This window comes from Streptomyces sp. NPDC090022 (assembly GCF_044748145.1).
Classification (GTDB): Bacteria; Actinomycetota; Actinomycetes; order Streptomycetales; family Streptomycetaceae; genus Streptomyces.
In genome coordinates, this window is record NZ_JBIVFN010000003.1 from 107,526 (window position 1) to 332,196 (window position 224,671).

A 224,671-nucleotide genomic window follows, 5' to 3' on the forward strand; every position below is an offset into this window, starting at 1 on the left:
GTGGGACTCGGCTTCGCGGGCGTCCTGCTCGCGGCGGTAGTCGTCGTCGGCGCGCGCCAGGAGCTCGGCGACGGTGGCGTCAGCGTCCTCGATCACGACGTCACCGCCTTCAGGACCAGGAGCAGCCGGGCCGCGAACTCGCCGCGGGTCTCGTGCTCGCGCCGGGCGGGCAGGGCCTCCCAGATCAGCGCGTACAGGCGGTCGGCCTGCTCGTCCCAGTCGTACAGCTGGACCGCCCAGCCGCGGACGATGGCGCGGAGGTGGAAGTCGGTGATGGGGTCGGCGGGGTCGCGGTCGCCGCAGCGGGTGTTCAGGTGGTTTGCGACGTGGGCGAGGCCGGCGCGCACGTTGTCGCCGTGGCGGGCGCGGCGGAGGTGTTCGTCCTGCTGGCTGAGCTGGGTACGGTGTCCCATGGCTGTCCCCTGTTCTGGCAGGTGGCGGCTGGCCCCGGTCGGGCTCTCACACACCGACCGGGGCCGTTCTGTTGTGCTGAGAACGACCGTAGCACTTGTTTGCGTCAACGCAAATAAGTTGAGAGGATGGGGCCATGCCCAGCTCCCCACGGGAGACACCGCGCGAGCCGGAGGCACCCAAGTTGGTGACGATCCCGCAGATCCCGGCCCTCCTGGAGGCCGTCGGGCTGAAGAGAGTGGGTCCGGCGCGCATTCGCCAGCTGGCGGCCGACGACAAGGACTGGCCAGCACCGGTCTTCGAGACGGGGCGCACGCGGGTCTTCGAGTGGAGCGCTGTGGAGCGCTACTTCCGCAGCCGGACGCTGCGGCAGGGCGAGCGGACCGACTTGAAGGCCAAGGAGAACGATGCGGGAGCCAGTGAACGGCCCGATGATTCACCCGGGAGTGCAGGGCAAGGAGTCTGAGGAAACGGCCGTGTACCGCCTGTATGACGAGGCGGGACGGACGCTCTACATCGGCATGGGGCGTAACCCAATGGGGCGCTGGGCCGCGCATGCCAACCAGCACTCCTGGTGGCCGGACGTCGTTCGCTTCTCAGTGCACTGGTTCCCGACGCGCCAGGATGCTGCGGCCGAGGAGCGCCGCGCGCTACGCGAGGAGGCCACGGTCCACAACATCCACGGCACGGAGCGGCACGGCCTGGTCACGGGCGCTGGAGTGCGGCGGGCCCTTGGCGACCGCCGCAACTTCTTCGAGCGCTCCCCGGCCGCAGAGTAGCCCCACGCACAGGGCCCCCGATCCTCCAGAGACTCGGGGGTCCTGCGCCGCCCCAGCGCTCCCAAGCGCCCTGGCGTGCTCCGTTGTGTGCCCTACTAGTCTCGGGTGGCATGACGCAGCACGAGAGCCTCATCGCCCACGGGCGCGGCGCCACCGCCGAAGGCTGCCCCATCGATCACTGCGACCGCCCCATGATCCCATTCCGCAGCGACCGGGAAGCCGTCGAACACATCGCCAGCCACACCATGGAAGACCTGGTCTGGGCACTTCTGGAGCACAAGGCGATCATCGCGGAGTTCCTCGACGTTGTGGACGAGGATGACGCCGAGGACCTGCTGAAAAGCGTCCGCGCCGCCGCCGCGCAGTCCAGGCGCGGCCGGCTCTGAGTGGGCGTGGGGTCGATATCCTGATCGTCGTGATCGAGGGGGCGTCCGCAGCTGAGCTGAACGACGAGATCCGCCGACTGGCCGGTGCCGGCCGCGCGGGGTCGGAGGAGTACCGCCAGCTGCTGGAGGCGTGGGTGGTGGCGGTGCGCGCCGAGCGGGAGCCTGCGGCCTAGGATCCCCGGGTGGCAATCGAACTGAACGACGACCTGATCGGCCTGCAGCGGGCGGCGGACGACGCGCACGCCGAGGTGCGCCGGCTGCAGGAGGAGTACGGCCGGCCGACCCAAGAGGGCGGCTGGACCGACGAGCAGCACGCGGCGTGGAATGCGGCGATGGCCGTGTGGCGGGAGCGTGCCGACGAGGTGCAGCAGGCGATCACCGGGCATGCGGCGGCGACCGGGCAGGACCGGGGGAAGCTGGAGGCGGCGGTGAAGACTGCGGTCTGCCATTCAACACCGGACGGGGTCTGACGCGCGTCCGCCCCGCCGGGCGCTGTCCCCGCGAGGGGTCCGGTGGGGCGGATCCGTGCAGCTGCAGCCCGCAGCATCCCCCGCAAGTCGTGGTGCTTGCGGTTGATGTGTCCACGGTAGCCGAGGGTGCTGACAGTGGCCGGGGTGCGCTGACCTGGGCCGCAACTCCCCTTCTCACTCTTTCCTCTGTACTCCCGCCCCCGCCGGATGCGGGAGCTGGCGTCACCGTCTTGCCTTCAGGCGTGCTTCGTCTCCCACGGCCAGCTGGCATCCCGGCCCGCGTCGAGGAGCGGGATCATGCGGAAGGCCGAGTCGGTGAGCCCACCCATCGCATGCCGGTTACCGCTGCCCGAGGGCATCGCCCCCGCCTTGTAGCCGGCCATGTTCCACATGTACACCGGGACCGTCTTCGGGATCAGGTCGTCGATGCGGGTCTCGGGCATCCCGCCGTGGTAGCCGTAGGCGTTCGACGGCAGCCAGCCCGCCCGGGTCTGCTCGTCGGTGACGATGACAACCCGGTCGTGGCCTGCGTAGTGCTGCTTGACGGCGGACGGGATGTCCGTGCCGTCGATGCCCCCGAACGCTTCGATCAGCCGGAGGATGCTGCCGCCCTTCGGGACGCGCATCGCGTTCGACTTCATCCCGAACTCGACGAGGGTCGGCTCCTGGGCGCGCAGAGCCAGCGCGGACCCGAACACGGCGGCCTGCTCGGCAAGGGTGATGTCCGACCCGTTGGGCGTCGAGAAGTGGTAGCCGGGGAACATCGACGGCGACCGGTCGACGAGGATCAGCGTCCGGCCCGGCAGGGCGGGGACGTTGGCCAGCGAGTGGCCGAGGGCCTGCTCGAGGGCGTGGGCCCAGCGCAGCGACGGGGCGTGCTTGTAGGCCGCCCACCAGCGGAACGGGAACATGCGGGACTTGGCGACCTGCCCAGCGTCCGTGAAGCGTGCGGCCACGGTAGCAGCGACCTCGTCGGAGACGCCGGCCTCGTCGAAGTTGCGGAGGTTGCGGGCCAGCGCCATCAGCCCCATGGACGGGATGATCGCCTCCCAGGCCTTGGCGTCCATCGGCCCCTGGAGCCAGCCGGCGAGGGCCTCCCAGGTCATGCCTGCATGGTTGAGAAACTCGGCCGCGTCCGGGCGGCTGACCGCGGCGCGGCGCTTCTCGACGTCCCACTCGGCGATCGCGGCGCGGGACTGGAGCAGCGGCAGCGAGAGAGGCGGCTCGTCTCCGCGGCCATGTCGTCGGTCGATGGCGTGCTTGAACAGGTCGCCCTGCCAGAGCGCGGCCGGGGCGGGGTGGGTGAGTTCGAGGACGTCGCCGAACCGGTAGCCCTTGGATGCGGTGTCGTACTTGAGGAGGGCCCGCTCGGTGTACAGGCGGCCGACGGCGTCTTCGATGCCGCGCTTGACCGGCTTGGGGATGCGGCGGCCGTAGCGGGACGTCCAGTAGCCGAGGAGTTCGCCGGGCTCGTCGGCACGCTGCAGGACGGAGGCGATGACGCGGCGGTTCGAGGCCGGGCCCTCCGCGGTGACGACGGCCGCCCCGGGGGTCTTCTCGGCGTCGAGGCGGGCCTTCACGAACTCGGCAGCGCCGACGAGGGATGCGGTCCGCATGTTCCCCTCGCCGCGGAGCCAGCCCAGCAGGCCGGCAGTCCAGACCGGATCGGCGACAGCGAGCGTGCGGACGAGCTGGGTGAAGCGGTCGTCGCGCTTCCCGCCGTTCTCGTAGAAGGTGTCCTGGCCGACGAGGTTGGAGACGGCGAGGAGGAACAGCTCGCTCTTCTCGTCGCGGAGGTAGCCGGTGGCGCCCTCGTGGGTGGTCGCGGTCTGCCCGGTCGACTTCACGGGCGAACTGACGGCAGGGCGGGTCGTGCGGGTGTTGAACCTGGACATAAAAAAGCCCCTCACATGGGAGGGGAGGTCAAGCGTGGGGTGCCCGAGATCAAAGTCGGTGACGGGAACGTAGGTGCTCTACCAACTGAGCTACCGACGCCGAAGCGTCGACCGGGACTCGAACCCGGGACCACCCCATTAGCAGTGGAAGTAACCGTCTCCTGCGCACCGGGCACCCCGATGCTTGTGCCTCCCGAGATCAAGGACGGCCTGCAGCGTGATTTCACCGAAGAAGTAGCTGCGGGCCTGCGCACCGGGAGGTGCATGAAGTTGTGCGACGAGCGTACCGCAAAGAGCCGGAACCGGACAGGAGTTACGTCATGGCCGGAACACGAGGTTCGGCGCCAGATAGCGCATAACGTTCCCCTAGGGGCTCGGTGAGATCAGCTTGTTCGGATCCAGCCGACCATCCTCCCCGGTCCACCCCAGATCCTCCATCACCCGGCCGACGACGATGGTGTTGTAGTCCTCCTCCGTCAGCCGCTCGCACACCTTCGGCCGGGGCCTGGCCGGCGTGTCCTTGGGGCGGGCCTTGACGGCGGCGATGCACTGGTCGGCGGTCTGGTCGTAGGACGGTTCGCTGCTGCACGCGGTGGCGGTGAGCAGGAGGCCGGCGAGGACGGCGGCGGTGTGGGTTCGGTTCATGGGTACGCAGGGTGGCGCGCCGGGGCGCGCCCTGCGCGGGGTGTTGCTGGTTCGTAACCTCGGGCTAGCGAGTGTTCCAGTTGTCGACGGCCCAGACGAAGACCGCGACCGCGCACACGCAGCCGATGACCGCGCCCCACAGGGCGGCTACCGCCAGCCAGCCGCCCACGTCGTGGTAGGCGCCGACGGACATGGTGGTGACAAAGGCCAGGGGTAGGGCGACGGCGATGGTGCGGGCGACGAGTTGTTTGGGGTTCACGGGCTGGGCTCCTGGGGGTCGAGGGCGGCGAGGATGCGGTCGCGGAGGGCGCCTTCCGGCACGAAGTCGGCGGCCTGGGTGAGGAGGCCGAAGGCGTAGCCCCACTTCTGCGTGGCGTCGGTGGCGCGCTGTTCGGCGGCATCGCGTTCGGCCTCGGCCTGTTCGGCACGGGCAACGGCTGCGTTCCAGTCGCGGGCGTACATGTCCCGTTCGTCGTAGAGGCGGTGAAGTGCTGGGTCGGTGATCGAGTCGGCGGTGTGCCGACCGGGCGCGGAAGGTGCCAGGTACTTGGATTCGCTCCAGTCGGCGTGGCAGTGATGGCCGCTGGTGTGACCGCACGGGCATACCAGGTTGACGACGGTGATCACGATGTGGGCTCCTGGCGGTCGTTGAGGGCGGCGCGGACGGCTTGCAGTACTTCGCCTGCGGTGGGAATCGGCCAGCAGTTGGGGTCGCCCAGGACGCCTCGACCGTTGAACGAGGCGACGGCTGCGGTGACGCGGTCGAGCGCGGCTTCGGCGGCCTGCCTGCGGGGCCTCTCGCCCTTGTGGTCCATCAGAAAGCACGTGCTCGCCTCGGTGAACGCTTCCAGGACCCGGCCCGCCATGTCGAGGCGCTGGGCGGGGGTGGCCCGGTTCCACTGCCACAGCCACTGTGCCGGGGTGGGTTGGACGTTCTCGTCTGGGGGCGGCTCCTCGCCCTCGTGCAGGGCGGCGAGCGCGGCCTCTGCCTGTTCAGCCCGGTGGGCGTAGGACCCTGCCGCGGCGTCCGCGCTGTCGGACTCCGCCCATGCGGTGGCTTCGGCCTCTGCGCGTTCGGCGCGCTGCCGCAGTTGCTCGTAGTCGTCGGCGGTGGGGCCGGCGTCACCGCGGCCGCAGTGCGGGCAGTAGCCGCTGTCGTGGCAGTCGCCGGCAAGGAGTTGGCCGAGAACCGCATGCAGCTGGGTGACGGTGTCGCGGGGCAGGGCCAGGGTGGGCGGGTCGGGCTGGTCGTTCACAGGACGTCTCCCTTGATCGTCAGGGTGTGGATGCGTCGCTTGCGCCAGTACGTGGGCCGGCCTGCTGCGCGTCCGTGGTCGCCGGGGATGTAGCGGCGCGGGGCGTGCAGGTCGAGGTGGGCTTGCTCGTCGGGGTCGGGTGCCGGGGCGGTGTCGCAGGGCTCGACCTCCCACCCCGGCAGGAACAGCTGCTCCGTCACGGCGCCGGCTCGGTGGTCGGCGTGAGCGCGGCGCGAAGGCCGTCGAGCCCTTCCTGGGTGAGGCCGATGTCGACGGACCATGCCTGCGTGTCGAGGTAGGTGATGTCGGGGAGGTGGAGGATCACGCCGTCGCCGTTCGGGTTCGGGGTGATCGTGGGCTGGTCGGTCATCGGCTGCTCCCGTCGTCCTGGGTGCCGAGGATGGTGCGGGCCACGGCGAGGGCGCGGCCCATGACGTCGCAGGCGTAGTCGTCGCAGGCAGGCCGGTCGTGGTCGTGGGCCATCTCGGGGTAGGCGGCGGCGAAATCGGCCGTCGCGGCGAGCAGCTCAGCGAGCGAGGTGCCGACGCCGGGGTGCATGGCGGCGAGGTAGGCCGCGTTGTTCCAGGCGTTCCGGGTCTCGTCCCAGGCCTGGTGGCTCCAGGTTGGGACCCACGCGATCAGTTCGTTGTCGTTGACGTTCTCGCGGTCGGTCAGCACGGTGGCGGTGTGGCCGCCCTGGTTGAGGTGGGTGTCGTGCTGGTACCAGGGGCCTGCGGTCGCGGCGGTGGCGAGCGTGCGCAGCCTCTCGGCGGCGGCGTGCAGTTCGTCGGCGGCGCTCACTGCCCGGCCCCCTCGGCCTCGTCGTCGGCCGGGTCCCACGTGGCCAGCTCGTCGCGGGACGTGGTGGCCCACACGTAGGTCGGGCAGGGGTGCGACCAGCCGCACTCGGTGCAGTGGCCGGACGTCATGCCGTGCCCGGCCTGGTCCTTTGAGTGGGCCTCGGCGATGCGGGCGAGACGCCCGGCGTCGCTGCCGTTGTCGTCCCACACGATTTCGGTGGCGCCTCCGTGGCCGTGTACGGCCTTCGCGTCGCTGATGCGGTCCCAGTGGACGGTGGAGGGTCGCTCGCCGCGCCAGCGGAGGCTGGCGGTGCCGTCGGGCCACAGGATGCCGTCGGCGACGATGCCAGTGCCGGAGACCCCGGAGACGTCGGCATGGCGGAGGAGGTGGAAGCGGCGGGAATTGGTCACGGTCGGGTCCTTCCGGTGGATGCTGGTGGGGTCGGCCGCCCTGCCATGCCCGCAGGGCGGCCGGTGGCTGGTCAGGCGGGCGGATCGATGTCGAGCGCGGCCAGTACCGCGTTCAGGACGGTGTCCGGGTCGGGGCCGGCCGCCCAGTCGAGGCCCTCGATGGCGTGCCAGGCGCGGTCGTGCTCCAGGTCGGTGAGCTGGCGGCGCTCAGACGGGCGGGCGTCGGGGCAGGGCGTGTGCGAGCCGGGGCTGTGAATCCAGCCCGACACCGGCCCGCTCCGCCGTTCGATCGGGTCGCCGCAGACGCACTGCGGTCCGGCGGCGGGGTCGGCCCACTTGGGGTCCCGGAGGGTGACGCCGTTGAACTGGTGGTCGGCGGTGGCGAGCAGCCCCCAGAAAGCGCGGCTGGCGTCCCCGGCGGGGCGGGCGAGCATCTCGCGGATCTCGTCGCGGCTGATCTCGACGTGGATGCGTTCCTCGCCGGGGATGCGGTTCATGTAGACGCGGTCAGGCACGGTCGGCCTCCTCGGCGGCGCGGCGGATGCGGGCCACGGCCTCGCGCGCGCCGTCGTCGTCCTCGTCGTGCTGGCCGTACCGCTCGGCCTCGATGGCACTGCACTCGGCGAGGACCGCGGCGAGGCGGCGCTCGGCCCGCTGCCTGAACTCGTGCGGTGTCGGCCGCTGTCGGCGCTGGATGGTGACGGTGTAGTCGTCGGTCGGGTTGTCGCCGCTGCGCAGGTCCATCGACACCGACGGGGCGCGCATCTCCGTCTCGACGTAGTTCTCAGCGCCGTAGCCGTCGAGGACTCCCCGCATGCTGGCGACGAAGATCTTGAGGATTTCGGTCGCGGGCTCCAGCGACAGGGAGGCGACGCCGTCGCGGATGTCGAGGCCGCGGAGCATAGTGCCGTCGACGAGGATCTCGGCGGCCAGGTCGCCGAGGGCGTCGAGGGCGATGTCGGCTGCGCGGTCGTAGCGGGTGGGCTTGGGCCGCCAGTCGGCGCGGGTCTCGCGGAGCGCGGTTTCGATCATGTCGCGGGCTTGCTTGCGGCGGGCCGCGCGCTGCTGCTCGGTCAGTTCCGGCACGGTCGTGTCCTTTCGGTGGTGTGGGTGGTGTCCGGGCCGGCCGCCCCAGGACAGGGGCGACCGGCGGGGCGGGGTCAGGCGGAGTGCGCTTCCAGCGGCCGGGTGCAGCGGTCACAGCGGATGTGGTCGCCGACGTAGCTCACGCACTTGGCGGCAGCCGCCACGGTCTCGCCGTCTGCCAGTGCCACGGCGAAGCAGCGTGCGCAGTGCCGGTCCCCGCAGTGCTGCCCCTTGTGGTGGGCGGCGGCGATGCGGTCCAGCTCGGCGCGGATGGCCGGGTTCTTGACGATTCCGTCGGCGATCCAGAAGGCGAGCTTCCACGTGTCGACGCTGAGGTTGATCTCCTGGGCGAGGAGGTGCTTGAGGCGGTCGTCCGGCGGCGGGTACTCCGGCATGTGGGTTTCTCCTTGTGCGCGGGTCGGGTCAGGCGGGGTTGCCGTTTGCGGGCCGCCGGTGGCCCATCTGGCGGCCTAACGGGGTGCGGTTGGACTAGGTAGGCCTTAGCGGCCCTGCGGAGCCCTCAGAGGCCTTGCTGGCCCTCCGCTGCGCATTGCGGTACGCCCGCTCGCCCTCCGGGCACCCGTACAGGCACGCCTTCGGGTCCTCGCCCCGCCGGAGGTGCGCCTCGTAGCCGGCGTGGTCGCCGTGCCGCTGCGGGCGGCCGTCGAGGATCCCGGCCCGGCAGGCGAGGAAGACGGCCTGTGGCATCGACCGTGCACCGAGCTTCCTGAGCAGTTGAGATGCGAGCTTGGCGGTGTACGGACGGCCGGTGCCGAGTTCCCGCGCGATGTGCTCGTAGGTGTAGCCCGCGGCCGAGAGTTCCAGAACGCGGAGCTCGCGTTCGTCAAGATCAGGCCCGGTCACGACCCAGTCCCCCCTGCGCGCGCCGCAGCTCGGCGAGCTCCTCACATAGGGCGTCGTACCGCTGGCGGGCGGCAAAGAGGGCCTTCCGTGCGTCCTCGGCGTCCGCTACGAGTCGGCGGCGTCGGGCTTCGTACTCGGCGGGGGTGAGGGACATGGTGGTGGTCTCCGTTCGCGAGAGGCGGGCTGCTGGCGTTCAGGCGGTGCCGATGTACCGGTAGCCGGTGCTGGTGGGCCGGAACCGGTCGAGGCGGATGCGGGTCGCGCGGCCGTACAGGACAGGCGAGTGGTCGCGGCCACTGACCTCGGTGACACGGGCGTGGGTACCGTCGATGCTGTCGATTCGGATGCGGCGGCCGAAGCCGCGCTTGTCGTTGTCCTGCCAGATCTGGCCAACGGCGGGGGCGGGGGTGGTGTCGGTCATCGGGGTCTCCGTTCGTGAGAGGGTTGGTGGGCGCCCCGCCCTCCTTCACCGAGGGCGGGGCGTCCTGCTGTCAGGCGGCGTCGTCTACCGGCTGGCCGGAGCGGCAAGACCAGGGGGAGCAGCCGTCCGGGTCGCCGGCCTCAAGCTCGACGTCGGCGACCTGGCCGAAGATGTCGGTCTGGCGCTGGGCCCATTCGTGGGCGGTAACGCGGTCGATGGGCGCCTGGTCAAGCGGGAGGCGGGACCGGTGGAGGTACGCCTCTCCGAGCAGTGGCTTGCCGTTGGCGTTGCCGCGCGCGTTGCCGGAACGGATGGCGGCGTCGAAGGCGACGGCGTCGGCCCACTCATCGGGCTGCTCGTCCCTGAGGCGACGCCACTGCGAGTTGCCATGAAAGGGACACCCAACGCACGCACTCTTGGGGGTGGTCTCCCAGCCGTTGATGCGCAGGTAGCGAAGGCAGTCGTCACGGGTCCACCCCCCCCGGCCGTCGGCTGCGCCGCCAAGGTCGAGGAGTGGGAACGCGCTTCGGAGGTACTGGATACCGGAGTCCTTGGCCCGGCCGATCTCGTCGCGGCTGATGCCGATCCACTGCTCGGCGTACAGGCCGCGCGGCACGGGCCGCGGGTGCGGGTAGCCGAGGAGCCGTCGGGCCTGCCGCTTGATCGGCTTGAGCTTGTACTCGCCTGTGCACTGGCGCCGGGTCATGCCGTCGCCGCCGTCCTGGTTCTTGATGAACAGGGGCATGGATGCGAAGCGGTGGGCGGGGTTGAGGGCGTCGTCGCGGATGTTGCCGGCGGAGACGCGGTACAGCGGGATCCCGGCGGGCTGGAGTGCCTCGACTTCGAGCCGGTCGAGGTGGCGGTACACAGCCGCGGGTTCCCAGCCGGTGTCGGCGAAGATCGCCCCGTCGAGCTTGGGTAGGCGGCCCTCGGCGGACAGCAGGGCGAGGGTGGTGGATTGGACGCCGGCGCCGAGGCTGAGGAGCCGGAGCGCGGGCTGGGCGGCGGTCATCGGTCTGCCTTTCGGGGTCGTGGTGGGATGGGCTGCTGCCAGTCGGTGCCGTCGAGGGCGGCGGTCACGGAAGGGCCAGGACGATCGGCTCGCCACTGCCGGCCGGGGCGCCGCACAGGCACCACTCGCAGTCGCACGAGTGCTCGGCGTACTCCATGGCCTCGGTGTTGAAGTCGGCATCGGCATCCGCCAGCGGGCCGCCCCACCGGTTGTCGGCGCGCTCGGCCTCGACTGCCTTCCGGACCGCGGCGAGGGCTTCCTCGAGGAGGGTGAGCCGGTGGTCGACGATGTCGGGGTGCCACTTCAGGTAGCCGCGGACCTGGGTGTCGGCCCAGTCGGTGATGAGTAGGTGGGCTGCGGTGGTGAGGTCGTGCATGTGGATGTCGATGTCGCTCATGGGGTGTTGTCTCCCGGTTTGTGGTGTACCGGCCGGCGTGTAGTGCGTGTTTGTTGTTCGCCGTGGTGGGTGGCCCAGCCGAGGGTGGCGGCGAGGATGAGGCTGAGGGCGGCCCATGCGGTGAGCGTGAGGAGGAGGGCGGTCACGGGTTGTCCAGCTCCAGTTGGCCGGCGGCGGCGATGGTTGCGCGGCGGGTGGCTGCGCGGGTCTCGGCGTGGTGTTGGCGGTCGTAGTGGAGGTGGCAGCCCTGGCATATGGCGCGGAGGTTGGTCGGGTCGCAGTTCTCGGGGGTGTGGTCGGGGTGGGCGGTGGTGAGGATGACGTGGCTGCCGGTGCCGTAGGCGGGTTGTCCGTGGGTGTTGGGGCAGCGGCCGTTGTGGGTGTCGCGGCCGCATTCGCCGGTGCATTCGCAGCGGGATTGGGCTCGTTCGAAGCGGATGTGGCGGCTGATGGTGGGCCAGTTGGTGGGGTAGCGGTTGCGGTTTTCGGGGCGGATGGGCATGGCTACTCCTCGTCGTTTTCGTCGTCGGGCAGGGGGTAGCCGGACTTTTCGAGGTCGTGGATGAGGTCTGAGGCGTCCCATCCGGCGCCGTCGTTTACGTCGATGTACCAGCGGCGGATGATGTCGAGGGCTTCGGTGACGGTGGGCTCGTGGGGCTGCTCCCAGTTGCAGGTTTCGTTGCCCTTCTGCTTGACGTCGCGGTGTATGTCGAGGTGTTGGGGGCTGCGCTGGCAGGTGTGGGTGTGGCTGGGCTTGGGGCAGGTGTGCCCGCAGGTGGCGCCGCCGGCCTGGCGGGCCATGTCGCGCTCGCCCGCGATGACCTCCTCCAGGTGTTCCAGGGGTACGAGGACGGATGTGCCGCCGCCGGTGTGGGGGATGGTGGTGAAGGCGACGACGGGTTGTCCGTTGGGGCCGTGGTCGGGGGCGATGACGAGGCGGTCGCCGGTGGGGTCGGTGTACTCGAAGTGGTTCACGGGGTTCTCCTGGGTGGGGGCTGGGGCCGGCCCGAGGGCTTACGGGCCGGCCGAGGGCGGGGTTAGGCGGACAGGGCCTCGCTGCACTTCGCGCAGTACGTCCGGGCGGTCAGCAGCGCGTCGAGCGGGTCGTGTAGGTGGACCTGGATGACATCGCCGCCGCAGCCGGCGTGCTCGACGTTCTCGGCGCGGTAGGTGCGTTCCAGGCCGCCGCCCCAGTCCTCGGCGTTGATGAGGGTCCAGGTGATCTCGTCGGGCAGCTGGTTGGTCATGTGGGTCTCCTTGTACGCGCGGTTTGGGGGTCGGTTCAGGCGGGTCAGGCCCGGTTTTCGAGTTCGGTGATGCGGGCTTCGAGGGCGGTGATGCGGGCGGCGAGGTTGTCCTCGCTGCTGAGTTGGTGGTTGGCGGTGCAGGTGCACCAGGTGAGGAGGCGGGCGGTGTTGGGGCTGCCTTGGTTGCTGGCGGTGCCCAGGCATCCGGGCATGACGTCGTCGTTGAGGTCGGGGCAGCGGTGGCAGTGGGGTGGGCAGCGGTGCGGCATGGCGGTGCTCCTCAGGCTGCGTCGGGGTGGCTCGTTACGAGTTGTTGAATCTCGTACGAGGTGGACAGGTGGACAAGGTGGACGCGTGTCCACCACCCCCTGTCTCGCGTAGCGCGCGAGTGAGAGTAAATGTCCTTTTTCTTATAGTTTGTTGGGGTGGAAAAGTGGCCCGATTTCTCGCGACAGGGGGTGGTGGACAAATGTCCACCTGTCCACGTCCACCTTTTCCGCAAAGGTGGACACGGACTTGTCCACCTTCGATTAGTCCGTTTTGACACAGATCCGGTCCCCCTCCTCAAACACCCACCCGCGGGCCACCGCGAGGGACACCGCCTTGTCCGCAACCGGCCGGTCCCGGGACGCCAGGGCCTTCTTCAACCCGCCGTACGTGATCCCCCCGACGGTCGAGGCGTGCCGGCGCACAAGGTGGGCGACGCGTTCCAGCGTCAGATCCGCATCCTTCTTCGCAACGTGGGAACGGAGTTCGGCGTGGACCTTGGCGTCTTCGGCGCGCTGCTTCTCCGCGGCGGCTTCGCGCTGCGCCCGCAGGACGAGCGAGTCACGGACCTTGCAGGAGGACTCCCAGGCGACTTCGGCGAGCGCCCAGTCGTCTTCGGTGACCTCGTAGCGGCTGCCGTCGAGGAGCGCGAAGAGGGCGGCCAGCTTGACCTTCATGAGGCCGGCGTGGCCGTCGAGTTCGGCGACTTCGATCTCACCGCGGCCGCGGGCGACACGGTCCTGCCAGAGCATCTTGCGGATGCGGGCGGGGAAGGTGATGTCGACCGGCTGGTCGGGGCGATGGCGGCCGGGGTGGGGTTCGATGGGGCCGGGCCAGGCGGGTGGTTCGTCGGGGATGGACGGGTCGTCGGCCCAGCCCCAGTAGAAGCGCTGCGGGGTGCCGGTGTGGGCGTCGGCGAGGAGGACGGTGGCAATCGACGGCTGGAACCCGGCGAGGAGACCGAGGCTGTACGAGCCGGGAGCGATGTAGCGGGTGCGTTCCTCGGAGGCGTTGGTCTGGCCGAGGGCCTCGCCGATGGCCGCGCGGCGCAGGGTCTCGCCGAGGATGGATCCAGAGCGTTCGGCGAGCTTGGCGAGGGTCTGGCCCTCGTCGACGTAGAAGAACGCGTTGTGGCGGGTCTGCTTGCGGACCTTGGCCATGACCGGATCGCCCTTGTACGGGCCTTTCTGGTGAAGTTCGCCGGTCGGCTCGTCGACGGTGCCCATGAACGCTTCGGCGATGCCTTCGCCGGTGCCGATGGGCAGGCCGTCGCGGAAGTCGTCGTCGGCGGGGGCCATGAGGTCGCGGACGCAGCCGGCGGAGATGGACTTGCCGGCGCCGGAGGTGCCGACCATGGCGGCGAACACGTTGAGGGAGGCGCGGCCGCCGATGCCGGTGACGGCGCGGATGTGGTGGGAGAGCATGCCGGAGAGCCGGGCGAGGGTGCTGTACAGGACGAGGTCGCCGGAGCAGCCTTGGGAGTGGGCGGCCTGTCGCATGTGCTGGAACACGGGCCGGGACGCCCAGAACTCTTCGGGCAGGAGTCCGGGGCGGCGGGCGGCCGGAGCGTCGGTCTCGTCCTCGGGTTCGTCGGCGTTCGCGGGGTCGACGATGACCTGCCAGATGTCCTCGGCGGGCGGGCGGGCGGCCGGCGGACGGAACTGGCGTGAGATGTCGGTGAGGACGGGCTGTGGCAGCGCGCGGGCAGCGGGGCGGGCGTCCTGGCCGAACGCGGCGCGCAGCACGTCGAGGGCGGCCTCGCGTTCGTCGCCGTTGTAGTGCAGGTGGGCCCACAGCGTCGGCACGGTGAGTTTCCTGCCCGTGGACTGCTGTCCGACGGGCAGCCCGGACCTTTCGGACCAGTTGACGGCGACGTGGTCGTCGCAGACCAGGCTGTAGTCGCTGTCCGCAGCCCCTTCGGCCCCGGCGGGGCGCAGCCACTTCTGTCGGCCGTCGGCGGCGGTGCCGCGGTAGGTCCAGCCCTGGGGTTCGAGGATGTCCTGGAAGGTGAGGTGGGTGGCGAGGACGTCGAAGACGCCGGTTCCGGCCGGGCGGGGAAACGGGGCGGGGCGGACGGGGGAGGGGGACGCGGCGGGGCGGCCGGTGCGGGCGTCATGCCGGGCGCGCTTTTCGGTGGTGGCTTTCTCCAGGGTTCGGCGCGCGTCGGGCTCCAGGAGGGCGATTGCCTCGCGCATGACGGCCAGGTCGACGGGCCGGCCGGTACCGGGGTAGCTGGTGGACGGCCGGGAGTAGCCGCCCTTGCGGTTGACGGTGCCGGGGATCCGCATGAGCCGGTCGAGGTTGCCGACCTGGGTGTCCCAGGTGCAGCCGTGGTGGTAGGCGGCGGCGCCGAGGATGGCCTGGAGCGCGGATGTCATCTGCTCGATGGCGGCCCGGTCGTCGTCGGTGATGATGTGGGTGGCGGTGAGGCGCCAGACGGGGTTGCAGCCGCCGCCGGTGTCGACCCACCCGGACGGCTCGGGGAGTCCGGTGGAGGCGACGATGTCGCGGACGTGGCCGGCGTCGATGGGGTGCGGCATGTCGTCGGGGCCGGGTTTGTGCCCGATGTGCCCGTAGTCGCCGTCGGCCCACAGCCAGGTGAGGCCGTGCGCGAGGTCTTTGCCGCCGCGGCCTTTGGTGGGGTGGTCGCGGAGGGTGGTGACCTGCGTGTAGATCCCTTTCGGGAGGCGGGTGTCGAGGTCGGTGATGTAGCGGACGGCGGAGGCGAGGCCGATGTCGTCGGTGGTGAAGCGCCGGCCGACCCAGCGGTCGGCGTCTGAGCAGATGCTGAGGAGGCCGGGCGCACCTTGGTAGGTGTAGGCGAGGGAGGCGCGGACGAGGTCGATGTTGGCTGCCTCGGGCGGCGTCTGTGCTGCCGTGCTCACGTGCGCCCCTTGATGATGTCGTCGGCGATGTTGGTGATGGCGGTGATCCAGTAGTGGGCGGCGGCGCGGATGGTCTGGGGGGAGGGCTGTTCTGCGAGGTGTGCCCTGATGGACTGCAGCTCCAGGTGGTCCAGGTCTGGGGCGGGGTGGCAGTGGGGGCATTCGAGGTGGGCGCGGATGCTGGCCTGGGTGATGTGGGCGCGTGCTCGCTCGTGGTTGGCGGCGGCCCGGAGGATGGTGTCGAGGGGGGTGCGGGGGGTGGGCCAGGTGCCGGGCCGGGGCCCGTTGTGGGCGTGGTCGTCCGCCGGGTGCGGGTCGGGGTGGCGGGTGACCTTGTCCACGGCGCTCCTCAGAACAGGGTGGTGGGCTCCGCTGGCGGGCAGCGGTGCTCAGTGACGTGCGGGTGGGGGCAGGTGGCGGGGTGGCTGGGGCCGGTCCACGCCAGCCAGGGCGGGGAGTGTGCGCTGGTTTGGCGTAGGCACCAGATCAGCCGGTTCGGTTCGCGTACCGCGTTCTGTTCGGCCGGGGTGAGCGGCGTCAGGTCGGCGGTGACGGTGACTGCGGCCGTGCGGCCGACGAGCCGGCGGAGAATGGGGGCCCGACAACGCGGGCAGCGGGAGCCGGCGTCTCCCGCGCTGCCGGGCCCGGTCATCAGGCCGCGTGTTCGTCGAAGGTGCCGTCGCTGGTCCGCTCGCGGTACAGGTCGCGGAGCAGCTGGCGGAGGGTGAGTTCCCACTCGGCGTTGGGCGCGATCTCGAGGTCGGTGATGCGGACCTTGACCGAGGGGTTCTTGTCCTCGTCGGGGCCGGGCTCGGTCCGCTCGACGTGGGCGAGTTCGACGATGGCGATCCAGTGGCCCTTGCGCTGCTTGAACATCTGGTCGGCGTGGGGTTCGAGGGCTTCGGCGACGTCGGTGAGGATCTTGCTGTCGAGCTTGACGTCGGCGTCGACGCGAATCGGGGTGCTCATGCTGCTTGTGCTCCTTCGGTGGGGGCGGCTGCTGGGCAGGTGGCCGGGTGGGTGATGCGGATGTGGGAGGTGAACGCCTTGACGGCTTCGGGGCCGGTGACGGTCTCGGAGGTCCAGCCGCAGGCCAGGCACTCGTAGCGGGCGCGGGGATGGCGGGTGTAGTGGATCTGCCCGGCCCGGTCGCCGTGCCTGATCTCGCGGCCTTCGCCGGCGTCGATGAACAGGGCGCCGGTGATGCGCAGGCCGGTGTCCATCAGGCGGCCTCGGCCCAGCGGGCGCGGGCTTTGGCGAGGTCGGCGCGCTCGGCAGGGCTGAGGCCGCCCCACACGCCGTACCGGTGGCTGTGGGAGGCCGTGCCTTCCTGGCGCATGGCCTCGGCCAGGCATTCCTCGATGACGGGGCAGCGTCGGCAGATCTGCTTGCTGACCGCGGTCGTGTTGTCCTCGCCGCGTTCGGGGAAGAACAGGGCGGGGTAGGTCTGGGCGCAGAGCGAGTTGGCCGCCCAGTGCAGCGCGGGCGCGAGGTTGTCGGGTGCACGGCGGGTCATGGGGTACCCCCGAACAGGGCGTTGTACGTGGCGTTCAGACGGGCCCGGTCTTCGGCGTCGTCGACGTGGGCGGGAGCGACGCAGCCCGGGATGCCGCAGCTCGTCTTGGCTTTGCCGACGGGGTCGCGGCCGGTACGGATCCGGAAGGCGATCTTGTGGGGGCTGTAGTTCCTCCCACCCCAGTGGATTTTGAAGCTGCCGGTGTTCGAGACGTGCCCGGTCCACCGCAGGTGGCCGCCGGGCAGCGGCGTCGTACGGGCCCAGAACAGTTCCTCCGGGCTGGCGGTGCTAGCGCCGCCGCCGTGCGGGTTGGTGATCCCGAGAGCCACCCGGGCCACCTGCACCCGCCGAGGGGCGGTGCGCAGTTCGCGGGCGATCGCGGCGTTCGACAGGCCCGCGCGGAGCAGCGCGGCGACGTCAGGGCGGACGATCACCGGGCCACCGCCGGAACCTGATCGGGCCACGCCACGCTGCCCAGCGCGCGGGTGTGGCTGTCGGGCAGCGCGACGACCGGGTAGCCCAGCCAGTGCGCACCCAAACAGGCCATGGCGACGGCGTCGGCCTTGTCGTACCGGGAGGCGCCCTCGCACTCGACACCGAAGTGCTGGCGGACCCCGTCGCGGACCTCGCCCTTCCCGGCGTTGCCGTTGCCGGTGGCGTACATGGCGCGGACCTTGGGCGGGCACACGGCGTACGGCAGGTTACGGCGCCACAGGTCGTGAGTGATCATCCACCACAGGCCGCCGAGCTCGTGGTGTCCGGCCTGCGCGCCGTGCCCGAACGCCGGTCCCTCGACGACGACGAGGTCGGCGGCCTTGGTGCGGTCGTAGATTTCGCACTTCAGCCAGGACAGCCGCCGGTGGCCCTTGTGGCGGGGCTTGAGGGCTTCGGCCCAGTCGACGCCGGCGATGCCGGTGGAGGTGAGGGAGAGATCCAGCCCTATGACGAGGGGGCGGTTGGGGCCCGCGGCCGGGAGGGTGGTCATCCCGGGCGCGGGGGTCTCGGTCAGGCTCACGCGGCCACCCCGGGGCGCTCCGAGATGCCTTCGTTGTCGGCCTGCAGTACGGCCAGCCGCCGCTCCAGCAGCCGCGCCCGCTCGACCGCCTGGCGGAGGTCGTAGCGCAGCGCCGCGGTCTGAGCGTCGTCGATGACGCCGGCACGGAGCTGGTCGATCAGGCGGGCGCGCCGCTCAAGCTCGCGCGTCAGGTACAGGATCCGGTCGTCGCTGCCGGTGTTGCCGCTGCGCATGAGTTTGACGACGGCGGTCTCGGCGGCGTCCAGCCGGGTCTCCAGGTCGCGGATCCTCACGGCCTGTCCGGCGATCACCCCGGCCTGGCGGGCCTGGTCGCCGCGGAACCGGCGGATGAGGTCTCGTACACGCATCACAGGTCTCCGTCCTGCTGGTGGGGGATGAACGGCCACTCCGTGCGCACGCCGTCGGCCCAGGACTCCTTGCCGGGCGTCCGCCTGAAGTAGTCGGCGAGCGACAGGGCCTGCTCCGCGGCCCAATCGACCTGCCGGGAGTGGAGGGCTGGCAGGGTGAGCGCCGCCAGCTCGGGCCGACTGGCGCCGATCCGCCACGCAACGCGGCACGCGGCGAGCGCGTCGGCGTCGGCGGTGTGCGCGCCATCGAGGCGGACGCCGTACGTGCGGCAGAGGTCTTCGAGCTTCCGGCCGCCGCGCCGGTAAGGGTCGACCTGCTTGTCCAGCACCCGCGGGTCGAGGACCCGCAGGGCGTCGCCGACGGTGTCGGTGAGGGGGTGCACGCGGTGGCGGCGGGCCTCGCGGTCGAGGATGGTCAGGTCGAACGCTGCGTTCATCGCCACGATCGGGATGCCAGCGAGCACGACCTGCGACAGGGCGGCGACCAGCTGCTCGACGACCTGCCCGGCGGGCTGGCCTTCGGCCTGGGCCTGTTCGGTGGTGATGCCGTGGACCTTCGCGGCGCCCTCGGGGATCTCGACGCCGGGGTTCGCGAGCCAGGTCGCGGACTGGGTGGGGTGCCCGCCGCCGCACTGGACGACGCAGGCGGTGACGATGCGGTCGTGCTCGACGTCGATGCCGGTGGTCTCCAGGTCGAAGCCGCACAGGCGGCCGCGGTACCAGCTCATCGGCGGGCCCCCGATCCGGGCTGCGCAACGGCAGGCCAGTCGGACGCCGTCGGCGGCTCGTCGTCCTCAACGATCTCGGCGTCCACCGCGCCGTCCTCGTCCAGACCGTCCTCGTCGTCCAGCGCGCCGGTCTGCGGATCCACCCCGCGGGCGATGTCCGCGGCAATCCGCTTCAGGTCCTCCAGCAGCTCCGGCGAGCCGTGCCCTGCCTGGTCGGCCTTCCGCCATACGGCGATCACGTCGGCCTCGGTCCGCTGGTTGCGGGCCTCGGCCAGGTAGTCGGGGCGCGGTGCCTCGATCGCGGGCCGCCCGACAAGGACGCCCGGGTCGAGGGCGGCCGCCGTCGACAGCGGCCCGGACAGGGCGTGCCGGAGCTTCGGCAGCGACGGCACCACCATGACGACGGGGAAGTTCTTCGTCTCGCCGTCGGCCACGCGGCTGCGCTGCTCGATCCACATGCGGACCGGCATCATGCTCTTGCCCTCGGTGGCCTGGAGCACGGTGTCGACCCCGCCGGCCATCGCGTCGGCCGCGTAGTACGACTTCGACTCCAGCCGCCACACACCCAGGTCGGGCAGCTCGGGCAGCATCACGTTGATGCGGCTCGTCGGCCGACACACTTCTCGCGGGGAGCGCAGGTGCCAGTCCGGCCCGTACCGGGCCAGGCACACGCAGGGCTGGCGGGTCTTCTGCTCGGTCTCGCCGTCGCAGCGGCGCGCGCAGCCGCCGCCGGACCACATCTCGTACGACTGGGAGAGCGGGTCCCCGGCGGGGAGAATCGCCCGGATTTCGCTGGCTTTCGAGATGACCCGGTACTGGGCGATCTTCTGGTTCTGCGGGGTCCACGTCTCGACCTCGCCGCCCCACAGCTCCGCGGCCGCGGCCACGTAGTCGCGGGAGTGGGAGCTGAACACGAACGTCGTCGACTTGACGGGTACGGGCCGCTTGTTCGGGTCGCGGTGCGGCCGGCTGTAGCCGGTACGGATGCGGCCCAGCTCGGCGGCCTGCCGCTTCATGGTCATGATTCGGGAGCCCATGGTCAGGCTGCCTTTCGGTCGGAGCCCGGCGCCCACGGCGGCAGGATCGACGGGTATGCGGAGGGCGCCGGGGCGCCGTGCAGGTAGCGGGCGGTGCGGACCGCGCCGAGGAACGCCCGGAACACCGGACGGCCGGAAGGCACTTCGATGAGCCGGTGGCCGCGAGGCCGAAGGTTCAGCAGCGCGGTGCGGTGCACGCGCGGCGCCTCCTCCTCAGAGTCGTCGGCGAGGAGCGCAACCGGCGCGTGCCGCAGCGCGGCCAACTGCATCGGCTGCTCGGCGTACACCGTGGTGACCGGCTTCTTCGCACTGGTCTTGTAGTCGATCAGCCACAGCTGGCGGCGCCGGAACCGGCCGGTCGGCAGCCACAGCCACAGGTCCCCGGTGCCGGCGTATCCGTACTGCCGGTGGAAGACCGTGGTCTCGGTGGCCTCGATGTCACGGTCGAAGTCGACCTGCCACAGCCGAAAGAACCGGGCGAGCTGCTGCGCATACGGTTCGACCTCCGGATCCGCCGGATAGGGCGTGCCGAGGACGAGGTGTACGGCGCGGGCGTGGACGCGGGTGCCGAGGTTGGCGGCGCGTTCGGCGTTGCTGCTGGGGACGGCGACGAGTTCCTTGCGGAGCGCGGTCTTCTCGGTGCGGGCCCGGCGGGCGGTGCCGATCGGGTCGGCGATGACGCGGTCGGCGACGAGGCCGGCGCCCCAGGGGACGAGTGCGAAGGACTTGTTGACGGCGCAGCCGAGGACGTTGGTGACGGAGATGAGGTCGGGGCCCCCGGCGGGGTCGCTGTAGTAGCGACCCCGCTCGGTGTCCCGCGCCAGGCGCGGATCGGTCACCGGTCACCGACCTTCGTCAGCAGGTACTTGCGGTCGTTTTCCGCCCCCACCGGGTGGATCAGCCCCTCGCGCGCCAGCTGCTCCAGGTCACGGCGAGCGGTCGTCCGACACGGGATGCCCCGGGCCTGGTACTCGCGGTGGGCCATGCCCGTGGTGATCGGGCCGTCGTGGTCACGGAACAGGCGACGCAGGATGGCGAGACGGTCGGCGGCGCTCACGACGTCCTCCGATCCGCGTTCAGCAGCGCGGCGAGGTACTCGGCGAGGTGCGGGTCCGGGACCTCGATCACCAGCTCCGGGCAGCACTCGTGCAAGCCGCCGTCGGTGTCCTCGTGCTCCTCGTCCGGGCACACCGGGGCGATGCCGTCCGGGTCTCGGTCCTGCTCGATGCAGACGGTCCGCCAGCGGGCGGGCAGTGCCGCGATGACGGGTTCGCGGCGGATGCGGTTGAGGGCGCTCATTCGGCACCGCCCACCGCAGCGACGCCAGCCAGCCGGCGAAGTTCACCGACGGCCCAGTCGACACCAGCCGAAAAGTCCACGTCGCGGTCGGGGTTGACCCGGTTCAGCAGGTCAGCCGCGTCGCTCAGATCCTCGGCGCGGAAGTTCGCCGCGACCGTTGACGCCACCGCCACGGCGACGGTGTCGCTCGCCCCCAGGTGACGCAGGGCGGTCTCCAGATCAGACTGCGCGCTCATGCTGCCTCTCCGCGCTGCTGCGGGACGGACCGCTCGCGGCCGAGCTTGGTCATCTGCTCGCCGACGCGGACCGCCTGCGGGCCCGACAGCGCGATCTTCGTGGCGAGGCGGTCGACGAGCTTGGCCTGGAGCTCCTCGAAGGCGAATCCGCCAGCGGTGTCCAGCTCCATGAAGTCGTCGACGAACTCGTCGGAGCGCAGCAGGTCGAGGAGGTCGTGGACGTTGTTGACGACCAGCGGCGTCGCGTCGAGGGTGACCATGAGCGGGGTGGCCTCGACGTACAGCGGGCCGCGGGCGGGCTTGGGCGTGGTACTCACTGGTTCCCCCTGGTGGCGGTGCGGTAGGCGGCGCGGAGGCGCATGCGGGCGAGGATCTGGCGGTCGGTCGGCGCCTCCCAGCGGTGCCACCCCACGGGGCCCTTCCACCGCTGGCAGTGCTCGCGCTCCGGGATCCCGCAGTGCCGGCACCCGGACGGGGTGATCTCGCGGTCAGCCACGGGGGTACTCCGGGAGGTCGCGGCCGAGGCGGTACGCGTGCGGCTTCGGGCCCTCGTGCTGGTCCTCGGCGGGCTGGGGGTACGCGAAGTTGCCGCACTCGCAGGCCTCGGCGAAGCAGAACGGGCCATGGACGTTGTCCCAGTGCCCACAGGTGCAGCGGTACGTGCCGGGCGCCGTGCGCCTCAGCTCGACCTCGGACAGGCCAGCGCCGTTCCGCTCGACGGTCGCGGCGGCCATCTCGGCCTGGAACTGGCAGTTGCTGCACGGCTGGCCGTGGGTGTAGCCCGCGCCGCACTTCCGGCAGTCCTGGATGGGGGCGGGCCTCAGCGCCTCCAGCTCGGCCACCCGGGCTCGGAGTCGCTGTACCTCGTCGTGGGGCGGGCTCAGGAGCCAGCAGTGTCCGGCATGAGGCTCAGGCGTGGACTCCCACGGACGCCCACAGGTGCAGCCCTCGTGCTGGGCTGCGAACTCCTTCGCCTTGGTGCACCACGAGCTATGCGGCAGAGTGCAGCCCTCGCCGTCGCAGCCGTGAGCGAAGGTCTCCAACTCCTCGACGCGAGCCCGGAGCCGGTCCAGCTCGGCGGCCGTCTCCGGGGACTGCAACAGCCCCATGGCCTCCAGGTCGTACGCGAGTGCGGCCGGGAGCCTCTTGCCCTGCTGCATCGACGCGTGGATGGCACCCGCAGCAGCGTTCACACGGTGGACGTTCACGCCGCACGCTCCGGGGCCGTCGCCACCCACTCCAGCAGGGCAACCGCCTCATCCGTCGTCCGACCGTCCGCGTCACCCCAGTCGTCGACGTGACGCTCCAGACTGAACAAGTCCGTCCAGGCCGGACCGCCGTCGATCGCCATGGCCAGCACGCCGATCGCCATGTCCGCCATGAGGGAGTCGCGGTGCGGGTTGCCGGACACCACGCACTTGATCGCGGCGACGATGCTCATCGGCCGCAGCGTGTGCGGGATGCTCATCTCGCGGTCGAAGGCGTCGGGGACGTAGTCGCCCTGCCACAGGCCGCGTACCTGGAGGAGCCTGGCGGCGGCGAGGAGGGTGCCGTCGACCGTGGTCGGCGCCTTACGCCGGACCGGGAGGGCGACCAGGACCGTGCGGCGCGAGCCGTTCGGCAGGTCGGTGGGGCTAGGCTGGTGTTTCACGGTGTACCTCTCGTTCTTGTGTGCGAGGTGTGCCGAGGGGCTGTCACGGACCGGCCAGGGTCCGGGCGGCCCCGGTCTTTGTGGTGTGGTCAGGCGGCGGCCGGCGCGGAGTCCGCGGGCGGCGTGCGGCGCTTGGCCGGGTTGGTGAGGATCGGCCGCAGTGCGGCGATCAGCTCGGGCGGCATCGGCGGCGCGGCTTCGGCCTCGCGGCGGACGTGCTCGACGGCGTCGGGCCCGATGAGCGCGAGGCGCTCGGCGCGGGTCACGCGGCGACCTCTTCGATCAGGTCCGTGTTCGTGAGCCCGTAGGTGTCCCGGAGCTTCATGATCGTTCCGAGGCCCGGGGTGGAGCGGCCGCGCAGCATGCGGGATACGGCGGATTCCGAGATCCCCGTGCGCTTGGCGATGTCGACGGCGCGCTGGTCGCCGGCCTTGCGGGCGGCATCGCGGAGCTGGTCGATGCGCAGTCGGTAGGTCATGAGGTTGCACCTCCTTCCTTGCGGGGGAGCCAGACTTTCTGTCTCGCTCGCAAGAAAGGTAGCGCTGTTTCTGTCTTGCGCGCAAGCAAGAAATTGTGGAGGCGCTGTGTTTTCTCGAAATCGCACAATCGTTCGACTTTGCCTGATGAGGTGCGCACATGTCGGAAACCGGCCCTGACCTGCAACCTTGCGCGCGAGCCAGATAGCTGCATGTCGCTCGCGGGCGAGATACCGTGCCCCCATGCGGAGTGAATCGGTTCGGGCGCGGTTCGGCAGGCTCGTGTCAGAGGCGGCCCAGAGGGCGGGCTACGACCTCAACAGGCGCGGCGCAAAGGCAGACCTAGCGCGCGAAATGGGCATGACAGAGACGGCCACCGGACGAATGCTTTCCGGCCAGACCCTCCCTGACCCCTGGGCTTACGAGCGCATCGCCAAGGCCGTCGGCCTCGACCTGCGCGACCTACTCATCGAATCAGGGATCGCGTCCCCTGAGTCGCTGTCAACCCCCTCCCAAACAGGCGCAACAGGGGTAGGCTCGGACTCAATCACTCTCGACGAAGCGGCACATGCCCTAGGCCTATCCGACCCCGTGGCGCGCGAGATGCTCCGCGCAGCGGTCGAGAGGCAGCGGCGATTTCAGGACGCCGAGCGCGACGCCGACGAAGGCGGGGGTGCAGCAGCCCAGGGATAGGCGGGGGTACGGATGCACGACACAGCAACGCGCGCCAAAATCGGAGCCCTCGCGGCCGGCCTCGTGATGCTCTTCGCGGCCGGCATCGTCGCCTACGGCATTGTCGAGGACCACATCGCCTCCGCCATCGGGGGAGGCCTTGCAGGCCTTACGTCGGCCGCTCTCCTCATCCTCGCAAAGGTCCGTCTCTGGACCACCGACACCAGCGCCGAGCGCGCCGCCCTCGTTGCGGCCCGCCGCGAGACGGCCGCCGAGTACGCCCGGTACCTGGCTGCCCAGGGCGCCCTGGTCGCCGAGCAAGACCGTCGCGTGCGCGACCTCGAAGCCGAGCGTGCCGCGCTACACGCCCAGCTGCAGGCAGCGCGGGTCCGACTGCTTCAAGACGTAGAGGACCAGCGCGCCAGCATCCAGGTTGATGCGTACCTGGTCGGCCTCGACCACGGCCGCCGCGGCCTCGTCGACTCCACCTTCAAGCGTCAGTCGCAGGGCCAGGTCGTCCCCTTCCCCAGCCCTGCCAGCCCCACCCGCGAGCGGGCTACAGCCCATCCGGCAGACGCTGCTCAGGAACTTCCGGCAGCGCGCGACCGCGAGGCCGGCCGCCCATGAATCCCGGCTGCCCGTACCACGACAGCGTGACCCGGCCCGGCTCCAGTTTCCGCACGCCCTTATGCGATGCCGCGTGCAGGCGCACGGTTACGCACAACCGGATCACGGCGCGCTGCTGCTGCAAGTCATAGTCTTCCCAGAGTTCCTCTGGGTCGTCAGACTCAATCAGGTTCATCAGCACAGATGGAACCACCTGGGGCCGTGCCGCTGCCTTTGCCGCAGCGATCAGCGGCGCTAGGCGACGCTCCACAGCTGACAACCCGGCGATGGACAGGGCTGGCGTGCCGTCGCGATCGAAGGTGACCGAAGCGTCATGGGCCTCCTCAAGTTGCCGTTCCAGTGACTGCAAGCGGGCCTGGGCTGCGGCTACATCATGACCACCGTTGTTGATCTTCCGGAATACATCCCGGTTGTCGTCCCGCGAGAGGTACGCCATCAGCCCCTCTTCGACGTACGCGTTGATCCGCTTCTCGTTCATCGTGACGTGTGAAAACTCTGAGCACTTCACTGACGGATAACCCCGGTTGACGAATCCGCGTAGTACGGGCTCGCTGTTCGTGGCTTGCAGCTCCGGATGCCTCCCGCACAGGCCGATCCCCGATAGCAGGTGGACCGGAGTCAGGTCCGTGGTCCATGCCCGGCCCTCCATCGCCAAGATCGTCTGCACCGCCTGGAAGCGCTCGGGCGTGACCAGCGCGGGCCACGTCCCCTTTTTGAAGTCCTGGCCCTGGAACTTCCGGCGGCCCATGTACGTCGGATTTCTGAGAATGATCTGAACGTGCGAGATCTGCCACGGCTTGCCCCGCTGGGTGAGATGGCCGCCCTGGTTCAGGTCCCGAGCGATCGAACGCAGGCTCTTCCCCGACTCGGCCTCTTCCCAAATCCGGCGTACGAGCGGGCCTTGCACAGGATGCTCGAACTGCTCCAACAGGTAACCGGAATCTGGGTCGTAGTGTCGCTTGTAGCCTTCCGGCGTCTGCCCCCAGGGCTTGCCCGCGTCGGCCGTCTGCCGCGCGGTGCGAAGGTTCCGGTCCCGGATGTCCTCGGCTTCGCTCTCGGCCTGCACCGCATCGTGCGCGGTCGCCTTGCGGTCCGCGCTCTTGCTCAGGTCGTAGACCTGGCCTTTGTAGCACAGCAGGACCCCGGCATCGTGGCAGGCGCTCCGCAGCCGTACGTATGCCTCCAGGTCGCGGTAGTAGCGTGAGGCTTCGAAGGCGACGACGATGCGGCACTTCCCAGCGCGAATTCCCTTAAGCATCGCGTCGAAGTCGTCGCGGGCAACCCGTGCGTGCCGGCTGGCGGAGACGCCGTCGTCCCTGAACTCGTCGACGATGGGCCAGCCGAGTTGGGCACACAGCGCGCGCCCCTCCTTCAACTGGGCGGTGACCGAGCGGCCCTTCTTCTTAGGGTCGCGGCTGGCGCGGCCGTAGAGGTATGCGGGGAAGGGGCCTTGGTGGACTGCGTGCAGGTACTCCGGGTCGATCGGCATGGCTCAGAGTACCAACTTGGTATGCGCAATGAGATTATTGCTCCCGAGATCTTCCTGACGTGGGTCGCGGCCAGGACGCACACCATACGCATCGGCCACGGCGTGGTGTGCATGCCCTTCCACTTCAACCACCCGGTCCGGGTCGCCGAGCGCGCCGCCATGCTCGACCTGCTCTCCGGCGGCCGCGTCGACCTCGGCGCCGGCCGCGGTGGCACCGAGCAGGAGACCTCGCTGTGCGGGGTCGACCGCGACCGCACCACGCAGGAGGTCGAGGAGGCCCTGCGGATCATCGGGGCGGCGTGGCAGCGCGACGAGCTCGAGTACCACGGCGAGCTCATCGACATCGACCCGCACCCCATCCTGCCGCGCCCGCGGCAGACCCCGCACCCGCCGCTCTTCCTCGCGTGCAGCCGGGCCGAGACCCTGGTCCAGGCCGCCGAACTGGGCGTCGGCGCGCTGGTGATGGGTTTCGCCGGGCCCGAGTCGATCGCCTCGATGCGCGCGGTCTACGACGCGGCGCTCGCCCGGCGGGACGGGGGCCGCTTCGTCTCCACCGCCGTCAACGACCACTTCTCGGTGCTCTGCCCCACCATCGTGCTCGACGACCGCGAGCAGGCCCGCCGGATCGGCACCCGCGGCCAGCGCTTCTTCGCCCAGTCCATCGGCCACTGGTACGGCGGCGCGGGCGTGCCGGACGAGGCGGTGGTCGACGGCGCCGACGAGACGGCCGAGATGCGCAGGGCGGCCGAGCAGGTGGTGGCCCGGCTGCACGAGCTGGACATCCCCGTGAAACCCACCTCGACGGCCACCTTCAACGCCGACCACGCCTACGGCACGGCCGACGACGCCATCGCGTACGTGGAGCGGCTGAGGGCGGCGGGGGCCGACGAGATCATGTGCCTGATCCAGATGGGGACCGTGCCGCAGGAGGCCTGTCTGGAGACGCTGCGCCAGTGGGGCGAGAAGGTCATCCCGCACTTCCGCACCGCCTGAGCACCCGCCCCGCCGCCCTGCCGCCCCTCGCCCCACCGCCCCGCGCCCCCGCTCGCGTCCAGGAAAGGACCTCCCGTGTTCCCAGCCCCGCCGCCCGAAGCGGCGCCCGAGGCCGCCGGTCGGCTCGACCCGCGGGCGCGGCCCTTCGTACGCGCCCTCTCGGCCTTCTTCCCCGATCTCGGCGGCGCCGTCACCGACGCCGCCGAGGCCCGCCGGATCCTGGCCGCCGTGCCCCCGTCCGCCGCGCCGCCGCCCGAGGTGGGCTCCGTGGCCGACCGTATGGTCCCCGGCCCGCCCGGGGCGCCCCCGGTCCCCGTACGGATCTACCGGCCCGACCCGCTGCGGTGGCCCGGGCCGCGCCCCACCGTGGTCTTCACGCACGGCGGCGGCTTCGTCCTGTGCGACCTCGACACCTACGACGCCACCGTCCGCACCCTGTGCCGTACGGCCGGCGCCGTGGTCGTGTCCGTCGACTACCGGCGGGCCCCGGAGCACCGCTTCCCGGCGGCCGTCCTGGACGCCCACGCCGCCCTGTGCTGGGCCGGCGCGCACCTCGGTGACCTCGGCGGCCATCCCGGCGCCCTGGTCGTCGCGGGGGACAGCGCGGGCGGCAACCTGGCCGCCGCCGCCCTGCTGCACGCCGCGGGCGCGGGCCGCGGCGGGCCGAGGGTGGCCCTCCAGGCGCTTGTCTACCCCACGCTCGACGCCGCCCGGACCGGCGACTCCCACCGGCGCAACGCGGAGGGCTTCTACCTGACCGCGACGCACCTGAGGTGGTTCTGGGAGCAGTACCTGGGCCCGGGGGCGGACGGCGCCGACCCGCTCGCCTCCCCGCTGAACGCCGCCCCCGAGCTCCTCGCCGGGCTGCCGCCCGCCCATGTGGTGGTCGCCGGCTGCGACCCGCTGGCCGATGACGGCGTGGCCTACCACCGGCTGCTTCAAGCCAATGGAGTGCCGTCGGTCCTCGACCTGCACCCGGGGATGTTCCACGGCTTCCTGGCCCTGTCCCCGGTGCTGCCCGCGGCGGCGCAGGCCATGGAAAGACTGGGCGGAGCCATCGCCTCCATGGCAAACGACGGGAAGACTTTCGGTGGAGCAGGGGGTGGCGCCGAATAATTTCCCGAGTTCCCTCTTGAGCGGGAGAGCCTTGCGCGCATACGCTGTCACGACGTGAGGTTCTCCTGTGGAGGAAGTGACATGACGGAAACTCTTGTGCCGGGCGTGGGCGGTGGCGCGATAACCGCCGGTGCGCGGGTGGTGGACCACCCGGCGTGGCCCGAGCTCAAGGCCGCCGTGGAAGAGATCCGCCCCTGGCAGTCCAAGGACGGCTCCATCGACTTCGACGCGGACGCCGCTCCGAGCCGGGCGGCCGCCGAGGCCGCCGTCGAGCGCGTCGTCGCGGCCGTCGAGACGCTCTCCCCGCTGCTGCCGCACGCGACCGCGTACCACCGGGCCCTGGTCGGCGACCTGCGCAAGTGGGCCGCGGACGGCTTCCGGGAGCCGGACTTCCTCGACTCCCTGCTGGCCTTCCACCCCGCCGCCGAGCGCGCCGACGGGCTCCAGCACCTCGTCGTGTTCCCCATGTACACGCAGAACGGCAACCCGGACCGCAACCTGGAGGCCGTCGCGCTCAAGATGGTGTGGCCCGAGTGGCTCGCCGAGCTCGAGCGCACCCGGTACGACAACCCGCTCTTCCTCGGCATCACCTTCGAGGACTTCACCCCGGGCTACGACACCCACTCCGCGGTGCTCTTCCCGGAGACCATCGCCGTCCGCGAGGCCCCCGAGCGCTTCACCTGGGGCGGCATCTTCTGCGACCGCGAGGCCGCCCGCTACCGCAAGGTCACCGAGGCCGCCGTCGACATCCTGGGCATCGAGCTGCCCGAGGACATCGCGCGCATGGTCGAGGACCAGGAGCGCTGCGAGAAGGCCTTCGTCCTGTGGGACATGGTCCACGACCGCACCCACAGCCACGGCGACCTGCCGTTCGACCCCTTCATGATCAAGCAGCGCCAGCCGTTCTGGATGTACGGCCTGGAGGAGCTGCGCTGCGACCTCACCGCCTTCAAGGAGGCCGTGAAGCTGGAGTCCGAGGGCAACGAGCACGGCCGCGACGTGCAGTACGCCGTCCTGTTCGACCGGATGTTCCGCTTCCCGGTCTCGGGCGACCGCAACCGCAACTACGACGGCCTCGGCGGCCAGCTGCTCTTCGCGTACCTCCACAAGCACGACGTCGTGCGCTGGACGGACAACAAGCTGAAGATCGACTGGATGCGTGCCCCGCAGGTCACCAACGAGCTGTGCGCCGAGATCGAGGAGCTGTACCGGGCCGGCATCGACCGCCCCAAGCTCGTCCACTGGTTCAAGGCGTACGAGCTCGTCTCCACCTACCTGGCCCCGCACCCGGGATCCAAGTGGGCCAAGGGCCCCGACGCCCTGGACCTGACGCAGCCGCCGCGCAAGCTCGTGGACGACGTGCTTCCCGACGAGTTTCCGCTCAGCATGTTCTATGAGGCCCTCGCCAAGAAGCTCAAGGGCGTGATCGCCTCGACGAAGGGCATCACCGCCCTCGACGCCGAGCGGGTCGCCGCGTGAGCGCTCGCGCACAGGAGGCTTCCAGCATGAACGGCTCCGGGAACGGCAACGGAAAGCTCCACGGAGCGGTGGTGGCGGTGGCCGGGGCCGGCGGGCCCGCCGGCCGCGCCACCCTGCTCCGCCTGGCCGAGGCGGGCGCCACGGTCGTCGCGTCGGACGCGGACCCCACCCGTCTGGCCGAGGCCGTGGACGCGGCCCGCTACGCCCACGGCGGGGCCACCGTCACCGGTGACACCGTGGACCTGCTCGACCTGGAGGCCGCCAAGGCGTGGGCCGACCGGACCGAGAAGGAGTTCGGCCGGATCGACGGCCTGGTCCACCTGGTCGGCGGCTGGCGCGGCAGCGCCTCGTTCACCGAGACCGACCTCGCCGACTGGGACTTCCTCGAGAAGCTCCTGATCCGCACGGTCCAGCACACCTCCATGGCCTTCCACGACGGCCTGCTGCGCAGCGACAAGGGCCGCTACGTCCTGGTGAGCCAGGTCGGCGCGCACAAGCCGGTCGCCAACAACGCCGCGTACAACGCCGGCAAGGCGGCGGCCGAGGCCTGGACGCTGGCCATGGCCGACTCCTTCCGCAAGGCGGGGGGCGATGAGGGCCCGCGCGCGGCGGCTGCGATCCTGGTCATCAAGGCACTGGTGCACGACGCCATGCGCGCCGAGCGCCCCAATGCGAAGTTCGCGGGCTTCACCGACGTCACGGAACTGGCCGAGGCCATCGCCGGCGTCTGGGAGCGGCCCGCCTCCGAAGTGAACGGACAGCGTCTGTGGCTCACCCCGCAACCGTAAAGACCGACGCCCGCCGGCACCACGATCCTGCCGTGCGCGGCTTCGCGAGCGACAACTACGCGGGTGCGCATCCGGAGATCCTCGAGGCCATCGCCCTCGCCAACGGCGGCCACCAGGTCGCCTATGGCGAGGACGAGTACACCGAACACCTGCAGAAGGTCATCCGCAGCCACTTCGGCCCGTACTCCGAGGCCTTCCCGGTCTTCAACGGCACCGGCGCGAACGTCACCGCCCTCCAGGCGATGACGGACCGCTGGGGTGCGGTGATATGCGCCGAGAGCGCCCACATCAACGTCGACGAGGGCGGTGCGCCCGAGCGGATGGCGGGCCTGAAGCTGCTCACCGTCGCCACGCCGGACGGCAAGCTCACCCCCGAGCTGATCGACCGGCAGGCCTGGGGCTTCGACGACGAGCACCGGGCGATGCCGCAGGTCGTGTCGATCACCCAGAACACCGAACTGGGCACGGTCTACACCCCGGACGAGATCCGGGCGATCTGCGAGCACGCGCACGGGCTGGGCATGAAGGTGCACCTCGACGGTGCCCGGATAGCCAACGCCGCGGCCTCGCTGGACGTGCCGATGCGCACGTTCACCAACACCGTGGGCGTCGACGTGCTGTCGTACGGTGGCACGAAGAACGGCATGCTCTTCGGTGAGGCCGTGGTGGTCCTCAACCCGGACGCGGTCCGGCAGATGAAGCACGTCCGCAAGATGTCGATGCAGCTCGCGTCGAAGATGCGGTTCGTCTCCGTCCAGCTGGAGGCCCTGCTCGCCAAGGACCTGTGGCTGCGCAACGCCCGGCACTCCAACGCGATGGCGCAGCGGCTGGCGGAAGGCGTCCGGCACGTCGACGGGGTGGAGATCCTCTACCCGGTCCAGGCGAACGCCGTCTTCGCCAAGCTCCCGCACGAGGTGACGCTGCGCCTGCAGAAGCGCTACCGCTTCTACTTCTGGAACGAGGCCGAGGGCCACGTCCGCTGGATGTGCGGCTTCGACACGCAGGAGGAGGACGTGGACGGTTTCCTCCAGGCCCTCAAGGAAGAGATGGCCCGCTGACTCGACAGTCGGCGTGATACGCCGTCCGGCGCCGCCCGTCCGACGGGCGGCGCCGGACGGCGTATCCGCGCTTGCGGCGGCCGCGGGCGCGGCCGAGCCTGGCCCCATGCGAGAGCCCAAAGTGGCGGTGCACCCGCCCGACAGCCGGGGGTTGCGCGAGGTCACGCTGAGCGGCAAGCGGGTGGGCAGCGCCTGGTCGGCCAGGGACCTGCGCCGGGTGCTGACCCGGTTCGGCCACCCCCGGGACGCGGACCTGGACGACCGTACGTCCATACGCTGGCTCGGCGGCGGCAGCGACGTCTGGCCCGACCGCCGAGCCCGCAGACTGGGCGTCATGGGCCTGATGGTGGCCGGTCTGGCCGCTTCCATGGTCATGCTCGTCGTGATCGGCAAGCCCGACGCCCTGGGCGCCCTGACCTTCGCCGGGCGGCTCACGGGATTCCTGTTCGTCATCGCGGGGCTGGCGCAGGGCGGGGCCGCCTTCGCGGCCCTGGACTACTGGGGGAAGAGGGAGCACCGGTTTTCCGGCGTGCTGGTCCTGCTCGGTGTCCTCATCACCTTCGCCGGCTGTTTCCTCCTGCTGTTCATCTGGTTCGAGGAGCGCGAATACACGCGCTATGCGCTGGCCTTCTTCCCCCTCTTCGGCTGGTCGCTGTGGGGGATCTGGCTGCTCGGCCGTGACCGGGTGTGGCGGGGAATTCCGCACCCCAGGAAAATCGCCGTGGGCGTGGTCGCCACCGGCGCGCTGGCGGCGACCAATCTGGGCTATTCGGCCCTCTACCAGCCGACGTCCACACCCCTGGTCGTCAAGGTGGACGCGAGTTTCGGAACCCCGCGCATGGATCCGAGCCGTCCGGTCGTCCACCTTCCGGTGACCTTCTCCGCGAAGAACACGGGAAAGGTCGGCGTCTACGTCACCAACGACCAGTACCTGGTCCAAGGGCGGGCGTCCGCCTATTCGGAGAAGGGGGCGGGCCTGGGCGAGTGGAAGAAGGTCACCCTCGCGCAGATCAACGACGTGGGCCGGTACGTGGCCGGTACGCGGGTGACCACGATCGCCACCGGTCCCTTCTACGGGTCGGGGGCGTGGCTGGAGCCCGATGAGGAGTACCGGGTGGTCAAGGTGGTCCAGGTGCCCGCCCGTGCCGGGTTCGACTCGATCGAGGCGTGGCTCAATGTGGAGCTGATGCGGAAGGACCGCGGCAGGATCGACGAAGTCAGATTCCAGGAGCCCCACTATTCGTGGGAGAAGAGCGCCGGCAAGATGTACTGCCCCGAATGCGACGAGCACACCGTTCATCACGCCCGGGTCCGTCACAACAGCAACCTCATCAACGTGACGCGGCGGCCGCGTTTCATCACCGCCCTGTGGTGGGCGCATCCCGAGGGGTCCAAATTCTGGACGGCGATCACGACGTTCGACTTCGTCCGGCGGGACGAGATCACCGACAGGGAGGTCGAGCGGGAAGCGGAGCGGTACGGTATTGCCTTCGCGTGGACCACCGCGGCCGTCCCGTTCGCGGCCCTGCCCACCCGGCCCCCGGCTCAGGGCGCCGAATAGCCCTTCTCCGGGTTCGGCCGGGCCGGGAGCGGCAGCTCGGGCCCCGGCCGCGGCACCGCCCGCGTGGGGCGGATCGACAGGTGGAGGACGGCCCCCGCCAGTTGCAGCGCGGCGACGGCCAGCAGCAGGGCGTACGGGGGAGCGGCCGCCGCGAGGCCGACCAGGGCGGCGCCCGCCGAGGCCGCCGTCACCTTCAGGCCCGCGCCGAGGGTGAAGACCTGCGTGCGCACCGCCGCGGGCGCCCCTTCCGAGCGGATCCGCAGGGTCGACGTCAGCAGCGGACCGTCGCAGACCCCGGCCACCGCGAACAGCACGGCCGCCACCGTCACCGACGGCGCGAACGCGGCACCGGCCAGCGCCAGTCCCGTCCCCGTCAGCGCCCAGCGCGCCATCCGTCCCGGCGCCACCGCCGTGATCCGGCCCAGTGTCAGCGCTCCGCCCAGGGCGCCGACGGCGAACGCCGTCAGCAGCAGGCCGCCGCCGTCGGGGCTGCCCAGCCGGCCCGCGAACAGCACCGCGCTGGTACTCAAGCCCCCGACCCCGACGAACGCCAGCGTCGTCGCCGAGGTGATCGCCCGCAGTTCCCGCACCCGCCACAGCGCGGCCAGCCCCGCCGCCATCCCGGCCCGCAGCGAGGCCGCGGCCGTGGCCGGCGGTTTCGCGTCGTACGGCAGGGTGGCCGCCAGGACCGCGGCCAGCGCACACCCGGCCGCCAGCAGCAGGACCGCCGTTCCCGCCGACCCCAGGGCCGCGAAGGCGCTGACGACCGCGGGGGAGGTCACACCGGCCGCGTTGTACGTGACGGCGTCCCACGCGTACGCCCGGTCGAGCCGGGGGCCCGCCGGGACCAGCCCCGCGACCAGGCTGGACAGCCCGCCCGTCACCATCGGACCGCAGGAACCGCCGGCCATCGCCACCACCAGCACCACCGGCGTCGGGGCCCGGCCCACCAGCAGCGCCAGCGCCGCCATGCACAGTGCGAAGCCGGCGAGCGAGGCCACGTGGAACAGCCGCGGCCGGCGCGTCCGCGAGGCCGCCGCCCCCGTCAGCGGAGCGGCCAGTACGTGCGGCGCCAGCCACGCCGTCAGGACGAACGCGCCGTGCGCCGCGCTGCCGGTGCGCTCCAGCGTCAGCAGGACCAGGGCGATGCCCATGCCCTCGGAGGCCAGTCGCGCGGCCAGCGCCGCGCCCAGATATCGCCGTAACGCCATCATGCCTCAAGACGTTACAGTGACGTGTGAACGGATTCGACCCCGCCCTGCGCCTGTTCGACATCGCCGAGGCGGTCCGCCAGGACCCCGAACTGCCCCGCGCCGGGCTCGCCGCCCTGCTCGCCCGGCACGGTGAAGCCTCGCAGGACCTCCGGGAGCCCGCCTTCAGCGAGGCTGGAGCGGCCGAACTGCGGGCCGCCGCGCGCCGGATGGGCGCCCTCATCGCCGAACCGGACGCGGACCGCGCCGCCGAGGCCGTCAACGCCCTGTTCGCCGAGTGCGGCGCGCGGCCCCGGCTGACCCGGCACGACGGCCACCCCTGGCACCTGCACGTCGACCGCGGTCCCGAGGCGGGCTGGGGGGAGTGGTTCCTGGCCTCCGGGGCGCTCGCGCTCGCCGAGCTGCTCACCGCGCACGGCCGTGTCGTCTGGGGTGCCTGTCCCGCCGCGGGCTGCGGCCGCTATTTCCTCGGCGCCGGTCCCGGCAGCCCCCGCCGGTACTGCTCCACCGCCTGCGCCACACGGGTCCGCGTCGCGGCGCACCGCAGCCGCCGGCGCGCGGGCCAATAGGAAACTTTCTTGACGGACATCGTTGTCGGCTTGGCATGAGCATGAGTATCTTCGGGCCCCGGAACCCCTCCGACCGGAAGGCCCCCCATGCGTTTCGGACTCCCCGCCGGGCTCTGCGCCGGGCTCGCGGCGCTCGCCCTGGGCTCAATGCCCACGGCGGCCGCCCCCGCCGCCGCGTCCGCCGCCCCCGCGTCCGCTGTGGCCCCAGCGGCCGCCGCTCCCGCCCGGTTCACCCATCCCGGCGTCCTCAACAGCCGCGCCCAGCTGGACTTCGTACGCGCCAAGGTGCAGGCCGGCGAGCAGCCCTGGAAAGCGGCGTACGACCAGATGCTCGCGAGCAAGTACGGCTCGCTCTCCCGGACGCCCAAGCCCCGCGCCGTGGTCGAGTGCGGGTCGTACTCGAACCCGAACATCGGCTGCAGCGACGAGCGCGAGGACGCCATCGCCGCCTACAGCCACGCGCTGGCCTGGTACATCACCGGGGACACCCGGTACGCCAGGAAGTCCATCGAGCTGATGGACGCCTGGTCGGGCACGATCAAGGACCACACCAACTCCAACGCCCCGCTGCAGAGCGGCTGGGCGGGCTCCACCTGGCCGCGCGCCGCCGAGATCATCAAGCACACCTACCCCGGCGGCTGGCCCCGGCAGGGGCGGTTCGCCACCATGCTGCGCACCGTCTACCTGCCCGAGGTCATCGGCGGCAAGCCGAACAACAACGGCAACTGGGAACTGATCATGATGGACGCCGCGATCGGCATCGCGGTCCACCTCGACGACAAGGCGAGCTACGACAAGGCCATGGCCGTCTACCTCGGCCGGGTCCCCGCGTACTTCTACCTGAAGTCCGACGGCGCGCAGCCGAAGTACCCGCCGCGTTCCACCATCGACACCCGCAGCGAGCTGATCGACTACTGGCACGACCAGACCACGTTCGTCGACGGCCTCGCCCAGGAGACCTGTCGGGACTTCGGGCACACCGGCATGGCCATCGCCGCGACCATGCACGTCGCCGAGACCTCACGCATCCAGGGCCGTGACCTCTACCCCGCGTTCACGGACCGGTTCCGGCACGCGCTCGGCTTCCACGCCGGCTACGAGCTCGGCGAGGCCGTGCCGTCCTGGCTGTGCGGCGGCACGCTCACCAAGGGGATCGGGCCGGCCACCGAGGTCGGCTACAACGCCCTCGCCCACCGCCTCGGCATCACCATGAACAAGACCCGGCAGCTCACCGAGTCACGGCGGCCCGCCGGCACCGAGAACCACTTCGAGGCGTGGGAGACCCTCACCCACGCCTCGAACCCCCACTGACCGGGGAGCCGTCCTCAGGACGCGCCGGCCTCGCGCACCTGCGCCGGGGTCGGCGCCGTCCCGCCGAGGTGGGCCGGCAGCCACCACGAGTCCTGCGGACCCTTGGGCTTGGCGGGGTACGCCTTCTGCGCCGCCTCCAGCAGTTCCTGGACCCGCTCGCGCAGCCGCCGCGTGATGGCACCCGCGTACTGGTCGCCCGGCGCCTCGATCGGCTCGCCCACCCGCATCGTCACCGGGATGTGGCTGCGCCGGAGGTCCTTCGGCCGGCCCTTGGTCCACAGCCGCTGCGTGCCCCACAGCGCCATCGGGATCAGCGGGACGCCCGCCTCCTGCGCCATCCGCGCCGCACCCGACTTGAAGCTCTTCAGCGTGAACGACTGCGAGATCGTCGCCTCCGGGAACACGCCGATGATCTCGCCCGAGCGCAGTGCCTCCAGCGCCTGCTGGTACGCCGCCTCACCCTGCTTGCGGTCCACCGGGATGTGCTTCATCGCGCGCATCAGCGGACCGGACACCTTGTGGCGGAAGACCGAGTCCTTGGCCATGAAGCGCACCAGACGCTTCGACGGCCGCGCCGTCAGCCCGGTGAAGATGAAGTCGAGATAGCCGATGTGGTTGGAGACCAGCACCGCCCCGCCCTTGCGCGGGATGTTCTCGGTGCCCTTCATGTCGATCCGGATGTCCAGCGCACGGAACAGCGTGTGCGCCGCGCCGACCACGGGGGGATAGACGAGCTCAGCCATCGTGGGGAGACCCCGCTTTCTGCCTGGGGAGGTGCTCCCGGCCGGAAGTTACGCCAACGTAGGTAACGTGGCCATGGGGATCGTGCCCCAAACACGGGCCGCTGGCCAGCCCAGACGCCCGTGCCCGGCGAGATTCTTGTCACGCAGGGAATCATGACGGGAATGCCGGGCGCCTCCGGAGCGCTCGGACCAGCGTACGAACGGAACGCGAGCGGGACGGACGGCGGGCCTCCGCCGGGGACGGAGCACACGTGCAGGGGGACAGGGACCGGGCCCGGCTGGGTATGGCGGAGCTGGGTGCTCGGCTGGGCGAGCGGGCCACCCTCGTGCAGTTCTCCAGCGCCTTCTGCCAGCCCTGCCGGGCCACCCGGCGGATCCTCGCCGAGGTCGGCGCGCTGGTCCCGGGCGTCGCGCACATCGAGATCGACGCGGAGGAGCACCTCTCCCTGGTCCGCGCGCTCGGGATCGTCCGGACGCCCACCGTGCTGGTCCTGGACGCGACGGGAACCGTCGTGCGCCGCGCCGCCGGGATGCCGCGCAAGGCCGATGTGATCGCGGCACTGGGCGCGGCCGTACGAGAAGCCGTATGAGCGGCGGTAGGAGAGGACCGGCGGGTCCGGCCCGTACGCCGGTACACGCGCCCGCACCGAGCGTGACGCGTCCGACATCTGTCCGTACCCGCTTGACTGCGCGCCGCCGCGATCGACAGGCTGACGCACGGAACGCGCAGTGGAAGGAACTGACCTGCTCATGACGGCCCCCTCGGCCCCCACGGCAGCCGCCCGGACGGGATCGCCCGAGCTGCTGCGCTCCGTGTTCCGTCAGCATGCCGCCGGTGTCGCGGTGATCACGGCCGTGGACGGCGGCCGTCCCGTCGGCTTCACCGCCACCTCGCTCAACTCGGTCTCCGCCGACCCGCCATTGCTGTCGTTCTCCATCGGCACCGGTTCCTCCAGCTGGCCGGCGATATCCGGCTCCGACCACGTCGGCGTCCACATACTCGCCGAGGACCAGCGGGACCTGGCCGGGCTGTTCGCCCGCAGCGGCGCCGACCGCTTCGGGGACCCGACGCTCTGGAGCGCCGGTCCGCAGGGCGTGCCGGTGCTGGACGGGGTGCTGGCGTGGCTGGTGTGCCGGGTGGTGGCCCGGGTGCCGGCCGGGGAGCACCGGGTGATCATCGCGGAGGCGGTTGCGGGACACTCGCTGGGGGAAGGCCGCGGGGAAGGCCGTCCCCTGCTGTACCACCAGGGTCGCTTCAACGCGCTGCGGGACTGAATCGTCCCTGCTGGGGCGGGTTCGGGTGGCGTTGGCAAGGTCACAGTGCAGCGACCTTGCCTCCTGGTGGGAGGCACGCTGTACTGACGAGTAACATTTCGTTCGGAGCGCGGGCCGCCCCGAGCGGGAACCGCCCAGTAAGGCGCCTATGCTGCCTGCACAGGGCAGCAGCCAGAAAAGACGATGCAGTAGGAGAGCCGGCGTGAGCTTGAGGATCGTTGTCTGTGTGAAGTACGTGCCCGACGCCACCGGCGACCGGCACTTCGCCGATGACCTGACCGTCGACCGCGATGACGTCGACGGCCTGCTGTCGGAGCTCGACGAGTACGCCGTCGAGCAGGCGCTGCAGATCGCCGAGGACGCGGACGACGCGGAGATCACCGTCCTGACGGTCGGTCCCGAGGACGCCAAGGACGCGCTGCGCAAGGCGCTGTCGATGGGCGCCGACAAGGCCATCCACGTCGAGGACGACGACCTGCACGGCACCGACGTCATGGGCACCTCGCTGGTGCTCGCCAAGGCCATCGAGAAGGCCGGGTACGACCTGGTCATCGCCGGTATGGCCTCGACCGACGGTGTCATGGGCGTGCTCCCGGCGATCCTGGCCGAGCGTCTGGGCGTCCCGCAGGTCACCCTGCTCTCCGAGGTCAAGGTCGAGGACGGCACCGTCAGCGGCCGCCGCGACGGCGACTCCGCGAGCGAGCAGCTCCAGGCCTCCCTCCCGGCGGTCGTCTCCGTGACCGACCAGTCCGGCGAGGCCCGCTACCCCTCCTTCAAGGGCATCATGGCCGCCAAGAAGAAGCCGGTGGAGTCCTGGGACCTGGAGGAGCTGGAGATCGAGGCGGACGAGGTCGGCCTCGAGGGCTCCTGGACCGCGGTCGACTCCGCGGCGCAGCGCCCGGCCCGCACCGCCGGCACGATCGTCAAGGACGAGGGCGAGGGCGGCAAGCAGCTGGCTGCCTTCCTTGCGGAGCAGAAATTCATCTAGGCAACAGCCTGGCCGGCCAGAAGTTCATCTCAGGGCTTCGGTCACCTCAACCGCCCCCTCACACTTCGCAATCGCTGGAGAAGTCCCATGGCTGAAGTTCTCGTCTACGTCGACCACGTGGACGGTGCCGTCCGCAAGCCCACCCTCGAACTGCTGACGCTGGCCCGCCGCATCGGCGAGCCCGTCGCCGTCGCCCTGGGCGCCGGTGCCGCCGACACCGCCGCCGTGCTCGCCGAGCACGGTGCGGTCAAGGTCCTCACCGCCGACGCCCCCGAGTTCGCCGACTACCTCGTCGTACCAAAGGTGGACGGGCTCCAGGCCGCCTACGACGCCGTCTCCCCGGCCGCCGTGCTCGTCCCGTCCTCCGCCGAGGGCAAGGAGATCGCGGCCCGCCTGGCGGTCCGTATCGGCTCCGGCATCATCACCGACGCCGTCGACCTCGAGGCCGGCGACGAGGGCCCGGTCGCGACGCAGTCCGCGTTCGCCGCCTCCTTCACCACCAAGTCCCGTGTCTCCAAGGGCACGCCGGTCATCACCGTCAAGCCGAACTCGGCCCCGGTGGAGGCCGCCCCGGCCGCCGGTGCCGTCGAGGCGCTCGCCGTCACCTTCGGCGCCCTGGCGACCGGCACCAAGGTCGTCGCCCGCACCCCGCGCGAGTCGACCGGCCGCCCCGAGCTGACCGAGGCCGCGATCGTGGTCTCCGGCGGCCGTGGCGTCAACGGCGCCGAGAACTTCGCGATCATCGAGGCCCTGGCCGACTCGCTCGGTGCCGCCGTCGGCGCCTCCCGCGCCGCGGTCGACGCCGGCTGGTACCCGCACTCCAACCAGGTCGGCCAGACCGGCAAGTCGGTCTCCCCGCAGCTGTACATCGCCTCCGGCATCTCCGGCGCGATCCAGCACCGGGCCGGCATGCAGACCTCGAAGACCATCGTGGCCATCAACAAGGACTCCGAGGCCCCGATCTTCGACCTGGTCGACTACGGCGTGGTCGGCGACCTGTTCCAGGTCGTCCCGCAGCTGACCCAGGAGATCCAGGCGCGCAAGGGCTGACCTGCGCAGACGCTGTGACGCGGGGCCGCGTGGTGACACTCACCACGCGGCCCCTCGGCGTTTCCTGCAACCATTGACTGAGCGGAACCCCCTGACTAAATTCTGCTATGCGGATCAATGCTTCCGTGAAGCGGAAAAGAGGAGAGTGCAGGATGGGTCAGCAGGAGAAGGTCGCGACGAGCCTCGCGGGTGCGGTCAGCGAGGGCATCAGCGCTTCCCTCGCACCGGTGGACGCGGAACTCGCGCGCCGGTACCCGGGCGACCCCGGCACCCGCCAGCCGATCCACACCGTCTACGTCCCCGGTGACGTCTTCACCCCCGGCACCATCCGCTCCTGGGGCGACCAGGCCCTCGCCGCCCTCGACGAGCACGCCCCCGACGCCGCCACCCTCGCCAAGGTCCTCGGCATCTCCGACGAGCTGGCCGGCCCGGTCTACGAGCGCGTGCGCGCCAAACTGGCCGCCGAGCCGATCGAGGACCTGCGCATCGACTTCGAGGACGGCTTCGGCGTCCGCTCCGACGAGGAGGAGGACCAGGCCGCGGCCCGCGCCGCCCGCCTCGTCTCCGAGTCCTTCGCCAACGGCACCAACGCGCCGTACATGGGCATCCGCATGAAGTGCATGGAGTCCAACGTCCGCGACCGCGGCATCCGCACCACCGACATCTTCCTCTCCGGCCTCCTCGCCCACGGCGGCCTGCCCGAGGGCCTGGTCCTCACCCTGCCCAAGGTCACCTACCCCGAGCAGGTCACCGCCTTCGTCCAGCTGCTGGAGGCGTTCGAGACCACCCGCGGCCTGCGCCCGGGCCGGCTCGGCTTCGAGATCCAGGTCGAGACCAGCCAGGCCATCCTGGCCGCCGACGGCACCGCCGCCGTCGCCCGCATGATCGACGCCGCCAAGGGCCGCGCCACCGGACTGCACTACGGCACCTTCGACTACAGCGCCTGCGTCGGCGTGTCCGCCGCCTACCAGTCCAGCGACCACCCGGCCGCCGACCACGCCAAGGCCGTCATGCAGGTCGCGGCCGCCGGCACCGGCGTACGCGTCTCCGACGGCTCGACCAACGTCCTGCCGGTCGGCACCACCGAGCACGTCCACGAGGCGTGGAAGCTGCACTACGGCCTGACCCGCCGGGCCCTGGCCCGCGCCTACTACCAGGGCTGGGACATGCACCCGGGCCACCTCCCCACCCGCTACGCCGCCGTCTTCGCCTTCTACCGCGAGGGCCTCGAGGCCGCCGCCGGCCGGCTGAAGGCGTACGTGGCCAAGATCGAGGGCGACGTCATGGACGAGCCCGCGACCGCCAAGGCCCTGGCCGGCTACCTCGTGCGCGGCCTGAACTGCGGCGCCGTCGGCGCCGACGAGGTCACCGCCCTCACCGGCCTGACCCGCGCCGAGATCGACGCCTTCGCCATCCCGCGCCGCTCGGCCACCCTGACGGCCACCGCGTGACGTCCGCCCGCCCCTGAACGCGCGTGCCCGCCCCACCGGACCCGGTCCGGTGGGGCGGGGGCTCAGCCGGCGGGCGGGACTTCGCCCGAACCGCGTGCGATCAGCCGGGTCGGCAGCTCGATCCGCTCGGTGGCCAGGTCGGCGCCCGCCAGCCGCCGGAACAGCCGGTCGGTGGCGACCCGGCCCAAAGCGGCCGCGTCCTGGGCGACCACGGTGACGCCCGGACGCAGCAGGTCGGCCAGTTCGAAGTCGTCGAAGCCGACCAGCGCCACCGGCCGGGCCGCGGCGGCCAGCACCCGGACCACGGTCACCGTGACCCGGTTGTTGCCGGCGAACAGAGCGGTCACCGGCTCCGGCCCGGCCAGCATCGCGGTGGCCGCCGCCGTCACCCGGCCCGGATCGGTGGAACCGAGCGCCGTCCAGGCGTCCGCCACCGGCAGTCCCGCCGCCGCCATCGCCGCGCGGTAGCCGCGCAGCCGCTCGGTCGCGGTGTGGATGCGGGGATGGTCACCGAGGAAGCCGATCCGGCGGTGGCCGTGCGCGATCAGGTGCGCCACGCCGTCGCGGGCGCCGCCGAAGCTGTCCGAGAGCACCACGTCCGCGTCGATGCGGCCCGCCGGACGGTCGACGAACACCGTGGCCACCCCGGCGCGCATCTCCGGCTCCAGGTACCGGTGGTCGTCCCCGGCCGGAATCACGATCAGCCCGTCCACCCGGCGCGCGCACAGCGCCAGCGCCAACTCCCGCTCCCGGTCGGGGTCCTCGGCACTGGAGCCGTTGATCAGCAGCGCGCCGTGGGCACGGGCCACCTCCTCCACCGACCGGTTCAGCGGACCGTAGAAGGGGTCCGCGAGGTCCTCCAGGACCAGGCCGACGGTGGCGGTGCGGCCCTTGCGCAGCACCCGCGCGCTGTCGTTGCGGCGGAACCCAAGGGCGTCGATGGCCTCCTGGACCCGCTTCTCGGTGTCCGGGGTGACCCCCGGCTCACCGTTGACGACCCGGGACACCGTCTTCAGGCCCACCCCGGCGCGGGACGCCACGTCCTTCATCGTCGGTCGCCGGCCGTAACGCGGTTCGGACGGGCGGCGGGTGTGCTGCACGGTTCGTGGACCTCCGGCGGAGACGGACGGGGCGATCGGGGGGCGGGACTGCGGAACGGCGGGACTGCGGAACGGCTGGACTGCGGAACGGCTGGACTGCGGGACGCTTCGGGACGGGGCTCCGACCTTGAGGATAAGCACCTCGGCCGATAACCGGGTTTCCGTGGCAGGGTGGTGCGGGCAGGCCACTGGGGGCTTCGGACGAGGCATGGCGAGTCATGGGGAGAGGGATCGACGTGATTGTCTGGATCAACGGTGCTTCCGGCGCCGGGAAGACCAGCACGGCCCGCGAACTGACCGGACTCCTGCCGGACAGCACCCTGTACGACCCGGAGACCGTCGGCGGCGCGCTGCGGCAACTCCTCCCGCGCAAACGCCTCGACGAGGTGACCGACCACCAGGACCTGCCCAGCTGGCGGCGGCTGGTGGTGGACGGGGCCGCCGCGGTGCTCGCCGAACTGGGCGGCACCCTCGTGGTGCCCATGACCCTGCTGCGGCAGGACTACCGCGACGAGATCTTCGGCGCGCTCGCAGCGCGCCGGATCCCGGTACGCCACGTGGTCCTGGACCCTGGGGAAACGATCCTTCGCTCCCGCCTCGCGGACGCCGGCGAGGACCCCGGGGCCCCGGACCACCGGGCCGACGGCGAGCTGCGGGCCTGGCGGGCGGCGCTCGACGGCTGGCTCGCGGGGGACGCCCTGCGGGTGGACACCGCGCAGCTGACACCCCGGCAGACCGCCGAACACATCGCGCGGGCCGTGCGCACGGGCGCCGCCGGGACCTGCGACATCGTCCAGACTCCCGAGCCGACGCGGGAGACCGTCGCGGCCGGGGTCCTGCTCTTCGACGACCGCGACCGGGTGCTGCTGGTGGATCCGACGTACAAGCCGGGCTGGGAGTTCCCCGGCGGGGTCGTCGAGGCGGGGGAGGCGCCCGCCCGGGCCGGGGTCCGCGAGGTCGAGGAGGAGCTCGGCCTCGCCCTGGACCGCGTACCGGGGCTGCTGGTGATGGACTGGGAGCCGCCCTGCCCGCCGGGGTTCGGAGGGCTGCGGCTGCTCTTCGACGGCGGGCGGCTGGACGAGGCGGCCGTCGGGCGGCTGCGGCTGCCCGGCCCGGAGCTGCGCGCCTGGCGGTTCGTCACGGAGGCGGAGGCGGCGGGGCTGCTCCCGCCGGTCCGCTACGAACGGCTGCGCTGGGCCCTGCGCGCCCGCGAACGCGCCACGGTCCTCAACCTGGAGGCGGGCGTCCCGGTGGGCTGACGGGGCGGGCGGGGTGTCCGCGGGCGGGGTGTTCGGCGTGCGCGGGCGTCCGTACAGGCCCCGCGTCCGTCCAGGGATACGTGGCCGCCCAGGGCCGTATGAGGCCCTGGGCGGACGGTGGCCGGGGTGGCCGGGGTGGCCGGACGGTTCGTCGGCCGGCGGTGGTGGTGCCTACGGGCGCTTGGACTCCGCGTAGTTCACCAGGAACAGCGCCTCGACCACCGACAGCCGCTCCAGCTCCTCCGGCGACACGCTCTCGTTGACCGCGTGGATCTGCGCCGCCGGCTCGCTCAGCCCGATCAGCAGCATCTCCGCCTCCGGGTAGAGCGAGGTCAGCGCGTTGCACAGCGGAATCGAGCCGCCCATGCCCGCGATCTGCATCTCCTGGCCCGGGTAGGCCACCTTCATCGCCGCCGCCATCGACGCGTACGCCGGGCTGCCGGTGTCCGCCTGGAACGGCTGGCCCTGGCCGACGACTTCCAGCTCCAGGCGCGCCTTCCACGGGGTGTGCGCGACCAGGTGCGCCTGCAGCAGCTCGATGGCCTCGGCCGTGTCCACGCCCGGCGGAATGCGCAGGCTGATCAGCGCACCCGCGCTCGCGTGCACCGACGGCGTCGCACCGATGACCGGCGGGCAGTCGATGCCCAGCACGGTCACGGCCGGACGGGCCCACAGCCGGTCGGCCACCGTGCCCTCACCGATCAGTCCGACGCCGTCGAGCACCTTCGCGTCGGCGCGGAAGTCCGCCTCCGGGTACTGCAGGCCCTCCCAGACGCCGTCCGAGGCCAGCCCGTCCACCGTGGTGGAACCGTCCGCCGCGCGCAGCGAGTCCAGCACCTTGATCAGGGCCGCCAGCGCGTCGGGCGCGGCGCCGCCGAACATGCCCGAGTGCAGGTTTCCGGCCAGCGTGTCGATCTTGACCTTGAGCAGGGTCATCCCGCGCAGGGTGGCGGTCACCGTCGGCAGACCGGTGCGGAAGTTGCCCGCGTCGCCGATGACGATGGTGTCGGCGGTCAGCAGTTCGGGGTTGGCCTCGGCGTACTGCTGGAGGCCGCCCGTGCCCTGTTCCTCGGAACCCTCGACGATGACCTTCACGCTCACCGGCACGCCACCGTTGGCCTTCAGCGCGCGCAGCGCCAGCAGGTGCATGATGAAGCCGCCCTTGCAGTCGGCCGCGCCGCGCCCGTACCAGCGGCCGTCGCGCTCGGTCAGCTCGAACGCCGGGGAGATCCAGGCGGCGTCGTCCAGCGGCGGCTGCACGTCGTAGTGCGCGTACAGCAGCACGGTCGGCGCGCCCTCGGGGCCGGGCAGGAAGCCGTACACGGACTGGGTGCCGTCGGGGGTGTCCAGCAGGGCGACGTCCTGGAAGCCCTCGGCGCGCAGCGCGGCCGCCACCCAGTTCGCGGCCTTCTCGCTCTCGCTGCGCGGGAACTGGGCCCAGTCCGCGACCGACTGGAAGGCCACCAGCTCGGCAAGCTCCTGCTGGGCGCGGGGCATCAACGAGGCGACGGTCTCGGCGATCGGATGGGACGGCATGGGCACGCTCCTCTTGGGTGCGACGTTGTTCTGCGTAGGCCGGGTACGGCGAAGTCGGTTCCGATCCTCGCACAGGAGGACGAGGCGGCCTTCCCGGCCGTTCGCCGTAGGATTTGGCGGGCAGCGGAGCAACCGGGCGATCAGGAGCAGCAGCACACGTGAGCAGCGACGACGTACAGGGCGCGGCGGGGCAGGCCGCCGAGGGGGCGCAGGGCTCGGCCGGCGGGAGCGGCGGGTCCGGTGAGGTGTGGGACGTGGTCGTGGTCGGCGCCGGGCCCGCCGGGGCATCGGCCGCGTACGCGGCGGCGGGTTCCGGGCGGCGGGTGCTGCTGCTGGAGAAGGCCGAGCTGCCGCGCTACAAGACGTGCGGCGGCGGCATCATCGGCCCGTCGCGCGACGCCCTGCCGCCGGGCTTCGTGCTGCCCTTCAAGGACCGGATCCATGCCGTCACCTTCTCGCTGAACGGCAGGCTGACCCGGACCCGGCGGTCCAAGGGCATGCTCTTCGGGCTCATCAACCGGCCGGAGTTCGACGCCGCGCTGGTCGCCGAGGCCGAGAAGGCCGGCGCCACGGTCCGTACGGGTACGGCGGTGGCGCGCGTCGAGCAGCACGGGCCGGCGGTGCCCGACCGGCGTACCGTCGCCGTGGTGCTCGGGGACGGCGAGGTCGTGCTGGCCCGGTCGGTGGTCGGCGCGGACGGCAGCGCGAGCCGGATCGGCGCGCACGTCGGGGTGGAGATGGACCAGGTGGACCTGGGCCTGGAGGCGGAGATCCCGGTCCCGCCGACGGTCGCCGAGGACTGGAAGGGCCGCGTCCTGATCGACTGGGGGCCGCTGCCGGGCAGTTACGGCTGGGTGTTCCCCAAGGGCGACACGCTGACCGTCGGTGTCATCGCCACCAAGGGCGAGGGCGCGGCGACCAAGCGCTACCTGGAGGACTTCATCGCCCGGCTGGGACTGGCGGGCTTCGAGCCGGCCGTCTCCTCCGGCCACCTGACGCGGTGTCGCAAGCCGGACTCGCCGCTCTCGCGCGGGCGGGTGCTGGTGGCGGGCGACGCGGCCGGACTGCTGGAGCCGTGGACCCGGGAGGGCATCTCCTTCGCGCTGCGCTCCGGGCGGCTGGCGGGGGAGTGGGCGGTGAAGATCGCCGAGGCGCAGGACGCCGTGGACGCGCGCCGGCAGGCGCTGAACTACGCCTTCGCCATCAAGGCCGGGCTGGGTGTGGAGATGGGCGTCGGCAAGCGGATGCTGACCGTGTTCGAGTCCCGGCCGGGCCTGCTGCACGCGACGATCACCGGCTTCCGGCCGGCGTGGCGGGCGTTCGCCCGGATCACCCGCGGTTCGGCGAACCTGGCCGACATGGTGCGCACGTCCCCGGTCGCGCGCCGGGCGCTGCACGCCCTGGACCGCCGGCAGGCGCGGGCGTCACAGGACCCGGAGCGAGGCGCGGGGCAGGGCCAGGGTCCGGAGCAGGGGCCGGCGTAGGGGCCGGCGCGCGGGCGGCGTGGGGTCAGGCGCCGGGTCCGGAGCTGGGGCCGGCGTAGGGGCCGACGTGGCCGGCGCGCGGGCGGCCCCCGGGTCGGCGTGCGGACGACGCGGGGTCAGCCCGTGAGGGAGATGCGGAAGACCGGATGGTCGGCCGCGGCCGTGCGCAGCTCCTCCTCGGAGGACGTGGCGGTCACCCCCTGGAAGAACCGGTTGACCTCCCAGCCCCACCGCTCCAGGTACGTCCGCAGGACGGCGGCCTTCTCGGCCGGGTCGGACAGCTCGGTGACGGTGAACGCGCGCACCCTGCGGCCCACGCGCAGCTCGCCGCCGCCCGCGGCGCGCATGTTGCGGACCCACTGCGAGTGGCCGCGGGCGGAGACCAGGTACTGCGCGCCGTCGTGGGTGTGCGGGCTGACCGGGATGCGCTGCATCCGGCCGGACGTGCGGCCGCGTACCGACAGCTCGGCGGTGCCGCCCAGGCTGATGCCGAGGCGGGCCAGCTTGCCGACGAGCCCGTTGAACCTGACCGCGAGGGGGCTCGCCTGGACGTAGTGCGTGCTCATGGTGGTCCTCCGTCGGTCGTGCGCGGCTGTCGCCCCGCCCTTTCGAGAGCACCGCTCTCGCTTGAGATCAGTGTGCACGGATCGGTGCGCCGAATCAAGAGCAGCGCTCTCGAATCGAATCGATGCTCCATTTTCTGTGCAGTGCTCTGCACGCATGGCATACTGCCCGGCATGAGCACCGTGCGTGGGGCCAGGGAACGGGCCCGTATCGAGGTCACTGCCGCCATCAAGGACGAGGCGCGCCGCCGGCTCGCGGCGGAGGGCGCGGCGAAACTCTCGCTCCGCGCCGTCGCCCGCGAGCTCGGCATGGTCTCCTCCGCCCTCTACCGCTACTTCCCCAGTCGCGACGACCTGCTGACCGCATTGATCATCGACGCGTACGACAGCGTCGGCGCCGCCGCCGAGGCGGCCCGCGCCCGCACCGTCACCGCCCCGCCGTACGACAGCTGGATCGCGGTCTGCCGGGCCGTCCGCGACTGGGCCCTCGCCCACCCCCACGAGTACGCCCTCATCTACGGTTCCCCCGTCCCCGGCTACTCCGCCCCCCAGGCCACCGTCGGCCCCGCCTCCCGCGTCGGCAACGCCTTCGTCTCCATCGCCCGCGCAGCCCACGCCGGCCGCGGCCTCGCCCTGCCCCCGCTGCCGACGGCCCTGCGTCCCGAAGCCGCGCGCATGACCGCCGACTTCGCCGAGGGCCTGCCGCCCGAGGTGACCGCGGCCCTGGTCGCCGCCTGGGCCCAGCTGACCGGCCTCATCTCCTTCGAGGTCTTCGGCCAGTTCAACCGGGTCGTCGAGGACCGCGAGGCCTTCTTCGCCCACGCCGCCGCCCAACTCGCCCACGGGGTGGGTCTGATGCCGTCGCCACGCGCCGACGCGTAAGGTGCCCGGATGATCGCAGTGCCGGAGGAGTTCACGCGGACCACGCTCGCGCGGGAGGGGGACGCCGGGTCGGCATGGCTCGCCGAACTGCCCGGGATCGTGGAGGAGCTGCTGGAGCGGTGGGGGTGCGTCCCGGACGGGCCGGTCATGCACGGGGGCGTCGGCGTCGTCGTCCCGGTGCGCCGGCCCGACGGGGGGACCGCCGTGCTCAAGGTGTCCTTTCCGCACCCCGGCAACGTCCACGAGCCGGACGCGTTCGCGGCGTGGGGCGGGCGCGGAGCCGTGGCGCTGCACGAGCGCGACGACGAGCGGTTCGCGATGCTGCTGGAGCGCGTCCGGGCCGCGACCCTCGCGGAACTGGCGGACGGCGACGAGCTGGTGACGGTCGCGGCCCGGCTGGGCCGCCGACTGGCCGTTCCCGCACCGGCCCACCTGCCCCGGCTGTGCGAGCAGGCCGGCGCCTGGGAGGAGGGCCTGCGCGGGGACGCCCGGGAGCTGGCGCACGCCCTGCCGGCCCGCGTGGTGGACGCCGCCGTGGCCACCGTCCGCGAGCTGGGCCGGGTCCAGCCGGACACCCTGGTCCACGGCGACCTCCACGCCCGCAACATCCTGCGCGCCGACCGCGAGCCGTGGCTGGCCGTCGACCCCAAGGGGTACGCCGGGGACCCCGCCTACGACGGCGGCACCCTGCTCAAGTCCCGGGCGCTCGCGCTCCTCGAGGCCGACGACCTGCACGGGGCCGTCCACCGCGTCCTGGACGTGTTCGCCGAGGGCGCGGAGCTCGACCGCGAACGGGTCAGGCGCTGGGCCCAGCTCCATGCCGTCCAGGCCGCCTTCTGGGGTCGCCGCCACGGCTTCCGCCGCGCCCGCCGGGGACCGGGCCGGGACCGGCTCACCGACTTCGCCGACCACCTGGCGCAGCTGCTCACCCGGCCCCGCTGACCCGCAGGGCCCTCCTGACGCCGTGCCCGACCGCATGCGCGGGCAAGGGTGCCGAGCCGGCCGTCGACAGCCGAGTTTCGTAGGCAAACCGTTGTCGGGGCGTCATTGCCCGGCGGGCCCGCCACCCGCATCCTGACGGTTCAGCACGATCACGATGAACAGAATGAAGGTTCCCGCACATGCAGCACGCCCCCGACCTCGGAAAGAACTCGCTCGCCAAGCCGGATCCGTGGGCCAAGTTCCGAGGGCTCGCCTGGTGGCAGTTGGTCCTCTCGATCGTGCCGATCCTCCTGCTGCCGGCCGGCGGGGCGATAGGCGGCGCCATCGGGGCGGCGGGCCTCTTCGCGAACCTCTCCCTCGCCCGCAAGCAGCTCGGGACGCCGGTCAAGCTCCTTGTGATGCTGGGCGTGGTACTCGCCTCGTACCTGGGTTACTTCCTCGTCGTGGGTGTCGTCCAGAACCTGCCCAAGGGCTGACACCGGACAGTGCCTAGCGCCCGTCGTTCTCCGGCCGGCGCGCGAAGCGCCACAGCAGGTGCGTGGCGCGCAGGACGAAGACGGTGGTCGCCAGGACCCCGCCGGCCGCCATCAGGGCCGTCTCCACCCGGCGCGGCAGGTCGAAGAGGAGGGCGGGCCCGGCCACCGCGCCGTACGTGAGGGCGGCAGCGAACACGCCGCTGACGAACGCGTATCCGATCTCGATCGTGATCGCGTCCTTGTCCGCCTGCGTGCGCCGCCCGTCTCTGCCCATGCGCGCAGTGTGCCCGCGCGCACCCACGGTCACACCGCCGCCCTCCGATCCCGGTTCAGATCCCGGCATTCTCGCTCCACAGCCGGGCCACGGCCAGGTCCCCGCTCACCCCGGGCCCGGCCAGAGGCGTCCGGTTCCACAGGGCCGTGTAGAGCCAGGACGCCTCGGCGATCACCTCGCAGTCGGCCTCGCCCGCGTCGTCGCACACGGTACGGGGCGGCTCCGGCGACAGGTGGACCGTCCACACCGCGCCGGTGTCGGCGGCCCGCACCCGCAGCACCTTGGGTTCCGGCGACCGCACCCGGCTGCGCGGACGGGCGTGGAAGCCGGTGAGCAGCTCGTCGATACCGTCCTCCGCGAACGACGCCTCCAGCGGCGAGAGGGCGCCGCCCAGCGCCGACTCCGCGTCCATCCGGTGCACCGTCGTCTCGTGGGCCTGCCGCCGGGCCCAGAAGCCGAGCGGTGTGGGCGCGGTCGGCAGGAACGTCCAGCACTGCAGATCGGCCGGCGCCTCGGTCAGCGCGGCCACCAGGGCAGCGTGCCCCTCGCGGAACCAGGCCAGCAGCTCGGCGCCGGTGTGCTCCGGCGCCTGCGTCCAGGACCCGCCCTCCAGCAGGCCCTCCGCGACGAAGCCGGTCGCCCAGCGGTGCACCGATCCGGTGTGCCGGAGCAGATCGGCCACGTGCCAGTCGGGACAGGTGGGCACCCAGGCCTCCGTGCCGGCCCGTTCGGCGGCCTCCGCCAGCAACTGGCCTTCCCGCTCCAGCGTCTTCACGTACTCGCTGATCTCCATACGGCGAGTCTGGCATCAGACCCGTCACAATGGGGACGTATGAGCGAGGAACTGTTCCCGCGCGAGCGGACGGAGATCGTCCCCGGCGCCGTGCACGTTCCCGACTGGCTCGGGCCGGCCCGCCAGCGGGAGCTGGTCGAGGCCTGCCGGGAGTGGGCGCGGCCGCCCGCGGGACTGCGCACCGTCCGCACCCCCGGCGGCGGGACGATGACCGCCCGGCAGGTGTGCCTGGGACTGCACTGGTATCCGTACGGCTACGCGCGCACCGCCGTGGACGGCGACGGCGCCCCGGTGAAGGCGATGCCCGGGTGGCTCGCCGAGCTGGGCCGGGAGGCCGTCACGGCGGCGTACGGGCCTGCGGCGTACGGGCCTGCGGCGTACGGGCCCGGGTCGGCACCCTATGGCCCGGGGGTGGGCGACCCGGGCGTGGGCGGCCCGGTGGCGGCGGGCGGGCCCGCGTACGACATCGCGCTGATCAACTTCTACGACGGCGACGCCCGCATGGGCATGCACCGCGACGCCGAGGAGCGCTCCGGGGCACCGGTCGTCTCGCTCAGCCTCGGCGACACCTGCCTGTTCCGCTTCGGCAACACCGCCTCGCGCGGGCGCCCGTACCGGGACGTGGAGTTGCGCAGCGGCGACCTGTTCGTCTTCGGCGGCCCCGCCCGGCGGGCCTACCACGGGGTCCCCAAGGTGCTGCCCGGCACCGCCCCGCCGGACCTGGGGCTGGTGGGGCGGCTCAACATCACGCTGCGGGTCGGCGGCCTGGGGCCGTCCGGGCCGGGCCCCGGAGCGGGAGCGGGCCCCGGCCGCTGACGGGGCTCCGATCATGCGAGGATCGCTGTCATGAACGGGAACGGCAACGGCACCACCGGGTCCACGCGCAGCAAGCTGGAGCGGGGTCGCGGCGCACTCGGGCCGGCGCTGGAGCTCGTCCACACGGGCCGCGCCCCGACGCGGGCGGTGCTCACGGCCGAGCTGGGCGTCACCCGGGCCACCGCCGGAGCCGTCGCCGCCGAACTGGAGGCGCTGGGCCTGATCCGCGTCGACTCCAGCCCCGGCGGCGCGGGCGGTACCCAGGGCCGCCCCTCGCACCGGCTGTCCGTCGCCGAGGACGGGCCCGTCGCACTCGCCGCCCAGGTCCACCCCGACGGCTTCCGGGCCGCGCTCGTCGGACTCGGCGGCAGGATCGTGGCCACCGCGCCCGGTCAGGTGACGGTCTCCGCCGACCCGGCGCAGGTGCTGGGCGCGGTCGTCGAGGCCGGAGCCGCCCTGCTGGCCGCCAGCGGCCGCCGCTGCATCGGCGCCGGACTGGCCGTCCCCTCGGCCGTCGCCGAGCCCGAGGGCACCGCGCTCAACCCGCTGCACGTGGCCTGGCCGCCCGGATCGCCGGTACGGGCCGTCTTCGCGCGGTGCGTGAAGGACGCCGGGATCGACGGACCGGCCCTGACCGGCAACGACGTCAACCTCGCGGCGCTGGCCGAGCACCGGCACGGCGCCGGGCGCAGCGCCCAGCACCTGCTGTGCGTGGCCACCGGCCACCGCGGCGTCGGCGGCGCGCTCGTCCTCGACGGCCGCCTGCACAGCGGGAGTTCGGGTCTGGCCCTGGAGGTCGGACACCTCACCGTGAACCCCGAGGGACGGGCCTGCCACTGCGGCAGCCGCGGCTGCCTGGACGTGGAGGCCGACCCGCTGGCCTTCCTGACCGCCGCCGGACGGACGCCGGGCCCGGAGGTCTCGCTCCTCCAGCAGGCGCGCGACCTGCTGCGCACCGAGTACACCGACCCGGAGGTGCGGGCGGCCGCGGAGGAGCTCATCGACCGGCTCGGCCTCGGGCTCGCGGGCCTGGTGAACATCCTCAACCCGGACCGGATCATCCTGGGCGGCCTGCACCGCGAGCTGCTGCACGCGGACCCGGAGCGGCTGCGCGCGGTGGTGGCCGACCGGAGCCTGTGGGGGCGCAGCGGGGGCGTACCGATCCTGCCGTGCACCCTGGACCACAACAGCCTGGTGGGCGCGGCCGAACTGGCCTGGCAGCCGGTGCTCGACGATCCGCTGGGCACCCTCGGCGCGCCGGCCTGAGAAGCCCCGGGCGGGCCGGGCGGGCCGGGCGGGCGGACCGGGCGGGGCGGGCGGACCGGGCGGGCCTTCAGGCCCGGACGGTGACGGCCCCGGGGGCGGGGGCGGCGACGGCGACGGCCGCCGCCACACCCACGGGCGGGGCGTTCTCCCGTACCGGTGTCGCGTCGAGGCGCACCGGGTACGCGGGGACGGCGGGCGCCGGCGCCGCGCGCAGCGAGAACCAGACCACCTTGCCCGGGCTGTCGGCCCGGTGGCGGGCTCCCCAGGCCTCGCTGACCGCCTCGACCAGGGCCAGGCCACGGCCGCAGGTCTCCAGCGGGTCGGAGTCCTTCAGGACGGGCAGCCGGGGATCGTTGTCGTGGACGGAGACGGTGAGCCGTCCCAGCAGCAGTTCGATCTCGACGGTGCAGGCCTTGTCGGGCTGCGCGTGGCGGTGGACGTTGCTGAGCAGCTCCGTCACGCCGAGCGCAGCCCGGTCTATGAGCGGGTCGAGCTGCCAGTAGCGCAATTGGGCCGAAACGATCCGGCGGACCTGGCCGATCCGCGAGGGCATGGCCTGCAGTTCGACGACGCAGTGCCTGCGGGAATGACTGATCACGGCTGCGACTCCCCGACATGAGTGTTACGGGTGCTGCACCCTCAGTGACGACTTCACCAGAGTCACCCAGGGTGCCGCGCGGCGCAACCGAAAGGGATCCATATGGATCCCCAAAGTGACTGTTTGCCCAGGTGGGAGGGGTACATTGCGAAAGCGAGGGGGTTCGAACAAACCAAGGAGCACCGCACATGAGTACGACCAGGACCACGGCCGTCACCGTCGATGTGGACCGCAGCGACGCGGACTACCGCGACTGGCTGAAGGAGGCCGTCCGCAAGGTCCAGGCGGATGCCAACCGCTCGGCCGACACCCACCTGCTGCGCTTCCCCCTCCCGGAGGAGTGGGGCATCGACCTGTACCTCAAGGACGAGTCCACACACCCCACGGGCTCCCTCAAGCACCGGCTGGCGCGCTCGCTGTTCCTCTACGCCCTGTGCAACGGCTGGGTGCGGCCGGGCCGCCCCGTCATCGAGGCCTCCTCCGGCTCGACCGCCGTGTCGGAGGCGTACTTCGCCAAGCTGATCGGCGTCCCGTTCGTCGCGGTGATGCCGCGCACGACCAGCCCCGAGAAGTGCCGGCTGATCGAATTCCACGGCGGCACGTGCCACTTCGTCGACGACCCGATGAAGATGTACGAGGAGTCGGCGGCCCTCGCGGAGCGCACCGGCGGCCACTACATGGACCAGTTCACCTACGCCGAGCGGGCCACCGACTGGCGTGGCAACAACAACATCGCGGAATCGATGTTCCATCAGCTGCGCCTGGAGCGGTACCCGGAGCCGACGTGGATCGTCGCGACGGCCGGGACCGGCGGCACGTCCGCGACCATCGCCCGCTACGTGCACTACATGCAGCACGACACCCGGATCTGCGTGCCGGACCCGGAGAACTCGGTGTTCTTCGACGGCTGGACGCAAGGAGACCCGGACGTCACGGGCGACTGCGGCTCGCGCATCGAAGGCATCGGCCGCCCGCGCATGGAGCCGAGCTTCGTGCCGGGCGCGATCGACCGGATGATGCGGGTCCCGGACGCGGCGAGCGTCGCCGCCTGCCGGGCGCTGGAGCAGGCCATCGGCCGCAAGGCGGGCGGTTCGACGGGCACCGGGCTGTGGAGCGCGCTGAAGATCGTCTCGGAGATGGCGGCGGAGGGCCGCAAGGGCAGCGTCGTCACGCTGCTGTGCGACCCGGGCGACCGGTACCTCGACAAGTACTACTCCGACGCGTGGCTGGCCGAGCAGGGCCTGGACATCGCGCCGTACGCGAAGACGCTCGAGACCCTGCTGACGACGGGCGTCTGGCGCGAACCCACGCCGTGACCCGCCCCACGCCGTGACCCGCCGGCCACCGCCCGTCGCCCGCTCCACGCGGTCCGGCGCCGGCCGGCCGTCAGCAGCGCCCGGCGGTCAGGCGCGCCCGGTCGTCAGGCGCGTGTCCAGGGTGCGGACCGCCGTGCGGAACGCGTGGCCCAGGCCCGGCCGGGCGGCGGTGAGCGCCAGCCGGAACGGCGCCGGGCCGTCGGCCGCGAACGTCCAGCGCACCCGGGTGCCGGAGCCCGCCGGGGTCAGCCGCCACTCCTCCAGCAGCGCCCGCAGACCGGGCGCGTTCGTCTCGTCCGCCCGGTACGCGTAGCGCCACTCCGGATCCGCCGCCATGATCGTCTCCTGGAAGCGGACCCCGCCCATCAGCCGGACCTCCCGGCCCGCGCCGCCGTGCGTCGGGCGCGCCAGCGTCACCGCCCGGAACCAGCGCGGCCAGCCCGGCACGTCCTCGGCCAGTGCGCGGTAGACCGCCTCGGGCGCCGCGCCCGCCTCCGTCTCGAACACCAGGCGCAGCGGGGCGGTCTCGGCGAATTCGAGGCCGACGGGGCGAAGTGCGCGGGCCATGACGGGTACCCCTTCCGGATACGGCACGGTGGTGGACGCCGCCACCCTAACTGTCGGCTCGTCAGAAGTCTTCGCCGGACCGGGTACTGGGCACCCGGCCCGCCGCGCGCCATCCTGGTGCGGGGCCCTGCCCCCTCGCGAGCGGAGGCCGTACGTGCAGCGCACCCCCACGCCCCTGGCCCTCGAACTCCTGGTCCACGGCGTGGCCGGGGCCGCCCCCGAGGAACTCCTCGGAGACCCCCGCACCGTGCGCGTCACCGGCGACGCCACCGCCGCCGTCTTCCGCCGCACCGACGACGCCGACGCCGAGGCCCACCCCGCGCGGTACACCGGCCGGCCGGTCCCGGAGGCGTACTGCTGGTCCCGGCTCACCTCCGGCAACGGGGCCCGCGCCCTGTGGCTGCTGCTGCCCTTCATGGTCGCCCACCTCGCCCACTGGGCCCGCCCGGCCGCCCCCGGCCCGCCGCGCGCCGTCCGCGCGTACGGGGTCCTCGTCCGCCTCGTCGCCCTCAGCCTGACCGTGCTGCTGATCGCCGCCGCCTGCGAGGTCTGCCTGGACCTCGTCGCCTGGCAGTGCGCGGGCTCGGCGCACTGCGCCGCCTCCCGCTCCTGGCTCGGCCCCCTCGCCACCGCCGGCGGCGCCGGGCCCGGCCGCCGGCTCGCCCTCGCCGCCCTGCTCCCGGCCGCGCTGACCGGGCTGCTGTGGTACCTGTCGAACCGCACGTGGAGCGCGTACGAGTCCCAGCCCCCGCCGCCGGGCACCGGCGACCAGGACGGCGACGACGGCGCGACCCCCGCGCTCGGCCGCCCCGGATTCTGGTACGGACGCCGGCTCGTCGCCCGGCCGCGCGCCGCGCACCCCTGCGCGCCGCCCTGTTACGCCGAGCGCGCCGTGCCCGACCTCACGTGGCGGATGACCACCTGGACCGGGCGCACCGGTGGCCGCCTGGTCGTCTCCGGGCACTCCCAGGGCAGCGTGCTGGCGGCCGCCGCCGTCTGGCAGCTGCCGCCGGCGGTCCGCCACCGGGTCGCGCTGCTGACGTACGGCTCCCCGCTCACCCGGCTCTACGGGCGCTGGTTCCCCGCCTACTTCGGGCCCGCACCGCTGCGCGCCCTGCACCGCGACGTCGACTGCTGGCGCAACCTGTGGCGGGCCACCGACCCCATCGGCGGGCCCGTCCTGGCCGGCACCGACGGCGGCCCGGCGGTGGACCGGGGCCCGCTCGCCGATCCCCTCGCGTACGGGCGCACCCCGAGCCATCCGCTGCCCGCGCCGATCCTCGGCCACGGCGACTACCAGGCGGACCCGGTGTTCGCGGCCGAACGCGACGCGCTGCTGGTCCGGCTGGCGGCGCGCACCGACGTACCCCCGCCGCGCCCGCGGCCGGGGCCCGACCCGGTCGGCGACCGGGGCCCGGGGGTCAGCAGGGAGCCGTCGGGCCCGGCAGATCCGCCGGGAACAGCAGGGTGAGCTCGTCCGTGCTCGGCTCCGACAGCTGCGCCACCCGTCCGGCGTGCCGCTCGACCATCGCCTCGAAGGTCTGCCGGGCCGTGCGGCCGTTGCCGAACGCCGGGCCCTTGGGCAACTGCGTGAAGTACGCCAGCAGCGCCTCCGGGGTGCCCTCGCCCAGCCGGTACTCGTGCTCCTCCGCCTGCTGCCCGACGATCCGCAGCAGCTCCTCGGGGCCGTAGTCCCCGAACGTGATGGTCCGCGAGAACCGGGAGGCCACCCCCGGGTTCACCGTCAGGAAGCGCTCCATCTCCGCCGTGTACCCGGCGACGATGACCACCACCGCGTCCCGGTGGTCCTCCATCAGCTTCACCAGCGTGTCGATGGCCTCGCGCCCGAAGTCCCGGCCGGAGTCCTCCGGCGCCAGCGCGTACGCCTCGTCGATGAACAGCACCCCGCCGCGTGCCCGCTCGAACGCCTCCTGCGTACGGATCGCCGTGGACCCGATGTGCTCGCCCACCAGGTCCACCCGGGAGACCTCCACCAGGTGGCCGCGGTCCAGCACCCCGAGCGAGGCCAGGATCTCCCCGTAGAGCCGGGCGACGGTGGTCTTGCCGGTGCCGGGGGAGCCGGTGAAGACCAGGTGCCGGCGCACCGAGGCGGCCTTGAGCCCGGCCTGCTGGCGCCGCCGGCCCACCTCGATCATGTCGGTGAGCGCCCGGACCTCACGCTTGACGCTCTCCAGGCCCACCAGCGCGTCGAGCTGACCGAGCACCTCGCCCGAACCGCGCCCGCCCCCAGGGCCGGAGCCGTCCTCGGAGCGCGCCGCGGGCACGGACGCGGGCACGGCGGCGGGCTCCGCCTCGCGTACGGGCGCCGGCTGCCCGGCGGTGACCACGGCCCGCGCGCCGGCCGCCGACGCCGTCCCCGGCGATCCGAGGACTCCGGGGCGCTGGACGGACTCGTCGCTGGTGCACCCCTCGGCGAGCGGGCCCTCTTCGGCGAACTCGTAGCCGCCGCGCGCACAGCGCTCGGTGTGGCAGCGGCTCAGGGTGGTGCGGGAGCCGTCGATGACGTGGAAGCCGAAGCCGGAACTGCCCGAGACCCGGCAGGAGCGGAAGCTGCCCCGGCCACCCGCCGACACGTAGAACCCGGCCTCGGATGCGGCGGTGACCGTGCACCGGTCCAGTGTGGGATCGGCCCCCTTGGTGACGATCACTCCGGTCTGCACCGTGTCGATGACGCAGTTGGCGAGGGAGCCGCCGCTGCCGTGGTCGCGGAACCAGGCACCGGTGGCCGCCTCGCGGATCCGGCAGTCGTCGAGCAGCGCGCTCGCGCCGTCGCTGACGGAGACGGCGATGCTGCGCACCTGGGAGAGGTCGCTGTCGACGACGTCGGCGCGCGAGCCCCGGTCCAGGACGAACAGCGCGTCGGGCACGTCGTGCACCCGGCAGTCGGTGAGGGAGGCGGTGGCTCCGTCGCTGATCCACACGGCCGGGTAGTCGCCCGTGCTGTCGTGGATCTCGCAGGACTCGGCGTCCACCCGGGTGCCCGGGTCCCACACCGACAGCCCGTTGCGCCCGAACCGGCGCACCGAGGTACGGCTGAGCGTGAGCACCGAACGGGCGCGCATGTCGACCGCGTTCTCGGGGATGTCGTGGATGTCGCAGCCGGTCAGCGCCAGCACCGCGTCCGTGTCGAGGGTGACCCCGTCGGCGGTCGTGCGGTGCACGGAGCAGTCGGTGAGCCGGGCCGCCGCCCGCTGGGCGACCTGCACACCCGCCCCCCGGATCTCGTACACCTCGCAGCCCAACGCCTCCAGCCCCGAGCCCTCGCCGGTCACCGCGATGCCCGCGCCGGTGGTGTGGTGGATCCGGCAGCGCTCCAGCCGCGGGTGGGCGCCGTCGCGCACCACGACGCCGGTCTGGCCGGCCGCGGCCACCTCGCACTCCTCGAACACCCCGCCGCCGCCGTCGGCCACGGCGATCCCGACCCCGGCCGGGTTCTCGACCGTGCACCGGCGCACCACCGGCCGGGCCGTGGCGCCGCGCACCTCGATGCCGGCCGCCGAGCGGGTGCTCACCCGCAGATCGGTCAGCTCGGGCGCGCCGTCCTCGACGAGCAGCGCGGGCGCCGCCCCGTCCTGCCCCTCCAGCTGCAGGTCCTGGACGACGGCGGAGGCGTACACGGTGAGGGCGACCCCGTCGGGCGGGGCGATCCGCACCGCACCGGCCGCGCCCTGCGGTCCGCGCAGGGTGACGGCATGACGCAGCACCAGGTTCTCGCGGTACGTGCCCGGGGCGATGGACAGCACGTCCCCGTCCCCGGCGGCGGCCAGCGCGGCGGTCAGCGTCGGATATTCGCCCGAGCGGCGGCGCCACCGCGAGGACCCGCCGTGCGTCACCTGCACCGTGCCCTGAGCCATGTGCTGCCGTGCCCCCACCCTGGTACTCGTGTTGCCGAAGCGACCGGGTCGCCCGCCCCACCGTAGCGCGCCGGGGGCGGATGAGACGCCAGGTCAGCTGCCCGCGCCCGCACGGCCCCAGTCGGGTCCGGCCGCCGCCCACGCCCGGTCCAGTCGTATGTACCGCCGATGCATGAGCCGTCGTACGACCAGGCGCCGCACCGTGTCCGCCAGGGCCGCCGTGCCCAGCGCGGCCGCCGCACCCGCGACGACCGCGTGGAACACGGCGGTCGAGGCGTCGAGCGGGCGGCCGACGAGGTGGCCCGCGGTGTCCGTCCATATCCGGAACCGGTCGCCGGGACGCGGCGGTTCCTCCGCCGCCGGCACCGTGCCCTGGTGCGCGCTGCCGTCCGGCGCGGTCCACGCGGCCACGACCCGCGTCCGCTCCGGCCCCTGCCGCGGCCCGGCGGGGCCGGCGGACGCCGTGTCCTCCCGGTCCGCCGCCGGCCGGACCACGACCGCCGGCACCAGATACCGCTCCGTCCGCTGCTCGCGCGCGGCCCGCTGCAGCGTGGCGTCCACCCGCAGGCCGGCCGCGCAGCCGACGGCCGGGGCGACCACCAGCACGCACACCAGCGCGGTGAAGGCCACCCAGGCCTCGAACCGGTCACACGCCCGGCGCAGCGGATTGCGCCGCCAACGCCACACTCCCATTGCTGTCCGCACGGTCGGGCACCCCCTTGCCTGACGTTTTCTGCCGTCCCAGCCTCCCCATGCCCCGTTCACGCGCATACGGGGCCGTGCGGGCCCCCGGTCACCCGATCCGGTGGTCAGCCGGAACAGCGGGTGTACGGCGCCCCGACGAACTCAACGGTCCCGCCGGGTCCGCCGGTTCCCGCTCCGGGCCGGAGTTCCGCGAAAGGCCCGGGAATTCACCCGGCGGGATTCACGCGCCGCGATGGTCACGGCGGGATTTCACGCGGCGCGATTCACTCCTGGCCCGCGGCCAGGATCCGTACCTCGTCGCCGACCCGGACCGTGCCCGTACCCATCGGGATCAGCATCCGCCCGAACACCAGCTTCTTCCCGATACGGCGGTGCCGCCCGAGCGTCTTGAGCGGCTCCCTGCCGCGCACGGCGGTGGCCTGGTCGGTGGTGGTGATGACACACCGCCCGCAGTTCTTGGGCCCGCGGAAGACGACGCCGCCGATGGCGATCCGCTCCCAGCGGTCCTCGTCCCAGGCGGTGCCGCCGGAGACGACCACATTGGGACGGAAACGATTCATCGGCAGCGGGCCCTCCTCCGGGTGGTCCCCCTGGGCGATCAGCGCGTTGAGCGCGTCCAGCGAGGCGAGGGTGGCCACCATCAGGGGGTAGCCGTCGGCCAGGCTGACGGTCTCGCCGGGCAGCGCGTAGTCCGGGTCGATGGGCCGGCGTACGGCCGGGTCGTCCAGGTGCACGAGACGGGCCGGGACCCCCAGGTACCGGCTGAACCAGTCGTGGGCGGCCGTCGCCGCCAGCACCGTCTCGACCTTCTTCCCGAACAGCTCGACGGGTTCCAGCGGGCCCGGCGCGGGCACCTCGACCACCAGATCGGGCATACCGGGCGCGGACAGCGCGAGGGCGCCGTCCGTGAGCGGGCGGGCCGAGGCCAGGGCCATGCGGGGCTGCTGGCGCTGGGTCAGGGCCGTGCCCGAGGGATCGACCAGCGCCCACCGCCGGTCCCCGGACAGACCCCAGGGCTCCACGGCCACCTCGTCGGGGGCGATGCCCGCCACCGACTTGACGGGATGGACGTGGAGTGCCTCTACATGCAAGTTCGCCATGGGGGCATCCTGCCAGGCGCCCCCACCGACCTCCTACGCGTGTCGATCAGTGCCCAGGGTCAGTACCCCCGGCCCGGGTACTGGCGGCCGTACTGGTCCTGATAGGCGGGGATGCCCGTGGGGATGCCGGTCGGCGCGGTCGAGGTCATCCCGGACGGGACCGGGGCCGGGGCCGCGATCGGGCGCGGCGCGGCCGGGCGCATGGCCTCGTAGCCGGTGTTCACCGCCACCGGGCGCGGCTGCTGCGCCTGCTGCGGGATGTACGGCGCGGGCGCGTGCTGCAGCGGCGCGTGGCTCTGGGCCTGCTGCTGGTACGGGTAGCCGTAGGCCGGAGCGCCCTGCGGGGCCGGGGACGGACCCGACGGCAGGGCCGGCAGCGCGGCGGGGAGTGCGGGCAGGTAGCCACCGCTCGAGTAGCCGCTGTTCGCGGGTTCGTAGGCGGCCGGCACGCGGATCGGAGCGATCTGCGGGGTGCCCCGTTCTGCGACCAGGGAGTCGTAGATGGGGGTGTCCGGGAAGGAGGGCGCGGAGTAGTAACCGCCGCCATAAGTGGAGCGGGGGGAGGTCATGGGTCATAAGTTAAGCCCACGAATTCACCGGGTCCATAGCAAGGAGTCGTCAACACCGTTCTGACCTGCATATTCGCAGGTCAGAACCACACCTTTCACTTCACGTTCACGTGCACGATTCATCACTTCCGCCCCCGCTTGGGATGACTCGTACTCATGTGCCGAACCGCCCCTGACGTGCTGTCACACCGCTGTGACCTCGGGTGATGCTCGTCTGATGAAACATCAGATACCTTCCGGCAGGATTCAGGCGTCGCTCGGGCGGGCATAGGTACGGCCCTTCCACGCGGCCCCGCGTCCCCGGTAGTGCTGCACGGCCGAGTCGACGGTCATGAGCAGATACAGGAACGCGGTCAGGGGCAGAAGCGGAGCGAGCGCGGCGGGCTGGCGGTAGTGGCGCAGCATCGGCAGGTACGTCCCCGCCATCAGCAGCCAGGCGGCCCCGCCCGCCCACGCGGCGGCGGGCCGGTGGGCGGCCAGGCCCGCGAACAGCGCGACCGGGGGGACGAGGTAGACCAGCGTGAGGCCCGCGACCGTACCGGCCAGCAGCAGCGGCTGGTGGCGCAGCTGCGCGTACGCGCTGCGCGCCACCATCCGCCACAGGTCCTTCAGCCCCGGGTACGGGCGGATGCTGTCCACGCGTTCGGCCAGCCCCAGCCAGATCCGGCCTCCGCACCCGCGGACGGCCCGGGCGAGCGAGACGTCGTCGATGACGGCCTGCCGGATCGACTCGGGCAGGCCCGCGCGGACGGCGGTCGTGGTCCGCAGCAGGACGCAGCCGCCGGCCGCGGCGGCGGTCCGGCCGGAGGGCCGGTTGATCCGGCGGAACGGATAGAGCTGGGCGAAGAAGTACACGAACGCCGGTACGACGAGCCGCTCCCAGAAGCTCGCGACGCGCAGCCGGGCCATCTGGGAGACGAGGTCGAAGCCGCCGGAGGCCGCCGCCGCGACCAATTCGCGCAGACTGTCCGGTTCGTGGGCGATATCGGCGTCGGTGAGCAGCAGGTACTCCGGTTCGCCGGCGGGGTGCGCGGTACGGGCGTACGCGATCCCGTGCCGCAGCGCCCACAGCTTGCCCGTCCAGCCGGGCGCCGGGTCGCCGGGGTGCAGGACGGTCAGCGGCAGGCCGGGCTGCTCGCGGGCCAGCCGCAGGGCGAGCTCGCCGGTGCCGTCCGTACTGCCGTCGTCGACCAGGTACACCTCGGCCTCGCCGGGGTAGTCCTGCGCGAGCAGTGACGGCAGACTGCGCGGGAGGACGGCCGCCTCGTCCCGGGCGGGTACGACGACGGCCACCCGCGGCCACCGGGCGGGCGCGGTCCGCGCGGGCAGCGTCACGTCGGTCCGCCAGAACATGCCCTGCCCCAGCGTGAGCCAGAGCCAGACGGCGACGGCCGCGACGGCGGCCGCGGTGAGGAGCCCCATGGCGGAAGTCTGCCCACCCGACGGCCCCCTGTCCCGCACCCGGCGGCTGCCCGGTGCGTCCGCGTGGCGCCGGCGGCGGGTGCCGATCCGCGGCGGATGGCGGGGTCCGGCACGGGGAATCGGGGGCGTCGACTAAGGTGACCAGGTGAAGATCGCCCTCATGGACTCCGGGATCGGCCTCCTCCCGGCGGCCGCCGCGATGCGGCGGCTGCGGCCGGACGCCGAGCTGGTGCTCTCCTCCGACCCCGACGGGATGCCCTGGGGCCCCCGTACGCCCGACGACCTCACCGAGCGGGCGCTGGCCGTCGCCCGGGCGGCCGCCGCGCAGGCGCCGGACGCGCTGATCGTCGCCTGCAACACCGCCTCCGTGCACGCCCTGCCCGCCCTCCGCGCGGCGCTGGAGCCCGGCATCCCGGTCATCGGGACCGTACCGGCGATCAAGCCGGCGGCGGCCGCCGGCGGCCGGGTGGCGATCTGGGCCACCCCGGGCACCACCGGGAGCCCGTACCAGCGCGGACTGATCCGCGAGTTCGCCGCCGGGGCCCGCGTCACCGAGGTGCCCTGCCCCGGGCTCGCCGACGCCGTCCAGTACGCCGACGACGAGGCGATCGCCCGGGCCGTCGCCGCGGCCGCCGAGCTGACCCCGCCCGACGTCACCGACGTGGTGCTCGGCTGCACCCACTACGAGCTCGTCGAAGAGCCCATCCGCGCCGCGCTCGCGCCGCGGACCGGGGGAGCCGACCTCGTGTTCCACGGGTCCGCCGAGCCGGTCGCCCTCCAGGCGCTGCGCCGCATCGGCGCGAGCCCGGAGCCCGGGCTGCCGCCCACCGGCGGCCTCACCGTCCTGCTCAGCGGCCGCGCGTCGCAGATCCCGGCGGCCGCCCTGCGCTACGCCGAGGGCCAGCTGCTGGCGGGCGTACCGGTCCGGTGACCACCGACGACCAGGCCCTGGTCTAGGCCCTGCCGTCACGGTCACGCCCGGCCCGCGGCTCTCCCGGCTGCCGCTGGGAGGTGCGCCCGGCGCCGCGGGCCGGTACGGGGGCGGAGTCCGGGCCGATCACCACGCTCAGGTCGACTGACGAGACGAATCGTATTGCGCGGTGCCCGCCACGCCGCTATTTTTACCTACGAAACGAGACGAGACGTATCGTCTCGCTCGCCTCCTCGTCTGTCGCCCACGAAGGGAACCGCGCTTGCGCACTCCACTCGCCGCCACCCAGATCGTCCTGTCCGAGGTCACCAAGCGCTACGACACCCACGTCGTCCTCGACCGCGTCAGCTGCACGGTCCGGCCCGGCGAACGGGTCGGTGTCGTCGGTGACAACGGCTCCGGCAAGTCCACCCTGCTCCGCCTACTGGCCGGCCGGGAACGCGCCGACCACGGACAGGTCACCGTCCTCGCCCCCGGCGGGGTCGGCCACCTGGCCCAGACCCTCGACCTGCCCGCCACCGCCCGCGTCGGCGACGCGATCGACCTCGCGCTCGCCGACCTCCGCGCCCTCGAACGCGCGATCCGCGCCGCCGAGGCCGGGCTGGACCGGGCGGGCCCGGACGGACTCGCCGCGTACGACAACCTGCTGACCGCCTACGACACCCGCGGCGGACACGGCGCCGAGCGCCGGGTCGCGACCACGCTGCGCCGCCTCGGCGAGCGCGCCGCGCTCGACCCGGAGCGCCGGCTGGGCACCCTGTCCGGCGGCCAGCGCTCCCGGCTCGCCCTCGCGGCGACCCTCGCTGCCGAACCGGAACTGCTGCTGCTCGACGAGCCGACCAACGATCTCGACGACGAGGCCGTCGGCTGGCTGGAGGACCACCTGCGCGCCCACCGCGGCACGCTCGTCGCCGTCACCCACGACCGGCTCTTCCTCGACCGCGTCACGACCACGGTCCTGGAGGTGGACCACGACCGCCGCGCCCTGCACCGCTACGGCAACGGCTACGCCGGCTTCCTGACCGCCCGCGCCGCCGAACGCGCCCGCTGGGAGCGGGAGTACGAGGAGTGGTGCACGCGGACCCGGCACGCCGAACGGCTCGCCGAGACGAACACCGTCAGCCTGGCCGGGATCCCGCGCAAGCTGCCGCGCGGCTTCAGCGGGGCCGGTGCCTTCCGGGCCCGCTCCCGCGCCCACGGCGCGATGGGCCGGATCCGCAACGCCCGCGAACGGCTGGATCGACTGCGCGAGAACCCGGTCCCGCCCCCGCAGCCGCTGCGCTTCACCGGCCGCTTCAGCACGAGTACGAGCGCGATCACGGGCACGGGTACGGGCACGGGTACGGGCACCGCCGCCGACGGCCGCGTCGCCGTCGACGTCGACGCGCTGGCCCTCCCCGGCCGCCTCGCGCCGGTGTCGTTCCGGCTCGGCCCCGGTGAACGGCTCCTGGTCACCGGGCCCAACGGGGCCGGCAAGACCACGCTGCTCCGCCTGCTGGCGGGGGAGACGCAGGCCACCCACGGGGCGTTCCGGGTACCGCAGCGCATCGGGTTCCTGCGCCAGGACGACCCCTGGGCACACGAGCGGCGCTCCGTACCCGAGGCCTTCGGCCCGGAGTACGCCGACCGGGTCACCGCGCTCGGCCTGCTGACCCGGGCCGACCTGACCCGGCCCGTCCGCGCCCTCTCGGCCGGCCAGCGCCGCAGGCTGGAACTGGCGCGGCTCGTCGACACCCCGCTCGACCTGCTCCTGCTGGACGAGCCGACCAACCACCTCGCCCCGGCCGTGGTGGAAGACCTGGAGGCTGCCCTGGCCCACTACACCGGCACCCTCGTCCTGGTGACCCACGACCGCCGCCTGCGCGCCGCCTTCACCGGCCACCGGCTCGCCCTGACCCCGGAGCGGGCCGAAGCCGAGGCCGCGGCCCCGCACCGGTGAGCCCCGCGCGACCGCCAGGGCCCCCGCGCGCGGAGCGCCCCGCGCCGTCCGGCACCTGCCGGTCCGGGACGGTGGCGCGCGTGCGGAACGTGAGTACGCTGCTGAGCATGACGGATCACCCCCCGGGTCCGCTCTGGACCGGCCGTGCTTCCAACCGCGTGCAGTGGCTGCTCGCCGCGGCGGGTGCGGCGTTCGTCGCACTCGGCATCCAGCTCGCCGTCGCCTCCACCTGGCACAACGGGATCGTCCCCCTCGCCATGTCGGTCTTCGGCTGCCTGGCCGCCGGGCTGCTCGTCCTCTACGGCACCCTGGCCTTCGTCCACGTCGCCGTGACCATCGACGCCGAGGCCATGGACGTGCGCTGCGGGCACATCGGGCTGCCCCGGCGCACCATCAAGCTCGCCGACGTGGCCGCCGCCGAGTTCGTCCCCCGGATCACCCCGCAGCAGTGGGGCGGCTGGGGCTACCGCTGGCGCCCCGAGAAGGGCACGGCCGTCATCGTCCGCCGCGGCGAGGGCGTGGAGCTGCTGCTCGGCGACGGCAAGCTGTTCACCGTCACGGTCGACGACGCCGAGAACGCCGTCCGGGTCATCCGTACGCATCTGCGCGCACTCGCGGGCTGAGTCCACGGGCCGGAGACGTACACTCCGCAGATGAGCAGCAGCGTCACCCGCGTGGACGAGAGCACCCCCAGCGCCGAGCCGGCCGCCCCCGGCGAACACCGCGCGCTCCGGGCCCTTCGAAGGCTCCGGGCCGTTCCGGCCGGCCTGCTGCGCGCCGTCCTCGCGCCGCTCGCCGGTGTGCTCCTCTACCTGAGTTTCCCGCCCCGCCCCCTGTGGTGGCTCGCGCCGTTCGCCCTCGCCCTGCTCGCCGGCTGCCTGTACGGGCGCCGGGCGCGCGCCGGGTTCGGCCTCGGCCTGCTCGCCGGCCTCGGCTTCATGCTGCCGCTGCTGGTGTGGACCGGCGAGGAGGTCGGCCCGGTGCCGTGGCTGGCCCTGGCCGGCGTCGAGGCCCTGTTCATCGGCCTCACCGGACTCGGCGTCGCGCTCGTCAGCAGGCTCCCCGCGTGGCCGGTGTGGGCGGCGGCCGTCTGGATCGCCGGGGAGGCCCTGCGCGCCCGCGTCCCGTTCGGCGGCTTCCCCTGGGGCAAGCTCGCCTTCGGGCAGGCCGACGGGCTCTTCACCCCGCTCGCGGCCGCCGGCGGCACCCCCCTGCTCGGGTTCGCGCTCGCGCTGTGCGGCTTCGGGCTCTACGACGCCCTGCGCCTCGCCCGTACCCGGCCGGACCGCGTCACGGCCGGCGTCGTCGTGGCCGCGCTCAGCGTGACCGCACCGGTCGGCGCGGCCCTCGCCGCGCGCCCCCTGGTCTCGGACGCGGCCGAGGACGGCACCGCCGTCGCCGCCGTCATCCAGGGCAACGTGCCGCGGCTCGGCTTGGACTTCAACGCCCAGCGCCGGGCCGTCCTGGACAACCACGCCAACCGCACCCGGCAGCTGGCCGAGGACGTCCGGGCCGGCAAGGTGCCCGAGCCCGACTTCGTCGTCTGGCCGGAGAACTCCTCCGACCTCGACCCCTACACCCAGCCGGACGCGTACGGCGTCATCGACAGCGCGGTCAAGGACATCGGCGTCCCCGTCGCGATCGGGTCCGTGCTGGAGCCGCCGACCGGTCCGCTGCGCAACTCCATGCTGCTGTGGGACCCCGTCGCCGGCCCCACCGCCACCTACGACAAGCGCAAGATCCAGCCCTTCGGCGAGCGCATCCCGATGCGTTCCGTCGTACGGATCTTCAGCGCGGACGTGGACCGGGTGCGCCGCGACTTCGGCCCCGGCAAGGAGCCCGGTGTCTTCGCCATGGCGGGCAGCCGGGTCGGGATGGTCACCTGCTTCGAGGCCGCCTTCGACGACGCGGTGCGCTCCACCGTCCGGGCCGGCGCGCAGGTGATCGCCGTACCGAGCAACAACGCCACGTTCGGCCTGAGCCAGATGACCTACCAGCAGCTGGCCATGGACCGGATCCGCGCGGTCGAGCACAGCAGGACCGTCCTGGTCCCGGTCACCAGCGGCGTCAGCGCCGTGATCCGCCCCGACGGCCGGATCGTCCAGCAGACCAGGATGTTCACCCCGGACGCCCTGGTCGCCGAGATCCCGCTGCGCTCCACCGAGACCCCGGCCACCCGCCTCGGCCCGCTGCCGGAGTACGTCCTGCTCGCGGTGGCGGCCGGGGGGCTCGGCTGGGTGCTGGTCCGCCGGATCCGCACCCGCGCCTGACCTCCCGCGTACGGGCCCCGGACGGCGTCCGGGGCCACGGCGGGGCCGTAAGGTCGGGGGCATGACCACGCCCGATTTCATCCTCCGGATCCGAGCCACTGCCGGGCACCAGCTCCTGGTGCTGCCCGGAGTGACCGCCATCGTCTTCGACGACCGGGGCCGGGTGCTGCTCGGCCGGCGCGCGGACACCGGCGAGTGGTCCGTGATCGGTGGCATCCCCGAGCCCGGCGAGCAGCCCGCCCAGACGGCGGTGCGCGAGGTCTTCGAGGAGACGGCCGTGCACTGCGTACCCGAGCGGGTGGTGCTGGTGCAGATGCTGGAGCCGTTCACCTATCCCAACGGGGACGAGGTGCAGTTCAGCGACACCACCTTCCGCTGCCGGGCCGTCGGCGGCGAGGCGATGGTCAACGACGCCGAGTCGCTGGAGGTCGCCTGGTTCGACGTCGAGGACCTGCCGCCGCTGCACCCCTTCGCCCTGGAGCGCATCCACCGGGCCGCGCGGGACGAGCCGACCTGGTTCGAGGCCCCGCAGGTCCCGGAGGCCCCGCGGGCCCCGCAGGCCCCGCAGGCCCCGGACGTCGCGGACCTCCCGCACGTCCCGGCGGCCTCGCAGGCCGCCGACTGACCCGTTCGGGCGTACCCCGGGGCGGGGGCGTTGCGGGCGGGCACCGCCTGCGCGAGATTGATCGGCATGACGGTTCAGGCCACCGGGAGCGCGGTATGCCCGTAGCGGACGAAGAGGTACCGGTACTGATCGTCGGGGGCGGGCCCGTCGGACTGACCGCCCGCGCGCTGTTGGAACGCTGGGGCGTCCGGGCCCTGCTGGTCGAGAAGCGCACCGAGCTGTCCCCCTTCCCGCGGTCCCGGCTGGTCAACGTCCGCTCGATGGAGGTCTTCCGCCAGCTGGGTCTCGCCGGCACCGTCGCGGCGAACGCCTTCGCCCCCGCGTACGGCCGCATCCGCTTCCGCGACACCCTGCGCGGCGAGGACTTCGCCACGGAGGCGATGGTCGGGGTCGCCGCGCCGGTGCCCGAGAGCCCGGTGACCGGTGTGCTCACCTCGCAGGACCGGCTGGAGCCCACGCTGCTCGCGGCGGCGCGGGCACCGGTCCGGTTCGGGACGGAACTCGTGGAACTCACCGAGGAGGCGGACGGCGAGGGAGTCGTCGCGGTGCTCGTCGACCGCGCCACCGACGTGCGGACCCGCGTGCGCGCCCGCTACGTCCTCGCCGCCGACGGCGCGAACTCCACCGTCCGCCAGCACCTGGCCATCGGCACCGCCGGCCCCGGGCGGCTGGGGGACTTCACCACCGTCGTCTTCGACGCCGACCTCGGCCACTGGGGCGCCCTGCAGCCCGCCGGGGTCTACTTCACCCCGCTGGGCTCGTTCGGCCCCGTCCACCCCGAGGGCGGCTGGTTCTGGTTCGGTCCCACGCCCGAGGGCGCGGGGGACGCGGACTGGGCCGCTCTCGTCACACGTGCCCTCGGCCCCGACGACGGCGTACGGCCCGAGGTGCTGCGCGTCCAGCACTGGGCGATGAACGCCTTCGTCGCCGACCGCTTCCGGAACGGCCGGATCCTGCTGGCCGGCGACGCCGCCCACGCGATCCCCCCGATCGGCGGCCTCGGCATGAACACCGGCGTCGCCGACGTGCACAACCTGTGCTGGAAGCTGGCGGGCGTCCTGCGGGGGTGGGCCGGGCCGGAACTGCTCGCCACCTACGCCACGGAACGGGAACCCGTCGCCCACCGCACACTGCGCCAGGCGGTGGCCAACGCCGAGCTGTTGCTCGGGGTGCTGGCCCGGCGCCGCGACCAGCTCCGGTCGGACGACGCGGCCGCCGGGCGGTTCGAGCTTCCCTGGGCGGAGCGGTACTTCGCGCAGCTCGGCCTCGTCCTCGGCGTCACCTACCGCTCCGCCGCCGTCCTCACCGACGGCGCCGCCCCGGAGGCGTCCGGGGCGGGGTCCGCGTCCGCGGCGGGCGACGGGGGCACGGACGGGGGCACGGACTACGTCCCCCGCGCCGAGCCGGGCCACCGCATGCCCCACCTCTGGCTCGCCCCCGGCCGTTCCACGCTCGACGCCCTCGGCGCGTGGTTCACCCTGTTCACCCCGGACCCCGCCCGCTGGGTGCCGGCGGCCGACGGGGCGCCGTGGCCGCTGCGGATCGAGGCCCTGCCGGCGCAGTGGGCGGGCCGCGCCGGACTCGGCCCCGGCGGCGCGCTCCTCGTGCGGCCCGACGGCCACATCGGCGCGCGCTGGCCCGCGTACCCGCCTGGCGACGCCCCCCTCCACGCGGCCCTCACCGCGCTGACCTCCCGGACCGCCGTGACCGCCGGGCCCGCTGTCAGGCCTCCGGAGTCTCCGTGACCGGGTCGCCGGCGGCGGCCCGGCGGTAGAGGTCCTGCGCCATGCCACCCATGACGGCGCTGTAGGAGATGTCGGGATCCGTGCCGCCGCCCTCGAAGCCGCCGAGCACCCCGGCCAGCGCCCCGTCCACCAGCCAGGGGCTGCCGCTGGTGCCGCCCGGCAGGTCCGGGCAGCCGATCCGGCGCTGCGTCCCGCTCTCCATCGACGTGTCGTTGGAGCACGTCAGGGGGGCGTCGGCGGTACTGGGATAGCCGACGACGGTCACCGGCACACCGCCGGGCTGGTCGGCGGCGACCGGGAAACCGCCGACCACGTCCTCGATCCGTGTCCCGTCCAGCGGGGCGAGCGCGGCGAAGGCGATGTCGGCGTCCGGGTTCTCCTCCCGGTCCCAGCTCGGGTCCTCGTACACGGAGGTCAGCTCCCAGACCCCGTACGGCGCCGAGCCGTCGCGGTAGCCGGGCGCGAACACCGTGTTCCCCGGGTCGTTCAGGCAGTGCGCCGCCGTGGCGATCAGGTCCCGGCCGCCGCTGCGCACCACCGAGGCGGTGCAGAAGTGGCCGCCGTCCAGGCCGCCCGCGAACAGCGCGCCCACCCGGGCCGAGACCGCGTCCGCCGTCGCCTGTCTGGTGATGCCCATCGGGGGAGTCGCGGCCGCCTCGCAGACGTCCAGCGTGAGCAGCGCGGACACGGTGGCCATCGCCAGGGCGATGCGCCCGGTGCGCCGGGCCTGTCGGTCGAACTCGCCGTGGATCATGTTCCGACCCTGCCGCGCGAACCTGTGACGCAGGGTTCCGGTTTCCTGGGAATCCCCTGTGAATCGAGGAACCGGAACCGGGACCGGGACCGGGACCGGGCAAGGCACCGGGCGCGGGCGCGGGCGCGGGCCGCCCGTGCGGTGGCGCTGCTCAGTCCTTGCGGGTGTAGAGCGTCACGCGACGGCCCCGTTCCTGGCGGTCCTCGATCACCGTGAAGTGCTCCGCCAGCACGGCCGTCTTCATCCGGTCCCGGGCGGCCGACACCGGCCTGGCCACCTTCGCCGCGTCCGTCACCAGCAGGATCCGGCGCTGCGCGAGCATCGCGTCGCGGATCCGTGCCGGGTCCGCCTCCTCGCCCTTGAGCGTTCCCGACTCCACCGGGCCGAGGGCCAGCGCGATGTCCGTCACCCCCGTGAAGGCCCGCGGCGAGACCAGCGCGGTGTCCCGCCGCGCCGCCGGGACGAACAGCACCGCGTCACCCGGCGCCTTCAGCCGGTCCACGATGCCGGCCGCCGCCAGGACGTCGTCCACCCGGCTGGCCGGAGCCCGCTTCGCCAGCGACTGCGGCAGCAGCGCCACCACCGCCACGGCCACCACCGCGGGCACCAGCAGCGCCGCCGCCCTCGGGAACCGCGGCTCCGCCGCCCGGACCGCCGCGGCCAGCCCCGCACCGATCAGCAGCGCCAGCCCGAGCAGGCTGAACAGTACGTACCGGTCCAGGAACAGCGGCTGCGCCAGCGACACCCCGGCCAGCGCCAGTTGCGGCACCGCCAGCAGCGGCAGGCCGACCGCCGCCGCCGACAGCCGGCCGGCCCGCGGCCGGTCCAGCCACGCCCCGAGGCCCCCGATCGCCAGCAGGATCGCCGGCCCGATCATCATGTGCCAGGTCAGCGGCGGTATCCACGACACCTGGTCGGACTGGCTCCGGCTGAACAGGACCAGCGGCAGCGCCCCGGCGACGGCGGCGGCCGACGCCACCGCCCAGCGCAGCCACACCGCGCGCCCCGCCCGTACCCAGGCGAGGGTCACCGCGTGCGCGGGCAGGATCAGCAGCGACAGCCAGTTCAGCAGCGCGCACCCCAGCACCACGCCCGCGTACGCCGCCCAGCGCGCCCGCCCGCCGCGCCCCTCGAGCAGGGTCACCAGGACCAGCGTCGAGACCCCCGCCCCGGCTGCCACCAGCGCGTACGGCCGGCCCTCCTGCAGGTAGAACTGCACGGCCGGCAGCAGGGCGAGGGCGAGCCCGCCGCCCAGGCCCGCCCAGAAGCCGGCCAGCCGGGACCCGATCGCCCCGACGCAGCCCGCCGCCACCGCCATGGCGAGCACCGAGGGCAGCCGGAGTGCCGTCGTAGTCGCCCCGAACACCTCGAACACCCCGTGCATCAGCAGGTAGTACAGCCCGTGGACGGCGTCGACCTGGCCCAGCATGTGCCCTATCTCACCGGCCGACCGCGTGGCCACCTGCCAGGTCGCGGCCTCGTCCCGCCACACGCTGTGCTGCCGGGACAGCCCCCAGAGCCCGGATATGAGCGTCCAGAGGACCGGTATGAGCCACACCAGCCGCCGACGGGAGTTGGGTGTGTCGGATATGTCGGAAGCCATGAAAGGGATCGGGTCCTCGGTGGGCGGCGCGGGCGGAAGCCACCAGTCTATGGACGACACGGACGGTTTCCCGACCGGCTGTTGTGCAGGACGGAGCGTGATCGTCCGGTGCCGCCGCCCCTAGCCTCGCCGCAAGGAACGAACGAGGGGCGGTACCGCCGTGAACTGGCTCATCCACGACTACCGCGAGAGCGATCTCGCGGCCGTCGTCCACCTGATCGACACCACCGCCGAACTCGGCCAGGAGTCCGTCTTCTCCCTCGCCGAGTGCATCAGCGCCCTCACCGGCCGGCAGCCCGCCGTGGTCGCCGTGCACCAGGGCGTGCCGATCGGCGCGGCCCTCGCCTGCGTCTCGGGGGAGCGGGCCTGGGTGATGCGGATCGCGATCTCCTCCGGCTGGCGCGGCCGCGGTCTGGCCAGCGCCCTCCTCGTGGAGCTGGAGCGCCGGCTGATCGCCGCCCGCGTCGGGCGGATCGCGTACGTCCTGCCGGAGGAGGACCTGCTCGGCGAGGGCCTGCTCAACGCCGGCTACACCCGCCAGCCCGCCGTCGCCTACTTCGAGAAGACCGAGCCGCTGCACGGCCCGGCGGCCGGGCTGCTGGACGACCTCGGCGGCCGCTTCCTCCCCGCCGACCTGTGGGCCAAGGTGGCCGGGATGGAGAAGGAGAAGGACCTCATCGAGCGGCGGGTCGTGCTGCCGCTGGCCGAGCCCGAACGGGCCGCGCAGCACGGGGTCCGGCCGCCGCGCGCCATCACCCTCTTCGGCCCGCCCGGCACCGGCAAGACCACCTTCGCCCGCGCCATCGCCTCCCGGCTGGGCTGGCCCTTCGTCGAACTGCTGCCCTCGCGCCTGGCCGACGAGGGCAACCTGGCCGCCGCCCTGCGCAGCGCCTTCGCCCGGATCGCCGAGCTGGAACGGGTCCTGGTCTTCATCGACGAGGTCGAGGAGATCGCCCCGGTCCGCACCGAGCCCGCCCAGCCCGGCGGCATCCACGGCGTGACGAACGAGCTGCTCAAGCTCATCCCCGGGTTCCGGGACGGCGACGAGCGGCTGCTGGTGTGCGCCACCAACTCCATCCGCTCCCTGGACCCGGCGTTCCTGCGGCCGGGCCGCTTCGACTACCTGATCCCCATCGGCACCCCGGACGCCGGGGCGCGCGCCGCGATCTGGTCGCGCTACACCGCCGGCCGCGCGGGCGTCGACGTGGCGGCCCTGGTCGAGGCCAGCGAGCTCTTCACGCCGGCCGACATCGAGCACGCGGCGCGGATCGCGGCGCAGGTGTCCTTCGAACGGGACCTGGAGGCGGTGGCCGGGGTGGCGGGCGCCCCGCCCGGGGCGAGCACCGAGGACTACCTGGCGGCGGTGGCGCGCTGCCGGCCGACCGTGACCCCGGCGATGACCGGCGCCTTCGAGGCGGACATCACGGCCCACGCCCGCTGCTGACCGCGCCCGTACGCCCGTACGCCCGTACGCCCGTACGCCCGTACGCGCGCACGCCCCGCGCAGCCGGGTCGGTCCCGAGTCCCGACGCCGGCCGCGCCGTCATCCGGCGGCGCGGCCGCGTCACGGCGAACAGCGGTACGTGAACTCCACGGCCGCCGTGCGCCGTACCGGCTCCAGCAGCTCCACCTGGGCCCGGGCCGCGTAGCTGCCCCGGCCCTGGAAGGTCCACAGCAGATGCAGCCGGGCCTCGCGCTGGCCCCGCGTCACCCGTTCCGTCAGGTCCTCCGACCGGGTGCCGTCGCTGCGGACCCACCGGTAGGTGATCGTCCCCGGACGGCCGTCCGTGGTCACCACGGCCACCACGTCGGCCGTGGAGTCGCAGGCCGGCCCCTGCGGGTCGGTGCCGACGGACACGTCGCGCACCGCGACCGCGGGCCCGTAGCGCTGCCAGCCCAGATAGCACAGGACGCCGATCAGCACGACGGCGGCCAGCGCGTAGCGGCGCAGCCCGTACGCCCGCCGCCGGCGCGGGCGTACCGGCCCGGCCGGGACCGGGACCGGGAACGGCGGCGCCATCGCCGCGGTGACCCCGGGCCCGAAGCGCAGCACGGACCCCTCGACCCGGTCGGGGGCGACATCGGTCTGCGGGGGCTGCGGCGGGCCGCTGAACCAGTGGCTGCCCAGGACGGTCGCGCTGTAGTCGTCGTCGCTCATGTCAGCGTGCACCGCCTCGTCAGGATCTGGTCGCTGGAGGATTTGCCGCCGGCGCTGACGCGCACGCCCCAGTAGCAGCCCTTGCCGGTGAAGGTGTGCGTCCGGGTGACCGGCGCCGCGCCGGCGCCGGGGTAGGTGAACGTCTCGGTGCCCTCCGCGGCACCCAGCGAGCCCGGCGCGTCACCGGTGAACCACTCCACGACCACCGGGACCGGCCCGCCCTTGACGCTCACCGACACCGTCGCCTGTCCGGTGGTCACACCCGTCTGGCGCACCGTCACCGTGACCGACCCGACGACCACGGGCGGCGAGGGCGTCGGGGTCGGCGTGACGGTCGGCGGCTTCGGCGACGGCCTGACGGTCGCCGTGGCGGTGGCACCCGGGTGCGGCGAGGAGGTGTACGGCGGCGAGGCCGTCGCCGTGGCGGAGGCCGACGGGGAGGCGGACGCCGACGCCGACGGCGACGCGCTCGGGGAGAGCGACGGCGACGGCCCGGCGGACGCGGACGGCGAGGGACCCGGCGCCGGTGACCCCGGCCCCGGCGGGGTCGGGGCGGTCGTCGCGAAGGCGCTCAGCGCACCGCGCGGCGCCTCGCTCGCCGATGCCTGCGCCAGCACCAGGGCCGCGCCCAGGATCAGCGACACCCCGGCCGCCAGCCAGCCGCGCCGCCCGGGCGCCCAGCCCGCCCCGCCACCGACCGACGTGCTCGCCACGGCCGTCGTCCCGGCGGCCGTCCCGCCCGCCGACGGGAACAGCAGCGGCAGCAGCGCGGCGAGCGCCGCCAGCTTGCGCTGGCCGCGCTCCTCCCAGTCCGGGCCGTACGCCGAGACGGCCACGCCCTCCAGCTCCGCCACGAACGCCTCGGCGTTCTCCGGGCGCTCCTGAGGCTGCTTCGCCAGGCCCCGCCGGATCAGCGGACGTACCGGTTCCGGCGCCTCGGCCTCCGGGACCGGCGCCTCGATGTGCTGCACGGCCAGCTCGGCGAAGTTCTCCCCCGTGAACGGCTTGCGGCCGGTCAGGCACTCGAAGAACGTCGCCGTCGCGGCGTACACGTCGGCCGCCGGGGAGGCCGGCCGGCCCTGCCACTGCTCCGGTGCCATGTAGGCGGGCGTGCCGGCCACCCCCGGCGTGCTGCCGCGGTTCGCCGCGATGCCGAAGTCGACGAGCTTGGACGAGCCGTCGGCCGCGACCAGCACGTTCTCCGGCTTGTAGTCGCGGTGCACGACCCCCGCCCGGTGCGCCGCGGCCAGGCCCAGCAGCGAGCCCTTGAGCACGACCAGCGCCGGCTCCGGGTCCGTCCGCCCCGCCTGGTGCAGCAGCGCGCGCAGCGAGATGCCGTCCACCAGCTCCATGACGATGGCGGCACCGGCGGGTGCCTCCACGTACTCGTACAGCCCCACCACGTACGGCGAGTGCAGCCCGCCCAGCAGCCGGGCCTCCGCCCGGAACTCCCGGACGAACGCCGGATCGCGGCGGAGGCGGTCGCTGAGGTACTTCACCGCCACCGGGGTTCCGGTCCCCTCGTGCACGGCGAGCACCACGCGACCGCTGCCACCCGATCCCAGTTCCCGTGTCTCCGTGTAACCGGGGACCGTCCACACCTTCATCTCCGCCCCCTGCGGTGGTCGACCACACCCAGGGACACGGATCGCACCGTGGCCGGTTCCCGACCCGTGCGGACCGTCCTACGCGGCGGCCCGCACCGCGCCGATCATGGCGTGCAGCCGGTCGGCCGCCGCCCGCCCGAACGCGGGGTCGTTGATGTGTGTGTCGTAGTCGTAGAGCCGTGCCCCGCTCCCGCGCAAGCCCTCGCGCAGGGCCGAGAAGAGCGCGCGGTCCGCGGCGGGGTCATGGTAGGGCCCGCCGGGCGCGCCGAGCGTGGACAGTCCACGCTTCGGAACGCACACGGCGGTCGGGCCGGTCGCTCCTTTGAGTTTCGACGCGACGACCCGGCCCAGCTCCGCGCACTCCGTCTCCGTCGTACGGATGACCGTGATCGACGGGTTGTGGACGCGCACCCGGCGGTGGCGGGCTTGCTCGGGCAGGGTCTCCAGCGGCCCGAACTTCACCATGTCGAGCGCGCCCAGGCTGACCACCTGCGGGATCCCGGCCCGGCCGGCGGCGGTGAGCCGGTCGGGGCCCGCGCTGAGGATGCCGCCGCACAGCTCGTCGGCGATCTCGCTGAGCGTCAGGTCCAGGACGCCCGTGAAGACGCGCTGGCCGGCGAGGGATTCCAGGGTGCGGCCGCCGGTGCCGCTGACGTGGAAGACCAGCACCTCGTAGCCGAGTTCGGTCAGCCGTTCGCGGGCCGCGTCCACGCCGACCGTGGTCACGCCCGCCATGCTCGCCGCGATCAGCGGGCGGGCGCCGGTGCCCAGCTGGGCCAGGCGGATCTCCCGGGAGGCCCGCGAGAAGCCCTTGGCCATGCCCGCCACCGCGTCGGCGGCGTTGGCCAGCACCGGCGCCGAGATGGTGTTGATCCCGGCGATGTCCACCACGCTGTACATCATCGTGATGTCCGAGGACCCGACGTACTTCGCCACGTCCCCGGAGGCCATGGAGGAGACCATGACCTTCGGCACGCCCAGGGGCAGGGCCCGCATCGCCCGGGTGGCGATGGACGTGCCGCCGCTGCCGCCGATCGCGAGGACCCCGTGCAGCCGGCCCTCGGCGTGCAGCCGTAAGAGGGTTTCCTCCGCGCCCTGCGCCATCGTGGTGACGGCCGCGCCCCGGTCGGCGGCCGCCCGCAGTTCCGACAGTTCCGTTCCCGCCGCCCGGGCGACCACCTCGCGTGGTACGTCGGCGGGCACCCGGGGTTCGCCCATGATCCCGGTGTCGACCAGTATGACCTCGACGCCGGCGCGCAGCAGTCGCTCGCGCAGCCAGCCGTACTCCACACCCTTGGTGTCCAGGGTTCCCACCAGCACGACGTTCGTCATGAATTGTAATGTGAACGCATCCGGGCGCGCTGGCAAGTCAAGGTCGGGTCAATCGTTCACCAACCCCAACAACCGGTCCAGAAAAGGGATTTGAGAGGAGATCAGGCGAGTTCGCGCCATCGGGGGAGCGAACCAGGCCACCCGGTCCAGTTCGGGGAACTCCTGCGTCCGGCCCGAGCCCTGCGGCCACTCCATGGTGAAGGTCCCCGGCACCATCAGCGCCGGGTCCAGATCGGCCTCGACCGCCCAGATGGTGACGAGTTTGCCGTTGCTCTGGAGCACCTCGCCCAGCGGCAGGTACGGGCCCTGCGGCGGGGGCAGCCCGATCTCCTCCAGGAACTCGCGGCGCGCCGCGTCGAGCGGGGCCTCGTCCTCCTCGTACTCGCCCTTGGGGATGCCCCAGCCCCCGGCGTCGCGGTGGGCCCAGAACGGCCCGCCCAGATGGCCGAGCAGCACCTCGACGCGGTCGGCCGTCGTGGGCCGGCGGCGGAAGAGGAGCAGGCCGGCGCTGCGTTTCTGTGTCATGCCCCCATCCCTGCCCCCAGGCGCCCGCCGCGCAACGGCGGGGCGGCGGGTCAGTGGTGGTGCGGGCCCTCGTGGTGCACCGGACCGTGCGCCTGCGCGCAGTGCGGGTCCGCCGCGTCCCCCGCCCGGCCGACCGAGAGCAGGGCGTCCTGCGCGTGGTCCACCTGCAAGGTGGTGTGGGTGATCCCGTACGCGTCGCGCAGCAGCTCCTCCAGGCCGCGGCGTACGGCGTGGCAGTCGCCCGCCGGTTCCACCAGCACGTGGGCCGAGAGGGCCGCCTGGCCGGAAGTGATCGTCCATATGTGCAGGTCGTGCACCTCGGTGACGGGTCCGAAGGCGACCAGCCGGTCCCCGACCGCGTCCGGATCCACATGGGCCGGCGCGGCCTCCAGGAGGATCCGGCCGGACTCGCGGACCAGCCCGTACCCGGCCTTGACCATCAGGGCCACCACGACGAGCGTGGCGATGGCGTCGGCCTGCACGAAGCCGGTGGTCAGCACGATCAGGCCGGACACGGCGGTGCCGATGAACGCGAACAGGTCGTTGAGGATGTGCTGGTAGGCGCCCTCGACGGCGAGCGAGCTGCGGTTCGCCCGGGAGATGCACCAGGCGGCCGCCACGTTGACGACGATGCCCGCCAGTGCCGTCACCAGCACCAGCCCGCCCTCGACCCGGGGCGGGTCGAGCAGCCGCTGCACCGCCTCGTACGCCAGCCACACCGCGAGCAGCAGCAGGGTCAGTCCGTTGGCCTGGGCGGAGAGTATCTCCGCGCGCTTGAGGCCGTACGTGAAACCGCCGCGCGCCGGCCGGGCGGCCAGCCGCATCGCGATCAGCGCCAGCACGATCGAGACGGCGTCGGTGAGCATGTGCGCGGCATCGGAGATCAGCGCCAGCGACTGGGCCACGATGCCGATGACGACCTCGACGGCCATGAACGAGCCGATCAGCGCCAGTGCGATCGCCAGCCAGCGGCGGTCGGCGTCGGCGGCCACCCCGTGCGCGTGCCCGGCGTGGCCGTGCCCGTCGCCGTGCCCGTCGCCGTGTCCGTCGCCGTGGTCGTGCCCGCCGCCCCGGCCGCCGTGCCCGTGGTCGTGTGCGCTCATGGCGTTCCCCCCGTGTGTTCGGTTCCGTTCCGACGGGTGAAGTGAAGCGCACCTTCCGCCAAGGGGCAAAGGCTGCAACGGGGACCGTTGTCATTCCCCATAAGACGGCTCTGACCTGCGGTTATGCCGGGTCGGGCGGATCGTGGGAAAATCTGTTCATGGTCCAGCGCCCCGGCGTACCGACCGCGCCCGAGCTCGTGATGGAAACCGACAGGGGCTCCACCGTGATGACCCCGGGCCGGACGTATCACATCGGCCGCGACCCCCTCTGCGAGATCTGCCTCGACGACGCGCGCGTCTCCTGGCACCACGCGATCCTGCGTCCCGACGGCGATCACTGGACCGTCGAGGACGAGGACAGCACCAACGGCACCTGGGCCGACGGCCACCGCGTCCACGCGTGGGACGTCGGGCCCGGCAGCGAGCTCCGCTTCGGGAGCGTGACCGACGGCCCGCGCGCCGTCCTGGCCGCCCCCGCGCCCGCGCCCCCACCACCGCCCCCGCCGCCCCCACCCCCGCCGAGCGCCCCCGCGCACACCGGGGCCGGCGCACGCCCCTCCGTGGTCCACGCGCCCGCGCTCACCGGCACCTTCCGCGCCCCCACCTCGGTCCGCCCGCTGCCCGCCCGCACCGCCGCCCGCGCCTCGATCCGGATCGGCCGCGCCGCCGACAACGACCTCGTCGTCGACGACCTGGTGGTCTCCCGCCGGCACGCCGAGCTGCTCGCCCTCGTCGACGGCGGATACGAGATCGCCGACCTCGGCAGCCACAACGGCACCTATCTGAACGGCTCCCGCGTGACCCGGGCCAGGGTCGTCGACGGCGACATCGTCGGCATCGGCCACCGCGACTTCTGCCTGGTCGGCGACCAGTTGCAGGAGTACGTCGACACCGGTGAGGTCTCCCTCGACGTACAGGCCCTGGCCGTCACCGTCGACCGGGGCCGCAAGACCCTGCTCGACCACGTGTCCTTCCCCGTCGGCGCCAAGTGCCTGCTCGCCGTGGTCGGCCCCAGCGGCGCCGGCAAGTCCACCCTGCTGGGCGCGCTCACCGGCCTGCGCCCCGCCGACCACGGCAGCGTCCTGTACGACGGCCGTGACCTCTACCGCGACTACGCCGAACTGCGCAGCCGGATCGGCCTGGTGCCGCAGGACGACATCCTGCACTCCCAGCTCACGGTCCGCCGTGCCCTGTCGTACGCCGCGGAACTGCGCTTCCCGCAGGACACCGCCGCGGCCGAGCGGGAGGCGCGCGTCGACGAGGTGATCCGCGAACTCGGCCTGGAGCAGCGGGCCGGCCAGCCCATCCACAGCCTCTCCGGAGGCCAGCGCAAACGCGTCTCGGTGGCGCTGGAACTGCTCACCAAGCCCTCGCTGCTCTTCCTCGACGAGCCCACGTCCGGACTGGACCCCGGCATGGACCGCTCGGTGATGCACATGCTGCGCGGCCTCGCCGACGACGGCCGGACCGTCATCGTCGTCACCCACAGCGTGCTGAGCCTGGACGTGTGCGACCGCCTGCTGGTCCTGGCCCCGGGCGGGCGCATCGCGTACTACGGACCGCCGGAGAAGACCCTCGGCTTCTTCGGCTTCGACCAGTGGCCGGAGGCCTTCGAGGCCTTCGAGAACCAGCGGGACCGGGACTGGGCGGGGGAGTACCGCGCCTCGCCCTTCCAGCGGCGCTACGCCGGCAGCGCGGCCCACGCCGCCCGGCGGCCGGTCCCGGCCGCCGCCCCCGCCCGCCCGGCCGGGACGGCGGGCGGCCCCGACGCGGCGCCGTTCGTGGCGCCGCCGCCCAAGGCCCAGAGCTGGGGCGCCCAGCTGCGTACCCTGATCCGCCGGTACGCGGCCGCGCTCAGCGCCGACCGGACCTTCCTCGTCGTCATGGTCGCGCTGCCGTTCGTCATGGGAGCCATGGCCCGGGCGCTGGCCAGGCCCGAGCTCACCGCCGAGACGGCCACGAGCGCCCTGCTGATCCTGTGCGTCGGCGGGGTCCTGACGGGCGCGGCCAACGCGGTCCGCGAACTCGTCAAGGAACGGGTGATCTACCAGCGTGAACGCGCCGTCGGGCTGTCCCGTTCGGCGTACCTGATGTCGAAGGTGGTGGTGCTCGGCGCGATCACCGTCGCCCAGGCGATCGTCCTCACCCTCGTCGGGCTGGGCGGCATCCCCCTCAACGCGCCGGGCGGCAACGGTGTGCTGATGCCCCCGCTGATCGAGATCACGCTGGCCGTCGCCCTGTTGTCCTTCACCGCGATGATGCTCGGCCTGCTGGTCTCCGCCCTGGTCCGCAAGGAGGAGGTCACCATGCCGCTGCTCGTCCTCCTCGCCATCGTCCAGGTCGTGTTCTGCGGAGCCTTCCTGAAGCTGGCCGGGGTCCCGGTGCTCGAACAGCTCGCCTGGTTCGTGCCGGCCCGGTGGGCGCTGGCCGCCATGGCGGGCACCGTCGACCTCGCCGCCATCGTGCCCGGCAAGATCACCGCCGATCCGCTGTTCGCGCACGCGCCGGGCATGTGGCTGTTCAACCTCGGCATGCTGGTCCTGTTGTCCGTGCTCTGCGGCTTCGTGGTGGCCCGGCTGCTGCGCCGCCACGAGCCCGCCATCATGCGAAAGCAGTGAGGCGATGACCTCTCCCGGCACCGACTCCTCCTCCGGCGCCCCCGCGGGCACCGGCTCCGGCGCCCACTCCGGCCCCGGCAACAGCTCCGCCTCCGGTGTGGGTTCCGCCTCCGGTACCGGTTCCGGTGTCGGTTCCGCCACCGGCATCAGCTCCGGGTCCGGGTCCGGGTCCGGCTCCGGCGCCGACTCCGGCCTCGAGTCCCTTCCCGGATCCGGGTTCCGGCCCACGCACATCGTCCCCCGCGAGGGCCTGCCCGCCTGGGAGGCCCCGGACGTCACCCGGCCCACCGTGCCCCTGGACGCCTTCCTGCCCGTGCAGTTGCTGGCGCGCCGCGGCGAATGGGCCGAGATCCTGTGCGCCAACGGCTGGTCCGCCTGGGTGGACGGACGGCTGCTGATCTCCGTCCCGGCGCCGCCGCCCGGCGGCGCCGGGACCCCGGCCCGCACCGAGGACCCGCGCCCGCTGCTCGCCCGGTCCGCCGAGGCGCTGGCGCGCTACCGGCGGGCCGCGGACGACCTCGCCGCCGGGCGCGCCGACGGCGAGGCCTTCCGGCGGGGCACCCGGGGCCTGCGCGCCGGGGTGGTCGTCGACGGCGAGTCCGTATGGCTCTACGACGAGGCGGGCGGCCGCTGGATGTACGGCGACGGGCAGCGGCTCAGCGTCTACGCGGTGGCGGCGGTCGCCGGCGGCCCGGGCAGCGCCGAACACGAACGGGACCCGGTGCCCGGCGCCCCGGAGCCCGCCGGTGCGGCCCCCGCGACGGCGATGCCCGCGGCGACGGCGCCGGGTGATCCCGCGGCCGCCGCACCGGCCGGGCCCGCCCGGCCCCCGGCTCCGGACACGGCCCCCGCCACCGGAGACCCGCCGCCGCCCCCGCACGAACCCACACGGATCGTCCGGCCGGGTGAGTTCGGGTGACCGCGCCCCCACCGCCCGGCGGCCCTCCCTCGGACCTCGCGGGCCAGCGGATCGCCGGTTTCGAGGTGATCAGCGAGATCGGGCGGGGCGGCATGGCCGTCGTCTACAAGGCCCGTGACCTGAACCTGCCCGGCGACCTGGACCTGCCCCGCACGGTCGCGCTGAAGCTGCTCGCCCCCGAGCTGGCCCGCAACGACACCTTCCGCCGCCGCTTCGTCCACGAGTCCGTGATCGCGGCCGCGCTCGAACACCCGCACATCGTGCCCGTCTACGCCGCCGGCGAGTTCGAGGGCCGGCTCTACATCGCCATGCGGTATGTCCCCGGCCCGGATCTGCGCGGTCTGCTGGCCCGTACCGGACCGCTGCCGCTGTCCCGGGCGGTCGGCATCGCGGGCCAGGCCGCCTCCGCGCTCGACGCGGCCCACGAACACGGGCTGGTCCACCGCGACGTGACGCCCGGCAACATCCTGATCGACGCGGGCACCGACAGCGACCGGCGCGAGCACGTCTACCTGACCGACTTCGGCCTCACGAAGAAGTCCCTCTCGCTGACCGGGCTCACCGCCGTCGGCCAGTTCGTCGGCACCCTGGACTACGTGGCGCCCGAGCAGATCTCCGGCAAGCCGGTCGACGCCCGCTGCGACGTGTACAGCCTGGCCTGCGTCGTGTACGAGGCCCTCGCGGGCAGCCCGCCCTTCCGGCGGGACGACGACATCGCCCTGCTGTGGGCCCAGCAGTACGACCCGCCGCCCCCGCTGACCTCGCACCGCCCCGACCTCCCGCACGCCGTGGACGAGGTGCTGGCCAAGGCCCTGGCCAAGGCGCCCGAGGACCGCTGGTCCAGCTGTCTGGAGTTCATCGCGGCCCTGCGCCGGACCGAGGCCCTCGACGACCGGACGGACGCCACCGGGCCGCCGCGGCCCCCGCGTCCGCCCGAGGGCCCGCCGCCCCCGCCGCCCGACTGGGCGCTGCCGGTGTTCCGTTCCTGAGCCCGCGTGACCGGGCCGCCCCGGCCGGTCAGGCGTGCTTGGCGCGGTCGAACCAGAGCGTGGCCAGCGTCGGGAGCAGCCCCGCCCAGAACAGGACCTGCGGCACCAGCCGCTCGGTCCACGGCACCTGCGAGATCAGCAGGGCGCACAGCGTCGCCCAGGCCGCCTGGCCGACCACGATCCGGGCCCAGCCGCTGCGTCCCACCAGCGACCACACGTTCAACCGGACGCCGGCGCGCAGCCCCCGGTAGCGGCGCCAGGCGCCGAAGCCCCAGATCGCGCCCATGACGACGAGCACCCACAGCCGGTTGCCGAGCGGCACCGGCAGTTCCCGTACCGCCCGGCCGGCCTCCGGGAATGCGTCGATCATGACGCCGGCGGCCGCCAGGCAGGCCAGCGCCAGCCAGCGGACGCCGCGCAGCAGCCGGTAGGTGGCGGCGTCCAGGCCACGGCGCATCCCGGGGCTGTCGGGGATGACGGCGAGTGCGTCGGCGTACACCTCCGCGGCCCGGGCTGCCGTGGTGCCGGGCCGTGCGGCCTCGCGACCGGACAGCAGGGCCACGGCCCGGCCGTCGGTCGGGTCGAGGCGGGCGACCTGTTCCAGCGCCCAGTAGAAGGTCTCCTGGTCGGAGACGGCGCAGGACGCGGTCCACAGCGCGGTGTAGGCCGCCACGCTCTCCGGGTCCAGCCGTACCGCCTCGCGGGCGTGCGCCATGGCCTCCTCGCCGCGGCCGGGGGTGAACGTCAGCAGTTCACCGAGCAGCGCGTGCGCGTAACCGGCCTCCGGCTCCAGGCGCAGGACCTCGCGCAGGCAGTCCTCGGCCTGCCGGTGGCGCTCCGTGAAGTCCAGGTGCGTGGCGTGGCGCAGCGCGTGGGCCCGCATGTGGAGCGCACCGGTGTCCTCGGGGGCGATCCGTACCGCCTCGTCGAGGGCGACGAGGGCCTGTTCCGGGTTGTCGGTGCCCAGTTCGCAGCGGCCGAGCTTCACCCAGGCGCGGACGTCCTCCGGGTCCTCGGCCAGCCGGCGGGCCAGCAGGGCCCTGGCCTGGTCGTAACGCTTCAGTTCGAGCAGCGCGTCGGCCTGTTCGACGGCCGGGTGCAGGGTCACAGCGGGTGCCTTTCCACGGTTGCGCGGCCGGGCCGTCGGTGCACCCGTCCGCGTCCGTGATCATACGGATGTTCGGACCCCGGTTCCGTTCAACGGCCCTGCGGTGGCGTACCGGAGGGAGCCGGCGGGGTGCCCTCCACCTCACCGCGACGGTGCACCGGCCCGGCGGCCAGGGCGCCCAGGAACCCGGCGAGCGCGCCCCACAGCAGGGCCGCCCCCACGGTGCGCCACAGCACGGGGCGCAGTTCGACCGAGCCGCCGAGGCCGTCCACGTCGCCGATGCCCAGCAGGGACAGGCCGAACTGGGCCTGCACCCGGCACAGCAGGCACACCGTCAGGACCGCGAGGGCCAGGGCCACGGCCAGATGGAGGGCGTGCTGCCACAGCCGTACGTGCGCGGGGGAGCGTACGGCCATCAGGAAGCCCGCGGCCGGCAGCAGGACCGCCGCGACGGCCACCAGCCACCAGGCCCGGGCGTCGTGTCCGGCGAGCGAGCCCACGTCGACCGTGGACAGGTCGGGGGTGCGCAGCACCTGGTCCAGCACCTGTGGTACCGGCAGCCCGAACGGGCCCTCGACGCGGCCCTGCCAGGCGCCGCCGAACCCGAGGGTGAAGGCGATCCAGACCAGGTTCGGCAGCCCGAGCAGCAGTACGGCCAGGGTCCGCGCGGGATGGCCCTGGGTGCCCGCCACCACCAGGCCGGCGACGACGCCCAGGGCGACGTACGCGAGCAGCAGCGCGGCCGTGGCGAAGGCGGCCGGGCGGACCGCCTGGTGGAAGCGGACCAGCGGTGCGGGCAGCGGGGCGCGCCGGGAGACCAGCAGGGCGATCAGCAGCAGGCCCAGGATCCACAGGAGCCCGTAGCCGAGGGTGGCGGGCAGGTCCGCGCGGAAGCCCACGGTGGGGGTGGAGTCGAGGAGCTCGCCGATCTCGCCGATCGGGGAGTCACCGGGCAGCAGGCCGAAGGTGTGGTGCGCGAACAGGGCGCAGCCGGTCAGCGCCAGGAGCCAGAACAGCACCAGCGGGGCGGCCCTGGCCAGGAGTTCGCGGGCGGTGGTCACGGCCCGGTTGTGCAGCGGATGCAGGAAGCACAGGCCCGTCACCAGCGCCCCGGCCAGGCTCACGGACAGCGGCAGCACCGAGAGGGAGGCCTCGGCGCCCGCCAGCAGCCCGGCCCCGCCGGAGACGTCGACCGCGCCGCCGGCCGCCATCACCACGACCGCGGCGACCACCGCGGGGAAGGCCCCGCCGGGCAGCCCGGTCGCACCGGCGCACGCCAGTCCGGCGGCGGCGACCGCCGTCATCACGACGAAGCCCGCCAGTACCGCTACGAGGGCGTCCCGCCATGCCCTCGCGGAATCCCCGGACGTCCGGTTCACGCAGCCACGGTAGGCGGCCTCCGCTTGCGGCCACCACCGCAGGGGCGCACAGAATGGTCCGCGGGAGTGATCGAGGTCCCCGGGTGCCCCGGTCCGTGCCCCGACGGCATCAGCGCACACGCGGCCCGGCGGCTCGTCCGCGGCTGGATGTCCCCCGACCGGGAGAAGGAGCGCCCGTGACCACGCAACCGTCCGGCCCACCGGCGTCCGAGCCCCCTACGGGACCCCCCTCGGGACCACCCTTGGGCCCCCCCTCGGGACCTCCGTCGGGCCCCCCCTCGGGACCTCCGTCGGGATCTGCCTCGGGACCTCCCTCCGGCCCGCTCTCCCCCGACCGGCCGGGAGTCCCTCCCCCGCCCGAACCCCCGCCGCCCCCGCCGCCTCCGCCGCCACCCCCCGGGGGCGGCGGCGGTGACGGAGGAGGACAGGAGCCGCCCCCGCCGCCGCCCGAGCCGGACGGGGGCGGGCCCTGGTGGCAGTCCTGGCCCTGGATCGCCGTCGGCGTCGCGGCGCTCGCCGCCGTCGTCGCCCTGATCGTGATCCTGACCCGGTCCCCGGGCACCCCGCCGGAACGGCCGCCGTCCCCGTCGCCCTCGCCGACGGTGACCGATACGCCTTCGGAGCCGCTCACGCCGTCGGAGTCCGAGCCGTCGTGGCCACCGGAGACGACGTACTCCGCGCCCCAGTCGCCCACCCCGAGCAGGTACGTCCCGCCGCCACCGCCACCGCCACCGCCGACGTCCAAGTCGCCGTCTCCACCGACGACCTCACCGCCCCCGCCGCCCAACCCCAACCCGGACACGCCGACGTCCAAGCCGACACCCAAGCGGCTGACCACGCCGACGGCCACCTCCACGGGCCGGTACGGCGCTCCGTAGAGCGCCGCCCCGCGGCTCAGACCGGGCCGCCGCGTTCCACGGCCGTCGCCACGTCCGCCAGGTCCTTCGCGATGGCCTTGGCCACCGCCTTCGTCCCCAGCCGGTTCAGCAGCCTCATGAAGAGGCCCGGCCGCCGCCCGGTGGTGGCCGGCCGCGCCGAGAACGTCATCCGGACGGTCGTACGGCCCGGGGTGCTTTCCGTGAGCCGGAACTCGGAGACGTAGTGCATGCCGGAGTTGTCGGCCTCGGCCACGTACCGTACCCGGTCGTCGCACGCCGTCACGTACATCTCCTCGGTGGCCTGCTTGCCGAACATCCGGCGCGTCTCGCGCCAGCGTGTGCCCACCCCGAACGGGCCCGGGGTCAGCACCTCGACCGCGTCGACCCCGCTCAGCACGCCCGGCATCCCCTCCAGATCCGTGATCGCCCGCCACACCCGCTCCGCCGGCGCCGCGATCTCGCGCTCCACCACGACCTCAGGATTTTCCATGCTCCGGATTGTCTCCCCCGTGCCCCTTCCCGCGCGCGGCACCGGACGGATCGGTGAGACGCTTGGCTCATGGCCGACAGGTCGGACGCCCAGGAGGTCGAGTGGCCCGCCCGGCCGGACCTGAGCCTCGCGCTCAACCGCATGGGCACCTTCGACTGGGACCTCGACAGCGGGCAGATGCATCTGGATCCCACCGCTCTCGAGGTCTTCGACCTGCGCCCCGACGAGTACGCCGGCACGCCCGAGGGGCTGCGCACGCGGATCCCGCCCGGCGAGGAGGCCCGGCTCGACGCCCGCGTCGCCCAGGCCCTCAAGGACGGCCGCAGCGAGTACGGCGCCTACTTCCGCATCCGCCGTCGCGACGGCTCCGCCCGCTGGACCCACATCCAGGGCCACATCCGGCGCGACCGCACCGGCCGCCCGTACCGGGTCATCGGGATCGTCCGCGACGCGGCCCTCGACCCGCGCGAACCGGGCGCCCGCAGCGAGGCCGACGAGGGCCGGCGCCGGATGACGGGCGTCGTCGAGCGGACCACCGCGATCCTGGCCCACGCCCGCACCGTCAACGACGTGACCGACATCCTCAAGGACCCCGAGGCGCTGGGCCATCTGGGCGCGGTCAGCGTGATGCTGGGCATCGTCGACGGCGCCCGGGTGCACCTGGTGGCGGAGGGACAGCTCGGTACGTACGTACCGGAGATCGAGTACACGCGGATCGACGCCGCGTTCCCGATGAGCGAGGCCGTGCGCTACATGCAGCCGGTCTTCCTCACCTCCCGCGAGGAGTTCGAACACCGCTACCCGCTGCTGTGGCCGTACATCGAGCCGCTCTCCGTGCGCAGCGGCGTCTACCTGCCGCTGATCGCCCAGGGGCGGGTGATCGGGGCCATCGGGCTGCTCTACACGCGCGAGGGCGAGTTCACCGCCGAGGAGAGCAACGTCCTGGTGGCGCTGAGCAGCGGTATCGCGCAGAGCCTGCAGCGGGCCATCCTGTTCGAGCAGGAGCACGACCTCGCCGAGGGGCTGCAGCGGGCCATGCTGCCGCGCCGCATCCCCGAGATCCCGGGCGTGAAGATCGCCGTGCGCTACCGGGCGGCCCGGATGGGCCGGGACATCGGCGGCGACTGGTACGACGTGGTCCCGCTCGGCGAGGGCCGGGTCGGCGTGATGATCGGCGACGTGGAGGGCCACGACACGGACGCGGCCGCCGTGATGGGCCAGCTGCGCATCGTGATGCGGGCGTACGCCACCGAGGGGCACACCCCGGGCGCCGCGATGGCCCGGGCCTCCGCGTTCCTGCGGGACCTGGAGACGGAACGCTTCGCGACCTGTACGTACGCACAGGTGGACCTGAACACCGGGACCGTGCAGCTGGTCCGCGCCGGCCACCTCGACCCCGTGGTCCGGCGCGGTGACGGCACCTGCCACCGGGTGGCCGTCGCGGGCGGGCTGCCGCTCGGCCTGCCGGCGCGCGTGCGGACCGGCACGGGCTCGGGTTATCCGGTCACCACCTTGGAACTGCACCCCGGCGACACGCTGCTGCTGTGCACGGACGGCCTGATCGAACGCCCGGGCGGCGACACGGAGGAGGGCATGCGCGCGTTCATGGAGGCCGCCCGGCAGGGGCCGGCGGACGTCGAGGAACTCGCCGACGTGCTCTGCGACCTGGTCGGTGACGCGGGCGGCGGCGACGACATGGCGCTGCTCGTCCTGCGCCGCCGCGGTACGCCGGCCCCGCGCGGCGGCGGCCCGCTGCGCCAGCACCTGGTCCCGGGCGACCCGGAGGGTCCGGCGGTGGCCCGGCACCTGATCCGGGCCGCGGCGGCGGCGTGGGGCGCGGGCGACCGGGCGGACGCCATCGAACTGGCGGCGGACGAGCTGATGACCAACGCCCTGGTCCACACCGACGGCGACGGCCACGTGACGCTGCGGCTGACGGCCGAGGGCCGGATCCGCGTGGAGGTCGAGGACACCTCCAGCGCGCTGCCGCGCCGCAGGGAGCCGGGCGACTGGGCGGTGTCGGGCCGGGGCCTGCTGCTGGTGGACCAACTGGCGGACGGGTGGGGGGTGGAGCCGAGGGGCGGCGGCAAGTGCGTGTGGTGCGAGTTCGCGGCGACGGAGACGAAGCCGTCGGCCGAGCCCGCCCGGCCCGAGGCGGCGCCCCCGCCCTGACGGCCCCCCTCCGCCGATCCGCGCGCCCCCGCGTTTCACCTCCGGCGGCACGAAGGCCAGGGCGGCGCGCGCCGCCAACCCGGCGCCACCCCCAGCGCGGGTCCGCGCCTGCCGGGTGGTGGCCTGCGCCCGCCTGGTGGTGGCCCGGGGTCAGAGGGTGACCAGGGTGACCTCGGTCGCCTTGACGCTCGTCCATACGGCGACGCCGTCGGCGAGGCCGAGGTCGGCCGCCGCGCCCGGCGTGATCTCCGCTACCAGGTCGGGGGCCTCGGACGAGGCCGTCAGCACCCGCAGCCGGCTGCCCACGACCGTGATCTCGCGGACGGTGCCCGGCCAGACGTTGCGCGGGCTGCCCTCCGGGCGCCGGCGGTGCAGGGAGACCGCCTCGGGCGCGATGATCGCCAGCGCCCGCCCGCCCTCGGCGGCGCCGGCCGGCAAGGGGTCGGCCACGACGAGGCGGCCGCCGCCGTCGAGCGCGAGCCCGTCCGGTCCCACCGTCCCGGTCCAGGCGTTGCGGCCCAGCATCCGCGCCACCCACGGCGAGCGCGGATGGCGCGCCACCTCGGCGGGCGCGGCGTCCTGCAGCGCGCGGCCGTCGGCGAGCACGAGCACCCGGTCGGCCAGCGACACCGCCTCGACCGGGTCGTGCGTGACGATCAGGCAGACCCCGCCGAAGCCGGACAGGTGCCGGCGCAGCATGTGCCGCACGTGCGCCCGCGTGGTCTGGTCGAGCGAGGCCAGCGGCTCGTCCAGGAGCAGCAGCCGGGGCCGGGCGGCCAGCGCGCGGGCCAGCGCGACCCGCTGGGCCTGACCGCCCGACAACTGCGCGGGCCTGCGCAGCGCGAGGTGGCCGACGCCCAGCCGGTCCAGCCACTCCTGTGCCTCCCGGCGGGCCTCGGCACGGGCGACACCGCGGGCGCGCAGCCCGTACGCCGTGTTGGCGAGCGCGGTGAGGTGCGGGAAGAGCGCACCGTCCTGCGGGACCCACGCCACGCCGCGCCGGTGCGGCGGCAGCGCCGTCACCTCCGTGTCACCGAGCCGCAGTCCGGCGTGCGCGCGGGGGGTCAGGCCCAGCAGCGCCCGCAGCAGCGTGGTCTTGCCGGCCCCGTTCTCGCCGACCACCGCGATCGTCGTCCCCGGTTCGGCGTCCAGGGTGAGCCGGTTGAAACCGGTCACCTCGGCGTGCAACGCCCAGGTTGCTGCCGTGGTCCGCGTCGCCGGCACCGCCTCCGGCGCCGCATCCGCCTCCGGTTCGGCCGCCGGATCCTCCGCCGCCGGCGCGGGAGTGCGCGGACGGGCGGCGGCGGGCGTACCGGTCCAGCGGCCGCGCAGCGCGATGAGCACGCCCATGGCGATGGCCAGCAGCAGCAGCGACAGCGAGGTGGCCGCCTCCGGCTGGTCCTGGAGCAGCAGGTACACCTGGAGCGGCAGGGTCTGGGTGGTGCCGGGCAGGTTCCCCGCGAAGGTGATGGTCGCCCCGAACTCCCCGAGCGCGCGCGCCCAGGTGAGCGCCGCGCCCGCGATCAGACCGGGCGCGACCATGGGCAGGGTGACGGTGAGGAACACCCGTACCGGTGAGGCGCCCAGCGACGCGGCGGTCTCCTCGTAGCTCTGCTTCAGGCCGCCGAGCGCCCCCTCCAGGCTGATGACCAGGAACGGCATCGCGACGAACGTGGCCGCGACGACGGCGCCGGAGGTGTGGAACGGCAGCGTGATGCCGAACGTGTCCTCCAGCCACGGCCCGAGCAGCCCGCGCCGCCCGAAGGCGAGCAGCAGTGCGACACCGCCGACGGTGGGCGGCAGCACCATGGGCAGCAGCACCAGTGAGCGCACGAGCGCCTTGCCCTTGAAATCCACCCGCGCCAGCAGCCACGCCAGCGGTACGCCGAGCAGCAGCGACAGCGCCAGTGCCCAGCAGGACACCAGCAGGGAGAGCTTGAGCGCCTCGACCACACCGGGCGTGGTGAGATGTGCGCCCAGCTCACCCCACTCGGTGCGGACGAGGATCCCGATCAGCGGCAGCAGCAGGAACGCGATCGCGAGCAGCGCGGGCAGCGCGAGCGCGACGGGGGTACGGGTACGGAGTCTGCTCATGGAGGTTCCAGGGGACGAGGGGGAGGGCGGTGGCGGCCGGCGGCGGCCCGGCGCGGAGGGCGCGGCGACGACACGGAGGGACTGCCTGTCCCCCCCGGCGCAGGCAGTCCCTCCTTCCCGGCGACCGGGAGCTCAGCGGTTACGGCTGCTGGAACCCGGCCTCCTGGAGGATCTTCTGCGCCTCCGGCGTGCTCAGCCAGGCCACGAACGCGGCAGCGGCGTCGGCGTTCTCGGAGCCCTTCAGCGAGGCGGCCGGGTAGGAGGCCACGGCGTTCTGGTCGTCGGGGATCTCCACGGTCTCGACCTTGTCCTTGGACTTGGCGGAGTCCGTCTTGTAGACGAGACCGGCGTCGGCCTCGCCGAGCTCGACCTTGGACAGGACGGCGCGCACGTTCGGCTCCTGGGAGACGGGCTTCACCGTGACGCCCTGCTTGTCCAGGATCTCCTTGCTGTAGCGGCCCACCGGCACCTCGGGCGCGGCCAGGACGACCTTCAGCTTGGTGTCGGCCAGGTCCTTGAGCGCGCCGATCTTGTGCGGGTTGCCCTTGCCGGCGGCGATGACCAGGCGGTTCTTGGCGATGATCTTCGGGTCGTCGGTCTCGGCCATGAGGCCGTCCATTGTCTTGGTGTCGGCGGTGACCAGCGCGTCGGCCGGGGCGCCCTGCTTGACCTGCGCGGCGAGTTCCTGGGAGCCGGCGAAGGAGAAGGTGACCTTGGTCCCCGGGTGCGCCTTCTCGTACGCGGCGCCGGCGGTCTTGAACACGTCGGTGAGGGAGGAGGCGGCCAGGACGGTGAGGTCGGCCGCCTTGACCTCGCCGGCGGCCGATGCGGAGGCGGAGCCGCCGGCGGACGGTGCGGCCGCGTCCTGCTTGCTGTCGTCGCTGCCGCAGGCGGACAGCGGGACGAGCAGGGCGACGGTGGCGACGGCGGCCGCGACGCGGCGGCGGGTGACGGCGACGGACACGGTGGTGCTCCTCGGGTCAGCGTGGAGACCCGCGCCGGTGACGGGCGGAGCGGGTGGGGACGACGTGTGGGCGGCGGTGGCCACACGGGCAGCGGGTGCCGCGGTGCGCGGCGGGCGAGTCGTGCCGGTGGCGGCGTACGGCCGCACGGGAGCGGCCCGGGCGGCCGGATGACGTTTCGGCCGGATGACCTTTCCGGCCGGGTGGCCGGGTGACCCGCGCGCGGGGCGGGCTACGTACGGTCGATGTGCACGCTGGTGGACTTCACGCGGGCGGTGGCCTGCATGCCGACCTCCAGGCCGAGCTCCTCGACGGCCTCGCGGGTCAGCAGCGAGACCAGCCGGTGCGGACCGGCCTGGATCTCGACCTGCGCGGCCACGTCGCCGAGCTTGACGGCGGTGACGATTCCGGGGAAGGCGTTGCGTGCCGAGGTGTACGGCTCGTCGTCCTCGGTGTGGGCGCCCTGGCCCACCTCGACGGAGAAGGCGGCCAGGTCACGGCCGTCGATGAGCCGGCGGCCGCTGTCGTCGCGGTGGGTCGCGACGCGGCCGGCGTCGGCCCAGCGGCGCGCGGTGTCGGGGCTGACGCCGAGCAGACGCGCCGCCTGACCGATGGTGTAGGACTGCATGCGCGCCAAGGTAGGCGGGTACGGGCCGCATCTGCAACTCTCTGGGCGTGAACTACATGGCAGTTGCCACGCCGATTGTCGTATCCGCCAAAAACGATTTCCGGTGACGCGCGAGGTGCTCGCTAGAGTCGGGGCATGGCTGATGAGGGAACGGCGGGTGCGAGTGCGCGCGTGGACAGCTGGATCTGGTCGGTACGTCTGACCAAGACCCGCTCGGTCGCGGCGACGGCCTGCCGGGCGGGACACGTGAAGGTCAACGGCGAGCGCGCCAAGCCGGCCCAGCCGGTGCGCGCGGGCGACGAGGTCCGCCTCTTCCACGCCGGGCGCGAGCGGATCGTGGTGGTCCGGCGGGTCGTGGCCAAGCGGGTGGGCGCGCCGGTCGCGGCGGAGTGCTTCGTCGACAACAGCCCGCCGCCCCCGACCCGGGTCGAGGCGGCGGCCGTGGGCCTGCGCGACCGCGGGGCGGGCCGCCCGACGAAGCGCGAACGCCGGGAGATGGACCAGCTCCGCGGCCGCTGAACCCTCGCCTCCGCCGGGCCCCGGCCTCAGTAGGTGACGGTGATCCGGCGGGCCGGGGCGTCGACGCGGACCGTGCCGCCGTACGGGATGACCAGCTGCGGGTCGGTGTGCCCGAGGTCCACGTCGAAGACGGCGACGGCGTCCGGGGCGTACGCGGCCAGGGCGCGCAGGACGGCCTCGCGCTGCTCGGCGGCGTACCGGGCCTTGGCCTCGTCGTCGTTGCGGCGGTCGAGGGACCAGGCCTTGGGGCGGCCCATGAGCAGCGCGGGGAACTGCCGCAGCAGGCCCCGCTCGCCCATGCAGCGCAGGATCCGGAACACCTCCTCGGCGGCCGGCAGCTCCTCGGAGGTCTCCAGGAACAGCACGCGGCCGGCGTACGCCTCGCTCTCGCGCGCGATGCCGCGGTCGGCCATCAGCAGCCAGGCCAGGATCTCCAGGTTGCCGCCCCACGCGCGGCCCTCGACGACGCGCTCGGGCCCGTGCCAGGTCCAGCCGGCACCCGGCTGGGCGTCGGGCTCGGCCGTGAAGGTGGCGGGGTCGGCCCAGTCGCGGTCGGTGTCGCCGAAGCGCTCGGCGGGGCGCAGCTCGTAGGGGCCGGGGGTGAAGAGGGCGGCCCGCAGCGACTCGGCGGTGTGCGGGTGGAGGCGGTGGGGGCGGCCGAGCGCGGTCATGACGCTGCAGCCGTGGAAGCCGACGATGCCGAGGGCGTCGAGGAACACCAGCAGGTTGGTGTTGTCGCTGAACCCGAAGAACGGCTTGGGGTGGGACCGGATCAGGTCGGCGTCGAGCAGCGGGAGGACGGTGATCTGGTCGTCGCCGCCGATGCTGGCGAAGACGGCCGTGATGGAGGGGTCGGCGAACGCGGCGTGGATGTCGTCGGCCCGCTCGCGGGCGGTGGCCCCCATCTTCCGGGTCGTCGGATACTCCACGGGTTCCAGCCCGAACTCCTCGCGCAGGCGGCGCAGGCCGAGTTCGTAGGGGAGCGGGAAGAGCCCGGGCAGCCCGGAGGAGGGCGAGATGACGGCGACCCGGTCACCGGGCACGGGCTTGGGCGGGTATACAGGTGTGATCATCCCGCGAGCCTAAGGCGTGTCGTCGAGGGAGCGCGCCCCGCGCCGGCCAGGCCCGCGGCGTCAGACCTTGCGGTAGGTGTACGCCTCCGCCGCCGCCGTCGCGACCGCGTCCAGGTCGGCGCCCGCGGACGCCGCCACCACCGCCGCCACCGCGCCCTCCACGAACGGCGCGTCCAGGAGGCGGGAGTGCGGCGGGAGTTCGTCCTCCGCCAGGAGGGTCTTCACCGTCAGGACCGAGCTGCCCAGGTCCGCCAGCAGGGCCACGCCCGCGCCCCGGTCCACCGCACGGGCCGCCGCCAGGATCGCCTCCGCGCTCGTCCCGAGCCCGCCGTCCGGCGCGCCGCCCGCCGGGGCGATCGCCGCGACCGGGGCCGCGGGACCGCCCGCCGCCAGGCCGCGGGCCAGTTCGGCCACCGATTCCGCCACCCGCGCGCTGTGCGAGACCAGCACCACGCCCACCATGCTCACGCGTCCTCCTCCTCCGCCACCGCGGCCAGCGCCCGCAGCAGCAGCGCCGACGACGTCGCTCCCGGGTCCTGGTGCCCGATGCTCCGCTCACCCAGGTAGCTGGCCCGCCCCTTGCGCGCCAGCATCGGTACGGTCGCCAGCGCGCCGCTCTCCGCCGCGTCACCGGCCGCCGCGTACGACGTACTCAGCGCCGCCACCCCCGGCAGCAGCGCGTCCAGCATCGTCTTGTCGCCGGGCGCCGCCCCGCCCAGCTGGGCCACCGCGGCCACCCCGGCGTCCAGCGCCCCGCGCAGGTCCTCGTCGGAGACCTCCGCCGCCGTGCCGAGCTCCTTGCCCGTGCGGCGCAGCAGCGTCCCGTACAGCGGACCGGACGCGCCGCCCACCGTGGAGATCAGGGTCCGCCCGGCCTGTTGCAGCACCTCGCCCGGCGTGCCGGCCGCGTCGTCGCCCTCCAACTCGCCCCGCACCGCCGTGAAGCCGCGCAGCAGATTGCTGCCGTGGTCGGCGTCGCCGATGGGGGAGTCCAGCTCCGTCAGCCGGTCCGCCTCCCGGGCCACCGAGGCGGCCGCGGCCGCCATCCAGCGCCGGAAGAACTCCGCGTCACGCACCCGGTCTCCTCACGTCGTCACCGTCGTCACCGTCGTCGCGTCATGCCGCCGGGGCCACCCTACGGTCAGCGGCCCCACCGCAGGGCCGCGGTCTGCACGGGCGCGTCCCACAGCCGCAGCAACTCCTCGTCGGCCCGGCACAACGTCACCGAACACCCGGCCATGTCCAGCGAGGTGACGTAGTTTCCGACCAGCGTCCGCGCCACCGGCACCCCGCGCTCCGCCAGCACCCGCGCCACCTCCGCATGGAACCCGTACAGTTCCAGCAGCGGCGTCGCCCCCATCCCGTTCACGAGCGCGAGCACCGGCCCGCCCGTCGGCGCCGGGTCCGGCAGGTCCTCCAGTACGGCCCCCACCGCGACCTCCGCGATCTGTGCCGCCGTCATCATCGGGCGCCGCTCCCGCCCCGGCTCCCCGTGGATCCCGATGCCCAGCTCCAGCTGGCCGTCGGGGAGTTCGAAGGTCGGGCTGCCCTTCGCCGGCGTGGTGCACGCGCTCAGCGCCACCCCGAAGCTCCGCGAGGCCTCGTCGACCCGCCGCGCGAGCGCCGCCACCCGCTCCAGCGGCGCCCCCTCCTCGGCCGCTGCCCCGGCGATCCGCTCCACGAACAGCGTGGCCCCGGTCCCGCGCCGCCCCGCCGTGTACAGGCTGTCGGTCACCGCCACGTCGTCGTCGACCAGGACGCTCTCGATCCGGATGCCCTCCTCCTCGGCGAGCTCCGCGGCCATCTGGAAGTTGAGGACGTCCCCCGTGTAGTTCTTCACGACGAACAGCACCCCCTGCCCGCCGTCCACGGCGGCCGCCGCCCGCACCATCTGATCGGGCACCGGCGAGGTGAACACCTCCCCGGGACACGCCGCCGACAGCATCCCGTACCCCACGAACCCGGCGTGCAGCGGCTCGTGTCCCGACCCGCCGCCGGACACCAGCGCGACCCGCCCGCTGCCGCGCGCGTCGCGGCGTGCGACGACGCGCCGTTCCACGTCCACGTCCAGTTGGGGATGGGCGGCCGCCATCCCGCGCAACGCGTCGGCGACCACGGTCCCGGGGCTGTTGATCAGCATCCTCATGGCATCTCCTGGTGAGCTCGACGGGCGCGCGGTGCGGAGCATGGCGCCCGGTGTGGCTGCTGCGGCTGCGTACGTCTGATGGTGACGGTAGGGGAGCGCGGGGCCGGGGACCAGTACGGCGGGCCGCGTCGCGGGCGGGTGCCGGCGGAGTGCCGGTCGGTGTGCCGGGCGGAGTGGCAGCCGGAGTGGCGGCCGGAGTGCCGGTCCGGGCGGGGAATTAGTTGATCACGCAAGAATCTTCGATATCAGCCACGATGGCCGGAAGATATTCGGCTGATTTTGTGATTGGCAGGATGATGTCCGATGATCGTGACTGCGCGTCAGCTGCTTCGGCGCGCGTCGAGGAAGCGGGGGCGCGGGGGTTCCCCCGTACACCGACCCCATCCCGCAGGCGGCGAAACACGTGGCCCGGCCATGCCGCCGCGCGGTGACTCCTGCCCCGTACCGACATCCCTAGGCAAAGGCCCATGTCCGCTCATCAGCTATCGGACCTCATACGTTTCGCCCGCCACCACTCGCCCTTCTACCGCGATCTCTACGCGTCCCTGCCGCCGGACGCCGACCGCCTGACCGACCTCCCGGTCGTCGACCAGAGCGCCTTCTGGGCGGCCAACACCCTGGACGGCAACCGCGTCCTGACCGGCCCCCTGGCCGAGGCCACCGTCTACAAGACCGGCGGCACCACCGGAGCCCCCAAGTTCTCCGTCTACACCCGCGACGAATGGCGCACCTTCGTGACCGCCTTCGGCCACGGGCTGATGGACGCGGGCCTGCGCCCGGGGCACCGCGTCGCCGACCTGTTCTACGCGGGCGAGCTGTACGCCAGCTTCCTGTTCGTCCTCGACTCCCTCGCCCACGCGCCCGTGGACAACGTCCGGCTGCCCATCGGCGGCGCCGCGCCCCTGGAGTCGACGGTCCCCACCCTGCGGGACTTCGCCGCCCAGGTCGTGGCCGGCACCCCCACCACCCTGTGCCGGCTCGCCGAACACGTGATCGCCGCCGGCCTCCGCCTCGAGGCCGTCGAGCTGCTCCTCTTCGGCGGCGAGGCCCTCTTCGCCGACCAACGGCGCCTGCTGGCCGCCGCGTTCCCGCGCGCCGAGGCCCGCTCCCTCGGGTACGCCAGCGTGGACGCCGGCCTGCTCGGCCGCCCCGTGCCCGGCCCCGACGCCCGGGTGCACCGGGCCTTCACCCCGTACTCCGTCGTCGAGATCCTCGACGACACCACCGGGGAGCCCATCACGGAACCCGGGCGGCCCGGACGGGTCGTCGTGACCAGCCTGTTCCGCCGCCTGATGCCCATCCTCCGCTACCCCGCCGGCGACCGCGCCGAATGGACCGACCCCGCGGCCGGCCACTTCCGCATCCTCGGCCGTGCCGAGGAGGGCGTCCGCGTGGGCCCGGTGTCGCTGTACTCCCAGGACGCGCAGGACGCGGTGGCCGCCGCCGACGCCGCAGGCCGCATCGTGGGCACGCAGTTGGTCGTACGCCGCTGGGACGGCCGCGACGGGCTGGTGCTGCGGCTGGCCACCACCCCCGCCGACCAGGACGATCCGGCCGGTCTGGAGACACTCGCCCGGGCGGTCGTGACCGAACTGGAGACCGCCCGGCCGCTGTATCCGGACAGCGTCCGTGCCGGCTTCGTCCACCCGCCGGCGGTGGAATGGGCGCGCCACCGCGACCTCGCCGTCAACCCGCGCTCGGGCAAGCTGATCCGCGTCCTGGACGAGAGGCCGACGACGTGACCGCCACCCCCGCCGCCCCCGCGGCGAACGAGGCGACGTCCACCCCCACCACCCCGGCCGGAGTCGGGTCCACGGCGTCCACGGCGTCCGCGGCCCCCGCCACCGGTGGCCACGACGGCGGCCGTGCCCGCCGGCTGCCGCTGGTCCTGCGCAACCGTGCCTTCGGCACCGTCTGGCTGGGCCAGGTCCTCACCCAGGCCGCCGTGCGCATGTTCCAGGTCGGCGTCTCCTGGTGGCTCGTCGCCTACGCCGTCGACAGCGGACGCGGCCTGGCCTCCGGGCTGTTCATGGCCGTCAGCACGCTGCCCGCCGTGGCGCTGGCCCCGGTCGTGGCCCGCGCGGTCGCCCGCACGGCCCACCGCTCGGTCCTGCGGACGGCCGCCGCGCTGGCCGGCGCCGCCGCCGGCGCCCTGGCCGGGTGGGCCCAGCTGAGCGAGCTGCCGCTGGCCGCCGTCTACGCCGCGGCCCTGGCGCTGGCCACCTGCCAGGCCTTCTTCGATCCCTGCCTGACGACCTCGGTCCCCGAACTCGTCGACGACGCCGACATCGAGACCGCCACCGGATTCGAACTGTCCACCCAGTCCATCGCGGGCCTCGGCGGGGCGCTCCTCGGCGCCGTGATCGTCGACCGGGCCGGGGTGAGCGGACTCGCCGCCGGCTGCGCGGCCGCCTACGTCGGCGCCGCACTGCTCATCGCGGGCACACGGTTCCGTACGACGGCCGCGGCGCCGGCGGCCGGGGACCAGGGCGAGCCGGGCGAGCCGGGCGGGGCCGGCGTCACCGAGCGGCGCACGCTGCGCCGTATCCTCGGCGAACTTCCGTACGTCCGGCGGATCCTGATCTGCTTCACCGCCGCCAACCTCTTCACCACCGCCGTCTTCGTCGTCATCCCCCTCTACACCCGGTCCGTCCTGGGCGACGGCGGCTCCACGGTGGCACTGCTGGAGGCGGCCCTCGGCACCGGCACGCTGATCGGGTCCGTCACCGGCGCCCGGGTACCGGGGCGGCCCACCGTGACCGGTGCGTACTGCCTGGGCCTGATGGCCCTCGCCCTGGCCCTGCCGGGCCTGGTCGCCGACCGGCTGGTCGTCGCCGGTGGCCTGGCCGTGGCCGGCTGGTGCGTCGGTGTGATCGGGGTCCGGTTCGTGGCCCTGTTCCAGCGGCTGGTGCCCGCCGCCGACAAGCCCGGCTTCTTCGCCGTGATGCAGGCCGTGCTGGGGGCCTCCTTCCCGGTGGCCTCGCTCCTGTTCGGCCTGGCCGGCGACCACCTGTCCGCGCAGACGCTGTGCCTGATCCAGGCCGCCGGTCTCCTCCCGGCCGCCTGCGCCCTGGCCCTCCTGGGCCGGTCCCGCGGAGGTGAGCGATGAGCGCCCCCCTGAGCGAGAGCGGACCGGATGTCAGGATCGCGCCGGCCGCCGCCGCGGACATCGCCGAGCTGCGCCAGCTCTACTACGCCGTCTACGGCCCCCACTACCCCGCCGCCCTCGGCACCGACCCCGCCGTCATGGCCCGGCTCATCGAGGACCCGCACTCCCTGTGGCTCGTCGCCCGCCGCCGGGACACCGGCGCGCTCGCCGCGTCCGCCGCCGTCCACGGTGAGCCGGGCAGCCGTATCGGCCGCCTGGAAGGGCTCGCCGTGCACCCCGAGCACCGCTCCGGGGGCCTGGCCGCCGCCCTGACCGGGGAGCTGTGCGCCCGGATGCTCGACACCGGACGCCTGGACTCGGTGTACGCCACCGTGCGCACCGTCAGTCCCGGCCCGCAGCGCGTCGTCGCGCGCAACGGCTTCCGCCCGCTGGGGATCCTGCCCAACGCGGTCGACCTCAGCAGCCGCGAGAGCCTCGCCCTGTACGCCCGCCACGCCGACGGCGTACTGGACCGCCGCGTCCCGGTGCCCGAGGTCCCCGCTCCGCTGCTGCCGCTGCTGCGCACCGCCGGGAGCTGCCTCGGCGTCAGCTACCGCGACGTGCGCCCCACCGCCGCCCCGGCCCCGGCCGCCCCGGCCGTCGCGGACGCGGCCGTCGCGGACGCGGACCCCGCCGAGCGGCTGGAGATGATCGAGGCCCCCGCCTTCGTCCGCCGCCGCCTGCGCGAGCGCATCCCCGACGCCGGCGGCTGGTTCTACCCGCTGCACACGCCGAACGTGCTGCTCACCCCGGAGGACGGCCGGTTCGAGGTCTTCGCGTACCTCAACCGCACCGGCGGGTACTGCTCGCTGCTCGCCGCCCACCCCGACCCCGCCGCGGTGGCCGACCACCTCGACGTCGTCACCCGGACCCTGACCCGGGCCGGCGCGAGCTACGTGGAGGCACTGGTCCCGCTCGCGCACCACGGTGCGCTCGCGGCCTTCCTGGCCCAGGGCTTCGTCGCCGGGGCCCTCTACCCGGCCATGCGCGCGGACGGCGAGGGCGCCGGCGCCGGCTTCCACGACTACGTCGTCCTCTCCCGCTCCACCGAGCAGATCGACTTCCGCGGCGTCGCCGTCGAACCGCCCCTCCAGCCCTACCTGGACTGTTACCTGTCGGCCTGGGCGTCGACCTACCTGCCCACACTCGAGGTTGCCTCATGAACCCCCATCTCGCCCCGGTCGGCGTACCCGACCCCGCCCTCCTGCCGCACGTGCAGCGCCTGTGCGACCTGACCGACCCGTACGCCCACGGCCCCGAGGCCGACGAGCTGTTCGACGCGGCCATGGCGGAGATCAACGCCTGGCACACCGCCCGCTCGCCGTTCTTCCGCTCGCTGTACGAGGCCACGCCGCCCGCGCGGCCGTACCGCACCCCGCTCGTCCACGCGAACTTCTTCAAGCGTCACGAGGTGCTCTCCATCCCGCGCGACGAGGTCGACCTGCACCTGACCTCCTCGGGCACCACCGGCCAGAAGTCGCAGATGTTCTTCGACACCTGGACCATCCGCTCCGCGCAGCGCATGGTCGCCCGGATCTTCGAGCGCAACGGCTGGATCACCCCCGAGCAGGAGGTCAACTACCTGCTCTACAGCTACGAGCCGGCGCCCGACCTCAACCTCGGCACCTCCTTCACCGACAACTATCTGTGCGACTTCGCCCCGGCCCGCAGCGTCACGTACGCCCTGCGCCACACCGGCGGCGAGCACGAGTTCGACCCCTTCGGCTGCGTCGCCGCCCTGCGCCGCCTCGCCGAGGACGACGCCCCCGTGCGGATCCTCGGCTTCCCCGCCTTCCTCTTCTTCACCCTGGAACGCATGCGGGCCATGGGGCTGCCGCCCCTGCGGCTGCCCGAGGGCTCCCTCGTGGTCCTCGGCGGCGGCTGGAAGGGCCACGCCGACCGGCGCATCGGCAAGGAGGAGCTGTACGCCCGGGTCACGGAGCAGCTGGGCATCCCCGGGGCACGGATCCGGGACACCTTCGGCTCCGTCGAGCACTGCATCCCGTACATCGAGTGCGACCACCACCGCCTGCACGCGCCCGTCTGGTCCCGCGTCACCATCCGCTCCACGCGCACCCTGGAGCCGCTGCCCCACGGGGAGCAGGGCTACCTGCACCTCGTCTCGCCCTACATCACCTCCGTACCGGCGCAGAGCGTCGTCATGGGCGACCTCGCCTCCCTGTACCCGGGCGAGGAGTGCGGCTGCGAGCTGGCCACGCCCTGGTTCACCGTCCACGGCCGCGCCGGGGTGAGCCGCAACCGGAGCTGCGCGGTGGCCGCCGCCGAACTGCTGAAGGGACTGTCCTGACCGTGTCCGACCTCATCACCACCGTCATACCCGTGCCCGTGCCCGTTTCCGGGCCCGCCGCCGGTACGCCGCACTACTGGCAGGGCGCCTTCATCGGCGACGAGGAGGCCGGGCACCGCCTGGCCGGGCTGCCCGCCGCCGTCGAGGCCGCGCTCGCCACCCCGCTGGAGACCGAGACGCTGCTGGCCGTCTGCGACGCCCTGGGCAGCGCCCTGTGCGACCCGGAGCACCCGGTGCGCGCCCGGCTCGCCCGCCACCTGCCCGAGGGCGAGGACCCGGCCGTCCTCACCGAACTCGGCACCTTCCTGAGCCGCACCGAACTCACCCGCAAGCTGCGCCGCGAACTGGGCACCACCGCCCCCGGCCGGCTGAACCGCCCCGATGCCCGCGAGAGCGTGTACGAGGCCTGGGCGCCCGTCGGTCTGGTCGCCCACATCGCCCCGGGCAACGCCGTCACCGTCGCCCCGCTCAGCATCGTCGAGGGCCTGCTCGCCGGTAACGTCAACATCCTCAAGACCAGCGGCGCCGACAGCCTGCTGCCCGGGGCCCTGCTGGCCGAACTCGCCGCACTGGACCCCACCGGCGCCGTCGCCGCCCGCGTCATCGTGCTGCGCTTCTCCTCCGCCCGGCAGGACTGGCTGCGCCTGATGTGCGCGCCCGCCGACGCCGTCGCCGTCTGGGGCGGCGAGAGCGCCGTGGAGGGCGTAGCCGCCCATGTGCCCCCGGGCTGCCGCCTGGTGGAGTGGGGACACCGGATCTCCTTCGCGTACCTGACCGCCGACGCCTGGCAGGACCCGGCCGCGCTGGAGGCCCTGGCCGACGACGTGTGCCGGTTCGAGCAGCAGGCCTGCTCCAGCCCGCAGGTCGTCTACCTCGACACCGGGGACGAGGAGGCCGTCTTCGCCTTCGCCGCCCGCTTCGCCGAGGTCCTGGCCACCCGGCCGCCGGCCGTGCCCGCGCCCGGCGACCCCGGGCCCGGCCCGGCCGAGGAGGCCGAGCTGACCACCACCGAGCTGGTCGCCCGGCTGGAGGAACACCTCGGCCTGACCCGGGTGTTCGCCGCCGCCGACGGCTCCTGGCGGGTCATGGCCGACACCCGGCCGGCGCTCACCGCCTCCCCGCTCCACCGCAGCGTGTGGATCAAGCCGCTGCCCCGCGAACGGCTGATCGCCACGCTGCGCCCCATGCGCCGCTACCTCCAGACCGCGGGGCTCGCCGGCAGCCCCACCGACGTCGCCGAACTCTCCCGTACCGTCCTGGCCGCCGGCGTCACCCGCGTCACCCCGCTGGGCGCCATGCTCGCGAGCTACGCCGGCGAGCCGCACGACGGCGTCTACGCCCTCCAGCGCTACAGCCGCCGCGTCGCCGTCCAGGCCGACCCCGCCCGCTTCGCCACCACCGCCTGCCTGGACGACCTGGCACGCCCCGTCGTCCTGCCCGCGCCCACCGGGCCGCTGCTGGGCAAGGAGGAGGTGCAGGAACTCAACCGGCACGTCACGCGCGCCGACGCCGAGCTGTACTTCCGCAGCGGCGGCAGCACCGGCGATCCGGCCCTGTCCCTCTTCAGCTACGACGACTACGACACCCAGATGCACGCCGCCGCCCGCGGCCTGCTCGCCGCCGGCTACGACCCGGTGGGGGACCGCACCGCCAATCTCTTCTACTGCGGCGGCATGTACGGCAGCTTCATCAGCTTCTTCTCCATCCTGGAGCGCCTGGGCGGCGTACAACTGCCCCTGGCCGCGGGCCCCGACCACCGGGCCACCGCCCGGGCCGTGATCGACCACGGCGCCGACACCCTCTTCGGGATGCCGTCCTACCTGTGGCAGCTGCTGCACGAGGAGGCCGACGCCTTCCGCGCGTACGGCGGCCTGAAGAAGGTCTTCTACGGCGGCGAGCGCTTCACCGACGAGCAGCAGCGCGTCCTGAAGGACACCTTCGGCATCGAGGTCGTGCGCTCGATCACCTACGGCAGCACCGACCTGGGCCCGCTCGGCTACCAGTGCACCGAGAGCTCCGGCGGCGTCCACCACCTCCACGCCGACCTGCACACCCTGGAGATCCTCGACACCGGGGCCGACCGGCCGGTGGCGCCGGGGGAGACGGGCCGGCTGGTGTTCACCACGCACGCCCGGCGCGGCCAGCACCTGGGCCGCTACGTCATCGGCGACCTCGGCCGCGCCGTTCCCGGACGCTGCCCCTGCGGCAGCCACGCCCCGCGCTTCGAGCTGCTCGGCCGGCTCGGCGACGTGATGCGGGTGGCGACGTACTTCCTGAACCACCGGCGCTTCGTGGCCCTGGCCGAGGAGGCCGGGTACACCGGCGAGCTCCAGATCCGGCTCACCGGGCACGACACCCGCGAGCGGCTCACCGTCCGCGTGGAACGGGCCGGCGCCGTCGGCCCCGCCGCTCCCGAGGCGCTGCGCGAGGCCCTCCTGGCCGGCTACCCGGAGCTGCGCTCGGCGGTGTCGGAGCGGCTGCTGGACCTGGTGGCCGAGGCGGTGGACGGATCGGCGCTGGACCGCAGCCCGACCAGCGGCAAGCTGCGCCCGGTGGTCGACGCGCGCGGCTAGGACCGGGCGGCCGGCGGATCGCGGCCCGGGCCGCGATCCGCCGGACACACCCTGGTGTCGCGACCGGGACCGCTTCCGGTCAGGTGTCGGCGCGGAACAGGTCCGCGACGTGGTCGGCGATCACGTCGAGGATGTCCGCGGCGGCGCCCGCGTCACCGGCCACCAGGAAGTTCAGGGTCAGCCCGTCCGTCATCGCGGCCAGGTAGCGGGCCAGGACGGGCACCTTGACGCTCGGGTCCAGCTCCATGCCGGCGGCGAGCTGCTCGATCAGCGCCTCGTAGATCTCGGCGTACAGCTCGTACTGCCGCCGGGCCAGGTGCCCGAACCCCGGCTGGCGCAGCGCGTACTGCGTGAGCTCGTAGGTGAGCATGTGCTCGCCGGGGTGGGCGGCCACATGGTCCCAGTACGCCTGGAGGCCGGCCCTGATGGTCTCCCGGACGGTGGCGCGGGGCCGGATCGCGTCCCTCACCACCGCGACGTAGTGCTCGGTGATCGTCGTCATGACCGATTCGAGCAGCTCCTGCTTGGAGTCGAAGCAGTAGTGGAAGACGCTCAGCGACACGCCCGCCTCGGCGGCGATCGACCGGGTGGTGGTGCGCGGGACCCCGTCCCGGGTCATCGCGCGGATCGCCGCCTCGGTCAGCTGCCGGCGCCGTTCGGCCGAAGGCATCCGTGCCATGGGTCCGTCCCCCCGTGGTTGCGCGTGCGCCGTCCGGCCCGGGACGGACCCGGGCCGGACGGCACACCTGTATGCCAGTGGTGCGTGATGCGTGGTGCGTCGTGCATGGTGCGTGATACGTGATGCGTGGTGCGTGGCCGGTCAGCTGCTGTAGACGCCGACCTCGTGCAGCGAGTAGCCCCACTGGGTGCCGCGTTGCAGCCCGTGGACGCGGACGTAGCGGGCCGGGACACCGGCGAAGCGTGCCGTGTCCAGACCGCCGTCACCGGCGGTCGTGGACCACGCGGTCTGCCAGGCCGAGCCGTCGGAGGACACCTCGACACGGTAGCCCTTGCCGTACGCGCGCTCCCAGTCGAGGGTGACCCGCTTGACCAGCTGCGGCGACCCGAGGTCGAGCTGGAGCCACTGGTCGTCGCTCCAGTCGCTCGCCCAGCGGCTGCCGGTGTCGCCGTCCACGGCCCGGCCGGGCGCGTAGCTGACGAAGGGGTTCCACTCCGCCGAGCTGGCCGACGCCGCGGCGCCCGCCGCCAGGTTCACACCGGCCTTGTGCTTCTCGCTGGAGCCCCAGGTCCGCAGGTAGGACTCCGCGCCCCGGAACAGGTCGTCCACCACGCCCTGGCCGCCGACCTGCCGGACGTCCTCGATCCAGTCCGGGACCAGGCCGTAGTGCGAGGCGCCGTCGGTGTTGAGGTCCCAGGTGCGCTGCCCGGTGGTCTGCCGGTCGATGACGGAGCCGCCGTCGACGCTGCGGAAGGGGTACTTCACCGGGTTCGGGGTGTCGGCGCCGCGCGGGCCGGGCCAGCCGCCGACCCCGTTCATGTCGGTGCCGTAGCCGTAGCCGACGTCGTACTTCTCGCGCAGCGCGTCCGTGCGCTTGGCCTCGGCGCTGAACGCCTCGGCGCCGTTCATGTACTGGGCGGCGAACCCGCCGAGCTTGTAGAGCCGCTCGGTCCAGTCGTGGTCCATCCAGCTGTGCGAGGAGAGCACGCCCGGGTACGACTCCGACTCCATGATGTCGAAGGCCCGGCCGGCGGCCTTGACGCTCATGTGGTCGATCTCGAGCATCATCTTGCGCTTCATCATGCCGCGTACGGCGTACTCGCCGAGTTCGGTGAGACCGCGTGTGTTGCACCGCGCGTCGGCGGCGTACGACGGGACGCTCACGCCCGCCGGCAGGTGCTGCTCCGCCTGCGGCGCCGCCGCGAGGCCGATCGGGTTGTCGGCCTGCGGTCCGGCGCAGACCTCCGTCTTCCAGAAGGTCCCGGTCGACAGGAACTGGCCCACGTTGATCGCCGTGCCGAGGGCGCCGCTGTCGAAGCGGACCCCGCACAGGGCGTTGTCGAACTTGTGGCACAGGAACATGCTGCGCACGCCGAGGTTGTACAGCTCGTCGAGACCGCGGTCGATGTCGGCCCTGCTGCACTGCGCGACGTCGAGGATCTGCTTGCAGCCGAAGGGCTCGGAGGTCTCCACGCCCAGGACCACGGCGAGTTTGCCCTGCTCGATGACCTGGCGGGCCTGCGCGGAGTCGGTGACGATCCGGAAGAAGCCCTTGCCCGGGCCGCCGTAGATCTTGTCGATGTAGGCCTGCATCTCGTAGGTCTTCTGCGCCTGCAGACGGATGGAGGTCATCTCGTCGCAGCTGCGGTCCTTGAAGAAGTAGACCGAGCAGATCACCCCGTTGGTGACGAGGTCGTTGACGAGGACCCGCTGGCCGCCGCGCCAGGCCCGCTCGATCCAGGCGTAGTAGTTCTGCTGGTGCGTCAGCGAGTCGTGGGCGGGCCAGTCCTTGAACGTCGGCCAGCCGTCCGGGTCGTGCTTGCCGTCACCGCCCTTGGTGATGAAGTCGAAGATCGCCAGCGAGCCGTCCGGGTAGTGCTCGGGACAGTCCTTGAGGGCGTCGGCGATGCCCTGCTCGGAGAACGCCTTGCCGCAGATCAGGCGGCCGCCGAAGGCCTCGTTGGACATGATGTGGTCGTGGGCGTCGACGAAGCCGCGGACCCGTCCCTGGGCGTCGGTGCCCTTGAACGGCTCACCGGTGACGTTGATCTGGGAGTCGGTCGCGGGCCGGGCGGGCGGATTCCACCAGCCGGGGTCGGCGGCGGCGCCGGGCGTCGGGCCCAGGGTGAGGGCCACGAGGGCGAAGAGCAGCGACAGGACGGCGAGCTGTCGGCGCCTGCCGTACGGATGCGGGTGTGCGGGTCGGGTCACGGTCATCACTCATGTCTTCGGTCGGCGGACGGCGCGGTCGAGGACCCGGAGCGGTGGCTTGATTGTCATGTCCCGCGCGAATATTGCGACGAGGATCCCTACTCGCGGTAACACAGTCAAGAGTCCGGGACAGATGACCTGATGTCCCGTCGGATCCGGACGCCCCGCCGGCGCCCGCCGGACGGATCCGGGGTGTCCCCCGAAGTGGTCTGCCTGGCCGCTCCCTCGGAGCGTCTGCGTGCCCCGCGGGCCGGCCGCCTCGTTCAATGGGCGTCCCCCTCCCAACGGAAACGGTCACTTCATGACGTCGTACGCGCGGCCGCAGTCCCCACCAGCCCCGCAGTCCCCTCTGCTCACACGGCGGGGGGTGGTCGCCGGTACCCTCGCCCTCGCCGCGGGAGCCGCACTGCCGCTCGCCGCGGCCGGCACCGCCCGGGCCCGCACCGGCCCGCAGATCGCCGCGTGCGCGACGTGGGGCGCCCGGCAGCCGTCCGAGCCCGTCGTCGTCCTCGCCACACAGCCGCGGCGGATCGTCGTGCACCACACGGCGACGGCGAACGTCACGGACTACTCCCAGAAGCGCGCCTACGCCCTCGCCCGCGCGATCCAGACGTTCCACATGGACGCCCAGGGCTGGATCGACACCGGCCAGCACTTCACGGTCAGCCGCGGCGCCTTCGTGATGGAGGGGCGCCACAACAGCCTGGCCGAACTGCGTGTCGGTGGCCACCAGGTCCGCTCCGCGCACTGCATCGGCCAGAACAACGTCTCGATCGGCATCGAGAACGAGGGCACGTACAGCACCGAGGAGCCGCCGGCCGCGCAGTACGCCGCGCTGGCCGACCTGTGCGCCCACATCTGCAGCCAGTACGGCCTGCCCCCGTCGGAGATCTACGGCCACCGCGACTTCAACCAGACCGCCTGCCCCGGCGATCGCCTCTACGCCCTGCTGCCCACCCTGCGCAAGGATGTGGCGGCCCGCCTGGGCACCACCGTGTCGGACCCCCTGTGGGACATGGTCCGCGACGCCCTGGACCGCAACCGGCCGACGCCGCTGCCGGAGTACCTGCCGAACGGTCTGCTGCCCGGCGCGTAGGGATGTCCGAAGGCCCTTCCGGGGTGTTTCCCGGAAGGGCGGCGCGCGCGTCGCCGGCGGATCGGCAGGGGTGACGCAAAAGAATCCCATAACAGCTCGCGCGCGAATCGAAGATACATGCTGCCGAACGGTTCTCGGAAACGCCGTCGGGTTCAGAGATTTCACCGTACAGACAGTCGGAAACCGGGACATAGGTATACGGTGATACGGAATTGCGAATTCCGATTTCGGGGAATGGCCGGATTGCTGTGAGAGGCTCAGCCGACCGAAAAGACACCCGCGCGCCGGAAGCGCTCTCCACGGCCGCGGGACGACTCCCGAGGAATATTCGTGAGACCACCTCTGGCGCGCCTGCGTGCCACCGCTCCACCGCCCCGTTGGAGGGCATCGGCACTGGTCACCAGCCTGGCGCTGACCGCCGGACTGATCGGGACCGCCCCCGTGGCACTGGCGGCCGGGCCCAGCGGGAATACCCCCGGTAAGGAAGCCGCGTCTCCCGCGAACGAGGCAATCAAGGCCTCGGCCGAGGCGAAGCGGACCGGGAAGCCGGTCGAGGTCGTCGGCCAGCGCACCGAGATGGAGGAGGTGTGGGCCAATCCCGACGGGACCATGACGGCGGAACGCGCTCTGGTGCCCGTACGGGTACGCCGGGGCGGCAGCCTGATTCCGGTGGACACCACCCTCGAAAAGGCGAAGAACGGAACCCTCTCGCCGAAGGCGACGGACATCGGGCTGGCCTTTTCCGGTGGCGGTGACGCCCCCCTCGCCGTCATGTCGAAGAACGGCAGGAACGTTTCACTGTCCTGGCCGAAGCCGCTCCCCGCGCCCGTGGTCGAGGGCAACAGCGCCCTCTACCGCGAGGTGCTCCCCGGAGTGGACCTGAGGGTGACCGCGCAGGTCGACAGCTTCGCCCACGCGCTGGTCGTCAAGACGCGCGAGGCCGCGGCCAACCCCGCGCTCGCCCGCCTCGACTTCGGCCTCAAGGCCCAGGGGCTCGACATACGCGCCGAGGCCGACGGCCAGCTCCGCGCCGTCGACCCGGCCGGGCAGACCGTGTTCGGCTCCGCCAAGCCCCAGATGTGGGACGCGAGCGGCGAGAAGGCCCAGGCCGCGAAGGACCCCGCCGCCAAGGCGCCGGCCGCTTCCGCCCCCGCCTCGAAGGCCCCGGCCGCTTCCGCGCCCGCCGGCAAGTCCCTGCGGTCGGCGCCCTCGGACACCGCCGCGGCCGAGGCGCCCGCCGCGGCCCCCGCTCCTGCGGCCCCCGCTCCTGCGGCTCCCGCTCCCGCGGCTCCCGTCGACGGCATCACCGACGGCACCAAGCAGGCCGACCTCGGCGTGAAGCTGGCGGGCGAGAAGCTCACGCTGACGCCCGACAAGAGCCTGCTCACGGCGCCCGACACCACGTACCCCGTGGTCATCGACCCGACCTGGGACGCCTGGAAGACGGCGTGGACGATCGCCTACAAGCACAACGCCTTCCCGTCGTCGGCCGGTACGAACTACTGGAACGGCGGCACGCTCAGCAAGGACGCCCGCGTCGGCTGTGCCAAGGACGCCTCCAACGGCAACCAGGTCGTCTGTGCCAAGACCTTCTTCCAGGTCGGCATGAAGGAGTACTGGGACAAGCAGATCCTGGAGTCCACCCTCCGCATCAAGCAGAAGTCGGCGGGCTCCTGGAGCTGCAAGTCCGGTGACATCCAGGTCTGGGACACCGGTACCATCTCCAAGTCCACCACCTGGAACAACCAGCCCGGCTGGGCGCGGATGGTGGACGCCACCGGCCAGTCCTACGGCGGGCGCAACTGCCCCGGCGACGGCGACCTCATCGAGCTCAACGTGAAGTCGGCCGTCGCGGACGCCGCCAAGAAGCACTGGGGCACCTGGACCTTCGGCCTCAAGGCCGCCAAGGACACCGTCGACGTCTCCTGGCGCAAGCTCGACCCCAACAGCGCCCGGATCTCGATCAAGTTCAACACGCCTCCGCCGGCGCCCAAGGACCGCTCCACGGACCCGTCCGTGCCCTGCACCGGTGGCGTGATCGGCACCACCGACTACGTCGTCCTGCGCGCCCGGGTCACGGACAAGGAGGACACCACCCTCCACGCCGAGTTCCACTACTGGAAGGACGGCGCCGCCCCGGTCAAGACCGAGGTGAAGGCCGCCAACGGCAACATCGCCGAGCTGCGGATCCCGGCCGGCAACCTCGACGGCACCTACAAGTGGGACGTACGCACCAGCGACAAGATCGCCGCGCCCGGTCCCTGGGCCGGCCAGTGCCAGTTCACCATGGACCGCACCAGGCCCGACCAGCGGCCGACGGTGTCGTCGCCGGTCTTCCTCGAGAGCGTGGACGACCCGGCGAAGATGGCGGTCGCCGGAACCACGGGCAAGTTCGTCTTCGGCGCCAACACGGTGAAGGACGTCACCGGCTACCGCTGGTGGACCGACACCGATCCCAAGGTGAACGAGGTGCCGACCACCGCCCCGGGCGGCTCCGTCGAGGTTTCCTACAAGGCCAACACGACCGGGGCGCAGCGCCTGTTCGTGCGCAGCTTCGACGCCTCCGGCAACCAGTCGGAGATCAAGGAGTACCTCTTCTACACCAAGCGCCGGCCCACCCGTGACAAGCCGGGCGACCTCAACGGCGACGGCCACGTGGACATGTGGAGCGTCGACCCCGGTTCCGGCAAGCTGTGGATGCACCCCGGCAAGGGCGACGGCGGCTTCGACGTGTCGCGCCGCCTCGACGACAGCGACTCGTTCGCCAACGTCACCTCGATGACCCACCGCGGCAGCTGGAACGAGGACTTCTACGAGGACCTGGTCACCCTGCGGCCGGCCTTCGACGACGCCGAACGCAGGAAGCTGTACGTCTACCCCAACCGCGGCGACGGCAGCCTGCTCGACGACCAGAGCGACCGCCTGGAGCTCATGGTCGGCAACCCCGAGATCGACGACCACTGGTCCCAGGCCGACCAGGTGCTCTCCATCGGCAGCGTCAACAACGACGACGACAAGCCGGAGATCACCGACGCCGACCATCCCGACCTCCTGGTGAAGTCCGGTGACCAGCTCTGGCTGTACCTCGGCTCGCCGGTGGGCTACCTGGACGCCATCAACGAGCCCATCCTGCTCGGCAACGCCGACTGGAAGAACATGACGCTCCTGGCGCCCGGCGACCTCAACGGCGACAGCCTGCCGGAGATCTGGGCCCGGGACACCGTCTCCGGCAAGATCCACCAGTACACCAGCCGCAAGACCACCGACGCGACCTCTCCCACCGTCGCCGACCTGACCGTGTACGCCGACCCGGCGGCGCGGGCCACGGCCATCGGCACCGGCTTCACCGGCGCGGCGTACCCGAACCTGACGACCAACGGCGACTTCGAGGCCGACGGATTCGCCGACCTGTACGCGCGTGACGGCGACGGCCGCATCACCGAGTTCCCCGGCCGGGCCCCGGTCGCCGGCTCGGCGTTCGGCGCCGGCCGCCAGCTCGTGCTCGGCGGCACCTCCTGGTCCGAGTGCCAGGAGTTCCCCTCCGCGGCAGCCGCCAACAAGAAGCACTCCGTGTGCGGTCCGATCCTGGCCAAGTTCCTGGCCAAGGGCGGCACGGCCCTGGGGAAGCCGTCCAGCGACATCCAGGTCACCAGTGACGGCGTGGGCCGGTTCGTCCACCTGCGCGGTGAGGGCCAGACCAGCGACAACGGCTCCATCTACTGGCACCCGAGCAGCGGCGCCTGGGTGGTGTGGGGCGGCATCCGCGCCAAGTGGATGGCGCTGGGCGCGGAGAAGGGCATCATCGGGTACCCGACCTCCGACGAGACCGCGACCTTCGACGGCGTCGGCCGCTTCTCCACGTTCTACTCGCCCGTCGGCGGCAAGGGCGGCATCTACTGGTCGCCGGAGACCAGCGCCTGGTCGGTGCACGGCGGCGTGTACGACAAGTACACCGCCCTCGGCGGCCCGGCGAGCTACCTGGGCTACCCGGTGACCGACGAGACCAACGTCGCCGACAACGTGGGCCGCTTCAACCACTTCCGCAAGCGCTCCGACGCCGCCGCCACCGGTTCGATCTACTGGACCAAGGCCAAGGGCGCCTGGTCGGTGTTCGGTTCGATCCGCAAGAAGTGGATCGAGCTCGGCGGCGAGAAGAGCGCCCTGGGCTACCCGGTCTCCGACGAGTACGAGGTCGCCGGCGGACCCCGGGAGGACTTCCAGAACGGCTACATCCGGCACAACCGCACGACGGGCTCCACCGTCGAGCACAAGGCCGCGGACCGCACGGCGCACCTGCGCACCGACCTGTCGGGCGACTTCAACGGTGACGGCCGCGCCGACCTGGCCACCGTCTACGACTACGGGGCCGACACCACCGCCCTGTGGGTCCTCGACGCCCGCCCCGACGGCGGCTTCGAGGAGCCGACGGCCCGCTGGACGAGCGGCAAGGGCAGCTTCGCCTACAGCCGCTCCAAGTGGGTCACCGGCGACTTCAACGGTGACGGGCGCGACGACATCGGCGCCGTCTTCGGCTACGCCGACGGCAGCAACGCGCTGTGGTCGTTCCTGTCCAACGCCAATGGCACCTTCACGCCCGTCAAGGGCCTGACGGCCGCCGTGGGCAACTTCGACTGGTCCAAGGGCATCTTCCTGGCCGGTGACTTCAACGGCGACAAGCGTTCCGACATCGCCATGGTCTACGACTACGGCAACGGATCGGCCGGCACCCACACCTGGACCTCCAAGCCCGACGGCACCTTCAACTCGGCCGTCGCCAGCTGGAAGGTGGCCGCCGGCAACTGGTGGATCTTCAACGCCAGCTTCCGGGCCGGTGACACCAACGGCGACGGCCGCGACGACATCCTCGCGCTGTACGGCTACTCGGCCGGCGGCGTGGCGATGTTCACCTTCCAGGGGCAGGCGGGCGGCGGTTTCGCCGCCCCGGTGAAGTCGTGGACGCAGACCAAGGAGCAATGGGAGTACCCGCGCACCAAGTTCACGATCGGTGACTACAACGGCGACGGCCGCGCCGACGCCGCGCTGATGTACGACCACGGCAACGGGCAGGCCTCGCTCTCCACCCTGCTCGCCAAGCCGGACGGCACCGTCGGCGACGCGGTGCGCAGCTGGGAGACCCCGGACGAGAACTGGTACGCCTCCAACGCCGGTTACCCGGTCTCGGGCGACGCGGACGGCGACGGCCGCGACGACGTCCTGAGCATGTACAACTACGCGAGCGGCGCGACCGGAGCGTTCACCTTCAAGGGCCGCCCCGACGGAGGCTTCGAGAACGGCTTCCTGAGCTGGCAGACCCTGCCCGGCACCTGGTGATCGCATCGGCGCAGCTGATCCGCGGAACTGATACGCAGAACTGATCCGCGGAACTGATCCGCCGCCGGCACCAGCCGGCACCAGTCGGCACCAGTCGGCCCCGCACCGTGACCCGGTGCGGGGCCTTCGCCGTTCCCGGCTGGTGCCGCAGCACTAGCGGTCGCGGTTGCGCAGGTACGAACCCAGCCAGACCGCGAGGAAGACCACCACCGGGACCACGAACAGCGGCCAGGCCGGCAGGTCGGCGGTCTCGCTGAGCAGCAGCACGAGGAACAGGACCAGGAACGCGGACATCGCGCCGATCGCCCAGAACACGGCGAGCAACGCCCCGCCGTCCCGGGCGTTCTGACGGCCGATCCGCCGCTCCGCCTCGGGGTCCGGCCGCCAGTCCGCGCCCCGCAGCTCCGTCCACGCCCCCCGGATCAGCTCGACCTCGCGGTCTACGGCGACGTGCAGGTCGTCGACGTACATGAGCAGCACGCGCCTGCCCGCGGGGCCGTAGGCGTACGTGATGACGCCCGGCGCGTTCTGCTGCATGGCGGCCGCCGGGTTGGGGACGGCCCGGATGTCCTGGATCTCCGCCCAGGCCAGCCGGCGTTGCCCGATGAACCCGCGCACCCGGATGCCCTTGAGGTCCACGGAGGTGGCGCAGCGCCTGGCGGCGAACAGCAGCCAGCCGAAGAGGGCCAGCAGCAGCGCCGTGACCAGCAGTTCCACCCAGCCCGGGATGTCCTCGCCGGTCCACACGGGCAGCAGCGCGGCGGGCGTGCCCAGCCCGACGGCGAGGTAGAGCACGGTCATACGACCGGCCTTGATGCGGTACTCGCGCGGCAGCGCGCCTGCGCCCATGCCGTCCCCCGCTCCACGGACCAGCACCTGCGGAAAACGCCAGTCTAGGCAGCAACCCCCTTGTCAAGAAAGGGAGTTGTCGCCACGGGCCCCGCACGCCGGGCGGGCCGCCACGGGGCCTGTCCGGTAATCGGTGGGACGCGCCCGGCTCCTGGCATATCGTCTGATCATGATCTTTCTGCCGCTGATCGTTCCCGCGCTGATCCTCGTCTTCTGCGCCCTCGTGATGACCTGGACGGTCGTCCGGGTGCGGCGGGTCGAGGCGGCCTGGCGCAGTGGGATCGAGGCCGAGGGGCGGTGCGTGGGCGGATACGTCGTCACCCGCCGCGCCCAGGGGTCGGCGGGCTCCTCCCGTACCCACCGGCACGTGTACGAGTTCACCACCCCCGACGGGCGCACGCACCGGTTCGAGGAGGCGGGCGGGGCGGCCACGACCGTGCCCGGCGACGTCGTCACGGTCCGCCACCCCGAGGGCCGGCCGGACCGGGCCACCGCGCTGCCGCCCGGTCGCGGGCGGACGGCGCTCACCCTGGGTGTGGCGGGCACCGTCTGCGGACTGCTGGCGGCCGGGGCCGTCGCCTTCGCCGTCCTGTACGTGACGGGCACCGACCGGGGCGGGGACCACGACGTGCCGCGGCTGCCGACGGGGCCGGCGGAACCCCGCCGTTCGGACCCGCCCACCGGGTTCCCCACGGACTTCCCCACGGAATTCCCCTCGGGCTTCCCCACGCCTCCGCCGGGTGCGTTCCCCTCGGGGTTCCCGACCGACTGGCCCAGCGGCTTCCCGACGCAGCCGGGCCGGTAGCCCGAGTCCCGGGGCGCGGGTTCACGTCGAGCCGGCGCAGACGCCGCCGTGGGTCCCGGTCACATCGGCTGAGTGCCGGGGCCGGGGCCGGGGCCGGGGTCCGCGGCGGCCTCCGCCCGGCGGGCCTCGCGCAGCGCGGTCACGACGGACCAGCACACCGACACCAGCGGTACGGCGACCACCGCGCCGACCACGCCCGCCGCCACCGCCCCCGCGATCACCGAGATCGCCACGACCAGCGGGTGCAGCCGTACCGCCCAGCTCATCACCAGCGGATGCAGCAGATGCCCCTCGATCTGCCCGATGACCACGATCAGCGCGACGACGATGAGCGCGATCACCGGTCCCTTCGCGGCCAGGGCGACCACCGCCGCCACCGCCAGCGCCACGGGCGAGCCGATCAGCGGGATGAACGCCGCGAAGAACTCCAGCAGGGCCAGCGGCACGGCCAGCGGGACGCCCAGGACGTACAGGGCGATGCCGACCAGCACGGCGTTCGTCGCCGCGACCAGCACGATGCCGTGCGTGTAGCCGGTGAACGTCCGCCACGCCGCACGGCCCGCCACCTCCCAGCGCCCGCGCACCGCCCTGCGCGGCAACTGGTCGCAGAACCACGCCCACATCCGGTCGCCGGAGTGGATGAAGAACGCCGAGGAGAACAGCGCCAGCGCCAGCACCGTCAGCACCTCGACCAGATGGCTCGCACCGCTGACGGCCGTACTGACCAGCGTGGAGCGGTGGCTGGAGAGCCACTGCCCGAGCCGGACCTGCAGATCGGTCAGGGCCTGCGGGTTGAGCCGCAGGGGCGGTTGCTCCAGCCACCGCTCGATGCGGTCCAGGCCGTCCCGGAACTCCCGCGCCAGCGTCGTGCTCTCGCCCGCCACCGCCTCGCCCACCAGGGCCAGCACGCCGAGGACGAGCGCGATCGAGCCGATCAGGGAGACGGCCACGGCCGTCGGACGCGGCAGCCCGCGCGCCACCACATCGGTGAGCGGCCGCACCAGCGCCGTGACCACCAGGCCGAGGAAGAGCGCCACGCCGATCTCGTGGAACCGGCCCAGCACGACGAAGACCCCGTACACGCCGACGGCCACGACGATCAGGCGCCACGCGTAGGCCGCGGCCGTGCGCAGGAGGGGTGACACCGGGGGCGGCTGCATTCCCACGAGGTACCACCGGGCGGCTGCCCGGCCACGCCCGCCGCCGGAGTTTCGCCCGACCGGGGCCCGGCGGACGACACGGGGCGCGGCCGGACGACACGGGGCGCGGCCGGGTGACACGGGACTTGGGGCTGTACGGGCGAATGGCGCGGGGCGTGCCGGTCCCCGGCGGACCGGGCGGGCGGCCGGGGCCGAGGATCGGCGCATGGGCTTCGTCGTGCCGGTCCTCTGCGCGCTGTTCGCCGCGCTCAGCAACGCGCTCGCCACGGTGCTCCAGCGGCGGGCCGCGGTGACCGTGCAGCAGTCCGAGGGATTCCGGCCCGGGCTGGTCCTCGATCTGCTGCGGCGGCCGGTCTGGCTCGCCGGGATCCTCGCGGTGATCGCCGCGGGGGTGGGGCAGGCGGTGGCGCTGGCCACCGGGCCGCTGGCCCTCGTCCAGCCGCTGTTCGTCCTCGAACTGCCGCTCGCGCTGCTGATCGCCTCGCTGCTGACGCGGCAACGGCTGCCCGGGGTCCTGTGGCTGGCCGTGGCGGGGGTGGTGGCCGGGCTGGGCGTGGCGCTGGTGGCCGCCTCGCCCGCGGGCAACCGTACGCACGTACCCCTGGACCGCTGGGTGCCGGCGCTCGCGGCGTGCGCCGCAGCCGTCCTGGCGCTGGCGCTCGCGGGGCTGCGGCGGCCGCCCGGCCGGGCCCGCGCCGGGTGCCTGGGCGCGGCCACCGCCATCTGCTACGCGCTCACGGCGGCCCTGATGAAGTCGTCCATGCACATCCTCGACGAGCGAGGGCTCGGCGGGTTCCTGACGAGCTGGCAGACGTACGCGTTCGGGGCGGCCGGGATCTGCGCGCTGCTGCTGCTCGAGCACGCCATGCAGGGCGGCCCGCTGGTGGCCTCGCAGCCCGCACTCACCCTCGGCGACGCGGGCGTGAGCCTGCTGCTGGGCGTCCTGCTGTACGAGGAACGGCTGCGCGCGGGGTGGTGGCTGGCCCCGCAGCTGCTGGGAGTGGCCCTGATCGTCGCCGGGGTGTTCGCGCTGGCCCGCAGCGGGGCGGGCGCGCAGTAGCGGGCGCCGGTGTCCGGCGGGGGGACCGCGCCGGGACCGCGCCGGGACCGCGCCGGGGCCGCGCCGGGATCGTCGGACGGCGACGTCACGTGGGGCGCGGGCCCAGGGCCGGGTAGGCGAGGCGGACGGCGGCGACCAGCAGGACCAGCGCCAGCGGCGGGACGAGCAGCCAGTTCACCGTCCAGCCGGCCCCGACCAGCAGCGCGCCGGTCAGCCCGCCCGCGAACATCGCCAGCAGGGCGGCCGCGCGCGGCCCCCAGGCCGCCGCACCGTGCCCGAACGTGGCGTCGTGACCGAGGGACGAGCCCAGGAGCGCGGTCAGGGTACGGGTCACCAGCGTCGTCGGCACCCCGGGTACGCCGACCCGCATGGCCGTGACGTTGCGCAGGCCCATCGCGAAGGCCAGCAGGGCGGTCACCGCCAGGTGCCGGGGCGTGGGCGAGCCGAACCGGGCGGTCAGCCCCCAGCCGACGGCGGCCGCGCCGGCGATCAGGACCGCCTCGCCGAGCAGCCCGAGGACGACCCACCGCCGGCCCCGCGCGGCGTACCGGGCCTCCGCGCGGGCCCCGCACACCGCGCCGACGGCGAAGGCGAGGAGGGAGACGGCGGGGCAGAGCGCGGGCAGGCCGCGCGCACCGGCGGCCCCGAAGGAGAGGAACAGGACGTTCCCCGTCTGCATCGCGGTGAACACCGGTCCCAGGGCCAGCAGGCTGACCGCCTCGATCAGACCGGTCGACGCGGTCAGGACGACCATGCTGAGCGTGAGCGGGTGGCCGGGTTCCCTCATGAGCCCCGAGCGTGGCACGCGGGCCCCGGCGGAAGCCGCCGACACGCGTCACGCGCCACCCATGTTCGTGCGCCGGGGCCGGCCGGCACGCCGGCCGGCCCCGGACCACCACTGTGCTAACTCGTGTAACTACCTGCTCCGGCGGAGCCGGCCGGCGAGGAAGGCGACGCTCTCCGCGACGATGGGGGTGACGTCCGGGGCACCCAGGAAGATGTGGTCCGCGCCGTCGACCGGACGGAGGGTGACATCGCCGCCGACGCCCTCCAGGGCGCTCGCCAGGATCTCGCTCTGGCTGTAGGGCACCAGGCCGTCCGCCGTGCCGTGGACCAGCAGGAACGGCGGCGGGACGGCGGGGCCCGCGTAGCTGACCGGGCTGGCGGTGCGGGCCAGCCCCTCGCGCTCCTCGGGGGCGCCGCCGAGCAGCGCCTCGAACGGGTTCGGGAACGGCGTGCCGGGCGGGGCGGGCGGCAGGGGGTGCGCGAGCAGCGGGGCGATCTCGGAGACGCCGTACCAGTCGACGACGGCCACGACGCCGCTGTCGCCCTCCGGTACCCCCTCGGTGCCCTCCAGGGTCACGCCCTGGTCGCCGTCCGGACGGACCAGCCCGGCGAGCGCGGCCAGGTGGCCGCCGGCCGACTCGCCCCACACCCCGATCCGGTCCGGGTCGATGCCGAGGGCGCCGGCGAAGTGGCGGACGTAACGGATGGCGGCCTTCACGTCGTGCAGCTGGGCCGGGAACGGCGCCTCCAGGCTGTGCCGGTAGTCGACGCTGACCAGCGCGAGTCCGGCGCGCAGCACCGAGTCGTGCAGCAGCTCGACGGGCACGGTCGGCGGCGGGTAGCGACGGTCGCCGTCCAGCCAGCCGCCGCCGTGGATCCAGACCACGGCCGGCACCGGACCCTCGGCGGAGGCGGGCACGTGGACGTCGAGCAGGCGCGGCCGGTACCCGGGCGTGGTGGCGTAGGTCAGCCCGTCGAAGAACCGGGTCCCCGCCGGATCGGTCCGCGCGTCGCCCGGAGCCCGGAAGGGCGGGGGCGGCCAGCTCAGGTCGAGCCCGGGGGGAAGGGTCTGGGTCATCGTCGCCTCGATTCGCAAGGGGCGGTGCGGCCGCGACCGCGCGGCACGGAGATTGCCGAGATGTTACACGTGTAACAACTCCGGGGCGATCCTCTCCGCGACCGGATCCCGCGTGGTGGTCAAGGGCTCCGTCGTTCGGCCTGGACCAGGCCCGTCTCGTACGCGGCGATCACCGCCTGGGCCCGGTCGCGCACGCCGAGCTTGCCGAAGACGGCGGTGATGTGGTTCTTCACCGTGGAGACGCTGATGTCCAGTTCCGCCGCTATGCCGGCGTTGTCCAGGCCGCAGGCGAGCAGGCGCCAGATCTCCACCTCGCGCGGGGTGAGTCCGGCGGGGGTCGGCGGGGCGGGGCGGGGCTCGCGCGGGGCCGACCGTACGTACGTCGAGATCAGCCGGGTCAACAGCCTCGGGGCGACGGCGGCCTCGCCGGTGTGGACGGTACGGACGGCCGCGATCAGCTCCTCGGGCGAGACGTCCTTGGGCAGGAAGCCGTAGGCGCCGGCACGCAGGGCGGCGACGACGTACTCGTCCATGTCGAACGTGCTCAGCGCGAGTACCCGGGACCCTGGCCGGACCTCGGCCAGTTGCCCGGTGGCGGCCACTCCGTCGAGCACGGGCATCCGGATGTCCATGACCACCACGTCGGGGAGGAGCTGCTGGGCCAGGGCCACGGCCTCTGCTCCGTCCGCGGCCTCGCCGACCACCTCGATGTCCGGGTCGGGCGCCAGGATCAGGGCCAGGCCGCGCCGTACCAGCGGCTGGTCGTCGGCGATGAGCACGCGGATCATCGGCGGTGTTCCTCTCGTGACGTGTGCGGCGCGTGGACCGGGTGCCGCGGGGCTTCGGCGGGTTCGGGGGACGCCGGTACGGGGAGGCGGGCCGCGACCAGGAAGCCGCCGTCCTCGTGGGAGGCCGCCTCCAGGGTGCCGCCGTGCAGGGCGACGCGTTCCCGCATGCCGATCAGGCCGTACCCGCCGTGCCGGGCGGGCGTGCGCCGGCCCGCGCCGTCGCCGGGGCAGGCGTTGCGGACCTCCACGGCGACCTCGTCCGGACGGTACGTCAGCCGGACCCGGGCGGGCGCGTTCCCGGCGTGCTTGCGGGCGTTGGTCAGGGCCTCCTGTACGACCCGGAACACCGTCAGGCCGACGGTCGGCGGCAGCGGTCGGGGCGGGCCGCTGACGGTGAACTCGGTGTCCATCCCGGCGAGCCGGGACTCCGTGACGATCCGCTCCAGGTCCCCGGCCCCGGGCTGCGGGGCCGGCGGTACCGCCTCCGGTTCCTCTCCGGCCCGCAGCACGTCGAGCAGTTGCCGCATCTCCCCGAGGGCGAGCCGGCCGGAGCCCTCCAGGGTGACCAGGGCCTCGCGGGCGGCCTCGGGGTCGTGGCCGAGGTTGGCCCGGGCACCGCCGGCCATGAGCTGCATGGTGGTGATGTGGTGGGCGACGATGTCGTGCAGCTCGCGCGCGATGCGGCGGCGCTCCTCGGCCACCGCCCGCTCCGCGAGCAGGACCCGCTTGGCCTCGGCCTCCCGCTGCCGGCGTCTGACCACCAGGCCCGTGGTGACGACGAGCAGGGTGGCGCCCGTGTTGGCGAGGAGCACGACGCCGGAGTCGAAGGTCAGTCCGCCCTGGCCCAGACTGGTCAGCGGCGCCGTCACGAGGGCGGCTCCCACCAGCACGGGCACCCGGCAGGCCACGGCGACCGAGTAGAGGGCGACGGTCGGGGTGAGGCCGAAGTGCGGCGGGACCGGGGCGCTCAGGTTCACCACCACGCCCAGCAGCAGGACGGCCGCGAGCGTGACGACCGGGTGACGGCGGCGGGCCAGCAGGGCGAGTGACGAGGCCGTCATGAGGAAGGCCGCCGCGACTTCCAGCGGAACGTCCTCGAACTGCGTGCCGAGGGCGAAGCCCGTGAGGTCCACGGCGGCCGTCCCGACCGCCACCAGCGCGTCATTGCGCGACCACGTCAGCCTCTCGGCGCGCGTGCCCATCGTTCGGCCCCTCTCCCACGGACCGCCGTCGGGCTGCCCTCGTGGCCCCATTCTCACACCGGGGAGCGCCCCGGACACCCGCCCTCCGGTCCGGCCGCGACCAGGACCAGGGTCCTGGTCGGGACCGGAACCCGGACCGTGGTCCCGGCCGCGGAATCCTCCTCCACCAGGACGTTTTCCCGCCCGGCCGCTGATGGTCTGGATACCGGCCGGGCGACCCCGGCCCGGTGACCCCGGCCGTGACCCCGGCCCGGTGACCCCACCGACCGCCCCCCATCGATGACCAACCGGAGGAGAACAGTGATCCGCGCCCTGACGGGATGCTCGACGAGGAACCCATGGAAGGTGATCGCCCTCTGGGCCGTGCTCGGCATCGGTCTGACGTTCCTGGGCCAGATGTTCGTCTTCCGCGCCACCCAGCCCGGCAACGACGGCTTCCTGCCCCCGTCCTACGATTCGGCGGCGGCGCTGCGGATCTCCGAGGAGAGCTTCGGTGCCCGGCCGGACTCCAACCCGCTGACGGTCCTGGTGGCGCGCGAGGACGGGGCGGCGCTCGCCGCGTCCGACGAGCGCGGCATCGAGGAGGTGGTACGGCGCCTGGCCCGGCAGGAGGTCGTCATGCCCAGGAACGAGGACGACCTGCCCTTCGTGGAGGACCACTCCCAGACCCCCCGGGTCAGCGCCGGCATGACGGCCCCGGACCGGTCCTTCCGGCTGCTGTCCGTGGAACTGAAGGGCAATCCGCAGGATCCGGGCGTGCAGGGCACGTACAAGGAGTTCCGGGAGCGCGCGAGGGCCGCGTTCCAGGAGGCGGGCCTGCGCACCGGGTTCACCGGTGGCCTGGCCACCACGGTGGACGACGCCGACGCCGAGGAGACCCGGTCGGCGGTCGTCGGCGCGGTGGTGCTGGGTCTGATCGTGCTGCTCCACGTCCTGGTGTTCCGCAGCGTGTTCGCGGCGCTGCTGCCGCTCCTCGCGGTGTCCGTCATCGGCGGCGCTGCCGCCGGCGCGGTGGTCGTGGCCTCGATCGCCTCCGGTATCCGGCTGGCCCCCTCCACCCCCGGGCTGATCAACGTGGTGCTGATGGGCATCGGCATCGACTACTTCCTCTTCCTGCTCTTCCGCTTCCGCGAACAGCTGCGGCGCCATCCCGCGCAGAGCGGACGCGAGGCGGCCACCGAGGTCGCCGGCCGGGTGGGCGCGGCGGTCACCTCGGCGGCACTGACGATCGTCGCCGCTTTCGCCACCCTCGGGATCGCCTCCTTCGGCCAGTTCCGGGTGCTGGGCCCGGCGATCGCGGTGTCGGTCCTGGTGATGCTCCTGGGAAGCCTCACGCTGATGCCGGCGCTGCTGGCCGTGACGGGCCGGAGGATGTTCTGGCCGTCGCGCGCCCTCGAGCGCGAACCGCGCGAGGGGGCGGCGGGCCGCCTCGGCCGACTGACGGCCCGGCGTCCCGTGGCGCTCGTCCTCGCCTCGCTCGTACTGCTCGGCGCGCTGACGGCGGGTCTGGCCGGGATCCGCATGGACTACGGCCAGTCCGGCGCGGGCGGTGAGCGGACCGCCGCGGCGGAGACGGCCGCGGAGATCTCCAGGGCCCTGCCCGCCGGTGCCGCCGACCCGACGAGCGTGCTCGTCACCACGGAGGACGGCGCTCCGCTCGGCGCTGAGCGCGTGGCCGGGCTGGCGGCGGCGCTGGCCCGCGTGCCGGGGGTGGGCCAGGTCGCCCCGACCGTGCTGAGCGGGGACGGGAAGGCGGCCAGGATCGACCTGCTGCTGACCGTGGAGTCCGGCGGACAGCAGGCCCGTGACCTGGTCTCCGGACCCGTCCGCGAGACGGTACGGGCGAACCTGCCGACGGGGACGCAGGCCCATGTCGGCGGAACGGCGTCGGTGTTCGCGGACATCGCGGTGGCGGTCGACAAGGACCTCAAGGTGATCTTCCCGGTGGCGGCGGCGCTGATCGCCGTCATCCTGCTGGTGCTGCTGCGCAGCCTGCTCGCACCGGTGGTGCTGATGCTCGCCGTCGGGCTCGGTTTCGCGGCCACGCTGGGCGCGTCGGCGCTGGTCTTCCAGCACGTCCTGGAGCGGCCGGGCGTGGACTTCACGCTTCCGCTGGTGCTGTTCCTGTTCGTGGTGGCGCTGGGCACCGACTACAACATCCTGATCAGCGACCGGCTGCGGGAGGAGATGGAACGGCCCGGCCCGGCCCGTGCGGCGGTGGCCCGCGCCGTACGGCACACCGCACCGGCGATCGCGACGGCCGGCGTGGTGCTCGCCGCGTCCTTCGGCAGCCTGGCGGTGAGCCCGCACGCCGGGACCCAGCAGACCGGATTCGCCACGGCGGTCGGGATCATGCTGTCCGCCCTGCTCCTGTCCATCGTGCTGGTGCCGGCCCTGGCCGCGCTGCTCGGCCGCTCCCTGTGGTGGCCGCTGTCACCGCAGCGGGTACGCGGCGGCGAGCCCCGGGAGGCCCGGCCCGAGGCCGAGCGGGTGCCGGTGGGGTGACACGGGAACACGGTCCGGCGCACACGGATCGGGGCGCCCGGGACCTCGGCGGTCCCGGGCGCCCCGATACGCCGGACCGTGCTCACCGCGTGGGCGGCGTGCGGCGCCGGGGCGGGCCGGACCGTCCCGGCCGGCCGGACAGGGCCTTGCGTTCCTCCTCGGTCAGCCCGCCCCACACGCCGTACGGCTCACGCGTGCGCAGCGCGTGGTCCAGGCAGGCCTGCCGGACCGGGCAGCGCGCGCAGACGCGCTTGGCCGCCTCGTCGCGCCCCTCGCGGTCCTCGCCCCGCTCGCCCGCCGGGTGGAAGAAGCGGCCGGGGCCCAGGGCGCGGCACGCCGCCCCCGACTGCCACTGCCAGTGCTGGAGGACGGCTCCCGGGAGCCGTACCACGTCGCTCATCGCGCATCCTCTCGGTCGAGTGGACTGAAGTGATGTGAACCGGAACGAAGCCGGAATTGCCGGGACGGACTGCGTCTGACCGTTCCAGGAGGGTTGAAACATAAGGATTGTGACGAGACGTCATGTGAGATTTCTACTCCTTCGGACGGATGCGTGACGGCGCCCGGATCGTCCTCCGGGACGATGGGCCGCTTGCGTGGCGTCCCGAGAATTGAGGTGTTGAAGATCATTTGACGCCCCAAGGGGCCGACCAAGCCGACCCATAGGAGCCGCAGGTGCACCCCACGCACCCCGACCGACTCGACCACACCGCCAGCTCTGGACGCCCCGCCCGCCGGCAGCGGACCCCGCACGCGGGACGCCGCGTCCGGCAGGCCGCCGCCGCGGCCACCGTCGCCCTCGCCCTGCTGACCGCCGCCGCCCCGGCAGCCTCGGCCGCCACTGCCCCGGCCGCCGACTCCGCGACGTCCGGCACGTTCACCGCAGGCCTGGAGCGCAAGGCGCTCGACGCGAGCCTGCGCGCCGTCCACGACGCCGGGATCTACGGCGTCTACGCCGCTGCACGCGACGGCGGCGCGCGGTGGAACGGAGCCGCGGGCTTCGCCGACGTCGTCACCCAGCGGCCCACCCGCCCCGACCTGCGGCACCGCGTCGGAAGCGTGACCAAGTCCTTCACGGCCGTCGCCGTCCTCCAGCAGAGCGCGAAGGGCCGCATCGGCCTCGACCGGCCCATCGGCGACTACCTGCCCGAACTGGTCCCCGGCGAGCGCGGCCGCAAGATCACCGTACGCATGGTGATGAACCACACCAGCGGCATAGCCGACTACATCGGGGAAGCCTTCCCCTCCCTGAAGGCCGGCAGCACCAGCAGCCTGGACGACGAGCGCCACCGCACGATCACGCCCACCGAGCTCGTCAACCTCGGCGTGGCGCTGCCGCAGTCCTTCGAGCCCGGCACCGACTGGGCGTACTCGAACACCAACTACATCCTGCTCGGCGAACTGCTGCGCAAGGTCACCGGCCAGGACCCCGAGCAGGTCATCACCCGCGACGTGATCCGCAGGGCCGGGCTGCGCGACACCTACTTCCCGGGCGCGGCCGCGAAGATCAAGGGCCCGCACGCCAAGATGTACGACAACTGGTTCGGCCTGATCGACCCGCCGCGTGACTACAGCGAGTACAACATGACGTGGGCCGGCACCGCGGGCGCGCTGATCTCCACCACGCAGGACCTCAACAGCTTCTACCGCCAGCTGCTGGGCGGCGGCCTGCTCCCCGCCGCCCAGCTCCGCGAGATGCGGACGACGTGGCCCGTGAAGGCCCCGGACGGCACGGTCGTCATGAACTACGGCCTCGGCATCCTCTCCGTGGACACCTCGTGCGGCCCGGCCTGGGGTCACAACGGGGCCGTCTTCGGCGCGGGCACGGAGTCGTACGCCAGCGCGGACGGCCGGCGGCAGGTCAGCATCGGCTACAACCTGATGAAGTACCAGCGCTTCGACGACCAGGGGAAGCTGATTCCGCACCCCGGCGACGCGGCGCTGCAGAAGCTGACCGACCAGGCCCTGTGCGGGACCGCCGCCCCCGCCCCCGCCCCGGCCCCCGCTCCGGAGAAGCCGAAGGTCCCGCTCACGGCGCCGCAGATCGCTCCGGAACTCATCGACGGCCTGCGCAGGTGACGCCTCCTCGGAGAGCCGGCGGCAAGGCGATGTAACGGCCACCGTGTCTCAGTGGGCCGTACGTCAGCGGGCCGTGCGTCAGTGGGGCCGGTCCGCCGCGACGGGGCGCGCCGCCAGCAGCAGCGCGATGTCGTCGGGGCGGTCGGTGGCCTGCCCGGCCTCGCTGATCAGGCGGTCCGCCGTCTCCGCCAGCTGGCCCGGCCCGGCGTCGACGAGCACCTTGCGCAGGTTCTCCACACCCAGGTCGATGTCGATCCCCGGCTGCTCCACCAGCCCGTCGGTGTACAGCGCCAGCACCGAACCCGGCTCCAGCAGCAGCTCGGTTACCGGGTACACCGCCTCCCCGTCCACCCCCAGCACCACCCCGCCCGGCAGGTCCAGTACGTCGGCCGTGCCGTCCGGGGCCCGCAGCAGCGGCTGGGGGTGGCCGGCCCGTACCGCCTGCGCCCGCCCCGTCACCGGGTCGAGGAGTACGTAGCAGCAGCTGGCGAACTGCCCCGGATCGAGGTCGATCAGCAGCTGGTTCGTCCCCGACACCACCTGCTGCGGAGTGTTCCCGCTCAAGGCGAAGGCCCGTACGGCGCTGCGCAGTTGGCCCATCGTCGCGGCCGCCGCCACCCCGTGGCCCTGCACGTCCCCGATGACCAGGCCCAGCAGGCCGTCCCTGGTCTCGATGACGTCGTACCAGTCGCCGCCCACGTCCATGCCCTCCGTGCCCGGCAGGTACCGGCCGACCGTCTCGACCTTCTCGTGCACCGGCAGCCGGCGCGGCAGCAGCGCCGCCTGCAGCCCGCGGGCGAGGGCCGACTCGGTGTCGTAGCGCTGCGCCCGCTCCAGCGCCTGCGCGATCAGCCCGGCGAGCGCCGTGAGGACCGTACGCTCCTCCGGACTGAACCCGCGCGGAGCGTCGAACCCGAGGATGCAGGACCCCACCGGCCGGCCCGAGGCGATCAGCGGCAGGAACGCGCGGGCGCCCACGTGGGCGTCGAGCGGGATGCCCGGGTAGGCGTCGGCCAGCTGCTCCATGGACTCGAAGAAGATCGGCCGGCCGGTCGTCAGCGTCTCGACGCCCGGCAGCCGTACGTCCAGGCCCACCCCGTCGAAGCGGTCCAGGAAGCCGGTGGGGAAGCCCGTCTCCCAGGCGAGATGGAGGTGCTGCTCGCCGAGCAGGTAGATCGCGAGCTGGCGGCCGCCGAACGCGGGCAGCAGCTCCTCGGTGACCACCGCCGACACCTGGCGGGCCGTGACGGCCTCCGTCAGCGCGATGGCGAGCGCGACCGGCCGGTACAGCGCCGTCGCCCGGTCGGCGGGGGAGCCGAGGCCCCCGCCGGGCCGCATCACCGACTCCGGCGCGTACACCGGCTGCTCGGCGGGGGACAGCTGGACCGTCACGCCGGTCCGGTCGGCGTGCAGGGTGACCGACTGCCAGGCGCCGGAGGGGTGGCGGACCAGAAAGGTCACGGCGTCACCGGACATGAACGCGGCCCGGAAGTGGTCCTCGTGCGCGGGACCGCCGAGCCAGGGGAGCTCCTGCCACAGTACCCGGCCGGTCAGGGGACCGCCGAGCAGGTCGACGGCGCTGCGGTTGGCGAAGACGACCCGGCCGAGCCGGTCGAGCCCGACCAGCGCCTGCGGCAGCCGGTCGGTGGCGTCGTCGGACCGGGACCGCAGCAGCGCCCCGCTCACGTGGTGACCGGCGGCGGGCACGAGCTCCAGGGTGCGGGCCTCCCCGGGGACGCCGCGCACGGGCAGGGTGAGCGCCGTCCGGGCGCGTACGGGCTGGGCGCGTACGGGCTGGGCGCGGGCGGACGGGGGCCGGGTGGACGGGGGCCGGGCGGCGTGCTCCCCTTGCTCGGCGGCGAGCAGGCCGGCCGCCGTCCGGATGCCGAAGACGTCCTCGGCGTCCCACCCGGCGGTCAGCGCCGCCGGGGGCGCCTCGTCCGCGTTCCACGTCATGGGCGCGAGCGGCGCCGAAGGCGATGCCGACGGCGGGGGCGGGGCGCTCAGCGGGAGCTGGAAGCACAGGGGGTCCTCGTCCCAGGCCATGCGGACGCCCTCGGCCGAGATCCGGTCCAGCGTCCGTGCCAGCCGGGTGGCAATGCCGTGCAGCCGCTGCCGGTCCGACGGGCCCACGGGACGGCCGGGCGTGGCCGGCCGCAGCACCATGAGCACCCCGAACCGCTCGCGGCCGCTCACCAGCGGCTCGAACAGGGAACCGAACGGATAGGGCAGGCCGGCCATGAGCTGCGGGAAGCGCCGCATGGCGGCCTCCGCGTCGGGCAGGTGGACCGGCTGTCCCGTGCGGTGGACCTCGGTGACGGGGAAGGGGCGGTTGGCGTGCATGCGCCACCAGGGACGGAACAGCGTTCCCGGCAGTCCCGTCAGTACGGCCAGCCTCAGCAGCCCCGGGGTCCCGGAGGGCAGATAGACACCGCCCGCGAACCCGTCGACGGCTTCGACCGCGTCGACCGTGGCGCGGGCGAGTACCAGCGCCGGCTCGTCCGGTCTGCCCGTCACACAGACAGCATGCGCCAAGGTCGCCACGCCCCGCATGCCGGACGTCCGACGCCGCGGGCCCGCCCTGGCCGACGGCAGCCGGGCCGCCGCGGCCATCGTTCCCGGGGCGCGCCCCGGGCATCGCGGGCCTGGACACGCGTGCGCGCCGGTGCGAGCGCCGCGGCCGACGCCACCGGGCCCCGCCGTCGGCTCCTCCGCCCCGCCGGTGGCCGCCGGCCAGCGCCCCGTACGCCGTACGGACTGACCCGAACGCGTCCCTCGTCCGGGGGACGGCCGGCCGCTCCGGCGGCGTCCCGGCGGCCGCTGGGGGAGGCTCGCCGTATGCAACAGCAGTACGACACGGCGACGAGCACGGCGGGGTTCACGGCCGCCGACAAGTTCACCCTCCGTATGGCCCTCGACGCCCTCGGCGGCGTGAAAGGGCTCGACACCCTCGATATCGCGTGCCGCCACGGGCACACCACCCGCCTGCTGGCGAGCGGCGGAGCCCGCCGGGCCGTGGGCGTCGACAACTGTCCCGAACGCATCCGCCGGGCCAGGGCCCACCCCGGCGACGACGCCGGGGCCGAGGCCATCGAGTACGTGGTCGCGGACGCGGCGGCCGGGATGCCCAGACTCGGCCCCTTCGACCTGGCCACCGCCGTCTACCTGTTCAACCACGCGCACGACCGGGCCACCCTGCACACGATGTTCCGGGCGATCCGCACCAACCTGCGCCCCGGCGGCCGGCTGCTGGCGATCGTCCCGAACCCGGGGGCCTTCCCGCTGGTCGACTGGTCCCCGTACGGGGTCCGCATCCTCGACCGGCTCCGGGACGGCGACGCGGACGCACCCCTGTTGCGGGCGCAGTTCGTCACCGGCGCCCCCGAACCCTTCGAGTTCCGCGAGTGGGCGCACGCCGACTTCGCGGAGGCCGCCGTCGACGCAGGCTTCACGACGATCGGCTGGCAGCCCGCCCGGACCCCGCCCGCCTGCGAGGTGCGCGACGAGGCGTACTGGGCCGCCTACCGCAACGCGCCGGTGAGCTCGCTGATGTCGTGCGTGGCCTGACCGAAGATTCAGTCAGGACGAGGGGGCGCAGTCGCCCCGGTGTCCTGTCCGAGAATTCAGTCAGGGGCGCCCCGGCTGACCGAAAATTCGGTCAGCCGGGATCCGGTCGGGCGGCCGCCCGCCGCGCCCCCGGCCCGGCCCGCCCTCACTCCGCCGCCACGTGCCCCGGGCCCGCCCGCCCGCGCTCACTCCGCCGACGCCGACCGGACGATGCCCACGATCCGTTCCCGCGCCGCCCGCCCCTCCGGTACCGGCAGCAGCGGATACACGTGCGGCAGCCCGGTCTCCTCGTGGTACTCCACCTCGACCCCGTCCGCCCGCGCCCGCCGCAGCAGCTCCCGGCTGTCCGTCGTCAGCACGTCCCGCGTGCCCGTGAACACCGTGATCGGCGCCAGCCCCGCGAACGTGCCGTGCAGCGGGCTCACGCGCGGGTCGTCCGCGGCCAGCGTGCCCGCGTACAGCCGGCCCGCCTCCAGCAGTCCCGGCCGCGCCAGGATCGGGTCCTCCGGCTCGATCGCCGCCTGGTCCGGATGGCTCATCGACACGTCCAGCCACGGCGAGATCAGCACGATCCGCGAAGGCTGCGCCCCCGTCCGGTCCCGCAGCCGCTGCGCCGCCGCCAGCGCGAGCCCCGCACCCGCCGAGTCCCCGATCAGGATCGTGCCCCCGGCCCCGCCGCCCGCGATCAGCCCGCTCAGCAGGTCCGCTGCGACCGGGACCGTCCGGTCGGCGGTACCGCGCGGCGCCAGGATGTACGCCGGAACCACACAGTGCGCCCGCGCCTCGGTCACCAGCGTCCGTATCAGCGACCAGTGCGGCCGCACCAGCTCGTCGATGAAACCGCCGCCGTGCACGTACAGCACCCGCGCCGCCGGCTCGCCGCCGCGCGGCTGGGCGTCGTACACCGGCCACGCCCCCACGAACGTACGCGAGACGTCCGCGACCTTCCCGAGCGAGCGCGGCGGCAGGTGCGAGGCCGGCCGGCGTGCGGACTGCGCCACCTTCGCCCGCACCGCCTCCGCGCTCGCGAACCGTCTTCGCCGCCCCGCCGCGATCAGCGCGGCCGACAGCGCACGACTGCGCAGACTCGGCACGACGCCACCTCCCCATCCCCTGCCCGACCCCTGGATCCGTCGACCCAGCCGCACCGGTCCTCGTCCCGGCGCAGCTCGATCCATGCCCCAGCCGCTGTCCGGGGCACGTGAGGAGCATAGGCGTGAAGCTGCGCTGTCGACCCGCTTAAGAAATCCTCGATGGACTGATCACCGCAGCTCTCGGCACATTGGTCCCCGTCCGACGCGTCGCACCGGCACCCCTGGTCGCGCGCACCCCTCCCATGCCTGGAGCCACTCATGAAGGCACTCGTCAAGCACAAGGCCGAGCCCGGACTGTGGCTCATGGACGTGCCCGAGCCCGAGTACGGCCCCGGCGACGTGCTCATCAAGGTGCTGCGCACGGGCATCTGCGGCACGGACCTCCACATCCGCGCGTGGGACGGCTGGGCGCAGGGCGCGGTCAAGACCCCGCTGGTCCTCGGCCACGAGTTCGTCGGCGAGGTCGCCGCGGTCGGCGCGGACGTCCGGGACATCGAGACCGGCGCGCTGGTCAGTGGCGAGGGCCACCTGGTGTGCGGCAAGTGCCGCAACTGCCTGGCCGGACGCCGTCACCTGTGCCGCAGCACCGTCGGCCTCGGCGTCGGCCGGGACGGCGCGTTCGCCGAGTACGTCGTCCTGCCCGCCCAGAACGTCTGGGTGCACCGCACCCAGGTGGACCTCGACGTGGCCGCGATCTTCGACCCGTTCGGCAACGCCGTGCACACCGCCCTGTCCTTCCCGCTCGTCGGTGAGGACGTACTGATCACCGGCGCCGGCCCGATCGGCATCATGGCCGCGGCCGTGGCCAAGCACGCCGGCGCCCGCAACGTCGTCATCACCGACGTCAGCCCCGAGCGCCTGGAGCTGGCCCGCAAGGCCGGTGCCACCCTGGCACTGGACGTCTCCCACGCCACGATCGCCGACGCCCAGGCCCAGCTCGGTCTGCGCGAGGGCTTCGACATCGGCCTGGAGATGTCCGGCCGCGCCGAGGCCATGCGCGACATGATCGACAACATGACGCACGGCGGCCGCATCGCCATGCTGGGCCTGCCGGCGAAGGAGTTCCCCGTCGACTGGGCGAAGGTCGTCACGTCGATGATCACCATCAAGGGCATCTACGGCCGCGAGATGTTCGAAACCTGGTACGCGATGACGGTGCTGCTGGAGGGCGGCCTCGACCTCAGCCCGGTCATCACCGGCCGCTACTCGCACCGCGACTTCGAGGCCGCCTTCGACGAGGCCGCCACGGCCCGCAGCGGCAAGATCATCCTGGACTGGACGACGGCGTAGGCGGCCGTCCGGCCCACCCGGCCGGACCCCCTGCCCCGTGGCCGCCCGCGACCACCTGTCCCGGCCGGGCCCCGCACCACCCTCCCCCCTCCGCGGGGCCCGGCCCCACCCTGCGTCCGCCGCCCCCTCCCTCCCCTTTCCCTCTCCCTCCCGCCTCCTGGCCTCCGGCCGCATCGCCGCACAAGGAGAAAGCGAAGCCCATGTTCGAGTCCGTACGCGATGACCTGCGCAGCACCCTCGACGAGATCCGCGCAGCCGGTCTGCACAAGCCCGAGCGCGTCATCGGCACCCCGCAGAGCGCGGCCGTCGCCGTGACCGCGGGCGGCACCCCCGGCCAGGTCCTCAACTTCTGCGCCAACAACTACCTGGGCCTGGCCGACCACCCCGAGGTCGTCGCCGCCGCCAAGGAGGCGCTGGACCGCTGGGGCTACGGCATGGCGTCCGTCCGCTTCATCTGTGGCACCCAGGAGGTCCACAAGGAGCTCGAGGCGCGCCTGTCGGCGTTCCTCGGCCAGGAGGACACGATCCTCTACTCCTCCTGCTTCGACGCCAACGGCGGCGTCTTCGAGACCCTCCTCGGCCCCGAGGACGCGGTCATCTCCGACGCCCTCAACCACGCCTCGATCATCGACGGCATCCGCCTCTCCAAGGCCCGCCGCTTCCGGTACGCCAACCGAGACATGGCCGACCTGGAGCAGCAGCTCAAGGCGGCCGTCGACGGCGGCGCCCGGCGCAAGCTGATCGTCACCGACGGCGTCTTCTCCATGGACGGCTACGTCGCCCCGCTCCAGGAGATCTGCGACCTCGCCGACCGCTACGAGGCCATGGTCATGGTCGACGACTCGCACGCCGTCGGCTTCACCGGCCCCGGCGGGCGCGGTACGCCCGAGCTGCACGGTGTCATGGACCGCGTCGACATCATCACCGGCACCCTCGGCAAGGCCCTCGGCGGTGCCTCCGGCGGCTACGTCGCCGCGCGCGCGGAGATCGTCGAGCTGCTGCGTCAGCGCTCGCGCCCGTACCTCTTCTCCAACTCCCTCGCGCCGGTCATCGCCGCCGCCTCCCTCAAGGTCCTCGACCTGCTGGAGTCGGCCGGCGACCTGCGCGAGCAGCTCGCGGCCAACACCAAGCTGTTCCGTACGAAGATGACCGAGGCCGGCTTCGAGATCCTGCCCGGCGACCACCCCATCGCCCCGGTCATGATCGGTGACGCGGCGGTGGCGGGCCGGATGGCCGAACTGCTGCTGGAGCGCGGCGTCTACGTGATCGGCTTCTCCTACCCCGTGGTCCCGATGGGCCAGGCGCGCATCCGCGTCCAGCTGTCCGCCGCGCACTCGACGGCGGACGTGGAGCGGGCGGTCGCCGCCTTCGTCGACGCCCGCGCGGCACTGGGCACGACCGCAGGCTGAGACAATGGCGGGGTGATCGACCCCCGCCGGCTGCGCATCCTGCGGGCCGTGGCGGACCACCGTACGGTGACCGCCGCGGCCGCAGCCCTGTACCTGACCCCCTCCGCCGTCTCCCAGCAGCTCGCCGCGCTGGAGCAGGAGACCGGGCACGTACTGCTCACCCGCAGCGGCCGCGGGGTACGGCTCACCGCGGCCGGCGAGATCCTGCTGGGCCACGCCCACGAGGTGCTGGCCCAGCTGGAGCGGGCGGAGGCGGAACTCGCGGCATACGCGGGCGGCGCCGCGGGCGAGGTCACCGTGGCGGCCTTCGCCACGGGAATCGCCGAGGTCCTCGCCCCTGCCATCGCCCGGCTGGCACTGGACCACCCGGGCCTGCGGCTGCGGGTCCGTGATGCGGAGGGCGACCAGAGCCTGCGGATGCTGCTGGACGGCGAGGCGGACGTCGCGCTGGCAGTCGAGTACCGGGGTGGGCCCGGTTCGGACGACGCCCGCCTGTCGGTGGTCCCGCTGTACGCCGAACCGTTCGACGCGGTGCTGCCCGTGGGGCACCCCTTGGCGTCGCTGCCCGAGGTCTCGCTGGCGGAGCTGGCGGACAGCGAGTGGATCGGGCAGTACCCCGGCAATCCATGTCACGACGTGACGCTGCTCGCCTGCGAACTGGCGGGCTTCCAGCCCCGGTTCGTCCACTCGTCGGACGACTTCCGCGCGGTGGTCGCCCTGGCGGGCGCGGGCGCGGGGGTGGCACTGGTCCCGCGGTCGGCGCTGCGCGGCATGGACCTCAAGGAAGTCCAGATCCGCCCGGTGACGGGCCCCTTGGCCACGCGCCGGGTCTTCGCGACGACCCGCAGGGGAGCGCAGACGCACCCGCTGATCGCACCGGTACTGGAAGCGCTGAGAGCGGCGGCGGAACGCCTGCCGACGCACTGAGCGGAGCCGGGCTTCGGGCGCTGATCGCCCTACACCCGCACCACCTCCACCCCCGCCCCCTCGAACGCCGCCATCCCGGCGTCGGTCAGGCCGCGGTCCGTCACCAGGACGTTCACCGTCCTCGTGGGGCAGATGCGGGCGAACGCCCTGACGCCCAGTTTGCTGGAGTCCGTGGCCACGACGACCCGGCGGGCCCGCGCGCACAGCAGGCGGTTGACCGCCGCCTCGTCCTCGTGGCGGGTGGCCGCGCCGTCCCCGGGGTCGAAGCCGTCGACGCCGAGGACCGCCGTGTCCACCGTGATCTGGTCCAGGACGCCCATCGCCAGCGGGCCCGTCAGCTCGAAGGACTGGGGCCGGGCGACACCCCCCGTAAGTACGATCTTGAACTGCGGGCGGACCGCCAGCTCGCCCGCGATGTTCAGGGCGTTCGTCACCACCGTCAGCGTCGGCGGTGCCAGGTCCGCCAGATCCGCGCGGGCCGCCAGGGCACGGGCCACCTCGGTGGTCGTGGTGCCCCCGGTCAGGCCGACCACCTCGCCCGGGTCGACGAGATCGGCCACCGCCTCGCTGATACGGCGCTTCTCCGCCGCCCGGCGCGAGGTGCGGTAGCGCAGCGGCAGTTCGTAACTCACCCCGTGCAGCACCGCTCCGCCCCGGGTGCGCACCAGCAGCTGCTGCTCGGCCAGCTGGTCGAGGTCGCGGCGGATCGTGGCCGCCGACACGCCGAGCTCGGCCGCCGCCGCGTCGACCTCCAGCCGGCCCCGGTCCACCAGCAGACCCAGCAGCGCCTGCCAGCGCGCCTCCCGCGACAGCGACATGACGTTCGGTCCTCCCAGCTCGTACGTATGACCGTACGCATGACATTACGCGCGACATCAACCGGGCCGATCCTCCCCGGGATGCTTGAAGTTGCGTGAAACTCCTCGATAATTCGCAGGAAAACGCACCGCACGCCCGAAGCACCCCACCGCACTCGCACAGGGAGCCGGCATGAGCCATGTCGCGTACGAGCTGAGCACACAACCCGCCTGCTGGGAACGGGCCGCCGAACTGGCCCCGGCCCGGCGGACCGTGCTTCCGCAGCCGGGGGAGCGCACCGCCATCGTCGGCTGCGGCACCTCGTACTACATGGCCCAGGCGGCCGCCGCGCTCCGCGAGGACGCCGGCCACGGCGAGACCGACGCCTTCCCCGCCTCCGAGTTCCCCCGCCACCGCCGCTACGACCGGGTCCTCGCCCTCACCCGCTCCGGTACGACCACCGAGGTCCTGGACCTGCTGGCTGCCCTGCGCGACGCCGGCGTCCGCAGCACGGCCGTCACGGCCGACCCCGCCACCCCGGTGACGGGCCTCGCCGACGACCTCGTCGTCCTCGACTTCGCCGACGAGGAGTCCGTCGTACAGACCCGCTTCGCCACCACCGCGCTCACCCTGCTGCGCGCCCACGTCGGCGCGCACACGGCCGCGGTCGCCGACGACGGGCGCGCCGCGCTCGCCGAGCCGCTGCCCGCGGGGCTGGAGGACTGCGGCCAGTTCACCTTCCTCGGCCGCGGCTGGAGCGTCGGCCTCGCCCACGAGGCCGCGCTGAAGATGCGCGAGGCCTCGCTGGCCTGGTCGGAGTCCTACCCGGCGATGGAGTACCGGCACGGCCCCATCAGCGTCTCCGGACCCGGCACCGTCACCTGGGCGGTCGACGCGGCGCCCGAGGGACTGGCCGAGCAGGTGCGCGCGACCGGCGCCCATTGGGTGGGCGGGCGGCTGGATCCGCTGGCCGAGCTGGTACGCGTCCACCGGCTGGCGGTGGCCCTCGCCGCCCGGCAGCAGCTGGACCCCGACCGGCCGCGGCACCTGACGCGCTCGGTGATCCTCGGCGCGGGCGAGGAGGCGGTCCGATGAGCCTGGTCCGCACCGGTGACCTCGTCCTGGAGGCGGTCGCCGCCGGGCGCGCCGTCGCCGCGTTCAACATCATCACCCTGGAGCACGCCGAGGCCGTCGTCGCCGGCGCGGAGCGCACCGGATTGCCGGTGGTCCTCCAGCTCAGCGAGAACGCCGTGAAGTTCCGCGGAGGGCAGCTGCTGCCGATGGCGCGGGCCGCGGCCGCCTGCGCCGAGGCGGCCGCCGTCCCCGTCGGCCTCCACCTGGACCACGTCAAGAGCCCGGAGCTGCTGCGCCAGGCCGCCGACGCGGGCTTCGGCTCGGTGATGTACGACGCGGCGCACCTGCCGTACGGCGAGAACCTGGAGACCACCCGCTCCGCCGCCGACTGGGCGCACGCCAACGGGCTGTGGATCGAGGCCGAGCTGGGCGAGGTGGGCGGCAAGAACGGGGCCGCCCCGCTGGACCCGCACGCACCGGGCGCGCGGACCGACCCGGACGAGGCGCGCCGCTTCGTCGCCGACTCCGGCGTGGACGCGCTGGCCGTGGCGATCGGCAGCACCCACGCGATGACCACCCGTACCGCCGCCCTGGACCACGCCCTGCTGGCCCGGCTGGCCAAGACCGTCGACGTGCCGCTGGTCCTGCACGGCTCCTCCGGGCTGCCGGACGCGGAGCTGGCCGCGGCCGTCGCCGGCGGCATCCGGAAGGTGAACATCGGTACGGCGCTGAACGTGGCGATGACCGAGGCCATCCGCACCCACCTGACCCCGGCCGACCCCCGCCCGTACCTGACGGCGGCCCGTACGGCGATGGCGGCGACGGCCGCGGCTATGCTCTCGGCCCTGAACTGAGGCGGTCCGAGGACGGGGTCGAGGGGAGCTGACGGACATGGGGCGCGGGGCCTACGGGCGACGTGAGATACCGGTGTTGCTGGGCGGACTGATACTCCTGCTGTCCGGCGGCGCGGCCGGTTGTGCCGCGGGTACGGACAGCGGCCGGGACGGCGGGAACAAGGACCACCTGCGGGTGCGCACCGACCCCGAGCCGCTGCGCCGGCGGTTCGGGGTCCTCGGGGAGCTCTCCGAGCCGCACTGGCTCGGGTACGACGTCGACGAGGCCGGCAAGCGGACGCTCGTGCCCGCGCCGGACTCCCGGATCCGGCTGGTCGGCTCGGCCCGGCTGCCGAAGGGCGCGGTGGCCGCCGCCCTGGCCGCCGGCCGCGATCGCCAGGAGCCCTTCGAGCCGGCGGCCCTGACCGACATCCCCGAGCCGCTGCGCGCGTCCGTACCGGCGGGAGCGCGGTGGCTGCACAGCGCGGCGTACGACGCACGGGTCCTCGCGCCGGGCCCGCAGACCGAGGTGAACGCTTCCGCCGACGGACGGTTCCTGCTGGACGAGGAGCGCGACGTGGTGTGGTTCGACACGGTGTTCCTGTACGCCTGAACGGAGCCTGAACGGAGCCTGAACGGGCCGGGCTGCCGGGCCGGCCGTGCCCCGCCCCTTCCGGATTCTTGGAACAGGTTCTAATCTGCCCTCCGCCAGCGACGCGACGGACCGCGAGACTCCCGGAGGGGCCGTGCACCTCGAATACACGCCTGAGCAGCAGCAGTTGCGCGCCGAGCTGCGTGCCTACTTCGCCGAGCTGGTGCCCGAGGACGTCCACGCCCGATACGGCGACCCCGCTGCCCAGAAGCGGTTCTACCGGGAGACCATCCGCCGGCTCGGCGCCGACGGCTGGCTCGGCGTGGGCTGGCCCGTGGAGTACGGCGGGCGCGGCATGACGCCGATGGACCAGTTCATCTTCTTCGACGAGGCCGCGCAGGCCGTCGTACCGCTGCCGCTCATGGCCCTGAACACGGTCGGGCCGACCCTCATGCAGTTCGGCACGGACGAGCAGAAGTCGTACTTCCTGCCCCGCATCCTCTCCGGCGAGATCGACTTCGCGATCGGCTACAGCGAGCCGGACGCCGGGACCGACCTCGCCGCCCTGAAGTGCAAGGCCGTGCGCGAGGGCGACGAGGAGAGCGGCACGTACGTGGTCAACGGGCAGAAGATCTGGACCACCAACGGCGACACGGCCGACTGGGTCTGGCTCGCCGTCCGCACCGACCCGGACGCGCCCGCGCACAAGGGCATCACGATGCTGCTGGTGCCCACCTCCGACCCCGGCTACTCGTGCACGATCATCAACACCCTGGCCTCGCACGACACCACCGCCAGCTACTACGAGGACATCCGTGTCCCGGCGAGCCGCCGGGTCGGGCAGGAGAACAAGGGCTGGCGCCTGATCACCAACCAGCTCAACCACGAGCGCGTCACCCTCGCCGCCCACGGCACCATGGCCATCCGCGCCTTCCACGACGTCCAGCGCTGGGCGGCGAGCACCAAGCTCGCCGACGGCCGCCGCGTCATCGACCTCGGCTGGGTCCGCGGCCGCCTGGCCCGCGTCCACGCCCGCCTCGACGCGATGAAGCTGCTCAACTGGCAGATGGTGGGCGCCGTCCAGGACGGCACCCTCACCCCGCAGGACGCCTCCGCGGTGAAGGTCTACGGCTCCGAGGCGCGCCGGGACGCGTACGCATGGCTGATGGAGGTCGTCGGCGCGGCCGGCCCCCTCAAGGACGGCTCGGCCGGTGCGGTCCTGCACGGCGAACTCGAGCGCGGCTACCGCAGCGCCGTCATCTTCACCTTCGGCGGCGGCAACAACGAGATCCAGCGCGAGATCATCTCCTGGATCGGCCTGGGCATGCCCCGCGTCCGCCGCTGACTCCGGCGCCCGCCGTCGGGGGCCGGGTGTGCATTTTCGGGGGGTGTTCGACAGACTGAGGCGATGATCGAATCGCCCGCGTCCGTACGCCGCCGTGACCGGCGTCGGTTCCTGCTGCCTCCGGCCGTCGCCTGGCTCGTCTCGAACCTGATCACCTGGATGATCGCCAAGGCGTCCGTCGCCGGTGACGGGTCCGGCGTGGCCTACTGGTCCACGGGGGGACGGCGGCGCTGGGACTCCGAGCACTACCTGTCGATCGCCAGGACCGGCTACGAGATGTTCTGGTGCCGGGAGCGCTACGCGGACTTCCCCGACGTCATGTGCGGGAACGTCGCCTGGTTCCCCGGGTACCCCATGCTCGTCCGGGCGTTCTCCGCCACCGGGCTGTCGTACGAGATATCCGCCGTCGTCGTCACCGAAGTGGCCCTGTTCGGCATGTTCGCGGTGCTGTGGTGGCTCCTCGGCGGCCGGCTCACCTGGGCCACCGGCCTCACCCTCGCCATCGGGACGGTCTTCCCCGGTGGCATCTACTTCCACGCGATCTTCCCGATCGCCACCGGCACGCTGGCCCTGCTCGTCTGCGTCGTCGGGGTCAAGCGCGGGTCCTGGGGCATCGCCGCCGCCGGCGGGTTCGTGGCCACCGCCTGCCATCTCGTCGGCGCGGTCGCCGTCGGCATGCTGCTGGCCAGCGTGCTCTTCGCGTGGCGGAAGGACCCCTGGCCGGTGCGGTGCGCGAAGGGCGTGGGGTCGGCGGTCATCGCCGGCTGCGGCGTCCTGTGGGCCAAATGGATGATGTGGCAGGCGACCGGCAAGTGGGACGCGTACGAGATCATCCAGGAGTCCAGCTACAAGCAGGGCGGCCTGCACGAGCCCTTCTCCGCGATGGTGAAGGCCTACGGCGTCCCGTTCAGCGAGTGGTACCGGCCGAAGGGGGAGCTGCCCCCGCTGGTGGAGAACGCCCTGGCCGCGCACCACACCCAGCTCTGGCTGAACGTCCTCTTCGTCCTGCTCGTCGTGGCGACGGCCGTGGTCCAGCTGGTCCGGAACCGCCGCCTGGAGGTCGAGCAGTGGGCCGCCCTGCTCCTGACGGTCGGAGTTTTTCTCATTCCCTTCGTCGCCGGCGCGCAGATGTCCTGGTACCGCAACCACGCCCAGATGTTCGTCGGGCTCATCCTGGTCGTGCGCATGCCGCGATGGGTCCAGGCCGTGCTGCTGGCCCTGTGCGCCGTCCAGTACGCCCTGCTGGGGGCGATGTTCTTCTCCGGCGTGCTGGTCTAGGGCCGGAGCCTTCTCCGGCCATGAGCCGCCGGAGAGGGCTCCGGCCCCGCGCGGCCTGCCGACATGCCGCCGCCCCGTGGCTCCCGCATGATGACTGCTGTGCACGACGACCCACACCGGGGACCGGTCACGTTCTCGATCGTCGTCCCCATGTTCAACGAGGAGGAGGCCCTGACCGCGCTGACGGCGCGGCTCCGGCCGACCCTGGACGGGTGCGGCGAACCGTACGAGGTCGTGGCCGTCGACGACGGCTCGACCGACGCGACCGCCCGGCTGCTGGCGGACCTGCGCGCGCTCTGGCCCCAGCTGCGCGTCGTGACCCTGCGGCGCAACAGCGGCCACCAGGCGGCCCTCACCGCCGGGCTGCACCGGGCCCGCGGCTCCTACGTGGTCAGCATCGACGCCGACCTCCAGGACCCGCCGGAAGTCATCCCCGAGATGCTGGCGCTCGCCCGGGCGGACGGCCTGGACATCGTGTACGGCGTCCGCGCCGACCGCTCCACCGACAGCGTCTTCAAGCGCCGGACCGCCGCCGCCTACTACTGGCTCATGCGCCGGCTGGTCGGGGCCCACGTCCCCGCCCAGGTCGGCGACTTCCGGCTGCTCTCCCGCGCCGTCGTGGAGACCCTCAAGACCCTCCCCGACCAGCGGCAGGTCTACCGGCTGCTCATCCCCTGGCTGGGCTTCCCCAGCGGCCAGATCACCTACCGGCGCGAGGAACGGGTGGCCGGCGCCACCAAGTACCCCGTACGCAAGATGGTCCTGCTGGCCCTGGACAGCGTCACCGCCTTCTCGGCCGCCCCCCTGCGCCTGGCGACGGCGATCGGCGCCCTCGCCCTCGTCGTCTGCTTCGCGTTCCTCGTCTGGACCGTCACCGTGTACACCATGGGCCGGACCCTGCCCGGCTGGACCTCCTTGATCATCACGGTACTGTTCTTCGGCGCCGTGCAGCTGTTCTGCCTGGGCATGCTCGGCGAGTACATGGCCCGTATCTACACGGCCGTCCAGGCCCGGCCGACCTATACGGTCGCCCACGACACAGACGAGGAAACGAGCTGATGGTGGTCCCGTCCCCGCCCGCCGCCGGACCGCGCGTGCTGCTGGTCCGCCACGGGGAGACCGACTGGTCCCGCTCCGGCCGCCACACCGGCCGCACCGACCGGCCGCTGCTCGACAGCGGCCGCGACAGCGCCGTCCTGCTCGGCGAGCGGCTGCGCCGCGCCCCCTGGAACGGCCTGCCCGGCGCCCGGGTCCGCACCAGCCCGCTGGTGCGCGCCGCCGAGACCTGCCGGCTCGCCGGGTTCGCGGACGAGGCCGCCGACTGGGGCGAGCTCATGGAGTTCGACTACGGCGCGTACGAGGGCCTGACCACCCCGCAGATCCTGGCAGACCGGCCCGACTGGGACCTGTGGCGCGACGGCGTACCCGGCGGCGAGAGCCTCGCCGACGTATCCGCCCGCGCCGACCGGGTGGTGGCCTGGGCCCGCGCCGGCGACGAGGACGCGCTGCTCTTCGCCCACGCCCACCTCCTGCGGGCGCTCGCCGCCCGCTGGCTGGGCGCCGACATCTCCTTCGCCGCCCAGCTCGACCTCGCCCCCACCGCCCTCTGCGTCCTGGGCTGGTCCCACGGCCACCCCGCCCTCCAGCGCTGGAACGACCTCGGCCACCTGGAGACCCCCGCCTGAAACCCGGCCCGCCCGGGTATGCCCAGCACGACGCACAGGGCGCCCGGGCGGTCCGGGCGGTCCGGGCGGGCCGGGACCGGCACTGCACAGCAGGGGAGTGACGCGGATGGACACGACGCCGGACCCCGGCCTCTACGGACCGCGGTCCGTGACCTGGCACTGCCACGGCGACCCGATGATGTGGATCGCCGGCGTCCGCGCGCTCTACCTCCAGGCCCTGCACCCCCGCGCGGTCCGCGGCGTCATGGAGAACTCCGACTTCCGCAGCGACGCGTGGGGCAGGCTGCTGCGCACCGCCGACTTCGTCGGCACCATCACCTACGGCACCACCGAGGCGGCCGAACGCGCCGGCGCCCGGGTCCGCAGGATCCACCGGGCCCTGACCGCCACCGACCCCGCCACCGGCGAGCGCTTCCCCGTCGACGACCCCGAGCTGCTGCTGTGGGTGCACTGCGCGCAGATCGACTCCTTCCTGCACATCCTGCGCCGCTCCGGAGTCCCCCTCACCCCCGCCCAGGCCGACGCCTACGTCGATGAGAACCGCGAGAACGCCCGCCTCGTCGGCCTCGACCCGGCCACCGTCCCCGCCGACACCGCCCAGCTCGCCGCGTACTTCGAGAAGATCCGCCCCGAGCTCGCCGCCGGCCCCGACGCCCACGCCGTCGACGATTTCCTGCGCAGTCCGCCCACCCCGCGCCTGCTCGTCCCTGGCCGAAACCTGCTGTGGCGGCCACTCGCGGACCTCGCCTACGGATCGCTGCCCGCGTACGCCCACCAGCTGTACGGACGCCCCGCACCCGCCCCGCGCGCCGTCACCCGCCGCCTGCGCCTCACCGGACGCCTGCTGCGCACCGTTCCCGCACGTCTGCGCTGGCAGCTCCCGCCAGGTCACATCTTGAAAGCGATGCGTCGTATGGGCTCCGCAAGCCGCCCGTCGGCGTACACACTGCGCAGATCGGCGGCCATACTGGACGGGCCGGGGAGGGCACAGCACGACAACGGGGGCGGCACCACGAGATGGCGGAGAGCAGACTGATCCATGGCCGGTACCGGTCGCTCGACCTGATCGGTCGCGGCGGCATGGGCGAGGTGTGGCGGGCCCGTGACGAGTCGCTCGGCCGTCAGGTCGCCGTCAAGTGCCTCAAGCCGCTGGGGCCGGAACAGGACGCGCACTTCACCCAGGTGCTGCGCGAGCGCTTCCGCCGCGAGGCGCGCGTCGCCGCCTCCCTCCAGCACCGCGGGGTCACCGTCGTCCACGACTTCGGCGACGACAGCGCCGCCGGCGGCCCGCTCTACCTGGTCATGGAGTTCCTGGAGGGGCGCAATCTCAGCCAGCTGCTGGAGGAGAACAACGCCCGGCCGCTGCCCGTGGACGACGTCGTCGACATCGCCGAACAGGTCGCCGCCGCCCTCGCCTACACCCACCTGCAGGGCGTGGTCCACCGCGACCTCAAGCCCGCCAACATCATGCGCGTCGTCGACGGCACGGTGAAGATCTGCGACTTCGGCATCGCCCGCCTCGCCCACGACATCGGCTTCACCTCCAAGCTCACCGGCGGCGGCATGGCCATGGGCACCCCGCACTACATGTCGCCCGAACAGATCGCGGGCGGCGAGGTCGACCACAGCAGCGACCTGTACTCCCTGGGCTGCGTCCTGTACGAACTGGCCACCGGCACCCCGCCCTTCGACGGCGACTCCTGGTCGGTGCTCGTCGGCCACCGTGACACCGCGCCCGTCCCGCTGCGCGCGCACCGCCCTGAGCTGCCCGCCTTCTTCGAGCAGATCGTCCTCGACCTGCTCGCCAAGCGGCCCGAGGACCGGCCCCGCGACGCCCGTACGCTGCACCAGCGCCTCGTCGGTGCCCGGCGCGGCTCGTACGCGGCGCCGACCGGGACCCTGCCCGCGCTGCCCGCGTGGGCCCTGGGCATGACCGCCGGGCGCCCGGCGGGCCCGGCCGCCCGCCCGGCGAGCGGCGCGTGGACGGTGCTCACCGGCTCCTGGACCGCCGTACGCGGCCACCCGGCCGCCGCGCCCGCCGCCGCGCCGGCCGTCCCGGACCCGCGCACCCTGGCGTACGGCGTGGTGCTCCCGCCGGACCGCCCGGCCCCGGCCTCGGACTCGGACCCGGACTCGGACCCGGACTCGGGCCAGGACCTGAAGGCCGACGCCACCCTCGCCTTCACCCTCACCCGCACCGGCCGGCTCCCGGACGCGCTCACCGCGCACACCCAGGTCGCCGAGGGCCGCGCCCGCGTCCTGGGCCCCGACCACCCCGACACCCTCGCCGCGCGCCAGGAGGCGGCGTACGTCCTGGACCGGCTCGGCCGCCACCAGGAGGCGCACGAGGCCTACCGGGCCGTCCTGGCAGTACGCGAGCGGGTCATGGGCGCCGACCACCCCGACACCCTGCGCTGCCGCCACAACATGGCCTGCAACCTCAGCCGTCAGGGCCGGGTCCGCGACGCCCACCGGATCGCCGCCGAGGTCCACTCCGCCCGCGCCGCGCTCCTGGGCGCCGAGCACCCCGACACCCTCCTCACCCGGTACGAGGTCGCCTACACCCTGGGCCAGCTCGGGCGCTGGCAGGAGGCGCTCGTCGGCTACCGGGACATCGCCGCCGCCCGCGAGCGCGCCCTGGGCCGCGACCACCCCGACACCCTCGCCGCCCGCTACGAGGTGGGGATCGCGCTGGGCCGGCTCGGGCGCAGCGCGCAGGCGTACGACCTGTTCCGCTCGCTCGTGCGCGACCGTACCCGCGCGTACGGCGCCTCCGACCCCGAGACCCTGCGCGCCCGGCACGTCCTCGGCGTCAACCTCGGCCGTATGGAGCGCTGGGAGGAGGCGGTGGCCGAGGCCCGCCAGGTCGGCGCGCTGCGCGCGAAGGTGCTCGGCGCCGAACACCCCGACACCCTCGTCAGCCGGCGCGAGCTGGCCGTGGGGCTCGGCCGGCTGGAGCGCTGGCACGAGGCGCTGCCGCTGTACCGGGAGATCGCCGGGGTGCGGGAGCGGACCCTGGGCGACGAGCACCCCGACACGGTCGCCGCGCATGCCGACGAGGCCCACTGCCTGGAGCGCCTCGGCCAGGTGTGCTAGGCAGGAGCCATGACCGACACCGGTGGGTTCCAGCAGGACGTGTACGACGCGGTGATCGTGGGAGGGGGTCACAACGGCCTGGTGGCCGCGGCCTATCTGGCGAGAGCCGGGCGGTCGGTCCTGGTGCTCGAACGCCTCGGGCACACCGGCGGCGCCGCCATCTCCACCCGGCCCTTCCCCGGAGTCGACGCCCGGCTCTCGCGCTACTCCTACCTGGTCTCCCTGCTGCCGGCGAAGATCGTGCGGGACCTGGGGCTCGGATTCGCCGTCCGCAAGCGCACCGTCTCCTCCTACACCCCCGCCGAGCGGTCCGGCCGCCCGACCGGGCTGCTGGTGGGCGGCGGCGAGGCGCGCACCCGGGAGTCGTTCGCGCGCCTGACGGGTTCGGAGCGGGAGTACGAGCGCTGGCGCGCCTTCTACGGGACGACGGGCCGGGTGGCGCAGCGGGTCTTCCCGACCCTCACCGAGCCGCTGCCGACGCGGGCGGAGCTGCGGGCGCGGATCGACGACGAGGCCGCCTGGCGGATGCTGTTCGAGGAGCCGCTGGGCGTGGCGGTGGAGCGGTCCTTCGAGGACGACCTGGTGCGGGGGGTGGTCCTGACGGACGGCCTGATCGGCACGTTCGCCGACGCCCACGATCCCTCGCTGGTGCAGAACCGCTGCTTCCTTTACCACGTCATCGGCGGCGGCACGGGCGACTGGGACGTGCCGGTCGGCGGCATGGGCGCCCTGACCGACGCGCTGGCGGCCGCCGCGCGCGGGGCCGGGGCCGAGATCTTCACCGGGCACGAGGCGATCGGCATCGACACCGACGCCACCGGCGGCACCGGCGCCCCCGCCGAGGTGACCTTCCGTACGGCGACGGGGGAGGGGCGGGTGGCCGCCCGCAAGGTCCTGGTCAACGCCTCGCCGCGGACGCTGGCCGCGCTGCTGGGCGAGTCCGCGCCGCAACCGCCCGCCGAGGGAGCCCAACTGAAGGTGAACATGCTGCTGCGGCGGCTGCCGAAGCTGCGCGACCCCTCGGTGGACCCCCGCGAGGCCTTCGCCGGGACCTTCCACATCGCCGAGGGGTACGCCGAACTCGCGCGCGCGTACGCCCAGGCGGCCGAGGGTGAGCTGCCCGCCGTCCCGCCCTCGGAGATCTACTGCCATTCGCTGACCGATCCCGGCATCCTGGGACCGGAACTGGCCGCGCAGGGCTACCACACGCTGACGCTCTTCGGCCTGCACACCCCGGCCCGGCTGTTCGAGAAGGCCAACGAGGAGACCCGCGAGGTCCTGCTGACCGCCACCCTCGCCCAGCTCGACGCCCATCTGGCCGAGCCGCTCACCGACTGCCTGGCCATGGACGGCGACGGCCGGCCGTGCATCGAGGCCAAGACCCCGCTGGACCTGGAGCGCGACCTGCGGCTGCCCGGCGGCCACATCTTCCACGGGGACCTGTCCTGGCCGTACGCGGGCGAGGGCGGCGGGCGGTGGGGCGTGGAGACCGCGCACCCCGACGTCCTGCTGTGCGGGGCGGGTGCGGTGCGCGGCGGCGGCGTCAGCGGGGTGCCCGGGCACAACGCGGCGATGGCGGCCCTGGGGCGGTGACCGGCCGCGCCCCCGGGGCCCTGAGGGGCCGCCGGGGGCCGCGGGGCGCGGGGTCAGTCGCAGGAGCGCCGCCGGGGGCCGCGGGGCGCGGGGTCAGTCGCAGGAGCGGGTCCAGCCGGTGGCCGTGATGCGGCCGGCGTCGGCGGGGCGGTCCTCGGAGAAGAGCAGGCAGCCCGGTTCCGAGACGCGGATGACGTCCACGTAGACGCCCCGGCCGACGTACCGGCCGGTGGCCGTATGCCGCAGGCGCAGGTGCACGGAGGCGCCCGGGCGGGCGGGGAGCGGGGCCTCCAGCCGGTGCCAGATCCGGCCCGACCAGCCGCCGGCCGTGCCGTCGGGCCAGGACTCGGGGCTGCCGCCCGACGAGCGCACGGTGGTGAAGGGCAGCGGCTGCCAGGAGGTGCCGTCCGGGGAGGACTCCAGATGGAACGCGCCCTCGCCGGGGACGGTGTCCCACCACACCGCGCAGCGCAGCCTCGCCTGCGCGGTGGCGGGGGTGAGCGGCGGCAGCGCCAGAGTGCCGGAGGCGCCCGGGGCGATGCCCGAGAACCAGGCCGGGCCGCCGTGCCGGGTGCGCACCGGGACGGCGCGGGCGAAGGCGTTGCCGACGGCCACGCGGGGTGCGCTGCCGGCCCGCCAGGTGCGTACGGGGTGCACGGAGTTGCCGAGCAGGACGAGGAAGGAGTCGGTGGAGGGGTCCAGGACGAGCGAGGTGCCGGTGAAGCCGGTGTGCCCGGCGGAGTGCGGGGTGGCCATCGCGCCCATGTACCAGTGCTGGTAGAGCTCGAAGCCCAGGCCGTGGTCGTCGCCGGGGAAGGCCGTGTTGAAGTCGGTGAAGAGCAGCTCGACGGAGGCCGGGCGCAGGATCCGGCGGCCGGCGTAGGCGCCGCCGTCGAGCAGGGTCCGGGCCAGGACGGCGAGGTCCCAGGCGGTGCCGAAGACACCGGCGTGGCCGGCGACCCCGCCGAGGGAGTACGCGTTCTCGTCGTGGACCTCGCCCCACACCAGGCCGCGGTCCAGGCCCGACCACGGGGGGCGCTGCACCTCGGTGGCGGCCGTCACCCGGCGCCAGGAGAGCGGTGGGTTGTAGCGCGTGCGGTGCATCCCGAGCGGAGCGGTGATCTCGTCGTGGAGCAGCACATCCAACGTGCGAGCGGTGATCCGTTCCAAGAGCAGCTGGAGAGCGATCAGGTTCAGATCGGAGTACCGGTAGACCGTGCCGGGGGTGTCCTGCGCCTGCACCGACCACAGCAGGCGCAACTGTCCCTCCCGTGACGGCTGCTGGTAGAACGCCGCCCACGACCGCAGCCCCGAGGTGTGCGTCAGCAGCTGCCGTACCGTGATCAGTTCCTTGCCGCCGCCGGTGAACTCGGGCAGGTAGCGCCGTACCGGCGCCTCCAGTTCCAGCCGCCCCCGCTCCATCTGCTGCACCGCCAGCACCGACGTGAACAGCTTCGTCAGCGAGGCCAGGTCGAAGACCGTGTCCTCGGCCATCGCGATCCGCTCCGCCGCGGGGAACTCCCGTGCCCGGTCCGTCCGCCCGTCGTAGTCCGCGTACCGTACGGCGTCGCCCATCGCCCGGTGCAGCGCGACCGTCCGCCCGCGCCCGGCGAGCACCACGGCCCCCGCGTAGTAGGGGTACTGGGGCGAGGGCCCCAGGAACCGCCGGGCCTCGTCGGCGGTGGCCTCCAGCTGCCGCTCCAGCAGCCCGGCCTGCCGCGCCGACCCGTACCGCAGCCGCAGCCCCTGCAACGCCCGCCGCTCGGCCGCGCCGCCCGCCGCGCCGGTCCCGTTCCCGATCCCGCGCCGGGCCGCGCCGCCCCCGCCGCTCCCGCCGCCGAACCCACGGCCCGCCGCCCCCGCGGCGCCGGGCAGTGCCGCGTGCAGCACGAGCACCCCGCCCAGCGCGAGCAGCCGCGCGCCCAGCCTCCTGCGCGTCAGGCCCGTGCCCCGTACCCCCGTGACCTCTCCCATGTCCGGCCCTCCTGTCCGCCGCCCAGCACGCTACCCACTATGTGCCCGCCCGCCCCGCACTCCCCGCCCGGCGGACCCCGCAAAGAATCTGACACAGCATCAGAAAATCTCTTCCTCTCGTCGCCGGGCTGCGGCACCATGCCGCCCATGGAGACGGAGCTGAGCAAGAAACTGGGAGTCGAGCACGCCATCTTCGGCTTCACGCCCTTCCCGGCGGTCGCCGCCGCCATCACCCGGGCGGGTGGCTTCGGAGTCCTCGGCGCGGTCCGCTACACCGCCCCCGACGACCTCGCCCGCGACCTGGACTGGATGCAGGAGCACACCGACGGCAAGCCCTACGGGCTCGACGTCGTCATGCCCGCCAAGAAGGCCGTCGACGGCGTCACCGAGGCCGAGATCGAGGCGATGATCCCCGCCGGGCACCGGGCGTTCGTCCGCGACACCCTCGCCAAGCACGCCGTCCCGGAACTCGCCGAGGGCGAGAGTTCCGGCTGGCGCATCACCGGCTGGATGGAACAGGTCGCCCGGAGCCAGCTCGACGTCGCCTTCGACTACCCCATCAAACTCCTGGCCAACGCCCTCGGTTCGCCGCCCGCCGACGTCATCGACCGCGCCCACGACCACGGCGTCCTCGTCGCCGCCCTCGCCGGCAGCGCCACACACGCCCGCCGCCACGCCGACGCCGGCATCGACATCGTCGTCGCCCAGGGCTACGAGGCCGGCGGCCACACCGGCGACATCGCCACCATGGTCCTGGTCCCCGAGATCGCCGAGGCCGTCGCCCCGCTCCCGGTCCTGGCCGCCGGCGGCATCGGCAGCGGCGAGCAGATCGCCGCCGGCCTCGCCCTCGGTGCCCAGGGCGTCTGGCTCGGCTCCCTGTGGCTCACCACCACCGAGGCCGACCTGCACTCGCGCGCCCTCACCGACAAGCTGCTCGCCGCCGGTTCCGGGGACACCGTCCGCTCCCGCGCCCTCACCGGCAAGCCCGCCCGCCAGCTGCGCACCGAGTGGACCGACGCCTGGGACGACCCGGACGGCCCCGGCGCCCTGCCCATGCCGCTCCAGGGCCTGCTCGTCGCCGAGGCCGTCTCCCGGATCCAGAAGTACGAGGTACTGCCGCTGCTGGGCACCCCCGTGGGCCAGATCGTCGGCCGGATGAACAGCGAACGCAGCGTCCAGGCCGTCTTCGACGAGCTGACCGCCGGGTTCGAGAAGGCCATCGACCGCATCAACCGCATCGCCGGACGAAGCTGAGGAGCGAGCCCGTGCCCGAGTCCGACCAGTCCAGCCGGCCCGACCAGTCCAGCCGGCCCGGCCGGCGGCCCTCCGGGTCCGCCCGCCCGCCGTCCCCGGGCGGCTTCTGGGCCCAGGCCACCGGGGCCCCCGACCGGATCGTGCTCACCGCTCCGGACGGAGAGCAGTGGTCCGCCGGGCGCCTCCACGCCGCCGTCAACCAGCTCGTCCACGGCCTGCGCGCGGCCGGCCTGGAGCGCGGCGACGCCTTCGCCGTCGTCCTGCCCAACGGCGTCGAGTTCTTCACCGCCTACCTCGCCGCCTCCCAGGCCGGCTTCTACCTCGTGCCCGTCAACCACCACCTCGTGGGCCCGGAGATCGCCTGGATCGTCTCCGACTCCGGCGCCAAGGTCCTCATCGCGCACGAGCGCTACGCCGAGGCCGCCACCGCCGCGGCCGACGAGGCGGCGCTGCCCGCCGGCGCCCGGTACGCCGTCGGAGCCGTCGCCGGCTTCCGCCCGTACGCCGAACTCCTCGCCGGACAGCCCACGGCCGCCCCCGGCGACCGGACCCTGGGCTGGGTCATGAACTACACGTCCGGTACCACCGGCCGGCCCCGCGGCATCCGCCGCCCGCTGCCCGGCAAGCTGCCCGAGGAGACGCATCTGGGCGGATTCCTCGGGATCTTCGGGATCCGCCCCTTCGACGACAACGTCCACCTGGTCTGCTCACCGCTGTACCACACGGCCGTGCTGCAGTTCGCGGGCGCCTCGCTGCACATCGGCCACCCGCTGGTGCTGATGGACAAGTGGACGCCCGAGGAGATGCTCCGGCTGATCGACACCCACCGGTGCACGCACACGCACATGGTGCCCACCCAGTTCCACCGCCTGCTCGCCCTCCCGGAGGCCACCCGCCGGGCCTACGACGTCTCCTCCATGCGGCACGCCATCCACGGCGCCGCGCCCTGCCCCGACCACGTCAAACGGGCGATGATCGAGTGGTGGGGCCACTGCGTCGAGGAGTACTACGCGGCCAGCGAGGGCGGTGGCGCGTTCGCCACCGCCGAGGACTGGCTGAAGAAGCCCGGCACGGTGGGCAGGGCCTGGCCCATCAGCGAGCTGGCCGTCTACGACGACGACGGCAACCGGCTGCCCGCCGGCGAACTCGGCACCGTCTACATGAAGATGAACACCGGCGGCTTCAGCTACCACAAGGACGAGGGCAAGACGCGCAGGAACCGCATCGGGGACTTCTTCACGGTCGGCGACCTCGGACTCCTGGACGAGGAGGGCTACCTCTTCCTCCGTGACCGCAAGATCGACATGATCATCTCGGGCGGCGTCAACATCTATCCCGCCGAGATCGAGTCCGCGCTGCTGACCCACCCCGCCGTCGCCGACGCCGCCGTCTTCGGCATCCCGCACCCCGACTGGGGCGAGGAGGTCAAGGCGGTCGTCGAACCCGCCGAGGGCCGGGCGGCGGACGAGGAGCTGGCCGCCGCGCTCCTCGCCCACTGCGCACAGCGGCTGGCGGGCTACAAACGGCCCCGGACGGTCGACTTCATCGCGGCCATGCCGCGCGACCCCAACGGCAAGCTGTACAAGCGGCGGCTGCGCGAGCCGTACTGGGAGGGCCACGACCGGGCGATGTGAGCCGGGGGGGGGCGTACCGCGCGGCTTGTACGCCCCACGGCCGTACCCCCCCGCGCTCGTGTGATACGTCCGTGGGTGACACATTCCTGTGCGATACGCGCCGTTCGTCACGACATCGTGTGAGAAGTCCCACGTGAGGGCCCCGGCGGCGCGCCTTGCGCCGCACCGCCCGGGCTCTTCTGGCAGCCTCGCAGACATGAGTACGGCGACCCGCAGATCCCCGATGACCGACTGGACCCTCGTGGTCCCCGTGGTGGCGTTCTTCGCGCTGGTGCTGAGCTGGGGGCGGGACCTGCCGGGGTTCGCGGTGGCCCTGGTCGCCCTGTGCCTGGGCGGCGCCGTGCTGGCGGCCGTCCACCACGCCGAGGTCGTCGCCCACCGCGTCGGCGAACCGTTCGGCTCCCTCGTCCTCGCGGTGGCCGTCACCATCATCGAAGTCGCCCTCATCGTCACGCTGATGGCCGACGGCGGCGACAAGACCGCCTCCCTGGCCCGGGACACCGTCTTCGCCGCCGTCATGATCACCTGCAACGGCATCGTGGGCCTGTCCCTGCTCGTCGGCGCCCTGCGCAACCGGGTCGCCGTCTTCAACGCCGAGGGGTCCGGCGCGGCCCTGGCCACCGTGGCGACCCTCGCCACCCTCAGCCTCGTCCTGCCGACCTTCACCACCACCAAGCCCGGACCCGAGTTCTCCACCGACCAGCTGGCCTTCGCCGCCGTCGCCTCGCTCGCCCTGTACGGCCTGTTCATCGCCGTCCAGACGGTCCGTCACCGCGACTACTTCCTGCCCGTGGACACCCGGGGCCAGGACACCCGCCGTGCCACCCCGGCCGAAGGCGCGGGTGCCGGGAACGCGGGGACCGGGAGCGCGGGTGCCGGGAACGCCGGGAGCGCGGGGGCCGGTAAGGCCGGGACCGCCGGGACCGGTAAGGCCGGAGCCGGGGACATCGCGGCCGGGGACACCGAGGCCGAGGAGCACGCCGAGCCGCCCACCGCCCGCGCCGCGCTCCTCAGCCTCGGTCTGCTGCTGGTCGCCCTCGTCGCCGTCGTCGGCGACGCCAAGGCGGTCTCGCCCAGCATCGAGGCCGGTGTCGCCGGCGCCGGCCTGCCGCAGGCCGTCGTCGGCGTGATCATCGCGCTGCTCGTCCTGCTGCCCGAGACCCTCGCCGCCGTGCGCGCCGCCCGCCGCAACCGGGTCCAGACCAGCCTCAACCTCGCCTACGGTTCCGCCATCGCCAGCATCGGCCTGACCATCCCGGTGATCGCCCTGGCCACCATCTGGCTCTCCGGCCCGCTGGTGCTCGGGCTCGGCCCGATCCACATGGTGCTGCTCGCCCTCACCGTCGTGGTCGGCGCGCTCACCATCGTCCCGGGCCGCGCCACCCTCCTCCAGGGCGGCGTCCACCTGGTGATCCTCGCCGCCTACCTCTTCCTCGCGGTCAGCCCCTGACCCGGTCCGACCAGGGATTTCAAGCCTTCGGCAAGGTTTCGTCACAGTCGCGCCGACAGGCTGGGACCCGTTCGAATCCGGCACGTCCGTGCCGGACGACCGACGAAAGGGTTCACCGGCATGCCGAAGACCTCGAAGGCCCCGAAGACCCGGCTGGCGGCGGCCGCCGCCCTGGCGGCGCTCGCGGTGGTCGCACCGCTCACCCTCGCCGGCACCGCGCACGCGGCGGGCGGAACGGCGCCCGCGTGCGTCCAGCGCGACGTCAGTCGTGCCCCGGGCGGTGGCGGCGGCGGGGTCGTGTACCTGGAGAACAACTGCGGCAGGACGATGAAGGTCCAGGTCGTCTTCATGAGCGGCCGGACGTCCTCCTGCTACACGATGACCAACGGCCGGGCGCTCGTGGTGCCCTACAACAGCCCGCTGGTGTACGCCCGCACCGCCGTCTGCTGACGCCCGCGCGGCCCGTCCGACGCGTCACGGGGGCGCCGGACGGGCCACGGGGACCGCGGCGGATCAGCGGCGTTCGCGCGCCCAGACCACCTTCAGCGCGGGCGAGGACGGCGCCGGTGGCCAGGGCGCGGCGGAGGGCAGGGCGGGTGCGGAACTGCAACGTACCTCCCAAGTAGCCTGCGGTGACACGAGGTTGCTCGGGCAACTGATGCAGGCGGGTGGGAGATCTGTCAACATCCCGTTTGGTATCCGTTCGGCTTCCGGTCCGGCTCCGGTGGCAGTACGCCGTTCGCGCGCAGCCGGCGCAGGGTGAGGTGTTCGTGGATCAGGCGGCCCACCAGCGCGCCGCCGTACGTCACGAAGCCGACGCCGACCAGCCAGGACTGGACGACCAGGAGGGTGCCGAAGGGGCCGTAGGTGACGGCGTTCGTCGCGATCAGCGGGGAGAACACCAGCTGGGAGAAGATACGCAGGCCCAGCAGGCCGAGGCTGGTGGCCACCGCCCCCGGCAGCAGGGCGCGCCAGCGGACCCGGCCGCCGAGCAGCAGCCGCTGGGAGCCCCAGAAGAACACGCAGGTGCCGACGAGGTCGCCGCACGTGCCGAGGACGGAGCCGATGACGTCCCTGGACGAGGACGGGATGACGACCAGCAGCCCCAGGTAGCAGACCAGCAGCGCGAGCCACACGACGTGCCGCCACATCGTGTGCCACCGGGCGGTGGGCAGGTCCCACACCTTCTCGTAGCCGGTCTGCACGGCAGAGCCGAACGTCAGGCCGAAGACGGCCAGGGCGGCCAGACCGAAGGCGGTGGTGCGCTCCAGGGCCTGGTCGGCCGCCCCGAACAGCATCTCCACCCGGGTCCGGGAGGACGCCGACACCCCGAGCGCCTGCCCCAGCCAGCGGCCGAAGCCCTCGCCGCTGCCCGGTGCGGCGGCCGCGACGACGATCAGCAGCGGGACGAGGGTGAGGAAGCCGAGGGCCGCGAACCCCATCGCCCGGTGCATGAGCTCCATCTCCCGGCCGCGGCTCCAGGCCAGCCCGACGGGCGAGGCCTGGAGCCGGTCGTGCAGCGTCCGGAGCGTCGAGGTCACATGTGATCCCCTACCCGGGGAGCCCGCCGAATCTGCGATGAAATACGGCAAATCGGCCCGAAGGGGTGGTTCCGCGTGCGCGGACCCGGTGTCAGCCGCGCAGGTCGACGATGCGCCTGATCTTCCCGACCGAGCGCTCCAGGGTCTGCGGATCGACGATCTCCACGCCGACGGAGACCCCGATCCCCTCCTTCACCGCGCGGGCCACCGACTCCGCGGCCGCCGCCCGTTCGGCGGCCCCGGCCCGCGGGCGCGCCTCCGCCCGCACCGTCAGGGCGTCCATCCGGCCCTCCCGGGTCAGGAGCAGCTGGAAGTGCGGGGCGACCGCGGCCGTCCGCAGCAGGATCTCCTCGATCTGGGTCGGGTAGAGGTTCACCCCGCGCAGGATGATCATGTCGTCGCTGCGGCCGGTCACCTTCTCCATCCGCCGGAAGGCCGGCCGGGCCGTCCCGGGCAGCAGCCGGGTCAGATCGCGGGTGCGGTAGCGCACGACGGGCATCGCCTCCTTGGTGAGGGAGGTGAAGACCAGCTCGCCGAGCTCGCCGTCCGGCAGCACCTCGCCGGTGAACGGGTCGACCACCTCGGGGAGGAAGTGGTCCTCCCACACGTGCAGCCCGTCCTTGGTGGCGGCGAATTCCTGCGCCACGCCGGGGCCCATCACCTCCGACAGCCCGTAGATGTCCACTGCGTCGATGCCCAGGCGCTCCTCGATCTCCCGGCGCATCTCCTCGGTCCACGGCTCGGCGCCGAAGATGCCGGTACGCAGGGAGGTGCCGCGCGGGTCGATGCCCTGGCGCTCCATCTCGTCCAGGAGGGTGAGCATGTACGACGGGGTCACCATGATGACCTCGGGGCGGAAGTCCTGGATCAGCCGGACCTGGCGGTCCGTCATCCCGCCGGACGCGGGGACGACCGTACAGCCCAGCCGCTCGGCGCCGTAGTGGGCACCGAGGCCGCCGGTGAACAGGCCGTACCCGTACGCGACGTGCACGATCTGGCCCGGCCGGCCGCCGGCCGCGCGGATCGATCGGGCGACGACGCCGGCCCAGGTGGCCAGATCGCGGTCGGTGTAGCCGACGACCGTGGGCTGCCCGGTCGTACCGCTCGAGGCGTGGATCCGGCGGACCTCCTCGCGGGGCACGGCGAACATGCCGAAGGGGTAGTCGGCCCGCAGGTCGGCCTTGGTGGTGAAGGGGAAGCGGGCGAGATCGGCGAGGGAGCGGCAGTCGTCCGGGTGCACGCCCGCCTCGTCGAAGGCCCGCCGGTAGTGGGGGACACGGGTGTAGGCCCGGTGCAGGGTCTGCCGCAGCCGGGTGAGCTGCACCTCCCGCAGCTCCTCGCGCGTCAGCTGCTCACCGGTGTCTTGCGCCAGCACGTGCATCACCTCGTCCGGATGGCTCGCCCCTGGTTCCTGATGTCCCCGACCGATCATTCGGCAGCCTGCCGGAAGTCGTGGCGCAATTCAATGGCGGGGGCGGCTCCGGTGGCCCCGCACACGTCGGGGCCCGGGCGCCGTCACCGTGCCGGGAGGTCCGAGGGGCGGGCGGCCTCCACGCGGTGGACCAGCCCCGTGATCAGGGCGGCGAGTTCGGGCCACAGGGCGCGCGGGAGGTCGTGCCCCATGCCCGGGATCACCGCCAGCTCCGCCCCGGGGACCGCCGCCGCCGTCGCGCGGCCGCCGCTGACGTCGACCATCGGGTCGTCGGCGCCGTGGATCACCAAGGTCGGTACGCCGAGCGCGCGCAGCCCCGCCGTACGGTCGCCCGAGGCGAGGGAGGCCACCGCCTGCCGGGTCACCCCGCGGGGGTCGTACGCCCGGTCGTGCGAGCGCGCCGCGCGGTCGGCGACCTCAGCCTCCTCGAACGGGTGGCCCGGCGAGGCGAACGCCCGGGAGATCCGCACCACCTGGGCGATGGCCTCCTGACGGTTCATCGGCGGCGGCCCGGCGAACGCGCCGAGCGCCTGCGGCGTGGCCCGCCCCACCGCCGGATCCCCCGTGGAGGACATCACCGACGTCAGCGACCGCACCCGCCCCGGGTGCTCGATCGCCGCCGTCTGCGCGATGGCCCCGCCCAGCGAGGCGCCGACGAGGTGGGCGCTGTCCAGCCCGAGCGCGTCCATCAGGCCGACCGTGTCGGCGGCCATGTCCGACAGCGTGTACGACGCCGAGGAGGTGTCGCCCAGGAGCGCCGCCCGCAGGTCGGGCTCCGGGGCGTGGCGGAAGTGCGACGACAGCCCGCAGTCGCGGTTGTCGAACCGGACGGGCTGCACGCCGCGCGCGACGAGCTCGGCGCAGAACCCGTCGGGCCAGCCGTTCAGCTGCGCCCCGATCCCCATGACCAGCAGGACGGGCGGGGCCGCCGGATCACCGAGGCGCTCGTACGCCATCTCGATACCGGCCGGACCGACGTTCACTGCCTTCTCTTCCGCCACGGTCGTATCACTCCTCGCTCGCAGGGACGGACACCCTGCGCGCACCGTACGCCGCCACGCCCAGCGCGAGCAGGATCAGCGCCGTCGCGACGGCGAACGTCGTCCGCATGCCCGTGGCCACGGCCCCCGGGTCCGCCGCCGTCACGCCGGTGGCGGCCAGCCTCGCCACGGTCGTGCGGGAGGCCCCGAACCGGTCCGCGAGCCGCCCGGCCGGCATCCCGGTCAGGGCGGAGACCAGCGGACCGGCCGTCAGGACCAGCCCGACCAGCGCCTCCTGGAGACCCAGCGCCCGCGAGAGGCGGAAGGGGCCGACCACCAGCGTCGCCATCATCACCGTCGAGACGAGTGCGCTCATGACCAGGCCCGCCGCCAGGGCCGGCTCCCGGACCGTCGAAGGCCGCACCAGTGGCGCGGCCACCCGCCCCTCCACCCGTACGAACACGCCCGCCCCGAGCGCGGCAGCCGCCAGCAGGGCCACGTTCAGCGCCCCGAATCCGCCCCGCCCCAGGGTCATGGCCAGCGCGTACGCGGCGAGCGTCAGCGCGAGCAGCAGTGTGCCCGCGTGGTCGAAGCGGACCCGCCCGGCCCCCGGCAGCCGCCGGTCGGCGGGCAGGTGCCGCCGCAGGAGCAGGTACGCCAGCACGCCCGGCGGCGCCAGGACCAGGAACACCGCCCGCCAGTCGGAGACGGAGAGCCGCACGCCGCCGAGGGAGGGCCCCAGGGCGGTCCCGATCGCCGACGTGGTGCCGAGCAGCCCCATGGCGTGGCCGGTTCGTTCCTTCGGCACGGTGTCCGCGACGAACGCCATGGTGAGCGCCGGCATCACGGCCGCGCCGAGGCCCTGGGCCGCGCGGGCGACGATCAGCGCCCCAGCGCCGGTGCCAGGCCGCACAGCACCGGGGCCACCGAGAACAGGGCGATCCCGCCCAGCAGCAGCCGGCGGCGGCCGGTGAGGTCACCGAGCCGGCCGGCGCCGACGATCAGCGTGGTGACGGTGAGGAGATGGGCGAGCACGACCCACTGGACCGCCTGGAAGGAGGCGTCGGACCGCTCCGCCAGGGTGGGCAGACCGACTGGCGATGCTGGTGCCGAGCGAGGGGAGCAGCACGGACAGCGACAGACCGGCCGGCGCCCACCGCACGGAGCGGGCCGGCCGCGCGGCCCCGGGACCCGGTGCAGGTACCGGGACCGCGGGGGCGGACCGCTGCGCCCGGACCGGCCGCGGTGTCACCGCGCGTCCCGTACGCCCGTGAACACGGTGCCGGCGGACAGGAGGAAGACGTCGGGGCGGCGCAGCAGACCGTCCGGCGCGGCCGGATCGAGCAGGACGTCGAGCGTGGCCCGGTCCTCCGCGTCCAGCAGGTCGGCCGCCACCTCCCGCAGCCGGGTCAGCTGGGCGTGCACGAACGCGCGGCCCTCCTCGCCCAGGGGCGCCGGCAGGTCGAGGAGCGAGGTGGCGGCGCCGACCCCGGTGAGCCCGGCGCGGCGGAGCATCGCGGGCCAGTCCTCGACCACGGCGGTGCTGCCCGGCAGCTCCGTCCGCATGACCTCGAACCAGTGCTCCAGTACGGCGTCGAGCCGGGCCTGGAGGCCCGGCCGGCCGATGCCGATGTCGCGCGGCAGGAACCGCATCGGCAGCCCGGCCTCCGCCACGGCGAGCAGCCCGCCGGGCCGCAGGGCGGCGGCCAGCGCGGTCAGGGCGGCCTGCTGATCGCCGAGGTGGTGCACGGTCCGGCTGCTCCAGATGAGGTCGGCCGCCTCCAGAGCGCCCAGCCCCTCGGGCAGATCCGCGTGCCGGACGCTCACCCGGCCGCCGAGGCCCAGCCGCTCGGCGCGGGCCAGGGTGCGCTCCAGCAGGGCGGGCGTGCCGTCCACGGCCACCACCTCGGCGTCGGGGAAGGCCTCGGCGAGGACGCAGGTCATCACGCCCGGTCCGCTGCCGACGTCGAGGATCCGCCGGACGTCCGTACCGGAGGCGGTCAGTCGCTCCCGCAGCCGGGCGGCCGTCCGGTGCAGCTCCGGCAGCTGGAGCTCGGCACCGGTCTCCAGCTGGGTGCCCATGACCTCCCAGTCGAGGTCGGTGGCGTGGTCGTGCCCGTGCCCGTGGCCGTGGCCGTGGCCGTGTCCGTGGCCGGTGCCGTGCTGCCCCTGCCCGGTGCCGTGCCGGCCGTGGCCGGGTGCCTGTGCGTGTCCGTGTGCGCTGTGTGCGTTCATGCCGGTGAGCGTGCACCGGGCGAGCGCGGGCGACAACTCTTGTTGCTGTTTCCGGGACGGCGCGGTGGAATGCCCCCGTGGACGACACCCCTCTGCCCCACCAGGCGGTCCTCGACGACGTCGGCCCCCGGCTGCGCCGGCTGCGCGACCGGCGCGGCCTCACACTGGCCGCGCTCTCGGAGACGACCGGGATCTCCAAGAGCACGCTCTCCCGCCTGGAGTCCGGCCGGCGCCGCCCCAGCCTGGAGCTGCTGCTCCCGCTCGCGGCCGCGTACCGTGTCCCCCTGGACGACCTGGTCGGCGCGCCCGAAGTGGGCGACCCGCGGGTCCGGCTGACGCCCCGTACCCTGCCGGACGGCGGCACCGTCGTACCGTTGTCCCGGAGCCCGGGCCCCCTCCAGGCGTACAAGATGATCATCGCCGACCGGGGTGCCGAACCGGACCTGCGCACGCACGAGGGCTACGAGTGGCTGTACGTCCTGGACGGCCGGCTGCGCCTGGTGCTGGCCGAGCACGACCTGGTCCTCGGCCCCGGCGAGGCCGCCGAGTTCGACACCCGGCTGCCCCACTGGTTCAGCAGTGCGGACGGCCGCCCGGTCGAGGTCCTCAGTCTCTTCGGCCGCCAGGGCGAACGCATGCACGTCCGCGCCAGGCCGCGCGCGTAGGGTCAGTCCCGTGCCTGCTGAGCCCGCCACTCGGGGGCCAGCATCGACATCAAGGTGGCGTCCACCCGTTCGCCCTCCCACAGCAGCGCGTCGCGCATCACGCCCTCCGCCCGGAAGCCCACCTTCTCGTAGACGCGCCGGGCGCGCGGGTTGAAGGCGTACACCTCCAGCGAGATGCGGTGCAGGCCCAGCGTCTCGAAGCCGTGGCCGACGATCAGGCGGGTGGCCTCCGTGCCCAGGCCGCGGCCGCGGCCGTCCGGGACCAGGAGGATGCGGAAGCTGCAGCTCTCGTTGTCGGGGTCCCACTCGTTGAGGACCACCTCGCCCGCGACCCGGCCGGTGGCGCGGTCGACGACGGCGAGGTCGAGGCGGTCGTCCTGGTCCTGGCGGCTGCCGTACCAGGCGTGCAGCCGTGCGGTGTCGAAGGCGGTGTGGCCGCCCGTCAGCCGGGCGGCCTCCGGGTCCGAGAACACCGGCAGCAGCGCGGGCACGTCGTCCACCGTGAGGGGACGCAGGACGACGCGCTCGCCGCGCAGGGTGGGTTTGGTGAGGAAGTCCGGCATGGGCCGCATTCTGTACGGTCGGCCGGACCCTGTCGCCCGATTATCGGGTGCCGGCGTCCGTTCCCGTGCCCACGTCCGTTCCCGTGCCGGCGTCCGTTCCCGTGCCGGCGTCCGTTCCCGTGCCGGCGTCCGTCCCGGTCCCGTCCGCCGCCGTCGCGACCGACTTCGCCCAGCGGTAGTCCGCCTTGCCGCTCGGCGAGCGCTGGATCGCCGGGGCGATCACCAGCTGGCGGGGGATCTTGTAGCCCGCGAGCCGGGTGCGGCAGTGGGACTGGATCTCGTCCAGGGTGGGCGTCGCGGCGCCCGCCCGCACCTCCACCACCGCCGCCACGTGGCTGCCCCACTGCGGGTCCGGGACCCCGGCCACCAGCGCGTCGTACACGTCCGGATGCGACTTCAGCGCCTGCTCGACCTCCTCCGGGTAGACCTTCTCGCCGCCGGTGTTGATGCACTGCGACCCGCGCCCCAGCACCGTGACGATGCCCTCCTGGTCCACCGTGGCCATGTCGCCCAGCAGGACCCACCGTTCCTCGCCGCGCCGGAAGAAGGTCTCCGCCGTCTTCGCCGCGTCGTTGTAGTAGCCGAGCGGCACGTGGCCGCGCTGGGCGAGGCGGCCCACCTCACCGACCGCCACCGGCTCGTGGGTGACGGGATCCACCACCTGGGTACGGTCGTTGACCAGCAGCCGGAAGCCCTTCTCCGGGCCCGAGTCGTCGGTGGCCCGGCCGTTGGACCCGGACTCGGAGGAGCCGAAGTTGTTGAGCAGCAGCGCGTTCGGCACCAGACGCTGGAACTCGGCCCGCACCGTGTCCGACATGATGGCGCCGGAGGAGGACACGCTGAACAGCGACGACAGGTCGGTGCCCCGCAGCGGGCCGTTCAGCGCGTCGATCAGCGGCCGCAGCATCGCGTCGCCCACCAGCGACACGCTGGACACCTTCTCCTTGGCGATCGTGCGGAGCAGCTCCTCGGGCGCGTACTTGCGGTGGATCACCACCCGTTGCCCGTAGTGGAAGGCGATGAACGCGGTCAGGGTGGACGTGCCGTGCATGAGCGGGGGAGCGGGGAAGAAGGTCAGGCCCGAGCCGCCCGCCGCGACCCGCTCGGCCAGTTCCTCCGGCCGCTTCACCGGCTCGCCCGAGGGGTCGCCGCCGAACAGGCCCGCGAAGAACAGGTCCTCCTGGCGCCACATCACGCCCTTGGGCATGCCCGTCGTACCGCCGGTGTAGATGATGAACAGGTCGTCCGCGGAGCGCGCGGCGAACCCCCGCTCCGGGGAGCCGGCGGCCTCCGCCTCCGCGTACGCCACCGGGGCGATCGCCGGCTCCGGGGCACCGGACGGGGCCGCGCCCACCCGGACCAGGTGCCGCAGCCTCGGCGTCCGCGGCAGCGCCGCCGCGACCCGCTCGGTGAACTCCCCGTCGAAGACGAGGGCCGCGAGGTCGGCGTCGTCGTAGAGGTAGACCAGTTCCTCCTCCACGTACCGGTAGTTGACGTTCACCGGGACCAGGCGGGCCTTCAGGCAGGCCAGGACGGTCTGGAGGTACTCGATGCCGTTGTAGAGGTGCAGCCCCAGGTGCTCGCCGGCCTTCAGACCGCTGTCGAGCAGGTGGTGCGCGATCCGGTTCGCCGCCTCGTCCAGCTGCCCGTACGTCAGCCGGCGCTCGGCGCCGCTCCCGGGGTGGTCCACGTACACGAGCGCCTCGCGGTCCGCGACCACGTCGACGACCGACTCGAAAAGGTCGGCAAGGTTGTACTCCACCGTTCCTCCTGACCTGAGCCCCGGCAACCAATGGCGGTCATTAGAGCGCCGCCCGGCACAACAGGGAAGGCAGCCGGCCAAGAAATCTGACTGACTGTCAGAAAACTATTGAACTGCACCGGCCCCTCCTGCAACCTGTTCTAGGTCTTGAGACGGGAGGACGGCAATGGGTGGGACGGAACACCTGACCGTGGAACGCCACGGCGCGACGCTGGTGCTCACCATGAACAGGCCCGAGGCGAAGAACGCGCTCTCACTGCCCCTGCTGGTCGGGCTCCACGACGGCTGGCTGGAGGCGGACGCGGACGACGCGATCCGCTCGGTGGTGCTGACCGGTGCGGGCGGCGACTTCTGCGCCGGCATGGACCTCAAGGCCCTCGCGGGCCAGGGGATGGACGGCGACCACTACCGCGACCGCCTGCGGGCCGACCCCGACCTGCACTGGAAGGCGATGCTGCGGCACCACCGCCCCCGCAAGCCCGTGATAGCCGCCGTCGAGGGCTACTGCGTGGCCGGCGGTACCGAGATCCTCCAGGGCACCGATATCCGGGTCGCCGCCGAGAGCGCCACCTTCGGGCTCTTCGAGGTCCGGCGCGGTCTGTTCCCCATCGGTGGCTCCACCGTCCGGCTGCCCCGCCAGATCCCGCGCACCCACGCCCTCGAGATGCTGCTCACCGGCCGCCCCTACACCGCCGCCGAGGCGGCCGGGATCGGGCTGGTCGGCCAGGTCGTCCCCGACGGCACCGCCCTGGCGAAGGCCCTGGAGATCGCCGAGCAGATCAACGCCTGCGGGCCGCTCGCGGTCGAGGCCGTCAAGGCGTCGGTCTACGAGACCGCCGAGCTGACCGAGACCGAGGGGCTGGCCGCCGAACTCGCCCGGGGCTGGCCGGTCTTCGACACCGCCGACGCCAAGGAGGGCGCCCGCGCCTTCGCGGAGAAGCGCCCGCCGGTCTACCGCCGGGCCTGACCGGAACATCAGCGTCCGATCCTGCCTGCCTCGCCACGTCCGCGCCTGCCTCGCCACGTCCGCGCCCGCCCCGCAGCGTCCGCGCCCGACCCGGAGAACCGGAGAGCCGCCCATGACAGCCGCGCCCACCCCCGACGTGCTGCGCGCACCCCTCGTCGTCGAATTCCCCTTCACCCGCTCCCTCGGGCCCGTGCAGAGCGCCTTCCTCACCGGCCTGCGCGAACGCGTCGTCCTCGGCGTCACCTGCTCCGACGGCACCGTGATGGTCCCGCCCGCCGAGTACGACCCGGTCACCGCCGAGGAGATCCGCGACCTGGTCGAGGTCGCCGCCACGGGCACGGTCACCACCTGGGCGTGGAACGACCACCCCCGCCCGAACCAGCCGCTGTCCACCCCCTTCGCCTGGGTGCTCGTACGGCTCGACGGCGCCGACACGGCCCTGCTGCACGCCCTCGACGCCGCCGGCCCCGACGCCGTACGCACCGGTATGCGGGTGCGCGTGCGCTGGGCCGCCGAGCGCACCGGCGCGATCACCGACATCGCCTGCTTCGAGCCCTGCGCGGACGACGACAGCACCCGCCCGCCCGCCGCCACCCCCCACGACGGCGTCTTCGCCGACCCCGTCACCGGCATCGTCGCCGAGGCCCGGCTCGACTACACGTACAGCCCCGGGCGGGCCCAGACGGCGTACATCAACGCCCTCGCCGACCGCCGCACCGTCGGGGAACGCTGCCCCGCCTGCCACAAGGTCTACGTCCCGCCCCGCGGCGCCTGCCCCACGTGCGGCGTCGCCACCACCGACCAGGTCGAGGTCGGCCCGGCCGGCACGGTCACCACGTTCTGCATCGTCAACATCAAGGCGAAGAATCTCGACATCGAGGTGCCCTACGTCTACGCGCACATCGCCCTCGACGGCGCCGGCCTCGCCCTGCACGGCCGGATCGGCGGCATCCCCTACGACCAGGTCCGCATGGGCCTGCGCGTCGAACCGGTGTGGACCGAGGGCGGCCGCCACCCCGACCACTACCGGCCCACCGGCGAACCGGACGCCGCGTACGACACGTACAAGGAGCTGCTGTGATGGCACCCGGCAAGGGAACGCGTGACGTCGCGGTCGTCGCCTTCGCGCAGAGCGACCACCTGCGCCGCACCGACGAACTCAGCGAAGTCGAGATGGTCATGCCGGTCCTGCACCAGGTCCTGGCCGCCACCGGACTCAAGGCCGGCGAGATCGGCTTCACCTGCTCCGGCTCCTCCGACTACCTGGCCGGCCGCGCCTTCTCCTTCACCATGACCCTCGACGGGGTCGGTGCCTGGCCGCCGATCTCCGAGTCGCACGTCGAGATGGACGGCGCCTGGGCCCTGTACGAGGCCTGGGTCAAGATCCAGACCGGCGAGGCCGACACCGCGCTCGTCTACGCGTACGGAAAGTCCTCGCCGGGACCGGTGCGCGACGTCCTCACCCGCCAGCTCGACCCCTACTACCTCGCCCCCCTGTGGCCGGACTCGGTGGCCCTCGCCGCCCTCCAGGCCCGCGCGCTCATCGACACGGGCGCCACCGACGAGAGCGCCCTGGCCGCGATCGGCGCCCGCAGCCGGGCCGCCGCCACGGCCAACCCGCACGCCCAGCTGCGCGGCGCCGTCCCGCAGGGCGACTACCAGGTCCGGCCGCTGCGTACGGGCGACTGCCCGCCCATCGGCGACGGCGCGGCCGCCGTCGTGCTCGCGGCGGGCGACGAAGCCCGGCGGCTGTGCGCCCGCCCGGCCTGGATCACCGGCATCGACCACCGCATCGAGGCCCACGGCCTGGGCCTGCGCGACCTCACCGACTCCCCTTCCACCCGGCTCGCCGCCGAGCGCGCCGGCGCCTTCGACCGCCCCGTCGACACGGCCGAGCTGCACGCCCCGTTCTCCTCGCAGGAGGTCGTGCTGCGCAGGGCCCTCGGCCTGGACGCCGCGGTCGTGGTGAACCCCTCGGGCGGCGCGCTGGCCGCCAACCCCGTCATGGCGGCCGGCCTGATCCGCATCGGCGAGGCCGCCGCCCGGATCCACCGCGGCGAGTCCGACCGGGCCCTCGCCCACGCCACGTCCGGCCCCTGTCTGCAGCAGAACCTGGTCGCCGTCCTGGAGGGGGACTCATGAGCACGGCCCTGACATCCACGACAGCCATGGCATCCATGACGTCCAAAGAGGCGGTGGCCGTCGTCGGTGTCGGCCAGACCAAGCACGTCGCCGCCCGCCACGACGTCTCGATCGCCGGACTCGTCCGGGAGGCCGCCGTACGCGCCCTCGCCGACGCCGAGCTCACCTGGGCGGACATCGACGCCGTCGTCATCGGCAAGGCCCCCGACTTCTTCGAGGGCGTCATGATGCCGGAGCTGTACCTGGCCGACGCCCTCGGCGCGGTCGGCAAACCGATGCTGCGCGTGCACACCGCCGGCAGCGTCGGCGGCTCCACCGCCCTGGTCGCCGCCAATCTGGTCGCTGCCCGCGTCCACGGCACCGTCCTGACCCTCGCCTTCGAGAAGCAGTCCGAGTCCAACGCCATGTGGGGCCTGTCCCTGCCGGTGCCGTTCCAGCAGCCGCTGCTCGCGGGCGCCGGCGGCTTCTTCGCCCCGCACGTGCGCGCCTACATGCGGCGCACCGGCGCGCCGGACACGGTGGGCTCGCTGGTGGCGTACAAGGACCGCCGCAACGCGCTGAAGAACCCGTACGCGCACCTGCACGAGCACGACATCACCCTGGAGAAGGTCCAGGCCTCGCCGATGCTGTGGGACCCGATCCGGTACTCCGAGACCTGCCCCTCCTCCGACGGCGCCTGCGCGATGATCCTCACCGACCGGGCGGGTGCGGCGCGTTCACCGCGGCCGCCGGCCTGGGTGCACGGCGGCGCGATGCGCAGCGAGCCGACCCTCTTCGCGGGCAAGGACTTCGTCTCCCCGCAGGCGGGCAAGGACTGCGCGGCCGACGTCTACCGGCAGGCCGGCATCACCGATCCGCGCCGCCAGATCGACGCGGTGGAGATGTACGTGCCGTTCTCCTGGTACGAGCCGATGTGGCTGGAGAACCTGGGGTTCGCCGAGGAGGGCGAAGGCTGGAAGCTCACCGAGTCGGGCGTCACCGAGCTCGACGGCGATCTTCCGGTCAACCCTTCGGGTGGTGTGCTCTCCACCAACCCCATCGGCGCCTCCGGCATGATCCGCTTCGCGGAAGCGGCCCTCCAGGTGCGCGGTCTGGCCGGCGAGCACCAGATCCCGGACGCGAGGCGGGCGTTGGGACACGCGTACGGCGGCGGGGCGCAGTTCTTCGCCATGTGGCTGGTGGGCGCCGAACCGCCCGCGTGAGGCGGGGCGCCCGGCCCGGAAGGGGCCCTGTCGGTCGTCCGGGGCGCATGGTTAACCTGGCCCCCGGACGACGGAACCGGGAGGAGCACGCACGTGGCCGAGAGCATGACTTCGCAGCCCCTCGCAGGCTGGAACAAGCCCGATCTCGATCTCAGCGGGGCGGACTGGCAGTCGAGCAGCCGGGGAGCGGGCGATGTCCAGATCGCCTTTGTCGAGGGGTTCATCGCGATGCGCAACAGCGAACGCCCCGAGAGCCCCTCGCTGATCTTCGCGCCGGACGAGTGGCGGGCGTTCGTCCTGAACGCCCGCGGCGGCGAGTTCGACCTGACGTAGGACGTCTTACGGCCCAGCCCTCGGGACGCGCTCCGACGCGCTCGTCGAGGTGGCGCACCACCGGGCGCGGAGCCGCCGCCCCGGTGGCACCGCCACCGCGGGGTGCGAACCGGTCATATCGTGATGGCGGGTAGGGTGCCGCCATGAGCGGCGAGAGCGACCTGGACACGCTCATCAGCGGTATGCGCCCCGAGTTGAACGAGGGCCGGTACGTCTTCTGCACCGTCCCCGGGGACGCGGTCCCCGCCGGGGTGCGCCCGGTCGTGACCGTCCAGGAGGCCGAGGGCCTCACCCTCGTCCTGCGTGAGGAGGAGGCGGACGCCGCCGCACTGGCGTACGACTATGTGGCGGGCTGGATCACGCTGCGCGTCCACTCCGCCCTCGACGCCGTCGGCCTGACCGGAGCCTTCGCCTCCGAGCTCGCCGCCCACGGACTGAGCTGCAACGTGATCGCCGGATACCACCACGACCACCTGTTCGTGCCCGTCGAACGCGCGGCCGAGGCCGTCGCCGTCCTGCGCGACCTGGCCGCCCGCCGGGCCGGCTGACCCCCGCCGCCCGGCCCCGCCCCGGCCGGCGCCCCGCGGCGGGCGCCCGGACGGCCGTACCGGAGCCGGCGCACCCGGCGCCGCCCCGGACGCCGCCCGCGGGGCGCGGCGGGCGGCGGACGGCGCCCGGGGGAGCGGGGCCCACCGGCGGGAAAGGGTGCCGGGGCACGTACCATGGCGACATGTCCTTCCTCCGCCGCCACCGCGCCGCCACACCCGCCGGCCCGGACTTCGATGTCCTGGCCATGGACCCGGGGGACTGGCCGGGCAATCTCGGGGCCGGGCTGCTGCCCGCCCCCGACGGCAGCTGCCAGGGTGTCTTCCTCCGCTACGACCTCTTCGGCGGACGCGGCCCCGCGATGATCATCGGCAATCTCCCCGAGGGCTCCCCGGCCCGGGAGCTCGCCGACAAGCAGATCCCCTTCGAGGTGGCCCAGCTCCTCGACGCCCTCGAGAACGACGAGGACGTCGAGGTCACCGGCACCGAGGACTGCCCGGTGATGCAGGGGGACAACCTCCTCATCGTCCGCAAGATCAAGCTCTCCGAGAGCCGGATCAGCTGCGTGCAGTTCGACCGCAGCGACAACGTGCTGGTCACCATCGCCAGCTGGGACCGGCCCATCACCGACGACCTCTACGCGCTGCTGAAGCCGCTCCCGGCCGAGCTCTTCCAGCAGGGCTGAACGGGCGCCGACGCCTACGGGGTGTCCGCGATGTCGTTCGCCGCCACATAGCCGAACGTCATCGCGGGCCCGATCGTCGACCCCGCCCCCGCGTAGCTGCGGCCCATCACGGCCGCGCTCGCGTTGCCCGCCGCGTACAGCCCGCGGATCACCGAGCCGTCCGGCCGCAGCGCCCGCGCCCGCGCGTCCGTCACGATGCCGCCCTTCGTGCCCAGGTCCCCGGGGACGATGCGGAAGGCGTAGAACGGCGGCGCCCACACCGGCGCCAGGCACGAGTTCGGGTGCACGTTCGGGTCCGTGTAGTAGTGGTCGTACGGCACGTCGCCGCGCCGGAAGTCCGCGTCCCTCCCGTCCCACGCCTGCGCGTTGAAACGGTTCAGCGTGGCCCGCAGCGCCCCCGCCGGCACCCCGATCTGCCCGGCCAGCGCGTCCCACGTCCACGCCTTCTTCACGGCCCCCGACGCGTACCACGCCTCGGGGAACACGAACGCCGGCAGCACATCCTTGAACAGGTACTTGCTGCGGTAGTTCTGATCGACGATCAGCCAGGCCGGGATGTGCGACCCCGGCGCGCCACGGTCCTTCTCGTACATCACGTGCACCACATCGCTGTAGGGCGCCGCCTCGTTGACGAACCGGGCCCCGGCGGCGTTCACGATCAGCCCGCCCGGCAGGGTCCGCTCGGCCAGGCAGAAGTACGGCTCCTCCGGCAGCGGGATCGCCGGCCCCCACCAGGCGTCGTCCATCAGCCCCAGCGCCGCCCCGGCCCGCTGACCGGCCCGGATGCCGTCACCGGTGTTCTCCTTGGCCCCCACCGTCCACTGCGTGCCGATCGGCTGCTGCTGGTACTGCGCCCGCATCGCCGCGTTGTGCTCGAAGCCGCCCGAGCCGACGACCACGCCCTTGCGGGCCCGTACGACGCCCCGCTCGCCGTCCTTCTCCACCACCACCCCGGTCACGGACCCGCCCTCCAGGGCCAGGTCCACCAGCGGACTGCGCAGCCACAGCGGCACCCCGGCCCGCTGCAGACCGGCCCGCAGGCCCGCTGCCAGCGCCTGCCCCATGGTCAGCGGCTTCTCGCCGCGCAGCGCCGCCGCCGCACCCCGCGCCAGGCACTCCGTCGACACGGCCAGGCCCTTCGCGTTCACCGCGGCCAGGGTCAGCCACTTGTAGTCGGCGGAGAACACCACCATCCCGGCCGGTACCGGCATGTAGGCCGGGTTCAGCCGGGCCAGCTCCGCGCCCAGGACGTTGCCGTCCAGCTGGTCCGGCTCGATGGAGCGCCCGTTCGGCAGCCCGCCCGGCAGGTCGTAGTAGTCGCTGTAGCCCTCCATGAAGCGGAATCGCAGCGGACTGTTCGCCATCACGAAGTCGAGCATGCGCGGTCCGTTCGCCAGGAACGCCCGCTGCCGGTCCGCCGGTATCCCGCTCCCGACCACCGCCGCCAGGTACGTGGCCGCCTTCTCCGGGGTGTCCGGCACCCCCGCCGCCCGCAGCACGCTGTTGTTCGGCAGCCAGATCCCGGCGCCCGACCGGGCGGCCGAACCGCCGAACGTCGGCGCCTTCTCGACCACCAGCACGCTCAGCCCCCGGTGGGCGGCCGTCAGTGCGGCGGTCATCCCGGCGGCCCCCGACCCGACCACGACCACGTCGTACTCGCCCAGCGAGGGGAGCCCGGCCGCGTGTGCCCGGGCCGCGAGGGCCGGCAGCCCGGCGGCGATCACCCCGGCGCCGGTCCCGGCGAGGACCGTACGGCGCGAGGGCGGGGAGGGGGAGGGGGAGGGGGCGAGGGAGAGGGGGGCGGAAGGGTCGGGGCTTGCGGACATGGGCGGGCTCCAACGGTCGTCTGATGCTGAGTCAGAAAAGGTGTCCGGGGGATCATGCGATGTCAAGGCGCGCGGTGCGCCGCACGTTCCGTCCCCGGACACCGCTGAACCCCGGGCGGTGGGATGCCCGGGGCTCAGCGACCATGGGGGGTGGGGATGATGTCCGGACCTCGGTCAGCGGGTACCGACCGCCGCCCGGACGGCTCTGCGGGCCATCCCGCAGTCGTCGTGCAGGCGGCGCAGCAGCAGGCGCTGCTCCTCGCCCGCCGACAGGGCACCGATCGGCAGCGGCTGCGCCGGGGCGGCGGCCAGCATGGAGCGCTGGACCGCCGTCTCGGACATCCGGATCTCCCGGGTCAGTACCAGCATCAGGTTGACCAGGAACGCGTCCCGGGCCGCGGGCCCCGCCGCCTGCGCCAGCCGGCTGATCTGGCTCCGCGCGGCCGGCGCGTCGCCCAGGACCGTCCACAGCGTGGCCAGGTCGTACCCGGGCAGGTACCAGCCCGTGTGCTCCCAGTCGAGCAGCACCGGTCCCGCCGGGGACAGCAGCAGGTTCGACAGCAGCGCGTCACCGTGGTTGAACTGCCACGGCACCCCGCCCGCCGCCAGCCCGTGCAGCAGCTTCTGCAGGTCGCCCAGGTCCCGGTCGGTCAGCAGCCCCAGCTCGTGGTACCGGGAGATCCGCGAGGCGTAGTCCAGCGGACGGCCGAACAGATCCGCCGGCGGCCGCCACTGGTTGACCCGGCACACCGCGCCCAGCGCCGCCCGGATGTCCGGCCGCGGCGGGGCCTCCACCGGATGCCGCTGCAGGGCCGCCACCCTGCCCGCCATCCGTTCCACCACCAGCGTGCAGTTCTCCGGATCCGCGGCGATCAGCCGCGGCACCCGGACCGGCGGACGGTGCCGGACGAACGCACGGTATGCAGCTATTTCGTGCCGGTACCGCTCACGCCATTCCGGCGAGTGGTCCAGTAAGACCTTCGCGACGGCGGTCGTCCGCCCGGTCGTCCCCACCAGCAGGACCGACCGGCCGCTGCGGCGCAGTACCTGGACGGGCGCGAACTCCGGGCAGATCCGCTGGACCGAGGCGAGCGCGGTGCGCAACTGCGCGCCCTGCGGCCCCGACAGGTCGATTCTTCCGCTCGGGGGAAGCGCCGTGGCTCCCGGCAGCCGTCGCGCCCGTACGGCGCCCTGCGCCGGTACGGGGACGCGGCCGGGGTCGAGGTAGGGGCCGCCGCCCGCCTGGAGCGTGCGGTGCGGCCGGACGGGGGCGGACACGGAGGACGATGCTGCGTACATGACGGTTGCGGTTCCCTTCGTGCGCCGACGAATTGCCCACACCTGCCCGCCCGGTACCGGTTCCGGCACCCTGGGGAGTGCCACCGGATGACCGGGGCGGGGAGGCGCATTCCTACCTGACACCCTGGCGTGGGTGGCAGAGAAGGGAGCGGGCTCTGGCGAACCCTGGCGGACCCTGGCGAATAGTCGCTCGGCATCTGACGGCGGGCTACTGTCAAGTCAGCCGAGAACCTGGGGGCTTGACGTGAGCAAAGGACCCAACACCCGTCTGAACGACCTGTTCGGCCTGGCGGGATGGTCGAAGGGCGAACTCGCGAGGATGGTCAACCGGCAGGCGGCGGCCATGGGCCACCACCAGCTGGCCACCGACACCTCGCGGGTGCGGCGCTGGATCGACATGGGGGAGACCCCGCGCGAACCCGTGCCCACCGTCCTCGCGGCCCTGTTCACCGAGCGGCTCGGTCGTGTCGTGACCATCGAGGACCTCGGGTTCGTACGGCAGCGGCGCACCTCCAAGCGGCAGGCGGACGGGGCGAAGGACAACCCCGACGGCCTGCCGTGGGCGCCCGAACGCACAGCCGCGGTCCTCACCGAATTCACGGGAATGGACCTCATGCTCAACCGTCGCGGTCTGATGGGCGCGGGCGCCGTGCTCACCGCCGGCTCCGCCCTCAGCAACGTCATGTACGAATGGCTCCACACCGAACCCGCCCGCGCCGCCGAGGCGCCCCGGTTCGCCGATCCCTTCCAGGCCGACCCCGCGGGCTACGACCGCTACGAGGCGGCCCCCATCGGCTCCCAGGAGATCGAGGCCCTGGAACGCTCCGTGGAGGTCTTCCGGGCCTGGGACGCGTCCCGCGGCGGCGGGCTCCAGCGCAAGGCCGTGGTGGGCCAGCTGAACGAGGTGGGCGGCATGCTCGCCTACCGCCACCCCGACCACCTCCAGCGCCGGCTGTGGGGTGTGGCCGCCAACCTGGCCGTCCTGGCGGGCTGGATGTCGCACGACGTGGGCCTGGAACCCACCGCCCAGAAGTACTTCCTGATCGCCGCGCACGCCGCGCGGGAGGGCGGCGACAGGCCGCGCGCCGGGGAGGCGCTCTCCCGGGCCGCCCGCCAGATGGTGCACCTGGGCAAGCCCGACGAGGCGCTGGACCTGATGAAGCTCGCGCAGTCCGGTTCCGGCGAGCAGACCCTGCCACGGACCCGCGCCATGCTGCACACCATCGAGGCGTGGGCACAGGCGGCGATGGGCAAGGGGCAGGCGATGCGCCGCACGCTCGGCGAGGCCGAGGAGCTGTTCGTCTCGGACAAGGGCGATGTCCCGCCGCCGTGCTGGATGCAGCACTTCGACGCCGCCGACCTGCACGGTATGCAGGCGCTGGCCTTCCGTACGCTCGCCGACCACGATCCCTCGGCGGCGCCGATCGCCGCGCGCCACGCCAAGGAGGCACTGCGGCTGCGGGCGGGCGGACACCAGCGCTCGCAGATCTTCGACTACATCTCGCTGGCGTCGGCGTGCTTCATCGCCGACGATCCCGAGCAGGCCGACCGCTACGCGCGCCTCGCGCTGGTCTCGATGAACGAGACGTCCTCGCACCGCACATGGGACCGGCTGCGGGAGATGTACCGGCTCACCGGCCAGTACGCGGGCTACGCGCGGATCGAGGACCTGCGTCAGGAGATCAAGCTGGCGCTGCCCATGAGCCCGGCGGGCCGGCTGCGGGGCGCGGAGATCTAGCGGCGGGGGCGGACGCTGCGTCCTCCGTCGGAAGAACCGGTCACGACGACGCGAAGGCCGCGCCCGTGGCGCGGCCCCCGAACCGTCGACATCCCGACCGTCGACATCCCGACCGTCGACGAGCCGTCGGCTCTCCCGACCGTCAGCGAACCGTCAGCTCTCCCGCGAGCAGCCACGGGTACGCCCCGGACGCGCCACGGCGCCCGGGGGTCAGCCTGTGATGCGGGCGACGAGCACGCAGGCGTCGTCCTCGCGCTCGGTCTCGCCGAACTCCTCGATGACCATCCGTACACCGTCCTGCGCCGACCGGATCGCGGAGAGCCGGGGTGCCAGCGCCAGCAGCCGCTCCGTCCCGTCGGCCCGGCTGAACTCGATGCTGCGCGGCGTCAGTCCGTCGGTGTGCAGCACGAGCACGTCGCCCGCCTCCAGCCACTCCTCGGCCTGACCGTACGACGCCCCGGAGGTCGCGCCCAGCAGTACGCCCTCCGGCGGCTGCAGGGAGCGGCCCTGGCCGTGGCGGAAGAGGAGCGGGGCGGGGTGGCCGGCCTGCGCCCACGCGAGCACACGCCGCACGGGGTCGTAGCGGCAGCACACGGCGGAGCCGAGGGCGGGCTGGATGGAGGTCTCCAGGAGCTGGTTGAGCCAGCCCATCAGCGGGCCCGGCGCGATGCCGGCCATCGCCATGCCGCGCAGGGCGCCCAGCATCATCGCCATCCCGGAGGTGGCGGTGACGCCGTGTCCCGTGAGGTCTCCGACCGTCAGCAGCGAGCTGCCGTCGGGCAGTTCGAGGGCGTCGTACCAGTCTCCGCCGATCAGCGCGCTCGACGCCGAGGGGAGGTAGTGGGCGGCGACGTCCAGCGTGCCGCTGCTGCCGCGGGGGAAGCGCAGGGAGCCGCGCCACGGGGGCAGGACGGCCTCCTGGAGCTCGACCGCGATGCGGTGCTCGGTGCGGGCGATCTGGCGCTGGCGCTGGAGTGAGTCCCCGCTCTCGCGCACCGCACGCTCACTGCGCCGGAGTTCGCTGACGTCGCGCAGCACGGCCCACATGGACTCCGTGCAGCCGTCGGCGTCGAGGACCGGCTCGCCCCGCATGTGCAGGGTGCGCACCCGTCCGTCGGCACGGACGATGCGGAACTCCCCGTCTATGGCCTTGCCGTCGACGAGGCACGCGGTCACCATCGCCGTCAGCAGCGGCTGGTCCTCGGAGAAGAGCGTGGAGCCCAGCTCGTCGAGCGAGAGCGGGCCGGTCTCGGGGGAGCGGCCGAAGATCTGGAAGAGCTCGTCGGACCAGCTGACCTCGTCCGTGAGCAGGTTCCACTCGGCGCTGCCGACCCTCGTCTGCGCGTGCTCGGCACCCGTCCCGGGCGCGGGCCGCGCGGGCTCCTCGAGCTCGGGGGCGGCCGGCAGGCCTTCCTTGAGCTGGCCGAGGTGCTGGCCGAGGTCGTCGAGATGGTGCACCGCGAGATCGCACAGCGCGCGCTGCCAGCGGCCCTGCGCGTCGTCGTCGTCCACGACGGTGTCGCGGCGCACCGCGTCCACATCACCGCGCAGCCTGCGGGTCTGCTTGATCAGCGCGTCCACCGACCCGGGCTCGGGCGGCTGCGCGGGACGGTCCGCGAACAGATGGGACGGCATGGGAACTCCGATACAGGCGCGGCACGGCCAAGTCTGAAGGAAGGACTTGGTTACGACTGTGGCACAGCCCGAGACGGCCTGTAAGGCGTTTGGCAACATCCGTTAAGGTCTTGCGCGCGGCATATGCCTACGGACTTCCATCCCCTCTGATCTGTGCGAATGATTCAGGTCACCGTCCGGATGGCTAGATCGTGAGCGGTACCGGGTGGATCTCGGCGGCCGGGTGCCCGCTGCGCTCGTGGATGCGCTGGACCGCGTCGGCCGAGGGCGCCTCGGAGAGGCAGTAGACGACGCCGGATTCGGGGTCGGCCCAGGCGTTCTTGAAGTGCACGCCCTCCTGGGCCTCGATCGCCAGGTCGGCGCGGTGGGCGGCCTCCAGCTGGTCGGCGGTGACCCCCTTCATGTCGGTGTGGACGTCCATGTACAGGGCCATGTCCGCACACATCCTTCCCTTGTCTCCCTCCATCGTCCGTCCGCCGGGGCGGGCGGTCCAGCCGGGTCGCGGGGCGGGCGCGCGGGGCGGCGGCGACCGGCAGGAGTGGCCGGATCCGGACCGTCGGGGAGGGCCGGTCGATCGTACGGGCGAGGTATACGAGCACCTCGTACGACTTTCCCCACCCGTGCCGTACGGCAACGCCGCTCACCGCGCGGTCCCCCGAACGGAGGACCGTGGGCCCCCGTGATGACGAGGCGACGCGAGGGTTCCGCGGACGCCCCGTGATCGCTACGCTACGTGCCGGTAACCGATCGGGCGGGGAGTGGTATGACAGGGCAGAGCCGGCGCACCTTCCTCACCTACCTGGTCGCCGCGCCCACGCTCGCGGTCGCCGCCCGCGCCGGTGCCGACGCCCTGGTGCCGCAGCCGGCCCGGGCGGCCGCCGCAGCCATCCCCTCCCTGCCCGCCCCCGCCGATCTGATCGACCTCGGCGACCTGTTCATCCTGGCCGGGGCGCCCACCGCGGGACTGCTCGTCCTCACCGTCGAGGCTGACGGGAACATCAGGTTCCGGCTGCCGCGCGAAGAGGTCGGCCAGGGCCTCACCACCGCCGTCGCCATGCTCGTCGCCGAGGAACTCGACACCGCGCTCGACCGCGTGCACGTGGAACTCGACGACGCCCGACCCGAGTTGCTCTTCAACCAGCTGACCGGAAGCTCGAACTCCATCCGCTCGCTGTACGGGCCGGTCCGGCAGACCGCCGCCACCGCCCGGGCCCGCCTGGTGGCGGCCGCCGCCGCCCGCTGGAAGGTGGCGCCCTCCTCGCTGTCCACGGCCGGCGGCGCCGTCCGCGCCCCCGACGGACGCACCGCCGACTACGGCGGCCTCGCCGCGGCCGCCGCCGACCCCGGCCTGCTCGTCACCCTCGGCGCCACCCCCAAGCCGGCCGCCCGGCACACCCTCGTGGGCACACCCGTGAACCGTGTGGACGCCCGCGCGATGGTCACCGGCGCCCTGGAGTACACCCTCGACCTCGACGTCCCCGGGGCCAAGCCGTGCGTCGTGCGCCGCCCGCCCACGCTCGGCGGCACCGTGCGGAGCGTGGTCAACGCCGACGCCGTACGGGCCATGCCCGGCGTCCTGCACGTGGTCACCGTCCCCACGGGGGTCGCCGTCGTCGCGGAGACCTTCGGCCAGGCCCTCGACGCCCGGGCGGCCCTCCAGGTGACCTGGGGCCCCGGCCCCGCCGACCACCTCTCCGACGCGCAGATCCGTACGAAGCTGCGTGCGGCCGTCCCGCCGCTGCTGGTCCCGCCGCTGCTCACCCCGTACGTGGACGCCGAGTTCGACTTCGCCTTCGTCAGCCACGCCCCGCTGGAGACCAACTCGGCCGTCGCCGACGTCCGCGACGACCGGGCCGAGATCTGGTCGGGCCTGAAGTCGCCCATCGTCGCCCGCCAGACCATCGCCGCCGAACTCGGGCTGCCGCTGAGCAAGGTGACCGTGCACGTCGTCCAGGCGGGCGGCTCCTTCGGCCGGCGGCTCTTCTTCGACGCCGCGCTGGAGGCCGCCCGGATCTCCAAGGCCTGCCGCCGCCCGGTCCGGCTGATGTGGACCCGCGTCGACGACACCCGGCACGGCCGGATGCGCCCCGCCACCCACCACCGGATCCGCGCCACCTACGCCCTCGGCGAGGTGCTCAGCTTCGAGCACCGGGTCGCGGCCGTCGAGACCGACTTCCGGCACGGCCTCGGCGAGATCATCACGGCCACCGCCGCCAGCCTTCCGCTGGGCATCGGCAACGCCACCCTCGCCCAGACCCTCTTCCTGACCACGGTGAAGTCCCCCTACCACTTCGGCCTGACCACCCAGGCGCTCACCGAGGTCCCCACCGGCATTCCCACCGGCTCCTGGCGCTCGGTGTACTCCGCCAACACCCGCGGCGCCGAGGAGATCGTCGTCGACGAGCTGGCCCAGCGGCTCGGCAAGGACCCGTACGCCTTCCGGCGCGCCTTCCTGAAGACCGCCGCCCAGCGCGCGGTCCTCGACAAGGCGGCCCAGGAGGGGGAGTGGGGGCGGCCCATGCCCGCAGGCTGCGCGCAGGGCATCGCCTTCCACGACGAGTACAAGTCCCGCACCGCCTGCCTGGTCGAGATCGACACCCGGGATCCGGAGCACGTCCGCGTCACCAAGGCCGTCATCGCCGTGGACGTGGGCCGGCCGGTCAACCCGCGCGGTCTGGAGGCCCAGATGATCGGCGGGCTCACCGACGCCATCTCCACCACCCTGCGCGCCGGGCTGCACCTGGACAAGGGGCTGCCGCTGGAGGGCAGTTACAGCCAGTTCCACTGGGCGCAGCAGCGCGACACCCCCCGCGACGTACGGGTCTTCGTGCTGCCCGCGACGGGCGAGGAACCGGGCGGCGCCGGCGAGCTGGGCGTCCCGGCGGCCGTCGGGGCCATCGCCAACGCCTACGCGCGCGCCACCGGAACCCGGCCGCGCAGCTTCCCCCTCGACTTCGACGTCGACTTCACCCCCTACCCCCGCTAGCGCCCGAGCCCAGGAGCCGTTCACGTGCCGTCGCACACCTTCACCGTCAACGGGCGCAGCGTCACCGTGGACGCCCCCGACGACCTGCCCCTGCTGTGGGTGCTGCGCGACCTGCTGGGCGTGCGCGGGCCCAAGTACGGCTGCGGGGTGGACGTCTGCAAGGCCTGCACCAGCCATCTCGACGGCGTGGACGTCCGCCCGTGCGTGGTGCCGGTCTCGGCGTGCGCGGGCCGGGAGGTGACCACCATCGAGGGCCTCGCGGACGGCGACCGGCTGCACCCGGTGCAGGAGGCCTGGCTCGAACAGGACGTCGCCCAGTGCGGGTTCTGCCAGCCCGGCCAGATCATGGCGGCCGTCGCGCTGCTGAAGCGGACGCCCGAGCCGACGGACGAGGACATCGACGCCATCGCCAACATCTGCCGGTGCGGCACGTACTTCCGTATCCGCGAGGCCATCAGGGCGGCGGCCGCCCGGATGTGACGGGTGCGGGGTCCGGGTGCGGGGCCGGGGCCCCGGTGCCGTTCAGAATCCGCCGCAGCCGTGGCCGCCGCCGCAGCTGTGCCCGCCGCCACCGTGTCCGCCCGCCCCGTAGCCGGTGGGGTACGAGCTGACGTGGACGACGCTCACGGGCGCGCCGGATGCCAGACGGGTCTCCCACCAGCCGCCGGTGACGGTCTGCCACCAGGAGACGAACGACAGCCGCTCCCCGCGGGCGGCCAGGTCCTCCTCGGTCCGCACGCAGGCCGCCCGGTCCCACCGGACCCGTCGGCCGGCCCGCTCGCCCACCAGTTCCCGCAGGCGCGCGTCCAGTTCGTACGCCGTCAGCGGGCTCTCCTCCGGACCGCCGGTGCCGGGGTCCACGTCGCAGCGGCGGACGTCCACGACCGGGCCTGCGCCGGCCGCGACGGTGTAGCACCACACGGGTTGGGCGCCGACCTCGCGGACCGCGGCGGCCAGCCGTTCGGCGGCCCGCCGCCGCTCCGCCTCCACGGCCCGCCGCGCGGCACGCTTGCGTTCCACCCGGCGCTCGATCTCCTCCGCGACCGGCCGGTAGGCCTCGGTCACCGCCGTCACCTCGGCCAGGTAGGCCCGTTGGGCCTTCTCCGACCGCACGGTGTTGCGGGCCGACCAGCCGGGCAGCCGCACCCGGGGCAGGCCCGGCTCCATGAACCTCCCGGTGTTCCAGTCCAGGGCGATCTCGGCCTCCCGGGTGCCGCCGTGCCGGCGGTGCAGGCGCAGCAGGGCCCGGATCAGGCCCGCCGTGCAGGTCTCGAGCGCCTCGGTCCACTGCCGCAGCTCGGCGGCCGAGCAGGCGATCTTCTCGCTCCACGATTGACGGGTGCGGTAGACCCGGTAGACGCACGTCCGCTCCGGCAGCGGCACGCCGACGCGCGCGAACCGGTCGCCGCACAGCCGCCTGACCTTCCATCCCAGGTTCACGGTGAGCGGATGCACCGCCACCATGATGTCCCGCCCGGTGTCCTGGTCCCCGTCCGTCCGCTCCACGGCCACCACCCCTCGGGGGTGGTACCCGCGGGTCCCCGGGTCCACTCCCGCCGCGACGGGCGGAGGAAGGGGCCCGGTGCTCCCCCGTGAGCACCGGGACCCGACCGCTCGTGGCTCAATCTAGGCGGGTGCCGGACCCGTCGCAGGATTCGTCCTGCCCAGTGGCGGCGGGAGACCGGTATCACAGCGCACAGTGTGCGGCGGGTGGTTGAATGCGGCGCGCGACGAACGGACCGGAGGGAACCACCGTGGAGCCGCACCCCAACCCGCGGCCCGTATGGGCGCGTTCGGACGACGTCCTCAAGCTGCACCGGCTCGCCCACACCGGCGGCTCCGACGCGGTCCTGCGCTGGCTCGCGGCCCGGCTCCAGGGCTGGGTGGGGATCATGGACGGCGTCGGGGGAGCGGAGAGCGGCTCGGGCGGCGGACCCCCGGACGCGCCGCGCGACGGGCATCCCGACGCGCACCGGGCCGGTTCCCCGGACGCCCACCGGGCCGGTTCCCCGGACGCCCACCGGGCCGGTTCCCCGGACGCCCACCGGGACTTCCTCACGGACGCGCCCCAGGCCGCCCGCCCCGACGGGCCGCAGGCCGCGCTCGCGGCCCGGGCGGCCGCCGAACTGGCCGCGCGCGGCGTCCGGTCGGCCGTCGTCGAGGGCGCCCGCGCCACCGCGCTGCTGTTCGCGCTCGACGAGGGGCGCGCGCTGGCCGCCGTACTGGAACGGCCGTACCACCCCGGCGCGCCCGCCCTGCTCGCCGACGCCGCCGTGCCGCTCGCGCTGGTGCTGCGCGCGGAGGAGGCCGGGCGGCGCACGGAGCGGGCGGCGACGGCCGAGTCCCGGGCCCGCGAGGCGGTGCTGCACCTGCTGATGAACGGCCGGCTCTCCACCGCCCACCAGATCGCCGAGGTGCTCACGCCCTCGCTGCCCGACCCGATGCGGATGTACGTCGTGGAGTGCCGCACCGGCGACCGGGAGGCGGTCACCCGGGCGTGCGCCGAGCTGACCGGCGGGCGCGCCTGGGTCGTGCGCTGCCCGGTGTACGTACGCCACCTCATCGTGTTCGTGCCCACCGGGCCGGCCGGCGCGGGCGCCGGTCACGACCCGCTCGCCCGGGCGCTGGTGGGTCTCGGGCGCGACTGCACGGTCGGGGCGAGCGAGCAGGCGCACCTGCGGGACGCGCCCGCCTCCTACACCCAGGCCTTCCACGCGCTGGCCGTGGCCCGTGGCCGCGACGAGCGGCACGCCCGGTTCGGCGCCGGGCCCGAGCTGGCGCTGGCCGCCCACGGCGCGGGCACGGGGTGGGCCGCGGCACTGCTCGCGCCGCTGCACGCGTACGAGCCGCGGCGGCCGCAGGACCCCGGCGCGCAGGAGCTGCGGGCCACCGCGCACGCCTGGCTCGACTTCACCTCCCACGCCACCCGGCTGCTCAAGATCCACCGCAACACCCTCGCCACCCGGCTGCGCCATATCGAGGGGGTCCTGGGCCTCGACCTGGCCCGCCTGGGCGACCAGGCCGCGCTCTCGCTCGCCCTGCGGCTCACCCCGGGCGGCGGGGCGAGCGCCGGGACGCGGGGCGGCCGCGCGGCGCAGGGGGTGGCGCCGGGCCTGGACGACGTCCTGCGCGCTCCCGCGCTCGCCGACTGGTCACGGCGCCAGCTGCGGCCGCTGACGGGGCCGGACGCGCCGCCGGGGGCGCGGGAGACGGTGCGGGCCTGGCTGCGGCACGACGCGCACCTGGTCCCGGCGGCGGCCGCCCTCGGCATCTCGGTGCCGGCCGCCCGTAAACGGCTGACCAGGATCGAGGGACTGCTGGAGCGCTCGCTGCTGCAGGCCCCGAGTGCCCGTCACGACCTGTGGCTGGCGCAGCGTGCGGAGGAACTGGCGGGCCCGGTGCAGGGTACGGCGCAAGGCCCGGCGCAGGACACGGCCCACAGCCCGGCCCAGGGCGCGCCGGCCGGCGGGTGAACCCGCGCGCCGGCCGGCACGGCGCACGGCACGGGGCACGGAGGGGGCCGCCGCTCGGCGCGGGCCGGCGGGTGTCACAGCGGAGGATCCGGGCGATTCCGGTCGATCATGCCTGAATGAGGCGCATCAACGTCAAGCGCGTGCTGGTCGGGGAGCCGCTGGACACGGCCCGCCTGGGCGAGACCCTGCTGCCCAAACGGCTCGCCCTGCCCATCTTCTGCAGCGATCCGCTCTCCTCGGTGGCCTACGCCACCGAGGAGATCCTGCTGATCCTCGCCCTCGGCGGCGTCGCCCTGCTCCACCTCACCTGGTACGCGGCCGCCGCCATCGTCTTCCTGCTCGTGGTGGTCGTCGCCTCCTACCGGCAGACCTGCTACGCCTATCCGGGCGGCGGGGGCGCGTACATCGTCAGTTCCGAGAACCTGGGCCAGAACGCCGCGCTGACCGCCGCGAGCGCCCTGCTCGTCGACTACGTCCTCACCGTCGCCGTCTCCGTCGTCTCCGGCGTCGCCGCCATCACTTCGGCGATCCCGGCCCTGGAGGACCACGCGGTCGGCCTGTCGGCCGCCTTCGTGGCCGTCCTGACGCTGATGAACCTGCGCGGCGTACGCGAGTCCGGCCGTGTCTTCGCCCTCCCCACCTACGGGTTCATCCTGGTCATCTACCTGATGTTCGCCGTCGCCGCGGTGCGGATCGCCGGCGGCGCGACCATCCGCGCCGAGTCCGCCGACCTGCCCCTGCACGCCGTGAGCAGTTACACCGGCTTCGCCGTCGTCCTGCTCGCGATGCGCGCCTTCGCCTCCGGCTGCACGGCGCTGACGGGCGTCGAGGCGATCAGCAACGGCGTACCGGCCTTCCGCAGGCCCAAGAGCCGCAACGCCGCCACCACGCTGGCGATGATGGGTTTCTTCTCCATCACCATGTTCGCCGGCATCACGACCCTGGCCATGGTCTACCAGGTGCACGTCGCCGAGGACCCCACCGAGCTCGGCCTCGCCCCCGGCACCCCCACCTCCACCGCGCTCGCGCAGATCGGCCGGGCCACCTTCGGCGACCTCCACTTCCTCTTCTACCTGCTCCAGGCGGTCACCGCCGGGGTGCTGATCCTCGCCGCGAACACCGCCTTCAACGGCTTCCCGACGCTCGCCTCGATCCTGGCCCGGGACCGGTACGCGCCGCGCCAGCTCTACAACCGCGGCGACCGGCTGGTCTACTCCAACGGCGTGCTGCTCCTCGCCCTCGCCGCCGTCGCCCTGATCGTCGCCTTCGACGCCGAGCTGACCCGGCTCATCCAGCTCTACATCATCGGCGTCTTCGTCTCCTTCACCCTCTCCCAGTCCGGCATGGTCCGGCACTGGGGCCGGGAGCTGGCCTCGCCCGGCACGCCCCGCGGGGAGCGGGTGCACATCCACCGCCGGCGCGCCATCAACGCCGTCGGCGCGGCCATGACCGCCGTGGTCCTGGTCGTCGTCCTGGTCACCAAGTTCACGCACGGCGCCTGGCTGGTGGTCATCGCCATGCCGCTGCTCTTCCTCGGCATGAAGGGCGTACGGCGCCACTACGACACGGTGGCACAGCAGGTCGCCGTACCGTCCGGCGTCAGGCCGCGCAAACCCGTCCGGCACCACGTGCTGGTGCTCGTGGCCGCCGTCCACGCGCCGACGCTCAAGGCGCTGGGCTTCGCACAGGCGCTGCGCCCCGACAGCCTCACGGCCCTCACCGTCGCCGCCGACGAGGAGGAGGCGCACCGGCTGCGGCAGGCCTGGGCGGACCACGACCCGGGCGTCAGCTTGAGGATCCTGCACTCGCCGTACCGCGAGGTGGTGGCGCCGGTCCTGGCACAGGTCGACGAGCTGGCGGAGGAGGATCCGGAGGCGATGCTGTCGGTGGTGATCCCCGAGTACGTGGTGGGCCACTGGTGGGAGCAGCCGCTGCACAACCAGAACGCGCTGCGGCTCAAGGCGCGGCTGCTGTTCACGCCCGGGGTCGCGGTCATCGACGTGCCGTACCTGCTGGAGTCGGCGCGGGACGGGTCCGCCGCCGGGTCGTAGCTCTCGGGGGTTGAGGAACATCCATGTCAGATCGTGCGCTAAGCCGACGTCGGCCCTGGTGGGTGGCTGACGGAGCGTCGGCAGCCGGACCCGTCTGAAGTCCTTCCGCAGATAACGCCCTATTATCCGTGGCATCGCTGATCGCGACCTGCGGCGACGTTCACGGGACCGTGCGCGAAGCGACCCCGTTATCTGCGACAAGGAGGAGACCGTGCCCGCGGTCGTGCAGCTGCCCGCCGGGAAGGCATTGACCGTCCGCACGGCGGCGGACGTGTTCCTCGACTCGCTCGACAACCCGAACACCCTCCGCTCGTACGGCATCGGTGTCGGCAAGACCGCCGAACGCCTCGGCGAGGCCCGTCCGCTCGCCAGCGTGGCGGACGACGAGATCGGCGAGGCCCTCGAACTGCTGTGGGGCACTGCCGCGGTCAACACGTGGAACGCCCGCCGGGCCTCCGTGCTGTCGTGGCTGGGCTGGTGTGCCGAGCGTGGCTATGACGGCCCGGCGGTTCCGGCCTGGGTGAAGCGGCTCACCCCGCCGGACTCCGAGACCCCCTCTCGTTCGAAGATGGCGGTCGACCGGCTGATCGCCCGCCGGGACGTCCATCTGCGGGAGAAGACGCTGTGGCGGATGCTCTACGAGACCTGTGCGCGAGCGGAGGAGATCCTCGGCGTCAACATCGAGGAACTGGACCTGGCCGGGCGCCGGGCCCCGGTGAAGGCGAAGGGGGCCCGGCCGCGTACCCGCCGCCGGGGCGCCCCGCGCGAGGAGTTCGTGCTGGAGACCGTGTTCTGGGACGCCGGCACCGCCCGCCTGCTGCCCCGGCTGATCAAGGGCCGTACCCGGGGACCGGTGTTCGTCACCCACCGCAAGCCGGGCCCCGGCAAGGTCCTCAGCTCCCGTGACGTCTGCCCGGACACCGGGCTGGTGCGGTTGTCGTACGGGCAGGCCCGCGCCCTGCTCGACACCCACACAGCCATCGGCGGGGTACCGGGTACGGGCTGGGACCTTCACGAGTACCGGCACTCCGGCCTTACCCATCTTGGCGAGGCCGGGGCCAGCTTGCCGATGCTGATGGCGAAGTCCCGGCACAAGAAGCCGGAGAACGTACGGCGCTACTTCCACCCCTCGGCGGAGGCGATCGCCGAGGTCACCAGCCTGCTCGCTCCCGGCGGCAGCAAGCGCTGAAGCGTGCTCGTCGGCGGCCTGCCAGGGGCCCGTGCGGGGAATCAGTGGCCCATTGAGGTGAGCTTGTCTCGCAGCGTCTTCAATTCCTTCGAGACGGTGACATCAGGGATGCTCATGAGGCGGTCCACCAGCGCGGCGTTCTCGTCCAAGCAAGTGGGGATGTCGATGTTCTTGATGACCCACGTGTCGCCATCGGGGTAGAACTCAGCATCGCCTCCTGTGTCGACCACGGCGATGGGGCCGACAGTGGTCTTGGTCCCGTCGTGCTCGAAGACGATGTCTACCACTCCGTACCACGGGTTCTCCCATCCGTGGTTCTCTGGCCCCATGGTGAGGGTCAGGCGATCGAGCTTGTTGTCCTCGACCGTGAAGCTGATGTCCTTCGACTGCTCATAAGGCGTCTTCGGCAGCTTGTCAGGCAGGGGGAAGTCGTAATTCATGGAGATCGCCAGTTCGCCTCCGATCTGATGGCACCCCGGCAGGGCTCCGGCCTCACGAACCCGCAGCGTAGCTTTGGTGATCAGAGACGGACCAGGGGCTCGGTTCTCAAACGTGATGTCCAGATGCGGGCCCCGTAGATCCGTGAGAGCCTCTTGTCCCTCATCGGTCTGCTCCTTGCCGTCGATGCCCTCCTTGATGTAGGCGGCGATCCTCGCGACCTTGAGATTGGGCTGGCGTGCCGCTTCCGACACGCCCGTGCTTGCTTGTACATCTCCGCTCTTCGCCTGCGACTGCCCTGACTCGGAGGAGTCGTTGCCGTAATAGATCGCGAGAGCGATGCCCACGACGGTGGCGACCAGGGTCAGCAGGCCGATGAGGTTGGGCTTGTGCCTCCATCTCGATTCCGGATCGCTGGCAGGTGCAGACGGGGTGCCGCTCGCCGAAGGCGCGGTCGGCGCCCCTGCCGAGGCCGGCAGGGTGGCCGACGAACCGGCTGGCGTTGATGCTGTCCCCGGCGGCGTGGTGGAGAGAGTCGGAGGGGACTGTGGAGCCGGTGCGGGGGCCCCTGGTGCCCCCTGCGCGCCTGGTGCGGCAGCAGGGGGCACCTGAGCACCCGCTCCATTGGCCGCAGAGCTTCCGCTCGCATTTCCGCCGGTGGTGCCTGAAGAGTTCGGCATACGTAATCCTCCTAGCCACGTGGCCCAAGTCCCGGTGCGGAGAGGAAGATTATCGAGGATCTCGTGTGCCGATCGGAAACCTCCGAGACCGCTGCTCCTCGGTGTTATTCGTCGTCGGTGGCGTCCGGGTCGCGTAGCGGACGCAGGCCGCCAGGCAGATCGGGAAGCTGGAAGGAATACCTGCCGAGCATGTTGATGTGATGGCGCACGAACGGGGAGAGGCGGGCCACGTCCTCGTCGCGGACGTCGAAGCCGTCCGCCCGGAGCTGCTTCACCGCGGCGTCCATGTACCGGGTGTTGAACAGCACCAGGGCGTTGAGGACCAGGCCCAGGGCGCCGATCTGGTCTTCCATGCCGTCCTGGTAGCGCTGGTAGAGCTGCCCCTGCCTGCCGTGGAAGATCTTCCGGGCGAGGGAGTGGCGGCCTTCCTGGAGGTTCGCCTGGCTCTTGATCTGCCTGCGGTAGCCGGGCTCGTCGGCCAGGCGCAGGATGTGCAGGGTCTTGGAGATCCGCCCGTAGTGGGCGATCGCGTCGCCGAGCGGGGTGGGGCGGCCGTCGCGGGACAGCATCCGGATCACGTCGTATGCGCGCACGGCGCCGGTGTGGATGGAGCCGATGATCCGAAGGATGTCCTCCCAGTGCCGTTCGATCCTAGCGAGGTCGACCCTGCCGCGGGCCGCTTCCTGGAAGGCGCCGTAGTCGGCCGCGCGGTCGACGCGCCACATCTTTTGATCCGGCAGGTCAGCGAGCTGCGGCGCGTACGCGAACCCGGCCAGGGTCAACAGACCGAAGACGATGTCGGAATACGAGGCGGTGTCGGTGACGATCATCTCCGGCCGCTTGCCGCCGTCGCGGTCGTAGAGAACGTCCAGCACGTACAGCGAGTCGCGCGGGGTGCCGGCCACCACCTTCCCTCCCAGCCCCGCCGCCTGGTCGTTGATCATGTTCAGCCAGGTGGCGCCGCCCCGGCGCCCGAAATACTTGGGGTTCGGCCGCGCGTACACCGATGGCACGGGAACGACGAACCGCATGCCGTCCACCGAGGCGACCAGGCCGCCGCCCCACGCCTGCGCGAGCGGGATGGCCGCCTGGTAGTCGATCAGCGTGGCGTTCGCGGCCCGATACGTCGCCAGCCGCAGATACGTCTGGTCGACATGGGACAGGCGCCCGTACTTCAGCGCGTCCGCCGCCCCGATGACCGGGGTGTAGCCGACGTTGCAGCTGTGCGCGACCAAGAGCGCGGCAATCGTCACATGCAGGTCCTTCAGCCTCGCCTCGCCGCCGGTGACCGAGGTGAACGCCTGGTCGGCGCCGGTCCACGAGAACACCTCCAACAGGGCCTCCGGCAGATCGACACGGGGCAGCATCGCCTCCACCGCCTCACGCAGGTTCCGCAGGGAGGCCGGTTCGGGCTCGGGCTCCAGGGCGGCGAAGTGCAGGCGGCCGTCGTCGTCGAACACGATCTGGGAGTTCGCCGGCACCCGCGCGGCGACCTCGCGGTAGGTGCCGTCCAACAGCGCGGCCCGAGCCGCCAGGTGCTCCCCCGCCTCGGCGGGCAGGTTGAGCGAGGCGAGCACGGTCGGCTTGGCCTGCTCCCACGCTTCCCCGTCCAGCAGCTTCGCCCTCGGGTCGCCCCACTTGGAGGAGTTCTTCGCGAACACCTGCTTGCTCCGCAGCATCCGGTGCACCTGCTCCAGCACGCAGAACGCGTACGCCTTCCAGTCGACCGTGCCCGGCTCCAGGTGCGGCGCGGATAGCACCAGGCGCCGCCACGACCCGGTGAGCAGGCCGGTATCGATCTCCGCCGGGCCGACCTTCTTGCGGCCCATCAGGTCCGGCAGCGACTTCAACGCCTTCAGGACCGGCAGGCCCTCCGGCGTGGCGCCGAAGTCGACCACCGTCACCAGCAGCTTGAGGAACGGCCGTACGGTGCCGAACCGGGTGACCAGCTGGGCCCGCCATGCCTCGTCCGCGTCCGAGTCGAGCGGCGGCGTCAGCTCGAACAGCGCAGCGATCGCCGCCGCCAGCTCGTGCCGGGGCACCACCTGCTCGATCCGCTCCCACATCGCGTCCAGGGTCTCCACCTCGGGCGGGCTGATCTCCCCGGTGTCGGTGTCGACCTGCTCGCTGGTGGTGTCGAACACGATCTGGAACGCGGCGGCCAGCTTCGCCGACGCCCGCTCCACCCGTGGCAGGGTCTTCAGCTTCTCCTTCACCGTCTCCCGCTCCGCGCGGGCCAGCAGCTTCGTCGCGATCAGCACCTCCAGGAGGTCCAAGGCGTCATCGACCGCCCGGGACGTCAGGTAGACCGCGGTGGCCAGCAGCGTGGCCAGACGCCGGGAGTCACCGTGCCGCTTGAGCAGTGTCGCCTTGCCGTCGACCCCGTACCGGGACAGCTCCGCCAGCCGCCGCGGCGGTATCCCCGACACGTCCACGTCCCCCATGCCCAGCGCGGCGATCTCCTCGACCCGCTCCAGCGCCCACCGCATCTGCGGCCCGGAGATCCGCATCGGCCCCCTGCGCAGCCGGTCCAGTTCCGACACCCGGGCCCCGGGCGGCACCGCCAGCAGCGAGTCCAGCACCGCCCGCTGACCGGTGCTCAGCAGCCCATAGAGGGTGTCCCACAGCCGGTTGTTCGCCGCCTCCCGCACCGTGCCCACCAGCCGGGCCAACCGCGTCACGCCAGGCAGCAGCACCCGCCGTTCACGCAGCCAGCCGGACGCCGCGTCGAACAGCGCCTTCGGCCCGTCCCCGGTCGTCCAGGCCCGCGCGTCCAGCCACTCCGCCAGTTCGTCCCGCACCTCGGCGAAGTCCCGCCAGCCTCCGGCCTCCTGGATCTCCCCGGCGTGCATACGGGCCGTCCCGTCCCGCTCGCCGTACTCCTTCAGCGCCGAAGGGTCGGCAATTCCGAGCTGTTCGGCCAGGTACGCGGCCACCTCCGCTGGCACCTGCCGTGGGTCCGGCATGAACCGCCCCAAGTAGCGCACGCTCGTCAGCTGGACCGCGAACCCGAGCCGGTTGTGCGCACGCCGCTTGGCCTGCACATTCTCTCGGTCCGCATCGTCTAGGAAGAAGAACCGCTCCAACTCCGCCCGAGACGGCGCCCCGTAGAACGACCCGTACCGCGCCGCCTGCTCATCCGTCAGGAACTCGACCGCCAAACCACGGCCCTCCGAAGATCGACAACATCGACCCGCGAAGGCTCCGCCGTACGATCAGCCCAGGTCAAAGCGGAGTTCGGAACCGCGAGCGCTTAGCGCACGATCTGACACAGATGTTCCTCAACCCCCCTCTCCGGGCCGGGCGGGCGCACACGACGTACGTGGGGCGGGTGCACACGAAGCACTTGGGGCGGGGTGCACACGAACCACTTCAGGTGCAGTACTCTCGGTCCATGCGCCAGAACCCCGAGCGCCGCGCCGCGCTGCTCGACGCCGCCATCGAAGTCCTCGCCCGCGAAGGCTCGCGCGGCCTGACGCTGCGCGCGGTGGACGCGGAGGCGGGCGTACCGACCGGCACCGCCTCCAACTACTTCCGCAACCGCGACCAGCTCCTCGTACAGATCCTGCACCGCACCCAAGAGCGCCTGGTCCCCGACCCGGCCACGCTGACCGGGCCGCTGGACACCGCCACCCTGCTGCGCGACCTGCTGGCCCGGATGCGGCGCGAACGCAGCGTGCACATCGCCATGCTGGAACTGCGTCTGGAGGGCACCCGGCGGCCCGGACTCCAGGCCGAACTGACCGGGTTCCAGTCCCTGGAGCTGGCGGCGACCGTCCGCTTCCACCTGGACGCCGGGCTGCCGGGGGACGCCGACGGCGTCGTCCTGCTCCACCTCGCCATGCTCGGCCTGATCGTGGACGACCTCACCGCCCCGGCCCTGCTCGACCCCTACCCGGTCGACCGCCTGATCGACACGATGGCCGAACGCCTGCTGCCGGAGAAGCCCGCGCCGTGACCGGCAACGGCCGCCGTCACGACCCCGTGCCCTCGCCCGCGTCGTGCACCAGCAGGGCGATCTGGACCCGGTTGTTCATCTCCAGCCTCGTCAGGATCCGCGAGACGTGGGTCTTCACCGTCGGCAACGAGAGGTACAGCTCACGGGCGATCTCCGCGTTGGAGCGGCCCCGGCCCACCGCCAGGGCGACCTCCCGCTCCCGGTCGGCCAGGAGCGCCAGCCGGGCCCGGGCCGACGCGGCGCGCGGGGCGGTCCCGGCCGGGTCATCCCCCGAGAGCCGGCGGATGAGCCGCCGCGTCACCGCCGGGGACAGGACCGGCTCGCCCGCCGCCACCTTCCGCAGCGCCGTCACGATCTCCAGCGGCGGGCGGCCTGCTCCACGAGTGGTTCGGCTGGATCCGCTTCATGGGCTTCCTGCGTTTCCTCGCCCCCGAGGGCTACGAGGTCTACAGCTACCTGGTGATGGTCGTCCTCGGGATCGCGGTGAGCGCCGCGGCCACCCGGCGCCGCTGAGACGTTCGAGCGTTCCTCCACCGTCCTCGGGGACGCTTCGGATGCGTCAGGCGGACAACCGGACAACCGTGAGGACAGCCGATGAGACGGGTCGTGATCACCGGGATCGGAGTGGTGGCCCCGGGCGGGATCGGGGTCAAGGACTTCTGGGCCCTGCTGACCGCCGGGCGGACCGCCACCCGTGGCATCACCCTCTTCGACGCCGCCTCCTACCGCTCCCGGATCGCCGCCGAGGCCGACTTCGACCCGGCCGCGCACGGCATCGGCGCCGAGCAGGCTGGCCGGCTGGACCGGGCCGCGCAGTTCGCCGTCGCCGCCGCCCGCGAGGCGCTCGCCGACAGCGGGCTGTCCGGCGCCGGCGCCGCCCCGCACCGCACCGGGGTCACCCTCGGCAGCGCGGTCGGCTGCACCACCGGGCTCGACACCCAGTACCCGCTGGTCAGCGAGCTCGGCGCGCGCTGGAGCGTGGACCACACCCGGGCCGCCGCCCAGCTCTTCGACTACTTCGTCCCCAGCTCCATGGCCGCCGAGGTGGCCCGTACGGCCGGCGCCGAAGGGCCGGTGGCACTGGTCTCCACCGGCTGCACCTCGGGCCTGGACTCGCTCGGGCACGCCGTCGAACTCGTCCGTGAGGGCAGCGCCGACATCATGGTCGCCGGCGCCACCGAGGCACCGATCTCGCCCATCACGGTGGCCTGCTTCGACGCGATCAAGGCCACCAGCCCGCGCAACGACGACCCCGCCACCGCCTCCCGCCCCTTCGACCGCACCCGCAACGGCTTCGTCCTCGGGGAGGGGGCCGCCGTCGTCGTCCTGGAGGAGCTCCAGCACGCCCGGCGCCGCGGCGCGCACGTCTACGCCGAGATCTCCGGCTTCGCCTCGCGCAGCAACGCCTACCACATGACCGGGCTGAAGACCGACGGCGCGGAGATGGCCGCCGCCATCCGCGCCGCCCTCGACGAGGCCCGCCTGGACCGCTCCGCCGTCGACTACATCAACGCCCACGGCTCGGGCACCAAGCAGAACGACAAGCACGAGACCACCGCCTTCAAACGGAGCCTGGGCGAACGCGCGCGGCAGGTGCCGGTCAGCTCCATCAAGTCGATGATCGGGCACTCCCTCGGCGCGATCGGCGCCCTGGAGGTCGCCGCCTGCGCCCTGGCCATCGAGCACAACACCGTGCCGCCCACCGCCAACCTGCACGAGCCCGACCCCGACTGCGACCTCGACTACACCCCGCTGACCGCCCGCGAGCACCGCACCGACACCGTGCTCACCGTCGGCAGCGGCTTCGGCGGCTTCCAGAGCGCCATGGTCCTCACCCGCCCGCACCTGGGCACGGCCGCGTGAGCGCGCCCGCACCCGAGGGCCGGCTGACCGAGGTCGCCGACGGGGTGCACGCCTTCGTCCAGCCCCACGGCGGCTGGTGCCTGAACAACGCCGGCCTGGTCGTCGGCGCGGGCGGCGCCTGCGCCCTGGTGGACACCGCCGCCACCGAGAGCCGCGCCCGGCGCTTGCGGGAGCTGGTGCTGGCCCGCGCCGGACGGCCCCCGCGCACCCTGGTCAACACCCACTTCCACGGCGACCACACCTTCGGCAACAGCCACTTCCCCGAAGCCGTGGTCGTCGCCCACGAGAGCGCCCGCGCCGAGATGATCGCGACCGGCCTGCAACTGACCGGCCTGTGGCCCGACGTGTGCTGGGGCGAGCTCGAAGTGGCCCTGCCCGAGCTCACGTTCACCGACACCCTGACCCTGCACACCGGCGGGGTCCGCATCGAACTGCTCCACCTGGGCCCCGCGGCGCACACCACCAACGACACCGTGGTGTGGCTGCCCGAGCAGCGGGTCCTGTTCACCGGGGACCTGGTGATGTCCGGCATCACCCCGTTCTGCGTGATGGGCTCGGTCGCCGGCTCCCTCGACGCCATGCACCGGCTGCGCGCCCTCGACCCGCTCGTCGTGGTCCCCGGCCACGGCCCCGTCGGCGGCCCCGAGCTGATCGACGCCAACGAGGACTACTTCCGCTGGCTGCGGGCACTGGCCCGGGACGGCGTCCAGGCCCGGCTCACCCCGCTGGGCCTGGCCCGGGCGATGGGCCCGGGCCCGTACGCCGGACTCCTCGACGCGGAGCGGCTCGTACCGAACCTGCACCGGGCCTACGCCGAGGAGCACGGCGCGGCACCCGGCCGGCCGCTGGACATCCCCGCGCTGTTCCAGGAGATGGCCGACTACCACGGGGGCCTGCCGGCCTGTCACGCCTGAAGCGTCAGGGCAGGTCGTCGCGGGTCACCCGGCGCGCCGACACCCGCAGCATCCCGTCCGCGTCGCGCACCAGCACGTCCTCGCACACGCAGACCCGGTGCACCCGTGATGCGCCACCGATCTCGGAGGCGTAGACGATCGCGTAGCTGCGCACCCCCACCGTGCCGTCCGGACGCGGCCGGACGTCCAGCATCCCCAGGAAGTGCCGGTGCCGCTCGCCCGCCGCGGCCAGCGCCGCCCGCGCCCCGTACGCCGACGCCACCAGCCCGGCGCGCCCGCGCACCGGCTCGGGCAGCGTCGGCACGTCGAAGACGGCGTCCTCGGTGAACGTCAGCGCCCAGGCCTCCGCCTCGCCCAGGTCCAGACGCTGCATCTGGTACGCGTAGAACTGCTGCACCTCCGCGTGCAGCGCGGCGGACCACACTGCGCCGGGGGCGCTCGCCGTCTCCGTCGTCATCCCGAACCTCTCCTCCCGTCGGCCCTCACCGTCGTCCGCACTGTCCCCGCCGGCGATCGCGCGCCCTTCGAAGACGCCTCAAGCCGGGCCCCAGCGCCCGGCCGGACGCTTGGGGGGACACCCCGCGCCCGCCCCTGAGAAAGGTCCGCCCACCGTGCCCACCGAACAGGTCCACCGCACCTCCCACCAGGTCACGGCCGACGCCCCGGCCGCCACCGTGTACGGGCTGCTCGCGGACGCCGAGCGGTGGCCACTGCTGTTCCCGCCCACCGTGCACGTCCGCCGCCTCGACACCCGCGACGGCGGCGACGGCTCCCGCGTGGAGCGCCTGGCGATCTGGGCCACCGCCAACGGCACCCTCAAGCACTGGACCTCCCGCCGCGCCCTCGACCCCGCCGCCCGCCGCATCGGATTCCGCCAGGAGACCCCGGCGCCGCCGCTGCGCTCCATGGGCGGTACCTGGATCGTCGACGCGCTCGGCGCGGACCGCTCCCGCGTCACCCTGCTGCACGACTTCACGGTCGTCGACGACCGCCCCGACGACGTCGCCTGGGTGCTGCGCGCCACCGACACCAACAGCCGGTCCGAACTCGGCCGGCTGGCCGCCCTCGCCAGCCGCCCCCGCCGGCTCGACGGGATGCTGTTCACCTTCGCCGACTCCCTCCGCTTCCGGGCCCCGGCGGTCACCGTCCTGGACCACCTCGACCACGCCGCCCTGTGGCCGGGAGCGGCGCCGACCGTCGCGCTGCGGCTGCCGGAGACCGGCGAGGTCGTCTTCAAGACCCCCGAGCCGCCCGCCCCCCTCTCGGTGCACACCGGCGGCTGGACCGTCGACGCGGACGGCCCCGACGGGGTCGTGGTGACCGTGCGCCAGCAGGTGGTCCTGCGCGCGGAGGACGACGTACCGCGGGCGCGGCAGGACGTACGGGAGGAAGCCGGCCGGGTCGCCCGGACGGCCCTGACGCGGCTGCGCGACCGGAACGAGCTGATCCCGTCCTCGGCATGACGTGCGCGGGCCGCGCGCGTCACCGGAACGGAATCCAGGGTTTGACGGGCCCCGGAACGGAGCAGGGGGACTCACCATGGCCACCGATCACACGCACAAGGACAGCGCACCCACGCTGATCGGCTCCGTCCAGCGGGCACTGCGCCTGGTGGAGGCGATGTACGCCGAGGGCGGCGCGACCGCCAAACGGCTGTCGCGGATCACGGGCATCCCGCTGCCGACCGTCTACCACCTGCTGCGCACCCTGAGCCACGAGGGCTACGTCCTGCGGGAGGGCGGTTCGTTCCGCTTGTCCGATCATCTCCCCTTGGCCTCGTGAAACAGGCCAACCATGTGATCACATTCGCGCATGTTCCATTGGAAAGTGCCAGAACACCCTTCCGCACTATGGAACTTCAGTAAGTTCATCCCTGTCGCGCCGTGCGACCGTGCACCACGCACACACGGCCGGGAGGGGAGCCCGCGTGCCCGGGATCGACGAATGCCTGCTCGAAGCCATGGCCCTGCCGGGTGCCCGCGGAGCCGCCCTGGTGGACTGGAGCAGCGGACTCGCGCTCGGCACCGCAGGAGACTCCCCGGTGGGCGACCACGAGACGACCGCCGCCGAGACCGCCGAGCTGGCCCGGGCGGCCGCCGAGTACGAATCGTTCGCGCCCTCCGGCGGCGGCGCCCCCGAGGGGCAGGCCGACGCCGGCCCGCCCGTCGAGGACCTGATCGTCACCACCCGTACGGGCTACCACGTGCTGCGTTTCGTCGAGACGAGCTTCGACAGCAGCGTCTTCCTCCACCTGTGGCTCGACCGGGCCGACGGCAACCTCGCCCTCGCCCGGATCAGACTCCGCGACCTGGCGGAAGGGCTGGTACTCAGATGACCATCCCCACCCAGCCCGGTCCCGGCGGCGCCGTGTCCCCGCTGCTGACCAGACTCGCCGCGGAGCGCGCCACCGGCGCCCTGCTCCGCGACCGGGGCACGCTCTTCCTGGAGGACGGGCGCATCGTCCACGCCGAGAGTCCGGCCACCCCCGGCCTCGACGTCCTCCTCACCACCGGCGGCGGCCTGGCCCCCGAACGCTGGCGCGAGGCCGTGGACCGGGCCGGCGCCCGCCGCCAGGTGGCCCGCTTCCTCGTCGACAGCGGCGGGCTGGCCGGTGGCGAACTGGAGATCTGCCACCTCGCGGCCATCTTCGACGCGGCCTTCTTCGCCCTCTCCCCGGGCAGCGGCCCCTCCCGCTTCCGCCGCGGGGCCACCCACTGGATCGGCTCGGTCCGCTCGGTTCCCGCCGAAGCCGTCGAGCGCGAGACCCGGCGGCGCCGCGAGCTGCTGGACGCGGTCTGGCCCTATCCGCAGCTCGACACCGCGCCCGTGGTGCCCCGCCCGGCGGCCCCCGGCCAGACGGTCACCAGCCGCCAGCGCGTCCTGCTGCGCCACGCGGACGGCGTCCGCACCCCGGCCGCGCTGGCCTGGACCCTGGGCCGGCCCGCCTTCCACACCGTGCTCGACGTACGGCGGCTGGCTGCCGCCGGCCTGGTCGAGACCCCGCACCTGCCGGCCCCCGCGCCGGACCCCACCGAACTGCCCGCCTGGATGACCCAGACCCAGCCCCCGGACGTGGCCCTGCTCCGCCGGTTACGCGACGCACTGGAGGCAAGCCTGTGAGGCTCCCGCTGCGACAGCTCACCGAGCGCAGGCAAGCCGAGAGGAGGAAGTCCGACATGAGTGCAAGCGTCATGGTTCCCGCCGAAGCCGAGGCCGAGATACTCGCCGAACTGCGTCGGCTGCGGGCCCGTGTCCCCCAGCTCACCGGGGCGCTCGCCGCCAGCGCCGACGGCCTGGTCCTCGCCCAGGACACCGCCGCCACCGAGGCCGAGGCGGTGGCCGCGCTGACCGCCGCCGCACTCGGGGTGGCCCAGCGGCTCAGCGACAGCACCGGGCAGGGCGACTTCCGCGAACTGCTCGTACGCGGCGAGCGCGGCTACGTCGCCACCTACGCCGCCGGTGAGACGGCCGTCCTGACGCTGATCGCCGAACCCCGCGCCAATGTCGGCCGCCTCCATCTGGAGGCCCGCCGTTCCAGTCTCCGTATCGCCGAGCTCATCGATCACACCCTCGGGCGCCGGTTCGGCCCGGGCGGCCGGGCCTGAGCGGTCACCGCCCGCGGCCCTCGGGCCCGCGTCCCTCCCGTGCCCGATGTCCACGCACGCGATCCCCACCCGCACATCACACCTTCACCTTCACCTTCACCTTCACCTTCACGTTCACTGAGAGGAACCCTCATGGCCAACGTCGACACCTCCCTCAAGGAAGCCACCACCTCGATCGAGGGCGTGATCGGCGCCGCCCTGGTCGACTACACCAGCGGCATGGCGCTGGGCACGATCGGGGGCGGCAAGGACCTCGACCTCACCGTTGCCGCCGCGGGCAACACCGACGTGGTGCGCGCCAAGGTCCGCACCATGGAGCACCTGGGCCTCAAGGACGAGATCGAGGACATCCTGATCACGCTCGGTACCCAGTACCACCTGATCCGGCTGCTGCGCGGCCGCGGCACCCAGGGCCTCTTCCTCTACCTCGCCCTGGACAACAAGCGCGCCAACCTGGCGATGGCCCGGCACCAGCTGAAGAAGATCGAAGCCGAACTCGAGGTCTGAGACGGGAACCGGAGGACCCCGTACCGCCGTCACACAGAGAGGTGGCGGGCGGCTGAATTCTTTGCCGTCCGCCCCGATGACCTGCACTGTTTCGTCCAGTTAAGGGGGGATTTTATAATCCCGTTACAGAGTAGGATGCTGTAATTAGCTGATCATCGCTAGAGAACCTGCTGGAGAAGTCCACCCCCATGCCCCCGCGCCTGAGCATCGTCGTCCCTGTCTACAACGTCGAGCTCTACCTCGACGAGTGCCTGGAATCCATCGCCGCCCAGACCTTCGACGACTTCGAGGTCGTCATGGTGGACGACGGCTCCACCGACTCCAGCGCCGTCATCGCCAAGAAGTTCGCCGAGCGTGACAAGCGGTTCCGGCTGGTGATGCAGGACAACGCCGGCCTCGGTGCCGCGCGCAACACCGGTGCCCGCCACATCTCCCCGGACAGCCAGTACCTGGCCTTCGTCGACAGCGACGACACCATGCCGGAGAACGCCTACCAGCTGATGGTCGACACCCTCGACGAGACCGGCTCGGACTTCGTCGGCGGCAACGTGCTGCGCTTCCGCTCCGTCGGCATGAACCAGTCCTGGGGCCACAAGGCGCCGTTCGCCAAGACCCGGCTCAAGACCCACATCTCCGAGTTCGCGCCGCTGGTCACCGACCGCACCGCCTGGAACAAGGTCTACCGCCGCACCTTCTGGGACGAGCACGGCTTCCAGTACCCCGAGGGCATCCTCTACGAGGACGCGCCCGTCTCCATCCCCGCGCACTACTTCGCCACCCGCGTCGACGTCCTCAGCGACGTCGTCTACCACTGGCGCGTGCGCGAGACCGGTGAGCGCTCCATCACCCAGCGCTCCACCGACCCGGTCTCCCTCATCGACCGCGTCACCTCGGTGCGCCTGGTCCGCGAGTCCCTCCAGGCCAAGCAGGGCGCCGAGTACGTCCGCTACCTGCGCGACTACGACCACAACGTGCTGAGCGAGGAGCTCCCGCTCATCTACAAGTACGTCCCCGAGGGCGGCCAGGAGTTCCGCGACGCCTTCGTCCGCGAGGTCGGCGGCCTGGTCCGCGAGATCGGCACCGAGCCGTGGTCCGACCTGACCGTCGCCGACCGCCTCAAGGCCTTCCTCGCCCGCGAGGGCCGCGTCGAGGACTTCATCGCCCTCCTCGAGCACCAGCAGGACTTCTCCTACAGCGTCCCGGTCAAGGGCCTGGCCCGCCCGCAGGCGGACTACCCCTTCCTCCAGGGCCGCCCGCCCGTCCCGGCCAAGGTGCTCACCCTCGGCAACCGCGAGCTGCGCGTCGTCAGCCGCGTCGAGCAGGCCGCCTGGGCCGGCGGCAAGCTGCTGCTGCGCGGCTACGCCCTGCCCGGCCACCTCGGCGCCGAGAGCCGCCTCGGCTCGCGCAAGATGCTGATCTTCCGCGAGAAGGGCAAGCGCCGCCGCTCGGTCGTCTCCGCCCGCACCATCGCCTCCCCGACGGCCACCGTCAACGCCCCGCACCTGGCCCTGCGCCACGCCGAGTGGGCCGGCTTCAGCGCCGTCGTCGACCCGTCGGTCTTCCAGCAGGGCGGCAAGTGGAACGACGGCGTGTGGACCACCTCCATCGCCGTCACCGGCGCCGGCGGCCTGCACCGCGCCCGCCTCAAGGGCGGTGACCACGACAGCGGCCTGACCCCGCCCGCCCACTGGGTGGCCCCCGACGTCCGCGTCGTCCCGGTCGTCGCCAACACCCTCACCATCAAGGTGGAGGTCGTCCGCGCCCGCGCCCTCGACGTCACCGCCGACGCCGACGGCGTCCTGGAGATCACCGGCGAACTGGCCGTCAACCCCGGCCCCGGCGCCGTGCTCTCCGCCGAGCACCAGACCACCGGCACCGTCCTGACCTTCCCGCTGGAGACCTCCGCCGGCGCCGCCGGCGGCCGGGTGCCCTTCAGCACCAAGGTCCCCGTCGCCGACCTGGCCGCCGTCCCGGACGCCGAGGCGGGGCCCGGCGAGTGGCTCCCCGAGCCGTGGAACCTGACCGTGGTCCGCGCCGACGGCACCGCCTACGACCTCGCGCACGACGAGCGTGGCGGCTTCACCGGCCTGGTCGTCCCGGTCCCCGGCGAGGGCGCCCGCGCCCTGTTCGCCAAGCGCACCAACACCGGCCAGCTCTGCCTGTCCATGCAGCCCTCGCCGCCGCTGGTCGACTCCGTCACCACCAAGGACGGCGTCCTCACCCTCAAGGGCACCTTCCACGCCCCGACCGACGAGCCGTACGAGTTCGTCCTGCACAACTGGCACGGCGAGGAGTTCAGCTACCCCGCCACCCGCGAGGGCGACCGCTTCGAGGCCTCCTTCGAGCCGATGCTGCCCGAGTCCTTCGCCGGCCGGACCTCGCTGCCGCACGGCCGCTGGTGGCCCACGCTGCGCCCGGTCGCCCAGGGTGGCACCACCGCCGGCCTGCTCGGCGTCGACCGCGGCGCCCCGGTCCAGCTGATCGCCCCGGCGCTCGGCAGCGGCCCGGCCGCCCTCACCGTCGCCGGCCGCCGGATGCGGGTCGAGGCCCGCTTCTACGACCGCATGGCGCTGGTCGCCGACGAGCTGAAGAGCCCGCACGACCGCTCCCGCTACGCGCAGCGCGTCGCCCGGGACATCACGTACCCGGCGCAGCGCAAGCTGCCGCTGAAGGACATGGTCGTCTTCGACACCTTCCAGGGCGACGGCGCCGGTGACTCCCCGCGCGCCATCCACGAGGAGCTGCTGCGCCGAGGCGAGAAGCTGGAGCACATCTGGCTCGTCCGCGACGGCCGCGCCGAGGTCCCGGCGACCGCCCGCGCGGTGCAGTACGGCAGCCTGGAGTTCTGGGAGGTACTGGCCCGCGCCAAGTACTTCGTCACCAACGACAGCGTCCCGCGCGAGTTCCACCGCCGCGACGACCAGCTCGTGATCCAGACGTGGCACGGCACGCCGCTCAAGCAGATCGGCCACGACTTCATCCACGACTACTACACCAGCCCGGAGATCCTGACCGCGCTGAAGCACGACAGTGCCCAGTGGTCGGTGCTGGTCTCCCCGTCCGCCTTCGCCACCCCGGTGCTCCAGCGCGCCCTCGGCTTCCAGGGCGAGACCATGGAGGTCGGCAGCCCGCGCACCGACGCGCTGCTGAACCCGGACGCCGAGCGGATCGCCGAGGTCCGCCGCCGGCTGGGCGTGCCCGAGGGCAAGAAGGTCGTCCTGTACGCCCCGACCTGGCGCGAGAACCGCGAGGGCTGGAGCGGCGGCTACAAGCTCGACCTCCAGATCGACCTGGACGCGGCCCGGCGCGAGCTGGGCGAGGACCACGTGCTGCTGGTCCGCGGCCACCACCGGGTCAAGGAGCAGGTCCGTGACGGCGTCCGCGACGGCTTCGTCATCGACGTCACGCGCTGGGCGGACCCGACCGACCTGCTGCTCGTCGCCGACGTCCTGATCTCCGACTACTCGTCGCTGATCTGCGACTTCACGCTGACCGGCAAGCCGATCCTGCTCTTCACGTACGACCTGGAGCACTACCGCGACACGCTGCGCGGCTTCACCTTCGCCTACGAGGAGAAGGCCCCCGGCCCGCTGCTGCGGGACTCCGAGAGCCTGATCGCGGCCGTGAAGGACGCGGACGCGGTCGGCGCGGAGTACGCCGAGGCGCGCGCCGCGTTCCGCGCGGAGTTCGCCGGCTTCGACGACGGCACCGCCGCCGAGAAGGTCGTCGACCGGATGCTCGGCACGAAGTAACCCACACGGGTGATCCGCACACTGGTCCCGGGCCCACCGATGAATTTCGGGCCCGGGACCGGTCTGTATGGCGAGGAAACACCCCCACTCGCCAGGAGGCAGACATGAGCGGCACCGGCTTCACCACGTGCCTGTGGTTCGACGACAACGCGCAGGAGGCGGCCGACTACTACGTCTCGGTGTTCAAGGACGGCCGGATCGGCCGGATCGGCCGCTACACCGAGGCGGGGCCCGGGGAGCCCGGCTCCGTCATGGTCGTCGAGTTCGAGATCAACGGACAGAAGTTCGTCGCCCTCAACGGCGGTCCGGAGTTCGACTTCACCGAGGCCGTCTCCTTCCAGATCCACTGCGCGGACCAGGCGGAGGCCGACCACTACTGGGACGTCCTGACGGCGGACGGCGGCCAGGAGGTCGCCTGCGGCTGGGTCAAGGACCGGTTCGGGCTGTCCTGGCAGGTCATCCCGACGGAGGCGCTGGAACTGGTCAGCGACCCGGACCCGCAGCGTGCGGCCCGGGCGAGCGCGGCGATGCTCACGATGAAGCGGCTGGACGTGGCCGCCCTGCGCAGGGCGGCGGACGCCGCGTGAGGACCCGCCGCACGTGACGGTGCCGTCGGCCGGCCACGCTCCGGCGGCGCCGCCCGCTCAGTCCTGCCCGGCGGCGAGCCGGCTCAGCAGCTTCGGGAGCGCCGTGCCGATCGGTTCCCGGATCACCTCGTCGGCCAGCGGGTCGTACGGGGTCTCCTCGGCGTTCACGATGATCAGGCGGGCGCCGTGCTCGGCGGCCATCCCGGCCAGCGAGGCCGCGGGCTGCACCTGCAGCGTCGTCCCGACGGCGATGAAGACGTCGCAGCCCTTGGCCACGGCCACCGCCTGCGCCAGCACCTCCGGGTCCAGGTGTTCGCCGAACATCACGGTGGCCGCCTTCAGGATCCCGCCGCACGCCGTGCAGGCGGGATCCGGCTCCCCGGCGGCCACCCGTGCGAGGGCGTCCGCCATGTCGGAGCGCACGTGGCAGCGCGTGCACACCACCGACCGGGCGCTGCCGTGCAGCTCGAACACCTTGCGCGCGGGCATCCCGGCCAGCTGCTGCAGACCGTCCACGTTCTGCGTGATCACCCGTACCGGGGTGCCGTCGCGCTCCAGCTCGGCGACGGCCCGGTGCGCGGCGTTCGGCCGGGCCCCGAGCGCGCCGATCTCGGCGCGCATCAGCCAGGACCGGCGCCGGACGTCGGCATCGGCCATGTAGTGCTCGTACGTGACGAGCTTCTCGGCGTCGGGCTCCCGACGCCACAGGCCCTGCGGCCCCCGGTAGTCCGGGATCCCGGAATCCGTGGACATCCCGGCCCCACTGAACACGACGACGAGCGGCTTCCCCATGGGGCCGACCCTACGGAGGCGACCGCCCGCGCGGCCAGCGTTTTACGACGACGGCACCCCGGCCGGCGCGGGAAGGGCGTTCCCGCGGTGAATTCCGGCACCCACCGGAGTGAGATCCGGGCGCCGCTCCGCCCGGCGGGAGCCGCCCGGCGGTTACACCCGAGCCATGAGGATCTCGTCCCACGGGCTCGCCGCCCTGTTCCTGTCCCTGTTCACCCTGCTCCCGTCGCCGCCGGTCCGTGCCGAGGGCCCCGTCGCCGCCCAGCGGCACACCGCGGCCCAGATCAGCCGGTTCCTGACCGGGTTCTACGGCGACCACGGCCCCACCGCCCAGGCCCGCAGGCACCACGTCTCGCGGCACCTGAGGGACAAACAGCGTCGCAACCCCGGAGCCGACGTCGTCCTGTGCGCGAGCGCCGCGCCGCAGGACATCACCATCGGCGAGGTCACCGTCGCCCCGTCGGCGCGGGTCGGCTGGGCCACCGTCACCACCCACTGGCGCGGCGGCGACACCGACACGCACACCGCGTACGTACGGCTCGACTCCCGGCCGATCGAGCTGGACGACGTGATCTGCGGACCGGCCGCCGAGCCCCCCGGTCCCGCCGATACGCCCTCCCCGTACGCCTCCTGACGGACGGACACGATCTGGTACAACACCTGTCATGACGGAATCGACACGTTCGGTGGATTCGGCGGCTTCGGTGGATTCGATGCGTTCGGCGGCTTCGGGGAGTTCCGCGCGGTTCGAGATCGCGGGGGCGAGCGGCGCCGACATGGAGCTGTTCCGCACCTGGGCCGAGGACGAGGGCTGGAACCCGGGGGACACCGACCGCCTGGCCTTCGCCGTGGCCGACCCGCGGGGCTTCCTCGTCGGCCGGCTCGACGGCGAGCCGGCCGCCTGCATCTCGGCCGTCCGCTACGGCACCGGCTTCGGCTTCATCGGCTTCTACATCGCCCGCCCCGCCTTCCGCGGCCAGGGGTACGGCATCCAGCTCTGGCAGGCCGGGATGGAGCGGCTCGACGGGCGGCTCGTCGGCCTCGACGGAGTGGTGGAGCAGCAGGACAACTACCGCAAGTCCGGGTTCCGCCGGGTCTGGAACAACGTCCGCCACGAGGGGACGCCGCAGGGCGGCCCCCGCCCGCTCGCCGACGGCGTCCGGCTGGTCGACGCCGCCACGCTGCCCTTCGGCGTGCTGGCGGCGTACGACCGGAGGTTCTTCCCCGAGGCGCGCGACGCGTTCCTGTTCGCCTGGACCGGTCTGCCCGGCCGGACCGCGGTCGCCGCCGTCCGCGACGGGCGTATCGAGGGCCTCGGCGTCATCCGGCCGTGCAGCGGCGCCTGGCGCGTGGGCCCCCTCTACGCCGGCACCCCGCAGATCGCGGCCGCCCTCCTGCACCGGCTCGCGCAGGACGCCCCGGGCGGCGCCGTCGCCGTGGACGTGCCCGACGCCAACCCGGCCGCGACCGCCCTGATGGCGGAACTCGGGCTGGTCCCGACCTTCGAGGCGGCCCGGATGTACACCGGGCCCGCACCCGAGGTCGACCTCGCCGGAATGTACGCCGTCACCAGTCTCGAACTGGGCTGAGACACGGACGGCCGCGCGGCCTTCGGCGTGCCGCGCGGCCGTCCGAGACCGCCAGGAGCGGCCGGGGGGCCGTCGGTCAGCGACGGTCGGGGACCGTCAGAAGCGGAAGAGCGCCCCGCTGCCGTGCCGCATCGCGCACGGGTTGCCGAAGGTGTGCGTGTACGCCACGCGCCGCCCGTTCCACACCCCGTCCGCCGTGACGGTCATCGGATCCCATTCCTTCGAACAGCGGACCCCGGTGGCCGGCATCGTGATGGTGTCGAACATGGCGTCGGCCGCCCGCAGTTCGGCGCAGGCGGCGGCCGGCGCCGGGTGCGTGCCGCTCGGCCGCGGCGCGCAGACGAGCGTCACCGCGCGCAGCGCCGTACCCTCGTCCGGGTCGTCCCCCGCCGTGATGGCGAGCACGAGCGCGGACGGCGCGTACAGGCTCTCGGTGCCGGAGGGCGCGGCGCCCGCCACCCCCGAGCCGGCCAGCGCCGTGAGCGCGGTGAGCGCCATGGCGGCGGAAGCGAGACCCAGACCCCTTGCGATGGACCGCATTGCGAACACTCCCCAGGTAGTGGTTTCGGATAGCGGACATGAGTCTTGCCCACTTCCGCCATGAACGCCCGCCCCCGGCGTCAATTCTCGTCACCAACCGTGACCGTTCGAGTGCAGGTTGCAGCCGGTCGGGTGGTGCTGACCTGTGCCGCAGCACGCCGCCGAATCGGCCGGGACCCAACCGGAGGGACCGGGGCCGGGGCCGGCCCGGGGGTGTCGGCCGGGGCGCCGGCGGGGGCGGGCGGGCGGACGGGAACGGGCGGCGCCGGTCGGGGAGCGGACACGAACGGTCGGGAAGCCGCCGGGTGTTGGTCGCGGCAGGTCAGCCGGGCCGGCCGGCCCGGTCGACCCCTGTCCGGGCCGCCGGGGCTGCGGTACCGTCGGAGCATGTCGAAGCAGGTGACGATCCGGGTCGACGAAGAACTGCACGAGCGGCTGAAGCGGCGTGCGCGGGCCGAGGGCACCACGGTGTCGGCGCTGATCACCGAGGCGGCGCAGCACGCGGTCCGCGACCCCCGCCTCGACGGCGCCACCGAGGTCTTCCGCGCGTTCGTCGCGGAGCAGGCGGGCGCGTTCGACAAGGAGTTCCCCGAGGACGCGCCGAGCGGAACCCGCTGACCGTGGACCTGCTCATCGACGTCCGCTGGCTGCTGGAGCGGCAGGCCGACCTGCTGCCCAGACAGCCCTCGGTGCACGACTTCTCGGCGCTGTCGGCCGCCGTCGGCCGGCACCGCGTCAAGATCACGCAGCTCGGCGCCACCGTCGACAACGCCTGGCGCGCGGCCGCGCTGATGCACTCCATCATCCGGCTCCGGCCGCTCCCGGCCCGCAACGCGCTCTTCGGCGCGGCGGTCGCCATCGCCTACATGCACGCCGCCGAGGAGCGGCTCGAAGCGCCGTACGGCCAGCTCGTCATCCTGGCGCGGGACCTCGACGCCGGGCGCGCCGACGCGTACGAGGCGGCCGCCAAGCTCCGCTCCTGGCGGATCTGAAGGGCCTACTGGGTGGCGCTGACGCGCGGGGCGTAGAGGTCCAGCAGGCGGATCCGGGTCTGCTGGAGGCGGTGGGCGAGGACCCGGCCGACCCAGTGGCCCAGCGCCGAGCCGAAGGCCGGGTCGGCGTCCATCTGCATACGGACCGCCTCGGCATCGAATTCGTACGCGCGCACGAGGGTCATCGCCTCCGCGGTGAGCTGGCAGACGTACGGCGGGAACAGCCAGGACCAGCCCACCAGCTCCCCGGGGCCGAGGTTCTCGATGGGCGCCGGGCGGCGCCGGCCGGGCAGCGGGAGCTGCAGCGTCACCGTGCCGGAGCGCACGATCCAGAACGACTCCGCCCGGGCGCCCTCCTCGAAGAGCAGCGCACCCTCACGGACATTGACCTCGCGCGCGAGCGCCATGAGGCGGCGCCGGTGCTCGGCGGACAGGACGGCAGCCATCCGGATGGGGGAAGGTGTGCTCACGACGGCCTCCGATCGATCGAACGAACCCGATCTCCGCAGCCCCCCTCACCACGGCCCCCCCTCACCCCAGTGTCGCCGACGACCGGGCGGACCGTCCCGCTCGGTGCGCCACGTCCTCGCACCGGTTTCCCGGACCGCTACTCCTCGGGGTTGCCGGCCTCCAGGCAGGCCAGTTCCATCGAATCCAGCACCGCCTCGTGGCTGCGCCCGCTCAGCTCGGCGACGTTCTCTATCTGCGCCGTCGCCCAGGACGCCAGGGTCATCACCAGCACCCGCAGGCCGTCCGTGCCGTGCTCGGCCAGGATCGCGTCGGCCGCCACCATGGCGCCCTCCGGCACCCGCTCCGGAGGCTCCAGCCCCACCAGTTCCCGCAGCAGCGCCATCGTCCGCCGGGAGATCTCCGGTGTGATCTCCGCCAGCCGCAGGTCCTCTTCCCGGTCCATCCGCCCGCCCTCCCACTCCCGCGCCCATCGCCTGCACCGCACGGTAGAGCGTGCGCGGGCGCGGCGGAGGGCTTTTCGCGGGGAGCGGGCGCCGCGGGCCACCGGATGGCTTCCGGTGTGGTCAACCGGCCGGTAACTTGTCCTCGCCCTCACCCCCACGGCCCCCGGCCCGGACCCCGACAGGTACCCATGAAGACCTTACTGACCACTGCGCGCGGACTGCTGCTCGCAGCCGTCGCCCTCGCCCTGGCGGTCCCGCCCGCGGCCGCGGTGCCGGGGCCACCACCGGCCGCACCGGCCGCCGTAACTCCCACGAACGGCGCCGTGTCCGCCGTGAGCGCGGCGAGCGCCGCCTGGACCCCGCCGCTGTCCACCCGGGGCCGCTACATCGTCGACGCCCAGGGCAACCGCTTCCGCCTGCGCTCGGGCAACTGGGACGGCGCCCAGGGCTCCTGGAACGGCTCGGGGGACCCGGCCGACCCGGCCACCCACCACGCCGGCCAGCCCTCGTACGGCATACCGATCGGCCTCGACCGGGCTCCGCTGCCCGCCCTGCTCGCCGACTTCCGCGCGCTCGGCCTCAACAGCATCCGGCTGCCGTACTCCAACGAGATGCTGCGCACCACCGCCCCCGTGCCCGACGCGGCCGTCGCCGCCAACCCCGCGCTGCGCGGCCGGACCCCGCTCCAGGTCTTCGACGCCGTCGTCGAGGCGCTCACGGCCGACGGATTCGCCGTCATCCTCAACAACCACACCGTCACCACCCGCTGGTGCTGCGGCCTCGACGGCAACGAGCGCTGGAACAGCAGCGGCCGGTCCACCCGGCAGTGGGCCGACGACTGGGTGACCATCGCCCGCCGCTACCGGTCCAACCCGCGCGTGGTCGGCGCCGACCTCTACAACGAGGTGCGCCGTGACGTCTGGAACGACCCCAACTGGGGCCTGGGCGACAACCACGACTGGCACGCCGCCGCGCAGGAGGCCGCCGACCGCATCCTCACCGAGGCCAACCCCGACCTCCTGGTGATCGTCGAGGGCATCAACTGGACCGGCCTGCCCATCGACGGCTTCCCGCATGGCCGCCCCACCCTCACCCCGGCCCGTACCCTCTCCCACACCCTCGTCGTCTCCGGCAAGCTGGTCTACTCGGCCCACTTCTACGGCTACACCGGACCGAACCACAGCGGTGCGACCGGCATGGGCGAGACCCACGACCCCCGCTACCAGGACCTCTCGCGCGAGCAGCTCCACCAAGTCCTGCGCGACCAGGCGTTCTTCGTCTCCGCGGAGACCGGGGCGCACTTCACCGCGCCCGTCTGGGTCAGCGAGTTCGGCATCGGCGCCGACGAGCAGGGCGCGGCGCCCCGCGCCTGGTTCGGCAACCTCACCGACTACCTGACCAGCGCCGACGCCGACTTCGCGTACTGGCCGCTCGTCGGCTGGAGCGGCGGACCGGGCGGCTCCGGCGGCGACACGTGGGCGCTGCTGCGCTACGACACCGCCGGCCGCCGCTCCGGAGCCCTGGACGCGGGGGACTGGCGTACGCCGGCCTGGAACGCCCTGGTCACCACCCCCGGCCGCACCGGGCAGGTCCCGGCCACGCCCTCCTGGTACCAGCTGACCACCGACCACCGCGACCACGTCGCCTCCCTGCGGACCCGGGCCGGCGGCGACTGGGACAACGGCGCGCGCAAGGCGGTCTGCCCGGACGGCTCCCGGCTCGCAGGGCTGAGCCACACCGGCGGCCGCGGCCTGTGCGTCACCTCCGACCTGCGCGCCGCCGACGGCGGACACACGGTCGTCCGGAACGAGGCGTACGTCCCGCCGGGCGGTGACTGGGCGAGCGGCTACACCAAGTTCCAGTGTCCGGCGGGGCAGTTCCTCATCGGCTACAGCGTGCGCGGCGAGCGGGTCTCCGCCGCCCTGTGCGCCCCGGCCCGCACGGCGCTCCCGGGCGGCGGCCGCACGGTCTGGTTCGACCGCGGCGACAACCGCCCGGCGGGCGCGCCGGGGGCCGACTACGCGTACGGGCGCTACAAGGGCCAGTGCCTGCCCGGCGAGTACGCGGCGGGCATCGCCTTCACCACCCGGGTGGGCTCCCGCCCGTCCCCGGCCGCGCTGCTCTGCCGCGGCTGACGGGCCGGCGGGCCGGCGGGACCGGGCCGGGCCCCGTCGGGACCGGGCCGGGCCCGCCGCCGGTTCTTCCGCCGGGCGCACCAGCGGCGGCCGCCGTACGCCGGCAGGGCGGCGGAGCCCAGCACGCAGCCCACCACGGCCGGTACGGAGAGCATCGTCAGGTAGACGGCGACGACCTGGTTCGGGGTGAAGCCCAGGGCCTTGAGCACCCCGATGTGCCGGTACCCGGAGACGACCGCCCCGCTGACCACGTTGCCGACGATCAGGGCGGAGACCAGCAGGCCGAGGATGCCGAAGAGCGTCATGAACGGGAGATAGGTGCCCGACGTCGGCCGGTCCGGGCCGGCCACCATGTTGAGCAAGGTGGACTTGCCGCAGCCGGAAGGGCCCATCACGGCGACCGCGTCCCCCGCCCTGATCTCCAGCGACAGGCCGTCCAACGCCTTCGCGTCGCCGTACTCCTTGTGCACGCCATCTGGGACGATCTGGCTGGTCATCGCCCTGGCGGCGGCAGTTGGCGCCGCTGGGTGTCTGTGCGTGGCGGTGGTTCGGGCGCGGCGGCTGCACCAGGCGGCCCTCGAGGAGCGCGGCTGGCTGCTGGAGCGGGAGCGCGAGAGCGCGGCGCGGACCGCGGTCGACGCCGAGCGGGCCAGGATCGCGGCCGAGCTCCACGACATCGTCAGCCACAACGTGAGCCTCATGGTCGTCCAGGCCGGGGCCGCCTGCGACTGACACCGCCGAGCCGTGGGGGGGCGGAGTTGAGCGTCGCGCGGTGCCCCGAGGGCCGGCGCACGGTCGGCGGTGGCTACGAGGCTGCGGCGATCGGGAGGACGACCTGTCCCGAGCCCCGCCCGCGCCCTACGACGGTTCGGCAACCGATGCGTCAAATGTGCTGACCTGATCCCGGTTTGACCCTAAGGTGCGCCAGAACACATCGAGTTGCAGAACCACTGCACTTGCACTGGGGGGTTCATTGAGCAGACCCATACGGAGATCCGTGTCCAGGACTTCGCGCGCGGCCGCCGCCGCGCTCGCCCTGTCGCTGGCCGGGTTCGGCGCGAGCGTCGGCCTCGGCCTCGTACCGCAGGCGGCCGCGGTCACGCCGCCGGTGGCCTTCACCGCCGACGCGCTGGCCACCTGGCAGCCCAACGGCATCGTCTGGGCGCTCGCCGAGGCGGGCGGCACCGTCTTCGCCGGCGGCACCTTCTCCGCCGTACGGCCCCCCGCGGGCACCGGCGGGACCGAGCGGCCGGCGGTCAACTTCGTGGCCCTGGACGCCGCGACCGGCGCGCCGACCTCCTGCACGCTGTCCTTCACCGTCGGCAGCGGCACCGCCACCGTCCGCGCGCTGGCCCTCTCGCCCGACAAGCAGACCCTCTACGCGGGCGGCTACTTCGGTGCCGTCAACGGCATGCCGGTCAGCAGCCTTGCCGCGATCGACGTCGCCACCTGCACCCCGAAGGCCTCCTTCCGGCCCGCCTTCGCCGCCACCGTGCGCGCCCTCGCCGTCACCGACGACACCGTCTACGCGGGCGGCGACTTCCTGAGCGTGGCCGGCCAGCCGCGCGGGCGCTTCGCGGCCGTCGCCACCGCCGACGGCACGCTGCGGCCCTTCCGCGCCGACGCCGACGAACCCGGCCGGGCCGTCGAGGTCACCCCCGACGGCACACGCGTCCTGCTCGGCGGCGACTTCTTCACCGTCAACGGCACCACCAGCCACGCGCTCGCCGTGGTCGACGCGACCAGCGGCGCCCTCGCCAAGGCCTACCCGGGCTTCATCGAGACGAACTCGGTCGTCAAGGACATCGCCACCGACGCCACCGGCTTCTACACCGCCAACGAGGGCACCGGCGGCGGCGTGTTCGACGGCCGGATCGCGCTCGACCTGGCCGGCCTGGGCCAGCGCTGGCGCGACACCTGCCTGGGCGCGACGCAGGCCGTCCTGCCGTACCAGAACGTGCTCTACAGCGCCTCGCACGCGCACGACTGCTCCAGTGTCGGCGAGTTCCCCGACGGCCGGCGCCACCACCTGCTGGCCCAGCCCACCAGTGGCACCGGAAAGCTCGGATGGGCCCCGGACACCAACGACGGCATCGGCGAGGGCATCGGCCCGCGCGTCATGGCGGTCGGCGCCAAGGCCGGGGTGCAGTACCTGTGGGTGGGCGGCGAGTTCACCACCGTCAACGGCGCCGCCCAGCAGAGCCTGACCCGGTTCGCCTCGACCGGCGACACCGGCGCGCCGACCGTCCCGCTCGCCGGGGCCGTCAGCGTCACGCCCGGCCAGGTGCAGGTCCGCTGGCGCACCAGCCTCGACCTGGACGACAGCACGCTGACGTACCGGATCCACCGCAACGGCGCGGCCACCCCCGTCGCCACGGTCAACGCGGACTCGCTGTTCTTCAAGCGCCCGCAGGCCTCCTGGACGGACACCCAGGTCACGCCCGGCCAGACCTACTCCTACCGGGTCACGGCCTCGGACGCGGCGGGCAACACCAGCGCCCTGTCGGCGACGGCGACGGTGACCGTACCGCTCTCGCCCGAGGCCTATCCGGCCCAGGTGCGCGCCGACGGCGCCCAGCTGTACTGGCGCTACGACGAGTCGGCCCTGCCGTACGTCGCCGACTCCTCCGACGGCAACGCGAGCGGCGTGCACTTCAACGGCCCGGCGCTGCGCCAGACGCCCGGCGCGGTGACCGGCGCGAGCACGGCGATCGGCTTCAACGGAACCGACAACCGGGTGTACGCCGACCGCCGCACGACGGTGGGCGGCGCGTACACGATCGAGACCTGGTTCCGGACGGGCACCACGCGCGGCGGCAAGCTGTTCGGGTTCGGCAACAACCAGGAACGCGGCAGCAGCCAGTACGACAAGCACCTCTACATGACCAATGACGGCCGGCTGGTCTTCGGTGTCTACACGGGGGCCACCCGCACCATCACCACCGGGGGCACCGCCCGTTACAACGACAACGCCTGGCACCACGTCGTCGCGACCCAGGGCCCCGGCGGGATGACCCTGTACGTCGACGGGGTCCAGCAGGGCACGCTGAACGTCACCGGGCACGAGAACTACAGCGGCTACTGGCACGCGGGCGGCGACAGCCTCGGCGGCTGGCCCGACCGGCCCGCCTCCGAGTTCTGGTCCGGCCGGCTGGACGAGACGGCCGTCTACCCGACGGTCCTGAGCGCCGCCCAGGTCCAGAACCACTTCAACCTGGCCAAGGCCCCGGCCGACACCGTGCTGGAGGTGCCGGCCGTGGCGGACACGTACGCCAACGCGGGCGCGCCGGGCACCAACTACGGCACGTCCAGCTCGCTGGCGGTGCGCGGCAGCTCCTTCTACGCCGGCTACCTGCGCTTCGACCTGCCCGCCGCGCCCGCCGGGACGGTGCTGAAGGCGGCCACGCTCGGCGTGAAGACGAGCACCATGGCCGGCGCGGGCACGGCCGACGCGGTCTCGGCGGTCCCGGTCACCGGGGCGTGGACCGAGGACGGGACGACGTACGCCAACCGCCCGGACGTCGGCGCCCAGGCGCTCGGCGGCTTCGCGGGCGTCCCGGACGGTTCGGCGGTCCACACGACGGGGCTCGCCACGGCTCCCCTCGCGGCGGCGCTGGGTACGTCGTACGACCTGGCACTGACCAGCGGGGGGACCGACGCGCTGTGGCTGTGGTCGTCGGAGGCCCAGGCGAACGAGGGCACCCCGCGGCTGACGCTGACCTTCGGGGCGCCGTGACCCCGGGTCGGGGTTGAGGTGGGGCGCATCCGGCGGAGCCGGGTGCGCCCCCGCGTGTGCGGTGCGTGCGGTGCGTGTGGTGCGTGCGGTGCGTGGGGCTCCGTGCTCAGGTCGCCGGGCCGTCGCCGTGGTGGACGTGGGCCAGGACCTGGTGGAGCAGGGCGGTGACGTGGTCGTCGTGGAGCTCGTAGACCACGCTGCGGCCCGTGCGGCGGCCGGTGACCAGGCTGAGGTGGCGCAGCAGGCGCAGATGGTTGGAGACCGTCGGCTGGCTCAGGGCGAGGTCCTCGGCGAGATCGCCGACCGAGCAGGGGGAGTGCAGCAGACGGGCCAGGATCCGGATGCGGGCGGGCGAGGCGAGGCCCTGCATCACTTCCGCGACCGCCGTGGCGTCCGGCTCGGACAGGAGTTCCATAGGTGGCAGTCTACAGATGCACATATGTGGATGTGCTGATATGTTGATGTCATGAATGCTGTGAACGCTGTGAACGCTGCGAACGAGCACGCGGCACACCGCTCCGGTTCCGCCCCCGGTTCCGCCGCCGGTTCCGCCGCCGGTTCCGCCCCTGTGTCCGCCGCGACCTGCCCCTCCTGCGCCGCCCTCGCCCCGCCGCGGTCCCGCCGCCGGGCGCTCCGGCAGGTGCAGCTGGCCTCCCGGCCGCCGAACGCCTCCTCGCGGGAGCCCGGGGAGACGGTCCCTGGGGAGACGGATCCCGAAAGGACGGAGCGCGACTCCGGGCACGCGCACGGCTTCCTCGGTGAGCGTGCCGAGCTGACCGCCGCCCTGCTGGCGCTCGCCGGGTACCTCACCGGACTGGTCCTGGAACTCACCGGCCGCGGCGGGGGGCTCCCCCTCGCGCTGTTCATGAGCGCCTACGTCTTCGGCGGGTTCTTCACCGTCCGCGAGGCCCTCGCCGCCGTCCGCCGGGGCCGCTTCGAGGTCGACTTCCTGATGCTGGTCGCCGCCGCGGGCGCCGCGGGCATCGGCCGGTGGGAGGAGGGCGCGATCCTGCTCGTCCTCTTCAGCCTCGGCCATGCCCTGGAGGGGTACGCCCTCGGGCGCGCCCGGCGCTCCATCGAGGCCCTGGGCGAGCTGGCCCCCCGCACCGCCCTGGTACGGCGCGACGGCGCGGGCGGGGGCGGGGACGCTGGAGCGGGTGCGGGGACGGTGGAGGTGCCGGTCGAGCAGCTGGCCATCGGCGACACGGTCGTCGTCCGCCCCCACACCCGGATCCCCGCCGACGGCTTCGTCGCCACCGGGGAGAGCAGCGTCGACCAGTCGCCCATCACGGGCGAGAGCGTCCCCGCCGACAAGGGCCCCGTCGCCGACCGCGCGGCCGCCCTCGCCGACCCCGCCGGGGTGGCCGCCGGCCACCGGGTCTTCGCGGGCACGGTCAACGGCGCCGGCACGCTGGACGTCGTCGTCACCCGCCTCGCCCGCGACAACACGCTCGCCCACGTGGTCCGCATGGTGCGGGACGCCGACCAGCGCACCTCACCGACGCAGGCGTTCACCGACCGGTTCCAGAAGATCTTCGTCCCGGCGGTGCTCGCCCTGGTCGCCGTCCTGCTGGGCGTCGGCAGCCTCACCGGCGAGCCGTTCACCGACACCTTCTACCGGGCGATGGCCGTCCTCGTGGCCGCCAGCCCCTGCGCCCTGGCCATCGCCACGCCGGCCGCCGTCCTCAGCGCCGTCGGCCGGGCCGCGCGCGGGGGCGTGCTGGTCAAGGGCGGTGCCCCGCTGGAGGAGTTCGGCCGGCTGACCACCCTCGCCTTCGACAAGACCGGCACGCTCACCGAGGGCCGTCCCCGCCTCACCGAGATCGAGCCCGCCAAGGGCGTCGGCCACGACGAACTGCTGCGCACCGCGATCGCCGTCCAGCGCCTGAGCGACCACCCGCTCGCCCAGGCCGTCGTCCGCGACGGCCCCGCCCTCCTCGGCCGGCCGGGCCCTGAGGCCACGGCGAGCGGCCTGGAGGCCCTCGTCGGGCGGGGCGTCACCGCCGAACTCGACGGGGAGCGCGTCCACATCGGCAGCCTCGCCTACGTCGGCACGCTCGCCGGACCGCCCGTACCGCAGACGCTGCGCGCCCGTACGGAGGAGCTCTCCGCCGCCGGCCGCACCACGATGGTCGTCCGGCGCGGCGACCGCCACCTCGGCACGCTCGCCCTGATGGACGCACCGCGCCCGGAGGCCGCCGGCACGGTGGCGGAACTGCGGCGGCTCGGCATCACGCGCATGGTGATGCTCTCCGGCGACGACCCGCGGGTGGCCGACGCCGTGGGCCGCGAGGTCGGCATGGACGAGGTCCAGGGCGGCCTGCTGCCCGAGGACAAGGTCACCGAGGTGGCCCGGCTGCGCGCCGGCTCCCGTACGGCGATGATCGGCGACGGGGTCAACGACGCGCCCGCGATGGCCGGGGCCACGGTGGGCGTGGCGATGGGCGCCGCCGGGTCGGCGGTCGCCCTGGAGACCGCGGACATCGCGCTGATGTCCGACGACCTGCGCCGCCTGCCCTTCATCACGGGCCTGAGCCGCCGGGCGAGCCGGATCATCCGGCAGAACCTCTGGCTGAGCCTGGGCATCGTCGCGGTCCTGGTCCCGGCCACCGCCCTGGGCCTGGGCATCGGCCCGGCGGTCCTCGTGCACGAGGGCTCCACCCTCCTCGTGGTGGCCAACGCCCTACGGCTGCTGCGCCACCCCGACTGAACGGCCGACCGGGGCCCACGCCGACCGGACGCCTCCCGTCCGCCGGACGGGAGGCGTCCCCACGCCCCGCGCCGGGCGCGGGGAGGGGCATCAGCCGCAGGCGCCAGGACCGTGGGCCGTGCGGCGCCCGTCATGCCTCGCCGGTCACTCCTCGTCCGTCACACGGGCGCGTTCGCGGGCCAGGCGCGCGCCGAGCGGTGTGTCGCGCCAGCCGGTCGTGGGCACCGTGGGTGCCGGGAAGTGCGGGCCCAGGCCGTCCTCGAGGACGCCGGCGGCCCGGTCCAGCGACGCCAGGGCCGCCTCCGGGTCGCCCGCCCGCCGCTGGAGCCGGGCCAGTGCGGCCAGGGCCGCGCCGCGGTCCCACGGCTCGTCCAGGAGCGAGGCGTGCAGCCGCTGGGCGCGGGCCGCGTGCCGGTACGCGCCGAGGTCGTCCAGCCCGGTCGCCAGGAGGCCGAGGAGACGGCCGTCGCGCGGCCCCGCGCCGTCGAGCAGCCGCAGGAAGGCGCCCCGGACCAGCGGGCCGTTCCCCTGCGCGGCGGCCAGGGCGGCCCACGCGAACGCCGACCGGTCCCGCGGCCCCACCGGCCCCGGCCCGTCGGGACGTCCACCGGCATCCTCCCCGGCGTCGAGCGCCGCCGCCCAGGCACCCACCTCCGCGGCGGTGCCCGGGAAGCCGTGCTCGCCGAGGGCGTCGGAGAGCAGCGGGGACCGCCCCGCGAGCGCCACCAGCCGGGCGTGGTCCGCCGGTCCGCCGAGCACGCCGATCAGGACGGCGGCCATCCGCAGACCGTCGGCCGCACCCCGCCCACCGTCCCGCTCGCACTCCCGCTCCAGTACGGCGTGCAGCAGCGGCAGGTCCCCGGCCGCGCGGTCCTGGTTCGCGGCGTGCAGCACGAGGGCGGGATGGTCACGGTGCGTCATGGGGCGACGGTAACAGCGGCCACCGACAGTGCCCCACGGCCCGGCGGCCCCGCTAGCCTGCCCTGTAGCGAAGGGAGTGACGGATGGGGCGGGTGGAGCGGATGCGGCGGGTCGCCGGCGCCGTCGTCGGGTCGGCGGTGGGTGACGCGCTGGGCGCGCCCTTCGAGTTCGGACCGCAGGGGGCGTTCTCCGCGCGGTTCCCCGCGCCCGGCGGCGGTGGCGAGATGTGCGGCGGCGGTGGCTGGGAGCCGGGCGAGGCCACGGACGACACGCAGATGGCCGTCCTCGTGGCCGAGTCGCTGCTGGAGCGGGGTGCGCTGGACCCGCCCGACGTGTTCGCCCGCTTCCGCCGCTGGGCGGCCTCCGGCCCCAAGGACATCGGCCTGCAGACCGAGGACGTCCTGACCAACGGCATGCCCTGGGACCTGGCCGCCGCCGTGCACTTCCAGGTCAACCGGCGGGCCGCGGGCAACGGTTCGCTGATGAGGGCCACCACCTCGGCGGTGCGCTTCGCCCCGGCCGGCCGTGCGGCCACCATGGCGGCCGCCCGTACCCTCGCCGCCCTCACCCACGGCGACCGCGCCGCCTGGGAGGGCACCGCCGTCTTCCACGAACTCGTCCGCGTCACGCTCGCGGACGCCGATCCGCTCGCCGCCCTGCCGGACGTCCTCGACGCCGTCCACCCCGGCCACCGGGCGCGCTACGCCACCGTCCTGGCCCCCGACTGGCACCCCGGCCTCGCGACCGAGTTCAACGGCGCCGTCTGGCCGTGCCTCGGCTCGGCCGTGTGGGCCCTGCGCACCACCGGCAGTTACGAGGACGCCGTGCGCGCCGCGATCGACCTCGGCGGCGACACGGACACCGTCGCCGCGGTCACCGGCGGCCTGGCGGGCGCGTACTACGGCCTGGAGGCCATCCCTACCCGCTGGACGGAGCCCCTCCACGTCCCCCTGCCGGGTTCGGACGGGCGGGTGCTGCGCCTGCCGGAACTCCTGGACCTGGCCCACCGGCTCGCGGGACGGAACAGCCAGGTCCCTCCGGCCCATCCGACGCTGGTCCGCCGGACGGGCCCCTGAGAACTCCTCACGGAATGAGGCGGGGACACCCTGCTTGTGCCCGTCGATCTGATTCGGAGACCCTGAGCTCCGACAGATGTGAGCGGGTAGGGCAGAGGGTGCAGGGTGGAACTGATCAGCCTCTCGGATGGCGACAACAGCTTCCAGGTGCGTGTGCTGGGGCGTAGGTCTCCGTGTTCCTTCCCATGCGCCTTGAAGAGGGCTGGATCGACGAGCAGCGAAAGCTGCTCGGGCAGGTGCTGCAGGAGTGGCCGAGCGAAGTGCTGGAGTCCTCGCCGGGCACCTATGCATGGCGGCGCTGAACTGCGGCCAGGCGCCGCCAGGCCAACCACCTCGAAGATCATTTCGTGAGGAGTTCCAAGGGGCGTCCGCGCGCAGCCGCCGTTCCCAGCGGATCTCGCCCTCGTGGCGGTGCGCCGTCGGCGCGAGGCCGCACGCCGCGGCGACGGCCGCCGACGCGTGGTGGGCCGGGTGGATGTGGGCGATCAGCGTGCCGGGGGAGAGCGCGGGCAGTGCCGCGAGCCGGCCGGTCAGCGCCAGGGCCGCCTCCTTGGCCAGGCCCTGGCCCTGCCAGGGGGTGCCGACGGCCCAGGCCACCTCGGCCGTGCCGGCGGTGATCGTGGCCTGGACCGTGCCCACCGGGCGGGACGCCGCGCGCAGCCACAGGACCCAGTTGCACCACGACACCGCCGGGTCGGGGGAGCCCGCCGCCAGGCGGGCGTAGCGGGCGCGAAGCGCGTCCGGGGGCAACGGCTCGCCGCCCGTGAACGTGTGGAGCTCCGCGTCGGCCAGGGCCACCGCCATGGCGTCGGCGTGCTCGGCCCGCAGCGGGACGAGGTCCAGGCGGGCGGTGCGCAGCGGCTCGGGCCCGACCACCGGCCGCCGGACCTTGGTGTCGGCGCCCGGGCGGCGTACGCCCTCGACGGACACGCAGATGCCGTACACCCGGTCGTGGCCGGCCCAGCCGTTGACCCGGCCCCGGTTGTTGCTGATCCGCACCCGCCGGCGCGGGGCGTCGACCGCCGACACCAGGTGCAGGTACACCGTGCCCGCGACCCGCGCCAGGACGATGTCCCCGGCCTCCAGCCGCGCCGCGTCCACGGGGGCCACGACCACCCGTTGCCGACTGCGGACCAGCGGAACCATCGAATCGCCCGAGGGCCGGAACTCCACGGTCTCACCGGCGCCGACCCGGGCCGCCCACATGTCCAGCATGCTCATGGGGCCACCCTGCCCGACCGCCGCCGGGCGGCGACAACGAATTTCAGGGCCGACGGGGCGGCTCCACCTCCAGGAAGCGGCGCCCGCGCGCACCGCGGTACAGCAGGCACTCCCAGCCCAGCCGGGAGAGCACCTCGGAGCAGGCCGTCAGCCGCTCCTGCTCCGCCGCGGCGGCCCCGCCGCCGGGCGGACCGGCCCAGGTCACCCGGACCCGCCCCGGCTCCTCGCCGGGCCCGACGACGTACCCGGTGGCCGTACGCCGGCCCGCCGCGTCCACCGCCGACGGCGGCAGGCCCGCGGCCTCCAGGGCGAGGGCCACCGCGCGCGGCATCCGCACCGCCTCCCACGGCGCGGGAACCGTCTCGGACGCTCCGGCGTTGACCAGGCGGCGGATCTGCAACAGCCCCTCGTACGCGGTGCGCACCTCGCCCGCCCGCCGGTCGGGCAACGGCCCCTGACCCGTCGCAGGCTCGAACGCCCCGGCGGCCCCGGCCTCGGCGGTGGCCCCGGCGGTCGGGCCGTGCGGGCTGGTCGGGCCGTGCGGGTCGGTCGGTTCCGGCGTGCCCTGGGTCATCACCCCACCGCCCCTCGTGCGTATCTGAGTACGTCAGGCCCAACGGCCTGAGTACCTCGTCCGATTCCCCGCCGCGACCCAGCCGCTGCAATGGAGGTATGACGCACACCGAGTCCTCCGCCGCCGGCGCCCGCAGCCCGCGCCTCCAGCACGTCACCACCGCCGGCTCGGCCCTGGCCGTGGCGCTGGTCCCGCTCGTGCTCGGCGTGCTGCTGGCCAAGGCGATGGCGGCGGACCCGCTGACCCCGGTGAACGCCCTGATCGCGGGCGGCGGTCAGCGGGCCCGCATGGCCCCCGCCGAACTGCGCCGGCGCGGCGGCGACGCCCTGCGCAGGCTGCGCCGCCCGGTGACCGCGACCGTCACCGCGTCTGCCACCGCCACCGCCACCGCCACCGCTGCGGCCGACGGCCCGTCCGCGTAGCGTCCGGGCCGACGGCCGTGGCGTTCGGTCAGGCCAGCGGCTCCTGCAGCTCCGTCACCCACTGTCCCCGGTCCGGCGGGCAGGCCAGCGTCAGCTCCCGCGCGTACCCCGTGGACCGGTGCCCGTGGGCGTCGATCCAGCGCGCCAGCGCCTGCGCGGTCGGCAGGACGTCGTCCATCGCGCCCCGGTGCACGACGGTGGCCGCGCGCTCCACCGCCGGCAGCGTGACGATGCGTACCTCTGCGCCGAGGTCCGCGGCGGCGATGTGCGCGGCGACCGGCAGACCGGCGTGCACGACGATCGCACCCTCTTCCGCTTCCCCGTCGCCCGCGTTCCCGTCCTCCGCGTCCCCGGCCCCCGCCGCGCCGTCCGCGTCCTCGTAGTACGCCAGGCCGGGCCCGGTCGGCGTCACGCCCGCCGCGTCCAGGCGGGCGCACAGCTCGTCGTACAGCGGGCCGATGACCGGCCCGATGTCCTCGCCGCGGAAGCTCGCCGCGATACCGGTCAGCTCCGCCAGCCGGACGGGCGGCAGGCTCTTGACGACGATGTCGTAGTCGGACATGGATCCCTCGCTCTCGATGGTCCGGAGCCTCGCCTCGACCCGGGTCAGCCGTTCCGCCGCGGCGGCCATGGCGCTCTCCAGCTCCACCTGCCGCAGCCGCAGCATGCCGCGCAGCTCCGCCGCGCTCACCTGCTCGTCGAGGACCGCCCCGACCTGCTGGAGGCTGAAGCCGAGGTCCTTGAGCGCGATGATGCGGTTGAGCCGGGCGAGTTGCCCGGCCTCGTAGAAGCGGTAGTTGCTGTACGGGTCCACGTGCGCGGGGCGCAGCAGTCCGAGCGCGTCGTAGTGACGCAGCATGCGGACCGACACCCGGCCGTGTTGGGCGAAATCTCCGATGGTGAACATGATGAATCCCAGTCGAGGCCCTGACACAGGGAGAGGGTCAAGCCCGCCCTGTTCCGGTCACGGCCGACCGTACTGTCCGACGCACAGGTCGACGATGGCGGGCGGGACGTTGCCCTCCGCGGCCGCGCACAGCGCGTCCATCCCGGGTGCCGGCGGCCGCGCGGGCGTGGCGGGACGGTGATGGGGCCGCGAGGGCGTGGCCTTGCGCGGCGCCCGCCGGGGCTTGGCGGGCTGCGCCGCCCGCTTGCGGCCCTGCGCGTCCGGCGCCCCGGGTACGGCGGGTGCGGCGCCCGCGGCGGGCGGTGTCCCGGAGTCCTGGGGACCCGGCGGCTGCGGGGCCGGCGTGCCCCCGCCGCCGTCCGCCTCCGCGGGCAGCCGGCCGAGGGGCAGCACCGGAGCCCCGGCGGGCGGACGGGAGCCCTGCGCGGGGCCGGTCGCCTGCGGGCCCACGGACACACAGCCGGCACTCGCGAGGAGCGCGACGAGGGAGAGGGGCACGGCACGGCGTAACTGCATCCGTCCACCATGCCGTACGCGGCGCCGCCCCGTGGGCATCCGGTCACGCTCACGGGTGACGCCACTGCGTCGGGTGCCGCAGTGATTCCGCTCAGGGGTGCCGGGGGCCCGCCAACTGCTCCCTGCGGCGCTCGAGTCGGGGCAGGCACGACCGGCCGGAACGGACGGATGGGGTGGTTCGGACATCCGGCTTGACCTGGGTGTTCGTGGAGGGAAAGAGTGCGCCGACGACACGTACGCATGCTCCGTACCCGAAAGACGCCCGCTCATGTTCCCTTCCCTCCGTCCCCCCTGCGCCCCGGCCATGACCGGCGGAAGTGCGGGCGGGGCCCCCGGTGCGGCCGGCGGTCCGGCGCCCGCTGCCGGGGTCGTGCCGGCCGCGGGAGCGGCCGTGGTCCTCGGCGTACGGCGCCGCAGGGCCTGACCGGCCGGGCGGGGGCCGACACCGCACCGCCGCGCCGGCCCCCGCCCTCCTTCCGTTTCCCGCCTGGAGCCCCTCGTGCCCCACTCTTCCGCCGAGCACGGGCCCGTCCCCGAGGACGGGCCGCTCGTACGCCCCTACGTCGGTACGTCCGCGCGTACGTCACCGCCCACCGCGCCGGCCTGGCCCGGCCCGGCCCCGGGCGGGCGGGTGCCCGAAGCCGAGGGCGCCGCGGCGCCCGTACCGGTCCCAGTCCCTGATGCCGTCCCTGATTCGGTGCCCGATTCCGTAGCCGAGGCGACCGCGCCTGGACGGGCGCCCGGCGGCGGACGCGGGCGCGAGGGAGGCGGCCGCCGAGCGTCCGGCCGGGGGGCTGACCCAGGGGCTGATCGGGGGCGCGAGCGCGGTGGTCGCGCGCCGTTCGCCGTGCTCGCCCTGCTGACGGCGGGCGCGCCGGCCCTGCTGATGGGGCTGCTGCTGATGCTCGAGGATCCCGAGGACCCGCCGGGCCGCTCCGGGCCGCCGCGGTCCGTACCCGTACTGGCGCTGCCGCCGCGCGCGGGGTCCGCCCCGGCCCCCGGTACACCGGCGGTCACGCCGTCGCAGCCGTCGTCGGCCGCCGGGTCGGCGGGCGCCACCGGCGCCGCGGCCACGCCGTCGGCGTCCGGGGGAGCGGGCGCGCGGCCGCCGAAGGAGAGCGCCGCGCCCGGCACCGCCGCGCCGCCGTCGGCCGGCACCCTGCGGCGCGGTGACCGGGGGCCGCAGGTACGCGCCCTGCAGGAACGTCTCTTCGGCCAGGGCTTCACGTACGTGTCGGCCACCGGCGTCTACGACGAGCAGACCGAGCGGGGCGTGGCCCAGTTGCAGCGCGACCGCAGCCTGACGGGCGACCCGTCCGGTGTCTACGGCCCGCACACCCGGGCGGCGTTCGGCGACGGATAGCGAGGCCGCGGGCGACAGCGGCCGGGCGATGGCGGACGCGACCTCGTCCGGCTGCCCGGGACGGCCGACCGGGGTGCCGGCGGCCGCGTCGCTCCGGGCCGCCGCACAGCGGGCACCGGCCGCCCGGACCGACGCTGCCGTCGCCCCGGCGTCGTCGTCGCGCACGTACCCGAGCGCGCTGCCGGGTCCGTCGGCGGCGAGCCGGACAGGGGCCGGCGCGGCAGGTCGCCGCCCCGACCCCGCTGCTGCCCTCGACGACGACGGTGACGACGGTGACGACGGTGACGGGACGTGATGTCCGGTGCCTCCCGCGCTCGCTGTGGTATGCCGGGCCCGCCCCGGACCGGAGCGGGGATTCCCGTTTCGGGAATCGGGTGCTCACTCCATAGGGTGAGCCCATGTCCGACGAGTCCCCCCTGATCCGGAGCATGCGCACGGCCGTCGCGGCCGCGCCCGAGGATGTCCCGCTGCGGCTCCACCTGGCCGAACTGCTGCTCGCCGCAGGCCGGAACGACGCCGCCGTGACCGAGGCCGCGGTCGCGCTCCAGCACGCGCCCGGCGATTCCCAGGCCCGCGCGCTGATGGCGCGCGCGATGGGACTGCCGGCGCAGGCCCCCGGCCCCGCCGTCGACGCGGGCGGACCCACGGTCCCCGCCGCGCCCGCGTCGCCCGCCGCGCCCGCGTCGCCCGCCGCGCCCGATGCGCCTGCCGAGCCCACGGTGCCCGCGGCCCCCGCCTCCGCCCCCGCCCCCGCCCCGAACGGGCCCGCCGGGACCGGGACCGACGGCCCGGCCGCACCCACCCGCTTCGACTGGGACGCCGCCGAGCAGGACGTCGGTCACATCGTCGAGCCCCGCTTCGTGTCCTCCACCGATGGCAACGGCGACGGCGACGGCCGCCACGACGCCGCCGCCCGCGCCGGTTTCGAGGCGCCGCTCAGCGCCGACGGCCGCGGCGAGACCGATGCCGTCGCCTGGGACATCGAGACCCCCGGGAACGGCTCCCACGCCGTACGCCTGGCCGACGTCGGCGGCATGCAGGACGTCAAGGACCGCCTCGAGGCCGCCTTCCTCGCCCCCATGCGCAACCCGGAACTGCGCAAGCTCTACGGCAAGAGCCTGCGCGGCGGCCTGCTCCTCTACGGCCCGCCCGGCTGCGGCAAGACGTTCATCGCCCGCGCCGTCGCCGGCGAACTCGGCGCCAGCTTCATGTCGGTCACCCTCTCCGACATCCTCGACATGTGGATCGGCAGCTCCGAGAAGAACATCCACGAGATCTTCCGCGCCGCCCGCCAGAAGGCGCCCTGCGTCGTCTTCCTCGACGAGCTCGACGCCCTCGGCGCCAAGCGCAGCCGTTCGCACCACACGGGCTTGCGCAACGTCGTCAACCAGCTGCTCACCGAGCTCGACGGCATCGACAGCGCCCAGGACGAGGGCGTGTTCGTGCTCGCCGCCACCAACGTCCCCTGGGACGTGGACCTCGCGCTGCGCCGCCCCGGCCGCCTCGACCGGACCCTGCTCGTCCTGCCGCCCGACGCCGGGGCCCGCGAGGCGATCCTCCGCTACCACCTGCGCGACCGTCCGATCGAGGCGGTGGACCTCGGCAAGCTGGTCAAGGCGACGGTGGACTTCTCCGGCGCGGACCTGGCGTACGTCTGCGAGGCGGCCGCCGAGACCGCGCTGCTCGACTCCGCCCGCACCGGCACCGTCCGCATGATCAACATGGCGGACCTGCTGGGCGCGGCGAAGCAGGTACGCCCCTCCAGCGAGCCCTGGTTCGCGGCCGCCCGCAACGTGGCGATGTTCGCCAACGACGGCGGCATGTACGACGATCTGCTCGCCTACCTGAAGAAGAAGCGGAAGCTGTGACCGGTACGACCACCGCCGTGACCGTGCGACCCGGGTCCGGGCCGGCATGAGCGGTGCCCTGGAGCGCGCCGACCTGCTGTACGACCTCGGCCGCCACGACGAGGCCGCGGCCCTCGCCTCGCAGCACCTGGCCCAGCACCCCGGAGACGCCAAGGCGCTGGTCCTGCTCGCCCGCTGCCGGCGGTCGCTGCGGGACCTGCCCGGCGCACTGGCCACGATCGAGGAGGCGCTGCGCGCCGAG

At 73.5% G+C, this 224,671-nt stretch carries 219 protein-coding genes, 1 tRNA gene and 3 pseudogenes (1 of these 223 running past the window's edge); 108 read left to right on the forward strand and 115 right to left on the reverse strand.

The genetic code is table 11. From position 1 onward, the window contains the following. Positions 1-92: 92 nt before the first annotated feature. Positions 93-413, reverse strand: a complete 321-nt coding sequence (locus ACIPXB_RS08265; protein ID WP_401446102.1) for a hypothetical protein — start codon at positions 411-413, stop codon at positions 93-95. A gap of 134 nt (positions 414-547) precedes the next feature. Between ACIPXB_RS08265 and ACIPXB_RS08270 the strand changes: the two genes are divergently transcribed. The 5 genes from ACIPXB_RS08270 to ACIPXB_RS08290 all read left to right on the forward strand — a co-directional run bounded on the left by ACIPXB_RS08270 (position 548) and on the right by ACIPXB_RS08290 (position 2,046). Next, positions 548-877 (forward strand): hypothetical protein, encoded by a 330-nt coding sequence (locus ACIPXB_RS08270; RefSeq protein ID WP_401446105.1) that lies wholly within the window; start codon positions 548-550, stop codon positions 875-877. A gap of 10 nt (positions 878-887) precedes the next feature. Further along, positions 888-1,190, forward strand: a complete 303-nt coding sequence (locus tag ACIPXB_RS08275; RefSeq protein WP_401446107.1) for a GIY-YIG nuclease family protein — start codon at positions 888-890, stop codon at positions 1,188-1,190. Between the two features lie 110 nt (positions 1,191-1,300). Then, positions 1,301-1,576: a hypothetical protein gene (locus ACIPXB_RS08280; protein WP_401446108.1), complete on the forward strand. Its 276-nt coding sequence runs from the start codon at positions 1,301-1,303 to the stop codon at positions 1,574-1,576. Positions 1,577-1,605: 29 nt separating this feature from the next. Further along, positions 1,606-1,749 (forward strand): hypothetical protein, encoded by a 144-nt coding sequence (locus tag ACIPXB_RS08285; RefSeq protein WP_401446110.1) that lies wholly within the window; start codon positions 1,606-1,608, stop codon positions 1,747-1,749. A gap of 9 nt (positions 1,750-1,758) precedes the next feature. Beyond that, positions 1,759-2,046 carry a hypothetical protein gene (locus ACIPXB_RS08290; protein ID WP_401446112.1) on the forward strand — a complete coding sequence of 96 codons (288 nt, stop codon included), beginning with the start codon at positions 1,759-1,761 and terminating at the stop codon, positions 2,044-2,046. Between the two features lie 236 nt (positions 2,047-2,282). On the opposite strand, the gene ACIPXB_RS08295 is transcribed toward ACIPXB_RS08290, so the two are convergent. The 41 genes from ACIPXB_RS08295 to ACIPXB_RS08495 form a co-directional block, all read right to left on the reverse strand. Next, the gene (locus tag ACIPXB_RS08295; protein WP_401446114.1) at positions 2,283-3,941 is read right to left on the reverse strand and encodes a TROVE domain-containing protein; all 1,659 of its coding nucleotides are present in this window, start codon (positions 3,939-3,941) and stop codon (positions 2,283-2,285) included. Between the two features lie 103 nt (positions 3,942-4,044). Beyond that, positions 4,045-4,125 (reverse strand) — tRNA-Ser (locus tag ACIPXB_RS08300). Between the two features lie 182 nt (positions 4,126-4,307). Next, positions 4,308-4,586, reverse strand: a complete 279-nt coding sequence (locus tag ACIPXB_RS08305) for a hypothetical protein (protein ID WP_401446116.1) — start codon at positions 4,584-4,586, stop codon at positions 4,308-4,310. Between the two features lie 64 nt (positions 4,587-4,650). Beyond that, a complete protein-coding gene (locus ACIPXB_RS08310) occupies positions 4,651-4,845 on the reverse strand; it encodes a hypothetical protein (protein ID WP_401446118.1) in 195 nt (64 codons plus the stop codon). Further along, positions 4,842-5,213, reverse strand: coding sequence for a hypothetical protein (locus ACIPXB_RS08315; RefSeq protein WP_401446119.1), 372 nt, complete (start codon positions 5,211-5,213; stop codon positions 4,842-4,844). Before ACIPXB_RS08315 ends, ACIPXB_RS08310 begins: the two co-directional genes overlap by 4 nt. Next, entirely contained in the window at positions 5,210-5,842 is a 633-nt protein-coding gene (locus ACIPXB_RS08320) for a hypothetical protein (protein ID WP_401446121.1), read from the reverse strand. Before ACIPXB_RS08320 ends, ACIPXB_RS08315 begins: the two co-directional genes overlap by 4 nt. Continuing rightward, complete coding sequence (locus tag ACIPXB_RS08325; protein ID WP_401446123.1) at positions 5,839-6,042, reverse strand: hypothetical protein; 204 nt, start codon at positions 6,040-6,042, stop codon at positions 5,839-5,841. Before ACIPXB_RS08325 ends, ACIPXB_RS08320 begins: the two co-directional genes overlap by 4 nt. Beyond that, positions 6,039-6,212: a hypothetical protein gene (locus ACIPXB_RS08330; RefSeq protein ID WP_401446125.1), complete on the reverse strand. Its 174-nt coding sequence runs from the start codon at positions 6,210-6,212 to the stop codon at positions 6,039-6,041. Before ACIPXB_RS08330 ends, ACIPXB_RS08325 begins: the two co-directional genes overlap by 4 nt. Further along, positions 6,209-6,643 carry a hypothetical protein gene (locus ACIPXB_RS08335; RefSeq protein WP_401446127.1) on the reverse strand — a complete coding sequence of 145 codons (435 nt, stop codon included), beginning with the start codon at positions 6,641-6,643 and terminating at the stop codon, positions 6,209-6,211. The genes ACIPXB_RS08330 and ACIPXB_RS08335 overlap by 4 nt, the downstream gene beginning before the upstream one ends. Then, on the reverse strand, positions 6,640-7,053 hold the full coding sequence (locus tag ACIPXB_RS08340) for a hypothetical protein (RefSeq protein WP_401446129.1): 414 nt from the start codon (positions 7,051-7,053) through the stop codon (positions 6,640-6,642). Before ACIPXB_RS08340 ends, ACIPXB_RS08335 begins: the two co-directional genes overlap by 4 nt. A gap of 71 nt (positions 7,054-7,124) precedes the next feature. Then, entirely contained in the window at positions 7,125-7,568 is a 444-nt protein-coding gene (locus tag ACIPXB_RS08345; protein ID WP_401446132.1) for a hypothetical protein, read from the reverse strand. Continuing rightward, positions 7,561-8,139, reverse strand: a complete 579-nt coding sequence (locus ACIPXB_RS08350; protein WP_401446133.1) for a hypothetical protein — start codon at positions 8,137-8,139, stop codon at positions 7,561-7,563. Before ACIPXB_RS08350 ends, ACIPXB_RS08345 begins: the two co-directional genes overlap by 8 nt. Before the next feature lie 74 nt (positions 8,140-8,213). Then, a complete protein-coding gene (locus ACIPXB_RS08355) occupies positions 8,214-8,534 on the reverse strand; it encodes a hypothetical protein (protein ID WP_401446135.1) in 321 nt (106 codons plus the stop codon). A gap of 94 nt (positions 8,535-8,628) precedes the next feature. Next, on the reverse strand, positions 8,629-9,003 hold the full coding sequence (locus ACIPXB_RS08360; RefSeq protein WP_401446137.1) for a hypothetical protein: 375 nt from the start codon (positions 9,001-9,003) through the stop codon (positions 8,629-8,631). A gap of 193 nt (positions 9,004-9,196) precedes the next feature. After that, positions 9,197-9,424: a hypothetical protein gene (locus ACIPXB_RS08365; protein ID WP_401446140.1), complete on the reverse strand. Its 228-nt coding sequence runs from the start codon at positions 9,422-9,424 to the stop codon at positions 9,197-9,199. Positions 9,425-9,494: 70 nt separating this feature from the next. Further along, positions 9,495-10,436, reverse strand: a complete 942-nt coding sequence (locus ACIPXB_RS08370) for a hypothetical protein (protein WP_401446143.1) — start codon at positions 10,434-10,436, stop codon at positions 9,495-9,497. A gap of 64 nt (positions 10,437-10,500) precedes the next feature. Beyond that, positions 10,501-10,833: a hypothetical protein gene (locus ACIPXB_RS08375; protein WP_401446145.1), complete on the reverse strand. Its 333-nt coding sequence runs from the start codon at positions 10,831-10,833 to the stop codon at positions 10,501-10,503. Between the two features lie 142 nt (positions 10,834-10,975). Continuing rightward, complete coding sequence (locus ACIPXB_RS08380) at positions 10,976-11,335, reverse strand: hypothetical protein (RefSeq protein WP_401446147.1); 360 nt, start codon at positions 11,333-11,335, stop codon at positions 10,976-10,978. Between the two features lie 2 nt (positions 11,336-11,337). Further along, on the reverse strand, positions 11,338-11,808 hold the full coding sequence (locus ACIPXB_RS08385) for a hypothetical protein (protein ID WP_401446150.1): 471 nt from the start codon (positions 11,806-11,808) through the stop codon (positions 11,338-11,340). Positions 11,809-11,870: 62 nt separating this feature from the next. After that, positions 11,871-12,080, reverse strand: a complete 210-nt coding sequence (locus ACIPXB_RS08390) for a hypothetical protein (protein ID WP_401446153.1) — start codon at positions 12,078-12,080, stop codon at positions 11,871-11,873. A gap of 44 nt (positions 12,081-12,124) precedes the next feature. Continuing rightward, positions 12,125-12,349, reverse strand: coding sequence for a hypothetical protein (locus ACIPXB_RS08395; RefSeq protein WP_401446156.1), 225 nt, complete (start codon positions 12,347-12,349; stop codon positions 12,125-12,127). A 261-nt stretch (positions 12,350-12,610) separates the two neighbouring features. After that, positions 12,611-15,232 (reverse strand): hypothetical protein, encoded by a 2,622-nt coding sequence (locus ACIPXB_RS08400; protein ID WP_401446159.1) that lies wholly within the window; start codon positions 15,230-15,232, stop codon positions 12,611-12,613. Beyond that, a complete protein-coding gene (locus ACIPXB_RS08405; protein ID WP_401446162.1) occupies positions 15,229-15,573 on the reverse strand; it encodes a hypothetical protein in 345 nt (114 codons plus the stop codon). Before ACIPXB_RS08405 ends, ACIPXB_RS08400 begins: the two co-directional genes overlap by 4 nt. A 310-nt stretch (positions 15,574-15,883) precedes the next feature. After that, positions 15,884-16,201, reverse strand: a complete 318-nt coding sequence (locus ACIPXB_RS08410; RefSeq protein ID WP_401446165.1) for a hypothetical protein — start codon at positions 16,199-16,201, stop codon at positions 15,884-15,886. Next, positions 16,198-16,455 carry a hypothetical protein gene (locus ACIPXB_RS08415; protein WP_401446167.1) on the reverse strand — a complete coding sequence of 86 codons (258 nt, stop codon included), beginning with the start codon at positions 16,453-16,455 and terminating at the stop codon, positions 16,198-16,200. Before ACIPXB_RS08415 ends, ACIPXB_RS08410 begins: the two co-directional genes overlap by 4 nt. After that, positions 16,455-16,748, reverse strand: coding sequence for a WhiB family transcriptional regulator (locus ACIPXB_RS08420; RefSeq protein WP_401446170.1), 294 nt, complete (start codon positions 16,746-16,748; stop codon positions 16,455-16,457). The genes ACIPXB_RS08415 and ACIPXB_RS08420 overlap by 1 nt, the downstream gene beginning before the upstream one ends. After that, positions 16,745-17,182: a hypothetical protein gene (locus ACIPXB_RS08425; RefSeq protein ID WP_401446173.1), complete on the reverse strand. Its 438-nt coding sequence runs from the start codon at positions 17,180-17,182 to the stop codon at positions 16,745-16,747. The genes ACIPXB_RS08420 and ACIPXB_RS08425 overlap by 4 nt, the downstream gene beginning before the upstream one ends. After that, positions 17,179-17,763, reverse strand: a complete 585-nt coding sequence (locus tag ACIPXB_RS08430) for a hypothetical protein (RefSeq protein WP_401446176.1) — start codon at positions 17,761-17,763, stop codon at positions 17,179-17,181. Before ACIPXB_RS08430 ends, ACIPXB_RS08425 begins: the two co-directional genes overlap by 4 nt. Then, on the reverse strand, positions 17,760-18,131 hold the full coding sequence (locus ACIPXB_RS08435; RefSeq protein WP_401446179.1) for a hypothetical protein: 372 nt from the start codon (positions 18,129-18,131) through the stop codon (positions 17,760-17,762). The genes ACIPXB_RS08430 and ACIPXB_RS08435 overlap by 4 nt, the downstream gene beginning before the upstream one ends. Next, positions 18,131-18,859, reverse strand: a complete 729-nt coding sequence (locus ACIPXB_RS08440; RefSeq protein ID WP_401446182.1) for a 3'-5' exonuclease — start codon at positions 18,857-18,859, stop codon at positions 18,131-18,133. Before ACIPXB_RS08440 ends, ACIPXB_RS08435 begins: the two co-directional genes overlap by 1 nt. Further along, a complete protein-coding gene (locus tag ACIPXB_RS08445; protein ID WP_401446185.1) occupies positions 18,856-19,881 on the reverse strand; it encodes a hypothetical protein in 1,026 nt (341 codons plus the stop codon). The genes ACIPXB_RS08440 and ACIPXB_RS08445 overlap by 4 nt, the downstream gene beginning before the upstream one ends. 17 nt (positions 19,882-19,898) lie before the next feature. Continuing rightward, the gene (locus tag ACIPXB_RS08450; protein WP_401446188.1) at positions 19,899-20,735 is read right to left on the reverse strand and encodes a hypothetical protein; all 837 of its coding nucleotides are present in this window, start codon (positions 20,733-20,735) and stop codon (positions 19,899-19,901) included. Next, on the reverse strand, positions 20,732-20,953 hold the full coding sequence (locus ACIPXB_RS08455) for a hypothetical protein (protein WP_401446191.1): 222 nt from the start codon (positions 20,951-20,953) through the stop codon (positions 20,732-20,734). The genes ACIPXB_RS08450 and ACIPXB_RS08455 overlap by 4 nt, the downstream gene beginning before the upstream one ends. Next, positions 20,950-21,195: a hypothetical protein gene (locus ACIPXB_RS08460; protein ID WP_401446194.1), complete on the reverse strand. Its 246-nt coding sequence runs from the start codon at positions 21,193-21,195 to the stop codon at positions 20,950-20,952. Before ACIPXB_RS08460 ends, ACIPXB_RS08455 begins: the two co-directional genes overlap by 4 nt. Continuing rightward, complete coding sequence (locus ACIPXB_RS08465; RefSeq protein ID WP_401446197.1) at positions 21,192-21,431, reverse strand: hypothetical protein; 240 nt, start codon at positions 21,429-21,431, stop codon at positions 21,192-21,194. The genes ACIPXB_RS08460 and ACIPXB_RS08465 overlap by 4 nt, the downstream gene beginning before the upstream one ends. Continuing rightward, positions 21,428-21,748, reverse strand: a complete 321-nt coding sequence (locus tag ACIPXB_RS08470; protein WP_401446200.1) for a hypothetical protein — start codon at positions 21,746-21,748, stop codon at positions 21,428-21,430. The genes ACIPXB_RS08465 and ACIPXB_RS08470 overlap by 4 nt, the downstream gene beginning before the upstream one ends. Further along, positions 21,745-21,927: a hypothetical protein gene (locus ACIPXB_RS08475; RefSeq protein ID WP_401446203.1), complete on the reverse strand. Its 183-nt coding sequence runs from the start codon at positions 21,925-21,927 to the stop codon at positions 21,745-21,747. Before ACIPXB_RS08475 ends, ACIPXB_RS08470 begins: the two co-directional genes overlap by 4 nt. After that, entirely contained in the window at positions 21,920-22,624 is a 705-nt protein-coding gene (locus tag ACIPXB_RS08480; RefSeq protein WP_401446205.1) for a hypothetical protein, read from the reverse strand. The genes ACIPXB_RS08475 and ACIPXB_RS08480 overlap by 8 nt, the downstream gene beginning before the upstream one ends. 11 nt (positions 22,625-22,635) lie before the next feature. Further along, positions 22,636-23,082: a hypothetical protein gene (locus ACIPXB_RS08485; RefSeq protein WP_401446207.1), complete on the reverse strand. Its 447-nt coding sequence runs from the start codon at positions 23,080-23,082 to the stop codon at positions 22,636-22,638. Between the two features lie 89 nt (positions 23,083-23,171). Then, positions 23,172-23,348, reverse strand: coding sequence for a hypothetical protein (locus tag ACIPXB_RS08490; protein WP_401446210.1), 177 nt, complete (start codon positions 23,346-23,348; stop codon positions 23,172-23,174). Further along, positions 23,345-23,560, reverse strand: coding sequence for a helix-turn-helix domain-containing protein (locus ACIPXB_RS08495; protein WP_401446213.1), 216 nt, complete (start codon positions 23,558-23,560; stop codon positions 23,345-23,347). Before ACIPXB_RS08495 ends, ACIPXB_RS08490 begins: the two co-directional genes overlap by 4 nt. 241 nt (positions 23,561-23,801) lie before the next feature. Between ACIPXB_RS08495 and ACIPXB_RS08500 the strand changes: the two genes are divergently transcribed. Next, entirely contained in the window at positions 23,802-24,251 is a 450-nt protein-coding gene (locus ACIPXB_RS08500; protein WP_401446216.1) for an XRE family transcriptional regulator, read from the forward strand. 12 nt (positions 24,252-24,263) lie between these two features. Beyond that, complete coding sequence (locus ACIPXB_RS08505) at positions 24,264-24,857, forward strand: hypothetical protein (protein ID WP_401446219.1); 594 nt, start codon at positions 24,264-24,266, stop codon at positions 24,855-24,857. Here ACIPXB_RS08505 and ACIPXB_RS08510 read toward each other — a convergent pair. Continuing rightward, positions 24,787-26,346, reverse strand: a complete 1,560-nt coding sequence (locus ACIPXB_RS08510; RefSeq protein ID WP_401446222.1) for a recombinase family protein — start codon at positions 26,344-26,346, stop codon at positions 24,787-24,789. The two genes, ACIPXB_RS08505 and ACIPXB_RS08510, sit on opposite strands and share 71 nt — an antisense overlap. Before the next feature lie 21 nt (positions 26,347-26,367). Here ACIPXB_RS08510 and ACIPXB_RS08515 point away from each other — a divergent pair, with 21 nt between their 5' ends. The 6 genes from ACIPXB_RS08515 to ACIPXB_RS08540 all read left to right on the forward strand — a co-directional run bounded on the left by ACIPXB_RS08515 (position 26,368) and on the right by ACIPXB_RS08540 (position 33,341). Then, the gene (locus ACIPXB_RS08515; protein ID WP_401446225.1) at positions 26,368-27,339 is read left to right on the forward strand and encodes an LLM class flavin-dependent oxidoreductase; all 972 of its coding nucleotides are present in this window, start codon (positions 26,368-26,370) and stop codon (positions 27,337-27,339) included. Between the two features lie 75 nt (positions 27,340-27,414). After that, a complete protein-coding gene (locus ACIPXB_RS08520; RefSeq protein ID WP_401446228.1) occupies positions 27,415-28,455 on the forward strand; it encodes an alpha/beta hydrolase in 1,041 nt (346 codons plus the stop codon). 81 nt (positions 28,456-28,536) lie between these two features. Then, positions 28,537-29,934, forward strand: a complete 1,398-nt coding sequence (locus tag ACIPXB_RS08525; protein ID WP_401446231.1) for a DUF6421 family protein — start codon at positions 28,537-28,539, stop codon at positions 29,932-29,934. A gap of 26 nt (positions 29,935-29,960) precedes the next feature. Then, positions 29,961-30,722: an SDR family NAD(P)-dependent oxidoreductase gene (locus ACIPXB_RS08530; RefSeq protein ID WP_401446233.1), complete on the forward strand. Its 762-nt coding sequence runs from the start codon at positions 29,961-29,963 to the stop codon at positions 30,720-30,722. Next, positions 30,701-31,780, forward strand: a complete 1,080-nt coding sequence (locus ACIPXB_RS08535; protein WP_401446236.1) for a threonine aldolase family protein — start codon at positions 30,701-30,703, stop codon at positions 31,778-31,780. The genes ACIPXB_RS08530 and ACIPXB_RS08535 overlap by 22 nt, the downstream gene beginning before the upstream one ends. A gap of 106 nt (positions 31,781-31,886) precedes the next feature. Next, positions 31,887-33,341 (forward strand): hypothetical protein, encoded by a 1,455-nt coding sequence (locus ACIPXB_RS08540; protein ID WP_401446238.1) that lies wholly within the window; start codon positions 31,887-31,889, stop codon positions 33,339-33,341. On the opposite strand, the gene ACIPXB_RS08545 is transcribed toward ACIPXB_RS08540, so the two are convergent. Continuing rightward, positions 33,326-34,555, reverse strand: coding sequence for an MFS transporter (locus tag ACIPXB_RS08545; RefSeq protein WP_401446240.1), 1,230 nt, complete (start codon positions 34,553-34,555; stop codon positions 33,326-33,328). The genes ACIPXB_RS08540 and ACIPXB_RS08545 overlap by 16 nt on opposite strands. Positions 34,556-34,578: 23 nt before the next feature. Here ACIPXB_RS08545 and ACIPXB_RS08550 point away from each other — a divergent pair, with 23 nt between their 5' ends. Both ACIPXB_RS08550 and ACIPXB_RS08555 read left to right on the forward strand, forming a co-directional pair. Continuing rightward, positions 34,579-35,121, forward strand: coding sequence for a CGNR zinc finger domain-containing protein (locus ACIPXB_RS08550; protein ID WP_401446243.1), 543 nt, complete (start codon positions 34,579-34,581; stop codon positions 35,119-35,121). 87 nt (positions 35,122-35,208) lie between these two features. Further along, on the forward strand, positions 35,209-36,432 hold the full coding sequence (locus ACIPXB_RS08555) for an alginate lyase family protein (protein ID WP_401446246.1): 1,224 nt from the start codon (positions 35,209-35,211) through the stop codon (positions 36,430-36,432). Between the two features lie 14 nt (positions 36,433-36,446). Here the strand turns inward: ACIPXB_RS08555 and ACIPXB_RS08560 are convergent, their stop codons facing one another. Beyond that, on the reverse strand, positions 36,447-37,175 hold the full coding sequence (locus tag ACIPXB_RS08560; protein WP_401446249.1) for a lysophospholipid acyltransferase family protein: 729 nt from the start codon (positions 37,173-37,175) through the stop codon (positions 36,447-36,449). Between the two features lie 284 nt (positions 37,176-37,459). On the opposite strand from ACIPXB_RS08560, the gene ACIPXB_RS08565 reads away from it, so the two are divergent. The 5 genes from ACIPXB_RS08565 to ACIPXB_RS08585 all read left to right on the forward strand — a co-directional run bounded on the left by ACIPXB_RS08565 (position 37,460) and on the right by ACIPXB_RS08585 (position 41,939). After that, on the forward strand, positions 37,460-37,765 hold the full coding sequence (locus ACIPXB_RS08565) for a TlpA family protein disulfide reductase (RefSeq protein WP_401447146.1): 306 nt from the start codon (positions 37,460-37,462) through the stop codon (positions 37,763-37,765). Between the two features lie 160 nt (positions 37,766-37,925). Next, complete coding sequence (locus ACIPXB_RS08570; RefSeq protein WP_401446252.1) at positions 37,926-38,450, forward strand: flavin reductase family protein; 525 nt, start codon at positions 37,926-37,928, stop codon at positions 38,448-38,450. A gap of 202 nt (positions 38,451-38,652) precedes the next feature. Then, positions 38,653-39,438 carry an electron transfer flavoprotein subunit beta/FixA family protein gene (locus tag ACIPXB_RS08575; protein ID WP_401446255.1) on the forward strand — a complete coding sequence of 262 codons (786 nt, stop codon included), beginning with the start codon at positions 38,653-38,655 and terminating at the stop codon, positions 39,436-39,438. Between the two features lie 87 nt (positions 39,439-39,525). Then, positions 39,526-40,488 carry an electron transfer flavoprotein subunit alpha/FixB family protein gene (locus ACIPXB_RS08580; RefSeq protein WP_401446258.1) on the forward strand — a complete coding sequence of 321 codons (963 nt, stop codon included), beginning with the start codon at positions 39,526-39,528 and terminating at the stop codon, positions 40,486-40,488. 152 nt (positions 40,489-40,640) lie between these two features. Then, positions 40,641-41,939: a DUF6986 family protein gene (locus ACIPXB_RS08585; protein WP_401446261.1), complete on the forward strand. Its 1,299-nt coding sequence runs from the start codon at positions 40,641-40,643 to the stop codon at positions 41,937-41,939. A gap of 62 nt (positions 41,940-42,001) precedes the next feature. Here ACIPXB_RS08585 and ACIPXB_RS08590 read toward each other — a convergent pair whose 3' ends face one another. Next, a complete protein-coding gene (locus ACIPXB_RS08590) occupies positions 42,002-42,988 on the reverse strand; it encodes a LacI family DNA-binding transcriptional regulator (protein WP_401446264.1) in 987 nt (328 codons plus the stop codon). A gap of 287 nt (positions 42,989-43,275) precedes the next feature. Between ACIPXB_RS08590 and ACIPXB_RS08595 the strand changes: the two genes are divergently transcribed. Continuing rightward, positions 43,276-44,298, forward strand: coding sequence for an NUDIX domain-containing protein (locus ACIPXB_RS08595; protein WP_401446267.1), 1,023 nt, complete (start codon positions 43,276-43,278; stop codon positions 44,296-44,298). Positions 44,299-44,469: 171 nt separating this feature from the next. Here the strand turns inward: ACIPXB_RS08595 and ACIPXB_RS08600 are convergent, their stop codons facing one another. Next, positions 44,470-45,834 carry a dipeptidase gene (locus ACIPXB_RS08600; RefSeq protein ID WP_401446270.1) on the reverse strand — a complete coding sequence of 455 codons (1,365 nt, stop codon included), beginning with the start codon at positions 45,832-45,834 and terminating at the stop codon, positions 44,470-44,472. A gap of 245 nt (positions 45,835-46,079) precedes the next feature. Here ACIPXB_RS08600 and ACIPXB_RS08605 point away from each other — a divergent pair, with 245 nt between their 5' ends. Continuing rightward, positions 46,080-47,318 (forward strand): geranylgeranyl reductase family protein, encoded by a 1,239-nt coding sequence (locus tag ACIPXB_RS08605; protein WP_401447148.1) that lies wholly within the window; start codon positions 46,080-46,082, stop codon positions 47,316-47,318. 116 nt (positions 47,319-47,434) lie between these two features. Here the strand turns inward: ACIPXB_RS08605 and ACIPXB_RS08610 are convergent, their stop codons facing one another. Continuing rightward, a complete protein-coding gene (locus ACIPXB_RS08610; protein WP_401446273.1) occupies positions 47,435-47,884 on the reverse strand; it encodes a nitroreductase/quinone reductase family protein in 450 nt (149 codons plus the stop codon). 171 nt (positions 47,885-48,055) lie between these two features. On the opposite strand from ACIPXB_RS08610, the gene ACIPXB_RS08615 reads away from it, so the two are divergent. The 3 genes from ACIPXB_RS08615 (at position 48,056) to ACIPXB_RS08625 (ending at position 50,181) form a co-directional block, all read left to right on the forward strand. After that, a complete protein-coding gene (locus ACIPXB_RS08615) occupies positions 48,056-48,763 on the forward strand; it encodes a TetR/AcrR family transcriptional regulator (RefSeq protein ID WP_401446276.1) in 708 nt (235 codons plus the stop codon). Positions 48,764-48,772: 9 nt separating this feature from the next. Further along, on the forward strand, positions 48,773-49,705 hold the full coding sequence (locus ACIPXB_RS08620; protein ID WP_401446279.1) for an aminoglycoside phosphotransferase family protein: 933 nt from the start codon (positions 48,773-48,775) through the stop codon (positions 49,703-49,705). A 179-nt stretch (positions 49,706-49,884) separates the two neighbouring features. Next, positions 49,885-50,181, forward strand: coding sequence for a hypothetical protein (locus ACIPXB_RS08625; RefSeq protein WP_401446282.1), 297 nt, complete (start codon positions 49,885-49,887; stop codon positions 50,179-50,181). Between the two features lie 13 nt (positions 50,182-50,194). On the opposite strand, the gene ACIPXB_RS08630 is transcribed toward ACIPXB_RS08625, so the two are convergent. Both ACIPXB_RS08630 and ACIPXB_RS08635 read right to left on the reverse strand, forming a co-directional pair. Further along, positions 50,195-50,455 carry a DUF6332 family protein gene (locus tag ACIPXB_RS08630; protein ID WP_401446285.1) on the reverse strand — a complete coding sequence of 87 codons (261 nt, stop codon included), beginning with the start codon at positions 50,453-50,455 and terminating at the stop codon, positions 50,195-50,197. 55 nt (positions 50,456-50,510) lie between these two features. Then, a complete protein-coding gene (locus ACIPXB_RS08635) occupies positions 50,511-51,248 on the reverse strand; it encodes a maleylpyruvate isomerase family mycothiol-dependent enzyme (protein ID WP_401446288.1) in 738 nt (245 codons plus the stop codon). 39 nt (positions 51,249-51,287) lie between these two features. Here ACIPXB_RS08635 and ACIPXB_RS08640 point away from each other — a divergent pair, with 39 nt between their 5' ends. Next, positions 51,288-52,064 carry an alpha-ketoglutarate-dependent dioxygenase AlkB family protein gene (locus ACIPXB_RS08640; RefSeq protein WP_401446291.1) on the forward strand — a complete coding sequence of 259 codons (777 nt, stop codon included), beginning with the start codon at positions 51,288-51,290 and terminating at the stop codon, positions 52,062-52,064. Positions 52,065-52,094: 30 nt separating this feature from the next. After that, positions 52,095-53,330 (forward strand): ROK family protein, encoded by a 1,236-nt coding sequence (locus tag ACIPXB_RS08645; protein ID WP_401446294.1) that lies wholly within the window; start codon positions 52,095-52,097, stop codon positions 53,328-53,330. 67 nt (positions 53,331-53,397) lie between these two features. On the opposite strand, the gene ACIPXB_RS08650 is transcribed toward ACIPXB_RS08645, so the two are convergent. Continuing rightward, positions 53,398-53,928 (reverse strand): ATP-binding protein, encoded by a 531-nt coding sequence (locus ACIPXB_RS08650; RefSeq protein ID WP_401446297.1) that lies wholly within the window; start codon positions 53,926-53,928, stop codon positions 53,398-53,400. Between the two features lie 188 nt (positions 53,929-54,116). Between ACIPXB_RS08650 and ACIPXB_RS08655 the strand changes: the two genes are divergently transcribed. Next, positions 54,117-55,244 carry a PLP-dependent cysteine synthase family protein gene (locus ACIPXB_RS08655; protein WP_401446300.1) on the forward strand — a complete coding sequence of 376 codons (1,128 nt, stop codon included), beginning with the start codon at positions 54,117-54,119 and terminating at the stop codon, positions 55,242-55,244. Positions 55,245-55,331: 87 nt separating this feature from the next. Here ACIPXB_RS08655 and ACIPXB_RS08660 read toward each other — a convergent pair whose 3' ends face one another. Further along, on the reverse strand, positions 55,332-55,811 hold the full coding sequence (locus tag ACIPXB_RS08660; protein ID WP_401446303.1) for an SRPBCC family protein: 480 nt from the start codon (positions 55,809-55,811) through the stop codon (positions 55,332-55,334). 154 nt (positions 55,812-55,965) lie between these two features. Here ACIPXB_RS08660 and ACIPXB_RS08665 point away from each other — a divergent pair, with 154 nt between their 5' ends. After that, entirely contained in the window at positions 55,966-57,282 is a 1,317-nt protein-coding gene (locus ACIPXB_RS08665) for a hypothetical protein (protein ID WP_401446306.1), read from the forward strand. On the opposite strand, the gene ACIPXB_RS08670 is transcribed toward ACIPXB_RS08665, so the two are convergent. The 5 genes from ACIPXB_RS08670 to ACIPXB_RS08690 all read right to left on the reverse strand — a co-directional run bounded on the left by ACIPXB_RS08670 (position 57,233) and on the right by ACIPXB_RS08690 (position 63,482). After that, positions 57,233-59,686, reverse strand: a complete 2,454-nt coding sequence (locus ACIPXB_RS08670; protein ID WP_401446309.1) for a right-handed parallel beta-helix repeat-containing protein — start codon at positions 59,684-59,686, stop codon at positions 57,233-57,235. The two genes, ACIPXB_RS08665 and ACIPXB_RS08670, sit on opposite strands and share 50 nt — an antisense overlap. A 93-nt stretch (positions 59,687-59,779) precedes the next feature. Next, complete coding sequence (locus tag ACIPXB_RS08675) at positions 59,780-60,379, reverse strand: hypothetical protein (RefSeq protein ID WP_401446312.1); 600 nt, start codon at positions 60,377-60,379, stop codon at positions 59,780-59,782. 275 nt (positions 60,380-60,654) lie between these two features. Beyond that, on the reverse strand, positions 60,655-61,491 hold the full coding sequence (locus ACIPXB_RS08680) for an MOSC domain-containing protein (protein ID WP_401446315.1): 837 nt from the start codon (positions 61,489-61,491) through the stop codon (positions 60,655-60,657). 59 nt (positions 61,492-61,550) lie between these two features. Beyond that, a complete protein-coding gene (locus tag ACIPXB_RS08685) occupies positions 61,551-62,060 on the reverse strand; it encodes a DUF6643 family protein (protein WP_401446318.1) in 510 nt (169 codons plus the stop codon). A gap of 246 nt (positions 62,061-62,306) precedes the next feature. After that, complete coding sequence (locus tag ACIPXB_RS08690; RefSeq protein WP_401446321.1) at positions 62,307-63,482, reverse strand: glycosyltransferase; 1,176 nt, start codon at positions 63,480-63,482, stop codon at positions 62,307-62,309. 145 nt (positions 63,483-63,627) lie between these two features. On the opposite strand from ACIPXB_RS08690, the gene ACIPXB_RS08695 reads away from it, so the two are divergent. The 6 genes and pseudogenes from ACIPXB_RS08695 (at position 63,628) to ACIPXB_RS08720 (ending at position 70,992) form a co-directional block, all read left to right on the forward strand. Then, positions 63,628-64,413, forward strand: a complete 786-nt coding sequence (locus tag ACIPXB_RS08695) for a glutamate racemase (RefSeq protein ID WP_401446324.1) — start codon at positions 63,628-63,630, stop codon at positions 64,411-64,413. Positions 64,414-64,675: 262 nt separating this feature from the next. After that, positions 64,676-66,352, forward strand: coding sequence for an ABC-F family ATP-binding cassette domain-containing protein (locus ACIPXB_RS08700; RefSeq protein ID WP_401446327.1), 1,677 nt, complete (start codon positions 64,676-64,678; stop codon positions 66,350-66,352). A 107-nt stretch (positions 66,353-66,459) separates the two neighbouring features. After that, positions 66,460-66,975: a hypothetical protein gene (locus tag ACIPXB_RS08705; RefSeq protein ID WP_401446330.1), complete on the forward strand. Its 516-nt coding sequence runs from the start codon at positions 66,460-66,462 to the stop codon at positions 66,973-66,975. A 30-nt stretch (positions 66,976-67,005) separates the two neighbouring features. Further along, on the forward strand, positions 67,006-68,622 hold the full coding sequence (lnt, locus tag ACIPXB_RS08710) for an apolipoprotein N-acyltransferase (protein WP_401446333.1): 1,617 nt from the start codon (positions 67,006-67,008) through the stop codon (positions 68,620-68,622). Positions 68,623-68,683: 61 nt separating this feature from the next. Beyond that, a pseudogene (locus tag ACIPXB_RS08715) lies at positions 68,684-69,145 on the forward strand (NUDIX hydrolase); the annotation flags it as partial. A gap of 197 nt (positions 69,146-69,342) precedes the next feature. Further along, the gene (locus tag ACIPXB_RS08720; RefSeq protein ID WP_401446336.1) at positions 69,343-70,992 is read left to right on the forward strand and encodes an FAD-dependent monooxygenase; all 1,650 of its coding nucleotides are present in this window, start codon (positions 69,343-69,345) and stop codon (positions 70,990-70,992) included. On the opposite strand, the gene ACIPXB_RS08725 is transcribed toward ACIPXB_RS08720, so the two are convergent. Both ACIPXB_RS08725 and ACIPXB_RS08730 read right to left on the reverse strand, forming a co-directional pair. Beyond that, entirely contained in the window at positions 70,970-71,746 is a 777-nt protein-coding gene (locus tag ACIPXB_RS08725) for a trypsin-like serine peptidase (RefSeq protein ID WP_401446339.1), read from the reverse strand. The two genes, ACIPXB_RS08720 and ACIPXB_RS08725, sit on opposite strands and share 23 nt — an antisense overlap. A 151-nt stretch (positions 71,747-71,897) precedes the next feature. Further along, the gene (locus ACIPXB_RS08730) at positions 71,898-73,349 is read right to left on the reverse strand and encodes a hypothetical protein (protein ID WP_401446342.1); all 1,452 of its coding nucleotides are present in this window, start codon (positions 73,347-73,349) and stop codon (positions 71,898-71,900) included. A 160-nt stretch (positions 73,350-73,509) separates the two neighbouring features. On the opposite strand from ACIPXB_RS08730, the gene ACIPXB_RS08735 reads away from it, so the two are divergent. Continuing rightward, a complete protein-coding gene (locus tag ACIPXB_RS08735) occupies positions 73,510-74,793 on the forward strand; it encodes an ATP-binding protein (protein ID WP_401446345.1) in 1,284 nt (427 codons plus the stop codon). A gap of 120 nt (positions 74,794-74,913) precedes the next feature. On the opposite strand, the gene ACIPXB_RS08740 is transcribed toward ACIPXB_RS08735, so the two are convergent. The 5 genes from ACIPXB_RS08740 to ACIPXB_RS08760 all read right to left on the reverse strand — a co-directional run bounded on the left by ACIPXB_RS08740 (position 74,914) and on the right by ACIPXB_RS08760 (position 80,074). Beyond that, positions 74,914-75,507, reverse strand: coding sequence for a hypothetical protein (locus tag ACIPXB_RS08740; RefSeq protein ID WP_401446348.1), 594 nt, complete (start codon positions 75,505-75,507; stop codon positions 74,914-74,916). Continuing rightward, positions 75,504-77,114 (reverse strand): serine/threonine-protein kinase, encoded by a 1,611-nt coding sequence (locus tag ACIPXB_RS08745; protein WP_401446351.1) that lies wholly within the window; start codon positions 77,112-77,114, stop codon positions 75,504-75,506. The genes ACIPXB_RS08740 and ACIPXB_RS08745 overlap by 4 nt, the downstream gene beginning before the upstream one ends. A 78-nt stretch (positions 77,115-77,192) precedes the next feature. After that, on the reverse strand, positions 77,193-78,446 hold the full coding sequence (locus ACIPXB_RS08750; protein ID WP_401446353.1) for a Tm-1-like ATP-binding domain-containing protein: 1,254 nt from the start codon (positions 78,444-78,446) through the stop codon (positions 77,193-77,195). A 48-nt stretch (positions 78,447-78,494) separates the two neighbouring features. Then, entirely contained in the window at positions 78,495-78,971 is a 477-nt protein-coding gene (locus ACIPXB_RS08755; RefSeq protein ID WP_401446356.1) for an NUDIX domain-containing protein, read from the reverse strand. Between the two features lie 50 nt (positions 78,972-79,021). Next, on the reverse strand, positions 79,022-80,074 hold the full coding sequence (locus ACIPXB_RS08760; RefSeq protein WP_401446359.1) for a cation diffusion facilitator family transporter: 1,053 nt from the start codon (positions 80,072-80,074) through the stop codon (positions 79,022-79,024). Positions 80,075-80,232: 158 nt separating this feature from the next. Between ACIPXB_RS08760 and ACIPXB_RS08765 the strand changes: the two genes are divergently transcribed. The 3 genes from ACIPXB_RS08765 to ACIPXB_RS08775 are packed head-to-tail and all read left to right on the forward strand — an operon-like array spanning position 80,233 to position 84,600. Further along, on the forward strand, positions 80,233-82,692 hold the full coding sequence (locus ACIPXB_RS08765) for an FHA domain-containing protein (RefSeq protein ID WP_401446362.1): 2,460 nt from the start codon (positions 80,233-80,235) through the stop codon (positions 82,690-82,692). Positions 82,693-82,696: 4 nt separating this feature from the next. Beyond that, positions 82,697-83,611: a hypothetical protein gene (locus tag ACIPXB_RS08770; protein WP_401446365.1), complete on the forward strand. Its 915-nt coding sequence runs from the start codon at positions 82,697-82,699 to the stop codon at positions 83,609-83,611. Beyond that, on the forward strand, positions 83,608-84,600 hold the full coding sequence (locus tag ACIPXB_RS08775) for a serine/threonine-protein kinase (RefSeq protein ID WP_401446368.1): 993 nt from the start codon (positions 83,608-83,610) through the stop codon (positions 84,598-84,600). The genes ACIPXB_RS08770 and ACIPXB_RS08775 overlap by 4 nt, the downstream gene beginning before the upstream one ends. Positions 84,601-84,628: 28 nt before the next feature. On the opposite strand, the gene ACIPXB_RS08780 is transcribed toward ACIPXB_RS08775, so the two are convergent. From ACIPXB_RS08780 to ACIPXB_RS08790, 3 genes are all read right to left on the reverse strand, one after another. Then, complete coding sequence (locus ACIPXB_RS08780) at positions 84,629-85,708, reverse strand: tetratricopeptide repeat protein (protein WP_401446371.1); 1,080 nt, start codon at positions 85,706-85,708, stop codon at positions 84,629-84,631. An 89-nt stretch (positions 85,709-85,797) separates the two neighbouring features. Beyond that, positions 85,798-87,087, reverse strand: coding sequence for a streptophobe family protein (locus ACIPXB_RS08785; protein WP_401446374.1), 1,290 nt, complete (start codon positions 87,085-87,087; stop codon positions 85,798-85,800). A gap of 894 nt (positions 87,088-87,981) precedes the next feature. Next, positions 87,982-88,455 (reverse strand): SRPBCC family protein, encoded by a 474-nt coding sequence (locus ACIPXB_RS08790; RefSeq protein WP_401446377.1) that lies wholly within the window; start codon positions 88,453-88,455, stop codon positions 87,982-87,984. Positions 88,456-88,524: 69 nt separating this feature from the next. Between ACIPXB_RS08790 and ACIPXB_RS08795 the strand changes: the two genes are divergently transcribed. Further along, positions 88,525-90,627, forward strand: a complete 2,103-nt coding sequence (locus ACIPXB_RS08795; protein WP_401446379.1) for a SpoIIE family protein phosphatase — start codon at positions 88,525-88,527, stop codon at positions 90,625-90,627. A 150-nt stretch (positions 90,628-90,777) separates the two neighbouring features. On the opposite strand, the gene ACIPXB_RS08800 is transcribed toward ACIPXB_RS08795, so the two are convergent. From ACIPXB_RS08800 to ACIPXB_RS08810, 3 genes are all read right to left on the reverse strand, one after another. Beyond that, complete coding sequence (locus ACIPXB_RS08800) at positions 90,778-92,721, reverse strand: ABC transporter permease (protein WP_401446382.1); 1,944 nt, start codon at positions 92,719-92,721, stop codon at positions 90,778-90,780. A 139-nt stretch (positions 92,722-92,860) separates the two neighbouring features. After that, entirely contained in the window at positions 92,861-93,685 is an 825-nt protein-coding gene (modA, locus tag ACIPXB_RS08805) for a molybdate ABC transporter substrate-binding protein (RefSeq protein ID WP_401446385.1), read from the reverse strand. A gap of 230 nt (positions 93,686-93,915) precedes the next feature. Beyond that, complete coding sequence (locus ACIPXB_RS08810; RefSeq protein ID WP_401446388.1) at positions 93,916-94,311, reverse strand: molybdopterin-binding protein; 396 nt, start codon at positions 94,309-94,311, stop codon at positions 93,916-93,918. 135 nt (positions 94,312-94,446) lie between these two features. Between ACIPXB_RS08810 and ACIPXB_RS08815 the strand changes: the two genes are divergently transcribed. Then, a complete protein-coding gene (locus tag ACIPXB_RS08815) occupies positions 94,447-94,830 on the forward strand; it encodes an RNA-binding S4 domain-containing protein (RefSeq protein WP_401446391.1) in 384 nt (127 codons plus the stop codon). A gap of 26 nt (positions 94,831-94,856) precedes the next feature. Here the strand turns inward: ACIPXB_RS08815 and ACIPXB_RS08820 are convergent, their stop codons facing one another. The 4 genes from ACIPXB_RS08820 to dhaK form a co-directional block, all read right to left on the reverse strand. Next, positions 94,857-95,903 carry a S66 peptidase family protein gene (locus tag ACIPXB_RS08820; protein ID WP_401446394.1) on the reverse strand — a complete coding sequence of 349 codons (1,047 nt, stop codon included), beginning with the start codon at positions 95,901-95,903 and terminating at the stop codon, positions 94,857-94,859. A 60-nt stretch (positions 95,904-95,963) separates the two neighbouring features. Continuing rightward, the gene (locus ACIPXB_RS08825; RefSeq protein WP_401447150.1) at positions 95,964-96,365 is read right to left on the reverse strand and encodes a PTS-dependent dihydroxyacetone kinase phosphotransferase subunit DhaM; all 402 of its coding nucleotides are present in this window, start codon (positions 96,363-96,365) and stop codon (positions 95,964-95,966) included. Between the two features lie 2 nt (positions 96,366-96,367). Continuing rightward, on the reverse strand, positions 96,368-96,979 hold the full coding sequence (dhaL, locus tag ACIPXB_RS08830; RefSeq protein ID WP_401446397.1) for a dihydroxyacetone kinase subunit DhaL: 612 nt from the start codon (positions 96,977-96,979) through the stop codon (positions 96,368-96,370). Between the two features lie 65 nt (positions 96,980-97,044). Then, positions 97,045-98,049 carry a dihydroxyacetone kinase subunit DhaK gene (dhaK, locus tag ACIPXB_RS08835; RefSeq protein ID WP_401446400.1) on the reverse strand — a complete coding sequence of 335 codons (1,005 nt, stop codon included), beginning with the start codon at positions 98,047-98,049 and terminating at the stop codon, positions 97,045-97,047. Positions 98,050-98,516: 467 nt separating this feature from the next. Here dhaK and ACIPXB_RS08840 point away from each other — a divergent pair, with 467 nt between their 5' ends. Genes ACIPXB_RS08840 through ACIPXB_RS08860 form a run of 5 tightly spaced genes read left to right on the forward strand, consistent with a single transcriptional unit; the run spans position 98,517 to position 106,078 of the window. Further along, entirely contained in the window at positions 98,517-99,791 is a 1,275-nt protein-coding gene (locus ACIPXB_RS08840; RefSeq protein ID WP_401446403.1) for a phenylacetate--CoA ligase family protein, read from the forward strand. Then, positions 99,788-101,158, forward strand: a complete 1,371-nt coding sequence (locus ACIPXB_RS08845) for an MFS transporter (protein WP_401446406.1) — start codon at positions 99,788-99,790, stop codon at positions 101,156-101,158. Before ACIPXB_RS08840 ends, ACIPXB_RS08845 begins: the two co-directional genes overlap by 4 nt. Next, entirely contained in the window at positions 101,155-102,360 is a 1,206-nt protein-coding gene (locus ACIPXB_RS08850) for a GNAT family N-acetyltransferase (protein ID WP_401446409.1), read from the forward strand. The genes ACIPXB_RS08845 and ACIPXB_RS08850 overlap by 4 nt, the downstream gene beginning before the upstream one ends. Beyond that, complete coding sequence (locus ACIPXB_RS08855; protein ID WP_401446412.1) at positions 102,357-103,505, forward strand: acyl-protein synthase; 1,149 nt, start codon at positions 102,357-102,359, stop codon at positions 103,503-103,505. Before ACIPXB_RS08850 ends, ACIPXB_RS08855 begins: the two co-directional genes overlap by 4 nt. A 2-nt stretch (positions 103,506-103,507) precedes the next feature. After that, positions 103,508-106,078: an acyl-CoA reductase gene (locus ACIPXB_RS08860; protein ID WP_401446415.1), complete on the forward strand. Its 2,571-nt coding sequence runs from the start codon at positions 103,508-103,510 to the stop codon at positions 106,076-106,078. A 79-nt stretch (positions 106,079-106,157) separates the two neighbouring features. On the opposite strand, the gene ACIPXB_RS08865 is transcribed toward ACIPXB_RS08860, so the two are convergent. Together ACIPXB_RS08865 and ACIPXB_RS08870 are read right to left on the reverse strand one after the other, a co-directional pair. Continuing rightward, positions 106,158-106,757 (reverse strand): TetR/AcrR family transcriptional regulator, encoded by a 600-nt coding sequence (locus ACIPXB_RS08865; RefSeq protein ID WP_401446418.1) that lies wholly within the window; start codon positions 106,755-106,757, stop codon positions 106,158-106,160. A 141-nt stretch (positions 106,758-106,898) separates the two neighbouring features. Next, positions 106,899-108,974 carry a discoidin domain-containing protein gene (locus ACIPXB_RS08870; protein ID WP_401446421.1) on the reverse strand — a complete coding sequence of 692 codons (2,076 nt, stop codon included), beginning with the start codon at positions 108,972-108,974 and terminating at the stop codon, positions 106,899-106,901. A gap of 295 nt (positions 108,975-109,269) precedes the next feature. On the opposite strand from ACIPXB_RS08870, the gene ACIPXB_RS08875 reads away from it, so the two are divergent. Continuing rightward, positions 109,270-110,064: a peptidoglycan recognition family protein gene (locus tag ACIPXB_RS08875; RefSeq protein WP_401446424.1), complete on the forward strand. Its 795-nt coding sequence runs from the start codon at positions 109,270-109,272 to the stop codon at positions 110,062-110,064. A gap of 330 nt (positions 110,065-110,394) precedes the next feature. Beyond that, a complete protein-coding gene (locus ACIPXB_RS08880; RefSeq protein ID WP_401446427.1) occupies positions 110,395-115,395 on the forward strand; it encodes an FG-GAP-like repeat-containing protein in 5,001 nt (1,666 codons plus the stop codon). A 153-nt stretch (positions 115,396-115,548) separates the two neighbouring features. On the opposite strand, the gene ACIPXB_RS08885 is transcribed toward ACIPXB_RS08880, so the two are convergent. Next, complete coding sequence (locus tag ACIPXB_RS08885) at positions 115,549-116,244, reverse strand: PH domain-containing protein (RefSeq protein ID WP_401446430.1); 696 nt, start codon at positions 116,242-116,244, stop codon at positions 115,549-115,551. A 169-nt stretch (positions 116,245-116,413) separates the two neighbouring features. On the opposite strand from ACIPXB_RS08885, the gene ACIPXB_RS08890 reads away from it, so the two are divergent. Further along, positions 116,414-117,049: a DUF3592 domain-containing protein gene (locus tag ACIPXB_RS08890; RefSeq protein ID WP_401446433.1), complete on the forward strand. Its 636-nt coding sequence runs from the start codon at positions 116,414-116,416 to the stop codon at positions 117,047-117,049. Positions 117,050-117,108: 59 nt separating this feature from the next. Here the strand turns inward: ACIPXB_RS08890 and ACIPXB_RS08895 are convergent, their stop codons facing one another. Next, entirely contained in the window at positions 117,109-118,209 is a 1,101-nt protein-coding gene (locus tag ACIPXB_RS08895; protein WP_401446436.1) for an AI-2E family transporter, read from the reverse strand. 205 nt (positions 118,210-118,414) lie between these two features. Between ACIPXB_RS08895 and ACIPXB_RS08900 the strand changes: the two genes are divergently transcribed. Continuing rightward, positions 118,415-119,269 carry a DMT family transporter gene (locus tag ACIPXB_RS08900; RefSeq protein WP_401446439.1) on the forward strand — a complete coding sequence of 285 codons (855 nt, stop codon included), beginning with the start codon at positions 118,415-118,417 and terminating at the stop codon, positions 119,267-119,269. A gap of 85 nt (positions 119,270-119,354) precedes the next feature. On the opposite strand, the gene ACIPXB_RS08905 is transcribed toward ACIPXB_RS08900, so the two are convergent. From ACIPXB_RS08905 to ACIPXB_RS08920, 4 genes are all read right to left on the reverse strand, one after another. Then, positions 119,355-120,056 carry a YoaK family protein gene (locus tag ACIPXB_RS08905; RefSeq protein WP_401446442.1) on the reverse strand — a complete coding sequence of 234 codons (702 nt, stop codon included), beginning with the start codon at positions 120,054-120,056 and terminating at the stop codon, positions 119,355-119,357. A 129-nt stretch (positions 120,057-120,185) separates the two neighbouring features. Further along, the gene (locus ACIPXB_RS08910) at positions 120,186-121,133 is read right to left on the reverse strand and encodes an alpha/beta hydrolase fold domain-containing protein (protein ID WP_401446445.1); all 948 of its coding nucleotides are present in this window, start codon (positions 121,131-121,133) and stop codon (positions 120,186-120,188) included. Positions 121,134-121,252: 119 nt separating this feature from the next. Continuing rightward, on the reverse strand, positions 121,253-121,921 hold the full coding sequence (locus ACIPXB_RS08915; protein ID WP_401446448.1) for a response regulator: 669 nt from the start codon (positions 121,919-121,921) through the stop codon (positions 121,253-121,255). Further along, entirely contained in the window at positions 121,918-123,123 is a 1,206-nt protein-coding gene (locus tag ACIPXB_RS08920) for a sensor histidine kinase (protein WP_401446451.1), read from the reverse strand. The genes ACIPXB_RS08915 and ACIPXB_RS08920 overlap by 4 nt, the downstream gene beginning before the upstream one ends. A 345-nt stretch (positions 123,124-123,468) precedes the next feature. Here ACIPXB_RS08920 and ACIPXB_RS08925 point away from each other — a divergent pair, with 345 nt between their 5' ends. Next, positions 123,469-125,628, forward strand: coding sequence for an MMPL family transporter (locus tag ACIPXB_RS08925; RefSeq protein ID WP_401446454.1), 2,160 nt, complete (start codon positions 123,469-123,471; stop codon positions 125,626-125,628). A gap of 82 nt (positions 125,629-125,710) precedes the next feature. On the opposite strand, the gene ACIPXB_RS08930 is transcribed toward ACIPXB_RS08925, so the two are convergent. Beyond that, the gene (locus tag ACIPXB_RS08930) at positions 125,711-126,028 is read right to left on the reverse strand and encodes a WhiB family transcriptional regulator (RefSeq protein WP_401446457.1); all 318 of its coding nucleotides are present in this window, start codon (positions 126,026-126,028) and stop codon (positions 125,711-125,713) included. Between the two features lie 275 nt (positions 126,029-126,303). Between ACIPXB_RS08930 and ACIPXB_RS08935 the strand changes: the two genes are divergently transcribed. Next, positions 126,304-127,707, forward strand: a complete 1,404-nt coding sequence (locus ACIPXB_RS08935; RefSeq protein ID WP_401446460.1) for a serine hydrolase domain-containing protein — start codon at positions 126,304-126,306, stop codon at positions 127,705-127,707. Positions 127,708-127,785: 78 nt separating this feature from the next. On the opposite strand, the gene ACIPXB_RS08940 is transcribed toward ACIPXB_RS08935, so the two are convergent. Further along, on the reverse strand, positions 127,786-130,260 hold the full coding sequence (locus ACIPXB_RS08940) for a SpoIIE family protein phosphatase (protein WP_401446463.1): 2,475 nt from the start codon (positions 130,258-130,260) through the stop codon (positions 127,786-127,788). Between the two features lie 285 nt (positions 130,261-130,545). Here ACIPXB_RS08940 and ACIPXB_RS08945 point away from each other — a divergent pair, with 285 nt between their 5' ends. Then, positions 130,546-131,274, forward strand: a complete 729-nt coding sequence (locus ACIPXB_RS08945; RefSeq protein WP_401446466.1) for a class I SAM-dependent methyltransferase — start codon at positions 130,546-130,548, stop codon at positions 131,272-131,274. A gap of 185 nt (positions 131,275-131,459) precedes the next feature. Here the strand turns inward: ACIPXB_RS08945 and ACIPXB_RS08950 are convergent, their stop codons facing one another. Then, positions 131,460-132,368, reverse strand: coding sequence for an alpha/beta hydrolase fold domain-containing protein (locus ACIPXB_RS08950; protein ID WP_401446469.1), 909 nt, complete (start codon positions 132,366-132,368; stop codon positions 131,460-131,462). Positions 132,369-132,626: 258 nt separating this feature from the next. Here ACIPXB_RS08950 and tdh point away from each other — a divergent pair, with 258 nt between their 5' ends. From tdh to ACIPXB_RS08965, 3 genes are all read left to right on the forward strand, one after another. Continuing rightward, the gene (gene tdh, locus ACIPXB_RS08955; RefSeq protein WP_401446472.1) at positions 132,627-133,658 is read left to right on the forward strand and encodes an L-threonine 3-dehydrogenase; all 1,032 of its coding nucleotides are present in this window, start codon (positions 132,627-132,629) and stop codon (positions 133,656-133,658) included. 200 nt (positions 133,659-133,858) lie between these two features. After that, on the forward strand, positions 133,859-135,067 hold the full coding sequence (locus tag ACIPXB_RS08960) for a glycine C-acetyltransferase (RefSeq protein ID WP_401446475.1): 1,209 nt from the start codon (positions 133,859-133,861) through the stop codon (positions 135,065-135,067). A gap of 12 nt (positions 135,068-135,079) precedes the next feature. Beyond that, positions 135,080-135,994 carry a LysR substrate-binding domain-containing protein gene (locus ACIPXB_RS08965; protein ID WP_401446478.1) on the forward strand — a complete coding sequence of 305 codons (915 nt, stop codon included), beginning with the start codon at positions 135,080-135,082 and terminating at the stop codon, positions 135,992-135,994. A gap of 29 nt (positions 135,995-136,023) precedes the next feature. On the opposite strand, the gene ACIPXB_RS08970 is transcribed toward ACIPXB_RS08965, so the two are convergent. After that, a complete protein-coding gene (locus tag ACIPXB_RS08970; RefSeq protein ID WP_401447151.1) occupies positions 136,024-136,806 on the reverse strand; it encodes a DeoR/GlpR family DNA-binding transcription regulator in 783 nt (260 codons plus the stop codon). Between the two features lie 178 nt (positions 136,807-136,984). Between ACIPXB_RS08970 and ACIPXB_RS08975 the strand changes: the two genes are divergently transcribed. From ACIPXB_RS08975 to ACIPXB_RS09020, 10 genes are all read left to right on the forward strand, one after another. Then, entirely contained in the window at positions 136,985-137,887 is a 903-nt protein-coding gene (locus tag ACIPXB_RS08975; RefSeq protein ID WP_401446481.1) for an SIS domain-containing protein, read from the forward strand. Next, positions 137,884-138,720 (forward strand): class II fructose-bisphosphate aldolase, encoded by an 837-nt coding sequence (locus ACIPXB_RS08980; protein ID WP_401446483.1) that lies wholly within the window; start codon positions 137,884-137,886, stop codon positions 138,718-138,720. The genes ACIPXB_RS08975 and ACIPXB_RS08980 overlap by 4 nt, the downstream gene beginning before the upstream one ends. A gap of 37 nt (positions 138,721-138,757) precedes the next feature. Continuing rightward, the gene (locus tag ACIPXB_RS08985; protein WP_401446485.1) at positions 138,758-139,312 is read left to right on the forward strand and encodes a hypothetical protein; all 555 of its coding nucleotides are present in this window, start codon (positions 138,758-138,760) and stop codon (positions 139,310-139,312) included. Positions 139,313-139,445: 133 nt separating this feature from the next. Further along, positions 139,446-140,636 carry an acyl-CoA dehydrogenase family protein gene (locus ACIPXB_RS08990; RefSeq protein WP_401446487.1) on the forward strand — a complete coding sequence of 397 codons (1,191 nt, stop codon included), beginning with the start codon at positions 139,446-139,448 and terminating at the stop codon, positions 140,634-140,636. Between the two features lie 63 nt (positions 140,637-140,699). Then, positions 140,700-141,914, forward strand: a complete 1,215-nt coding sequence (locus ACIPXB_RS08995; RefSeq protein ID WP_401446489.1) for a hypothetical protein — start codon at positions 140,700-140,702, stop codon at positions 141,912-141,914. 90 nt (positions 141,915-142,004) lie between these two features. Further along, entirely contained in the window at positions 142,005-142,973 is a 969-nt protein-coding gene (locus tag ACIPXB_RS09000) for a glycosyltransferase family 2 protein (RefSeq protein ID WP_401447154.1), read from the forward strand. Next, complete coding sequence (locus tag ACIPXB_RS09005) at positions 142,973-143,599, forward strand: histidine phosphatase family protein (RefSeq protein ID WP_401446490.1); 627 nt, start codon at positions 142,973-142,975, stop codon at positions 143,597-143,599. The genes ACIPXB_RS09000 and ACIPXB_RS09005 overlap by 1 nt, the downstream gene beginning before the upstream one ends. 106 nt (positions 143,600-143,705) lie before the next feature. Next, positions 143,706-144,635 (forward strand): oxygenase MpaB family protein, encoded by a 930-nt coding sequence (locus ACIPXB_RS09010; protein WP_401446493.1) that lies wholly within the window; start codon positions 143,706-143,708, stop codon positions 144,633-144,635. Continuing rightward, complete coding sequence (locus tag ACIPXB_RS09015) at positions 144,617-146,695, forward strand: tetratricopeptide repeat protein (protein WP_401446496.1); 2,079 nt, start codon at positions 144,617-144,619, stop codon at positions 146,693-146,695. Before ACIPXB_RS09010 ends, ACIPXB_RS09015 begins: the two co-directional genes overlap by 19 nt. Before the next feature lie 9 nt (positions 146,696-146,704). Beyond that, complete coding sequence (locus tag ACIPXB_RS09020) at positions 146,705-148,288, forward strand: phytoene desaturase family protein (protein ID WP_401446499.1); 1,584 nt, start codon at positions 146,705-146,707, stop codon at positions 148,286-148,288. A gap of 93 nt (positions 148,289-148,381) precedes the next feature. Here ACIPXB_RS09020 and ACIPXB_RS09025 read toward each other — a convergent pair whose 3' ends face one another. Then, positions 148,382-150,262, reverse strand: coding sequence for a serine hydrolase (locus ACIPXB_RS09025; RefSeq protein WP_401446502.1), 1,881 nt, complete (start codon positions 150,260-150,262; stop codon positions 148,382-148,384). Positions 150,263-150,409: 147 nt separating this feature from the next. On the opposite strand from ACIPXB_RS09025, the gene ACIPXB_RS09030 reads away from it, so the two are divergent. The 4 genes from ACIPXB_RS09030 (at position 150,410) to ACIPXB_RS09045 (ending at position 155,050) form a co-directional block, all read left to right on the forward strand. Beyond that, entirely contained in the window at positions 150,410-151,516 is a 1,107-nt protein-coding gene (locus tag ACIPXB_RS09030) for an NAD(P)H-dependent flavin oxidoreductase (RefSeq protein ID WP_401446505.1), read from the forward strand. Positions 151,517-151,527: 11 nt separating this feature from the next. Next, the gene (locus ACIPXB_RS09035) at positions 151,528-153,150 is read left to right on the forward strand and encodes an acyl-CoA synthetase (RefSeq protein ID WP_401446508.1); all 1,623 of its coding nucleotides are present in this window, start codon (positions 151,528-151,530) and stop codon (positions 153,148-153,150) included. A 196-nt stretch (positions 153,151-153,346) separates the two neighbouring features. After that, complete coding sequence (locus ACIPXB_RS09040) at positions 153,347-154,600, forward strand: calcium:proton antiporter (protein WP_401446511.1); 1,254 nt, start codon at positions 153,347-153,349, stop codon at positions 154,598-154,600. Positions 154,601-154,720: 120 nt separating this feature from the next. Continuing rightward, positions 154,721-155,050: a hypothetical protein gene (locus tag ACIPXB_RS09045; protein ID WP_401446514.1), complete on the forward strand. Its 330-nt coding sequence runs from the start codon at positions 154,721-154,723 to the stop codon at positions 155,048-155,050. Between the two features lie 230 nt (positions 155,051-155,280). On the opposite strand, the gene ACIPXB_RS09050 is transcribed toward ACIPXB_RS09045, so the two are convergent. The 6 genes from ACIPXB_RS09050 to ACIPXB_RS09075 form a co-directional block, all read right to left on the reverse strand. Then, on the reverse strand, positions 155,281-156,141 hold the full coding sequence (locus ACIPXB_RS09050; protein WP_401446517.1) for a YhjD/YihY/BrkB family envelope integrity protein: 861 nt from the start codon (positions 156,139-156,141) through the stop codon (positions 155,281-155,283). A gap of 91 nt (positions 156,142-156,232) precedes the next feature. Continuing rightward, complete coding sequence (paaK, locus tag ACIPXB_RS09055) at positions 156,233-157,516, reverse strand: phenylacetate--CoA ligase PaaK (protein WP_401446520.1); 1,284 nt, start codon at positions 157,514-157,516, stop codon at positions 156,233-156,235. A 140-nt stretch (positions 157,517-157,656) separates the two neighbouring features. Then, positions 157,657-158,574 carry an alpha/beta fold hydrolase gene (locus ACIPXB_RS09060; protein ID WP_401446523.1) on the reverse strand — a complete coding sequence of 306 codons (918 nt, stop codon included), beginning with the start codon at positions 158,572-158,574 and terminating at the stop codon, positions 157,657-157,659. Between the two features lie 7 nt (positions 158,575-158,581). Continuing rightward, positions 158,582-159,466: an MFS transporter gene (locus tag ACIPXB_RS09065; protein ID WP_401446526.1), complete on the reverse strand. Its 885-nt coding sequence runs from the start codon at positions 159,464-159,466 to the stop codon at positions 158,582-158,584. Then, positions 159,436-159,588: a hypothetical protein gene (locus ACIPXB_RS09070; RefSeq protein WP_401446529.1), complete on the reverse strand. Its 153-nt coding sequence runs from the start codon at positions 159,586-159,588 to the stop codon at positions 159,436-159,438. Before ACIPXB_RS09070 ends, ACIPXB_RS09065 begins: the two co-directional genes overlap by 31 nt. A gap of 213 nt (positions 159,589-159,801) precedes the next feature. Beyond that, positions 159,802-160,788, reverse strand: coding sequence for a class I SAM-dependent methyltransferase (locus ACIPXB_RS09075; RefSeq protein WP_401446532.1), 987 nt, complete (start codon positions 160,786-160,788; stop codon positions 159,802-159,804). 77 nt (positions 160,789-160,865) lie between these two features. Between ACIPXB_RS09075 and ACIPXB_RS09080 the strand changes: the two genes are divergently transcribed. Further along, a complete protein-coding gene (locus ACIPXB_RS09080; RefSeq protein WP_401446535.1) occupies positions 160,866-161,453 on the forward strand; it encodes a helix-turn-helix domain-containing protein in 588 nt (195 codons plus the stop codon). Positions 161,454-161,455: 2 nt separating this feature from the next. On the opposite strand, the gene ACIPXB_RS09085 is transcribed toward ACIPXB_RS09080, so the two are convergent. Both ACIPXB_RS09085 and ACIPXB_RS09090 read right to left on the reverse strand, forming a co-directional pair. Then, complete coding sequence (locus ACIPXB_RS09085; RefSeq protein ID WP_401446538.1) at positions 161,456-162,016, reverse strand: GNAT family N-acetyltransferase; 561 nt, start codon at positions 162,014-162,016, stop codon at positions 161,456-161,458. Positions 162,017-162,056: 40 nt separating this feature from the next. Then, positions 162,057-163,778: an acyl-CoA synthetase gene (locus ACIPXB_RS09090; RefSeq protein ID WP_401446541.1), complete on the reverse strand. Its 1,722-nt coding sequence runs from the start codon at positions 163,776-163,778 to the stop codon at positions 162,057-162,059. 166 nt (positions 163,779-163,944) lie between these two features. Between ACIPXB_RS09090 and ACIPXB_RS09095 the strand changes: the two genes are divergently transcribed. The 7 genes from ACIPXB_RS09095 to ACIPXB_RS09125 all read left to right on the forward strand — a co-directional run bounded on the left by ACIPXB_RS09095 (position 163,945) and on the right by ACIPXB_RS09125 (position 169,653). Then, positions 163,945-164,745: a crotonase/enoyl-CoA hydratase family protein gene (locus tag ACIPXB_RS09095; RefSeq protein ID WP_401446544.1), complete on the forward strand. Its 801-nt coding sequence runs from the start codon at positions 163,945-163,947 to the stop codon at positions 164,743-164,745. Between the two features lie 112 nt (positions 164,746-164,857). Beyond that, a complete protein-coding gene (locus ACIPXB_RS09100; RefSeq protein ID WP_401446547.1) occupies positions 164,858-165,826 on the forward strand; it encodes a Zn-ribbon domain-containing OB-fold protein in 969 nt (322 codons plus the stop codon). Continuing rightward, a complete protein-coding gene (locus ACIPXB_RS09105) occupies positions 165,826-166,887 on the forward strand; it encodes a thiolase domain-containing protein (RefSeq protein ID WP_401446549.1) in 1,062 nt (353 codons plus the stop codon). Before ACIPXB_RS09100 ends, ACIPXB_RS09105 begins: the two co-directional genes overlap by 1 nt. Positions 166,888-166,922: 35 nt before the next feature. Then, a complete protein-coding gene (locus ACIPXB_RS09110; RefSeq protein WP_401446552.1) occupies positions 166,923-168,089 on the forward strand; it encodes a thiolase domain-containing protein in 1,167 nt (388 codons plus the stop codon). A gap of 105 nt (positions 168,090-168,194) precedes the next feature. Continuing rightward, positions 168,195-168,422, forward strand: a complete 228-nt coding sequence (locus ACIPXB_RS09115; protein ID WP_401446554.1) for a DUF397 domain-containing protein — start codon at positions 168,195-168,197, stop codon at positions 168,420-168,422. 143 nt (positions 168,423-168,565) lie between these two features. Next, on the forward strand, positions 168,566-168,970 hold the full coding sequence (locus ACIPXB_RS09120) for an ACT domain-containing protein (protein ID WP_401446557.1): 405 nt from the start codon (positions 168,566-168,568) through the stop codon (positions 168,968-168,970). Between the two features lie 182 nt (positions 168,971-169,152). Further along, positions 169,153-169,653 (forward strand): hypothetical protein, encoded by a 501-nt coding sequence (locus ACIPXB_RS09125; protein WP_401446560.1) that lies wholly within the window; start codon positions 169,153-169,155, stop codon positions 169,651-169,653. 14 nt (positions 169,654-169,667) lie between these two features. Here the strand turns inward: ACIPXB_RS09125 and kstD are convergent, their stop codons facing one another. After that, a complete protein-coding gene (kstD, locus tag ACIPXB_RS09130; RefSeq protein ID WP_401446563.1) occupies positions 169,668-171,479 on the reverse strand; it encodes a 3-oxosteroid 1-dehydrogenase in 1,812 nt (603 codons plus the stop codon). 174 nt (positions 171,480-171,653) lie between these two features. After that, on the reverse strand, positions 171,654-172,778 hold the full coding sequence (locus ACIPXB_RS09135; protein WP_401446566.1) for an aminoglycoside phosphotransferase family protein: 1,125 nt from the start codon (positions 172,776-172,778) through the stop codon (positions 171,654-171,656). 244 nt (positions 172,779-173,022) lie between these two features. Here ACIPXB_RS09135 and ACIPXB_RS09140 point away from each other — a divergent pair, with 244 nt between their 5' ends. Beyond that, on the forward strand, positions 173,023-174,516 hold the full coding sequence (locus tag ACIPXB_RS09140) for a hypothetical protein (protein WP_401446568.1): 1,494 nt from the start codon (positions 173,023-173,025) through the stop codon (positions 174,514-174,516). 210 nt (positions 174,517-174,726) lie between these two features. Here ACIPXB_RS09140 and ACIPXB_RS09145 read toward each other — a convergent pair whose 3' ends face one another. Together ACIPXB_RS09145 and ACIPXB_RS09150 are read right to left on the reverse strand one after the other, a co-directional pair. Beyond that, positions 174,727-176,151 (reverse strand): PP2C family protein-serine/threonine phosphatase, encoded by a 1,425-nt coding sequence (locus ACIPXB_RS09145; RefSeq protein ID WP_401446571.1) that lies wholly within the window; start codon positions 176,149-176,151, stop codon positions 174,727-174,729. Positions 176,152-176,335: 184 nt separating this feature from the next. Further along, a complete protein-coding gene (locus ACIPXB_RS09150) occupies positions 176,336-176,584 on the reverse strand; it encodes an SCO4226 family nickel-binding protein (protein ID WP_401446574.1) in 249 nt (82 codons plus the stop codon). Positions 176,585-176,914: 330 nt separating this feature from the next. On the opposite strand from ACIPXB_RS09150, the gene ACIPXB_RS09155 reads away from it, so the two are divergent. Both ACIPXB_RS09155 and ACIPXB_RS09160 read left to right on the forward strand, forming a co-directional pair. Further along, the gene (locus tag ACIPXB_RS09155) at positions 176,915-179,137 is read left to right on the forward strand and encodes a molybdopterin cofactor-binding domain-containing protein (protein ID WP_401446577.1); all 2,223 of its coding nucleotides are present in this window, start codon (positions 176,915-176,917) and stop codon (positions 179,135-179,137) included. 24 nt (positions 179,138-179,161) lie between these two features. Continuing rightward, a complete protein-coding gene (locus tag ACIPXB_RS09160; RefSeq protein ID WP_401446580.1) occupies positions 179,162-179,617 on the forward strand; it encodes a (2Fe-2S)-binding protein in 456 nt (151 codons plus the stop codon). A gap of 42 nt (positions 179,618-179,659) precedes the next feature. Here the strand turns inward: ACIPXB_RS09160 and ACIPXB_RS09165 are convergent, their stop codons facing one another. Then, positions 179,660-180,643, reverse strand: a complete 984-nt coding sequence (locus tag ACIPXB_RS09165; RefSeq protein ID WP_401446583.1) for a hypothetical protein — start codon at positions 180,641-180,643, stop codon at positions 179,660-179,662. Positions 180,644-180,891: 248 nt separating this feature from the next. Here ACIPXB_RS09165 and ACIPXB_RS09170 point away from each other — a divergent pair, with 248 nt between their 5' ends. From ACIPXB_RS09170 to ACIPXB_RS09180, 3 genes are all read left to right on the forward strand, one after another. Then, on the forward strand, positions 180,892-182,610 hold the full coding sequence (locus tag ACIPXB_RS09170) for a helix-turn-helix domain-containing protein (RefSeq protein WP_401446586.1): 1,719 nt from the start codon (positions 180,892-180,894) through the stop codon (positions 182,608-182,610). Positions 182,611-182,726: 116 nt separating this feature from the next. Then, positions 182,727-184,661: an APC family permease gene (locus tag ACIPXB_RS09175; RefSeq protein ID WP_401446589.1), complete on the forward strand. Its 1,935-nt coding sequence runs from the start codon at positions 182,727-182,729 to the stop codon at positions 184,659-184,661. A 211-nt stretch (positions 184,662-184,872) separates the two neighbouring features. Next, positions 184,873-185,850, forward strand: a complete 978-nt coding sequence (locus ACIPXB_RS09180; RefSeq protein WP_401446591.1) for a tyrosine-type recombinase/integrase — start codon at positions 184,873-184,875, stop codon at positions 185,848-185,850. A gap of 41 nt (positions 185,851-185,891) precedes the next feature. Here ACIPXB_RS09180 and ACIPXB_RS09185 read toward each other — a convergent pair whose 3' ends face one another. After that, the gene (locus ACIPXB_RS09185) at positions 185,892-186,635 is read right to left on the reverse strand and encodes a hypothetical protein (protein WP_401446594.1); all 744 of its coding nucleotides are present in this window, start codon (positions 186,633-186,635) and stop codon (positions 185,892-185,894) included. Positions 186,636-187,072: 437 nt separating this feature from the next. After that, on the reverse strand, positions 187,073-190,129 hold the full coding sequence (locus ACIPXB_RS09190) for a Tn3 family transposase (protein ID WP_401446597.1): 3,057 nt from the start codon (positions 190,127-190,129) through the stop codon (positions 187,073-187,075). 233 nt (positions 190,130-190,362) lie between these two features. Here ACIPXB_RS09190 and ACIPXB_RS09195 point away from each other — a divergent pair, with 233 nt between their 5' ends. Beyond that, positions 190,363-190,926, forward strand: a complete 564-nt coding sequence (locus tag ACIPXB_RS09195) for a TetR/AcrR family transcriptional regulator (protein ID WP_401446600.1) — start codon at positions 190,363-190,365, stop codon at positions 190,924-190,926. Positions 190,927-190,942: 16 nt separating this feature from the next. Here ACIPXB_RS09195 and ACIPXB_RS09200 read toward each other — a convergent pair. Continuing rightward, positions 190,943-191,293 (reverse strand): annotated as a pseudogene (locus tag ACIPXB_RS09200) (response regulator transcription factor); the annotation flags it as partial. Between the two features lie 227 nt (positions 191,294-191,520). Here ACIPXB_RS09200 and ACIPXB_RS09205 point away from each other — a divergent pair. Next, positions 191,521-192,789 carry a beta-ketoacyl-[acyl-carrier-protein] synthase family protein gene (locus tag ACIPXB_RS09205; RefSeq protein WP_401446602.1) on the forward strand — a complete coding sequence of 423 codons (1,269 nt, stop codon included), beginning with the start codon at positions 191,521-191,523 and terminating at the stop codon, positions 192,787-192,789. Further along, positions 192,786-193,703, forward strand: coding sequence for an MBL fold metallo-hydrolase (locus ACIPXB_RS09210; RefSeq protein WP_401446605.1), 918 nt, complete (start codon positions 192,786-192,788; stop codon positions 193,701-193,703). The genes ACIPXB_RS09205 and ACIPXB_RS09210 overlap by 4 nt, the downstream gene beginning before the upstream one ends. Positions 193,704-193,707: 4 nt before the next feature. On the opposite strand, the gene ACIPXB_RS09215 is transcribed toward ACIPXB_RS09210, so the two are convergent. Further along, complete coding sequence (locus ACIPXB_RS09215; RefSeq protein ID WP_401446608.1) at positions 193,708-194,160, reverse strand: nuclear transport factor 2 family protein; 453 nt, start codon at positions 194,158-194,160, stop codon at positions 193,708-193,710. A gap of 154 nt (positions 194,161-194,314) precedes the next feature. On the opposite strand from ACIPXB_RS09215, the gene ACIPXB_RS09220 reads away from it, so the two are divergent. The 8 genes from ACIPXB_RS09220 (at position 194,315) to ACIPXB_RS09255 (ending at position 202,154) form a co-directional block, all read left to right on the forward strand. Continuing rightward, positions 194,315-195,166, forward strand: a complete 852-nt coding sequence (locus ACIPXB_RS09220; RefSeq protein WP_401446611.1) for an aromatase/cyclase — start codon at positions 194,315-194,317, stop codon at positions 195,164-195,166. A gap of 76 nt (positions 195,167-195,242) precedes the next feature. Further along, complete coding sequence (locus ACIPXB_RS09225; RefSeq protein WP_401446614.1) at positions 195,243-195,485, forward strand: helix-turn-helix domain-containing protein; 243 nt, start codon at positions 195,243-195,245, stop codon at positions 195,483-195,485. A 145-nt stretch (positions 195,486-195,630) separates the two neighbouring features. Next, positions 195,631-196,038: a hypothetical protein gene (locus ACIPXB_RS09230; protein ID WP_401446617.1), complete on the forward strand. Its 408-nt coding sequence runs from the start codon at positions 195,631-195,633 to the stop codon at positions 196,036-196,038. Continuing rightward, a complete protein-coding gene (locus ACIPXB_RS09235) occupies positions 196,035-196,823 on the forward strand; it encodes a transcriptional regulator (RefSeq protein ID WP_401446620.1) in 789 nt (262 codons plus the stop codon). The genes ACIPXB_RS09230 and ACIPXB_RS09235 overlap by 4 nt, the downstream gene beginning before the upstream one ends. A 56-nt stretch (positions 196,824-196,879) precedes the next feature. After that, positions 196,880-197,308 carry a roadblock/LC7 domain-containing protein gene (locus tag ACIPXB_RS09240; RefSeq protein WP_401446623.1) on the forward strand — a complete coding sequence of 143 codons (429 nt, stop codon included), beginning with the start codon at positions 196,880-196,882 and terminating at the stop codon, positions 197,306-197,308. Between the two features lie 132 nt (positions 197,309-197,440). Continuing rightward, positions 197,441-197,815 (forward strand): hypothetical protein, encoded by a 375-nt coding sequence (locus tag ACIPXB_RS09245; protein ID WP_401446626.1) that lies wholly within the window; start codon positions 197,441-197,443, stop codon positions 197,813-197,815. A 188-nt stretch (positions 197,816-198,003) separates the two neighbouring features. Then, entirely contained in the window at positions 198,004-201,567 is a 3,564-nt protein-coding gene (locus tag ACIPXB_RS09250; RefSeq protein ID WP_401446628.1) for a CDP-glycerol glycerophosphotransferase family protein, read from the forward strand. A gap of 104 nt (positions 201,568-201,671) precedes the next feature. Then, positions 201,672-202,154, forward strand: coding sequence for a VOC family protein (locus ACIPXB_RS09255; protein ID WP_401446631.1), 483 nt, complete (start codon positions 201,672-201,674; stop codon positions 202,152-202,154). A 57-nt stretch (positions 202,155-202,211) separates the two neighbouring features. On the opposite strand, the gene ACIPXB_RS09260 is transcribed toward ACIPXB_RS09255, so the two are convergent. Next, positions 202,212-202,946, reverse strand: a complete 735-nt coding sequence (locus ACIPXB_RS09260; protein WP_401446634.1) for an SIR2 family NAD-dependent protein deacylase — start codon at positions 202,944-202,946, stop codon at positions 202,212-202,214. Between the two features lie 166 nt (positions 202,947-203,112). On the opposite strand from ACIPXB_RS09260, the gene ACIPXB_RS09265 reads away from it, so the two are divergent. After that, entirely contained in the window at positions 203,113-203,580 is a 468-nt protein-coding gene (locus tag ACIPXB_RS09265) for a hypothetical protein (protein WP_401446637.1), read from the forward strand. A 79-nt stretch (positions 203,581-203,659) separates the two neighbouring features. Then, the gene (locus ACIPXB_RS09270; protein WP_401447157.1) at positions 203,660-204,535 is read left to right on the forward strand and encodes a GNAT family N-acetyltransferase; all 876 of its coding nucleotides are present in this window, start codon (positions 203,660-203,662) and stop codon (positions 204,533-204,535) included. A gap of 96 nt (positions 204,536-204,631) precedes the next feature. Here ACIPXB_RS09270 and ACIPXB_RS09275 read toward each other — a convergent pair whose 3' ends face one another. After that, the gene (locus ACIPXB_RS09275) at positions 204,632-205,075 is read right to left on the reverse strand and encodes an SSI family serine proteinase inhibitor (RefSeq protein ID WP_401446640.1); all 444 of its coding nucleotides are present in this window, start codon (positions 205,073-205,075) and stop codon (positions 204,632-204,634) included. Between the two features lie 387 nt (positions 205,076-205,462). Between ACIPXB_RS09275 and ACIPXB_RS09280 the strand changes: the two genes are divergently transcribed. Together ACIPXB_RS09280 and ACIPXB_RS09285 are read left to right on the forward strand one after the other, a co-directional pair. Continuing rightward, complete coding sequence (locus ACIPXB_RS09280) at positions 205,463-205,693, forward strand: YlcI/YnfO family protein (protein ID WP_401446643.1); 231 nt, start codon at positions 205,463-205,465, stop codon at positions 205,691-205,693. A gap of 2 nt (positions 205,694-205,695) precedes the next feature. After that, on the forward strand, positions 205,696-206,067 hold the full coding sequence (locus tag ACIPXB_RS09285) for a toxin Doc (protein ID WP_401446646.1): 372 nt from the start codon (positions 205,696-205,698) through the stop codon (positions 206,065-206,067). Positions 206,068-206,072: 5 nt separating this feature from the next. Here the strand turns inward: ACIPXB_RS09285 and ACIPXB_RS09290 are convergent, their stop codons facing one another. Continuing rightward, positions 206,073-206,537, reverse strand: coding sequence for a cyclic nucleotide-binding domain-containing protein (locus ACIPXB_RS09290; RefSeq protein WP_401446649.1), 465 nt, complete (start codon positions 206,535-206,537; stop codon positions 206,073-206,075). A gap of 137 nt (positions 206,538-206,674) precedes the next feature. After that, on the reverse strand, positions 206,675-206,980 hold the full coding sequence (locus ACIPXB_RS09295) for a hypothetical protein (RefSeq protein WP_401446652.1): 306 nt from the start codon (positions 206,978-206,980) through the stop codon (positions 206,675-206,677). Between the two features lie 189 nt (positions 206,981-207,169). Here ACIPXB_RS09295 and ACIPXB_RS09300 point away from each other — a divergent pair, with 189 nt between their 5' ends. Continuing rightward, complete coding sequence (locus tag ACIPXB_RS09300; protein ID WP_401446655.1) at positions 207,170-209,116, forward strand: glycoside hydrolase family 5 protein; 1,947 nt, start codon at positions 207,170-207,172, stop codon at positions 209,114-209,116. Here the strand turns inward: ACIPXB_RS09300 and ACIPXB_RS09305 are convergent. Next, positions 209,014-209,613 (reverse strand): ATP-binding cassette domain-containing protein, encoded by a 600-nt coding sequence (locus tag ACIPXB_RS09305; protein WP_401446658.1) that lies wholly within the window; start codon positions 209,611-209,613, stop codon positions 209,014-209,016. The two genes, ACIPXB_RS09300 and ACIPXB_RS09305, sit on opposite strands and share 103 nt — an antisense overlap. 40 nt (positions 209,614-209,653) lie before the next feature. Between ACIPXB_RS09305 and ACIPXB_RS09310 the strand changes: the two genes are divergently transcribed. Further along, positions 209,654-209,848, forward strand: a complete 195-nt coding sequence (locus ACIPXB_RS09310; RefSeq protein WP_401446661.1) for a histidine kinase — start codon at positions 209,654-209,656, stop codon at positions 209,846-209,848. Positions 209,849-210,113: 265 nt separating this feature from the next. Continuing rightward, a complete protein-coding gene (locus tag ACIPXB_RS09315) occupies positions 210,114-212,852 on the forward strand; it encodes a LamG-like jellyroll fold domain-containing protein (protein WP_401446664.1) in 2,739 nt (912 codons plus the stop codon). Between the two features lie 106 nt (positions 212,853-212,958). On the opposite strand, the gene ACIPXB_RS09320 is transcribed toward ACIPXB_RS09315, so the two are convergent. Continuing rightward, positions 212,959-213,267 (reverse strand): ArsR/SmtB family transcription factor, encoded by a 309-nt coding sequence (locus ACIPXB_RS09320; protein ID WP_401446667.1) that lies wholly within the window; start codon positions 213,265-213,267, stop codon positions 212,959-212,961. Between the two features lie 51 nt (positions 213,268-213,318). On the opposite strand from ACIPXB_RS09320, the gene ACIPXB_RS09325 reads away from it, so the two are divergent. After that, on the forward strand, positions 213,319-215,562 hold the full coding sequence (locus tag ACIPXB_RS09325; RefSeq protein ID WP_401446669.1) for a heavy metal translocating P-type ATPase: 2,244 nt from the start codon (positions 213,319-213,321) through the stop codon (positions 215,560-215,562). Positions 215,563-215,706: 144 nt separating this feature from the next. Here ACIPXB_RS09325 and ACIPXB_RS09330 read toward each other — a convergent pair whose 3' ends face one another. Further along, positions 215,707-216,483, reverse strand: coding sequence for a hypothetical protein (locus ACIPXB_RS09330; protein WP_401446672.1), 777 nt, complete (start codon positions 216,481-216,483; stop codon positions 215,707-215,709). A 92-nt stretch (positions 216,484-216,575) separates the two neighbouring features. On the opposite strand from ACIPXB_RS09330, the gene ACIPXB_RS09335 reads away from it, so the two are divergent. Then, a complete protein-coding gene (locus ACIPXB_RS09335; protein ID WP_401447160.1) occupies positions 216,576-217,559 on the forward strand; it encodes an ADP-ribosylglycohydrolase family protein in 984 nt (327 codons plus the stop codon). A gap of 438 nt (positions 217,560-217,997) precedes the next feature. On the opposite strand, the pseudogene ACIPXB_RS09340 reads toward ACIPXB_RS09335, so the two are convergent. Next, positions 217,998-218,780: pseudogene (locus ACIPXB_RS09340) on the reverse strand (GNAT family N-acetyltransferase); the annotation flags it as partial. A gap of 43 nt (positions 218,781-218,823) precedes the next feature. Beyond that, positions 218,824-219,354 carry a hypothetical protein gene (locus ACIPXB_RS09345; protein ID WP_401446675.1) on the reverse strand — a complete coding sequence of 177 codons (531 nt, stop codon included), beginning with the start codon at positions 219,352-219,354 and terminating at the stop codon, positions 218,824-218,826. Positions 219,355-219,452: 98 nt separating this feature from the next. Between ACIPXB_RS09345 and ACIPXB_RS09350 the strand changes: the two genes are divergently transcribed. Next, on the forward strand, positions 219,453-219,776 hold the full coding sequence (locus ACIPXB_RS09350; RefSeq protein WP_401446678.1) for a hypothetical protein: 324 nt from the start codon (positions 219,453-219,455) through the stop codon (positions 219,774-219,776). Positions 219,777-219,804: 28 nt separating this feature from the next. Here ACIPXB_RS09350 and ACIPXB_RS09355 read toward each other — a convergent pair whose 3' ends face one another. After that, entirely contained in the window at positions 219,805-220,683 is an 879-nt protein-coding gene (locus ACIPXB_RS09355; protein WP_401446681.1) for a MerR family transcriptional regulator, read from the reverse strand. 57 nt (positions 220,684-220,740) lie between these two features. After that, the gene (locus ACIPXB_RS09360; protein WP_401446684.1) at positions 220,741-221,199 is read right to left on the reverse strand and encodes a hypothetical protein; all 459 of its coding nucleotides are present in this window, start codon (positions 221,197-221,199) and stop codon (positions 220,741-220,743) included. A gap of 847 nt (positions 221,200-222,046) precedes the next feature. On the opposite strand from ACIPXB_RS09360, the gene ACIPXB_RS09365 reads away from it, so the two are divergent. The 3 genes from ACIPXB_RS09365 to ACIPXB_RS09375 all read left to right on the forward strand — a co-directional run. Continuing rightward, positions 222,047-222,562, forward strand: a complete 516-nt coding sequence (locus ACIPXB_RS09365; RefSeq protein WP_401446687.1) for a peptidoglycan-binding protein — start codon at positions 222,047-222,049, stop codon at positions 222,560-222,562. A gap of 398 nt (positions 222,563-222,960) precedes the next feature. Beyond that, entirely contained in the window at positions 222,961-224,430 is a 1,470-nt protein-coding gene (locus ACIPXB_RS09370; RefSeq protein ID WP_401446689.1) for an ATP-binding protein, read from the forward strand. Between the two features lie 46 nt (positions 224,431-224,476). Further along, positions 224,477-224,671: the beginning of a tetratricopeptide repeat protein gene (locus ACIPXB_RS09375; RefSeq protein ID WP_401446692.1), read on the forward strand. It continues 888 nt past the right edge of the window; 195 of the gene's 1,083 nt are visible here — the first part of the coding sequence; its start codon is at positions 224,477-224,479; its stop codon lies beyond the right edge, outside the window.

Coding starts and splice junctions, on each gene's coding strand:
- ACIPXB_RS08265 (WP_401446102.1), bottom strand. CDS start 413: ATGGGACACCGTACCCAGCTCAGCCAGCAGGACGAACACCTCCGCCGC.
- ACIPXB_RS08270 (WP_401446105.1), top strand. CDS start 548: ATGCCCAGCTCCCCACGGGAGACACCGCGCGAGCCGGAGGCACCCAAG.
- ACIPXB_RS08280 (WP_401446108.1), top strand. CDS start 1,301: ATGACGCAGCACGAGAGCCTCATCGCCCACGGGCGCGGCGCCACCGCC.
- ACIPXB_RS08295 (WP_401446114.1), bottom strand. CDS start 3,941: ATGTCCAGGTTCAACACCCGCACGACCCGCCCTGCCGTCAGTTCGCCC.
- ACIPXB_RS08305 (WP_401446116.1), bottom strand. CDS start 4,586: ATGAACCGAACCCACACCGCCGCCGTCCTCGCCGGCCTCCTGCTCACC.
- ACIPXB_RS08330 (WP_401446125.1), bottom strand. CDS start 6,212: ATGACCGACCAGCCCACGATCACCCCGAACCCGAACGGCGACGGCGTG.
- ACIPXB_RS08355 (WP_401446135.1), bottom strand. CDS start 8,534: ATGCCGGAGTACCCGCCGCCGGACGACCGCCTCAAGCACCTCCTCGCC.
- ACIPXB_RS08365 (WP_401446140.1), bottom strand. CDS start 9,424: ATGACCGACACCACCCCCGCCCCCGCCGTTGGCCAGATCTGGCAGGAC.
- ACIPXB_RS08370 (WP_401446143.1), bottom strand. CDS start 10,436: ATGACCGCCGCCCAGCCCGCGCTCCGGCTCCTCAGCCTCGGCGCCGGC.
- ACIPXB_RS08375 (WP_401446145.1), bottom strand. CDS start 10,833: ATGAGCGACATCGACATCCACATGCACGACCTCACCACCGCAGCCCAC.
- ACIPXB_RS08380 (WP_401446147.1), bottom strand. CDS start 11,335: ATGCCCATCCGCCCCGAAAACCGCAACCGCTACCCCACCAACTGGCCC.
- ACIPXB_RS08390 (WP_401446153.1), bottom strand. CDS start 12,080: ATGACCAACCAGCTGCCCGACGAGATCACCTGGACCCTCATCAACGCC.
- ACIPXB_RS08395 (WP_401446156.1), bottom strand. CDS start 12,349: ATGCCGCACCGCTGCCCACCCCACTGCCACCGCTGCCCCGACCTCAAC.
- ACIPXB_RS08410 (WP_401446165.1), bottom strand. CDS start 16,201: ATGAGCACCCCGATTCGCGTCGACGCCGACGTCAAGCTCGACAGCAAG.
- ACIPXB_RS08415 (WP_401446167.1), bottom strand. CDS start 16,455: ATGGACACCGGCCTGCGCATCACCGGCGCCCTGTTCATCGACGCCGGC.
- ACIPXB_RS08420 (WP_401446170.1), bottom strand. CDS start 16,748: ATGACCCGCCGTGCACCCGACAACCTCGCGCCCGCGCTGCACTGGGCG.
- ACIPXB_RS08435 (WP_401446179.1), bottom strand. CDS start 18,131: ATGCGTGTACGAGACCTCATCCGCCGGTTCCGCGGCGACCAGGCCCGC.
- ACIPXB_RS08440 (WP_401446182.1), bottom strand. CDS start 18,859: ATGAGCTGGTACCGCGGCCGCCTGTGCGGCTTCGACCTGGAGACCACC.
- ACIPXB_RS08445 (WP_401446185.1), bottom strand. CDS start 19,881: ATGACCATGAAGCGGCAGGCCGCCGAGCTGGGCCGCATCCGTACCGGC.
- ACIPXB_RS08460 (WP_401446194.1), bottom strand. CDS start 21,195: ATGAGCGCCCTCAACCGCATCCGCCGCGAACCCGTCATCGCGGCACTG.
- ACIPXB_RS08465 (WP_401446197.1), bottom strand. CDS start 21,431: ATGAGCGCGCAGTCTGATCTGGAGACCGCCCTGCGTCACCTGGGGGCG.
- ACIPXB_RS08495 (WP_401446213.1), bottom strand. CDS start 23,560: ATGACCTACCGACTGCGCATCGACCAGCTCCGCGATGCCGCCCGCAAG.
- ACIPXB_RS08500 (WP_401446216.1), top strand. CDS start 23,802: ATGCGGAGTGAATCGGTTCGGGCGCGGTTCGGCAGGCTCGTGTCAGAG.
- ACIPXB_RS08505 (WP_401446219.1), top strand. CDS start 24,264: ATGCACGACACAGCAACGCGCGCCAAAATCGGAGCCCTCGCGGCCGGC.
- ACIPXB_RS08510 (WP_401446222.1), bottom strand. CDS start 26,346: ATGCCGATCGACCCGGAGTACCTGCACGCAGTCCACCAAGGCCCCTTC.
- ACIPXB_RS08515 (WP_401446225.1), top strand. CDS start 26,368: ATGCGCAATGAGATTATTGCTCCCGAGATCTTCCTGACGTGGGTCGCG.
- ACIPXB_RS08525 (WP_401446231.1), top strand. CDS start 28,537: ATGACGGAAACTCTTGTGCCGGGCGTGGGCGGTGGCGCGATAACCGCC.
- ACIPXB_RS08530 (WP_401446233.1), top strand. CDS start 29,961: ATGAACGGCTCCGGGAACGGCAACGGAAAGCTCCACGGAGCGGTGGTG.
- ACIPXB_RS08540 (WP_401446238.1), top strand. CDS start 31,887: ATGCGAGAGCCCAAAGTGGCGGTGCACCCGCCCGACAGCCGGGGGTTG.
- ACIPXB_RS08545 (WP_401446240.1), bottom strand. CDS start 34,555: ATGATGGCGTTACGGCGATATCTGGGCGCGGCGCTGGCCGCGCGACTG.
- ACIPXB_RS08555 (WP_401446246.1), top strand. CDS start 35,209: ATGCGTTTCGGACTCCCCGCCGGGCTCTGCGCCGGGCTCGCGGCGCTC.
- ACIPXB_RS08560 (WP_401446249.1), bottom strand. CDS start 37,175: ATGGCTGAGCTCGTCTATCCCCCCGTGGTCGGCGCGGCGCACACGCTG.
- ACIPXB_RS08565 (WP_401447146.1), top strand. CDS start 37,460: ATGGCGGAGCTGGGTGCTCGGCTGGGCGAGCGGGCCACCCTCGTGCAG.
- ACIPXB_RS08570 (WP_401446252.1), top strand. CDS start 37,926: ATGACGGCCCCCTCGGCCCCCACGGCAGCCGCCCGGACGGGATCGCCC.
- ACIPXB_RS08580 (WP_401446258.1), top strand. CDS start 39,526: ATGGCTGAAGTTCTCGTCTACGTCGACCACGTGGACGGTGCCGTCCGC.
- ACIPXB_RS08585 (WP_401446261.1), top strand. CDS start 40,641: ATGGGTCAGCAGGAGAAGGTCGCGACGAGCCTCGCGGGTGCGGTCAGC.
- ACIPXB_RS08590 (WP_401446264.1), bottom strand. CDS start 42,988: ATGAAGGACGTGGCGTCCCGCGCCGGGGTGGGCCTGAAGACGGTGTCC.
- ACIPXB_RS08600 (WP_401446270.1), bottom strand. CDS start 45,834: ATGCCGTCCCATCCGATCGCCGAGACCGTCGCCTCGTTGATGCCCCGC.
- ACIPXB_RS08610 (WP_401446273.1), bottom strand. CDS start 47,884: ATGAGCACGCACTACGTCCAGGCGAGCCCCCTCGCGGTCAGGTTCAAC.
- ACIPXB_RS08615 (WP_401446276.1), top strand. CDS start 48,056: ATGAGCACCGTGCGTGGGGCCAGGGAACGGGCCCGTATCGAGGTCACT.
- ACIPXB_RS08620 (WP_401446279.1), top strand. CDS start 48,773: ATGATCGCAGTGCCGGAGGAGTTCACGCGGACCACGCTCGCGCGGGAG.
- ACIPXB_RS08625 (WP_401446282.1), top strand. CDS start 49,885: ATGCAGCACGCCCCCGACCTCGGAAAGAACTCGCTCGCCAAGCCGGAT.
- ACIPXB_RS08630 (WP_401446285.1), bottom strand. CDS start 50,455: ATGGGCAGAGACGGGCGGCGCACGCAGGCGGACAAGGACGCGATCACG.
- ACIPXB_RS08635 (WP_401446288.1), bottom strand. CDS start 51,248: ATGGAGATCAGCGAGTACGTGAAGACGCTGGAGCGGGAAGGCCAGTTG.
- ACIPXB_RS08640 (WP_401446291.1), top strand. CDS start 51,288: ATGAGCGAGGAACTGTTCCCGCGCGAGCGGACGGAGATCGTCCCCGGC.
- ACIPXB_RS08645 (WP_401446294.1), top strand. CDS start 52,095: ATGAACGGGAACGGCAACGGCACCACCGGGTCCACGCGCAGCAAGCTG.
- ACIPXB_RS08655 (WP_401446300.1), top strand. CDS start 54,117: ATGAGTACGACCAGGACCACGGCCGTCACCGTCGATGTGGACCGCAGC.
- ACIPXB_RS08660 (WP_401446303.1), bottom strand. CDS start 55,811: ATGGCCCGCGCACTTCGCCCCGTCGGCCTCGAATTCGCCGAGACCGCC.
- ACIPXB_RS08670 (WP_401446309.1), bottom strand. CDS start 59,686: ATGGCTCAGGGCACGGTGCAGGTGACGCACGGCGGGTCCTCGCGGTGG.
- ACIPXB_RS08675 (WP_401446312.1), bottom strand. CDS start 60,379: ATGGGAGTGTGGCGTTGGCGGCGCAATCCGCTGCGCCGGGCGTGTGAC.
- ACIPXB_RS08680 (WP_401446315.1), bottom strand. CDS start 61,491: ATGGCGAACTTGCATGTAGAGGCACTCCACGTCCATCCCGTCAAGTCG.
- ACIPXB_RS08685 (WP_401446318.1), bottom strand. CDS start 62,060: ATGACCTCCCCCCGCTCCACTTATGGCGGCGGTTACTACTCCGCGCCC.
- ACIPXB_RS08690 (WP_401446321.1), bottom strand. CDS start 63,482: ATGGGGCTCCTCACCGCGGCCGCCGTCGCGGCCGTCGCCGTCTGGCTC.
- ACIPXB_RS08705 (WP_401446330.1), top strand. CDS start 66,460: ATGACGGATCACCCCCCGGGTCCGCTCTGGACCGGCCGTGCTTCCAAC.
- lnt (WP_401446333.1), top strand. CDS start 67,006: ATGAGCAGCAGCGTCACCCGCGTGGACGAGAGCACCCCCAGCGCCGAG.
- ACIPXB_RS08720 (WP_401446336.1), top strand. CDS start 69,343: ATGCCCGTAGCGGACGAAGAGGTACCGGTACTGATCGTCGGGGGCGGG.
- ACIPXB_RS08725 (WP_401446339.1), bottom strand. CDS start 71,746: ATGATCCACGGCGAGTTCGACCGACAGGCCCGGCGCACCGGGCGCATC.
- ACIPXB_RS08730 (WP_401446342.1), bottom strand. CDS start 73,349: ATGGCTTCCGACATATCCGACACACCCAACTCCCGTCGGCGGCTGGTG.
- ACIPXB_RS08740 (WP_401446348.1), bottom strand. CDS start 75,507: ATGAGCGACGACGACTACAGCGCGACCGTCCTGGGCAGCCACTGGTTC.
- ACIPXB_RS08745 (WP_401446351.1), bottom strand. CDS start 77,114: ATGAAGGTGTGGACGGTCCCCGGTTACACGGAGACACGGGAACTGGGA.
- ACIPXB_RS08750 (WP_401446353.1), bottom strand. CDS start 78,446: ATGACGAACGTCGTGCTGGTGGGAACCCTGGACACCAAGGGTGTGGAG.
- ACIPXB_RS08755 (WP_401446356.1), bottom strand. CDS start 78,971: ATGACACAGAAACGCAGCGCCGGCCTGCTCCTCTTCCGCCGCCGGCCC.
- ACIPXB_RS08760 (WP_401446359.1), bottom strand. CDS start 80,074: ATGAGCGCACACGACCACGGGCACGGCGGCCGGGGCGGCGGGCACGAC.
- ACIPXB_RS08765 (WP_401446362.1), top strand. CDS start 80,233: ATGGTCCAGCGCCCCGGCGTACCGACCGCGCCCGAGCTCGTGATGGAA.
- ACIPXB_RS08770 (WP_401446365.1), top strand. CDS start 82,697: ATGACCTCTCCCGGCACCGACTCCTCCTCCGGCGCCCCCGCGGGCACC.
- ACIPXB_RS08790 (WP_401446377.1), bottom strand. CDS start 88,455: ATGGAAAATCCTGAGGTCGTGGTGGAGCGCGAGATCGCGGCGCCGGCG.
- ACIPXB_RS08795 (WP_401446379.1), top strand. CDS start 88,525: ATGGCCGACAGGTCGGACGCCCAGGAGGTCGAGTGGCCCGCCCGGCCG.
- ACIPXB_RS08800 (WP_401446382.1), bottom strand. CDS start 92,721: ATGAGCAGACTCCGTACCCGTACCCCCGTCGCGCTCGCGCTGCCCGCG.
- ACIPXB_RS08810 (WP_401446388.1), bottom strand. CDS start 94,311: ATGCAGTCCTACACCATCGGTCAGGCGGCGCGTCTGCTCGGCGTCAGC.
- ACIPXB_RS08815 (WP_401446391.1), top strand. CDS start 94,447: ATGGCTGATGAGGGAACGGCGGGTGCGAGTGCGCGCGTGGACAGCTGG.
- ACIPXB_RS08820 (WP_401446394.1), bottom strand. CDS start 95,903: ATGATCACACCTGTATACCCGCCCAAGCCCGTGCCCGGTGACCGGGTC.
- ACIPXB_RS08825 (WP_401447150.1), bottom strand. CDS start 96,365: ATGGTGGGCGTGGTGCTGGTCTCGCACAGCGCGCGGGTGGCGGAATCG.
- dhaK (WP_401446400.1), bottom strand. CDS start 98,049: ATGAGGATGCTGATCAACAGCCCCGGGACCGTGGTCGCCGACGCGTTG.
- ACIPXB_RS08840 (WP_401446403.1), top strand. CDS start 98,517: ATGTCCGCTCATCAGCTATCGGACCTCATACGTTTCGCCCGCCACCAC.
- ACIPXB_RS08850 (WP_401446409.1), top strand. CDS start 101,155: ATGAGCGCCCCCCTGAGCGAGAGCGGACCGGATGTCAGGATCGCGCCG.
- ACIPXB_RS08855 (WP_401446412.1), top strand. CDS start 102,357: ATGAACCCCCATCTCGCCCCGGTCGGCGTACCCGACCCCGCCCTCCTG.
- ACIPXB_RS08865 (WP_401446418.1), bottom strand. CDS start 106,757: ATGGCACGGATGCCTTCGGCCGAACGGCGCCGGCAGCTGACCGAGGCG.
- ACIPXB_RS08870 (WP_401446421.1), bottom strand. CDS start 108,974: ATGACCGTGACCCGACCCGCACACCCGCATCCGTACGGCAGGCGCCGA.
- ACIPXB_RS08875 (WP_401446424.1), top strand. CDS start 109,270: ATGACGTCGTACGCGCGGCCGCAGTCCCCACCAGCCCCGCAGTCCCCT.
- ACIPXB_RS08885 (WP_401446430.1), bottom strand. CDS start 116,244: ATGGGCGCAGGCGCGCTGCCGCGCGAGTACCGCATCAAGGCCGGTCGT.
- ACIPXB_RS08890 (WP_401446433.1), top strand. CDS start 116,414: ATGATCTTTCTGCCGCTGATCGTTCCCGCGCTGATCCTCGTCTTCTGC.
- ACIPXB_RS08895 (WP_401446436.1), bottom strand. CDS start 118,209: ATGCAGCCGCCCCCGGTGTCACCCCTCCTGCGCACGGCCGCGGCCTAC.
- ACIPXB_RS08900 (WP_401446439.1), top strand. CDS start 118,415: ATGGGCTTCGTCGTGCCGGTCCTCTGCGCGCTGTTCGCCGCGCTCAGC.
- ACIPXB_RS08905 (WP_401446442.1), bottom strand. CDS start 120,056: ATGAGGGAACCCGGCCACCCGCTCACGCTCAGCATGGTCGTCCTGACC.
- ACIPXB_RS08910 (WP_401446445.1), bottom strand. CDS start 121,133: ATGACCCAGACCCTTCCCCCCGGGCTCGACCTGAGCTGGCCGCCCCCG.
- ACIPXB_RS08915 (WP_401446448.1), bottom strand. CDS start 121,921: ATGATCCGCGTGCTCATCGCCGACGACCAGCCGCTGGTACGGCGCGGC.
- ACIPXB_RS08920 (WP_401446451.1), bottom strand. CDS start 123,123: ATGGGCACGCGCGCCGAGAGGCTGACGTGGTCGCGCAATGACGCGCTG.
- ACIPXB_RS08930 (WP_401446457.1), bottom strand. CDS start 126,028: ATGAGCGACGTGGTACGGCTCCCGGGAGCCGTCCTCCAGCACTGGCAG.
- ACIPXB_RS08940 (WP_401446463.1), bottom strand. CDS start 130,260: ATGCGGGGCGTGGCGACCTTGGCGCATGCTGTCTGTGTGACGGGCAGA.
- ACIPXB_RS08945 (WP_401446466.1), top strand. CDS start 130,546: ATGCAACAGCAGTACGACACGGCGACGAGCACGGCGGGGTTCACGGCC.
- tdh (WP_401446472.1), top strand. CDS start 132,627: ATGAAGGCACTCGTCAAGCACAAGGCCGAGCCCGGACTGTGGCTCATG.
- ACIPXB_RS08960 (WP_401446475.1), top strand. CDS start 133,859: ATGTTCGAGTCCGTACGCGATGACCTGCGCAGCACCCTCGACGAGATC.
- ACIPXB_RS08975 (WP_401446481.1), top strand. CDS start 136,985: ATGAGCCATGTCGCGTACGAGCTGAGCACACAACCCGCCTGCTGGGAA.
- ACIPXB_RS08980 (WP_401446483.1), top strand. CDS start 137,884: ATGAGCCTGGTCCGCACCGGTGACCTCGTCCTGGAGGCGGTCGCCGCC.
- ACIPXB_RS08985 (WP_401446485.1), top strand. CDS start 138,758: ATGGGGCGCGGGGCCTACGGGCGACGTGAGATACCGGTGTTGCTGGGC.
- ACIPXB_RS08995 (WP_401446489.1), top strand. CDS start 140,700: ATGATCGAATCGCCCGCGTCCGTACGCCGCCGTGACCGGCGTCGGTTC.
- ACIPXB_RS09000 (WP_401447154.1), top strand. CDS start 142,005: ATGACTGCTGTGCACGACGACCCACACCGGGGACCGGTCACGTTCTCG.
- ACIPXB_RS09005 (WP_401446490.1), top strand. CDS start 142,973: ATGGTGGTCCCGTCCCCGCCCGCCGCCGGACCGCGCGTGCTGCTGGTC.
- ACIPXB_RS09010 (WP_401446493.1), top strand. CDS start 143,706: ATGGACACGACGCCGGACCCCGGCCTCTACGGACCGCGGTCCGTGACC.
- ACIPXB_RS09015 (WP_401446496.1), top strand. CDS start 144,617: ATGGCGGAGAGCAGACTGATCCATGGCCGGTACCGGTCGCTCGACCTG.
- ACIPXB_RS09020 (WP_401446499.1), top strand. CDS start 146,705: ATGACCGACACCGGTGGGTTCCAGCAGGACGTGTACGACGCGGTGATC.
- ACIPXB_RS09025 (WP_401446502.1), bottom strand. CDS start 150,262: ATGGGAGAGGTCACGGGGGTACGGGGCACGGGCCTGACGCGCAGGAGG.
- ACIPXB_RS09030 (WP_401446505.1), top strand. CDS start 150,410: ATGGAGACGGAGCTGAGCAAGAAACTGGGAGTCGAGCACGCCATCTTC.
- ACIPXB_RS09040 (WP_401446511.1), top strand. CDS start 153,347: ATGAGTACGGCGACCCGCAGATCCCCGATGACCGACTGGACCCTCGTG.
- ACIPXB_RS09045 (WP_401446514.1), top strand. CDS start 154,721: ATGCCGAAGACCTCGAAGGCCCCGAAGACCCGGCTGGCGGCGGCCGCC.
- ACIPXB_RS09075 (WP_401446532.1), bottom strand. CDS start 160,788: ATGAACGCACACAGCGCACACGGACACGCACAGGCACCCGGCCACGGC.
- ACIPXB_RS09085 (WP_401446538.1), bottom strand. CDS start 162,016: ATGCCGGACTTCCTCACCAAACCCACCCTGCGCGGCGAGCGCGTCGTC.
- ACIPXB_RS09095 (WP_401446544.1), top strand. CDS start 163,945: ATGGGTGGGACGGAACACCTGACCGTGGAACGCCACGGCGCGACGCTG.
- ACIPXB_RS09100 (WP_401446547.1), top strand. CDS start 164,858: ATGACAGCCGCGCCCACCCCCGACGTGCTGCGCGCACCCCTCGTCGTC.
- ACIPXB_RS09105 (WP_401446549.1), top strand. CDS start 165,826: ATGGCACCCGGCAAGGGAACGCGTGACGTCGCGGTCGTCGCCTTCGCG.
- ACIPXB_RS09110 (WP_401446552.1), top strand. CDS start 166,923: ATGACGTCCAAAGAGGCGGTGGCCGTCGTCGGTGTCGGCCAGACCAAG.
- ACIPXB_RS09115 (WP_401446554.1), top strand. CDS start 168,195: ATGACTTCGCAGCCCCTCGCAGGCTGGAACAAGCCCGATCTCGATCTC.
- ACIPXB_RS09120 (WP_401446557.1), top strand. CDS start 168,566: ATGAGCGGCGAGAGCGACCTGGACACGCTCATCAGCGGTATGCGCCCC.
- ACIPXB_RS09125 (WP_401446560.1), top strand. CDS start 169,153: ATGTCCTTCCTCCGCCGCCACCGCGCCGCCACACCCGCCGGCCCGGAC.
- kstD (WP_401446563.1), bottom strand. CDS start 171,479: ATGTCCGCAAGCCCCGACCCTTCCGCCCCCCTCTCCCTCGCCCCCTCC.
- ACIPXB_RS09135 (WP_401446566.1), bottom strand. CDS start 172,778: ATGTACGCAGCATCGTCCTCCGTGTCCGCCCCCGTCCGGCCGCACCGC.
- ACIPXB_RS09145 (WP_401446571.1), bottom strand. CDS start 176,151: ATGCCGTCCCATCTGTTCGCGGACCGTCCCGCGCAGCCGCCCGAGCCC.
- ACIPXB_RS09150 (WP_401446574.1), bottom strand. CDS start 176,584: ATGGCCCTGTACATGGACGTCCACACCGACATGAAGGGGGTCACCGCC.
- ACIPXB_RS09155 (WP_401446577.1), top strand. CDS start 176,915: ATGACAGGGCAGAGCCGGCGCACCTTCCTCACCTACCTGGTCGCCGCG.
- ACIPXB_RS09175 (WP_401446589.1), top strand. CDS start 182,727: ATGAGGCGCATCAACGTCAAGCGCGTGCTGGTCGGGGAGCCGCTGGAC.
- ACIPXB_RS09195 (WP_401446600.1), top strand. CDS start 190,363: ATGCGCCAGAACCCCGAGCGCCGCGCCGCGCTGCTCGACGCCGCCATC.
- ACIPXB_RS09205 (WP_401446602.1), top strand. CDS start 191,521: ATGAGACGGGTCGTGATCACCGGGATCGGAGTGGTGGCCCCGGGCGGG.
- ACIPXB_RS09215 (WP_401446608.1), bottom strand. CDS start 194,160: ATGACGACGGAGACGGCGAGCGCCCCCGGCGCAGTGTGGTCCGCCGCG.
- ACIPXB_RS09225 (WP_401446614.1), top strand. CDS start 195,243: ATGGCCACCGATCACACGCACAAGGACAGCGCACCCACGCTGATCGGC.
- ACIPXB_RS09235 (WP_401446620.1), top strand. CDS start 196,035: ATGACCATCCCCACCCAGCCCGGTCCCGGCGGCGCCGTGTCCCCGCTG.
- ACIPXB_RS09240 (WP_401446623.1), top strand. CDS start 196,880: ATGAGTGCAAGCGTCATGGTTCCCGCCGAAGCCGAGGCCGAGATACTC.
- ACIPXB_RS09245 (WP_401446626.1), top strand. CDS start 197,441: ATGGCCAACGTCGACACCTCCCTCAAGGAAGCCACCACCTCGATCGAG.
- ACIPXB_RS09250 (WP_401446628.1), top strand. CDS start 198,004: ATGCCCCCGCGCCTGAGCATCGTCGTCCCTGTCTACAACGTCGAGCTC.
- ACIPXB_RS09255 (WP_401446631.1), top strand. CDS start 201,672: ATGAGCGGCACCGGCTTCACCACGTGCCTGTGGTTCGACGACAACGCG.
- ACIPXB_RS09260 (WP_401446634.1), bottom strand. CDS start 202,946: ATGGGGAAGCCGCTCGTCGTCGTGTTCAGTGGGGCCGGGATGTCCACG.
- ACIPXB_RS09265 (WP_401446637.1), top strand. CDS start 203,113: ATGAGGATCTCGTCCCACGGGCTCGCCGCCCTGTTCCTGTCCCTGTTC.
- ACIPXB_RS09270 (WP_401447157.1), top strand. CDS start 203,660: ATGCGTTCGGCGGCTTCGGGGAGTTCCGCGCGGTTCGAGATCGCGGGG.
- ACIPXB_RS09275 (WP_401446640.1), bottom strand. CDS start 205,075: ATGCGGTCCATCGCAAGGGGTCTGGGTCTCGCTTCCGCCGCCATGGCG.
- ACIPXB_RS09280 (WP_401446643.1), top strand. CDS start 205,463: ATGTCGAAGCAGGTGACGATCCGGGTCGACGAAGAACTGCACGAGCGG.
- ACIPXB_RS09295 (WP_401446652.1), bottom strand. CDS start 206,980: ATGGACCGGGAAGAGGACCTGCGGCTGGCGGAGATCACACCGGAGATC.
- ACIPXB_RS09300 (WP_401446655.1), top strand. CDS start 207,170: ATGAAGACCTTACTGACCACTGCGCGCGGACTGCTGCTCGCAGCCGTC.
- ACIPXB_RS09305 (WP_401446658.1), bottom strand. CDS start 209,613: ATGACCAGCCAGATCGTCCCAGATGGCGTGCACAAGGAGTACGGCGAC.
- ACIPXB_RS09320 (WP_401446667.1), bottom strand. CDS start 213,267: ATGGAACTCCTGTCCGAGCCGGACGCCACGGCGGTCGCGGAAGTGATG.
- ACIPXB_RS09325 (WP_401446669.1), top strand. CDS start 213,319: ATGAATGCTGTGAACGCTGTGAACGCTGCGAACGAGCACGCGGCACAC.
- ACIPXB_RS09330 (WP_401446672.1), bottom strand. CDS start 216,483: ATGACGCACCGTGACCATCCCGCCCTCGTGCTGCACGCCGCGAACCAG.
- ACIPXB_RS09345 (WP_401446675.1), bottom strand. CDS start 219,354: ATGACCCAGGGCACGCCGGAACCGACCGACCCGCACGGCCCGACCAGC.
- ACIPXB_RS09350 (WP_401446678.1), top strand. CDS start 219,453: ATGACGCACACCGAGTCCTCCGCCGCCGGCGCCCGCAGCCCGCGCCTC.
- ACIPXB_RS09355 (WP_401446681.1), bottom strand. CDS start 220,683: ATGTTCACCATCGGAGATTTCGCCCAACACGGCCGGGTGTCGGTCCGC.
- ACIPXB_RS09360 (WP_401446684.1), bottom strand. CDS start 221,199: ATGCAGTTACGCCGTGCCGTGCCCCTCTCCCTCGTCGCGCTCCTCGCG.
- ACIPXB_RS09370 (WP_401446689.1), top strand. CDS start 222,961: ATGTCCGACGAGTCCCCCCTGATCCGGAGCATGCGCACGGCCGTCGCG.